The sequence below is a fragment of the Luteimonas rhizosphaericola genome, from assembly GCF_029888045.1.
GTDB classification, from domain to species: Bacteria; Pseudomonadota; Gammaproteobacteria; order Xanthomonadales; family Xanthomonadaceae; genus Luteimonas; species Luteimonas rhizosphaericola.
The window spans coordinates 1-228546 of record NZ_JARXRN010000016.1; the positions used below are offsets into that span (position 1 = coordinate 1).

At 70.1% G+C, this 228546-nt stretch carries 204 protein-coding genes, 1 tRNA gene and 2 pseudogenes (1 of these 207 only partly in view); 93 read left to right on the forward strand and 114 right to left on the reverse strand.

What is annotated here, in order from left to right; all coding sequences use genetic code 11:
• The first annotated feature begins 158 nt into the window (after window positions 1–158).
• The 11 genes and pseudogenes from QFW80_RS01270 to QFW80_RS01320 all read left to right on the forward strand — a co-directional run bounded on the left by QFW80_RS01270 (window position 159) and on the right by QFW80_RS01320 (window position 7590).
• A complete protein-coding gene (locus QFW80_RS01270; RefSeq protein ID WP_280599161.1) occupies window positions 159–542 on the forward strand; it encodes a hypothetical protein in 384 nt (127 codons plus the stop codon).
• 443 nt (window positions 543–985) lie between these two features.
• Complete coding sequence (locus tag QFW80_RS01275) at window positions 986–1600, forward strand: TrmH family RNA methyltransferase (RefSeq protein WP_280599163.1); 615 nt, start codon at window positions 986–988, stop codon at window positions 1598–1600.
• 179 nt (window positions 1601–1779) lie between these two features.
• Complete coding sequence (locus QFW80_RS01280; RefSeq protein ID WP_280599164.1) at window positions 1780–2238, forward strand: hypothetical protein; 459 nt, start codon at window positions 1780–1782, stop codon at window positions 2236–2238.
• Window positions 2239–2317: 79 nt separating this feature from the next.
• On the forward strand, window positions 2318–2701 hold the full coding sequence (locus QFW80_RS01285) for a hypothetical protein (RefSeq protein ID WP_280599165.1): 384 nt from the start codon (window positions 2318–2320) through the stop codon (window positions 2699–2701).
• A 1290-nt stretch (window positions 2702–3991) separates the two neighbouring features.
• A complete protein-coding gene (locus tag QFW80_RS01290) occupies window positions 3992–4336 on the forward strand; it encodes a VOC family protein (protein WP_280599166.1) in 345 nt (114 codons plus the stop codon).
• 99 nt (window positions 4337–4435) lie between these two features.
• Window positions 4436–4780 (forward strand): low molecular weight protein tyrosine phosphatase family protein, encoded by a 345-nt coding sequence (locus QFW80_RS01295; RefSeq protein WP_280599167.1) that lies wholly within the window; start codon window positions 4436–4438, stop codon window positions 4778–4780.
• 174 nt (window positions 4781–4954) lie between these two features.
• Window positions 4955–5173, forward strand: a pseudogene (locus tag QFW80_RS01300) (hypothetical protein); the annotation flags it as partial.
• Window positions 5170–5571: a cupin domain-containing protein gene (locus QFW80_RS01305; RefSeq protein WP_280599168.1), complete on the forward strand. Its 402-nt coding sequence runs from the start codon at window positions 5170–5172 to the stop codon at window positions 5569–5571. The pseudogene QFW80_RS01300 and the gene QFW80_RS01305, both read left to right, overlap by 4 nt.
• 62 nt (window positions 5572–5633) lie before the next feature.
• Window positions 5634–6017, forward strand: coding sequence for a GFA family protein (locus QFW80_RS17630; protein ID WP_486624496.1), 384 nt, complete (start codon window positions 5634–5636; stop codon window positions 6015–6017).
• A 682-nt stretch (window positions 6018–6699) separates the two neighbouring features.
• Window positions 6700–7116, forward strand: a complete 417-nt coding sequence (locus tag QFW80_RS01315) for a DUF1801 domain-containing protein (protein ID WP_280599172.1) — start codon at window positions 6700–6702, stop codon at window positions 7114–7116.
• 60 nt (window positions 7117–7176) lie between these two features.
• Window positions 7177–7590 (forward strand): LIC_13387 family protein, encoded by a 414-nt coding sequence (locus tag QFW80_RS01320; protein WP_280599174.1) that lies wholly within the window; start codon window positions 7177–7179, stop codon window positions 7588–7590.
• 79 nt (window positions 7591–7669) lie between these two features.
• Here the strand turns inward: QFW80_RS01320 and QFW80_RS01325 are convergent, their stop codons facing one another.
• Window positions 7670–8353: a Crp/Fnr family transcriptional regulator gene (locus tag QFW80_RS01325; protein WP_280599176.1), complete on the reverse strand. Its 684-nt coding sequence runs from the start codon at window positions 8351–8353 to the stop codon at window positions 7670–7672.
• Between QFW80_RS01325 and QFW80_RS01330 the strand changes: the two genes are divergently transcribed.
• The 3 genes from QFW80_RS01330 to QFW80_RS01340 all read left to right on the forward strand — a co-directional run bounded on the left by QFW80_RS01330 (window position 8332) and on the right by QFW80_RS01340 (window position 11039).
• Window positions 8332–8793: a methyltransferase family protein gene (locus tag QFW80_RS01330; RefSeq protein WP_280599177.1), complete on the forward strand. Its 462-nt coding sequence runs from the start codon at window positions 8332–8334 to the stop codon at window positions 8791–8793. The genes QFW80_RS01325 and QFW80_RS01330 overlap by 22 nt on opposite strands.
• 173 nt (window positions 8794–8966) lie before the next feature.
• On the forward strand, window positions 8967–10301 hold the full coding sequence (locus QFW80_RS01335; RefSeq protein WP_280599178.1) for a PQQ-dependent sugar dehydrogenase: 1335 nt from the start codon (window positions 8967–8969) through the stop codon (window positions 10299–10301).
• A gap of 84 nt (window positions 10302–10385) precedes the next feature.
• The gene (locus QFW80_RS01340; RefSeq protein ID WP_280599180.1) at window positions 10386–11039 is read left to right on the forward strand and encodes a glutathione S-transferase family protein; all 654 of its coding nucleotides are present in this window, start codon (window positions 10386–10388) and stop codon (window positions 11037–11039) included.
• 406 nt (window positions 11040–11445) lie between these two features.
• Here the strand turns inward: QFW80_RS01340 and QFW80_RS01345 are convergent, their stop codons facing one another.
• Complete coding sequence (locus QFW80_RS01345) at window positions 11446–12294, reverse strand: extensin-like domain-containing protein (RefSeq protein WP_280599181.1); 849 nt, start codon at window positions 12292–12294, stop codon at window positions 11446–11448.
• A gap of 203 nt (window positions 12295–12497) precedes the next feature.
• Here QFW80_RS01345 and QFW80_RS01350 point away from each other — a divergent pair, with 203 nt between their 5' ends.
• Window positions 12498–12866 carry a glycine zipper 2TM domain-containing protein gene (locus QFW80_RS01350; protein WP_280599183.1) on the forward strand — a complete coding sequence of 123 codons (369 nt, stop codon included), beginning with the start codon at window positions 12498–12500 and terminating at the stop codon, window positions 12864–12866.
• A gap of 222 nt (window positions 12867–13088) precedes the next feature.
• Here QFW80_RS01350 and QFW80_RS01355 read toward each other — a convergent pair whose 3' ends face one another.
• Together QFW80_RS01355 and QFW80_RS01360 are read right to left on the reverse strand one after the other, a co-directional pair.
• Window positions 13089–14246 carry an NAD-dependent epimerase/dehydratase family protein gene (locus QFW80_RS01355; protein ID WP_280599184.1) on the reverse strand — a complete coding sequence of 386 codons (1158 nt, stop codon included), beginning with the start codon at window positions 14244–14246 and terminating at the stop codon, window positions 13089–13091.
• Window positions 14247–14356: 110 nt separating this feature from the next.
• Complete coding sequence (locus tag QFW80_RS01360; protein ID WP_280599185.1) at window positions 14357–14701, reverse strand: RidA family protein; 345 nt, start codon at window positions 14699–14701, stop codon at window positions 14357–14359.
• Between the two features lie 261 nt (window positions 14702–14962).
• Between QFW80_RS01360 and QFW80_RS01365 the strand changes: the two genes are divergently transcribed.
• From QFW80_RS01365 to QFW80_RS01375, 3 genes are all read left to right on the forward strand, one after another.
• Window positions 14963–15283 carry a DUF6122 family protein gene (locus QFW80_RS01365; protein WP_280599187.1) on the forward strand — a complete coding sequence of 107 codons (321 nt, stop codon included), beginning with the start codon at window positions 14963–14965 and terminating at the stop codon, window positions 15281–15283.
• Between the two features lie 137 nt (window positions 15284–15420).
• The gene (locus QFW80_RS01370; protein WP_280599188.1) at window positions 15421–15810 is read left to right on the forward strand and encodes a BlaI/MecI/CopY family transcriptional regulator; all 390 of its coding nucleotides are present in this window, start codon (window positions 15421–15423) and stop codon (window positions 15808–15810) included.
• Window positions 15803–17755: a M56 family metallopeptidase gene (locus tag QFW80_RS01375; protein ID WP_280599189.1), complete on the forward strand. Its 1953-nt coding sequence runs from the start codon at window positions 15803–15805 to the stop codon at window positions 17753–17755. The genes QFW80_RS01370 and QFW80_RS01375 overlap by 8 nt, the downstream gene beginning before the upstream one ends.
• Before the next feature lie 106 nt (window positions 17756–17861).
• Here the strand turns inward: QFW80_RS01375 and QFW80_RS01380 are convergent, their stop codons facing one another.
• Complete coding sequence (locus tag QFW80_RS01380; RefSeq protein WP_280599191.1) at window positions 17862–19982, reverse strand: M13 family metallopeptidase; 2121 nt, start codon at window positions 19980–19982, stop codon at window positions 17862–17864.
• A gap of 228 nt (window positions 19983–20210) precedes the next feature.
• On the opposite strand from QFW80_RS01380, the gene QFW80_RS01385 reads away from it, so the two are divergent.
• Window positions 20211–21170 (forward strand): glutathione S-transferase family protein, encoded by a 960-nt coding sequence (locus QFW80_RS01385; RefSeq protein WP_280599193.1) that lies wholly within the window; start codon window positions 20211–20213, stop codon window positions 21168–21170.
• A 14-nt stretch (window positions 21171–21184) separates the two neighbouring features.
• On the opposite strand, the gene QFW80_RS01390 is transcribed toward QFW80_RS01385, so the two are convergent.
• Window positions 21185–21652 carry an FKBP-type peptidyl-prolyl cis-trans isomerase gene (locus QFW80_RS01390; protein WP_280599195.1) on the reverse strand — a complete coding sequence of 156 codons (468 nt, stop codon included), beginning with the start codon at window positions 21650–21652 and terminating at the stop codon, window positions 21185–21187.
• 83 nt (window positions 21653–21735) lie between these two features.
• A complete protein-coding gene (locus tag QFW80_RS01395; protein ID WP_280599197.1) occupies window positions 21736–21975 on the reverse strand; it encodes a hypothetical protein in 240 nt (79 codons plus the stop codon).
• Between the two features lie 9 nt (window positions 21976–21984).
• Here QFW80_RS01395 and QFW80_RS01400 point away from each other — a divergent pair, with 9 nt between their 5' ends.
• Window positions 21985–22962 (forward strand): sensor domain-containing diguanylate cyclase, encoded by a 978-nt coding sequence (locus tag QFW80_RS01400; RefSeq protein ID WP_280599198.1) that lies wholly within the window; start codon window positions 21985–21987, stop codon window positions 22960–22962.
• Window positions 22963–23042: 80 nt separating this feature from the next.
• Here QFW80_RS01400 and QFW80_RS01405 read toward each other — a convergent pair whose 3' ends face one another.
• The 7 genes and pseudogenes from QFW80_RS01405 to QFW80_RS01435 all read right to left on the reverse strand — a co-directional run bounded on the left by QFW80_RS01405 (window position 23043) and on the right by QFW80_RS01435 (window position 31274).
• The gene (locus QFW80_RS01405; RefSeq protein ID WP_280599200.1) at window positions 23043–23957 is read right to left on the reverse strand and encodes an endonuclease/exonuclease/phosphatase family protein; all 915 of its coding nucleotides are present in this window, start codon (window positions 23955–23957) and stop codon (window positions 23043–23045) included.
• A 3-nt stretch (window positions 23958–23960) separates the two neighbouring features.
• Complete coding sequence (locus tag QFW80_RS01410) at window positions 23961–25286, reverse strand: acyltransferase family protein (RefSeq protein ID WP_280599202.1); 1326 nt, start codon at window positions 25284–25286, stop codon at window positions 23961–23963.
• Between the two features lie 98 nt (window positions 25287–25384).
• Window positions 25385–25915: a hypothetical protein gene (locus QFW80_RS01415; RefSeq protein WP_280599204.1), complete on the reverse strand. Its 531-nt coding sequence runs from the start codon at window positions 25913–25915 to the stop codon at window positions 25385–25387.
• Between the two features lie 106 nt (window positions 25916–26021).
• Window positions 26022–27890, reverse strand: coding sequence for a right-handed parallel beta-helix repeat-containing protein (locus QFW80_RS01420; RefSeq protein WP_280599206.1), 1869 nt, complete (start codon window positions 27888–27890; stop codon window positions 26022–26024).
• Between the two features lie 405 nt (window positions 27891–28295).
• Window positions 28296–29183 (reverse strand): annotated as a pseudogene (gene xth / locus QFW80_RS01425) (exodeoxyribonuclease III); the annotation flags it as partial.
• A 51-nt stretch (window positions 29184–29234) separates the two neighbouring features.
• A complete protein-coding gene (locus tag QFW80_RS01430; protein ID WP_280599209.1) occupies window positions 29235–29717 on the reverse strand; it encodes a heme-binding protein in 483 nt (160 codons plus the stop codon).
• A 63-nt stretch (window positions 29718–29780) separates the two neighbouring features.
• Window positions 29781–31274, reverse strand: coding sequence for a PQQ-dependent sugar dehydrogenase (locus QFW80_RS01435; RefSeq protein WP_280599211.1), 1494 nt, complete (start codon window positions 31272–31274; stop codon window positions 29781–29783).
• A 165-nt stretch (window positions 31275–31439) separates the two neighbouring features.
• Here QFW80_RS01435 and QFW80_RS01440 point away from each other — a divergent pair, with 165 nt between their 5' ends.
• On the forward strand, window positions 31440–33761 hold the full coding sequence (locus tag QFW80_RS01440; RefSeq protein ID WP_280599212.1) for a winged helix-turn-helix domain-containing protein: 2322 nt from the start codon (window positions 31440–31442) through the stop codon (window positions 33759–33761).
• Between the two features lie 13 nt (window positions 33762–33774).
• Here the strand turns inward: QFW80_RS01440 and QFW80_RS01445 are convergent, their stop codons facing one another.
• The 3 genes from QFW80_RS01445 to QFW80_RS01455 form a co-directional block, all read right to left on the reverse strand.
• On the reverse strand, window positions 33775–34137 hold the full coding sequence (locus QFW80_RS01445; RefSeq protein ID WP_280599213.1) for a hypothetical protein: 363 nt from the start codon (window positions 34135–34137) through the stop codon (window positions 33775–33777).
• Between the two features lie 126 nt (window positions 34138–34263).
• Window positions 34264–36792 (reverse strand): diguanylate cyclase, encoded by a 2529-nt coding sequence (locus tag QFW80_RS01450; protein WP_280599215.1) that lies wholly within the window; start codon window positions 36790–36792, stop codon window positions 34264–34266.
• A gap of 28 nt (window positions 36793–36820) precedes the next feature.
• Window positions 36821–37039: a hypothetical protein gene (locus tag QFW80_RS01455; protein ID WP_280599217.1), complete on the reverse strand. Its 219-nt coding sequence runs from the start codon at window positions 37037–37039 to the stop codon at window positions 36821–36823.
• Between the two features lie 614 nt (window positions 37040–37653).
• Here QFW80_RS01455 and QFW80_RS01460 point away from each other — a divergent pair.
• Window positions 37654–39192, forward strand: coding sequence for an alpha-N-arabinofuranosidase (locus QFW80_RS01460; protein ID WP_280599219.1), 1539 nt, complete (start codon window positions 37654–37656; stop codon window positions 39190–39192).
• Window positions 39193–39439: 247 nt separating this feature from the next.
• Here QFW80_RS01460 and QFW80_RS01465 read toward each other — a convergent pair whose 3' ends face one another.
• From QFW80_RS01465 to QFW80_RS01475, 3 genes are all read right to left on the reverse strand, one after another.
• Window positions 39440–40489, reverse strand: a complete 1050-nt coding sequence (locus QFW80_RS01465; RefSeq protein WP_280599220.1) for a S66 peptidase family protein — start codon at window positions 40487–40489, stop codon at window positions 39440–39442.
• A 311-nt stretch (window positions 40490–40800) separates the two neighbouring features.
• The gene (locus QFW80_RS01470; protein ID WP_280599222.1) at window positions 40801–41853 is read right to left on the reverse strand and encodes a GGDEF domain-containing protein; all 1053 of its coding nucleotides are present in this window, start codon (window positions 41851–41853) and stop codon (window positions 40801–40803) included.
• A gap of 173 nt (window positions 41854–42026) precedes the next feature.
• On the reverse strand, window positions 42027–42581 hold the full coding sequence (locus QFW80_RS01475) for a YaeQ family protein (RefSeq protein ID WP_280599224.1): 555 nt from the start codon (window positions 42579–42581) through the stop codon (window positions 42027–42029).
• Window positions 42582–42695: 114 nt separating this feature from the next.
• On the opposite strand from QFW80_RS01475, the gene QFW80_RS01480 reads away from it, so the two are divergent.
• The 7 genes from QFW80_RS01480 to QFW80_RS01510 all read left to right on the forward strand — a co-directional run bounded on the left by QFW80_RS01480 (window position 42696) and on the right by QFW80_RS01510 (window position 48823).
• Window positions 42696–42956 (forward strand): hypothetical protein, encoded by a 261-nt coding sequence (locus QFW80_RS01480; RefSeq protein WP_280599226.1) that lies wholly within the window; start codon window positions 42696–42698, stop codon window positions 42954–42956.
• Entirely contained in the window at window positions 42953–43810 is an 858-nt protein-coding gene (locus QFW80_RS01485) for an N-formylglutamate amidohydrolase (protein WP_280599228.1), read from the forward strand. The genes QFW80_RS01480 and QFW80_RS01485 overlap by 4 nt, the downstream gene beginning before the upstream one ends.
• Complete coding sequence (locus QFW80_RS01490) at window positions 43807–45054, forward strand: tyrosine/phenylalanine carboxypeptidase domain-containing protein (protein ID WP_280599230.1); 1248 nt, start codon at window positions 43807–43809, stop codon at window positions 45052–45054. The genes QFW80_RS01485 and QFW80_RS01490 overlap by 4 nt, the downstream gene beginning before the upstream one ends.
• On the forward strand, window positions 45051–46112 hold the full coding sequence (locus tag QFW80_RS01495) for an ATP-grasp domain-containing protein (RefSeq protein WP_280599232.1): 1062 nt from the start codon (window positions 45051–45053) through the stop codon (window positions 46110–46112). Before QFW80_RS01490 ends, QFW80_RS01495 begins: the two co-directional genes overlap by 4 nt.
• A gap of 145 nt (window positions 46113–46257) precedes the next feature.
• A complete protein-coding gene (locus QFW80_RS01500; protein ID WP_280599234.1) occupies window positions 46258–47256 on the forward strand; it encodes an ROK family protein in 999 nt (332 codons plus the stop codon).
• A gap of 103 nt (window positions 47257–47359) precedes the next feature.
• Window positions 47360–48049 (forward strand): hypothetical protein, encoded by a 690-nt coding sequence (locus tag QFW80_RS01505; RefSeq protein WP_280599236.1) that lies wholly within the window; start codon window positions 47360–47362, stop codon window positions 48047–48049.
• A gap of 294 nt (window positions 48050–48343) precedes the next feature.
• Complete coding sequence (locus tag QFW80_RS01510) at window positions 48344–48823, forward strand: VOC family protein (RefSeq protein WP_280599237.1); 480 nt, start codon at window positions 48344–48346, stop codon at window positions 48821–48823.
• Window positions 48824–48972: 149 nt separating this feature from the next.
• Here the strand turns inward: QFW80_RS01510 and QFW80_RS01515 are convergent, their stop codons facing one another.
• The 3 genes from QFW80_RS01515 to QFW80_RS01525 form a co-directional block, all read right to left on the reverse strand.
• The gene (locus QFW80_RS01515) at window positions 48973–49734 is read right to left on the reverse strand and encodes an ABC transporter permease (RefSeq protein WP_280599239.1); all 762 of its coding nucleotides are present in this window, start codon (window positions 49732–49734) and stop codon (window positions 48973–48975) included.
• Window positions 49731–50672 (reverse strand): ABC transporter ATP-binding protein, encoded by a 942-nt coding sequence (locus QFW80_RS01520; protein ID WP_280599241.1) that lies wholly within the window; start codon window positions 50670–50672, stop codon window positions 49731–49733. The genes QFW80_RS01515 and QFW80_RS01520 overlap by 4 nt, the downstream gene beginning before the upstream one ends.
• A gap of 138 nt (window positions 50673–50810) precedes the next feature.
• Window positions 50811–51188 carry a SpoIIAA family protein gene (locus QFW80_RS01525; protein ID WP_280599242.1) on the reverse strand — a complete coding sequence of 126 codons (378 nt, stop codon included), beginning with the start codon at window positions 51186–51188 and terminating at the stop codon, window positions 50811–50813.
• A 185-nt stretch (window positions 51189–51373) separates the two neighbouring features.
• On the opposite strand from QFW80_RS01525, the gene QFW80_RS01530 reads away from it, so the two are divergent.
• Genes QFW80_RS01530 through QFW80_RS01540 form a run of 3 tightly spaced genes read left to right on the forward strand, consistent with a single transcriptional unit; the run spans window position 51374 to window position 54581 of the window.
• Window positions 51374–52630, forward strand: coding sequence for an efflux RND transporter periplasmic adaptor subunit (locus QFW80_RS01530; protein ID WP_280599243.1), 1257 nt, complete (start codon window positions 51374–51376; stop codon window positions 52628–52630).
• Window positions 52631–52633: 3 nt separating this feature from the next.
• Window positions 52634–53833, forward strand: coding sequence for an ABC transporter permease (locus QFW80_RS01535; protein ID WP_280599244.1), 1200 nt, complete (start codon window positions 52634–52636; stop codon window positions 53831–53833).
• The gene (locus tag QFW80_RS01540; protein ID WP_280599245.1) at window positions 53826–54581 is read left to right on the forward strand and encodes an ABC transporter ATP-binding protein; all 756 of its coding nucleotides are present in this window, start codon (window positions 53826–53828) and stop codon (window positions 54579–54581) included. Before QFW80_RS01535 ends, QFW80_RS01540 begins: the two co-directional genes overlap by 8 nt.
• A gap of 82 nt (window positions 54582–54663) precedes the next feature.
• Here the strand turns inward: QFW80_RS01540 and QFW80_RS01545 are convergent, their stop codons facing one another.
• Window positions 54664–55272 (reverse strand): hypothetical protein, encoded by a 609-nt coding sequence (locus tag QFW80_RS01545; protein WP_280599246.1) that lies wholly within the window; start codon window positions 55270–55272, stop codon window positions 54664–54666.
• Between the two features lie 143 nt (window positions 55273–55415).
• Between QFW80_RS01545 and QFW80_RS01550 the strand changes: the two genes are divergently transcribed.
• Both QFW80_RS01550 and QFW80_RS01555 read left to right on the forward strand, forming a co-directional pair.
• Window positions 55416–56207 (forward strand): alpha/beta fold hydrolase, encoded by a 792-nt coding sequence (locus tag QFW80_RS01550; protein WP_280599247.1) that lies wholly within the window; start codon window positions 55416–55418, stop codon window positions 56205–56207.
• A 67-nt stretch (window positions 56208–56274) separates the two neighbouring features.
• Window positions 56275–57606, forward strand: coding sequence for a hypothetical protein (locus tag QFW80_RS01555; protein WP_280599249.1), 1332 nt, complete (start codon window positions 56275–56277; stop codon window positions 57604–57606).
• Window positions 57607–57648: 42 nt separating this feature from the next.
• Here the strand turns inward: QFW80_RS01555 and QFW80_RS01560 are convergent, their stop codons facing one another.
• The 4 genes from QFW80_RS01560 to QFW80_RS01575 all read right to left on the reverse strand — a co-directional run bounded on the left by QFW80_RS01560 (window position 57649) and on the right by QFW80_RS01575 (window position 61107).
• A complete protein-coding gene (locus QFW80_RS01560) occupies window positions 57649–58257 on the reverse strand; it encodes a DUF1989 domain-containing protein (protein WP_280599251.1) in 609 nt (202 codons plus the stop codon).
• A complete protein-coding gene (gene gntA / locus QFW80_RS01565) occupies window positions 58254–58958 on the reverse strand; it encodes a guanitoxin biosynthesis heme-dependent pre-guanitoxin N-hydroxylase GntA (RefSeq protein ID WP_280599253.1) in 705 nt (234 codons plus the stop codon). The genes QFW80_RS01560 and gntA overlap by 4 nt, the downstream gene beginning before the upstream one ends.
• Before the next feature lie 352 nt (window positions 58959–59310).
• Window positions 59311–60264, reverse strand: coding sequence for a glutaminase (locus QFW80_RS01570; RefSeq protein WP_280599255.1), 954 nt, complete (start codon window positions 60262–60264; stop codon window positions 59311–59313).
• An 81-nt stretch (window positions 60265–60345) separates the two neighbouring features.
• The gene (locus QFW80_RS01575) at window positions 60346–61107 is read right to left on the reverse strand and encodes a hypothetical protein (protein ID WP_280599256.1); all 762 of its coding nucleotides are present in this window, start codon (window positions 61105–61107) and stop codon (window positions 60346–60348) included.
• A 294-nt stretch (window positions 61108–61401) separates the two neighbouring features.
• Between QFW80_RS01575 and QFW80_RS01580 the strand changes: the two genes are divergently transcribed.
• On the forward strand, window positions 61402–61677 hold the full coding sequence (locus tag QFW80_RS01580; protein ID WP_280599258.1) for a hypothetical protein: 276 nt from the start codon (window positions 61402–61404) through the stop codon (window positions 61675–61677).
• A gap of 110 nt (window positions 61678–61787) precedes the next feature.
• On the opposite strand, the gene QFW80_RS01585 is transcribed toward QFW80_RS01580, so the two are convergent.
• The 8 genes from QFW80_RS01585 to QFW80_RS01620 form a co-directional block, all read right to left on the reverse strand.
• Window positions 61788–62579 carry an EAL domain-containing protein gene (locus tag QFW80_RS01585; protein WP_425603481.1) on the reverse strand — a complete coding sequence of 264 codons (792 nt, stop codon included), beginning with the start codon at window positions 62577–62579 and terminating at the stop codon, window positions 61788–61790.
• Between the two features lie 175 nt (window positions 62580–62754).
• Window positions 62755–63207 carry a VOC family protein gene (locus QFW80_RS01590; protein WP_280599259.1) on the reverse strand — a complete coding sequence of 151 codons (453 nt, stop codon included), beginning with the start codon at window positions 63205–63207 and terminating at the stop codon, window positions 62755–62757.
• A 35-nt stretch (window positions 63208–63242) separates the two neighbouring features.
• Window positions 63243–64082 (reverse strand): AraC family transcriptional regulator, encoded by an 840-nt coding sequence (locus QFW80_RS01595; RefSeq protein ID WP_280599261.1) that lies wholly within the window; start codon window positions 64080–64082, stop codon window positions 63243–63245.
• A 59-nt stretch (window positions 64083–64141) separates the two neighbouring features.
• The gene (locus QFW80_RS17635; RefSeq protein WP_486624497.1) at window positions 64142–64678 is read right to left on the reverse strand and encodes a GFA family protein; all 537 of its coding nucleotides are present in this window, start codon (window positions 64676–64678) and stop codon (window positions 64142–64144) included.
• Window positions 64633–65613, reverse strand: coding sequence for a pseudouridine synthase (locus QFW80_RS01605; protein ID WP_425603482.1), 981 nt, complete (start codon window positions 65611–65613; stop codon window positions 64633–64635). Before QFW80_RS01605 ends, QFW80_RS17635 begins: the two co-directional genes overlap by 46 nt.
• A complete protein-coding gene (locus QFW80_RS01610) occupies window positions 65610–66212 on the reverse strand; it encodes a lipocalin family protein (RefSeq protein WP_280599266.1) in 603 nt (200 codons plus the stop codon). Before QFW80_RS01610 ends, QFW80_RS01605 begins: the two co-directional genes overlap by 4 nt.
• A 99-nt stretch (window positions 66213–66311) precedes the next feature.
• A complete protein-coding gene (locus QFW80_RS01615; protein ID WP_280599268.1) occupies window positions 66312–66788 on the reverse strand; it encodes a lipocalin-like domain-containing protein in 477 nt (158 codons plus the stop codon).
• Between the two features lie 238 nt (window positions 66789–67026).
• The gene (locus tag QFW80_RS01620) at window positions 67027–67884 is read right to left on the reverse strand and encodes a PA4780 family RIO1-like protein kinase (protein ID WP_280599270.1); all 858 of its coding nucleotides are present in this window, start codon (window positions 67882–67884) and stop codon (window positions 67027–67029) included.
• A gap of 112 nt (window positions 67885–67996) precedes the next feature.
• Between QFW80_RS01620 and QFW80_RS01625 the strand changes: the two genes are divergently transcribed.
• On the forward strand, window positions 67997–68722 hold the full coding sequence (locus QFW80_RS01625) for an rRNA pseudouridine synthase (protein ID WP_280599272.1): 726 nt from the start codon (window positions 67997–67999) through the stop codon (window positions 68720–68722).
• A gap of 186 nt (window positions 68723–68908) precedes the next feature.
• Here the strand turns inward: QFW80_RS01625 and QFW80_RS01630 are convergent, their stop codons facing one another.
• The 3 genes from QFW80_RS01630 to QFW80_RS01640 form a co-directional block, all read right to left on the reverse strand.
• Complete coding sequence (locus QFW80_RS01630) at window positions 68909–71326, reverse strand: methyl-accepting chemotaxis protein (RefSeq protein ID WP_280599905.1); 2418 nt, start codon at window positions 71324–71326, stop codon at window positions 68909–68911.
• 296 nt (window positions 71327–71622) lie between these two features.
• Entirely contained in the window at window positions 71623–72441 is an 819-nt protein-coding gene (locus QFW80_RS01635) for a DUF1206 domain-containing protein (protein ID WP_280599276.1), read from the reverse strand.
• 151 nt (window positions 72442–72592) lie between these two features.
• Window positions 72593–74041 (reverse strand): beta-N-acetylhexosaminidase, encoded by a 1449-nt coding sequence (locus QFW80_RS01640; protein ID WP_280599278.1) that lies wholly within the window; start codon window positions 74039–74041, stop codon window positions 72593–72595.
• Window positions 74042–74526: 485 nt separating this feature from the next.
• On the opposite strand from QFW80_RS01640, the gene QFW80_RS01645 reads away from it, so the two are divergent.
• On the forward strand, window positions 74527–75609 hold the full coding sequence (locus QFW80_RS01645) for a flavodoxin family protein (protein WP_280599279.1): 1083 nt from the start codon (window positions 74527–74529) through the stop codon (window positions 75607–75609).
• Window positions 75610–75788: 179 nt separating this feature from the next.
• Here the strand turns inward: QFW80_RS01645 and QFW80_RS01650 are convergent, their stop codons facing one another.
• Window positions 75789–76280 (reverse strand): GFA family protein, encoded by a 492-nt coding sequence (locus QFW80_RS01650; protein ID WP_280599280.1) that lies wholly within the window; start codon window positions 76278–76280, stop codon window positions 75789–75791.
• Between the two features lie 237 nt (window positions 76281–76517).
• Here QFW80_RS01650 and QFW80_RS01655 point away from each other — a divergent pair, with 237 nt between their 5' ends.
• From QFW80_RS01655 to QFW80_RS01665, 3 genes are all read left to right on the forward strand, one after another.
• Entirely contained in the window at window positions 76518–76979 is a 462-nt protein-coding gene (locus tag QFW80_RS01655; protein ID WP_280599282.1) for a tellurite resistance TerB family protein, read from the forward strand.
• A gap of 162 nt (window positions 76980–77141) precedes the next feature.
• A complete protein-coding gene (locus tag QFW80_RS01660; RefSeq protein WP_280599283.1) occupies window positions 77142–77672 on the forward strand; it encodes a hemerythrin domain-containing protein in 531 nt (176 codons plus the stop codon).
• Between the two features lie 181 nt (window positions 77673–77853).
• Window positions 77854–79221 carry a M14 family zinc carboxypeptidase gene (locus QFW80_RS01665; RefSeq protein WP_280599285.1) on the forward strand — a complete coding sequence of 456 codons (1368 nt, stop codon included), beginning with the start codon at window positions 77854–77856 and terminating at the stop codon, window positions 79219–79221.
• 57 nt (window positions 79222–79278) lie between these two features.
• Here the strand turns inward: QFW80_RS01665 and QFW80_RS01670 are convergent, their stop codons facing one another.
• Entirely contained in the window at window positions 79279–80097 is an 819-nt protein-coding gene (locus tag QFW80_RS01670) for an HDOD domain-containing protein (protein WP_280599287.1), read from the reverse strand.
• Window positions 80098–80619: 522 nt separating this feature from the next.
• Here QFW80_RS01670 and QFW80_RS01675 point away from each other — a divergent pair.
• Both QFW80_RS01675 and QFW80_RS01680 read left to right on the forward strand, forming a co-directional pair.
• Window positions 80620–81315, forward strand: coding sequence for a Rossmann-fold NAD(P)-binding domain-containing protein (locus tag QFW80_RS01675; protein ID WP_280599288.1), 696 nt, complete (start codon window positions 80620–80622; stop codon window positions 81313–81315).
• A gap of 308 nt (window positions 81316–81623) precedes the next feature.
• Window positions 81624–82034: a DUF1801 domain-containing protein gene (locus tag QFW80_RS01680; protein ID WP_280599289.1), complete on the forward strand. Its 411-nt coding sequence runs from the start codon at window positions 81624–81626 to the stop codon at window positions 82032–82034.
• Between the two features lie 262 nt (window positions 82035–82296).
• Here QFW80_RS01680 and QFW80_RS01685 read toward each other — a convergent pair whose 3' ends face one another.
• Both QFW80_RS01685 and QFW80_RS01690 read right to left on the reverse strand, forming a co-directional pair.
• On the reverse strand, window positions 82297–83175 hold the full coding sequence (locus QFW80_RS01685) for a 1-acylglycerol-3-phosphate O-acyltransferase, YihG family (RefSeq protein ID WP_280599290.1): 879 nt from the start codon (window positions 83173–83175) through the stop codon (window positions 82297–82299).
• 213 nt (window positions 83176–83388) lie between these two features.
• Complete coding sequence (locus tag QFW80_RS01690; protein WP_280599291.1) at window positions 83389–85779, reverse strand: acyltransferase family protein; 2391 nt, start codon at window positions 85777–85779, stop codon at window positions 83389–83391.
• Window positions 85780–86275: 496 nt separating this feature from the next.
• On the opposite strand from QFW80_RS01690, the gene QFW80_RS01695 reads away from it, so the two are divergent.
• Together QFW80_RS01695 and QFW80_RS01700 are read left to right on the forward strand one after the other, a co-directional pair.
• The gene (locus tag QFW80_RS01695; RefSeq protein ID WP_280599292.1) at window positions 86276–89629 is read left to right on the forward strand and encodes an FG-GAP-like repeat-containing protein; all 3354 of its coding nucleotides are present in this window, start codon (window positions 86276–86278) and stop codon (window positions 89627–89629) included.
• Window positions 89630–90086: 457 nt separating this feature from the next.
• A complete protein-coding gene (locus QFW80_RS01700; protein ID WP_280599293.1) occupies window positions 90087–90527 on the forward strand; it encodes an FKBP-type peptidyl-prolyl cis-trans isomerase in 441 nt (146 codons plus the stop codon).
• 310 nt (window positions 90528–90837) lie between these two features.
• Here QFW80_RS01700 and QFW80_RS01705 read toward each other — a convergent pair whose 3' ends face one another.
• Complete coding sequence (locus QFW80_RS01705; protein ID WP_280599294.1) at window positions 90838–91452, reverse strand: cytochrome b; 615 nt, start codon at window positions 91450–91452, stop codon at window positions 90838–90840.
• A complete protein-coding gene (locus QFW80_RS01710; RefSeq protein WP_280599295.1) occupies window positions 91449–92534 on the reverse strand; it encodes a catalase family peroxidase in 1086 nt (361 codons plus the stop codon). The genes QFW80_RS01705 and QFW80_RS01710 overlap by 4 nt, the downstream gene beginning before the upstream one ends.
• Before the next feature lie 298 nt (window positions 92535–92832).
• Here QFW80_RS01710 and QFW80_RS01715 point away from each other — a divergent pair, with 298 nt between their 5' ends.
• Window positions 92833–93279 carry a VOC family protein gene (locus QFW80_RS01715; protein ID WP_280599296.1) on the forward strand — a complete coding sequence of 149 codons (447 nt, stop codon included), beginning with the start codon at window positions 92833–92835 and terminating at the stop codon, window positions 93277–93279.
• 231 nt (window positions 93280–93510) lie between these two features.
• Here QFW80_RS01715 and QFW80_RS01720 read toward each other — a convergent pair whose 3' ends face one another.
• Window positions 93511–94260: an SDR family oxidoreductase gene (locus QFW80_RS01720; protein ID WP_280599297.1), complete on the reverse strand. Its 750-nt coding sequence runs from the start codon at window positions 94258–94260 to the stop codon at window positions 93511–93513.
• 145 nt (window positions 94261–94405) lie between these two features.
• Window positions 94406–95392, reverse strand: a complete 987-nt coding sequence (locus tag QFW80_RS01725; protein WP_280599906.1) for a helix-turn-helix domain-containing protein — start codon at window positions 95390–95392, stop codon at window positions 94406–94408.
• A gap of 274 nt (window positions 95393–95666) precedes the next feature.
• Between QFW80_RS01725 and QFW80_RS01730 the strand changes: the two genes are divergently transcribed.
• Complete coding sequence (locus tag QFW80_RS01730) at window positions 95667–97247, forward strand: SDR family NAD(P)-dependent oxidoreductase (protein WP_280599299.1); 1581 nt, start codon at window positions 95667–95669, stop codon at window positions 97245–97247.
• A gap of 125 nt (window positions 97248–97372) precedes the next feature.
• Here QFW80_RS01730 and QFW80_RS01735 read toward each other — a convergent pair whose 3' ends face one another.
• From QFW80_RS01735 to QFW80_RS01745, 3 genes are all read right to left on the reverse strand, one after another.
• Window positions 97373–98686, reverse strand: a complete 1314-nt coding sequence (locus tag QFW80_RS01735) for an aminotransferase class V-fold PLP-dependent enzyme (protein WP_280599300.1) — start codon at window positions 98684–98686, stop codon at window positions 97373–97375.
• Window positions 98687–98850: 164 nt separating this feature from the next.
• Entirely contained in the window at window positions 98851–99459 is a 609-nt protein-coding gene (locus QFW80_RS01740; RefSeq protein WP_280599302.1) for a methyltransferase domain-containing protein, read from the reverse strand.
• A 92-nt stretch (window positions 99460–99551) separates the two neighbouring features.
• Window positions 99552–100637: a serine hydrolase domain-containing protein gene (locus QFW80_RS01745; RefSeq protein WP_280599908.1), complete on the reverse strand. Its 1086-nt coding sequence runs from the start codon at window positions 100635–100637 to the stop codon at window positions 99552–99554.
• Window positions 100638–100988: 351 nt separating this feature from the next.
• Between QFW80_RS01745 and QFW80_RS01750 the strand changes: the two genes are divergently transcribed.
• Entirely contained in the window at window positions 100989–102254 is a 1266-nt protein-coding gene (locus QFW80_RS01750; protein ID WP_280599303.1) for a ferredoxin reductase family protein, read from the forward strand.
• 113 nt (window positions 102255–102367) lie between these two features.
• Window positions 102368–103069 (forward strand): VIT1/CCC1 transporter family protein, encoded by a 702-nt coding sequence (locus QFW80_RS01755; protein WP_280599304.1) that lies wholly within the window; start codon window positions 102368–102370, stop codon window positions 103067–103069.
• Between the two features lie 157 nt (window positions 103070–103226).
• On the opposite strand, the gene bla is transcribed toward QFW80_RS01755, so the two are convergent.
• Window positions 103227–104126, reverse strand: a complete 900-nt coding sequence (bla, locus tag QFW80_RS01760; protein ID WP_280599306.1) for a class A beta-lactamase — start codon at window positions 104124–104126, stop codon at window positions 103227–103229.
• 224 nt (window positions 104127–104350) lie between these two features.
• On the opposite strand from bla, the gene QFW80_RS01765 reads away from it, so the two are divergent.
• A complete protein-coding gene (locus tag QFW80_RS01765) occupies window positions 104351–105235 on the forward strand; it encodes a LysR substrate-binding domain-containing protein (RefSeq protein ID WP_280599910.1) in 885 nt (294 codons plus the stop codon).
• A gap of 295 nt (window positions 105236–105530) precedes the next feature.
• On the opposite strand, the gene QFW80_RS01770 is transcribed toward QFW80_RS01765, so the two are convergent.
• The 3 genes from QFW80_RS01770 to QFW80_RS01780 form a co-directional block, all read right to left on the reverse strand.
• The gene (locus QFW80_RS01770) at window positions 105531–107309 is read right to left on the reverse strand and encodes a hypothetical protein (protein ID WP_280599307.1); all 1779 of its coding nucleotides are present in this window, start codon (window positions 107307–107309) and stop codon (window positions 105531–105533) included.
• 235 nt (window positions 107310–107544) lie between these two features.
• Window positions 107545–108630 carry an extracellular catalytic domain type 1 short-chain-length polyhydroxyalkanoate depolymerase gene (locus QFW80_RS01775; protein ID WP_280599309.1) on the reverse strand — a complete coding sequence of 362 codons (1086 nt, stop codon included), beginning with the start codon at window positions 108628–108630 and terminating at the stop codon, window positions 107545–107547.
• A 13-nt stretch (window positions 108631–108643) separates the two neighbouring features.
• A complete protein-coding gene (locus QFW80_RS01780; protein WP_280599310.1) occupies window positions 108644–109054 on the reverse strand; it encodes a hypothetical protein in 411 nt (136 codons plus the stop codon).
• A gap of 567 nt (window positions 109055–109621) precedes the next feature.
• Between QFW80_RS01780 and QFW80_RS01785 the strand changes: the two genes are divergently transcribed.
• On the forward strand, window positions 109622–110833 hold the full coding sequence (locus QFW80_RS01785; RefSeq protein WP_280599311.1) for a S1 family peptidase: 1212 nt from the start codon (window positions 109622–109624) through the stop codon (window positions 110831–110833).
• A gap of 199 nt (window positions 110834–111032) precedes the next feature.
• On the opposite strand, the gene QFW80_RS01790 is transcribed toward QFW80_RS01785, so the two are convergent.
• The 3 genes from QFW80_RS01790 to QFW80_RS01800 form a co-directional block, all read right to left on the reverse strand.
• The gene (locus QFW80_RS01790; RefSeq protein WP_280599313.1) at window positions 111033–111422 is read right to left on the reverse strand and encodes a cupin domain-containing protein; all 390 of its coding nucleotides are present in this window, start codon (window positions 111420–111422) and stop codon (window positions 111033–111035) included.
• Between the two features lie 648 nt (window positions 111423–112070).
• Window positions 112071–114179: an FG-GAP repeat domain-containing protein gene (locus tag QFW80_RS01795; RefSeq protein ID WP_280599315.1), complete on the reverse strand. Its 2109-nt coding sequence runs from the start codon at window positions 114177–114179 to the stop codon at window positions 112071–112073.
• Window positions 114176–116248 (reverse strand): FG-GAP repeat domain-containing protein, encoded by a 2073-nt coding sequence (locus tag QFW80_RS01800; RefSeq protein ID WP_280599317.1) that lies wholly within the window; start codon window positions 116246–116248, stop codon window positions 114176–114178. The genes QFW80_RS01795 and QFW80_RS01800 overlap by 4 nt, the downstream gene beginning before the upstream one ends.
• Window positions 116249–116574: 326 nt before the next feature.
• On the opposite strand from QFW80_RS01800, the gene QFW80_RS01805 reads away from it, so the two are divergent.
• From QFW80_RS01805 to QFW80_RS01815, 3 genes are all read left to right on the forward strand, one after another.
• Window positions 116575–117858: an Ig-like domain-containing protein gene (locus tag QFW80_RS01805; RefSeq protein ID WP_280599319.1), complete on the forward strand. Its 1284-nt coding sequence runs from the start codon at window positions 116575–116577 to the stop codon at window positions 117856–117858.
• A 284-nt stretch (window positions 117859–118142) separates the two neighbouring features.
• Window positions 118143–119414: an Ig-like domain-containing protein gene (locus tag QFW80_RS01810; protein WP_280599321.1), complete on the forward strand. Its 1272-nt coding sequence runs from the start codon at window positions 118143–118145 to the stop codon at window positions 119412–119414.
• 428 nt (window positions 119415–119842) lie between these two features.
• Window positions 119843–121222, forward strand: coding sequence for a glutaminase (locus QFW80_RS01815; RefSeq protein ID WP_280599322.1), 1380 nt, complete (start codon window positions 119843–119845; stop codon window positions 121220–121222).
• A 71-nt stretch (window positions 121223–121293) separates the two neighbouring features.
• Here the strand turns inward: QFW80_RS01815 and QFW80_RS01820 are convergent, their stop codons facing one another.
• Together QFW80_RS01820 and QFW80_RS01825 are read right to left on the reverse strand one after the other, a co-directional pair.
• Window positions 121294–121803, reverse strand: coding sequence for a hypothetical protein (locus QFW80_RS01820; protein ID WP_280599324.1), 510 nt, complete (start codon window positions 121801–121803; stop codon window positions 121294–121296).
• A gap of 518 nt (window positions 121804–122321) precedes the next feature.
• The gene (locus QFW80_RS01825; RefSeq protein WP_280599325.1) at window positions 122322–124409 is read right to left on the reverse strand and encodes an alpha-L-arabinofuranosidase; all 2088 of its coding nucleotides are present in this window, start codon (window positions 124407–124409) and stop codon (window positions 122322–122324) included.
• A 286-nt stretch (window positions 124410–124695) separates the two neighbouring features.
• On the opposite strand from QFW80_RS01825, the gene QFW80_RS01830 reads away from it, so the two are divergent.
• Complete coding sequence (locus QFW80_RS01830) at window positions 124696–125418, forward strand: transposase (RefSeq protein WP_280599326.1); 723 nt, start codon at window positions 124696–124698, stop codon at window positions 125416–125418.
• On the opposite strand, the gene QFW80_RS01835 is transcribed toward QFW80_RS01830, so the two are convergent.
• Window positions 125410–125820, reverse strand: coding sequence for a YciI family protein (locus QFW80_RS01835; protein WP_280599327.1), 411 nt, complete (start codon window positions 125818–125820; stop codon window positions 125410–125412). The genes QFW80_RS01830 and QFW80_RS01835 overlap by 9 nt on opposite strands.
• A gap of 243 nt (window positions 125821–126063) precedes the next feature.
• Window positions 126064–126561, reverse strand: coding sequence for a Pvc16 family protein (locus QFW80_RS01840; RefSeq protein WP_280599329.1), 498 nt, complete (start codon window positions 126559–126561; stop codon window positions 126064–126066).
• A gap of 512 nt (window positions 126562–127073) precedes the next feature.
• On the opposite strand from QFW80_RS01840, the gene QFW80_RS01845 reads away from it, so the two are divergent.
• Window positions 127074–127391, forward strand: a complete 318-nt coding sequence (locus tag QFW80_RS01845; RefSeq protein ID WP_280599331.1) for an HPF/RaiA family ribosome-associated protein — start codon at window positions 127074–127076, stop codon at window positions 127389–127391.
• Between the two features lie 340 nt (window positions 127392–127731).
• Here QFW80_RS01845 and QFW80_RS01850 read toward each other — a convergent pair whose 3' ends face one another.
• Window positions 127732–128244 (reverse strand): DUF421 domain-containing protein, encoded by a 513-nt coding sequence (locus QFW80_RS01850; RefSeq protein ID WP_280599333.1) that lies wholly within the window; start codon window positions 128242–128244, stop codon window positions 127732–127734.
• A gap of 377 nt (window positions 128245–128621) precedes the next feature.
• Between QFW80_RS01850 and QFW80_RS01855 the strand changes: the two genes are divergently transcribed.
• Complete coding sequence (locus QFW80_RS01855; RefSeq protein WP_280599335.1) at window positions 128622–129098, forward strand: lysozyme inhibitor LprI family protein; 477 nt, start codon at window positions 128622–128624, stop codon at window positions 129096–129098.
• A gap of 189 nt (window positions 129099–129287) precedes the next feature.
• Here QFW80_RS01855 and QFW80_RS01860 read toward each other — a convergent pair whose 3' ends face one another.
• The 6 genes from QFW80_RS01860 to QFW80_RS01885 all read right to left on the reverse strand — a co-directional run bounded on the left by QFW80_RS01860 (window position 129288) and on the right by QFW80_RS01885 (window position 134758).
• Window positions 129288–130508: a glycoside hydrolase family protein gene (locus tag QFW80_RS01860; protein ID WP_280599337.1), complete on the reverse strand. Its 1221-nt coding sequence runs from the start codon at window positions 130506–130508 to the stop codon at window positions 129288–129290.
• A 16-nt stretch (window positions 130509–130524) separates the two neighbouring features.
• Window positions 130525–131022, reverse strand: a complete 498-nt coding sequence (locus tag QFW80_RS01865) for a hypothetical protein (protein WP_280599339.1) — start codon at window positions 131020–131022, stop codon at window positions 130525–130527.
• A 740-nt stretch (window positions 131023–131762) separates the two neighbouring features.
• Window positions 131763–132428 (reverse strand): hypothetical protein, encoded by a 666-nt coding sequence (locus QFW80_RS01870; RefSeq protein ID WP_280599340.1) that lies wholly within the window; start codon window positions 132426–132428, stop codon window positions 131763–131765.
• Between the two features lie 112 nt (window positions 132429–132540).
• Entirely contained in the window at window positions 132541–132831 is a 291-nt protein-coding gene (locus QFW80_RS01875) for a hypothetical protein (protein ID WP_280599341.1), read from the reverse strand.
• 66 nt (window positions 132832–132897) lie between these two features.
• Window positions 132898–133797 carry a PIN domain-containing protein gene (locus tag QFW80_RS01880; RefSeq protein WP_280599342.1) on the reverse strand — a complete coding sequence of 300 codons (900 nt, stop codon included), beginning with the start codon at window positions 133795–133797 and terminating at the stop codon, window positions 132898–132900.
• Between the two features lie 493 nt (window positions 133798–134290).
• Entirely contained in the window at window positions 134291–134758 is a 468-nt protein-coding gene (locus tag QFW80_RS01885; protein WP_280599343.1) for a hypothetical protein, read from the reverse strand.
• Between the two features lie 369 nt (window positions 134759–135127).
• On the opposite strand from QFW80_RS01885, the gene QFW80_RS01890 reads away from it, so the two are divergent.
• Window positions 135128–135838: a hypothetical protein gene (locus QFW80_RS01890; RefSeq protein WP_280599344.1), complete on the forward strand. Its 711-nt coding sequence runs from the start codon at window positions 135128–135130 to the stop codon at window positions 135836–135838.
• A 189-nt stretch (window positions 135839–136027) separates the two neighbouring features.
• On the opposite strand, the gene QFW80_RS01895 is transcribed toward QFW80_RS01890, so the two are convergent.
• The 3 genes from QFW80_RS01895 to QFW80_RS01905 all read right to left on the reverse strand — a co-directional run bounded on the left by QFW80_RS01895 (window position 136028) and on the right by QFW80_RS01905 (window position 143436).
• Window positions 136028–136786, reverse strand: coding sequence for a S1 family peptidase (locus QFW80_RS01895; protein WP_280599346.1), 759 nt, complete (start codon window positions 136784–136786; stop codon window positions 136028–136030).
• A 266-nt stretch (window positions 136787–137052) separates the two neighbouring features.
• Entirely contained in the window at window positions 137053–139542 is a 2490-nt protein-coding gene (locus tag QFW80_RS01900) for a P-loop NTPase (protein WP_280599347.1), read from the reverse strand.
• 48 nt (window positions 139543–139590) lie between these two features.
• Window positions 139591–143436 (reverse strand): methylmalonyl-CoA mutase family protein, encoded by a 3846-nt coding sequence (locus tag QFW80_RS01905; RefSeq protein WP_280599348.1) that lies wholly within the window; start codon window positions 143434–143436, stop codon window positions 139591–139593.
• Between the two features lie 443 nt (window positions 143437–143879).
• Here QFW80_RS01905 and QFW80_RS01910 point away from each other — a divergent pair, with 443 nt between their 5' ends.
• The 4 genes from QFW80_RS01910 (at window position 143880) to QFW80_RS01925 (ending at window position 149713) form a co-directional block, all read left to right on the forward strand.
• Window positions 143880–145505 carry a phospholipase D family protein gene (locus tag QFW80_RS01910; RefSeq protein ID WP_280599349.1) on the forward strand — a complete coding sequence of 542 codons (1626 nt, stop codon included), beginning with the start codon at window positions 143880–143882 and terminating at the stop codon, window positions 145503–145505.
• 91 nt (window positions 145506–145596) lie between these two features.
• Window positions 145597–146775, forward strand: a complete 1179-nt coding sequence (locus QFW80_RS01915; RefSeq protein ID WP_280599350.1) for a 2OG-Fe(II) oxygenase — start codon at window positions 145597–145599, stop codon at window positions 146773–146775.
• 308 nt (window positions 146776–147083) lie between these two features.
• Complete coding sequence (locus tag QFW80_RS01920; protein ID WP_280599351.1) at window positions 147084–148184, forward strand: Glu/Leu/Phe/Val dehydrogenase dimerization domain-containing protein; 1101 nt, start codon at window positions 147084–147086, stop codon at window positions 148182–148184.
• 371 nt (window positions 148185–148555) lie between these two features.
• Complete coding sequence (locus QFW80_RS01925) at window positions 148556–149713, forward strand: isovaleryl-CoA dehydrogenase (protein WP_280599352.1); 1158 nt, start codon at window positions 148556–148558, stop codon at window positions 149711–149713.
• A 208-nt stretch (window positions 149714–149921) separates the two neighbouring features.
• Here the strand turns inward: QFW80_RS01925 and QFW80_RS01930 are convergent, their stop codons facing one another.
• Window positions 149922–152780 (reverse strand): autotransporter serine protease, encoded by a 2859-nt coding sequence (locus QFW80_RS01930; protein ID WP_280599354.1) that lies wholly within the window; start codon window positions 152778–152780, stop codon window positions 149922–149924.
• Between the two features lie 153 nt (window positions 152781–152933).
• Here QFW80_RS01930 and QFW80_RS01935 point away from each other — a divergent pair, with 153 nt between their 5' ends.
• The 7 genes from QFW80_RS01935 to QFW80_RS01965 all read left to right on the forward strand — a co-directional run bounded on the left by QFW80_RS01935 (window position 152934) and on the right by QFW80_RS01965 (window position 159352).
• Window positions 152934–154106, forward strand: a complete 1173-nt coding sequence (locus QFW80_RS01935; RefSeq protein WP_280599356.1) for a thiolase family protein — start codon at window positions 152934–152936, stop codon at window positions 154104–154106.
• A 134-nt stretch (window positions 154107–154240) separates the two neighbouring features.
• Window positions 154241–154576, forward strand: a complete 336-nt coding sequence (locus tag QFW80_RS01940) for a hypothetical protein (protein WP_280578584.1) — start codon at window positions 154241–154243, stop codon at window positions 154574–154576.
• A 156-nt stretch (window positions 154577–154732) separates the two neighbouring features.
• A complete protein-coding gene (locus QFW80_RS01945) occupies window positions 154733–155071 on the forward strand; it encodes a hypothetical protein (RefSeq protein WP_280599358.1) in 339 nt (112 codons plus the stop codon).
• 130 nt (window positions 155072–155201) lie between these two features.
• Window positions 155202–156809 (forward strand): carboxyl transferase domain-containing protein, encoded by a 1608-nt coding sequence (locus QFW80_RS01950; RefSeq protein ID WP_280599359.1) that lies wholly within the window; start codon window positions 155202–155204, stop codon window positions 156807–156809.
• A 64-nt stretch (window positions 156810–156873) separates the two neighbouring features.
• Window positions 156874–158205 carry a family 8 glycosyl hydrolase gene (locus tag QFW80_RS01955; RefSeq protein ID WP_280599360.1) on the forward strand — a complete coding sequence of 444 codons (1332 nt, stop codon included), beginning with the start codon at window positions 156874–156876 and terminating at the stop codon, window positions 158203–158205.
• Between the two features lie 170 nt (window positions 158206–158375).
• Window positions 158376–158948: a bactofilin family protein gene (locus QFW80_RS01960; protein WP_331488476.1), complete on the forward strand. Its 573-nt coding sequence runs from the start codon at window positions 158376–158378 to the stop codon at window positions 158946–158948.
• Window positions 158949–158956: 8 nt separating this feature from the next.
• On the forward strand, window positions 158957–159352 hold the full coding sequence (locus QFW80_RS01965; RefSeq protein WP_280599362.1) for a hypothetical protein: 396 nt from the start codon (window positions 158957–158959) through the stop codon (window positions 159350–159352).
• Window positions 159353–159651: 299 nt separating this feature from the next.
• On the opposite strand, the gene QFW80_RS01970 is transcribed toward QFW80_RS01965, so the two are convergent.
• From QFW80_RS01970 to QFW80_RS01980, 3 genes are read right to left on the reverse strand one after another with little or no spacing between them, the layout of a single operon-like run.
• On the reverse strand, window positions 159652–159885 hold the full coding sequence (locus QFW80_RS01970; protein WP_280599363.1) for a DUF6587 family protein: 234 nt from the start codon (window positions 159883–159885) through the stop codon (window positions 159652–159654).
• Between the two features lie 3 nt (window positions 159886–159888).
• Complete coding sequence (feoB, locus tag QFW80_RS01975) at window positions 159889–161769, reverse strand: ferrous iron transporter B (protein ID WP_280599365.1); 1881 nt, start codon at window positions 161767–161769, stop codon at window positions 159889–159891.
• Window positions 161766–162002, reverse strand: a complete 237-nt coding sequence (locus tag QFW80_RS01980) for a FeoA family protein (RefSeq protein ID WP_280599367.1) — start codon at window positions 162000–162002, stop codon at window positions 161766–161768. The genes feoB and QFW80_RS01980 overlap by 4 nt, the downstream gene beginning before the upstream one ends.
• Window positions 162003–162151: 149 nt before the next feature.
• Here QFW80_RS01980 and QFW80_RS01985 point away from each other — a divergent pair, with 149 nt between their 5' ends.
• The 6 genes from QFW80_RS01985 to yeiP all read left to right on the forward strand — a co-directional run bounded on the left by QFW80_RS01985 (window position 162152) and on the right by yeiP (window position 170138).
• Complete coding sequence (locus QFW80_RS01985) at window positions 162152–162940, forward strand: enoyl-CoA hydratase-related protein (RefSeq protein WP_280599368.1); 789 nt, start codon at window positions 162152–162154, stop codon at window positions 162938–162940.
• A 23-nt stretch (window positions 162941–162963) separates the two neighbouring features.
• Complete coding sequence (locus QFW80_RS01990) at window positions 162964–164964, forward strand: acetyl/propionyl/methylcrotonyl-CoA carboxylase subunit alpha (protein WP_280599911.1); 2001 nt, start codon at window positions 162964–162966, stop codon at window positions 164962–164964.
• A gap of 7 nt (window positions 164965–164971) precedes the next feature.
• A complete protein-coding gene (locus QFW80_RS01995) occupies window positions 164972–165868 on the forward strand; it encodes a hydroxymethylglutaryl-CoA lyase (RefSeq protein ID WP_280599913.1) in 897 nt (298 codons plus the stop codon).
• Window positions 165865–168426, forward strand: coding sequence for a sensor domain-containing protein (locus tag QFW80_RS02000; protein ID WP_280599369.1), 2562 nt, complete (start codon window positions 165865–165867; stop codon window positions 168424–168426). The genes QFW80_RS01995 and QFW80_RS02000 overlap by 4 nt, the downstream gene beginning before the upstream one ends.
• Window positions 168427–168703: 277 nt before the next feature.
• Complete coding sequence (locus QFW80_RS02005; protein ID WP_280599371.1) at window positions 168704–169474, forward strand: SDR family NAD(P)-dependent oxidoreductase; 771 nt, start codon at window positions 168704–168706, stop codon at window positions 169472–169474.
• 97 nt (window positions 169475–169571) lie between these two features.
• Complete coding sequence (yeiP, locus tag QFW80_RS02010) at window positions 169572–170138, forward strand: elongation factor P-like protein YeiP (protein ID WP_280599372.1); 567 nt, start codon at window positions 169572–169574, stop codon at window positions 170136–170138.
• A 219-nt stretch (window positions 170139–170357) separates the two neighbouring features.
• Here yeiP and QFW80_RS02015 read toward each other — a convergent pair whose 3' ends face one another.
• From QFW80_RS02015 to QFW80_RS02025, 3 genes are all read right to left on the reverse strand, one after another.
• A complete protein-coding gene (locus tag QFW80_RS02015) occupies window positions 170358–172265 on the reverse strand; it encodes a DUF7844 domain-containing protein (protein ID WP_280599374.1) in 1908 nt (635 codons plus the stop codon).
• Between the two features lie 12 nt (window positions 172266–172277).
• Window positions 172278–172580, reverse strand: a complete 303-nt coding sequence (locus QFW80_RS02020; RefSeq protein ID WP_280599376.1) for a DUF2388 domain-containing protein — start codon at window positions 172578–172580, stop codon at window positions 172278–172280.
• A 91-nt stretch (window positions 172581–172671) separates the two neighbouring features.
• Window positions 172672–174057, reverse strand: a complete 1386-nt coding sequence (locus QFW80_RS02025; protein ID WP_280599378.1) for an FAD-binding oxidoreductase — start codon at window positions 174055–174057, stop codon at window positions 172672–172674.
• 359 nt (window positions 174058–174416) lie between these two features.
• Here QFW80_RS02025 and serA point away from each other — a divergent pair, with 359 nt between their 5' ends.
• Both serA and QFW80_RS02035 read left to right on the forward strand, forming a co-directional pair.
• On the forward strand, window positions 174417–175658 hold the full coding sequence (gene serA / locus QFW80_RS02030) for a phosphoglycerate dehydrogenase (protein WP_280599380.1): 1242 nt from the start codon (window positions 174417–174419) through the stop codon (window positions 175656–175658).
• 159 nt (window positions 175659–175817) lie between these two features.
• Complete coding sequence (locus tag QFW80_RS02035) at window positions 175818–176501, forward strand: HAD family hydrolase (protein WP_280599381.1); 684 nt, start codon at window positions 175818–175820, stop codon at window positions 176499–176501.
• Window positions 176502–176574: 73 nt separating this feature from the next.
• Here QFW80_RS02035 and QFW80_RS02040 read toward each other — a convergent pair whose 3' ends face one another.
• Entirely contained in the window at window positions 176575–177168 is a 594-nt protein-coding gene (locus tag QFW80_RS02040) for an NUDIX hydrolase (RefSeq protein ID WP_425603483.1), read from the reverse strand.
• A gap of 111 nt (window positions 177169–177279) precedes the next feature.
• Here QFW80_RS02040 and QFW80_RS02045 point away from each other — a divergent pair, with 111 nt between their 5' ends.
• The 6 genes from QFW80_RS02045 (at window position 177280) to QFW80_RS02070 (ending at window position 183162) form a co-directional block, all read left to right on the forward strand.
• Entirely contained in the window at window positions 177280–178767 is a 1488-nt protein-coding gene (locus tag QFW80_RS02045) for an amino acid permease (protein WP_280599383.1), read from the forward strand.
• A 66-nt stretch (window positions 178768–178833) separates the two neighbouring features.
• Window positions 178834–180132 (forward strand): amino acid permease, encoded by a 1299-nt coding sequence (locus tag QFW80_RS02050; protein WP_280599385.1) that lies wholly within the window; start codon window positions 178834–178836, stop codon window positions 180130–180132.
• 56 nt (window positions 180133–180188) lie between these two features.
• On the forward strand, window positions 180189–180833 hold the full coding sequence (locus QFW80_RS02055) for a methylthioribulose 1-phosphate dehydratase (protein ID WP_280599387.1): 645 nt from the start codon (window positions 180189–180191) through the stop codon (window positions 180831–180833).
• Window positions 180834–180944: 111 nt separating this feature from the next.
• On the forward strand, window positions 180945–181502 hold the full coding sequence (locus tag QFW80_RS02060) for a 1,2-dihydroxy-3-keto-5-methylthiopentene dioxygenase (protein ID WP_280599389.1): 558 nt from the start codon (window positions 180945–180947) through the stop codon (window positions 181500–181502).
• Window positions 181503–181537: 35 nt separating this feature from the next.
• Entirely contained in the window at window positions 181538–182239 is a 702-nt protein-coding gene (gene mtnC, locus QFW80_RS02065) for an acireductone synthase (protein WP_280599390.1), read from the forward strand.
• 5 nt (window positions 182240–182244) lie between these two features.
• Entirely contained in the window at window positions 182245–183162 is a 918-nt protein-coding gene (locus QFW80_RS02070) for a C13 family peptidase (RefSeq protein ID WP_280599915.1), read from the forward strand.
• 92 nt (window positions 183163–183254) lie between these two features.
• Here the strand turns inward: QFW80_RS02070 and QFW80_RS02075 are convergent, their stop codons facing one another.
• Window positions 183255–184139: a cupin-like domain-containing protein gene (locus QFW80_RS02075; RefSeq protein WP_280599392.1), complete on the reverse strand. Its 885-nt coding sequence runs from the start codon at window positions 184137–184139 to the stop codon at window positions 183255–183257.
• A gap of 112 nt (window positions 184140–184251) precedes the next feature.
• Window positions 184252–185793: a calcineurin-like phosphoesterase family protein gene (locus QFW80_RS02080; protein WP_280599394.1), complete on the reverse strand. Its 1542-nt coding sequence runs from the start codon at window positions 185791–185793 to the stop codon at window positions 184252–184254.
• 133 nt (window positions 185794–185926) lie between these two features.
• On the opposite strand from QFW80_RS02080, the gene QFW80_RS02085 reads away from it, so the two are divergent.
• A complete protein-coding gene (locus QFW80_RS02085; protein WP_280599395.1) occupies window positions 185927–187741 on the forward strand; it encodes a sensor domain-containing diguanylate cyclase in 1815 nt (604 codons plus the stop codon).
• A 20-nt stretch (window positions 187742–187761) separates the two neighbouring features.
• Here the strand turns inward: QFW80_RS02085 and hisIE are convergent, their stop codons facing one another.
• The 12 genes from hisIE to hisS all read right to left on the reverse strand — a co-directional run bounded on the left by hisIE (window position 187762) and on the right by hisS (window position 199159).
• The gene (gene hisIE / locus QFW80_RS02090) at window positions 187762–188385 is read right to left on the reverse strand and encodes a bifunctional phosphoribosyl-AMP cyclohydrolase/phosphoribosyl-ATP diphosphatase HisIE (protein WP_280599397.1); all 624 of its coding nucleotides are present in this window, start codon (window positions 188383–188385) and stop codon (window positions 187762–187764) included.
• Entirely contained in the window at window positions 188378–189151 is a 774-nt protein-coding gene (hisF, locus tag QFW80_RS02095) for an imidazole glycerol phosphate synthase subunit HisF (protein WP_280599400.1), read from the reverse strand. The genes hisIE and hisF overlap by 8 nt, the downstream gene beginning before the upstream one ends.
• Window positions 189151–189909 carry a 1-(5-phosphoribosyl)-5-[(5-phosphoribosylamino)methylideneamino]imidazole-4-carboxamide isomerase gene (gene hisA, locus QFW80_RS02100; RefSeq protein ID WP_280599402.1) on the reverse strand — a complete coding sequence of 253 codons (759 nt, stop codon included), beginning with the start codon at window positions 189907–189909 and terminating at the stop codon, window positions 189151–189153. The genes hisF and hisA overlap by 1 nt, the downstream gene beginning before the upstream one ends.
• Window positions 189906–190508, reverse strand: coding sequence for an imidazole glycerol phosphate synthase subunit HisH (gene hisH, locus QFW80_RS02105; protein WP_280599404.1), 603 nt, complete (start codon window positions 190506–190508; stop codon window positions 189906–189908). Before hisH ends, hisA begins: the two co-directional genes overlap by 4 nt.
• Window positions 190505–191581, reverse strand: a complete 1077-nt coding sequence (hisB, locus tag QFW80_RS02110) for a bifunctional histidinol-phosphatase/imidazoleglycerol-phosphate dehydratase HisB (protein WP_280599406.1) — start codon at window positions 191579–191581, stop codon at window positions 190505–190507. Before hisB ends, hisH begins: the two co-directional genes overlap by 4 nt.
• The gene (gene hisC / locus QFW80_RS02115; protein WP_280599408.1) at window positions 191581–192696 is read right to left on the reverse strand and encodes a histidinol-phosphate transaminase; all 1116 of its coding nucleotides are present in this window, start codon (window positions 192694–192696) and stop codon (window positions 191581–191583) included. Before hisC ends, hisB begins: the two co-directional genes overlap by 1 nt.
• Window positions 192693–194027, reverse strand: coding sequence for a histidinol dehydrogenase (hisD, locus tag QFW80_RS02120; protein WP_280599411.1), 1335 nt, complete (start codon window positions 194025–194027; stop codon window positions 192693–192695). Before hisD ends, hisC begins: the two co-directional genes overlap by 4 nt.
• Window positions 194024–194938: an ATP phosphoribosyltransferase gene (gene hisG, locus QFW80_RS02125; protein ID WP_280599413.1), complete on the reverse strand. Its 915-nt coding sequence runs from the start codon at window positions 194936–194938 to the stop codon at window positions 194024–194026. Before hisG ends, hisD begins: the two co-directional genes overlap by 4 nt.
• Window positions 194939–194948: 10 nt before the next feature.
• Window positions 194949–195275, reverse strand: a complete 327-nt coding sequence (locus QFW80_RS02130; RefSeq protein WP_280599415.1) for a YerC/YecD family TrpR-related protein — start codon at window positions 195273–195275, stop codon at window positions 194949–194951.
• Between the two features lie 123 nt (window positions 195276–195398).
• Window positions 195399–195761: a hypothetical protein gene (locus QFW80_RS02135; RefSeq protein ID WP_280599416.1), complete on the reverse strand. Its 363-nt coding sequence runs from the start codon at window positions 195759–195761 to the stop codon at window positions 195399–195401.
• A 16-nt stretch (window positions 195762–195777) separates the two neighbouring features.
• Window positions 195778–197661: an HAL/PAL/TAL family ammonia-lyase gene (locus QFW80_RS02140; protein WP_280599418.1), complete on the reverse strand. Its 1884-nt coding sequence runs from the start codon at window positions 197659–197661 to the stop codon at window positions 195778–195780.
• Between the two features lie 115 nt (window positions 197662–197776).
• Window positions 197777–199159 (reverse strand): histidine--tRNA ligase, encoded by a 1383-nt coding sequence (hisS, locus tag QFW80_RS02145; RefSeq protein WP_280599419.1) that lies wholly within the window; start codon window positions 199157–199159, stop codon window positions 197777–197779.
• Between the two features lie 302 nt (window positions 199160–199461).
• On the opposite strand from hisS, the gene QFW80_RS02150 reads away from it, so the two are divergent.
• Together QFW80_RS02150 and QFW80_RS02155 are read left to right on the forward strand one after the other, a co-directional pair.
• Entirely contained in the window at window positions 199462–200124 is a 663-nt protein-coding gene (locus QFW80_RS02150) for a Crp/Fnr family transcriptional regulator (protein WP_425603491.1), read from the forward strand.
• A 72-nt stretch (window positions 200125–200196) separates the two neighbouring features.
• Window positions 200197–200273: transfer RNA gene (locus QFW80_RS02155), tRNA-Pro, on the forward strand.
• A gap of 71 nt (window positions 200274–200344) precedes the next feature.
• Here the strand turns inward: QFW80_RS02155 and QFW80_RS02160 are convergent.
• Window positions 200345–200662, reverse strand: coding sequence for a hypothetical protein (locus tag QFW80_RS02160; RefSeq protein WP_280599423.1), 318 nt, complete (start codon window positions 200660–200662; stop codon window positions 200345–200347).
• Window positions 200663–200908: 246 nt separating this feature from the next.
• Between QFW80_RS02160 and QFW80_RS02165 the strand changes: the two genes are divergently transcribed.
• Complete coding sequence (locus tag QFW80_RS02165) at window positions 200909–201121, forward strand: hypothetical protein (protein ID WP_280599425.1); 213 nt, start codon at window positions 200909–200911, stop codon at window positions 201119–201121.
• A gap of 163 nt (window positions 201122–201284) precedes the next feature.
• On the opposite strand, the gene QFW80_RS02170 is transcribed toward QFW80_RS02165, so the two are convergent.
• The 11 genes from QFW80_RS02170 to QFW80_RS02220 all read right to left on the reverse strand — a co-directional run bounded on the left by QFW80_RS02170 (window position 201285) and on the right by QFW80_RS02220 (window position 212591).
• Window positions 201285–202541 carry a glutamate-5-semialdehyde dehydrogenase gene (locus QFW80_RS02170; RefSeq protein ID WP_280599426.1) on the reverse strand — a complete coding sequence of 419 codons (1257 nt, stop codon included), beginning with the start codon at window positions 202539–202541 and terminating at the stop codon, window positions 201285–201287.
• A 93-nt stretch (window positions 202542–202634) separates the two neighbouring features.
• The gene (proB, locus tag QFW80_RS02175) at window positions 202635–203774 is read right to left on the reverse strand and encodes a glutamate 5-kinase (protein WP_280599428.1); all 1140 of its coding nucleotides are present in this window, start codon (window positions 203772–203774) and stop codon (window positions 202635–202637) included.
• 4 nt (window positions 203775–203778) lie between these two features.
• Window positions 203779–204048, reverse strand: coding sequence for a YciI family protein (locus QFW80_RS02180; RefSeq protein WP_280599431.1), 270 nt, complete (start codon window positions 204046–204048; stop codon window positions 203779–203781).
• Window positions 204045–205337 (reverse strand): argininosuccinate lyase, encoded by a 1293-nt coding sequence (argH, locus tag QFW80_RS02185; protein ID WP_280599433.1) that lies wholly within the window; start codon window positions 205335–205337, stop codon window positions 204045–204047. Before argH ends, QFW80_RS02180 begins: the two co-directional genes overlap by 4 nt.
• Before the next feature lie 87 nt (window positions 205338–205424).
• Window positions 205425–206378: an N-acetyl-gamma-glutamyl-phosphate reductase gene (gene argC / locus QFW80_RS02190; RefSeq protein WP_280599434.1), complete on the reverse strand. Its 954-nt coding sequence runs from the start codon at window positions 206376–206378 to the stop codon at window positions 205425–205427.
• Window positions 206375–206989, reverse strand: a complete 615-nt coding sequence (locus QFW80_RS02195) for a GNAT family N-acetyltransferase (RefSeq protein WP_280599436.1) — start codon at window positions 206987–206989, stop codon at window positions 206375–206377. The genes argC and QFW80_RS02195 overlap by 4 nt, the downstream gene beginning before the upstream one ends.
• A complete protein-coding gene (locus QFW80_RS02200; protein ID WP_280599438.1) occupies window positions 206986–208317 on the reverse strand; it encodes an acetylglutamate kinase in 1332 nt (443 codons plus the stop codon). The genes QFW80_RS02195 and QFW80_RS02200 overlap by 4 nt, the downstream gene beginning before the upstream one ends.
• A complete protein-coding gene (locus tag QFW80_RS02205) occupies window positions 208314–209411 on the reverse strand; it encodes an acetylornithine deacetylase (protein ID WP_280599440.1) in 1098 nt (365 codons plus the stop codon). The genes QFW80_RS02200 and QFW80_RS02205 overlap by 4 nt, the downstream gene beginning before the upstream one ends.
• A gap of 72 nt (window positions 209412–209483) precedes the next feature.
• Window positions 209484–210689, reverse strand: coding sequence for an argininosuccinate synthase (locus QFW80_RS02210; RefSeq protein ID WP_280599442.1), 1206 nt, complete (start codon window positions 210687–210689; stop codon window positions 209484–209486).
• Window positions 210690–210824: 135 nt separating this feature from the next.
• Complete coding sequence (locus QFW80_RS02215; RefSeq protein ID WP_280599443.1) at window positions 210825–211826, reverse strand: N-acetylornithine carbamoyltransferase; 1002 nt, start codon at window positions 211824–211826, stop codon at window positions 210825–210827.
• Window positions 211827–212084: 258 nt separating this feature from the next.
• A complete protein-coding gene (locus QFW80_RS02220) occupies window positions 212085–212591 on the reverse strand; it encodes a hypothetical protein (protein WP_280599444.1) in 507 nt (168 codons plus the stop codon).
• A 166-nt stretch (window positions 212592–212757) separates the two neighbouring features.
• Here QFW80_RS02220 and cysS point away from each other — a divergent pair, with 166 nt between their 5' ends.
• From cysS to QFW80_RS02235, 3 genes are all read left to right on the forward strand, one after another.
• On the forward strand, window positions 212758–214134 hold the full coding sequence (gene cysS, locus QFW80_RS02225) for a cysteine--tRNA ligase (RefSeq protein ID WP_280599916.1): 1377 nt from the start codon (window positions 212758–212760) through the stop codon (window positions 214132–214134).
• Between the two features lie 75 nt (window positions 214135–214209).
• Window positions 214210–214650, forward strand: coding sequence for a SufE family protein (locus tag QFW80_RS02230; protein WP_280599445.1), 441 nt, complete (start codon window positions 214210–214212; stop codon window positions 214648–214650).
• Window positions 214647–215894, forward strand: a complete 1248-nt coding sequence (locus QFW80_RS02235) for an MFS transporter (RefSeq protein ID WP_425603485.1) — start codon at window positions 214647–214649, stop codon at window positions 215892–215894. Before QFW80_RS02230 ends, QFW80_RS02235 begins: the two co-directional genes overlap by 4 nt.
• A gap of 232 nt (window positions 215895–216126) precedes the next feature.
• Here QFW80_RS02235 and dksA read toward each other — a convergent pair whose 3' ends face one another.
• On the reverse strand, window positions 216127–217071 hold the full coding sequence (dksA, locus tag QFW80_RS02240; protein ID WP_280599446.1) for an RNA polymerase-binding protein DksA: 945 nt from the start codon (window positions 217069–217071) through the stop codon (window positions 216127–216129).
• 97 nt (window positions 217072–217168) lie between these two features.
• Here dksA and yidD point away from each other — a divergent pair, with 97 nt between their 5' ends.
• From yidD to QFW80_RS02255, 3 genes are all read left to right on the forward strand, one after another.
• Window positions 217169–217402, forward strand: a complete 234-nt coding sequence (yidD, locus tag QFW80_RS02245; protein ID WP_280599448.1) for a membrane protein insertion efficiency factor YidD — start codon at window positions 217169–217171, stop codon at window positions 217400–217402.
• Window positions 217403–218749, forward strand: coding sequence for a dihydroorotase (locus tag QFW80_RS02250; protein ID WP_280599449.1), 1347 nt, complete (start codon window positions 217403–217405; stop codon window positions 218747–218749).
• 134 nt (window positions 218750–218883) lie between these two features.
• Entirely contained in the window at window positions 218884–219696 is an 813-nt protein-coding gene (locus QFW80_RS02255; RefSeq protein WP_280599920.1) for a M23 family metallopeptidase, read from the forward strand.
• A gap of 203 nt (window positions 219697–219899) precedes the next feature.
• Here the strand turns inward: QFW80_RS02255 and QFW80_RS02260 are convergent, their stop codons facing one another.
• From QFW80_RS02260 to efp, 8 genes are all read right to left on the reverse strand, one after another.
• Complete coding sequence (locus tag QFW80_RS02260; protein ID WP_280599452.1) at window positions 219900–220850, reverse strand: hypothetical protein; 951 nt, start codon at window positions 220848–220850, stop codon at window positions 219900–219902.
• 25 nt (window positions 220851–220875) lie between these two features.
• Window positions 220876–222561 (reverse strand): diguanylate cyclase, encoded by a 1686-nt coding sequence (locus QFW80_RS02265; RefSeq protein ID WP_280599454.1) that lies wholly within the window; start codon window positions 222559–222561, stop codon window positions 220876–220878.
• Window positions 222562–222614: 53 nt separating this feature from the next.
• A complete protein-coding gene (gene folE2, locus QFW80_RS02270; RefSeq protein WP_280599456.1) occupies window positions 222615–223538 on the reverse strand; it encodes a GTP cyclohydrolase FolE2 in 924 nt (307 codons plus the stop codon).
• A gap of 72 nt (window positions 223539–223610) precedes the next feature.
• The gene (locus QFW80_RS02275; RefSeq protein WP_280599458.1) at window positions 223611–224279 is read right to left on the reverse strand and encodes a squalene/phytoene synthase family protein; all 669 of its coding nucleotides are present in this window, start codon (window positions 224277–224279) and stop codon (window positions 223611–223613) included.
• Between the two features lie 67 nt (window positions 224280–224346).
• The gene (gph, locus tag QFW80_RS02280; RefSeq protein ID WP_280599459.1) at window positions 224347–225036 is read right to left on the reverse strand and encodes a phosphoglycolate phosphatase; all 690 of its coding nucleotides are present in this window, start codon (window positions 225034–225036) and stop codon (window positions 224347–224349) included.
• Between the two features lie 6 nt (window positions 225037–225042).
• Complete coding sequence (gene ubiG, locus QFW80_RS02285; protein WP_280599460.1) at window positions 225043–225762, reverse strand: bifunctional 2-polyprenyl-6-hydroxyphenol methylase/3-demethylubiquinol 3-O-methyltransferase UbiG; 720 nt, start codon at window positions 225760–225762, stop codon at window positions 225043–225045.
• Window positions 225763–225858: 96 nt separating this feature from the next.
• Complete coding sequence (locus QFW80_RS02290) at window positions 225859–227205, reverse strand: TRZ/ATZ family hydrolase (protein WP_280599461.1); 1347 nt, start codon at window positions 227203–227205, stop codon at window positions 225859–225861.
• 44 nt (window positions 227206–227249) lie between these two features.
• Window positions 227250–227816 carry an elongation factor P gene (gene efp, locus QFW80_RS02295; RefSeq protein ID WP_280599462.1) on the reverse strand — a complete coding sequence of 189 codons (567 nt, stop codon included), beginning with the start codon at window positions 227814–227816 and terminating at the stop codon, window positions 227250–227252.
• 87 nt (window positions 227817–227903) lie between these two features.
• Here efp and epmB point away from each other — a divergent pair, with 87 nt between their 5' ends.
• Window positions 227904–228546: the 5' portion of an EF-P beta-lysylation protein EpmB gene (epmB, locus tag QFW80_RS02300; RefSeq protein ID WP_280599464.1), read on the forward strand. Its footprint extends 359 nt past the window's final position; 643 of the gene's 1002 nt are visible here — the first part of the coding sequence; it begins with the start codon at window positions 227904–227906; its stop codon lies off the right edge, out of view.

The window sequence follows — 228546 nt, forward strand, 5'->3', positions numbered from 1 at the left end:
CTGGTCAGATCTACGGTGCGTTCAAGATGATCCGTCTGCGGCCTAACAATTCATTCAAGCCGACGCCGCTTCGCGGCGCGGCTTAATTCAGGCGTCAGGGGGCAGGAATGAGTGAGTCGCGACTTAGACGACCAAAGCGACTTTGGGTCGCAGCGGTAATGAACATCACTATCGGCCTCTTAGGTGTGTTCTTTCTTGCTTTCGTCTCGTTCTCATCGCGCGTTCCTAACGAGGCAAGGATGGCGGCAGCGCCGGTGCTTATGGCGCTTGTCACAACTTCGTTCCTAGTCGTTTCCTCAGTTCTCGCGCTGCTCGGCAAGCGCGGATGGGATCGCCTTATGCTAGCCGCAGCCTTGGTCCACTACGGTGGCGTATTCGCACAGAACGCATATCTACTCGTTCAAGCGCAAGAGTTGATCGTTCCTACTCAGAAAATTGTTGCAAACGTTGTTCGCAGTGGTATTGAGATTGCAATCAACATGTGGGCGGTACTCAGCGCAAAGACACGTGTATTCTTTCGCGGTGCCACGGCTGCCCCCTAACAATTCATTCAAGCCGAACCCGCTTCGCGGGTCGGCTTAACTCAAGCGTTAGGCCCAACTGAAGGCCCCGGTATGCGAGTACTACTTACGCTTCTACTGATCCTCGTCGCTCCTGCAGCGGCTCAGGCACCGAGTGTTTCGCTGCAGGAAGCAGCGCAGCACGCCGAGAGATATCTAAGGGATTCTGGCGTTGAGAATGCACACCGCTACCTCCAAAGCGCCATATGGCACTTCAACCATGAGTCGCCCGCCAAGAGTTGCTGGTCTGTGATCTGGGACGTAGCCGCTTCGCCTCCAATCACCGACGCCCATCTGCTTGTCTATGTTTGCGCGGACGGCACAATCAGGCATCACGACGATTGGGCCTAACAATTCATTCAAGCCGAACCCGCTTCGCGGGTCGGCTTAATTCAGGCGTTAGGCCGCACAGGACACATTCACGCATGCCCGACCAAGAGACCACACTGCGGCAACGGGCCAAGGCGGTTAAGCCATATCGCTGCAAGAATCTCATTGCCGTTATCGAGAACCCGATGGATGCGAAGAACATTGGAACCATTCTTCGCAACGTCAATGCGCTTGGCATCGACAAGACATACATCGTTGACGCTAAGAGATCTTTGCCCGATGACTGGCAGGAGCTCCGAGAGAGACGGTCAGTAGCCAAGAGCTCCGTTTCTGCCAGCAAGTGGAGCTTCGTCAAGCGTTTCGACAGCACTGAAGACTGCCTCAGCCACCTAGAGAAGAACCGCTACGTTTCCATCGTTACTTCCCCTCACATCAAAGGGAAGGACAACTACATTCTTCATGAGGCGGACTACACCCATCCTCGACTTGCCGTGTGGTTCGGCAATGAGTCGCGAGGTATCAGTAATCTGGCTGTCGAGCGTAGCGAGTTCTGTGTTTCAATCCCCATGTTCGGCATAGTCGAGAGCCTGAACCTCGGGACTACCACGGGCATTGTTCTGTACGAGATCACCAAGCAGCGCCGGGCCTACCAAGAGAAGTACAAGCGCGCCATTCGGAATCCAGGAACCGCAACGCAAGGTGCGGCCTAACAATGCGTTCAAGCCGAACCCGCTTCGTTACCCGGCCCAGGCGGCAGGTAAAGCCTGCCACCTGGTCCACTCCACTACGCGGGTCGGCTTAACTTAGGCGTTAAGCGCTCATGAAGCATCGACTCGCGCTAATCACGATCCTGCTATGGCTTACCGCATCTGGGCCCGCTGATGCTTGCATGGAGCCTGAGGTACCAACCTTCAGACAGAGCCTCGACTCTGCGACAGTCGTCTTTGTGGCGCGGCTGAACTCTGTCGGCCTTGTCAATAAGTCTCAGGCATCAAGGGACATCGCCGGACAGCTTGAGATCATTAGAACGCTCAAAGGTAACCCCAGCTTCCACTATCTACGCCACGAGGCTATATGGTGCGGCGGCCTACGCCTGCTGGTTGGACATTACTACCTGTTCGCTACTGACCAGAGCGGTTCCGTCTTGCGTCTGGTGCGTGGCGATCGATCTATTGTGGACGTATCGGAAGACTACAGCATGCAGTACCCGCCTAAGAAACCTGAGCAACTTTGGCAAACGAAGATCAACGACTATCTCAACGGCAGGCCGCTTCCCAAGAACTTCCAGATTTGGAACATCTCGCATCCGGTTCAAGCGTTTCCACCTCAGCCCGGCGAGGAATGGTAGTAATGGGTTACGCGCGTAACAGTTCATTCAAGCCGATGCTGCTCCGCGGCACGGCTTAACTCAGGCGTTGGGCGTTACGATGGAAGTATTGTTTCGATTACTTGGCGCATTACATCTGATCTACGGTTGGCTCCTCTTCGGCGCTGTAGCAAATGCGCTGAAGGAAGATTCTAGCATTGAGCTATCTCGGGCGCAGTGGGGAATCAAAACCCTACTGCTACTGGCAGAGATTGTGTTGTTGACCATTTGCGGCCTCGCAGCTCTACTGCTTGAGCCAAGTGCTTACATCTATGCATTTCTTTCCATTGTCATCCTCTTCTTGGTCGTGTTCTCTGACACGGTTGCGCTTCGCGGCCTATCTGCGCTTGCAGGCATTTCGACGCCGTTCTATCTTCATGCGCTTATCAGGGGCGTCGCTGCGGTTACTCTGCTTGCTACTGGACGCTACGTCAGTGGCGCCTGACAATTTTTTCAAGCGGATGCGGTAGTTCCTACGCTTCAGTGGACACCCTGACCTGATACTCAGGAGTGTCGCAATGCCCAAGCCTGGCCCCCGAACCATCTCCCGCTACAGCGAGGTCAAGGCCGCCGCCGTACACCTGAGCCTACAGCTGGGCGTGCATGTCAACGACGTTGCCGAGTCGCTTTACATCCCGGGCGTGCCCCGGCGCGCCGTGACGGCGGCTCTGCGGACACGCGCGCCGACGTGCGATACGCTCTTCCACAGGCATCGGGGGTCGGGTTCCTGGCAGGCGGCTTCCGGCGCCGATGGACCGAAGCCGGGCAGCCGGTGTCCACTTTTTCGCAGGAACCGCCTCCCGCTTCGCGGGTCCGATTAACTCAGGTGCTAGGCCGCTCGTGGCAAATCCATCGCAACTCAAAGAGATTGCCCAAGAGCTCCGGCGACTGCAGCAATCTTCTCCGGTTTCCCGCGGCGACGTAGATAGTTGGTCTGCGGCTGCCCGACGATTCACTGACTGGCAGCGCTCAACATTCCCGGATGTGCAGCTGCCTTCGCACGTCATGTTCTACCTGCACGACGCGGACATTCGGGTCAGAGATCCCGAACATCGGACTGAGCAAGACAAGGTTCTGGGTGAGATTATTGTCAGCCTGGAGCGAGGGATCGTCCCCGACTCACCGATGAGGACAATTGCCTTTTATCCACGATGGCTCGGTGCCATAGCTTTGGTGATACTTGTCGTAATCGGTTGGGTCGCGCGGTGACACGGCCTGCCAACTCATTCAAACAGAACCCGCTTCGCGGGTCGGTTTAACTCAGGCGTTAGGCCTCTCATAGCACATGGCTACGTACCATTTGGAATACGAGCTAGTCGCTGCCCTAGATCACCATGATGACTTGGTGGCGCAGTGCGCTGCCGGACGCCTGTCCTTCTGGGACTTCTGCGCGACCTACGACAACTTCTATTGGGCGTACGCCTTGGACGGCCATGAGTCTGACCCGACTGGTCAAGCGGTTCTGCACAAGCTGGCAGCGCGCATCGCTCCACACAAGGAACTGGCCGAGTCCGTCTTGGCGCATGTCTGCTCAGATACCGACGCCGCAAAGGGTAGCTACGGGAAGGCCGGTCGTTTCGGCCCAGAGGACGCTATGGTTCGACTCAAGCTTGTCGCCGCTGGCCTTTCGCGTGGAGAGGTCTAACAATTCATTCAAGACGACCCCGCTCGCGTGTCGGCTCAACTCTGGCCCTAGGCCGCAGCACCATGCCCGTCGTCAACCGGGAGCCGACCTATGCAGATCCAGTACCTCGAGATAGTGACCAATGACGTAGACGCAGTGTGTGCCGCGTACGCCGCCGCGAGCGGCGTGGAGTTTGGCGGTCCTGACGCCGGTCTCGGCAACGCACGTACCGCCGCGTTGGCGGGCGGCGGGCGTGTGGGTGTACGCGCGCCATTGCGTGAGACAGAGGAGCCGGTAGTCCGGCCATATTGGCTAGTAGAAGACCTTGAAGCAGCCGTTGCCGCTGTAGTCGAGGCCGGTGGACAGATTGCCGTTCCGCCCACGGAGATCCCCGGCCACGGGAGCTTCGCCATCTACCTCAGAGGGGGCAATGATCATGGGCTATGGCAGCTGTAGTCCCACATAGGTCAGGGCAGCGACGGTCCAACAGTTCCAATCAAGCGAAACCCGCTTCGCGGGTCGATTTGATCCAAGGGTTATGCCACAGGTGACGCTTTGACCCACAACGTTCTCTTCGTCTGCGGCAAGAACCGCTTGCGCAGCCCGACCGCGGAGCAGGTGTTCGCGGACTGGCCGGGCATCGAGACGGCATCCGCCGGAACCGGCCACGACGCGGACTGTCCGGTGTCGGCCGAGCTCATCGCCTGGGCGGATACGATCCTGGTGATGGAGGCGTCGCACCGGTCCAGGATCGCGGCCAGGTTCCGGCCCCAGCTGCGCGACAAGCGCCTGGCCGTACTCGGCATCCCGGACGAGTTCGAGTACATGGCGCCGGAGCTCATCCGGCTCCTGCAGCAGAAGGTGCGGCCGTACTTGCCGTCCAGCTCGGGTGCGCCCTAGCCTGCGACTCCAGAGTCCGTTTAGGCCGACACCTATAGCGCCAGGTTGCGATCAATGGGGCGGAGAGAATTCCACCTGGATGGTTCCCTCCGCTTCTCCCGCGTCTGGCGCTTGCCAGCGGGTCCCATCGCCGCTACAAGGCGGCTGGACCTGGAGACCGGGGCGCGCGACGGATACGCCACGGCCCTCATGGACGCCGTGTTCGCACACCCGAAGCTGCAGGGCCTGCGTCGCTTCACGTTGGCGACCGGAGACGCGCACGGCCTGTACGCCAGGTACGGGTTCACAACCCCGGAATTTCCGGCCACGTTGATGGAGCGGTACGTTCCGGACCTCTATTCGAAGGATCGCGTCGAGGTGGTACCGTCGAACGCGAAAGAGGAGAGACCATGACCAAGGACCTGCCATCGGCGGACGAGTACGCAGCCGAAACCGCCCGCTTCTCCCCGCTGGCCGTCGTGGACCTGCAGGCGCTCCAGCGCGAGGTCGCCGGCGGCTACCGCAACCAGGTGGTGCTGGACGTCAATGGCGAGTGCATGAGGCAGTCGGTGTTCGAGGGCGAGTACCGCTGGCACCGCCATCCCGGCACGGACGAGCTGTTCCTCGTGGTCTCGGGCGAATTGCATATCGAATTCGAGTCGGCGCCCGAGGTGGTGCTGCGGGAATGGCAGTGCCTGGTGGTGCCGGCGGGCACGGTGCACCGCACGCGCGCCGTGGGCCGCACCGTCAACGTCACGTTCGAGCGGCAGGGCGCCGAGACGGAGTTCGTGGATCCCCCGCCCGGTCGGTGATTCCGGAAAGCGGCTGCTGACCGACCACCGCAACTGGCGACCACCGATGAGGCCTACGACCAATGCGTGATGAACAACCCGCGCCATCGCTCCACGGCTCCTGTCATTGCGGGGCCGTGCGTCTCACGCTCCCGTCTGCGCCTCCGGAGGCCACGAGCTGCAACTGCTCGCTCTGTCGCCGGTCGGGCATCATCTGTGCGTATTACCCGTTGGGCTCGGTGTCGATCGAAGGGCATCCGGAGCACACGGACAGCTATGTCTGGGGCGACCGGACGCTCAGAAACGTGCGCTGCAGGCACTGCGGCATCGTGACGCACTGGGAACCGCTGGATCCGGTGCCGGGCGCGCGACACGGGGTGAACCTGCGGAACTTCGATCCCGGGCTGCTGGCGTCCGTGTCCGTGAGGCGCTTCGACGGGGCGGACACCTGGACGTTCCTCGACTGAGGCTGTTCGCGAGCGGTTCGTTCCGGATCGGTGCGACGGCCACATCTTCGTGCGGCTGACCGCCCTGCCCGGCCCGATGGCCGGCCAGGGCGCGCCTTCGTCCGCTCGATTCGCTCCGTCGGTCGACCAAATCGCGCCATCGCCCTCCCGATCCGGTCCGTCAGCCGGCCAGATCGTTCCGCAGCCCACCCGAATCCGGCCGCCGGCCGACCAATTTGCTCCGGGCTCCGCTTCCGGAGCCTGGCGCGTGGGCCAGATCGGGCGGAATGCGGGCCTCTGAGGGCGGCGGCTGGACAAATCTTGTCCAACGCCCGGCCTTTTCGGCCGGCGGTCGGAGACAAAAGGCCCGCGTGTGGAGCTCGGAACCCGGCGGACGGCGCCAGGCGAGCCGCTTGCGGCGGCAGGACCTAAGCAGGCCATCGGCGACGTCCGACGGGTCGGCGTCGGCCCGGTGCAGCCGGGGCGGTCCCGCCCTCCGCCAACCCCACGCCTGGGAGAGCACCGACCGTTCCTCGAACGGCCAGGCGTTCTAGCGACCACCCCTCGCCATGCCGGCAGTCGCGTCGCTCGATGTGACGACGACGCCTACTTGGCGCCAACGCCTGGCGGACGCAGCATCGCGTCGATTCTCGGCGTACGCTTCCCCTCACCCCTGCCGGCAGGCGTCGTCTCCGGAGTCGACATGCGCGCGAACAAGACCCGGGAAACGGACGCGGATGTGTCCGGCTACCTGACGGCAATCGAACACCCGGACCGACGGGCCGACTGCCAGGCACTGGCTGAGCTGATGTCGCGCGTGACCGGACAGCCCGCCCGCATGTGGGGCCCGGGCATGGTCGGCTTCGGCGTGCATCGTTACCGCTACGAGAGCGGACGGGAAGGCGAGATCTGCGCGGTCGGCTTCGCCTCGCGCAAGAGCGAGCTCGTGCTCTACGGGCTCGACATCGCGAGCGACTCCGGTGCGCTGCCCGGCGAGCTGGGCAAGTTCAAGACCGGAAAGAGCTGCCTGTACATCAAGCGGCTCGCCGACGTGGACCTGGTGGTCCTGTCCGACATGATCGAGGCCGCTGCAACAAAACGCTTGTCGACGGATGCCTGACGGCGCCCTCCGCACGCGCCCAGCCAGACCCATCGTCAACCATCCCCACGAGGACACCCCGTGACTGCGAAGATCCTGATGCTTGTGAGTGCCGGGATCTCGCTGCTGCTGGGCATACTCCATCTCGTCTACACCTTTTCGTCCTCGCACCTGCTGCCGCGCGATCCGGCGCTGCGCGCGGCGATGGAGGCCGCACCGCTCGCCATCACCCGGGAGACGTCCGTACTGCGCGCGTGGATCGGATTCAATGCCAGTCACGGCATCGCGCTGCTGCTGTTCGGGTTGGTGTTCGGTGTTCTGGCGGTGTCGCACAGCCGGGTGCTGTTCGGCTCGAACGGGCTGCTGGCGATCGGGTTCGCGACGCTGCTCGGCTTCGCCGTGTTGGCCAGACTCTACTGGTTCAGCGTGCCGCTGGCGGCGGTGACGGTCGCGCTGCTGGCGTACGTCGCCAGCGTGGTGGCCGCGCGGGTGTAGTGGTGCTGAGCTGGAACGCCGCGCGGACATCAGTGGTCGCCCACGGGCGCATCGCTGCTCGGCGGGCAGTGCGTACGCGTCAACGCCCCTGCACGCGCATCCGCCGCCGGATGCGGCTCAGCGACACGGGCGTGACCCGGATGTAGCTCGCGATCTCGTGCTGCCTGAGCTGCGCGGCGATCCCGGGCATTTCCTGCAGGAACCGGGCATAGCGGGCCTCGGGCGCGAGCATCAGCAATTCCATCTCGCGCTGCTCCTTGCGCTGGCCGTACACGCGGTAGGCATTGCGCAGGGCGCGCATCCACGGCAGGGAGTCTCCGGCGATGCGCTCGAGTTCATCTGCCGGCAGCGACGCGACGACGCAGTCCGTGCCCGCATGGGCGTCGAACGGCGCTGGCGCGCCATCGAGGCAGGCCAGGCAGGCGAACGGCACCTGCGCGGGTACGAATCCCTTCACCCACGAGGCGCCCTCCGGGGACTGGTACCGCAGGGTCAGGAAGCCGCTGGAGACCACGTGCACGCGGCGGTCGATGGCGCCGGCCGCGAACAGCGGCGCGTCGCGGGCGAGCGTGCGCACGGCGATGCGCGCGGGCAGCGACGCATCGCGCGGCAAGGTGTCGCCCACCAGACGGTCGAAGGCGCTGAAGAAGGTCTCGCGGGCGGGTACCTCGCCGTTATCCGGGGATAATGACGCGCCCGGGTCGATCCGCGATGCTGGCGGCTCTGCCTGGAGCGAAGCCGATGCCGCGATTCCTGCTTCCACCGGTGCTGGTGCTCCTGCTGCTGGGCGTCATGTGGCTGCTCGACAGGATGCTGCCGGCCCCTGCGCTGGTCAAACCGCTGTCCACCTGGGTGGGCGTCGCGGGCGTGCTGGCGGGGTACGCGATCGCGCAGTGGCACGTAGCGCTGTTCAAGCGCCGTGGCGCCAACGTTCCGACCTTCGGCGAGCCTTCCGAGCTGTGCGAGGCGGGCTGGTTCTCATGGACGCGCAATCCGATGTACCTCGGCCTGCTGGTGCTGCTGCTCGGCGCCGCCTGCTGGATGGGGTCGCTGGCGGCCTTCGCGGGTCCGGCGGTGTTCTTCGCCGCCGCGCACTGGGGCTACGTGCCGTTCGAGGAAGCGCGCCTGCAGGCCCGCCACGGCGCGCGCTACGCGGACTACTGCCGCCGCGTGCCGCGCTGGATCGGGCGGCGACGCGCCTGAGGACTCCGGCTCCCGGGTGCATCCGGCATGGCGCGCCGCAGCCAAGCCGCACCCGCATCCTCAGGCCGCGCAACGCGCTGCACTCACCGCGCGATAACGTGACCGGCGCTACTGGAGTCGGGCGCCCGCGGGCGTATCGTGTGCCCTCCCCCGTCTTCCGCAGGATCGCCCGGATGCGCCTGTCCCTGACCGCCCTCGCCTGCAGCGCCCTGCTGCTGACTGCATGCGACGACGTGATCGTCGAGAACCCCGCCGTCGAATACACCCCCGAGACCGCACCGGCCGCCGCCGCGACGCGGCTGGCGGTGTCGCCGCGCATCCGCGCGCAGCCCGCAGACGCGCCCGCCGCGCCCGCTGCGCCCGCTGCGCCCGCTGCGGCGCCCCGCACCCCCGCCCGCGCCCCGGCGCTCGCCGCCGAACCGCAGCGTGTCACCGGCGGCCCGGGCCCGCGGCGGCGGGTGGTCGAGCCCGATCCGCCCTTCGTCAGCACGCCGGTCGCCACGCTCAACGAGCCATGGGCGATGGCGTTCCTGCCCGACGGCCGGCTGCTGGTCACCGAGAAGAACGGCACCCTGCGGCTGGTGAACGTGGCCACCGGCCAGGTCGGCACCATCACCGGGGTGCCGCGCGTGGCCTACGGCGGCCAGGGCGGGCTGGGCGACGTGATCCTGCATCCGCAGTTCGCTAGCAACCGCCGCATCTACCTGAGCTATGTCGAGCAGAGCGGCGCGATCTACGGCGCGGTGGTGGTCCGTGCGCAGCTGGACCTGGGCTCGGGCAACAACGGCAACCTGACCGGCATCACCCGCATCTGGGAGCAGGCGCCGAAGGTCAGCGGCCAAGGGCATTTCAGCCACCGGCTGGCGTTCGACGCCAACCGCAAGCTGTGGATCACCTCCGGCGACCGGCAGAAGTTCGACCCGGCGCAGGACATGGGCGGCAACCTCGGCAAGCTGATCCGCCTCAACGACGACGGCACCGCGCCCAGCGACAACCCGTTCTATGCCCAAGGCGGCAATGCCGCGCAGGTGTGGACGCTGGGCCACCGCAACCCGCTGGGCATCGCCTTCGACGCCGAGGGTCGACTGTGGTCGCACGAGATGGGCCCGGAGGGCGGCGACGAGCTCAACCTGATCCTGCGCGGGCGCAACTACGGCTGGCCGCTGGTATCGGAAGGCAACCACTACGGCGGCGGCCCGATCCCGCGCCACAGCACCCGTCCCGACTTCGAGGCACCCAAGGAATGGTGGACGCCGGTGATCGCGCCAGCCGGCATGATCATCTATTCGGGCAACCTGTTCCGCACCTTCAGGGGCGACGCCTTCATCGGCGGCCTGGCCTCGCAGGCGCTGGTGCGGGTGCGCTTCAACGGCACCAGCGCCTCCGAGTACCGCCGCTACGGCATGGGCCGCCGCATCCGCGACGTCGAGCAGGGCCCCGACGGCGCGATCTGGCTGCTGGAGGATGGCGGCAACGGCCGCCTGCTGAAGCTGACGCCGCCGGGCTGAGGGCCCGCGATCGACGGCGCGGCTGTCGAAACGGCGCCGCGTCGAACGTCGTGCTGCCGGACCTTCCCCATCCGGAGCCGATGCATGACGCCGCTGCTGTACGCCCATCCGTTCTCGTCCTACTGCCAGAAGGTACTCGTCGCGCTGTACGAGGCCGGCACCCCGTTCGAACTGCGCCGCATCGACGACGAGGCGCACATGGCCGAGCTCGCGGCGCGCTGGCCGCTCAGGCGTTTCCCGATCCTGGTCGACGGCGAGCGCACCGTGCTCGAGGCCAGCACGATCATCGAGCACCTGCAGCTGCATCACCCGTCGCCCGTGCGCCTCATTCCCGAGGATCCCGTGGCGGCGCTGGAGGTGCGGATGATGGACCGGGTGTTCGACAACTACGTCTCCACGCCGCAGCAGAAGTGCACGTTCGACGCCATCCGCCCGGCAGAGGCGCGCGACGCGCATGGCGTGGCCGAGGCGCGCGCCATGCTCGAGACCATCTATGCCTGGCTGGACGCGCGCCTGGCCGACCGCACCTGGGCAGCGGGCGAGACCTTCAGCCTGGCCGACTGCGGCGCGGCGCCGTTCCTGTTCTACGCGCAGTGGACGCACGCGATTCCCGAGCGGCATGCGCACCTGCGTGCATACCGGCGGCGGCTGATGAACCGGCCGTCGTTTGCGCGGGTGCTGGAGGAGGCGCGGCCCTACCGCAGCTTCTTCCCGCTGGGGAAGATCGAGGACGAGTAGCGGCATGGGCGCGTCCGCGGCTCCGGGAGCGCGTCGCTTGTCCCGCCTGCTCGAGTGCGTGCGGCAAGGATCGCGGCTCCCCGGGTGCGCTTTCGCTTACCCGGGCTACGGGTTGGCGCAGTGTCCCGTAGCCCGGATAAGGCCGAAGGCCGCATCCGGGAGATGCGTGACGGACATGGATGTTGCCGCTCCCCGGGTGCGCTTCGCTTACCCGGGCTACGGGTTGGCGCAGTGTCCCGTAGCCCGGATAAGGCCGGAGGCCGCATCCGGGGGATGCGTGACGGACAGGAATGTTGCCGCTCCCCGGGTGCGCTTCGCTTACCCGGGCTACGGGTTGGCGCAGTGTCCCGTAGCCCGGATAAGGCCGGAGGCCGCATCCGGGGGCGCGCGCAGGTCGTGTGACGCGTCAGCGGCAAATGCGTCCGCCGCCGCGGTCGAAGTGGAAGTGGTCGGCGTGGGCGGCGTTGTAGTCCGGGCCGAGCACGGCGTCGAACCACTGGCAGGCGCCGTCGCGCACGGCGCGCAGGAAGGCGGCATCGTCGGTGAGGGGCTCCGGGGCTGCCGCGGGTTCTGGAATGGCGTTGGACGCGGGCGCGTCTGCGCCCGGGGCGGCGGCAGCCTCCGCCTCGCGTTCGCTGGAGGCTGTTGTGTCGGACGTGTCGCCTCCCGCTTGCGGCGGATCCGCCCCGCCCCAGTCCCCGAGCACGCGCACGCGGCGACCGTCTTCCAGCACGAAGCCGGCGATGTCGAGCGCGTCCGCGGTGGCGTGCCGGCTGCGACGCCCGGCTTCGCGTCCGTACAGGTTGCGGCAGGAGTACGAACCGAAGTGCTCGATCCGTGCCACCGGACTGCCCAGGTGCGTCCCGGCAGCCTGCTGCAAGGCATGGCGTTCCCACATCGCCAGCGACAGCGCGGCGCGGCAGCTGAGCGAGAACGCCTCGCCCACCGCCACGCTGGTGCGGCTGATGCGCACGGCGTTGTCGAAGCCGCAGCCCTCGCCGGTGACGCGATCCTCCATCGGCTGCAGGCGCATGTCGGCCTGGGCGAGCGCTTGCCGGCACGCGGCGCGATCGGCGGAGGCGCGGTCGAGCTTGTAGCGCGTGAGCAGGTTCGGGGTGTCGTCGATGCGCAGGGGCGCGAACGGATTCCAGCGGTCCGGAACCTGCAACGCACCGCTGAACAGCGCCCAGGCCAGCAGAACGAGCAGCAGCAGGAACAGCAGTCCGCCGTAGCGGCGGCGAGGCGTGGAGGACATGCGCGCATGGTCGTGCAAGCGCGGACACGTGTGCGTGACGATGCCCGCACACGCCGCGCATCCAGCCGCGCGGTCGCGCGATGTCAGCGTGGGGCATGTCCCAGACTGAACCGTCGCACTTGGTATTGCGCTGATTTCACCCGGGATTCGCGCGCAGCCCGCGAGCATCGCCTCCACATTCACTGTGTCTGCGGAGGCTCGCCATGAAACGTCCCGTCATCCATGCACTCGCGGTCGCGACGCTCGGCCTCGCCGCCGCCGGCACCCTGCACGCGCAGACCTACGGCCCGCAGGACGAAGGCCGCCGCTTCGACGACGGCAGCCGCGTGGTCTGCGAAGACGTCGAGGTGCAGCGTTCGGGCGGCGATCCGAACCGAATCGCCGGCACCGCCGCGGGCGCGGTGATCGGCGGCGTGGTCGGCAGCCAGGTCGGCAGCGGCAGTGGCCGCGACCTCGCCACCATCGGCGGCGCGATCGCCGGCGGCGCCGTCGGCCGCAAGGTTCAGGGCGATCGCCAGGAGTCGCGCGGCGATCGCATCGTAGAACAGCGCTGCACCCGCGTCTGGCGCTGACCGGTTCCGGCGCGTGATACCGCACCCGCCCCCGTCATGGGGGCGGGTTTTTTCGTGTCTGCGCCAGGCTTATCCCGTCTTCGCTGTTGGAAGACGGCTGCGTTGGCATCGCCCATCACGCAACGTGCGCCGTGGGGCTCGATCCGCCAGCGGTGCGAACGAAGCGTGCGTGCGCGGAGTCAGCCTCAACCGCAGCATCCCACGTAGCGCGGCACTGCGTGATCAGGACGCGCCCTGTCCCTGCGCGAGCCACGCCTGCAGCAGCTCCGCCTCCTGTTCGCGGGTGATGCCGGCGTTGAGCTTGGCCTGGCGTTCGGCCGGCAGGCTGCGGAACCAGGCCAGCAGGTCCGCCACCGTGGTCGCCAGCGGGCGGAACGTCAGGCCTGCGGCGATGGCGCGCGAATTGTCGACTGCGCCGTAGCCGCCGTAAGTGTCGTGCTCGCGCGAGACCCAGATCGGCAGGCCCACTTCGCGCTGTTCGAGGAACGCCGCCGGCACGTGGGTGAATCGCACCGGGCCGCCGGTGACCGCGTGGCAGCCGTGCACCATCGCGTCGGTGCTGAGCACGTAGTCGGGGCCGCAGGCGTTGAAGGTGCCGGTGGTGCCATTCTCGGCGAGGCGGATCATCCACTCGCCCAGGTCGCGACCGTCGATGATCTGCACCGGATCCTGCCCGTCGCCGGGCACCAGCACGTCGCCACCCTGCGCGATGCGGTGCGGCCAGTAGGTGAAGCGGTCGGTGTCGTCGCGTGGGCCGACGATGTAGCCCGGCCGCACGATGGTGGTGCGCGCGCCGAACTGGCGCTTCGCCTCGGCTTCGCTCAGGGCCTTGAGCGGCCCGTAGAGGTTGGCGACGTCGGCCATCAGCGTCTCGCGCGTCTCGGCCATCGCGTCGTCGCCGGTGTAGGCGGCCAGCGGCGCGTCCTCCGTGATGCCGGGCTTCGAGCCGTCGGCATAGACCGAGATGGTCGAGATGAACAGGTACTGGCCGACGTTGTCCTTCAGCACCTGGCCCGCGTCGCGCACCCAGAACGGCAGCGAGGTCGGGTTGTCGATGCACACGTCCCACTTGCGGCCGGCCAGCGCCGACAGGTCGCCGGTGTTGCGGTCGCCGTGCAGCTGCTCCACCTCGCCCGGCCATTCCGGCGAGGGCCGCTGGCCACGGTTGAACAGCGTGACCTGGTGGCCGCGGGCCAGTGCGTACTGCACCTGGAACGGGCCGGTGAAGCCGGTGCCGCCGAGGATCAGGATCTTCAGCGGACGCTTCGCGCGTTCGATGGCGGGCGCGTCGGCGGCCGGCGCGTTGGCGAGCGCGGGCAGCGCGGTGGAGGCGGCGGCGAGCGCGCCGAGCTTGAACAGGTCGCGGCGGGTGGTGGGCATGGATGGGGTCCCCGGTGGTGTGCCCGCGTTCTAGCACCCGCCAGCGTCGCCCGCCCCCTGCCGGAAGTCCGGGTGGCCGCGCTGCGGCCAGCACCGGCACACCGGCGGGGTCAGACCGCCGCGGTCACCACGATCTCGACCTTCCACTCCGGCCGCGCCAGCTTCGCCTCCACCGTGGCGCGGGAGGGTGCGTCGCCGCCGACCACCCACGCGTCCCACGCCCGGTTCATGCCGGCGAAGTCGGCGATGTCGGCCAGGTAGATCTGCGCGCGCAGGATGCGGCGCTTGTCGCTGCCGGCCTGGGCGAGCAGCGCGTCGATCGCCTCGAGCACTTCGCGGGTCTGGGTCTCGATGTCGGCGCCGTCGGTCTCGGGTACCTGCCCGGCGAGGTAGACCACGCCGTTGTGGATACTGGCTTCGGACATGCGCGGGCCGGCGTCGATGCGCTGGATCATGGAGGCGTTCCTGCGGAAAGGGAGCCGGCACGATAGGGGAATCGACGCGGCGCGTGAAGCGATGCGGGCGCGCTGACACGCGCAGGCGATGCCCATGGCCCGTGCGGACTGCAGCCCTGTTCCCGCATCCCGCCGCGGCATGCCGCCTTGGTTCGCGCGGCCGCCGACCACGCCCCCGGGGAGCGCACTCACGGGCTGACAGTCGACCGATGCCGCGCCATCCTGTGCGACCCTGCGAATCGCGACCCTGCCGCCCCGCCGATGTCCGAGCTCGAACCACGCGCCGTGATCCACCTGCTGCTGCACGTCGCGGTGCCGCTGGCGGTGGCGCGGCTGTGCTGGCCTGCGCAGTGGAAGCGCGCTGCCGTGTGGTTGCTCGCCGGTTGGCTGATCGACCTCGACCACCTGCTGGCCGATCCCGTCTACGCGCCCGGACGCTGCAGCATCGGCTTCCATCCGCTGCACACCTGGCCGGCGATCCTCGCCTACGGCGCGCTCACCCTGCCCCGGCGCACGCGCTGGTTCGGCACCGGCCTGCTGATCCACATCGCGCTGGACTGGATCGATTGCCTGCTGATGTAGGCATGCTCGCCGGGCCGGCCTTCACGACCGTGTCCGACGTGGCCAGGACCCCTGCCATCAGTCATAGACAGAATGGTCTAGACAAACCGGTCTAGACGGCGCAGGATGCGGCATCCCCGCCCGCACGCCGCAACGCCATGGCACGCACGCCCCGCACGCCGAAGCCCACGCCCGCCGAACTCGACCTGCTGCGCGTGCTTTGGTCGCTGGGGCCGGCGACGGTCAAGCAGGTGCACGAAGCGCTGCGGCGCGAGCGGCCCGAGGTCACCTACGCCACCGTGCTGCGCCTGCTGCAGGTGATGCACGGCAAGGGGCTGCTCACCCGCGACGAAAGCGAGCGATCGCACGTGTACGCCGCGGCGCAGCGCCAGGGCTCGCTGCAGGAACGGCTGCTGGGCGAGATGATCCAGAAGGTGTTCGCCGGATCGGGGCGCGACCTGGTGCTGGCGGCCCTGCGCAGCGACGCGGTCAGCGACGCCGAGCGCGAGGAGATCCAGCGCTTCCTCGAGGAGACGCGCCATGACTGACCTCGCCGCACAGTGGCTGCCGGCGCTGTCCGCGGCACTGCTGCATTTCCTGTGGCAGGGCGCGCTGATCGGCCTGCTCGCCTGGCTGGCGCTGGCACTGCTGCGCAACGCGCGCCCGCAGGCGCGCTATCTGGTGGCCTGCCTGGCGCTCGCGCTGTGTGCGCTGCTGCCCGCCTGGAACTTCGTGCACGCGTTCGGCACCGCCGGCGATGCCGTCGAAGCCGTGCCGCTGGTCGCGATCGGCGCCAGCGCGCTCGCCCCGCTGGCGGCGACCGCGCCGTCCGGCATCCGGTTCCCCGCCCTGCCCGCGTGGTCGCTCCCGCAGGACGCCACCACGGCGTGGATCGTGCTGCTGTGGTCGATCGGCGCATCCCTGCTGTCCCTGCGCCTGGCGTTGGGGGCCTGGTGGCTGCGCGACCTGCGCCGGCAGGCGGTGCCCGAGTCCGGCGCATGGCAGGCCTGCGTCGACAGGCTCGTGCCTGCGCTCGGGATCCGGCGGCCGGTCGAGGTCCGGGTCGTCGCGAACGGCACCACGCCGATGGTCGCCGGGATCTGGCGGCCGATGGTGCTGCTGCCTGCCGCCGTGCTTGCGCGCATGCCCGCCGACCTGCTCGAAGCGCTGGTGGTGCATGAGCTGGCGCACGTCAGCCGCCACGACGGCCTGGTCAACCTGGCCCAGGGCGCGATCGAGGCCCTGCTGTTCTACCACCCCGTGGTGTGGTGGCTCTCGCACCGCATCCGCATCGAACGCGAACTCGTCGCCGACGATGTCGCCGCGCGCCTCACCGGCCAGCCGCGCCAGCTGGCGATCGCCCTGTCCGAACTCGACCGGCTTGCCGCACGGCGGCAGGCTTTCCCCCACGCCCGACACGCGCACGCCGCGCACGGAGGCCATCTCATGTCCCGCATCCGCCAGCTCGTCCGTCCCGAACGCCGCCCGCTGGGCGCCGCCACGCTGTTTCCCCTGCTCGGCCTCGCCGCTGCCGGCATGGCCTTCTACGCGCAGGCGCAGCTGATCGACAGCGACAACACCGTCGTCCACGCAGCCGCGGGCGCGCCGATGCGCGCGTCTTCCGCGCTCGCCGCGCCGGGTGTCACGGCAGCGGCATTGCCGGCCGCGTCGACCACCGCCGATCCGCCGCCCGAGGCGAGGCCCGGTGACGCGAACGACACCGCCGTGCGCACGACCCTGCGCGAGCGCGGGACCGGATATGCCCTGATCCGCGCCGATCGCGAAGGCTTCCGGATGTCCGGCGACCTCGACGATGTCGACACCATCCGCGCCACCCGCCGCGCGATCGACGGGGACTTCGTCTGGTTCCGGCGCGATGGCCGCGCCTGGGTGGTGCGCGATGCCGACACCCTGGCGCGGGTAGACGCGGCCTCGCGCCGCACCGACGCGGCCACCGCTGAGATGGACGCGCTGGAGCGCCGGATGCGCCCGCACAGCGAGCGGATGGAGGCGCTGGGCGCGCGGATGGAGGCCCTGCAGCAGCGGACGGACGACGGCGAGACGTCGCGGATGGAGGCGGCGTCGACGCGCATGCAGGCGCTCGGGCGCGAGCTTGAGTCGCTGGTCGAGGAGGAAGTCGCGCTCTCGATGCAGGCCGCTGGCGGCCGCGACGATGCCGGTCCCCCGTCCGATCGCGAGGCGCGCCTGGCCTCGTTGCGCACGGAGCGGGAGCGGGTCGAGCGCGAGATGGAGCAGGAGAGCGACGCGATGGAGGCGTTGGGTCGGCGCCTGGAAGCGCGGGCCGCGCCGATGGAAACCCTCGGCCGAGAGATGGAGGCAGCCGGGCGGCCGATGGAGTCGATCGGCCGCGAGATGGAAGCGGTCGGCAAGCGCATCGAGCGCGAGGCGCTGGTGGCCGACGCGGAGATCCGCCGGATCCTCGACGACGCCCACGCACGCGGACTCGCCACGCCGGCGCCGTCCGCGCAGTAGGTCGTCGGCGGCAGCGCCGCGGGGCGGGTGCCCTGCGCGGCGCGGATACGCAATTGCGGTGCGGGCACGGGGGCGATCGAACGCGCCCGTGCCCGACCCGTCAGGCTCACCAGATGCGGACGCGCTCCTCCGGCGCGATCCACAGCGGATCGCCTTCGGCCACGTCGAAGGCCTCGTACCAGGCGTCGATGTTGCGCAGCGGCGCGAAGGCGCGGATGTGGCCCGGCGAATGGGTGCCGTTGACCAGCTGCTGGCGCAGCGCATCGTCGCGCCACAGCGTGCGCCACACCTGCGCCCAGCCCAGGAACAGGCGCTGTTCGCCGCTGAAACCGTCGATCACCGGTGCCGGCTTGCCGTCGAGCGAGCGGCGGTAGGCTTCCAGCGCGATGGTCAGGCCGCCGAGGTCGCCGATGTTCTCGCCCATCGCTGTGCGGCCGTTGATGTGCATGCCCGGCAGCTGCTGGAACTCGTAGGCCTCGTACTGGGCGCCGAGCTTCGCCGCCTGGGCCTCGAACTTGGCCGCGTCCTCGGCCGTCCACCAGTCGCGCAGCACGCCTTCGCCGTCGGACTTGCGGCCCTGGTCGTCGAAGCCGTGGATGATCTCGTGGCCGATCACGCCGCCGATGGCGCCGTAGTTCACCGCCGGATCGGCATCGGGATCGAAGAACGGCGGCTGCAGGATGGCGGCCGGGAACACGATCTCGTTCTTGACCGAGTTGTAGTAGGCGTTGACGGTCTGCGGGGTCATGCCCCACTCGGCCTTGTCCACCTGCTTGCCCAGGCGCGAGCGGCGGTACTCCCACTCGAACTCGCGCGCGCGCATGGCGTTGCCGAACAGGTCGCCCGGCCGCACCTCCAGCCCGCTGTAGTCGCGCCACTCGTCCGGGTGGCCGATCTTGAGGCCGAAACCGGCCAGCTTGGCGCGGGCCTCGGCCTTGGTGGCGTCGCTCATCCAGTCCAGCGCGTCCAGGCGCGCGCCCATGGCCAGCTTCACGTTGGCCACCAGGTCGTCCATCTTGGCCTTCGCGTCAGGCGGGAAGTACAGCGCCACGTAGTCGCGGCCGATGGCCTCGCCCATCGCGTCCTCGACGAACGACACGCCGCGCTTCCAGCGCTCGCGCGGTTCGGGCTGGCCGGACAGGAACTTCTCGCGGAACTCGTAGTGCGCGTTGGCGAACGCCTTCGAGAGCAGCGGCGCGGCTTCGTCGGTGGCGTGGAAGGCCTGCCAGGCCTTGAGCGTCGCCAGCTCGGTGTCGGCGAAGATCTCCGCCATCTTCGGCACCGCGCTGTCCTGGCGGACCACGGCGACCGGCGCCTGGTCCACGCCCGAGGCTTCGAAGAACGCCTGCCACGGGAAGCCCGGGGCGACGCGGTCGAACTCGGCCAGCGGCGTGGGGTTGTAGGTCTTGTCGCGGTCGCGGCTCTCGGCGCGGGTCCAGTGCGCCTCCGCGATCCGGGTCTCGAGCGCCATCACCGCAGCGGCATTGGCCTTCGGGTCTTCCCAGCCCGCCAGTTCAAGCAGTTGCGCGATGTAGCTCAGGTAACGCTCGCGCTGCGGCGCGAAGTTCTCGCGCAGGTACATCTCGCGGTCGCCCAGTCCCAGTCCGGACTGGCTGAGGTAGAGCGTGTAGCGGTCGGGATCGCGCTGGTCGTCGGACACGAACAGGCCGAACATGCCGCCGCCGAAGCCGCCGCGGTCGGCGATCAGGCGCGCCAGCGCGGTCTTGTCCGGTGCCGCCTTCAGCTCGGCGATGAACGGCTGCAGCGGCGCGGCGCCCAGCGCCTCGACCGCCGCCTCGTCCAGGAAGTCCCCGTACAGCGTGGCGATCTTGGCCGCATCGCCGCCGGTGGCGGGATCGCCCTTCGGATAGCTCTCCACCAGCGCCCGCACGCGCGCCTCGGACAGGTCGCGCAGCACGCGGAAGTTGCCGTAGCTGGACTGGTCGGCGGGAATCTGGGTCGTGTTCGCCCACCGGCCGCTGGCGTAGGCGAAGAAGTCCTCGCCGGGGCGGACGGCGGTGTCCATGCCGGCGGTGTCGATGCCCCAGCTGCCGTAGCGCCGGGCTTCGATCGGGGTCGCCTGCCCACCGCCGGCGTGGTCGTCCGCGCCCACCAGGGACTGCAGGTGGCAGAGGTCGTCCAGGCAGCCTCCCGGCTCGTGTGCGGACACAGGCAGCGCCAGCGCGCTGGCCAGCGCGGTCATCGCGAAGATGTGACTCTTCTTCAAGTGCGTTCTCCAACCGATTGAATAAGATCGACTCCTGGGGAGCCGACGACTGGAATGATAGGCGCTCTCCGGCCCGCGCCGCGCGGGCCGGAAGGCATGACCGGCCCGTCGCGCGGCCGCTGCGCGAGCGCCTGGCCAGCGCGGAACCCGATGGCGGCCGCGTTGCGGACGCGCGTTTGACGACCGCCCACCCATACTCGACGGTCCTTCGCACGACAGGACACCGCCATGGGCATGCTGGTCGACGGCCGCTGGACCAATGACGACAAGGCGCTCACCGACGACAAGGGCCGCCTGCAGCGCCCTGATTCGGCCTTCCGCCACTGGGTGACCGCCGACGGCAACCCGGGCCCGACGGGCGATGGCGGCTTCAAGGCCGAGCCCGGGCGTTACCACCTCTACATTGCCCGTGCCTGCCCGTGGGCGCACCGCGCGGCGATCTTCCGCGAACTCAAGGGGCTGCAGGAGATCATCGGCCTGTCGGTCACGCACTGGCTGATGGCCGACGACGGCTGGACCTTCCAGCCCGGCCCGGGCGTGGTGCCCGACCCGCTGTTCGGCGTGGACACGCTGTGGCAGCTCTACGTCCGCTCCGACCCCACCTACACCGGCCGCGTCACAGTGCCGGTGCTGTGGGACAAGGCCCAGGGGCGCATCGTCAGCAACGAGTCGGCCGACATCCTGCGGATGTTCAACAGCGCCTTCGACGGCGTCGGCGCGCGCGACGGCGACTATTCCCCGGACTGGCTGCGCGACGGGATCGACGTGGTCAACGCGCGCGTCTACGACGGGCTCAACAACGGCGTGTACAAGGCCGGGTTCGCGAGATCCCAGGACGCCTACGACGAGGCGGTGGCGAAGGTGTTCGAGACCCTCGACTGGCTCGAAGGGCGCCTCGCCCATGCACCGTGGCTGTGCGGCGACCGCCTGACCGAGGCCGACTGGCGGCTGTTCACCACCCTGCTGCGCTTCGACGCCGTCTACCACGGCCACTTCAAGTGCAACCTGCGCCGGCTGGTCGACTACCCGGCGCTGTGGGCATACACGCGCCGGCTGTACGCGCATCCGGCGGTGGCGCCGACGGTCGATTTCGACCACATCAAGCGCCACTACTACCAGAGCCATCGCCACATCAATCCGACCGGGATCGTGCCCCAGGGCCCGATCCTGTCGTTCGCGTCGGACTGACCGGCGGCTCCGGATCAGGCCTGTTCGGCGCGTCCGCTCTGCTTTTCGGCGTCGGTTGACTCGCGCACGTCGAGCACCTTCACGTCGAAGTGCAGGGTCTGGCCGGCGAGCGGATGGTTGCCGTCGATGCGCACCTGGTCGTCGGCGACGTTCACCACCGTGACCAGCAGCGGGCCGCGTTCGGTGCGGGCCTCGAACTGCATGCCGGGCTCAACCTTGTCCACGCCCTTGAACGCATCGCGGGGCAGGTCCTGCACCAGGCCTTCGTTGCGCACGCCGTAGCCTTCTTCCGGCTTGACGTCGACTTTGAGCGCGTCGCCGGCCTGGCGTCCGGCCAGCGCCTTCTCCAGGCCCGGGATGATGTTGCCGGCGCCGTGGAAATAGCGCAGCGGACGGTCTTCGCTCGACTGGTCGATGATGCGGCCGTCGTCGTCGGTGAGGGTGTACTGGATGCTGGCGATGCTGGCAGCCGTGATCTCCATGGAGATGCTCCTTGGGTCAGTGGGAGGAAGGGATCGGATCCGTAGGCCGATGGCACCGGTGAAGTCACGGTGCAGCGCGTGGATCAAGTCCCACCATAGCGGCCGCGCGGCATCCACGCAAATCGCCTGTTCATCATCAGGCGCACGACGCGCGCTTCGCGCGGCATGTTTCCGGCTGCGCCGCAATGGCCTTCAGGACGCCACGACGCCTGCAGGCGTACGATGCCGGGCGACCCGGACGATGCCTGCCACGAGCGATGCCGCACTACGCGACAGCCGATGAACTGCGCGCACGCGACCTTCAGTTCGTGCGGCGCATCCACCACATGCGCATGCTCGGCACCGCACTGTGCGCGCTGCCGATCGCTTCGGTGCTGGCCGAACGCGGCGCCGGCTGGCCGGCGTACGCGCTGCTGGCCGCCAACGCGCTGCTGTGGCCGCAGTTCGCCAACGTTGCGAGCGTCCGCGCCCGCGATCCGGTGACCGCGCAGTTCCGCTGCCTGGCGCTGGATTCGGCCGCGGCCGGCGCGTGGATCGCGGCGATGGCGGTCAGCGCCGCGCCCACCGCGCTGTTCCTGACCATGGCCACGGCCGACAAGATCGCCGCCGGCGGATGGCTGCTGCTGCGGCGTTCGACCGTGGCGCTGCTGCTGGCGTTCGCGGCGGTGTGGAGCCTGCTCGGATTTCCATGGCAACCGGAAACCTCGCACCGCACCCTGCTGCTGTGCGTCCCGTTCCTGTTCCTGTATACGGTCGCGCTGAGCCTGGTGACCAACCGGCTGGGCAACCGGATCCGGGTGCAGAACCGCGAGCTGGAGCGGCGCAGCCGCACCGATCCGACGATGCAGGTGCCCAACCGGCCGCATCTCGAGGCGGTCGCCACGCTGGAGCTGTCTCGCTTCCAGCGCTCCGGACGTCCCGCGTCGCTGATGCTGATCGACGTCGACAACTTCAAGACCATCAACGACCGCTACGGGCACGGGATGGGCGACGTCGTGCTCAAGCGCATCGCCGCCCTGCTCTGCGCCTCGGTGCGCGACGTGGACCTGCCGGCGCGCTACGGCGGCGACGAGTTCGCGCTGCTGCTGGTCGATACCGACATCACCCGCGCGATGGTGGTGGCCGAGCGGATCCGGCGCGAGGCCGAGCGCGAGGTGTTCGAGGCCGAACCCGGGCTGACCTGCACGCTGAGCATCGGCGTGGCCGCCGCGACCCAGGCCGACGCAACGCTCGACGCCTGGGTGCATTCGGCTGACGCCGCGCTGTACCGCGCGAAGGCGGCTGGCCGCAACCGGGTGGTGGCGGCCTGAGCAATCGCGGCGTGGCCGGCGCCTGCGTGTCGCCGCGCCATGGGCAAGCAGGGGTTGGGAAGCGCCCTGCCCTGTGCGCCCTACTCCGCGCCTGCCGCCGTCTTCGGCACGAACTCCACCAGCACCGGGAAGTGATCCGACGGCAGGCGTCCGTCCACGCGCGCGTCGATCGTGCGCACGTGGCGCGCCTGCAGCCCGCGCGAGAGCACCCAGTCGATGCGTTCCCCGGGCGCGTCGCCGAAGCCGGTGTAGGTGCCGGCCGGGCCGGAGCGTCGATCGGCGTGGTCCCAGGCGTCGTCCAGCGCGGCGGTCAGCGTGCGGTGCGCGGCGCTGCCCGGCGCCGAGTTGAAATCACCGAGCACGACGACGGGCACGTCGGGCGGCAGCGTCAGCAGACGCTTGACGATCAGTGCCGCGCCCTGTTCGCGCGCCGGATCGTCCTGATCGCGGAACGGCAAATGGGTGTTGAGCAGCGCCACGCGCTGGCCGTCGGCGCTCCGCTCGAACAGGCCCCAGGTGACCATGCGCGGAAACAGGTTGCCCCAGGTGATGCTGGCGGGAACCTCGGGTGTGTCGGACAGCCAGAAATGGCCGGAATCGAGCAGCCGCATGCGGTCGCGGCGGTAGAACACGCCCATGTGCTCGTCGTCCGGATCGGCGCTGCGCGGCACACCGAACCAGGCCAGCTGCGGCAGTCGCGTGGTGATGAAGTCGGCCTGGTGCGGCACCAGTTCCTGGGTGCCGAACAGGTCCGGATCGGCGTCGGCAATGGTCTGCACCAGCGCATCGCGGCGCAGTTCCCAGCGGTTGTCGTCGGTGTCGATCGGCACCCGCACGTTGAAGGTCATCACCCGCAGCGGTGCCGGCTCCGGCGCGGGGACACTGCGACATGCAGCGAGCGCGAGCAGCGCGCACGCGAGCAGCAGGCGCGCGGCGCGCGCCAGGGAGCGATTGGCGGTGAACTGCGGCATTGGAGCGTCTCGACGGTCTGGCATGGCTCAATTCTCCCTCGCGCTTGCGATTTCCGCGACCGCCGTGCGCTGGCGCAATTGCCACGACGCCAGCAGCACAGCCGGCAGCGCGATCAGCGCGCCGGGCCACACGCCCCAGGCCAGCGCCGCGGCCAGGCCGACGTAGAGCGCCAGCCCGCCGAGCACGATCCGCCAGGTGTGCGCCACCGCCGGCACGTCGCGGTCGCGGCGCAGTTCGAAGCGCACCACCGCGGCGATCACCGGCGCCACCATCAGCAGGCACAGCCCGATCCAGCAGGCGCGGCCGAGCCAGAATCCGGCTTCCCCCGGCACCCCGGCGTCGATCGGCAGGCCGAGGCGTTCGCCCAGCCAGGCCGCGGGCAGTTCGGCCAGCTTGTGCCACAGGTACAGCGGCATGCCGAGCGCGCCGAGTACCGCGATGATCCGGCCCGGCCCGCGTCCTGCGCCTGCGCCCGCGCCGGACAGGATGCGACGCGCCAGCGGCTCGAACGCGAGCACCGCGCCGACCTGCAGCCACATCACGCCCACCAGCGCCAGCGTCGGCGGCAGCATGTTGTTGCCGGCCAGCGCGACACCGACCATCGCCACCGGATAGCCGCTGGCCATCGCCAGCACCAGCCAGGCGGCGCCCAGCGCGATCAGGCCCAGGCCCGCCCCCGCGCCGCGGAACCGCCCGCGCGTCCATGCGATGCCGAGTTGTTGCGGCAGCAGCCACACCACCAGCATGTTGAGCCAGGCGATGCCGGCCGGACGCTCCGACACCAGGCTGCCGAGGCGCATCAGTTCGCCGGGGGACCACGCGCCCGCGCGCGCGATGTCGAGCAGCGCCGCCAGCGCCACCAGTGCGGCGACGGCGCCCAGGCCGTAGCGCGCATCGAGGCGCAGGCACCAGGGCAGCAGCGCCTGCACCGTGAGCAACATCAGAAGGAACCACAGGTGCACGGTGAGCGACTGGTCGAACACGGCCAGCAGGCGTCCGCCGGAGGCGAGCCCCAGCAGCGCCAGGGCGACCAGCACGGCGACATAGGTCACGGTGGGCCGGGCCAGGGCGAGTGCGCGCGCGGCCCACCACGGGGCGGCGCCGCCCGCTTCGACCCGGCGCGCCACGCCGCCGGCGCTGACCGCCGCCGAGACGAACACGAACAGCGGCACCACCTGCACCAGCCAGGTGAGCATCGCGGCACCGTCCCATGCGGCGAGCAGGTGGTCGGTGTCGACCAGCCGACCGTCCTGCAGTCGCGGCAGGGTCGCGATCCAGTGGCCCAGCACGACCACCAGCAGCGCGCAGGCGCGCAGCGCATCGGCGTACAGGTCGCGTGGCGGGTTGGGCATCGGCGCGACCGCGGGCGGTGGGCCGGGCATGGTAGCCGCCCGCGTGATCGCCGGTGGCGCGCCTCCGTGCGCCGGTGCAGCGCTCTCGTCCGGCAAGTTCAAAGCGTGCGGGTCACGTCGGCACCGCGCTGCGCGAGGTAGGCCGCGGAGCGCGCGCTCTGTTCCGCCGACAGCGCGTGCACGACCAGCGTGGTGCGGCCGTCGGAGATCGCGTCGCGCGTGGCCTCGATATAGCGGTCGTGGTCCGGCCGCAGCGATACCAGCCCGCCGAGCAGCAGGCCCGCGGTCGCGCCGAAGCCCGTCGCGGCCAGCCCGGCCGCCCACGGCGACTGCACGACGAACGGAACGCCCACCCAGAACAGCGCGCCGAAGGCCAGCAGGCCGGCCACGGCGCCGGCGATGCCGAGCCGCACGTGCGCGACCACGATCGTGCGCCAGATGCCGCCGCCCTCGGGCTCGAGCTGGATGTCGACGTCGGCGCTCTCGGGGCCGACGATCTTCACCTGCGCCGGCTGCAGGCCGAGTTCGGCGACGATCGCGCTTGCCGCGTCGCGCGCGGCGTCACGGCTGGCGAACACCGCCGCCAGCTTGCTGTTGGACACTTCGCCGGTCACCGGAAGGTCGGACATGGCGGCGTCTCCGCATCGCGGGACGACGAGCATGGCAGCGGCGCCGTGGCGCCGGCGTCAATGCGCGGCAGGGCCGCCCCGCGGAGAGCGGCATTGCCAGCCTGGCTCAGCGCGTCGCGCCACCGTACGCGCCGGGCAGCGCGGTCCCCGCCTCCCAGCCGGCCGCGGCGCGCGCCTCCTCGGCCACCTCACGCGGCGCCAGCGTCGCCGGCACGGCGGCGAGGTCGAAGCGGCGCAGTTCCGGGCTGCGGAACAGGCCCTGCCCGTCGATCGCGAGCGCGACGCCATCGGCCTCGAGCCCGGTCGCTCGCGCGAAGGCCTGCACGGAGTCGAATTCCGCCTTGCAGTCCTTGCCCCGCGCCGGGCTCCAGACGACCAGCGGGCCGGTGTCGCCGGAGGCACGCGCGTACACGTTGCCGTCGACCTGCGTGGTCATCGGGCGCTTGAGGGTGCCGCACGTCGCCGCGGGCTGCTCGAAGCGCAGCAGGGCACCGTCGAAGCCGGCGCGCGCGGCGAACAGGTTGCCCTGCACCACGTGCCCCTCGCGCTCGTCGACGTCCGGTCCGGTGCGCGGGTGCCAGCCGAAGTGGTCGCCCTGGGCGCTGCGCTCGTTGCGGTCGATCAGCACCGGCGAGTCGAGGAAGGTGTTGTGGTAGATGCGCGCACCGGAGCTGTTGAGGATGCGGATGCCCTGCTCGTTGTCGGCGAAGACGTTGCCGGCCACCACCACGCCCTTGGAGATCTCGAAGAAGAACCCGATCTGCGTGCCTTCGACGTGATTGTTGGCGAACACGCCCTCGACGTTCCCCACGTCGTACCAGACCCCGTTCGAGTGCGGGTGCTCGATCACCAGGTTGTCGCGCACGGTCACCCGGTAGGACTGGTTGAAGATCTTCACCGCCGCGGGGTAGTAGCCGGTGAGCTGCTCGATGTTGTTGCGGCGGACGATGTTGCGCTCCAGCAGCACGTCGGACGAGCCGATGACGTAGATGCCCTCGGTGCCGGTGTCGCTGATCAGCGAGTTGCGGATCACCAGGCCGTCGCCGCGGAAATAGCCGGCCACGCGCGAGGTGTGGCTGATGGTCACGTTCTCCAGCGTGGTGCCGACCACCTCCTTGCCGTGGTCGGCCGGGTCGGAGACGTCGACCGGATCGTCGGTGGGTTCCTCGTTCGGGCCGGTGGACGGCTTCTTGCCCTCGATGTCGATGGCGCGGAACGCGTACTGGGTGAAGGTCAGGCCGCGAATGGTCGGCCCCTTGCGGTCGGATGGCTTGCCGTGCACCTCGCGCGAGGGCCGGTGCAGCGCGATGTCGTGCGCGGTGATCTCGACCAGGCGCTCGGCCGGATCGGTGCCGATGTAGACGTAGCCCTGCTCGTAATCGATGTAGTACCCGTCCTCGCCGAGTTCTCCGGCCCAGCCCTGCGAGCGCAGCGGCTTGCCGTCGACGAACACCATGTCGTTGTTGAACCGGTGCATCGGCGTGCGCATGCCCTCGCGCTCGCGACGCCACCACGCCAGCGGCTGCGCCGGGAACAGCGTGGTCCACTTCGTGCGCCAGGTGCCGTCGCGCAGTTCCTCCCAGTCCCCTGCCACGCGGGTGCCCTTGAGCACCGGCTGCTCGTCGCGGTACGGCTGCAGGGTGATGCCCTGGTTGAGCTGCAGGCCGCCGGTGCGATAGGTGCCGCCGCGCAGCACGATGGCGTCGCCGGTGACCACGCGCGCGATCGCCGATTCGAGGGTCGTCGGCCGCGCGAGCTCGGTGCCGGTCGCGTCGGCGCTGCCATCGGGCGCCACGAAGTACACGGTGCCCTGCTGCGGCACGTCGTAGGACTGCGGGACCGGCCCGTAGGGTCCGCCGGACGGCTGCGCGAGGACCGGGACGGGCCCCGCGGCAAAGGCTGCGAGCACGCAGGCGCTCAGCAGTCTGGACAGGCGGCGACGATGCGCGCGGAACGCGCAGTGGATGGACGGCATGTGGTTCCTCCCGGATGGCGATCGCGCGACGCGCTTGCTGCGTCGGCATGGTGTTAGCGCTATCAGAAGGTAGCATCGCGCCGCGGTTCTGGCGACCCGACCAATGGCCAATCACCACCCGGTATCGCGTGCTGCTTTGCAGCATACGATGTGGTCCACGCGCCTGCTTCACCCGTGGAGCGTCAGCGTCGCTCGCCGCCCGAGCGCGGGATGTCGATGCCGGGTTCGGTGTCGCCACCGCCGCAGGCGGCGAGCAGCAGGGCCAGCGACGCCGTGGCCAGTGATCGCATCGTGCTTCTCCTTTGGTCCGGATCCGACCCGGGATGCGCTGGAGCGCGCCGGGTGGAGCGTGCAGTGGGTCGCCGGGGCTAGCGACGCGCGCGTGGGCGAGCGCTTGAACGCTCAGGCGCTCGGGTTGCGCCGTGCTGTCCGCGCAGGCGCGCCCGGCTTGTCGGGCGTGGCCGCTGCCCTGGCCTGCTTGCGCGCGCGCTTCGCCGGCGTCGCGGCCGCGATGCGGATCCACGTCGGTGCGTGGTCGCTCGCCTTCTGCTGCAGGCGCACCCAGCGGTCGACGCCCGCCTCCACCAGCCGCGGCGCCAGGGCGCGGTTGAGCAGCAGGTGGTCGATGCGCAGGCCTCGGTCGCGCTCGGCGTGCTGGCGGAAATAGTCCCAGAACGTGTACGGAGCCGCATCACCGCAATGCGCGTGCAGCGCGTCGGTCCAGCCCTGCGCCAGCAGGTCCTCGTATGCCGCGCGCACCTCGGGCTGGATCAGCGCATCCTTGCGCCAGGCCTTCGCGTCGTAGACGTCGCCGTCGGTCGGGATCACGTTGAAGTCGCCCATCAGCACCACCGGATGCGGCAGGTCGACCAGGCCCGCGGCGTGGCGCGCCAGCCGTCGCATCCAGCGCAGCTTGTAGTCGAACTTCGGCCCGGGCTGCGGGTTGCCGTTGGGCAGGTACAGCGCACCGACAAGGATTCCGTGCACGGCGGCTTCGAGGTAGCGGCTCTGCCGGTCCGCCGGTTCGCCCGGCAGGCCGCGCCGGCTTTCCTGCGGCACCACGCCGCGGCCGAGCAGCGCCACTCCGTTCCAGCTGCGCTGGCCGTGCCACAGCGCGCCGTAGCCGGCCGCCTCGAGCGCGTCGACCGGGAACGCTTCGTCCGTGGCCTTGAGTTCCTGCAGCGCGACCACGTCCGGCTGCTCGCGTTCCAGCCAGGCGAGCAGATGCCCCAGCCGCGTGCCGATGCCGTTGACGTTGAACGTCGCCAGCGTGAGCAGCTTCCTGCGTCCCATGCGCGTCCATCCCCGCCTGCGGATCCGGGCGACAGGATCGCGCGCGATGGTTCAGGGCGGCGTGACGCGCAGCCCCGCGGCCTCGGCCCCGGCGGCACCGCACGCGGCATCGAACTCCGGCGGCGCGCCGGACACGCCCACGCCGCCGATGCCGACGCCCTCGCGGGTGAACAGCGGCACGCCGCCTTCGACTGTCGCGACCAGCGGCGCGGTGGCCATGTTCCAGGTCCCGGTCTCGCGGGTCGAGGCGAGGTAGATCGCTGCGGAGCGCCCCTTCCACAGCGCCATCTCGGCCGCGGCGGGCGTGGTGCGGTCGCGGGCGAAGCTCACCAGGTTGCCGCCCTGGTCGAACACCGCGACGGCGACGGTCACGCCCGCCCGTCCGGCATGCGCGAGGCAGCGGTCGCGGATGGTGTCTGCGGTGGCGAAATCGAGCGTGGCGGTCAGGGTCTGTGCTTCGGCCGCAGGCGTGGCGAGTCCGGCCAGAGCGGCGACGGTCAGGGCGAGAGCGAGGGTGGTGTCGATCGGATGCATCGGGGGCTTCCTGGCGGGCGGGTCCGCGGATGGACGGTGGTGACGCGCGACGGGTCGCGCGGGCTACTGCGGACGTTCCTGCTCCGCGGTGAGTCGCAGGATCTGGCCCGGGTCGTCGGTGACGAGGTAGATCGCGCCGTCCGGCCCGACCATCGGCTCGTAGGGCCGGCCCCGCGTGGTCAGCAGGACCTCCTCGTGCTGCACGCGATCGCCGTCGAGCGTCAGCAGCCGCAGCTGGCGCGGCGCGAGCGCGGTCACCAGCGCCTTGCCCCGCCACAGCGGGAACCGGTCGCCGTCGTAGAACGCCAGGCCGGACACCCCGATCGACGGACGCCAGAACCAGGCCGGCTGCTCCACGCCATCCGCGCGCCGGTCCGGCGTGAGCACGGTGCCGTCGTAGTTGATGCCGTGCGAGACCACCGGCCAGCCGTAGTCGCCGCCGCGACGGACGAGGTTGAGCTCGTCGCCGCCGCGCGGACCGTGCTCGGTGGCCCACAGCCGGCCGGTGCCCGGTTCGAACGCCATGCCCTGCGGATTGCGGTGGCCGAGGCTGAAGACGGTCGCGAGCGCGTCGGCGCGCCCGTGGAAGGGATTGTCCACGGGCGGCGCGGCGCCGGGCTGCAGGCGGTGGATCTTGCCGCTGGGGCGCCCCGGTTCGCGCGAGAGTTCCTGCGCGCCGCGATCGCCGACCGACAGGTACAGCCGGCCCTGCGGATCGAACGCCAGGCGCCCGCCGAAATGCCAGAACGGCTCGCCATAGTGCGCGTGGTCGGCCTCGTACACCGTCTCCTGGTCGACCCAGGCGTTGCCGCTCAATCGCCCGCGCACCACGCGCGTCATCGCCAGACGCCCGCCTTCCGGGCCGGTGGCGTCGAGCGGGTGCGCGTAGCTGAGATAGATCCAGCCGTTGCGGCCGTAGTCGGGGTCGAGCGCGATGTCGAACAGCCCCGCCTGGTTCCAGCGGTGCTCGTGCACGTAGACCCCGGGCACCCCGGTCACCGGCTGCGGCTGCAGCACGCCGCGTCGCACCACCCGCAGCCGGCCGGGACGTTCGCTGACCAGCACCGTGTCGGCATCGAGGAAGGCCATCGACCACACCGTCTCCAGGCCGTCGGCGAACAGTTCCACGCGGACCGCGTAGTCGAGGGTGTCGTGCACGCCCGGCACGGCATCGAACTCGCGCGCGGGCGCCTCCTCCGCGGCCGGCGCCTCCTCGTCGTCGGGGGCGCGATCGGCGTCGCGCGCGGGCAGCAGTTCGGCGATCGCGCCGATCTCCGCCGCCGAGAGGGTCGGCGCGAATGACGGCATCCCCTGCGAGGCGATGCCGTTGGCGATGACCCGGGCGATGTCGGCGCGGGTGCCGCCATAGCGGTAGGTCGCCGGCGACAGTGGAGGCCCCAGCCCCGTGCCCTGGCGGCCTTCGCCATGGCAGGACGCGCAGTTGCGCTGGTAGAGCGTGGCGGCATCGGTCTGGGCCGCGGCCGGGGCGGCGACGGCGGCCAGGACGCCCAGCAGCAGCGTCGGGGCCACGGACGAGGAACGGCGGACATCGGGCATGGGAAAGACTCCGGTGGTCGGGACGGCACGACCGCGATCGCGCCGTCGCAAGCAGACACCGGCTCGCCGCAGCCGCGGATGGAGGGCCGCTGGAGTTCTGCTATAGATTCGATGCAGGGCGCCGCTGTGCGCCGCGGACGAGTCCGGATCCGGGGACAGGGACGGGTGAGCGAGCACACCGCCATCGGCAAGATCGGGCTGGCCGGCGATCCGGCCCAATGCGGCGCGCCTGCGAACTTCAGCGCCGGCGAGGCGCTCGTGCAGCCGTCGCTGAACCGGATCACGATCCACGGCCGGGTGCACCAGGTCGAGCCGAAGGTGATGCAGGTGCTGCTGCTGATGGCCGCCCGGCCGGGCACCGTGATCGCGCGCGAGGCGTTCCTCGACACGGTCTGGGCCGGCACCGTGGGCGACGACTACCTGCTCAACCGCGCCGTGTCGGAACTGCGCAAGCTGTTCGGCGACGATCCCCAGGCGCCGCGCTACATCGAAACCATACGCAAGGGCGGCTACCGCCTGATCGCCCCGATCGCGCCGGCCCGGGTCGCGGCGGCGGTGGCCGTGCCCCCCGGAGGCAGCGAAACCGTGGCCGCGTCCTTCGGGGGTGAGGCGGCACCGGGCGACGTGCCGGGTCGGCACGAGCCGCGCCGACCGGCCGGCGAGATCGCGTCTTCGGCATGGCCGCCTGATTCCGCCGCCGCAGCGTCGCTTCCCCGACGTCGGGGCCGGATGCACCTGGCCATGACGCTCGGCACCGGTGCGCTGGCGCTGGTCGCGCTCGCCGCCTGGCAGCTGCGGTCACGCGCGCCCGGCGGCGCGGCACCGACGGCCCTTCCCCCCGCAGCCGCGCTCGAGGTGCATCCGCTGACCAGCTTCGTCGGCCTCGAACTGGAGCCGGCGCTGTCGCCGGACGGCAGCCGGGTGGCCTTCGTCTGGGACGCGGGCGGCACCTTCGACGTCTACGTCAAGGCGATCGGCAGCGAGGAGGTGCTCAACCTCAGCGACAGCCCGGACGACGAACACCATCCGGTGTGGACGCCGGACGGCCGCGCCCTGCTGTTCGCGCGCCGCGATGCCGACGGCGTGTCGATCCATCGCGTCTCCGCGCTCGGCGGCGGTGTCACGCTCGCCTTCCGCGATCCGGCCGTGCACGAACTGCGCGGCATGAGCCTGTCTCCGGACGGCAGCCGGCTGGCGTATGCGGCACGCAGCCGCGCCGGGGAGCCCTACCGCGCGCACCTGGCCGCGCTGGATGGCAGCGGGCGCCGGGTGCTGTCGGCGCCCGCACCGGGATCGCTAGGCGATGTCGATCCCCGTTTCGCACCCGACGGTCGTTCGATCGTGTTCGCCCGCGCAGTGAACGAAGTCACCAAGGATCTGTACCGGGTGCCGGCCGACGGCGGCGACGCGATGCGCCTGACCTTCGACCACCGCAAGATCAACGGCGTGGCCTGGGCGGGCGCGGGCGACCGGATCCTGTTCACCTCGACCCGCTCGGGACTGTATGCGCTGTGGTCGGTACACGCCGACGGCGGCGAGCCGGTGCAGGTCGCGCTGGGCAACGAGGACGTGCACCAGCCCGCGACCGCGCCCGGCGTGGAAGCGATCGCGTTCGAGCAGTGGCGGCACCGCTCGCACCTGCGCCAGGTCGACGTGGCGAGCGGTCGCGACGTCGGTGCCGGTGGCCTGCTGCAGTCCACCCGCTGGGATTCGAACCCCGCCTGGTCGCCCGACGGCGCGCGCATCGCGTTCACCTCCAACCGGGGCGGACCGCACGGCATCTGGGTGAGCCGGCCCGATGGCAGCGGCGCGGTGGAGATCGCGGCCTTCGACGGCACCTACGTCGACAACCCCGCCTGGTCGCCGGACGGGCGCGTCATCGCCTTCGATGCGAGCCCGGAAGGACGCACCGCGATCTTCGTGGTCGATGCGCAGGGAGGCGCCGCGCGACCGCTGGTCGACGGTCCCGGGGACCACCGCAATCCGGCATGGTCGCGCGACGGCGCCTGGCTCTACTTCGAATCCAACCGCGACGGCGCCTGGCGCGCGTATGCACAGCCGGTGGATGGCGGCGATGCAGTGGTCGTGTCGCCCGGGCCGGCGGCGCATCCACGCGAGTCGCGTGACGGGCGCCGCCTGCTGTACGCCAAGCCGGACGCGCCCGGCCTGTGGCAGGTGCCACGCGTGGACTGGAACGCGGGTGCACCACCCGGGCGCGAAACCCTGCTGATCGCCGACCTTGCTGCGCAGGACACCGGCAACTGGACGTCCTCCGGTGCCGGCGTCTACCACGTCCACCGCCCGGCCGCCGGGCCGCCGACGCTCGCGGTATGGGACGAACGCACAGGCGCGCGCACCGCGATCGTGGCGCTGGCGCCGGACTTCGAAGGCTGGGGCCTGGACCTGTCGCCGGACCAGACGCGGCTGCTGTTCTCCGAGCTGACGCTGCGCGAGAGCGACCTGCGCCTGGCGCAGCCGCGGCCGTGAGCGGGGCCGGCGCCTAGGGCGCCGGTGCCAGCCGGTGCGAGGACTGCTGGCAGACCACGATCGAGTCGCCCTCGCCCGCGTCGCCGGCGGCCACCACGCGCATGCCCACCGACAGCGCGTCCACGTTCACCGGCGCGGCCGCGCACAGGTTCCAGCGCGCCGGAAGTTCCACCGACACCTGCCGCTGCGCGCCGGTATCGACCACCACGATCGCGTTGCCGTCGTAGGTCCAGGGCTGGGTGTCGATCGAGACGATCGTGCCTTCGACCACGCGCTCGCCGGCGGACGTCACGGGCGCATCCTGCACCGAGGTGCAGGCGGCGAGCGCCAGCAGCAGGCTGGACGCGATCAGGGGGCGGCAGGCGGTCCGGGACATGGCACTCCTCATGGGTCGGAAACGGGGACGGGCGCGCCACTCTGGCACAGGCGCGTGGGGTCGCGGTGAGGACGCTTCGTCCGGCGCGTCGGGACCCGCGCAGGCGAGTCCCCGGGCCTCATGCGATCAGTCCGCGGGCGCCGCGCCCCGATCGGGCGCGTCGACAGGCCCTGCGCCCGCAGCGCTGCGCAACTCGCCCAGCGGCGGGATCACCAGCGTGGTGTATTCCTCGTACCGCGCGCCCGGCAGGTCGCGCAGGGGCATCCGGTCGGCGCGCGGGCTTTCGATCGGCAGCCGCGCCGCCTCGTACAGGATCACCTCGTGCTCCGGCGGATACCAGAGGAGCAGCCGCTCCACGAGCGCCTGCAAGCCCTCGGGTTCGGCATGGAACCGGGTACAGGTCAGGTCGCCCGACAGCGCCACCTGCCACAGCAGGACCAGGCCGGCGGTGTCGGGTACGCGCTCGTAGTGCAGGAAGTGGGTGGCCTCCATCGACTGCACGCCGCGCTGGCCCGGGTCGATGCCGAGATCGGCGTAGAGGCAGGCTTCGGCGGAAACGCCCGGCTCCATGCGCGCCGGAATGCCCGCTTCGCGCGCCTTGCGCACCACCGCGTGCGGCACGTCGGCGAACACGCCGGGATGGCCGTAGAACACCGCGCACACGCGCTTGCCCGCAATCACTTCGGCCATGATCGCGGCGTCGATCTCGCGGTAGGTCTGGCGCCGGTCCTTGCCGTCGGCGTAATACGCGCCGAGGTTGATCGCGTCGGGGCGGAAGCTCTGGATCATCGCCAGCGCGAACGGATCGGTCAGGCAGAACACCACCTGCGCCTCGCGGATCTCCGACAGGCAGCGCTCGCTGACGTGGCGGCCGAACTCGATGCCGCTGCCCACCACCACCAGGCCACCGCCTTCGCGCGCGCCGGATGGCGCATCGCTGGTGCAAACGGTGCGGTCGCGGCCGTCGTACTTGGCGCGGTAGAGCGCCTGGTCGGCATCGTGCACCAGTTGCTCGAGCGTGGTCGCGTGGTCGTTGGCCTGGCAGATGCCGGCGCTGATGCTGAAATGCACGGTGTGGCCGAATACGGTCACCGGCGCGATGCGCCCGCGCAGGCGGCGCAGCAGGTCCTGGGCCTGGTCGCGGCCGCCATCGAGCAGGATCGTGAACTCGTCGCCGCCGCTGCGGCCGGCGATCCCCTGCTCACCCACCTCCTCGGCGATCCAGGTGCCGAGCCAGCGCAGGGCTTCGTCGCCCGCGGCATGGCCGTGGCGATCGTTGACCTCCTTGAAGCGGTCGATGTCGGCCACGATCGCGGTGAACGCCCGGCCTTCGCGCCGCGCGCGCTCGAACGCGGCCTCGCCTTCCCTGCGCACCTGCTGGTAGTTGAGCAGCCGGGTCAGACTGTCGTGCTCGGATTGCCAGCGGTAGCGCCGCCGCTCGCGGAACGAGCGCCGCAGCAGCACTGTCAGCAGCAGCGCCGTGGCGAGCAGCGCCACCAGGCCGGCGGCCAGCAGCCATTGCCAGCGCCGGGTGGCGGTGACCTGCAGTGCGGCCAGTTCCTTCTCCGCCTCGAGCAGCGCGATCTGCTGCTCCTTCATCCGGGTGTCGAATTCGACCTGGAGGTAGGTGAGGCGTCGCGCGCGGGCATCGGCCTCGGCGGCTTCGGAAGCGGAAATGGCCTGCTTGAGATGCGCGAGGGCCGACGTGAGATCGCCGCGACGTTCGGCCAGCCTCGCCAGCAGGTGTTCGGTTTCGGCGATGGCGAGGCTGGATTCCTGCTCGCGGTAGTAGCGCAGGGTATCGGCCAGCAATTGCTGGGCGTGGTCCAGATCCCGGTTCGAGACGATCAGGCTTTCCGCGATGACCAGGCGCGTGCTCCAGGCGCCCGCCGCGTAGCCCGCGGCCTCGAACTCGGACAGCGCTTCGCGGCCCCAGGTCCAGGCCTCGTCATGGCGGTCCTGCCGCGCCGCCATCTTGGCCACGCCGTACTTGCCCAGCGCGACGAACACGGGATCGCCGGCACGCCTGCAAGCGTCGATCTGGCGATGTCGCCACTCCTCCGCGACGCTGTAATTCCGGGCGTGGTCCTCGGCCAAGGCCATTTCCGACAGCGCCACGCACTGGCCCCTCACGTCGTCCGTCGCCTCGATGGCGTCGACCGCGCGGCGCGCCAGGTTCCGCGCCTTATCGGTTTCCCCCACCAGCGTATGCAGGTAGCTGGCGGTCCCGAGCAGGTTGGGGGCGTGTTCCGGGGCCTCGGGCAGGTACGACAGGCCCTCGTTGAGCCAGGTGAACGCCCGCGACCAGTCCTCGATGTTGGCCGCCACGCTGATGGCGGTCCCGTAGATCCTGATCCGCAGCGCCGCGGGCATCTCCTCCGACAGCAGGTCGGCAAGCCCTTCAAGCGCCTCCTTCGACCCGCCGGCAAGCGCCATGTTGCGCAGCCGGACGTACTCGATCCGCTGACGCTGCCCGGTCGACAGCTGCCCGGCCTGCGAGGCCAGGGCGGCGATCCTCTCGTTCGATTCCCGCCAGTGCGCGGTGAAGGCGAGCGTCTCGATCTCGCTGACGCGCGACTCGAGGTTGTCCTGCGCGAACGCCGGCAGCAAGACCAGCGCGAGAAGCAGGAATGAAAGCTTGCTCAGCCGATCCATGGGCCTGCAACGGTTCAGTGCACGAGGGCTATTTCTCGTAGCACTTGATGCTGTGGTTGGTCGCGAACTGCCCGTCCTTCAGGCCCGTGAGGGCCTTGATCGCGGTGTAATCCTTGTCCAGCATCGCCTGGCGCTCGTCGTCGGCCAGCCCGGCGCGCTGCATCACTCCGTCCGGATCCTTGTCGTACTCCGCGGCAAAGGCCGCATCGCTGCCAAGCTTGCGCATCAGTTCGAGCAGTTTCGACATGGACATCCCCCTGAATCGACCAGGCATCGTGACCGCGCGGGCATCCGCTGACGCCTCGCCGGAACCCCACCACACAGGCCCCGCGCACGCGTTGTCCCCGGGGCGCCGAGCAGCGCGACATTAGCATAGGTTCCCGGCCGCGGTGGCGACATCCGGCCCTCGCGCGCGCAGCCGGTGCCGCCTAGCTGCACGTGTCCGGTCGCGCGCGATTTTGACGTTGCGCGGGGTCGTCGGGACGCGGGGCCACCTCGTCCAATCGACCTTGATCCGCTGGAGCGTCCTGTGTCGCCGCCGGCCCCGTCGCTCTGGTGCAGTGCACCCGGATGCCGCTGCCGCCATTCCAATCCCGCCGTCCGTGATTCGAAATGCAGACGCGGGTCGCTGCCCGGTCGGCGTGCTACGAGTGCGTGGCGGGAGCCGGTTTCCCCTGCGGTCCGGGGGTCTCCCCGTCCCGGCGGCAGGACGGATACGCGCGTCGCGCGGCTTCGCCCAGTCCATTGGCCCGCTCCGGCACGTCGACGCGACCGCGGCTTTTGGACAGACTTCGCCCGACCCGATGCCAGCCGCGCGCCGCCGCGTTCGCGCGGCACGCCCCGAACGAGGACCGACCCCGCATGACCGCCCTGACCGCTCTGCGCACCACCGCCTGCACCCTGCTGCTGTCCGCCGCCGCACCGCTCGCCTTCGCCGGCAGCGTGACCGGACGGGTCGATGCCGGGCAGCCCGGGCCGGTGATTGCGCCCGAACTCTACGGCCAGTTCATGGAGCAGCTGGGCACCGGCATCGACGGCGGCATCTGGGTGGGCCCCGACTCGGACATCCCCAACACCCGCGGCTACCGCAACGACGTGCTCGCCGCGCTGAAGGAGCTCAAGGTGCCGGTGCTGCGCTGGCCCGGCGGCTGCTACGCCGACATCTACGACTGGCGCACCGGCATCGGCCCGCGCGCGAAGCGGCCGGTCACGCTCAACCGCTGGTGGGGCAACAAGGAGGAGCACAACGCCTTCGGTACCCACGAGTTCTTCGAGTTCGCCGAACTGGTGGGCGCCAAGACCTTCCTCAACGTCAACGTGGGCACCGGCACCCCGCGCGAGGCCGCGCAGTGGGTCGAGTACATCACTTCGCCCACCAACTCGACGCTGGCGCAGGAGCGGCGGCGCAACGGTCGCGAGCAGCCGTGGAAGATCGACTTCCTCGGCATCGGCAACGAACCCAACGGCTGCGGCGGGCGCATGCGCGCGGAGACCTTCGCCGACCTGTTCCGGCAGTACTCCGGTTTCATCGCGCCGCACGGCGGCACCACGATGATCGCATCGGGCCCCGACGCGACCGATCCGGCCTGGACCCGCACCACGATGGAGATCGCCGGCGAGCACCTCGACGCGTTCTCGATGCACTACTACACCCTGCCCACCGGCGACTGGACCACCAAGGGCCCGGCGACCGGGTTCGGCGAACCGGAATGGCGCGCGACGTTCGAGCGCACCTACATGATCGAGCCGATGATCCAGGAACAGACCGCGATCATGGACGAGTTCGACCCCGAGGCCGAGAAGGCGCTGGTGATCGGCGAATGGGGCACCTGGTACGACCCCACCCCCGGCTCGCCCGGCGGCTGGCTGCAGCAGCAGAACAGCATCCGCGACGGCCTCGTGGCGGCGGTCAACCTCAACATCTTCCACCGCAACGCGAAGCGGCTGCGTGCGGCGGGCATCGCGCAGATGGTCAACGTGCTGCAGGCGATGCTGCTCACCGACGGCGCGAAGATGGTGCGCACGCCCACCTACCATGCCTTCCGCATGTACCGGCCCTTCCAGGGTGCGACCTCGCTGCCGCTGGCGCTGCGCTCGCCGGACTACGGCAGCCTGAAGGCGGTGGATGGCACGGCCGCGCGCGGCAGTGACGGCAAGCTCTACGTGGCACTGGTCAACCTCGATCCGGGCGAGGCGATGGACGTGTCGCTGGCGCTCGAAGGCGCCCAGGCCACGCGGGTATCCGGCGAACTGCTGACCGCCGACGGACTCGACGCGCACAACACCTTCGATGCCCCCGAGACCGTGCGACCGGTCGCCTTCGACGGCGCACGCCTGGCGGACGGCACCCTGTCGGCCCGCCTTCCTGCCAAATCGCTGGTCGTGCTGACGCTCGAATAAGCACCCTCGCTCGCCCGACACGCGCGCGGGTGACGCGTCCCGGCCGCAACACCACCCCGTAGCCCGGATAAGGCCAACGGCCGCATCCGGGACTACACGACGCGTCCCGAAGCCGACGCTGGCACGCGTAGCCCACACAAGGCCGAAAGCCGCGTCCAGGACCCGCGACGGCGTCGCGCACCCGGCGGCACCGCGTGTAGCCCGGACAAGGCCGCAGGCAGCATCCGGGGATCGCCGATCCGTTGCTTCAGCCGCCCGCGAACACCGGCGCAAGCAGGCGCAGCGTCCCCGCATCGGCGTCGAGTTCCACCTCGCCGCCGACCGGCAGGATGAACTGTTCGCGGATGTGGCCGATCATCGCCCCGGTGTAGGCGGGAATGCCGAGCGGCACGATGAAATCGTCGAGGATCTGCGCCAGCGTCAGCGAGCCGTAGCCATCGCCCGGGTCGCAATCGGTGCATTCGCCGAACACGAAGCCCGCGATGCGGTCGAGCACGCCCATCAGCTTGAGCGTGGTCAGCATGCGGTCGACCCGGTACGGCGCCTCGGACACGTCTTCCAGGAACAGGATCGCGCCATCGAAATCCGGCAGGTAAGGTGAGCCCGCCAGCGCGGTGAGCACGGTGAGGTTGCCGCCCAGCAGCCGTCCGCGCGCCTGGCCGGGCACCAGCGTGCGGGTGCGGTTGCGGCGCGGCACCAGCTCGTCGCCGGCCTCGATCCGGTTCTCGTAGTGCATCAGCTCGCGCTCGAAGAACACGCGCCGGAACTGGTCGGCGTTGAAGCGGTTCCAGCTGCCGGTACCGATGGGCCCATGGAAGGTCACCAGCCCGGTGCGCGCCTGGATCGCGCAGTGCAGCGCGGTCACGTCCGAATAGCCGAGCAGCGCCTTCGGGTTGCCGCGGATGGCCTCGTAGTCCAGCAACGGCAGCAGGCGCGCCGCGCCGGAGCCGCCCCGGGTGCAGACGATCGCGGCCACGTCCGGGTCGGCGAACGCCGCATTGAGGTCACCCGCGCGCTCGGCATCGCTGCCCGCGAGGTGGCCGCGGCGCTCCGCGTAATGCGCGCCCGTGACCACGCGCAGCCCCAGCGCTTCCATCACTTCGCGCGCGAGCTGCAGGTCGAGCGGATCGGATACGGCCGAGGACGGGCTGACCAGCGCCACGGTGTCGCCGGGCGCCAGCGGCCGCGGCAGCAGGCGCTGCGAAATCGCGTCCGCACGCGCGGCCAAGCCGATGCCTGGCAGCAGCGCACTCGCCGCCGCCACCGTAGCCGAACCGAGGAAGTGTCGCCTGCGCATGCCCTGCCCTCATCGAGTGGAGGCGCGAGGGTAGCAACCGGAGGGCGCCGGCGACAGCGCGACCGACGGCTGCGCAGCGCTTCCGCGTCGACGCAACGCACCGGGGAGACGGAACAATTCGAGACGATGCCGCACGGCAACCGTGGCCGCCCGGGCCTGCGATGCCGGATGACATTCCCAAGCAGCAGACCGACGCCAGGGAAAAATCGCGACCGGCTGCGTCGCACCGGCCTCCAGGCCCTGCGACGGGCTGGGCGGCGACCGGTGTCACGGCCCGGTGCCGCGCCCCGTCCCACGCGCCGGCCGCGGTCTCAGGCCGGCACCCCATCGGCGTCAGCCGTGGTGGTGCGGTTGCGCCCTGCCCGCTTGGCGCGGTACATCGCCGCGTCCGCGCGCGCCAGCCACTCCGCGGCCGCTTCGCCGCCGCGGTGCGTGGCGGCGCCGAGCGAGATGGTGACCGTGCGGCCGCGGCACTGGACCCCCGTTTCCACCGCCGTGCGCAGCTTTTCGGCGATCGCCCACAGCGCGTCGCCACTCGCCCCGGGCAGCAGCAGGGTGAACTCCTCGCCGCCCAGGCGGAAGAAGCGGTCGTTGGCACGCGTGTTGCCGCGCACCACCGTGGCCAGCTGCACCAGCACGTCGTCGCCGGCCTCGTGGCCGAACGCGTCGTTGATGGCCTTGAAGTGATCGATATCGAAGATCAGCAGGCCGAGCGGCGTGGCCTGGCGCTCGCTGGTGTTGATGGCGGCCTGCAGTTCGAGTTCGAGCCCGCGCCGGTTGCCGGCACCGGTCAGCGGATCGTGCAGCGCGATCGCCTCCAGTTGCGAGCGCTGCAGCTCCGCGCGCGAGGCGAACACGAACGAGAACAGGCTGACGACGATCGCGGTCACGAGGAACAGGACCTTCTCCAGCGGCGTGGCCAGCGCGGCATCGCTCGCGGCCACGGCTGCCATGGCGCCGCCGGAGATCAGCAGCGCAGGCCAGCGCCGGATCAACAGGAAATTCGCGACCAGCACCGGGTACACCCACAGCAGGCCCGGCAGGCCGCCCAGATGCGCCACCGCGACGCACCCCAGCGAGTAGGTCGCCGCGAGGAACGACGCCGCGCCCGCGGTGCGGCCGGTGCGCCAGGCGTACAGCGCGGCGCCGACGATGCTGGCCACGATCACCAGGTCGATGAGCGCGATCAGGTATTCGCCACGCAGGTACCGGTAGACACCGAACGGGCTGATGCCGAGCACGGTGATCGTGCCGAACATCACCACGATGCCCAGGTGGAAGTCCACCCTCAGCCGGTTGCTCCACATCACGCCTCCCTTCGCCGCGCCCGTCGCGCCGGACAGGCCAAGGGCCGGTCCATCCACGGGCGCGACCTGGCCGGCACTCCGGACAGATCAGCCGGGCCAGCCTACCGGTGGAGGCGCAGCGCGGCGTGAACAGGGAGTGCATGCGATGGGGCGTGCGGCCTCGTGGACGAGGCCGCGAGTCGGCCCGACGCGGGGTGTCGGATCCGCCCTTGACGCGAGAGACGGCCTGGCTAGGCGCCGCGCGTGGCCGCCCGCCGTACCTGCGGGGTCATCGCCACGTTGAGGTGCTCACTCATCAGCTGCAGTTCGCCGTCCTGGATCATCGCCGTCAGGCGCATGCCGCGTTCGAGCAGCGCGGTCGCGGCCTCGACGCGGTCGGGCGCCAGGTCGATCACCGTGAGATTGTCCAGGCGCGACAGCGACGAGGCGATCCTGCTCCACCAGATCTCCGACGCATTCCCGCCATAGTTCACCACCACGACGTGCCTGGCGCGCGCGCACGCCTTGCGGATGCGGGTCTCGTCGGGTTGGCCCAGGTCGATCCAGCGCTCGATCTCGCCGCCGTAGTCGCGCTGCCACAGGTCGGCGTCCTCGACGGTGCTCAGGCCGCGGCCGAACTCGAGCCGCTCATCGGCGTACAGCGCGAACGTTATCAGCCGCACCATCAGCCGTTCCGGCGTCTCGGACGGATGCTGCGCCAGCGTGAGGTTGTGGCTGGCGTAGTAGTGCCGGTCCATGTCGCTGACCTGCAGTTCGAGCCGGTAGATCGTCGCGTTGGGCGCCATGCGGGTGCCGGGAAAAGGGGTGTGCCATTGTAGTCGGTGTCCCCGCGCGTGCCGGTGGTTGCGCAATGGCGTGCGTCGGTGGGGCGCAGCGCAGCGTCCACCGCGCCGCAGTCGATGACCGAAGTCGTGCTTGATGCCGGACGCACGCCGGAACTGCACATGTTCCGGCTCGCCGAGGATCCGAGCCTGCCCGTCATCGACGCGCACCTGCGGGCGGCGCTGCGTGCGCATGCGCCGGAAGGTGGCTGGGGCATCATGCTCGAGGCCCTGGACGAGAGCTGGGCGCATCAGGACGCGCGCAGCCGCGCGCCGGAACCAGGCGCGCGGCCCATCACGGCGCGATCATTGCGCGCCTGCCAGCATTCGCGGCCATGATGGCACCCGAAGGCAACGCCCCGGCGCGGGGCTGGTTCGAGACGCGCCCGAGACTGACGCCGACCGCACGCGAGGACGACTGGGACATTCTCCTGGGCGACGGGCCGGTGGTGGCGACCGCGATCCACGATGGCCACGCGATCCGGCCCTCCCTGCGTCCCCTGCTCGCACTGGGCCCCGACGAGCGCCTGCGCGAGGAAGATCCGCTGACCGGCCTGTTAACCGAGGTGGGCGATGTGCGCATCCGCGTGCCGATCTCGCGCTTCGAAGTCGATCTCAACCGTCCGCGCGACGGTGCCGTGTATGCGCGGCCGGAAGACTGCTGGGGGCTGCAGCTGTGGTCCTCGCCCCTGCCCGAGCGCGAGATCGAGCGCTCGCTGCAGCGCTGGGACCGCTTCTACGGGATGGTCGCGGACCTTCTGGACCGCTTGCTCGAACGCTGGGACGCGGTGCTGCTGATCGACCTGCACAGCTACAACCACCGCCGCGACGGCGCGGATGGTGAACCGGCGCCGCAGGCAGGCAATCCCGACATCGAACTGGGGCTGACCACCGCCGATCCGGCGCGCTGGCGGGCGGTGACCGAACGCTTTTCCGAAGCCCTGCGCGCGACACCGGTGCAGGGCCGCCACCCCGATGTACGCGCCAACGTCCGCTTCCCCACCGGCGGACACTTCCCGGAGTGGGTGTATGCCCGCTGGGGATCGCGGGTGTGCACCATCTCGCCGGAATACAAGAAGATCTTCATGGACGAGTGGACCGGCACCGCCGAAATCGCCGCCCTGCGCGACCTGCAGCGCGGGCTGCGTTCGGCGGTGGATGCCGTGCGCCCCGAGTTCCGGAGACGCGCATGAACGCGCAGGTGAAGCACGCACGGGGCGAGCCCGCCGGCGCAACGCGGTCCGTGCGCGAACTGCCGCCCGTGGCCGCGGAGGTCGATGCGGCGCTGCTCGCGATCGATGCCGAACTGGACTGGCTGATCGCGCTCAATCCGCTGGGCACCGACGCGTTGTGGAACGAATTCGAGGCCAGTGGACGGCAACGCGTGTCGGCCCTGCGCTACGCCGATCCGGTGCTCGACCTCGACGCGATGCGCGAGCGGCTGCTGGCCCTGCCGGTCGAGCGCATCGAATCGCCGTTGCTGGCGGGCCTGCTGGGGGAAAAGCAGGCCGACCTCGACCGCACCATCGAACTGGTGCGCCTGCGCGGCACCGGCGGCTTCGTCGATGCCAGCATCGAGCTGTTCGGCGGCGTGGAGCCCGAGCTCCTCGTCCTCGCCCGCCGCCTGCTCCACGAGGTGCAGCCCGGCGAACCGCTCGAGGCCGATACCGGCGTCGACGCAGTGGTCTCGGCGGTCGAGGAGGAGGTGGCATGGTACCAGGAGCGCGCGCCTGACTTCGCGCTGGATGTCGTCGTCAATGCGGACATCGGCTCGCTGATGATGGTCTCCCACGGGCGCCTCTACCTGGATGCCGAGCTGCGCCTGCCCCACGCGCGCCTGCAGCCGCTGGTGCAGCACGAAGTCGGCACCCACGTGGTCACCCATTACAACGGCGCGCGGCAGCCGCTGCGACAGCTGTCGGTGGGCCTGGCGCAGTACGATCCGCTGCAGGAAGGCCTTGGCGTGCTGGCCGAATTCCTGTCCGGCTACCTGCCCGGCGAACGGCTGCGCATCCTCGCTGCGCGGGTGGTCGCCGCGCAGATGGCGATCGATCGCCAGGGCATTCCCGAGATCTTCGCCCGCCTGCACGACGAGCACGGCTTCGCCACTGACGAGGCCTTCGATGTCGCGGTGCGTGCGCTGCGCGGGGGCGGCCTCACCAAGGACGCGGTGTACCTGCGCGGACTGTGCGACCTGCTCGCCGACCTGCGGGACGGCAACGCGTTCGAGCCGCTGTTCGCCGGCAAGTTCGCGCTGCGCCATCGCGCCGCCATCGCGCAGCTCATCGACGAGGGCTGGGCGACGCCGCCGCGCCTGTTGCCGCGCTATACCGCCGCCGACGGGTTCGCCGACACCCTGGCGCGTTGCCGCACGCTCGACGTGGCGCACCTGCACCACGCCCACCCCACTCCCCTCCCGCTGGAACTCTCCGAATGACCGATCGCCCCCTGCGCCTCGGCTTCGTCGTCAACGACGTCGCCACCGAACAGGACAACTACACCACCATCCGACTGGCGCGCACCGCCGTCCGCATGGGCCACTCGGTCGCGCTGATCGGGCTGGAGGACTTCATCTACGACCCGTCCGGCTGCGTGTACGCCAAGGCGCACGTGCCGGCGGGCGAGTCCTACGCCGACGATGCCGCGCTGCTGGCCGAGCTGCATGGCGAGGACGCGAAGGTCGAGCGGATCAACGTCGAGGAGCTTGACGTGCTGATGCTGCGCAGCGACCCGGCCGAGGAAGTGGTCGACCGGCCCTGGGCGCCCAACAGCGCGCTGCTGTTCGCGCAGCTGGTGGTCAAGCGCGGCGTGATCGTGCTCAACGATCCCACCCACCTCACCGACGCCTCGAACAAGACCTACTTCCAGCATTTCCCGGAGGACGTGCGTCCGGTCACCTGCATCAGCCGCGACGCGGAGGAGATCAAGGCCTTCATCTCGGCCCAGGGCGGGCGTGGAGTGATCAAGCCGCTGCAGGGCTCCGGCGGCCAGGGCGTGTTCGTGGTCAACGGCGACGGCGGGGCCAACGTCAACCAGATGATCGACGCGGTGATCCGCGACGGCTACGCGATCGCGCAGGAGTACCTGCCCAAGGCGGCCGACGGCGACCTGCGCCTGCTCACGCTCAATGGTCGCCCGCTGAAGGTCGACGGCCGCTATGCCTGCTTCCGGCGCTACAACGACAGCGGCGACGCGCGCAGCAACATCAGCGCCGGCGGCAAGATCGAGCTGGCCGAGCCGGACGAGGACGCGCTGCGGCTGGCCGAGCTGGTGGCGCCCAAGCTCATCCACGACGGCATGTACCTGGCCGGCCTGGACATCGTCGGCGACAAGCTGATGGAGGTGAACGTCGACACCCCCGGGGGCATCAACATGGCCGAGGAACTGACCGGGGTGGACTTCAGCGGCCACATCATCGAGGACCTCGCGCGCAAGGTGCGGCTGCGCAACCAGTACCGCGGCAACCTGAGCAACGTCGAACTCTCGATGCTGTGACACCGGCCGCCGGGGGCGTGCACTCGCCCCTCACCGGGCCCCGGGTAGCGTCCGCCGACCGCTTCCCGGACATCCCGCCATGGCCCGCGCCGACGATTCCCCTGACTCTTCCCGAGACGATCGCGGGCGCCACAGCGCGGCGCGGTTGCCCGGCCTGCGTGTGGACCACTACAACCTTCGCCTGCGCGACCCCGACGACGAGAACGGCTTTCTCGGCGACCGCGCCAGCCATACCGCGTTCCGGTCGCTGCTCGACACCGCGCGCCGCGACCACCTGAGCGGCGAGGATCCGTTCGGCGACGTGCCCTCGGCCGAACTCGGCAAGCAGAAGGTCGACCTGGTGCTGGTGGGCGGGGACCCGGACGCCGCGCACGCCGTGCACCTGGCGGTCGAGGAGTACGCACGCCGGCTGTGCTACGTGGTGCAGGTGTTCCTGGCGCAGCCGCAATGGGCGGGCGTGGAGAAGATCGTGCTGGGCGGCGGCTTCCCGGAGCACGAGACCGGCAGCCTGGCGCTGCGTCGCGCGATGCGGCTGCTGGAACTGTCCGACACCGGCGCCACCCTGCACCCGTTGCGCCACGACCCCGACGAGGCCGGCCTGCTGGGCTGGGCGCTGCTGCTCCCCGACGAGGCGCGCCGGCACCAGGCGTTCCTGGCGGTCGACGTCGGCGGCACCAACCTGCGCTGCGGGATCGTCGAGCACCGCCTGCACAAGGACGACACCGGCGCCAAGGCGCGGGTAGTGGAGAGCCTGAAGTGGCGCCACGCCGACGACGACCCCAGCCGCGAGGATGCGATCGCGCGCATGGCCGCGATGCTCAACGGCCTGGCCGCGTACGCCGCGACGCTGGGCCTGCAGATGGCCCCGTTCGTGGGGATCGCCTGCCCGGGCGAAGTCGAGCCCGACGGTTCGCTGTCCGCCGGCGCCCAGAACCTGCCCGGCGACTGGGAGCGGCCGTTCCACCTCCCCGATGCCCTGTCCGCCCTGCTGCACCCGATCGAGGGCCGCAATCCGCAGGTGGTGATGCATAACGACGCGGTCGTCCAGGGCTTGAGCGAACTGCGCCGCATGCGCAAGGCCCGGCGCTGGGCGGTGCTGACCATCGGCACCGGACTGGGCAATGCCAGCTACACCATGCGCTGAGCATTGCAGGCACGTCGCCCCGGGGCGCGCTTCGACTCACGGCCCAGGCCTGTGCCTGCGGGTATCCACACCGTCGTCAGCACGCGGGTGCTAGAACCCATCCATGACCGCCTCCCGATCCGACACGACCGCCCCACATGCCGGCGCGGCGAAGAGCCGCCGGCGCTTCCTGCGCCAGTTTCCGGGCGGCTTCAGTGACCCCGTCTACCTGGACTGGGAGCGCGACTACAAGTGGCAGACCCACGAACGCTGGGAGGAGGCGCTGCCGCGCGCGACGTTCCGCCGACTGCTGCGCGATGGCGAACACGCCGAGGCGGCCGCGCGCGCGGTACGCGTCGAACAGCGCGCCCGCCACAGCATGCTGTTCTCGTTCGAGAAGATGGCGCTGCGCGATGCGCTGCGCACCGAGGCCGGCGTTCGCGAGTTCGCGCAGGGACTCTACGACTTCCTGCACGGCCGCGGCGGACCGCAGCTGCGCTTCGAGCGCTGGGTGGCCGCCATCGAGCGACTGCCGCGCAGGCAGACGCGCGTGCTGACCTGGCCACTGGCGACCGTGTTCGGCTTCATCGCCCAGCCGGACCGGCACATGTTCATGAAGCCCAACACGATCCGTGCCGCGGCGCGCGCCTACGGCTACCCCCTGCCCTACCGCTCGCGCCCGGACTGGGAGGCCTACGAGCGGCTGCTCGACTTCTCCGACACGGTGCGCGAGGACCTGCGCGACCTGCGTCCGCGCGACATGATCGACGTGCAGTCGTTCCTCTGGGTGCAGGGCTCGGACGAGTACCGATAGCAGGCGAGGTGCGACGGGCGGCACGGCGGCTGCGCGGTTCCAGCCCGGGCGCCATGCGTCGGTGTAGGGCTGCGATCGCTGCCGCGGGCCAGCCGGGTGCCTGCCTGCCCGATGGACGCAATCCCGCGACCGCACGGGGACGGGTGTCGATCGGCGCGCTGCCCGTCCGTCGTGGAGGCAGGTGGACCGCTTCCGCACTGTGGCCGATGCGGCGCCCGCGACGGCCTCGGCCATGCGGACCGCCCGCCCCAGACCAGACAGTTTTCCATTCCATACACCCCGAGGACACGACCGATGACCCCGAAGAACACCATCTGCCTCTGGTTCGACGGCACCGCGCTCGACGCCGCCGAATTCTATGCCCGCACCTTTCCCGACAGCCGCGTCGACGCGGTGCACCATGCGCCCGGCGACTATCCCTCCGGCAAGGCCGGCGACGTGCTGACCGTGGATTTCACGGTGATGGGCATCCCCTGCCTCGGCCTCAACGGCGGGCCCACGTTCCGCCACAGCGAGGCGTTCTCGTTCCAGGTCGCGACCGACGACCAGGCCGAGACCGACCGGCTGTGGGACGCGATCGTCGGCAACGGCGGCGAGGAAAGCGCCTGCGGCTGGTGCAAGGACCGCTGGGGCCTGTCGTGGCAGATCACCCCGCGCGTGCTCACCGCGGCCATGACCGGGAGCGACCACGCCGCGGCCGCGCGCGTGTTCGCGGCGATGATGCAGATGCGCAAGATCGACGTCGCCGCGATCGAGGCCGCGCGCCGCGGATGACCGTCGCCGGGGCCACGGACCCGGCCGAATCCGGGCGCGCCTCGCGGCTACGCCGAGGCGCACGCGGCCCCCGCCCCAGGAACCCGCGCGTGCCGGTAACGCTTCGGCAGCGAGCGCGGTTCGTCCCGGCGCGCGCAGGCGGCCTTGGCTCAGGCGCGCAGCTTCCAGCCGGTGCGGAAGATCCACCACACCGCCGCCATGCAGGCCAGCAGGAAGCCGACGATCGCGGCCAGGCTGATGCCCACGTTCACGTCCGAGGTGCCGTAGAAGCTCCAGCGGAAGCCGCTGACCAGGTAGACCACCGGGTTGAACAGCGCGATCTTCTGCCACACCGGCGGCAGCATGTTGATCGAGTAGAACGCGCCTCCGAGGAAGGTCAGCGGCGTGACGATCATCAGCGGGATCACCTGCAGCTTCTGGAAATCGTCCGCCCACAGCCCGATGATGAAGCCGAACAGGCTGAAGGTGACCGCCGTCAGCACGAGGAAGACGACCATCAGCAGTGGATGGGCGATCTCGTAGGGCACGAAGATGCGCGCGGTGACCAGGATCAGCACGCCGAGCATCATCGACTTGGTGGCCGCCGCGCCCACGTAGCCCAGCACCACCTCCACGTAGGACACCGGCGCCGAGAGCAGCTCGTAGATCGTGCCGGCCCACTTGGGCATGTAGATGCCGAACGAGGCGTTGGAGATGCTCTCGTTGAGCAGCGAGAGCATGATCAGGCCCGGGATGATGAAGGCGCCGTAGGACACGCCGTCGATCTCGCCCATGCGCGACCCGATCGCCGCGCCGAAGACGACGAAGTACAGCGACGTCGACAGCACCGGCGAGGCGATGGACTGGGTGATGGTGCGGAAGGTGCGCGCCATCTCGAAGCGGTAGATGGCGCGGATCGCGTGCCAGTTCATGCGCGGGCCTCCTGGCGGCCGTTGTGCACCAGTTCGACGAAGATCTCCTCGAGCGAACTCTCGCTCGAATGCAGGTCCTTGAACTCGATCCCCAGCTCGCCCAGCCGCCGCAGCAGGCCGGCGATGCCGGTCTCCTCGACCTGCGAGTCGAAGGTGTAGACCAGGGTGCGGCCCTCGTCGGCCAGCTCCAGCGGCAGCGACGCCAGCGCCTCCGGTACCGCCTCCAGCGGCGACTGCAGCGTGAGCGAGAGCTGCTTGCGGCCCAGCTTGCGCATCAGCACGTGCTTGTCCTCGACCAGTAGGAGGCGACCCTTGTCGATCACCCCGATGCGGTCGGCCATCTCCTCGGCCTCCTCGATGTAGTGGGTGGTGAGGATGATGGTCACGCCGCTTTCGCGCAGCTGGCGCACCAGCGCCCACATGTCGCGCCGCAGTTCCACGTCCACGCCGGCGGTCGGTTCGTCCAGGAACAGGATGGTCGGCTCGTGCGCCAGCGCCTTGGCGATCAGCACGCGGCGCTTCATGCCGCCGGACAGGGTCATGATCTTGCTGTCGCGCTTGTCCCACAGCGACAGGTCGCGCAGCACCTTCTCCAGGTGGGCGTCGTCGCGCGGCTTGCCGAACAGCCCGCGGCTGAAGCGCACCGTCGCCCAGACCGTCTCGAACGCGTCGGTGGACAGCTCCTGCGGCACCAGCCCGATCCGGCTGCGCGCGGCGCGGTAGTCGCGCACGATGTCGTGGCCGTCGGCCACCACCGTGCCCTCGCTGGGGTTGACGATGCCGCAGACGATGCTGATCAGCGTGGTCTTGCCGGCGCCGTTGGGCCCCAGCAGCGCGAGGATCTCCCCCTTGCGGATCTCGAGGTCGACCGAATCGAGCGCCTTGAAGCCGGACGCGTAGGTCTTGCCCAGGTTGCGGATGGAAATGATGGAGGACACGCGGGACGACCCCAGGCTTGCGAAACCAGCGCGGATCGTACCGGAGCGCCGGCGGCGGGGTTGTCCCGCCAGCGGGAATGTCCGTCCCTGCGCGCCGCGCGCGGCGTCGCGGTGCGCTTTGCCGTTGCCCGATGACCGCTACGCCCCGGTGCCGGACGTCACCCACGCCAGTGCCTCGGCCTGGCGCTCGGGCGTGAACACGCGATAGCGCACGAATGGCAGCATCGCGCTTTCCGCACGCGACCCCGCGCGCATCCACGCCTGGTCGGCCACCACGGCCACGCGGCCGAACCTGCGCAGCTGCCCCATCAGCGGCATCGCGCGCGCCAGGTGCGCGCCGAAGCCCGCCAGTTCCAGGCTGCCGATGGATCGGGTCTCGACGTACATGTGGACCGGGTCGTGCCGCGCGAGGCAGGCCTCCAGCCGGTCCATCAGCGCGTCGAGGTCCGCGGCGGTGATCCGGTCCTCGATCGCCACCGCGATCACGTCGTCCGGCGCGTGCAGGAAGTGGTGCATGGGGGTCTCCGGTCGCAGCGTCCGTGGCGAAGGCTAGCGCCGGTTGCGTTGCGGCGGCGTCGATGACGTCGGCGGGCCGCCCGCGGATGCCGCGCAGCCCGCGTGCCTGGCCCTCGCCATGGCGCGATTGGCGCCTTCGCCCGCTTGCGGCGAAGATGCCGCTTTCCACGACCGGAGCACGGTCCATGGCCGAGCAAGGGGACCGACGCAGGGTCGCAGTCGGCAGGACGTGGCTGGCGGTCGCCGCCGCGCTGCTGCTCCTGCTGGCCGTCTGGGGCGCGTTGCGCCTGCGCGGCCCGTTGCTGCCCGGCTACACGGTGGCCAGCGGCCCGCTGGTGCAGAACGTGGTGGCCACCGGGCGCGTGGCGGCACCGTCGCGGATCCAGGTCGGGGCCGAGATCGCGGGCCTGGTGCTCGAGCGGCGGGTGATGGACGGCGACCGGGTCGCCCCGGGCGACGTGCTGGTGGTGCTGCGCGCGCGCGACCTGGAGGCACGCCGCGACGAAGCGCGCGCGGCCCTCGCGGCACTGCGCGAGGCCGAGCGCCCCGACGCGGAGGCGCGCGAGCGCCAGGCGCGCGCCGACCTCGCCCAGGCCGAGCGCGAACTGGTGCGGCGCCGCGAACTGGGCGAGCGCCAGCTGGTCTCGCGCGAGAGCGTCGAGCTCGCGGCACAGGCCGTCGTGGCCGCGCGCGCCGCAGCCGAGCAGGCGCGGCTGGCCGTCGCGGCGCTGGCGGGGGGCGCGCGCGAAGCGCAGGCGCGCGAGCGCCTTGCCGCCGCCGAGGCGGACCTGGCGCGCGCGGTCGTGCGCGCCACCGTCCCCGGCACGGTGCTGGTGCGCAGCGTCGAACCCGGCGACACCGTGACGCCCGGCGAGGTGCTGCTGGAGATCGCGCGCGATGCCCCCGGCGAAGTGCTGCTGGCGCTGGACGAGAAGAACCTCGACCGGATCGCGCCCGGGCAGTCCGCCACCTGCATCGCCGACGCGTTCCCGGATCGTCCCTTCCCCGCGACGGTGCACCACGTGGCGCCGGCGGTCGATCCGGCGCGCGGCACGGTCGACGTCCGCCTGCGCATCGATCCCGCGCCCGGTTTCGTGCGCCAGGACATGACCGTGACCGCGACCCTGGTCACCGGGCGACGCGACAGCACGCTCGCCGTGCCCAACGACGCGCTGGTCGATGCCGATGCCGGTTCGGATCGCGCCCGCGTGCTGCGCGTGCGCGACGGGCGCGTGCAGCGCGTGCCGGTGCGCCTGGGCTTGCGCGGGCTGGCGATGAGCGAGGTGGTCGAGGGGCTGGCCGCGGGCGACCGGGTGGTGGCGGCGGGCGCGCTCGATGCCGCCACCCTGCCCGCGGACGGCGACCGCGTGCGCATCGAGGGCCAGCCCGCACCCGTGGCCGGCGACGCGCGCCGCGGCGAAGTGCCGGTCCAGTTCGACTGAGCGATGTGGATCGAGTCCACCATCGCCCTGCGCTTCCTGCGCCAGGGACGCGCGCAGACCCTGCTGATCCTGTTCGGGATCGCGGTCGGGGTGTCGGTGATCGTGTTCGTCACCGCGCTGATCTCCGGGCTGCAGCAGAACATCATCCAGCGCACCCTCGGCACCCAGGCCCATGTCCGGGTCGAGGCGCCGCGCGAGCGCAATCGCGTCGCCCCGGCGGCGGACGGCGTGCTGCAGCTTGTGCTGGAGGATCCTCGTCCGCAGTCCCTGCGTCCGATCGACAACTGGCTGCAGGCGCGCGACGTGCTGGACCGGCTGCCGGGCGTGGACGCGGTGTCGCCGCTGGTGTCCGGGCCGGCGTTCGGCCGACGTGGCGAAGCGGTCGAGTCGGTGGCGCTGGTGGGCATCGACCCGCCGCGCTACCTGCGCGTGATCCCGCTCGACGACAGCATCGTCGAGGGCCGTCTCGACGTGGGCTCGGGCAACGCGGTGGTCGGCCGCCAGCTCGCGGAGGACCTGGGCCTGCGGCTGGGCGGCAAGCTGCGGCTCCAGGCCGGCGATGGGCGCGATGCGATCGTCAACGTGGCCGGGATCTTCGAACTGGGCGTGCGCGAGCTGGACGCGCGCTACGTCTACACCGACCTGAAGCAGGCGCAGTCGCTGCTGGCCCTGCCCGGCGGCGTCACCGTGATCGACGTGACCGTGGACGACCTGTTCGCCGCCGACCGCGTCGCCGCGCGCATCCGCGGCCTGACCGGGCTGCAGGCCGAGAGCTGGATGGAGAGCAATGCCCAGCTGATGAACGCGCTGAGTTCGCAGAGCCTGTCCACGCGCATGATCAGCTTCTTCGTGGCGATGTCGGTGGCACTGGGGATCGCGAGCGTGCTGGCCGTGAGCGTGGCCCAGCGCACCCGCGAGATCGGCATCCTGCGCGCCATGGGCACGCGCCGGCGACAGATGCTGCTGGTGTTCCTGGTGCAGGGCGCGGTGCTGGGCCTGGCGGGGTCGGCGGTGGGCGCGCTGGCCGGCCTGGGCCTGGTGGCGGCGTTCAACGTGTTCGGACCCGGCCTGTTCTTCATCCCGCTGCCGCCGGCCCTGGTGCCCGCGGCGATGGCGGTGGCCACGCTGGCCGGCATGGGCGCGGCGCTGGTGCCGGCCTCGCGCGCCTCGCGCCTGGACCCGGTGGAGGCGATCCGTGGCTGAGCCGCGCGAAGTGCTGCGCCTGCAGGGCCTGCGCAAGTCCTACAACGTCGGCCAGCCGACCGAGGTCGAGGTCCTGCACGGCATCGACCTGCGCCTGGACAGCGCCGACTTCGCGGCGCTGGTCGGGCCCTCGGGATCGGGCAAGAGCACCCTGCTCAACCTGATCGGCCTGCTGGACTCGCCCACGGCCGGCGAACTGTTCCTGCGCGGGGAGGCCACCGGCGGCATGGACGACGAAGGCCGCACCGCGCTGCGCAGCCGCCACATCGGCTTCGTCTTCCAGTTCCACCACCTGATCAACGCCTTCACCGCGCTGGAGAACGTGCTGATGCCGTGGATGGTGGCGCACGGCCGGCCCGACCGCGCGATCCTCGATACCGCGCGCGGCCTGCTGGCGGGCGTGGGACTGGAGCGCTTCGCCGACCGCAGGCCCGACCAGCTGTCCGGCGGCCAGCAGCAGCGGGTCGCGATCGCCCGGGCGCTCGTGACCCGCCCCGCCCTGTTGCTGGCCGACGAACCCACCGGCAACCTCGACACGAAGACCGCGGCGGACGTGTTCGACCTGCTGCGCCGCTTCAACGCCGAGTACGGCTGCGCGGTGCTGGTGGTCACCCACGATCCGCGTCTGTCGCAGACCTGCGACCGCACCGTGACCCTGGTGGACGGCTGCATCGTGTCGGACGAGCGCGCCGCGGCAGCGCCAGCCCCCGCAGATGGTCCCGCCGGGCGCCCCCCCATCGCCACCTGAGGGAAACAGTTGCGGTCGGACGGCGACCACGTTCGCGTCCGACCGCATCCGCAACGCTATCGAACCAAAGCCGGCATGGACTTCAGCATTTTCCTGCTGCCTTGAGCAGCGCGTTGCACTGGGTTACGGTGCCGCTGCCCTGCTCGCTGCAGATGGCATCGGACGTGACCACACCGGCATACATCATGCCGCCGCCGGTCACGTAGCAGTTGAAGCGGCGCCCGTCGTCGGCCACCACCTTGTAGTCGATGCGTCCGGCATCGCCGGTCCGGTCGGTGATCGTGAACTGGTCGGACTCGAGTCCGATCGCGAACGCGGTGCGTGACACGATGGTGTCGTCTTCGACGCGTGTAGCGCAGCCAGCGAGGGTGATGGTCGTCAGGGCGATCAGGACCAGGTGTGCGCGGTTTTTCATCCGGTGTACCTCCATGTCATCCGCCCGAAGACGACGCATCGCGGTGAGACGGGCGGCGAGGCCTGGTCGGATGCGCGCACCGATCCTGGTGCGGGGCCAGTGTCGCAGCGTGCGGCATCCGTGTCCGTCGGAGAACTCCGACCGACCCGTCCGGAAATACCGCGGCCGACCCGGCCGGCGCCGCGCAGCGGGGAAAATGTTGGACACCATCGCGATCACCCACGCGCGCATGCGGTCGCCGCCACCCCGATGGCTGCCTGCCACACGAAGCAGCATGTCCGCCTCCGTCCACGACACGGCGCGCATCGTGCCCCGACCATGCGCGCGCGTATGCGGAGCGAGCGGCAACGGCGTCGGGACGCATGGCACACTAGCCCGGCCTCTTCACCAAGTGACCCGGGCCGACCATGAGAGTGTCCTTGCTGCGCGTCGTCATCCTGTCCCTGAGCGTCCTGCTGCTGGCATCTGCATCGCTGGCAGCCTTCGCCGCGGATAAACAGACCTTCGTCCTCGTCCACGGCGCCACCGCCGGGGGCTGGGAGTGGAAGCGGACCGGCGAGTTCCTCACTGCGCAAGGGCATACCGTCTACCGCCCCACCCTGACCGGCCTGGGCGAACGTGAGCATCTCGGCAGCACCGAGATCGACCTGGAGACCCACATCCAGGACGTGGTGAATTTGATCCTGTTCGAGGACCTGCACGACGTGGTGATCACCGGGCACAGCTACGGCGGCATGGTGGTCACCGGGGTGATGGACCGCATCCCCGAGCGCCTGCGCCACGTGGTGTTCCTGGACGCCGCCGTGCCGAACGACGGCCAGTCGCTGTGGGACATCTTCGGCAACGATGCGCCGCCCGATCCGGAGCGCTTCAAGGACGGCTACATGCAGGTGCCGTGGGTGAAGCCGGACGCCACGCCGCCGTACAACGTCAAGCATCCGGTCAAGTGCTTCAGCCAGCCCGTGTCCTACCGCAACCCCGCCGCGCTGGCGCTGCCGGTCACCTATGTCGCGTTCGTGCCGAAGGACCAGTCCGCCGAGGAGCGGGCGAAGACCGACCGCAGCTGGCGCAACGCGGTCGCGCGTGGTTGGACCATCCGCACCTTCCCCGGCGGCCACGTCGCCCAGCAGGAAGATCCACGCGGCGTGGCCGGACTGATCGAACGGTCGGTCGACGACCGCAACGGCGCGGCGGCGACCCGCCAGCCGTAACACCGGGGCGGCCGGGCAGCCGGGCGCTCCACTACCGACACCGACCGCCTGTTCGAAGGGAGTCGCCATGCCCGCAGTCGTCGCCCGAACCTTCGCTGCCCTGCTCGCCTGCCTCGCCGCGCTCGCGGCTGCGCCCGCCCACGCCGCACCCGACCACGCGAGCGCCATGTTCGTGTTCGACGAGGCCCGCACGCTGTGCGAACGCGACGGCGGCGCGTTGTGGGGCGAATCGCTGTGCGGGCCGATCATGATCGTGGACCCGGCCGACCGCACCGTGGTCGCGAACCAGGCCGATCCCGGCGGCGTGCTGGTGGAGCGCGATGGCGCCTTCGTCGGCACCCTGCCGCCCGAGGCCATGCTCGCGAACACGCGCGTGGAATGGTCCGGCACCGCCTGGACCCAGCTCCTGTGGCCGGTCCCGTTCGAGCCGGCGCTGCTGCGCGTGTTCCTGCTGCACGAGATGTTCCACCGCGTTCAGCCGGCGCTCGGGCTGGCGCGCGGCGAGGCGGGCAACCGTCATCTCGACACGCTCGACGGCCGCTACCTGCTGCAGCTGGAATGGCGGGCGCTGGCCCGCGCGCTGATGGTGGACGAGCCCGGCGCGCGCCTCGGCCACGTCACCGATGCGCTTGCGTTCCGCCACGCCCGTCGCGACCTGTTCGAGGGCGCCGGCGACGACGAGACGGCGCTCGAGATCAACGAGGGGCTCGCCGAATACACCGGCGTGCGGCTGGGGCTGGCGCGGGACGAGCAGCGCCGCGCCTTCGCCGTCTACGACCTGGCGCGCTTCCTCGACGCGCCCAGTTTCGTGCGCTCGTTCGCCTACGCCAGCGGTCCCGCCTACGGCCTGCTGCTCGACGCCGTCGATCCGGACTGGCGCGGCCGGCTCGGCACCGACGCGGACCTGGGCGCCCTGCTGGCGGCAGCGCACCGGATCGATCCCGCGCACCTGGGCGACATCGCGCCACGCACGCGGCACTACGACGCCGACGGGGCGCTGCGCACCGCGGAGGAGACCCGCGAGCGCGCGCGCCGGGAGCGTCTGTCGGCATGGCGCGCCACGCTGGTGGAAGGCCCGGTGCTGGTGTTGCCGCTGGCGAAGCCCGGCTTCCAGTTCAATCCGCAGACGCTCGCCGCGCTGGACGGCGTCGGCACCGTCTACCCCACCCTGCGCCTGACCGACGCCTGGGGCGAACTGGTCGTGACAGACGGCGGCGCGGCCCTGGTGCACGCGGACCGCACGCAGGCGACGGTGGCCCTGCGGCCGGGCGGCGACGGGCGCAGCGGCGAGGGCTGGACGCTCACGCTGGCGCCGGGCTGGGCGCTGGTACCGGGCGAGCGCGCGGGCGACTCGACCGTCGCGCGGGATCCTGCCCCCGCCTCCCCGCGCAATCGCTGAGCCCGCCATGCACGCAGACTCGCCGGAAGCCCCGGCCTGCGGTCATCCAGCCGCGGCGCGTTCGATCCGGAAGTCGATCGGCTTGTAGCTGAAGTTGTTCGACTGGCCTGCCGAGCAGGCCGTCATCGCCACCACCAGCGGCATTTCCGCACGCAGGCGGATGTGGTCGCCCGCCTTGCTCAGTGGCGGCAGCACCGCCACGGCGCCCGACTGCGGGTCGAAAGTGACGTTCATGAAGATGTTGAAGGCGACCGGGATCCGGTCGCGGCCGATCCCGTAGGGCGCCAGCGCCGACGCCAGGTTGCCTTCGCAGCCCGGCCGGCCCTCCGCCTCGCCGTACAGCTTCTCGAACATTTCCTTCGAGCACGGTGTCAGGGTGAAATCGTGCCGGCCGCAGGTATCGTCGACGATGGTGAACATCGGGCGGCTGCGATTGGAGTACAGCGTGTCGCCGCTCGTCAGCCACAGCTTCGCGGCGTAGTCGATCGAGCGGCCCGAGGAGAGGTATTCGGCCAGGTCCTCGCGCGCGAATGCGGTGAGGTCGCTCACCTGCTGACCCATGGGGTCCATGACCACGAGTTCGTCGCCTGCCTCGAGTTCGATCGCGCAGCCCGAACACGGCGCGATGCGGTGCACCTGCGACGCCGTCATCGCGGTTTCCTGACGTGGAAGGGACACGACCAGTCGGCCTCGACATGGCGCCCGCTGTACTGGCGGGTTTCCGGCGCGGTGCCGAAGTCGGCCAGGTTCGGATTGATGGATCCCTGCAGGGCGACGTCTCGCTGGCGCGTGGCGGCCTGCATCTTGGCGTAGCGTCCATCGGCGCGCAGGCGGTCGAACTGCCGGTGCGAGTTGAACACCATCACCGGCGCCTCGAACCGGCGCGCCAGGCGCGAGGCGCCCGGATGCAGGCCGATCACGAAGAACGGGTGGCCCGCCAGGCTCAGGCTGAAACGCGGATCGTCCGGGTCGCGGCTGACGTCTGCAGCCCACGCCGTGCCGCGGCGCGCGTCGAGGTCGTGCAGCCGCTGCAGCTGCGACCACAGCATCGCCTCGAACCGCCGCTCATCGGCATCGAACGGTCCGTCGAACAGCGCGACGAAGGAATGCACGGTGGTGTCGGTGTCCGGCATCGCTTCGATGCGACTGGCGAAGGCGGCAAGCGCATCGAGCAGCGGGCCATCGTTGGCGCGGCTGCCGAGACGCTGCAGTTCGAACGTCTCGATCGCGTCGCGCGCGAGTGCCGCCTTCGAACCGACGCAGGGGAAGTCCTGGTCGGCGATCTTGCCAAGGAAACGTTGCGAAAGAACATCGCCGGGACCGGCGGGGGACTGCAGGGAGGAGGTCTTCATGCGGGTCACCCTATCGGGCACGCGGACACGAACGCGTGAGCCTCCGCACCCCTGCACGAAGCGCGCGCAGTCCAGGTCAGGCGTCATTCACCGGGGTGACGCTCGCGTGCATCCTTGTTACGCGTGCACCCGCACAACACATCAAGAACGCTACGCGCCGGTACTGGATCGGCAGACGAGTCGATCGTTCCCTATACCAGGTCAATCGCGCACCAGGCCAGTCGCGCGCGGCCGCATCGCGCGGCGGACCGGTCATCCTGATGGCCTGGATGCTGTCGCCCGGCGTCGGCGCACACCGGATCCGTGCGCGACGGCGCTGGAGGGCCGGACGTCATCTGGTGGACCGACGCGCCTAGAACACCGAGAGCCCGGTCATGCGCGTGAACCGGTGCAGGGCGTACCGACCCAGCAATGAATTGCCCTTGTCGTCCAGCCCCGGCGACCAGACGCATATGCCCATCACGTGCGGCACCACCGCGACGATGCCGCCGCCGACGCCGCTCTTCGCCGGCAGTCCCACGTAGTAGGCGAAATCCCCCGCGGCGTCGTAGGTGCCGGCGGTCATCATCACCGAGTTGATGCGGGTGGCGCCTTCGGCGCTGGTGACCTGCACCCCGGACGTGGCGCAGTGGCCCGCGTCGGCGAGGTACTGCACGCTGCGCGCCAGGTCCACGCAGTCCATGCGCAGCGAGCACTGCAGGTAGTAGAAGGCGAGCACGTCGTCGACGGAGTTCTCGAGGTTGCCGTAGCTGCGGATGAAGTTCGCCATGGCGACGTTGCGGTGGCCGCTTTCGCGCTCGGACTTCGCCACCACCTCGTCGGAACCGATCTCCGGGTTGCCGGAACGCGTGCGCATGAATCCGATGAGCGTCGCTTCCGCGTCGTCGTAGCTCGAGAGCACGACGTCGGCCGTGACCAGCGCGCCGGCATTCATGAACGGGTTGCGGGGGATGCCCTTCTCGTACTCCAGCTGCACCAGCGAGTTGAACGGATCGCCCGAGGGTTCGCGATCGACCCGTTTCCACAGCTCGTCCCCCACCGCCGACAGCGCCAGCGTGAGCGTGTACACCTTGGACACGCTCTGGATCGAGAACCGCTCCCGTGCATTGCCCACCGCATGGATCTTGCCGTCGGGCAGCGCGAGCGCCATGCCGAAGCGGTCCTTCGGCACCTCCGCCAGCGAGGGAATGTAGTCGGGGAGCTTGCCCTCGCCGAAGCGCTGCCGCACGTCCTCGTTGATGGTGCCCAGAATGTCGTCGAGGTCGTGACGGCTGAGATCGTGCGGGTTCTGCGGCGGCTTGCGCATGCGGCTCCGGTCGGGCGGGCGGTGGGCGGCCCAGCCTAGGCCCCGCGCCCGTAAGACCGCGTCAGGCCCGCTGGCGCGCCGCTAGCCGTAGCGCTGGCGATGGCGTTCCAGCGTGCGCGACACCTTCCCCAGGGCCGACTCCACCTCGGCCGCGAAGCCGCCTTCGGGGAGTTCGCGCACCGCCGAATGGGCGGCGCAGACCACGCGGGTATCGGCCCAGCGCGTCGCCAACGTCCGCGCCCACTCCGCGTAGGCCGCGGCGGCGCCGGCCTGCGGCCGGAGCGCCTTCGCCAGCATGGGGTGCATGCGCAGGCGCGACACCGGCAGCAGGCGGCGCAGCACGCCCGGCGCCGCCAGCACGTTGAACGTGTCGTCCACGTGGACGACCCGGCTGCGGCGTTCGCGGACCAGCACGGAAGCTACGTGCACGCGCGGATCGGGGCAGACGAAGTCCACGCCGTCGGGCACCGAGAGATCGAACAGGTCGGCCAGCGGATGTTCCTCGCCCCAGGTCTCCACGGGCGGCCCGGTCCACGGCAGCGCGGGCGCCCGCTCGCGGTGGCGGGCCGTTCCGTACAGCGTCGCCTTCGGGAACAACCGTCGGGTGGGTTCGACGTGCAGGGTATGGAACGGGTGCACGTGCACCACGGCCGCGACCTGTTCGCCGTTCTCTGTCAGCGCCATCAGCTCGGCCTGCTGCGCCCCGTCGAGCGGACAGCCGTCGACCACGACGAAACGACCGTCGCCTCGCCGTACCAGCGACATCTGCGTACCCACGTCGAGGATCCCGGCGATGCGATGCGAGCCGCGGAAGTTCCAGAACGTCTCGGAGAGCCTGGCCATCGGCACAGCTTAGGCACGCCGCGTGAAGGGGCGGCGAGGCCGGAAGGCGCCGCCCGGCAGCGGCCCACCCCCTAGCCAGTCCCGCCCTGCCGCGATGGCACGACCGATGCGTTGCGCCGGCGTGGCCCATCCGCCGCGACGTGACGGTCCGCCGTCGTGTCCACGCATCGCCACGCCCGCACCGGCATTCACGGGAACTTGCCGCGGCGGCGCCCACAGTCGCTGCCGTGGGCGTCGCGACGCACCGCCTGCCCCCTCCCCGTCCGACCACCGCCGCCCGACCCGAGCCACGCCATGCACGACAAGGACTACTGCGAGACCGCCCTGTTCGAACTCGCCGAAGAGCTCGAGCGCATGTCGGGGAAAGCCGACGCGAAAGTCGATATGGCGGCGACCCTGAGCCACGCCGAAGCGACGCTCATGCGCCTGACCGAACCGGACCTCCACGAATGGCTGTGCGCGCGGTTCGAAGCCCTGGCCGAACGGCACGACATCGTCGCCCACTGCGCGCATGCGCGTGCCAGTCGACGCGCTGGCGAAGATGCGCAGGCGCCTGCGTCCGCCCCCTGAGCCGGCGCCCCGTGGTTCAGCGCGCCGACGTTGGACGCGTCCCGCGCTGACGCGGACTGCGCCGACGCGCGAGGCGGCCGCGCCCCTGCGCGCGACGCGGATACGGGCGCTCAGGCCGCCAGCGATGCCCAGGTCGCGTCCGGCACGACGTCCAGCCGCTCCAGCGCCGGACGCCCGAACAGATATCCCTGGAACAGGTCGATCCCGAGTCCGCGCAACGTGCGGTACTCGTCCGCCGTCTCGACCCCTTCGGCCAGCAGCGTCGACCCCACCCGGTTGCCGATACCCGTCACGCCCGCGACGATGGCCTGCCGCACCGGGTCCGCGTCGATCCCGCGCACCAGGCCCATGTCGAGTTTGATCAGGTCCGGCTGGAAGGCGACCAGGGACGACAGGCCCGCGTAGCCGGCGCCGAAATCGTCGATCGCGGTCTGGAAGCCGCGGTTGCGGTAGTCGCGGAAGATGCGCGAGACATGCGCCTGGTCGGTCACCTGTTCCGACTCGGCCGCCTCGAACACCAGCTTGTCGGTCGGAAAGCCCGACATCTGGGCCGCCTGCAGCGTGAGGCGAATGCAGGTTTCCGGCTGGTACACCGCGTTCGGGAAGAAGTTGATGAACAGGCGCTCGCGCAGCCCGAGTCCGGCCGCGGTGACGATCGCCTTGACCCGGCAGGTCTGGTCGAACCGGTACAGCTGCTCTGGCTGCACGCGCGCCAGCACTTCGCCCGCACCCCCGCCGTCGACCGTGCGCACCAGCGCCTCGTAGCCGTAGATCGTGCGGTCGCGCGCATCCACGATCGGCTGGAACGCCATCCGCACTTCGAAGTCGAGGCGCTGGTCGCCCTCGCACGACGCGCAGGCGCGCGGCGTCGGGGTCTGTCCGAAGAACTGGTGCAGGTACATGGAACTCCTCGAGGCGCGCCGCCCGGCCATGGTAGCGCTGCGGGCTTTCGATCGATAACGGCGCCCGCTCAGGTCCCTGAAGCGCTGGCGTGGGCGGCGTACCCCGGCCTGTCGCGCGGCTGGCGGATGGAGGGTTGCGCGTGCGCGAGCGCCCTGTCCCCGCCGCCGGGATGGTTCAACCGGTGCCGGGCGGAGCCGTCATCGCCGAATAGCGACGCTGCATGTCCTCGGGCGAGACGTCCTCGATGCTGTGGCCGATGTTCCAGCGGTGCCCGAACGGGTCGACGATCACGCCGGAGCGTTCGCCGTAGAACGCGTCGGCCGGCGCCATGAGCAGGGTGGAGCCGGCATCGACGGCCCGCGCGATCACGGCGTCGGCATTGTCCACGTGCAGGTGCATCGTGGTGCTGTAGCCGTGGCCGGCCGCGGGCCGGCGGATGTCCAGTTCGGGAAATTCGTCGCACAGCATCAGCGTGGTGCCGTCGATGTCCACTTCCGCGTGGCCGATGCGGCCGCCGGGTTCGACCAGGCGGAACCGCTCCGTCCCGCCGAACACGCCGCAATAGAACTCGATGGCGCGCGCCGTGTCGGCCACGCACAGGTAGGGGTACAGCGCCTGTCCGGTCATGGGAGTCTCCCTGGAATGCGTGGGCGCACTGTGTTTCAGCGGCCGGCCGAGGGTCTTGTACGGAACTGACCTGCGCCGGAGCCCGATCCCGGCCGGTGATCGCCGGCATGTTCGCGCCGCCAGGCCTGCGGGGTGGTCGCCGCGAATTCCCGGAACTCGCGACTGCAGTGCGCCTGGTCGCTGTAGCCGGCGGCCAGCGCCAGGTCCGCCAGCGGCTGGTCGCCGCCCTCCTGCAGCGACTGCACCAGCGAGCGGAAGCGGTGCAGGCGCGCGTAGCGCTTGGGCGACAGGCCCGTCGCTTCGCGGAAGCGCGCGATGAAGTGGCGCTGGCTGACGCCCGACAGCGCCGGCAGGCGCCCCGCCGCAGGGCTGGCGTGGATCAGCGCCAGCGTCGCGGCGACCGCGGGATGCATGCCACGGGGGCGAAGCCGCGACAGCAGGGCCGCTTCCAGCACGGCAAGACGCGCGTACGGTGCGGTCGCGTCGTGCAGCGCGTCCCGCAACCGGTCGGCATCGCCGCTCCAGATCGCACCCAGCCCGGCGTGACGCCCGGCGAGGTCATGCGCGGACACGCCGAACAGGGCCAGGGCGGCACCAGGCCGCAGCTGCGCACCGACGGTGAGCGTCGCGACGTCCGCGTCCTTCCAGTACGGCGACACCTGCAGCCCCGCGACCAGCGCATCGCCCGTGCCGAGGGCGGCGGGCGCGGCCACGCCGTCGTAGATCCGCACCGGTCCGCCCACAAGCCGCACCGCGAGATGCATCTGGCCGGACGGGAGCACGCACTCGCGGTCCGCGCCCGGCGCCCGCACGCCGAGCCAGAGGCTGGAGACGTAAGGCCGCAGCCGCGGGTCCGGGGTGAGGGTCAGGCGCATGTGCGGACCATAGCGCCACCGGCGGGTGTGCGCATGCGCCAGGTGTCCGCGACGCCCGCTCAGGGTTCGTGTCGGCCCGTGGACGTGCGGTTGCCCGGGTAGCGCCGCGCCAGCGGAAACTCCGGCAGCCACGCCTCCCGGCGCACGGTCCAGAGTTCGTAGGTCGGCGCCAGCCGGTCGATCTCGTCCAGTGCGCCCAGGTGCAGTTCGACCTCGTCGCCTGTGATCGAGAACACCGATGAACCGCAATGCGGACAGAAATGGCGGTTGGCGTAGTGGTGGGTGCTGCCCGTGATCTGCACCGCATCCACCGGGAACATCGCCGTGGCCAGGAACAGTGCGCCGTGATGCTTGCGGCAGTCCATACAGTGGCACAGCCCGACGCGATTAGGCGCTCCTTGGGCGACGACGCGAACATCGCCGCACAGGCATCCAGCTTCGAACCGTGGCATAGGCGTCTCCCTTGCGATGCGGGCGAGCATGACGGCCGGGGCGTGACGCGCGCGTCGGGCGCCTGGCAGGCGGGCGCGCCGGATCCGTGCGTCCGCCGCTATTCCACCACGCCAGCGCCCATCGCGGCGTCGACCTGCCCCCATCCCGCCCCGCCGGGGGCGGCGAAGGCACGCGGCTCGCCGGTCAGCGGATCGTCGAAGGCCAGCGTGTGCGCGAACAGCTGCAGTGCGTGTTCCGGGTCGTCGGCGCGGGGATCGCTCAGCGCCGGATAGCAGCGGTCGTTCCGGATCGGCGCGCCCAGTGCTGCCATGTGCACCCGCAGCTGGTGCTTACGGCCGGTGGCCGGCTCGAGCCGATAGATCCAGGCGTCGCGGCCGCGAACGGCCACGTCGATGCGCGTCTCGCTGTTCGCCGGACCCGGCACTTCGCGCATGCGGAAGAACGGCGCGCCGCGTTCCAGCCGGCTGCGATGCACATGCGGGAACGCCAGCGCCGGAAGCGGCGGCGCCACCGTCAGGTACCGCTTGCGGATGCGCCGTTCCCGGAACAGCGCCTGGTAGGCGCCGCGGCTTGCCGGATCGGCCGAGAACAGCACCAGGCCCGCGGTGTCGCGGTCGATCCGGTGCAGCGGCACCAGCGCCGGGTTGTCGAGCCTGCGCACCAGCCGCGCCAGCAGGGTTTCGCGCACCCATGCGCCGGTGGGGGCCACCGGCAGGAAGTGCGGCTTGCAGGCCACCACCAGGTGGGCGTCGGCATGCACGATCGTCTCGGCGAACGGGACCGCCGGTTCGTCGGGCACTTCGCGGAAGTACGTGATCTCGGCGCCGCAGCGGTAGGGCGCATCCTCGGCGAGCGGCTGCCCGTCCGCCCCGAGTACGCGCCCGCGCGCGAACCTTCCGCGCCAGGTGGCCGCATCGATCGCCGGGAACCTGGCGCACAGCGCGTCCAGCACGGTGGTCCAGGGGCCCGGCGGAAGCTGCAGCCGGCTGGCAGGAACGCCGTCGGTGGAGACGTGTGGGGGTCGGAGCACGGCGTCAGGATAGCGGCCGCGCCACGGGGCGGTGGCCCGCACGCTCATTCCCGCGTCGCGCCCGCCCCGGGACCGGCTTCCATGGCCTGCGAGCGCTGCGGCGTCTCGATCAGCTCATCCACCCGATAGCCCATCGCGCGCGCCTGCTCCACCAGCTGCGCGCGGACCGACGGGTCCAGCTGCGGCGTGCGCGAGAGGATCCACAGGTAATCCGCGTCGGGCGCGCCCACCATCGCCCACTGGTACGCCGCCTCGTCCAGCGCGATCACCCAGTAGTCGCCCCACACGAGCGGCAACCACGACAGCCAGTGTGGCGCGAACCGCACCTCCAGCGTCGATGAGCGGCCGTCGACGGTGCGCGCAACGCCGCGTGCCTCCTCGAAGCCGCCTTCGCGGGTACGGCACCGGTTCACCACGTCCAACGTGCCGTCTTCGTTCGCGCGATAGGTCGCCGTGGTATCGGCAACGCACTGGCGCTGGAACACCATCGGCAGGTGTGCCTGCTCGTACCAGGTGCCCGCGTAGCGCGCGAGGTCGACGGTCTCGACCGGTACGTTCGGCACTTGGGCAGGCGCCTCCGCAGTTGCGACGCCGGCGACGTGGACCAGAACGGCCGCGAGGGCGAAGCGGATCGGGAGACGGCGCATCGGCACGGGCTCGGGGCGAGGGGGCGCGTAGCGTGCCGCGGCCCCGGTCGGGACTGCGTGAGGCCCTTGCCGCCAGGTCAGCACACGCGCATCGCCGTGTCAGCGCTCGACGCGTTCGAAGCTGATGATGCTGCGCGACTCGCCCTCGTCCGCCCAGTTGGGCATCACGCGCCAGGGCGTGAGCACGGCGAGCCGGTCTCCGTCGAGCGTGAACTGGCGTCGCTGCTCGGTGCCGACCCATGCCGGGTTCCAGGCCACGTCGACCTCGGTCACCCAGTCGTCGCCCTCGATGCGGTAGCGCCCGGTGTAGGCGATCAGCGTTTCGAGCAGCCGGGCCATCTCGGCATCGCTGTCGCCCGGGACGCGGCCGTCGCCGGTCAGCATGAACCAGACCCGCCCTTCGAGGCTGAAGATCGTGTAGCCCGTCGGGTGGGCGCCCATCGCAGGAAAGCGCCGGCCACTTGTGCGCACCTCCACTTCGTAGGACACGAGCCGCCACGTACCGGTGATGGTGGCTGCATCCCCATCGCCCCGCGGTGCCGCATGCGGCGCGCTGACCGGCGGGTGCGATGTCATGCGACGCGTCCTTCGCCGCGAGCGTCGGGCGGAGGCGTGATCCCGATGCCGGCGCAGCCGCGGCGCTGGAGAAACGTCTTGCGCATGCGGCTACCCTAGCGGCGGGCGCGTCAACGCGCCGTGGCCGGCACCACCGGACATGCTCGAACCGGCCGGCGCGTTCGCCAACGCGTCGGGCCGGGCCCAAGCATCCGTCGTCGCTGCGAGGAAATCGCATGCGCCACGCGATGCCATCGGCTCAATCGCCCTCCGCCGCGGCCTCCCGGCCCTGCTGCCGGATCAGGGCCTCCTCGCGCGCGTCGTTGATGGCGTGTCGCACGCCGTCGAGGTCGGGCGCCGATTCGTCGTGCGCGAAGGTGCCGGTCAGTTCGGTATCCGGTCGCAGCTCGCCGGCCTCGTACAGCGCCCACATCTCCTCGCCGTACCAGGTGTCCAGCAGCTCCGGCGCCCACGCGCCGAGGCTGGCGGTGAGGTTGTTCACGTCGCGCAGCAGCATCGTGCGCGCGGCGTTGTTGCCCGCGGCGCTGACCACCTGCGGCAGGTCGATGATCACCGGCCCGTCCGGCGCGACCAGCACGTTGTACTCGGACAGGTCGCCGTGGATCAGGCCGGCGCACAGCATCTTCACCACCTGCCGCACCAGGAAGCGATGGAACCCGCGCGCCTGGTCCGGCGACAGCTCCACCTCGCCCAGCCGCGGCGCGGAATGGCCATCGGCATCGACCACCAGCTCCATGACCAGTACGCCGTGGAAGTAGCCGAAGGGCTCAGGCACGCGCACGCCGGCATCGCGCAGCTGGTAGAGCGCGTCGACCTCGGTGTTCTTCCACTCCGCTTCCTGCTGCCGCCGCCCGTACTTGCTGGCCTTGGCGATCGCGCGCGCCTCGCGGCTGCCGCGCACCTTTCGCCCTTCCTGGTACTGCACGCGCTGCTGGAAGCTGCGCTGCGCCATGTCCTTGTAGACCTTGGCGCAGCGGATCTCGCCGCCCGCGCTGACCACGTACACGGCCGCTTCCTTGCCGCTCTTGAGCGGTCGCATCACGGCGTCGATCACGCCATCGTCGATCAGCGGCTGCAGGCCGGGCGGGGTCTTCATGTCACCTCGATCAGGGGGCGCGCCGTGCGGCACACCGGGTGCCGCGGCGATCGCAGGGCGCCTAGAGTGCACGATCGCTACACTGCCTGTCCTGAACTGCATGGCTGGCGCGATGTCCGAACCGGTTCGACTGGCCAAGCGCGTGGCCGCGCTCGCCCGCTGCCCGCGCAGCGAGGCCGAGCAGTACATCAAGGGCGGGTGGGTCCGCGTGGACGGTGTCGTGGTCGAGGATCCCGCGCTCGCGGTCCGGGACGAGACCGTGGTCGAGCTCGATCCCGATGCGCGCCTGGACGCCGTCGAACCCGCCACCGTGCTGCTGCACAGGCCCGCGGGGTTCGACGCGGGGCGCGACCCCGCCGCCTTAGCCGCGCTCGTCCGGCCCGACACGCGCTGGATCGACGATCCGTCCGGAGTGCGTCCGCTGCAGCGCCACTTCCATCGCCTCACGCCGCTGGTGCCGCTGGACGCCGACGCCAGCGGCCTGGTGGTGCTGAGCCAGGACGGTCGCGTGTGGCGCCGCCTCACCGAGGACCTGCAGGGCATCGAACAGGAGTTCGTGGTCGAGGTGGCCGGCGAGATCGCCCCCTACGGCCTGGCCAGGCTCAGGCACGGGCTGTCGTACCGCGGGCGCGCCCTGCCGCCGTGCCAGGTCAGCTGGCAGAACGAGGTGCGCCTGCGGTTCGCGCTCAAGGGCGTGCAGCCCGGCCAGCTGCGCGACGTGTGCCGGCAGGTGGGCCTGGAGGTGGTGGCGATCCGGCGGCTGCGCATCGGCCGGGTGCCCTTGGCGAAGATGCCGGTCGGGGCGTGGCGCTACCTGCCGGTCGGCGAGCGCTTCTGACCCGTCCTCCAAGGTTCGGATGCGCATCGGGCCGTGGAGTCCCCTCCGGCCAGGCACCCCGACCCTGCATTCGCCACCATCCAAACCCATGCGTCCCCGCCCCGCGGCGGGACGCCACGGCCGGCCGCCGCCAGCCGTGGCACCGTCCTAGAGACGCCGCCAGGGACAGTCGGATCCCGGGCTGCATCATGCAGCGACGGCTGCCTGCGGGTACCGTCGCGCGTCCGCTGAAGGCTGCGGGCCACCGGTCCGGAAACGCGACACGCCTGCGCGCAGGTCCTGTGCCTGCTGCTCCATCGAACGGGCCGCAGCGGAGGCTTGCTCCACCAGCGCAGCGTTCTGCTGGGTGCCCTCGTCGATCTGCGCGATCGACTGGCTGACCTGCTCGATGCCGATGGCCTGCTCCTGGGACGCGGCCGAGATCTCGGCGATGATCCCGCTCACGCGCTGGACCGCGGCGACCACGCGCTCCATCGACGTGCCGGCCTCGCCCACCAGCGCCGATCCGGCGCCGATGTCGTGCACAGACGTCTCGATCAGATGCTTGATCTCCCTCGCCGCCGTCGCCGAGCGCTGCGCGAGCGACCGCACCTCCGCCGCGACGACGGCGAAACCCCTGCCCTGCTCCCCCGCACGCGCAGCCTCGACCGCGGCGTTGAGCGCGAGGATGTTGGTCTGGAACGCGATGCCGTCGATCACCGAAATGATCTCGGAAATCCGTCGCGAGGACTGTTCGATCTGGCCCATCGTCGCCACCGCCTTGCCCATGACCTGCCCCCCGTCCGACGCCAGCGACGAGGCGTCCGCGGCGTGGCGATCCGCCTGGCGCGCGGCGGCGGCATTCTGCTGGACGGTGGCGGTGAACTGTTCCATCGTCGCCGCGGTCTCCTCCAGGCTGGCGGCCTGCTGCTCGGTGCGGCGAGCCAGGTCCGCGTTGCCGGCCGAGATTTCCGCTGCGGCCAGGTTGATCGAGCCGGTGGCGTCCTGGATGCCGCCGACGATGGTCCTGAGCTGGCGTACCGTGGCGTTGGCATCGTCGCGCATGCGCGCGAAGACGCCATGGAAATCGCCCTGCATCTCGCGCGTCAGGTCGCCGTCGGCGACCGAGCGGAGCACCTGCGACAGGCTCGAGAGGTTCGCGTCGGCCGTCTCCATCAGCTGGTTGAGGCTGGCGATCATGGCCTGGAAATCGTACTCGTACGCCTGCGCATCGCCGCGCTGGGAAAAGTCGCCCGCCGCCGACGCAGCCGCCAGTCGCCTGATGTCGGCGTTGATCGCCTGCAGGTTGCGCTTGGCTTCGTCCATCGCCCGGGTCAGGACCGCCTTCTCGCCGGGAAGCACGTCCATGTCGACCGACAGATCGCCGACCGCGTAGCGCTGGATCACTTCGACGAGTCGCATCTTGACCTGGATGTGCGCTGCGACCAGCGCATTGGTGCCCCGCACCATCTCTGCGAACCCGCCGGGGAAGGCGGTTTCGTCGCACCGGTAACTGATCGTCCCCGCCTCGTGCCGGGCCGCCATCTCGCGCTGCGAGGCGACGACGCGACGTACCGTGGACTGCATCGCGTCCATGCTGCGGAACAACTGGCCGATCTCATCGCGCGCGTGCTCGGGAATCGGGTTGTCGAGCTCACCGCCGGCGATGCGCGACGCGATCCTCGCGGCTTCGCGGATGCCCTGGGAGAGTTTGCGCACGGTGTACCAGGACACGGCCACGATCAGGCCCGTCACCAGCAGCGCCAGGGCGAGTCCCCAGCCCATGCGCTGGCGTGCATTCGCCAGGTGCAGTCCGGATTGCCGCTGCAGTTCGGCCAGGGCCGCCTCGCGGCTGGCATCCAGCCTGCCCGACAGCTCCGACAGCAGTGGCGCGGGGGCCTGCGGGTCCGAAAGGGCGGGCGCATCGCGCAGGGCGGCGTGAGCGGCGTGGAGGGCCGCGCCGGCATCGGGCCGCAGCGCGAGCGCCTTGTCCACTTCGCGCACATACACCTGCAGCGTTCCGGCGAGCTGGTGGCGCAGCGTCGCGCGCATGCCGTCCTCGACGTCTGCACCGCGCTGGCGGATATCGCTCAGCAGGGCGGCGAGCGCACGGCCCGCCTCGGGCTGTGCGCGCGTGGCCCCGATCACCAGGTGATAGCTGTCGACGTGCGGTGTGTACACCAGCGCGCTTTCATCGCGCAGCGTGTCGAGTGCGACCAGTGCCTGCGCGGCATGCCCGAGCAGCGCCGGGTCGTCCGGCGCGGACGCCTGCACGGAGGGCCACTGCTGTGCGAGCGCGGCCAGCTGCTGGCGGCTGGCGACAAGGTGGGGCTGGGACGATACCCGGGCGAGCGTGTCGGCATACAGCGGAGCGAGGTCTCGCGTGGCGTCGGGACCCGCGGGGTCGAGCGCGCCCAGCCGCAGGTTCAGCGCGGCCACCAGCTCCAGCATCGAGCCCAGGGGCGCCATGCTGTCGAGTTCGGTACGGCTGACGGCGTGTGCCGCCCGGAGCTGCGAGAGATACAGCGCGGATGGCACGAGGATGCCGAAGGTGGACAGACAGCAGACCAGCGTGAGCTTGAACGCCGCACTGCGGTCGTTCCATACGGTAAGCAGGGTCTTCATGCGGGCGGGAACGATGGTCGACCCGGATCGGATCGCGCTGTTTAGCGGCGCGACCCGGCCAAACTGAGCCGACCCGATCTCATCCCTTCGTCGGGGGTGGGTCCCACGAGCGCGACAGGCATTGCGTGCCGCCACACACGGCGCCCGGAACGTCGATCAAGTGCTTGATCCTGCTCGCCCGGAGCCTCCCCTCCAACCCATCCAGCACCTGCGCGGGGGAACCGCCGTTCGTCGGAAAGGCACCCGCGCACCCGGGGTCGATCCGCATTCCCCCGTCAGGCACCGGCGGCGCGGCATCACCCGGGCCCGTCGATCCGCCGGTACAGCGCCTTGGCGACCTGGTGCGCGCCATAGGCCATCAGTCCGACCGCCACCGCGACCAGCAGCCAGCCGTGGCCCAGCATCCGCAGCACGTCCTCGGTGCCGGCCGCCGCATCGCTGCGGAATTCACGCCCGGCCACGAACACGAACCAGCCGATCGGCAGCAGCACCACGCCTCGCGCGGCCGTGCCGACGCGCCCGAGCAGATGCACGCCGCGCGACACCCGCACATCGGCGCCGGCCATCTTGCGGTCGACATCGCCGGTCCAGGCCTTGCGGAGCTGGTGCAGGCCGTAGCCCATCACCCCGATCCCGACCAGCATCACCAGCCAGGCGCCCAGCGGCTGCTCCAGCAGGGTACGGATCCAGAGTTCCCGGCCTTCGCCCGCATCGCCGCCGTCGCTCGCGCCGCGCGACAGGCGCCACGCCGTCCACGCCAGCGATCCGTAGATCACCGCGCTCAGGCCGTAGAACGCGCGCATCGCCCAGCGCTTCGCGTCCGATCCGCGCGGATGCTCCGGATCCAGCACCGCCTGCACGACGCGCCAGAGCACATGGCACAGCAGCCCGGCCGCGACCAGCACGAGCATGAGGCTGCCGCCGCGTTCGTCGGTCAGTTCGGCCAGCGCTCCGGAGGCGCCCTCCGGGCTGCCCGCCTCCATCGCCGCGCGGAGCGCGATCCAGCCGACCAGGCCGTACACCACGCCCTTGGCCGCATAGCCGAGCCTGGCCAGCGGCGGCACCCAGCCGGCCACTTCGCGCGCCGTGCGCGCACCCGCCACGTCGAGATCCATCCTGCACTCCCTGGTCTGGAGGCGCATTGATGGCAGCATGGCTGTCCTGCGCACGTGAACCTGTACGCGCACGTGTCGGGCGCCGCACGGGCGATGACCCATGACGCGCAACGCCTGAAGCGGAACTCGCGCGGACGCCCGTGCCCGTACCCTACTCGGCCGCGGACCCCTCGGACTGCCAACCCAGGTCCGGTTCCGGGTGGTAGCCGATGTCCATCGCATCCAGATGCGGTCGCAGCGCACCCATGCGCCGCACGAAGTCCGCGTAGCGGCGCTGCGCGGTGGGCGTCCAGGCGACCTCGGCGGCCGCGGCCAGGCGCGGCCACAGGCGGTTGTCGGCGGCGGCATCGGTGTGCACCAGCTCGGTCCACAGCGCGGCCTCGATGCCCAGCGCGGTCGGGAACGGCGTCGGGTCGAAGGCGTACAGCCGCGCCAGCGGCACGCCCTCCTTGCGGCACCAGTCGTAGGTCTGCGGCTGGCCGGCGTAGTTGCCGTGGTCGATGTAGAAGTACGAACACGGCGAGAGGATCAGCGGATGGCCTTCCTCGACCGCCGCGGCGATGTCGTAGCCGTCGTTCCAGAACTGGAAGACCACGTCGGGAGCGGTGTCGGCAACCGATCCTTCCTCCCAGAAGATGGCCGTGCGCCCCTGCTCCGCGACCATCGCCGCGGTGCGCGAGACGAACTCCGCGTATCGCGGATGCTTGATCTCGTCGCCGCCCATGTGGATTTCCCGCGACGGGAAGATCGCGAGCACTTCCTCCAGCACCTGCTGGACAAACGGGTACACCACCTCGGGCTTGTCCAGGCACAGCACGCTGAAGCCGACCTCCAGGCCCGAATACGGCGCCAGGTTGTCCTCGTCGTCGCACGCCAGTTCGTTGTACGACGCCAGCGCCGCCTGCACGTGGCCGGGCACGTCGATCTCGGGCACGATGGTGATGCCGCGCGCCTGCGCGTAGGCCACCAGGTGGCGCAGTTCGTCCTGGGTGTACCAGCCGCTGCGGCCGCCTTCCACCGCGCTGGCGCCGCCGATCTCCACCAGCTTCGGCCAGCGTTTGATCTCGATCCGCCAGCCCTGGTCGTCGGTCAGGTGCAGGTGCAGACGGTTGAGCTTGAAGCGCGCCATGCGGTCGATCGTCCGTTCGACGTAGTCCACCGGCAGGAAGCTGCGCGCCACGTCCAGCGACAGGCCGCGCCAGCGGTATGCCGGTGCGTCCACGATCTCCAGCCGCGGCAGCCGCAGCTCGGCCTGCGGCTGCGCCGGCAGCAGCTGGCGCAGCGTCTGCACCGCGTGCAGCAGGCCGGCGTCGGTACGCGCGACCAGCTGCACGTGATCGCCAACCACCAGCCGGTAGCCCTCGTCGCCCAGCGCAGCGTCGTCGAACCGCTGCAGGTGGATGCGCACCGACGCCGCGGCGTCGACGCCGATCTCCAGCGCATCCAGGGTCCGCTTCAGCGCGGCCGCGGCATCGGGCGCCGATGCCGTGTCGCGCAGTTCCACCGCGCCAGCGATGCGGAGCTCCCCCGGGTGCATCGAGACCGACCGCGGCAGCGGTACCAGATGCGGTGCGGCGTTCGCCGCGTCGGGTTCCGCCACGGCAGCGACCGGAGCGGCGGCCAAAGCAGTCGCGGCCAGCATTGCGAACAACACGCGCTTGAACGTCATCGGCGATCGATCCCCATCGTCGGCCTCGGCGGGCCGGAGCAGCGTGCACTGTCCCCGCGGGGCGGATGTTTGTCCACCCGTGATGCATCGCCCGTGCAGCGCGTCCGGTCGCGACACGCGGGACATTCCATGTCGCGCTGCAGCCCGCTCCGGACCGGGCACCCGCGACGCCGGCTTCACTCTTCCAGCGGCATCGTCCACTGCCGGGCGGAACACGCCGCCTGATCTCCGCTCCGCCGCGGCGGAGGCGTTGGATGGCGAGTCCGGATCCGGCGGCGACATCCGGAGTCCGCGCCGTGTCCGGAATGCGCGGCCGACGGCGCGTCACCGGGGCGCCAGCGGATCGCCCCGACACGGATCTCCGACCTCCCTCTGCACGGCCGCAGACATGCCACTCCGGCCAGGAACCGCCACACATGACCGATACGCCCACGCCCCCCGCACGCAAGGGCCAACCCGACCCGAAGCTCGACCGCGACGAGTTCGAGCGCCGCTATCGCCTCGCGTTCACCGATCCGGCGTTCGACGCCCACCGCGCGTCCATCGACCGTCTCACCGCCATCGCCTGGGACGCGTACGACGAAGGGCGCAAGGCGCCGCATACGCACCCCGCAGGACCGGGGTTCGACGATCCCTCGTACCGGCTCTCGGACGAATGGCGCGCGGCGCGTGACGCGATCGACGCCGCCGCGCAGCGCCAGCGGAGCGCAGGCAGCCCCGACCGCCTGCTGCTGGTCTGCGCCTCGCCGCGCAGCGAACACACCTGCCCCGGCGAGATGTCCAAGACCTGGCGCCTGCTGGACGCCGCGCGCGAGGCCGCGACCGCGGCCGGCGCGGAATGCGACGTACTCGAACTCAATCGCACCACGTCGGAGTACGGCCGCACCATCCATCCGTGCAAGGGCTGCGTGTCCACCGCGATGCCGCTGTGCCACTGGCCGTGTTCCTGCTACCCCAACCATGGCCTCGGCCAGCACCACGACTGGATGAACGAGATCTACCCGCTGTGGGCCGGTGCCCACGGCGTGCTGATCGTGACCCCGGTGCACTGGAACCAGGCGACCTCGCCGCTGAAGCTGATGATGGACCGGCTGGTATGTGCAGACGGCGGCAATCCCGATCCCACGAGCACCCACGGCAAGGACGCCGAGCGTGCGAAGCGCATCGAACTCGACGGCTGGGACTATCCGCAGCATCTGGCTGGCCGCGCCTTTTCGGTGATCGTGCACGGCGACGCCGAGGGCACGCAGCCCGTGCGCCACGCGCTGGCGGACTGGCTGCGGGGCATGGGGCTGATCGATGCCGGCGCGAAATCGCAGGTCGACCGCTTCATCGGCTACTACGAACCCTATGCCACCAGCCACGACGCGCTCGACCGGGACCAGGCCATCCTGGAAGAAAGCCGAAACGCCGCCCGCGCCCTGGTCGAACGCGTCCGTCAATTGCGTGCAGGCGAGCGCGAGGCCGGTGACTCGCTCGAATCCCCGAGACAGAAGTAGGCGGTGTATGCGGCGATCGCGCACAGGTTTGCGGTGATCCCGTACGGCGCCGCGTGTAGTGAGTCGATCCCGGGTGCGCTGCGCTTACCCGGGCTACAGCACACTCCCGTAGCCCGGGTAAGCGAAGCGCACCCGGGGCTTTTCAACAGTTGCGCACGGCGACGTCGCCTCGCCTGCGCTCACGTCTCGTCGAGCATCCCGTGCCGCCGGTGCCACGCCTCGAGCGACTCCTCCGGAAACTCCGCGAAGTGCACCTCGTTCACCCCCTGCGGCACCCCCACCCAGTTCGCCTTCGAGTCGAGCAGCATGTGCACCCGCTCCGGGGCCTCGGGGAGCGGCGTGTCGATCGCCGAGGCGTGCGGATGCACCAGCTCCGGCCACTCCGGATCGAACAGCCACAGCGCACTGCCGCACCCGGTGCAGAAGTGCCTGCGCGCGGAACTCACGCGACAGCCGCCGTCGCCTTCGCGGATCTTCGCCTGGTAGACGCCCAGGTGTTCGCGCCCTTCGATCTCGAGCGTGTCCGCGCGCGCCCCGAGGTTGACCGCACTGCCGCTGCCGCCGGCGGTCTTGCGGCAGATCGAGCAGTAGCAGTGCATGAACGGCACCGGCGCATAGGCCTGGCAGCGGAAGCGGACGTTACCGCAGTGGCAGGAGCCTTCGAGTCGCATGGTCGCCTCGCGCGCGGGTCGGATCGCGAACCCTAGCCCCCGAGGCGCGAACAGGGCGTGCAGCGGCCTGCGCCGGCGCAGCTCCACGCGGCGACGATGTCGGACCCTGCCGCATCCATTGCGTCGCGACCACGGTGCGGCATCCGAGCCGGAGCTGACATCCGGCCGATCGCGCGGTTGAGAACCCGCCTGCGGCCCCAAGATCGGGTGTCCCGCCGCGCCAGACAGGGCCTCGCCGTGACCGACTGGTTCAATACCCTCACCCGCATCGTCAACCGCCATGAACGCCCCGACGATCCCCATGCCCTGCCGCGGGCGGCCGCGGCGCTGCTGCTGGAGATGGCCGTCACCGCCGAGGGCGGGGATGCGGTGGAGCTCGAGGTGGTGCACCGCGCGATGGCCACGGCGTTCGCGATGCCGGCCGGCGAGCTCGAAGCGCTCATCGGACAGGCGCACGCCGCCAGGCGGCAGTCGATCTCGCTGCACGAGTTCACCCGCGACCTGCGCCCCGGGCTGGCACCCGACCAGCGCGCCGAGCTGGTCGAGTGGCTGTGGCGGGTCGCCTTCGCTGACGCGCGCCTGGACAAGCACGAGGAACTGATGGTGCGCCGCGTGGCCGACCTGCTCGGCGTTCCGCACGCCGAGTTCATCCGCCGCAAGCACCTGGCCAGGGCCGAAGCGGGCGAAGCGAAGTCCTAGGCGCCGTCCCGAGCGCGCGAACGCCCGGGCCGCGGTGATGCATGTCTGCAAGCCCGTATCGGCGGTGCATCGGTCGGGCGATGGAACCGGCCTCTCGATCACGCCCTCACCACGCCCGGCGTCGCACCTTGCCCCCATCATCCGCACGGGAGGGGTACCACCATGGCCACACGCGACATCCTCAAGACCCTGAAGGCCGAGCACGACGCGCTGCGGGGCCTGTTCGAGGAGATGGAGTCGACCACCGACCGCGCCGGCAAGAAGCGGGCCGAGCTGCTGGTGAAGATCAAGGCCAACCTGCTGCCCCACGCCAAGTGGGAGGAGACGGTGTTCTATCCGAAGTTCGCCGAGCGCGCCGACCGCGACGGACTCAAGACCCATGCCGAAGCGGTCGAAGAGCACCGCGCGGTCGAGAACACGGTGCTGCCGGACGTGCATGCCGCCGATTTCAAGACGCCGCAGTTCGCAGGCCGGGTCAAGGTGTTCGGCGAGATGATCGATCACCATGCCAGCGAGGAAGAGTCGACCATGTTCTCGATGGCGCGCAAGCTCTTCACGCCCAGCGAGCGGGCCGAACTGGACGTGGCCTACGAGGAGTGGAAGGCATCGCCCGCGGCGGCGGCGCTGTCGGCCGTGGCGGACGTGCAGACCGGGATGAAGGCCGCCGTGCGCAAGGTGACGCGACGCGCCTGAGCGGAAGTTGCGCGTTGAGCTTCGTTGGCAGACCGCGCGCCTTGCGCATCTCTCGCACCTCGGGCATGCGTAAGACCGCCTGCATCCGGCCCAACGCCGCGCGCCGGTCTGCGACTGCGAAGGTTTGACAACGCGCACCGCGCTTCGGAGCATGCAACGCTTTCCGATCGGGCGTTCCGTCATGCCGAAGATGTTCCTGCTGCCGCTGCTGCTTCCGGCACTGCTGTGGCCGCACGCCGCTTCGAGCCAGGCGCCGCCGGCGGCGCAGGCATCGGCCCCACTGCAGGCCGGCCTGCCGCCGGCGCCTGCATGGCTGGATGCGGTGGACCGGCTGTACGACACCCGCATCCGGGTGGACGGGCTGGAGGATCGCCGCTTCCAGCCCGAGCACTGGTGGTCGGTGGCCGGCCCGCTGGCCAGCGAGGCCCGCGGCTTCGGGACCGAGACCATCGGTCGCAGCGCCGAGGGACGCCCGCTGCGCCATGTGTCCTGGGGCGAAGGCGACACGCGCGTGCTGCTGTGGTCGCAGATGCATGGCGACGAGAGCACCGCGTCGATGGCGCTGGCGGACCTGTTCCGCTTCCTGGGCGAACATCCCGATCATCCGCTGGTCCGGCGACTGCGCGAGCGCACCACGCTGCACGTGTTCCCAATCGTCAATCCGGATGGGGCGGCGCGCTTCCAGCGGCGCAACGCGCAGGGCATCGACATCAACCGCGATGCGCGCGCCCTCGCCTCGCCCGAGGGACGCGCCCTGCACGACCTGCGCGAGCGCCTGAAGCCGCGATTCGGCTTCAACCTGCACGACCAGGACGTGGGCACCCGGGTCGGCGACAGCGGGCGCGGCACCGCGATCGCCCTGCTGGCCCCGCCGTTCAACGAAGCGCGCGAGGTCGACGACGCCCGCGCCCGCGCGATCGAGGTGTCGGTGGCCATCCGCGCCGTGCTCGAGCCGTACGTCGGCGGCTACATGGCGAAGTGGGACGACACCTTCAATCCGCGCGCCTTCGGTGACCTGACCGCGCAGGCGGGCGTGTCGACGATCCTGATCGAGTCCGGCGGCATCGAAGGCGACCTGCAGAAGCAGCGCCTGCGCAAGCTCAATTTCCTCGCCCTGGCCGGCGCCCTTGACGCCATCGCCACCGGCAGTCACGCCAGCCTGCCGCATGCGCCCTACCAGGACCTGCCCGAGAACGGCGCCGGCTGGGCCGACCTGCGCATCGTCGGCGGCACGCTCGCCGTGCCGGGCCAGGCACCGGCACAGGTCGACCTGCTGGTCGAGTTCGACGACGCCCTGCTCGAACGCGGCGGCCGCCTGATCGACGTGGGCGACCTCGCCGATCGCAGCGCGCGCCGCACCATCGACGCCAGCGGGCTGTACATCGTGCCGGTAGCGGCACCCGGGGGCGACACAGCCGCGCAGGCCCATCCCATCGAGCCGCGCGTGCCCGCGTACTTCCACCTCAGCCGCGATCCCGAGGGCCGCAAGATCGTGTGGACGCTGGCCGGGGACGTCGATCCGTCGCGGCGCGAACCCGCCGCCGACTGACGGCCGCCGCGCGATCGGGCGCGGCGCGGCCGGACGACCGGCACAACCGTCGCTGCGTCAGGCGCCGGCCGCCTCGACGGTTGCGCATTCCTCCGCATCGACGGCCGCCTGCGCGCGGCTGCCGCGCAGCAGGTGCCCCAGCGGGCCCAGCGCTGTCCCGTCGCGATCGCGCTCCAGCTCGTCGAGCGCCTGCCGCACGCGCGCCGACAGGCCCCAGTCGGCGGAAATCGACCGCGCACAGCGCACCGACCAGGTGTCGAGCAGCATGGCCACGGTGTCGGCATCGGGCACGCCATCGACGCGCCTGGTCCAGATGTCGCGCAGCACCTGGACCACCACCACCGACCCCAGCCCGTACAGCAGCGCCAGCAGCTGCGCGGCATGCAGGTCGTCGCGGCTCGCCTGCCGCGGCCGGTCCTCGGCGATTCCCGCCGAGCGCAGGGTGTGGTCCCACAGCCGCTGCGCGCAGCGGGCGAACACGCTGCCGTCGTCGGTGATCACCGGCTGCAGCAGCGCGGCCATGACCGTCCGGCGCAGGCCTTCGGTGCCGAGCAGCGCCACCGCCCGTTCCAGCTGTTCGACCGGTGCGGCCTGCCTGCGGTACGTCGCGCTGTTGGCGATGCGCAGCAGGTTGCCGGCCAGCGCCGGATCCTGCGCGAGGATCGCGGCAATGGAGGCGGCGCTGGCCGCGGGATCGTTGATGGCGCGGCTCAGCTGGGGCAGCAGCTGCGGGCGACGCGGTACGTAGCGCGGATGCGCATCGATGCGCGACAGCACGTCGGTCGCCGCCGCCACGGCGGCCGCATGGGATGCGGCGGGACGCGCTGCCAGCGCCGTCGCGTCGGCGAACGCGGGCGCGCACAGGCGCCGCAGCATCGCGCGTTCGGATTCCGGAGCGGTGGCATCGGGTTCCGCGTCTTCGGCTCGTGGCGTGGCATCGGATACGCCGGGCCCGGCAGCGACGGTGGACCGGATCACGGCGGTCGTAGCGGGAGCGGATGTCCGCAGAACACTCCCGTTTCCACGCCGGCGCACGGCCAGCGCCAGCCCCGATGCGGCCAGCGCTCCCAGGGCAAGCAGGATCAACATCCACATGGTCGGCACGGTCGTCGTCATTCGCTCCCCCTGGGCCCTCCCCGGCCGCGGGCGCCATTCAACCATGGCGCGCGCCCGCGTCGGTGGCGGCGCCTGCCGGGGTTATCGGCCGGGGGCGGCGGATCGACAGTCCGTCGGGCATTGCCGGATTCCGTCGCGACGGCGGCGCGCCCGGCGATCGCCGGCGGAGGGCGCTTCCGGTGCGCCGTCGCGGATAACGACACGCCCTGCCGCGACCTCCCGTGACGCCGCCCACATCTTCCCCTCGATAGACTCGGCCACACTCCCTCCCAGGCGATCCCCATGCGCATCCTGATGACTGGCGCCACCGGACTGGTCGGACAGGGCGTGCTGGCCGAGGCGCTGGTGCATTCGGCGGTCACCCACGTGGCGGTGCTGGGCCGGCGGCCTCTCGCGCACGCCGACCCGCGAGTGGCCGACCTGGTGGTGGAACGCTTCGACGAGCTGGCGCCGGTGAGCGATCGGCTCGCCCCGTTCGACGCCTGCTTCTACTGCGCGGGCGCGCCGCCCCTGGGTACGCCCGAGCCGGACTATCGGCGCGTGACCGTCGATCTCACCCTGCACGTGGCCCGCGCGTTTGCCCAGCACAATCCCGGCGCACGCCTGCTCTACATCTCCGGTGCCCGCGCCGACCCCGGCAGCCGGGTGATGCCGCTGCGGGTGAAAGGCGACGCCGAGGCGGTCCTGCGCGCCCTGCCGATCCGCACCGTGATGCTGCGTCCCGGCGGCATCGCGCCGGCGCATGGCGAACGCAGCCCGCACGGATGGATGCGCCCGCTCTACACGGTCGCGGGCCCGGCCATGGCATTGGGGGTGCGCCTGCTGCCGGGGTTGATGACGAGCACCGAGCTGCTCGGGCGCGCAATGCTGGCCCTGGCGGCCATGCCGGACCCGCCCGCGGTGGTGGAGAACGACGCGATCAACGCGCTCGGCGCATCCGGGGCCGGGTCCGCCACGCCGCCTCCGACGCATCCCTAGTCCTCCGCCGCGCATGCAGCCGGGGCCTTCCGGGATATCCGCGCCGCCCCCACACCACCCCCGCGGCGCCGCGCCGCGCGCTCTGCAGCGACCCGGGCCGGGCGGCCACGCCTGCGGCACCTTCAACGCCGGGTCGATAGGCGCTGGGCAATCGGCACGCGCAGCGCGGACTTCATCGCATGGGCCCGTCAATCGGTAAGCCACGGGCGGCACCGGGGCCCGCGTCCGCGGATCCGCGACGCCGGTTGCCCTCGCAGTGCGGCAGCGGCCCTATCCTGTGCCCCACCCTCCGCGAACCGGAGCTCGCCATGCGCAAGACCACCACCGGTCCATCGAACCGCAAGCCGCCCGAACCCGCGGCCGGCCATGCCGAGGTCGCCGACTGGCTCGCCCACGCGATGCCCGGCCTGCAGCCGATCGTGACGCACCTGGACGGGGTCATCCGGTCATCCATTCCGGACCTGCGCTACGCCGTGAAATGGAAGAAGGCCTACTACGGGCTCCCCGGGCGCGGATGGATCATCGAGATGGTGGCCTACGACGTGTCGGTGAACCTGGTGTTCTTCGCCGGCGCGCGGTTCGATCCGCCGCCACCCCAGGGTGAAGGCTCGCGTTACGTCAAGATACGGACGCTCGACGAGGCGCGCGCGCCGGAGATCAAGGCCTGGATCGAACAGTCCGCCAGGCATCCCGGGTGGCCGTGGCCCGAGCCGGCGTGATCGCGGCTCCCGAGGCGAAGTTGCGTAGCCCGGATAAGCGCAGCGCATCCGGGTGTCGGGGAGGTGATGGAGCTACCGGGCGCCCCGGATGCGCTGCGCTTATCCGGGCTACGGATCTTATGCGGGCGACGGGATTGGGTGACGTGTTCCCGTTCCCGTCGCTTTCCGGGCTGGGACGCGCTGAATCCCATTTGCGCGTCGACAACCCGGAGGCGCTTCGCTTATCCGGGCTACGCGTTGCGCCGGCACGGCTGCCCTGTCCTCATTCCCCCAGCAGGCGCGCGAGGTCCGCGTCCTTCTCCTGCCACAGCCCGTTCATCCACTGCTGGAAGCGGATACGGAATCCGCGGTCGTTCTGGTAATCGCCATGCAGTAGTTCGGCCGGGATCGGGCGCTGGCGCACGTGCACGCGGACCTCGGGAATGCGGTCGGCCACCAGGTCCATCATCGACGGGCGGCCGGCGGGATAGACGATGGTCACGTCGAGGATGGCGTGCAGCCCGGTTCCCATCGCGTCGAGCACGAACGCCACCCCACCCGACTTGGGCTTGAGCAGGTGGCGGTACGGCGCGCTCTGCCGTGCGTGCTTGTCCGGGGTGAAGCGCGTGCCCTCGACGAAGTTCATGATCGCCACCGGGATCTCGCGGAACTTCTCGCAGGCGCGTCGCGTGGTCTCGATGTCGCGCCGCGCGAGTTCCGGCCGGCGCGCGATCTGCTTCGGCGTGTGGCGGCCCATGAACGGGAAGTCCAGCGCCCACCACGCCAGCCCCAGCAACGGCACCCAGAACAGCTGGCGCTTGAGGAAGAAGCGCATCAGCGGAATGCGCCGGTTGAACACCTTCTGCAGGATCACGATGTCCACCCAGCTCTGGTGGTTGGCGAGCACTAGGTAGTGTCCGTCGCGCTGCAGCGCGGCGTCTTCCTGCACCTGCACGCGGGTGCACAGCAGGTGGCCGACCATCCAGCTGTTGCCCCCGATCCAGCTTTCCGCGATCCCGGTCAGCGCCGCATTGCTGGCCCTGCGCAGGCGCGCGACCGGCAGCGCCGCCTTGACCAGCGCCACCGCCAGCAGCGGCACCACGTGCACGACGGTACTGGCGGCGATGAGCAGGAAGATCAGCGCTGTGCGCAGGGATGCCATGGCAAGGACGGGCGGAGGCGGACGCACATTGTCGCGGAAACCCACACGTCGCGTCACCGCAGGCGATGTCACTCACGCGTCACGCCTGCAGGGAGGCCAACCTCGCGAGCGAAGGTTCGGCCGCCAACAAGCGCCTCGCGACCGTCCCAGCGCCTCCCCAGCGCCTGGCACGGCCGATCGCCTGCGGCAGACCACCCCCGTTTCACCGGCGGATCAGCGGCCGCGTGCCGGGCGTGCGATGACCAACTCCAGCGATCCGGTACTCGCGGAGTCCGCCGGCTCGGAATGACTGCGCGGCAACACCAGCAAAGTGAACCTGACGTCGTCCTCGGCGCGGAAGTTGAAGCGCTGGCCGCCCTTCACTCTGCGCATTCCGATCCTTCGGAACCCCGCGGCCACCAATTGCCGGTCGAGTTGACGCGCCAGCGCCCGCGAGTCGGCGCGCTCGAAGCCGACAACAATCTTGCGGAGTCTGGATCCATCCTGCTCGATCTCCGAATCCGAGATGACCTGAAACGGCACGCGAAGCGCCAGCCCAGCGAACATCCGTCGATCGATTCCGTCCTCGGCCGCAACCGGGAGCGGTACCGGTGGCACCTGCGATGCGCCATCGCCCTGCCCGTTCGACCTCCAGGCGCCGCCGGAGAGCGCCGCCAACCACGCGTCCGCCCGCCCGGTGGCAATCAGGTGCTCCCCGACGCGCGCGGACCCACGCATGCTCAGGTGCGACTTGTCGAAGTAGATCGGCAACCCGTCCAGATGCGACGGACAGCGTTCGGGATCGCAGATCGCCGAGCCGACTTCGAGATAGGCGATCGCTGGATCTCGGTCCTGCAGTGCGGCGAGGCGCTCGTTGAACGCCATGCGCCGGTTGCGGACGGTCGGCTCGCCGCACCCGGTGCCGTTGATCCTGATCCAGCGCTGGCTGCACTGGCGGTTGTAGTCCGACTGTACGGGAACGCGGCCGAGCAGGACGACCCTGGCGCCGCCGTCGATGATCTCCTCGATCGTCGCCAGCAACTTTGGTTCGAAGTCCGGCATGTCCTCATAGGTAGACCATGCCGCACCCAGGACCACAACGTTGAACCGCCCGTCCCCGATCTGCGCGCGCACTTCGCGTTGGAACCACAGGCAGCTTTCCTCGTACTTCGCGAACGGGGAGGATGCGTCGAACACCGGCGGACAAGAAGAATGCGACGCGTTGCGGATCCGGAGGCCGCCGTGCTTGCCGAGCACGTCCAGTACACCCACGTGGTGGGCCGCGTGCGAGTCGCCCCACAGCAGGACCTGGGGCGCGTCGCCGGCCGCGGACGCGTATCCGATCAGACACCGGGGGTCGGACAGAATGCCGGGTACGCGCTTGGAGATCTGGCAGTTCTCGTCGAACTCGAACGCAGGCGCAGTCGCGGCCTCGAGGCGCCTGAGCCGGTCAGACGACTCGATCCTCGTCTTCAGGCCTGCGGTGGCGACCGCGTATCCCGCAGCCAGGGACACCAGCAGGGCCGGCAGCACGAACAGGACCACAACCTGGCGCCATCCCGTCCACCGCACCCGCCGCGCCGGCCGTTCGACAAACCGATACGTGGCCAAAGACAGGACCAGCATGGCAAGCAGCGCGACACCAATATGCACGCCCGCGATGCTGGCGAAGAAATAGCGGAGGAAGGCCAGGATCGGCCAATGCCACAGGTAGAGCGAATAGGAGATCAGCCCGAGGCCGACCGCGGCACGGTTGGCGAGCAACCACTGGAGCACCTTGGAGCGCGAGCCTCCGAGGATGATCATGCCGGCCCCGAGGCAAGGATACAGGGCGTTGAGTCCCGGAAACGGCGTGAGGTCGTCCAGTGCGACCAGCGACCAGCCGATCATCGCCATACCCGCCAGGCCGACCCCCTCGGCCAGGAACGCGCTCGCGCCCCGCATCGGCTGAAGCCGCTCAAGCACGAGCGCAAGCAGTGCACCCACCATCAACTCGCCTGCGCGGGTGGGAAGCATGAAATAGGCGAACTTGGGGCTGGATGCGTTGGTCGCCTCGGCTAGCGCGAACGACGCGACCCCGACCGCGGCGGCCGCCAGGACCGCGACGCCCACGCGGCGTCGGCCGACTCCGGCCAGCAGGACCAGCAGCAGCGGCCATGCAAGGTAGAACTGTTCCTCCACGCCGAGCGACCACAGGTGCAGCAGAGGTTCCTGGTCGCTGGACTCGGCGAAGTATCCGTCGTCGAGGAAGCGCCAGAAGTAGATGTTCGCGGCCGAGAACACGGCATAGAGCGCGGAACGAGACAGGCGTTCGAGCGCATCGGGCAACAGCAGCAGCATGCCCGCGGCGAGTGTGGCCGCGGTCACCACAAGCAGCGCCGGCATGATGCGGCGGACGCGGCGGAGGTAGAAATCGCCCAGCGAGAACGTCCCGGCGGCCAGGTCGCGGTGGATGATCGAGGTAATCAGGAAACCGGAAATGACGAAGAAGATGTCGACCCCCACGTAACCGCCGGGCAACCACTCGCGATTGACGTGGTGGAGCACGACGCTCGCCACGGCGATCGCGCGCAGGCCGTCGATCTCCGGTCGATACGCTCCGCGATGTTCGATGCTGGCAACCAACGGTATTCTCCATTGCACCGGGGCGAGCCGATGGGGACGGCAGCCGGGCGACCCTGTCCGCCGTCGGCCGCCGCCGCGCCGATGCGACGCGCACCGGTGGTGCAGCGGGGGGCGGACATGGTCGCCGAAGAGCACGCTTGCTTCCAAGCGCCCACCGGAACCCCGCCATTGCGCGGCCAGCGTTCCCGCGCTCTAATCCCCTCCAGACTCGGGGGAGCAGCTCATGAAGGATTCGTGCCGATTCGCGCGGCGCCAGCAGGGCGCCGTGCGTGGAAGGGTCGCCGGTCTGACCGCCTGCCTCGCCCTCGTCGCAGCAACCGTGCTCGGCATCTGGTGGAACACCGGCGGACGCTCCGACTCCCCGCCCCGCCCACTAGCGCGCACGGCTGCGCAGGAACGCGTGATGGAGGCGACGCCACCCGTCCCGGGGCCGGGCCTGAGATCCTCGCCGCGCCAGCCTGTCGCGCCCTACGCGTACGAGGACAGTGGCAGCCTCATGTTCACCCTCGCACCGGATGCGGGTCGAGGCGGGGCTGCGTCGCTGCCTGTCCCGGTCCGGATGAACCGCAAGGCGGCGGAGCGGGCGGCGCGCACCGGGTTCATGGAGGTCGGGCTTGCGGACGGTACGCGGTATCGCGTGCTGTTCGAGCGCATGACCCACGGGCCGCGGAACACCATGACCTGGATCGGGCGCGTCGCAACCCCGGCCGGCGACCTAGCAGCGGTGCTGACTTATGGACGTGACGGCGTGTTCGGGGTCCTCCCGACCCCCGAAGGACACGCGCTCCAGGTGAAGACCTCGCGCGGCCAGGCAGTGCTCGCGCCCGATCCCGGACTCGTGCCGCCGGGCGTGGACCCGCATGCCAGGCATGCGGACTACGTGATTCCGCCGGTGCCGCGCGCAGCCGGCCCGCAGTCCCGCATGCACGCGGGTGCGCCCCTGGCCGGCTCGTCCGAGGCGGGCACGCACGCCACCTCCACTGCGCGGCAACGCGGCGGCCGCGTCATGCAGAACGCCGGGACCGCGAGAGACGCGAGCACCACCGAGATCGTCGTCCTCGGCGTCTACACGACCAATCTGGTCAGCGAGCGCGGGAGCGTGGCGGCCGCAGAAACGGAGTTCGTGAACCTGCTGGAGATCGCCAACCAGGCGCACATCGACAGCGGTACGCGCGTGCGACTCGTCCTCGGGGGGCTGCTGGAGACCGATTACCCGCCGAACGCCTTCAACGCCCAGGCGTTGGACGACGTCACCAACAATACGCTGCCCGACGGGCTCGACATCTTCGCTGCGCGCAATGCGCGCAGCGCCGACCTCGTGGCGATGCTCCGCCCGTATGCCCCCGACGATCCCAGCTGCGGTATCGCCTACCTCAACGGCGGTGGGCTTGCCGGCAGTTATGCATCGAGTTCGTACGGTTTCAGCGTGACGGCCTGCGGTGCGTACACCATGGCGCATGAAATCGGGCACAACCTGGGGTCGGCGCACGACCGCGAGGCGATGACCGTCGACGGCACGCTGGGCTATGGCGCGTTCGACTTCTCGTTCGGCTATCGTCACGACGCGAACCCGGCCTTCGCAACGATCATGGCCTATGGGCTGGAGGGGCAGGCGCGCGTAGGTTACTTCTCCAGCCCGGGCCGCACGGCCTGCCTCGGGCTGCCATGCGGCATCCGCGACCAGGCGGACAACGTCCGCAGCATGAACCTGATGGCCGACACGATCGCCCGCTTCCGGGATCCGGTCGGCACCGTGTCGATCCTGGATGCCCGGACCACCGAAGGCGACGGAGGCGGGGTGTGGCTGGAGTTCGTGGTCAGGATCTCAAATCCGGTTCCGGCGGGAATGCTCCGCTTCGACGTCGCCACCACGTCCGGCGGAACCGCGACCGCGGGCCAGGACTATGTGGCCGATGCGATGACGAACGTCGAGTTCCCCGAGGGACAGCGCGAGTGGACGTTCAAGGTGCAGGTGCTCCCCGACACGCTGGTGGAGGGCGATGAAACCGTCCAGGTGCGGCTGGCGAACGTGACCGGCCTGCCGGTCTACGACGGCGAGGCGGAGGGGCTGATCGTGGACGACGACCCCCGTCCCACCGTCAGCGGCGTGGTGCAGTTCGCGGACGGTGAGGTCCGCCCACCCAGCGTGCAGGTGTACGGATTCACGCGACTGCACGGGATGTCGGAAGTCCTGTGGACCACGGCCACCGCGCCCGACTACACCTTCCGTCTCGACGTCGTCCGCGGCTCGCAGGTGGATCTCAACGCGGAAATGCCCGAGGAATCGCCATGGGTGTCCGGATACGCGCGCCTGGCGAAAGTCGAGCGCGACGTGACCGCGAACATCCCGATCGGACGCGGCGTGCGTATCAGCGGGCGGATCCGGTGGCCGGCAGGAGAGTCGCCTGCTGAGCAGATCCCGCTCCAGCTCACCGCCTTCAACATCACCGGGGATACGAACGGCTACGGACTGACGGCCTATCCGCCGGATTACACGTACTCCATCAAATCGCGCGACCGGACGCCGTTTGCGCTGGCGCTCGATTTCGCGCCATGGCCCTACCTTCCCCAGCGAGTGGAAGGCTACACCCGGGGCGATACGACGCAGGACATCACGCTGTCCACCCTGCCCTCGCTGACAGTCGCCCACCAGCGCGTCCTCGAAGGCAAGGCAGGCGAGGCTAGGACGGTGGAAATCGCGGCCAGGCTGTCGGTGCCGGCACCTGCGGCCGGGGTGAGCTTCGATCTGGCGACAGAGGACGGAACCGCTTCGGGACAGAGCGACTACCTGCCGGAGACGCGCGCGGCCACGATCAGCGAGGGCAATCGCTGGTTCTTCACGTCGGTTGTGATCGTCGGCGACAACCATCCCGAACCCGAGGAGTATTTCCGGATCGTGGCCCGCAACCTGCGCGGCGCCCACATGCCGTCGCCGGGAATCGTGCGCATCCGGAACGACGATGCCGCCGCTCCCACGCCGACGCGGTTCGACTTCGACGCGGATGGACGTTCCGACCTGACCTGGCACCACGCCGGCAACGGTCGTGGCGTGCTCTGGGGCGGGGCCCAGTACGCGAACAAGCGGGAACTGACGACGGTCACCGATACCCGCTGGGGGCTGGTCGGTGCCGGCGACTTCGACGGCGACGGCCATGCGGACCTCGTGTGGCGTCACGGTGCGAGCGGCCAGAACGCGATCTGGCGCAGGGCCGACAACGGTGCGGTGTTGCGGATGCAGGCGGTGACGAATCTCGACTGGACCGTGGCCGGCATTGCCGATTTCGACGGCGACCGACGTGACGACGTGCTGTGGAGGAACCGTCGCACGGGGGCTAACGTGATCTGGCGCGGCGCGGATTACCGTATGCAGACGCCCGTCACTGGCGTCACGAATCTCGACTGGACCGTGGCCGGCGTGGGCGACTTCGATGGCGACCGGCGCGCGGATATCCTCTGGCGCCATGCGCGCACGGGCGCCAACGTCATCTGGCGCGGGGGCGAACATTCGCGCCAGCAGCGCGTAGTCGGGGTGACGGACGTGCGGTGGAGGGTCGCCGCGAGCGCCGACTTCGACGGCGACGGACGCGCCGACCTCCTCTGGCGTCACGCGGCCAGCGGTGCCAATGTGATCTGGAAGGGAGCCGACCACGGCGCGCAGCAATCGGTGACCGGCGTAACCAACCTCGACTGGCAGGTCGCGGCGGTGGGCGATTACAGCGGCGACGGCCGCGCCGACATCGTGTGGCGGAACACGCGTTCAGGTGCCAACACGCTCTGGCGGGCGGCGGATTATCGTGACCAAACCGGTCTGGCAACGGTCTCCGGCTCAGCGTGGCGCGTGGTGAACTGAGCCGGGCGTCCAAGGGGTTCCCCCTCGCACGCACCTGGATCTTGTCCCATTGCGACGGGGCGAGGGTGTGGACACGCGCCCTGCCCGCCGTGGGAGAACCCGTGGCATCGTCCACTTAGATCCTGAGCGCCTTCAGCCGCGCCCCGGCCGCGCACGGAGTGTGGGAGCGGGCACACCGGTCCATCCTGTGCACGCGCGTCGCGGCAGTAGCGGTAGTCACCTTCGACAATGCCCCCGACCGCGACCCCGAAGCTGCAGGCATGTCAACGCCTCACGATGGCTCCTCCCGGGCACTCTACGATCAACAGGCAATGGGCGCGGGGGCGACGTGTGTCAGCTTCTCTGGCGCGGCGAGACCATACCGTCACGTTCCGGCGCCGCCGCATGCCCCTGTTCCGCGTCGACCCGCACACTTGCGACGGCTATCCTGTCGATGTCGCTCCCTGCCACATCGCCCATGCCCCCTTGCCCGTATCGCTCCGCCGTCTATCTCTTCGTGCTGCTGCTCGCGGCCTGCGGCGGCCCGTCGCCCTATGCGGGCGGTGACGTGCCCGATCTGCAGCGCATCGACGTGCGCATGGGCGAAGGCACGCCCGCGGCGACCGGCGACGAGGTCAGCGTGCACTACACCGGGTGGCTGTACGAGCAGACCGCGCCGGACAAGCGCGGCCAGATGTTCGACAGCTCGCGCGACCGCGGCCAGCCCTTCGTGTTCCCGCTTGGCGGGGGTCGCGTCATCCGCGGCTGGGATGAAGGCGTCGCCGGCATGCGCGTGGGCGGCACGCGCGAACTGCTCATTCCCGCGTGGCTCGGCTACGGCGCCGAGGGCGCGGGCCGCGTGATCCCGCCTGGGGCGTCGCTGGTGTTCGAGGTGGAACTGCTGGAGATCCGCGACTGACGCGACGCGAATGCCGCCTCGACTCGGAACTGCGCTCCGCCGTGATCGACGCCCTGCACGACTTCAGCCTCACCCGCGCTGAAGACGCAATCGTCCGCCGCAGTGAATCCGAGATCCCTGCGGGAGCGTTCTAGCTGGCGGAGGACGACCACGGGCCATCGCCGACTCGGACGCGGTGGCAGCACTGCGTAGCCCGGATAAGCGAAGCGCATCCGGGACTACCGCGCAGAGCGGATGGCCGGCGCAGCCCCGGATGCGCTGCGCTTATCCGGGCTACCCGCTCGATCGGCGACTGGCGGCACGCCCGCCGTCAGACGGCGTTCTCGGCTTTCATGTCGCGATCGGTTTCGTCCGCATCCACCGCGGTTTCGTCCGCATCCACCGCGCGGCCCAGCGGCACCGGGGCCATCGACCGGAACACGCCGTCGCGGCGCACCCAGGCGTGGTACAGCGCCGCGGACAGGTGCAGCAGGATCACCGCCAGCAGCGCCCGGGCCAGCCAGGCATGCGCGCTGCGCAGCACGCTGTAGAGCGCCGGATCGTGCGCGGCGATGGCGGGCAGGTGCACATCGCCCCACGGCACAACCGGATTGCCGGCCGCCGACACCATCCCCCAGCCGACCAGCGGCATCGCCAGCATCAGTGCGTACAGCGCCCAGTGCGAGGCGTGCGCGGCGAGGCGCTGCCAGGCCGGCAGGTCGTCAGGCAGCGCGGGCAGGCGGCGGAACAGCCGGTGCACCAGCCGCACGATCGCCAGCACCAGCAGCGCGATGCCGATCGGCCGGTGCAGCGCGAGCAGCGCCGGGCGCAGCGTGATCGAGGACACCATCGCCACGCCGACGAACAGCATCGCCAGGATCAGCACGGCCATCAGCCAGTGCAGGGTCCGGGCGAAGGCATCGTGGTGGTCGGGCGCGCGACTCATCGGGCAGCCTCCACGGGCACGGCGCCGGACACATCCGCACCATGCGCCACCTCGCGCTGGCGACGGTCGAACGATTGCGCGTACACCGCCGCGCGCGCAGCCAGGATCGGATCGTCCGAGAGCGCGACGCCGTCGGGCACCATGGTCGGGTCGAAGTTGAGATCGCGGCACGCGCCGGTTGCCTGGTCCTGCGCGCCGGTCAGCACCACCGTGCCCACCACCACCTGCTCACGATCCTCCCGCCATGGCGTACTCGGGTCGCTCGTGTCGTCGCCCGCCGCCGCGAGCGTGGCGACCATGTCCCACCGCACCGGGCCACGCGCCAGGCGCTCGCGCAGTTCGTCCTGCAGGTAGTCGCCCTCGGCCGCCTCGCGCTGCGCCGCGCTCATCTCCACGAACGATGCCTGCGGCCGCATCGTCCAGCGCACCACGCGTTCGTCCCCGCCGTCATCGACGAACCGGAACGCGTGGATGCCGTAGTACTGCGTGCTGGCGAAACTGTCCGACCACGGCGCGGTCTTCGCCCAGGCCGCGAACCGCTGCGCCGCGGGATACCGCGCCACGAACGCGCGCATGCGCTCGGGATCGGGCTTGCCGGTCGCCGGGTCCGGCGCCGACGCACGGGTCTGCTCGTAGAACGCCTCCGCCGAGGGCACGCCGAAGAACGGGAAGCTGTTCATGGCCATCCGCCACTCGCCGCCCTCCCCGTCGCGCAGCACCAGCGCCATGCTGCGGACGCGCGCCTGCGCATCCAGCCCGTAGGGCGAGCCGCCGCCGATCGACATCCGCCCCGTCACCGGCACGGAGCCCGGGCCGAACACGCCCGCCCGGCTCAGCGCCGCGCCCGCGGGCGTGCCCTCGAACTGTCCGGACACGCACAGGCCCTTCGCGTGGGCGCGGCGGAACCCGGGATACGGCGTGGTGGAGGTCGCCTCGATGGCATCGGTCATCCGGGCCGGCGTCAGCCGCCCGGGCGCCAGCCAGCCCGCGGTCCAGCCGAAGGCAGCGGCCACCGCGGCCACGATCACCGCGATGGCGACGTAGGGCCCATATCGGGGGCGAGGCGGGGGATCAGGAAGCATGGCGGCGGCTGTTGGCGGGCTCGCCGCAGCTTACGCGCGGGGGGCCGGTGGGTGGATGAACGCCGGAGAGAGGACACGCTGACGCGCCGGGAACGGCCGCGGGAGACGCGGCTGTCGAATCGCGCCCATCCCGTGCGTCGAACAACCACGGTCCCGAGGATCACGTCGTGAGATCCGGCCGCCGCACCATCGCCGCAGTGGCCGGGCAGCCACTGCAGGGCGGCGGCCCAACGAGACGCGACGGCAGGACCACACAGGAAATCGCCCGACACACCCCCACCACAGACGAGGAGACACCATGAAGATCGTGACCAGCCTGAGCTTCCAGGGACAATGCCGGGAGGCCTTCGAGTTCTACGCTCAGGTCCTCGGCGGCCGGATCACCGCGGCGATTCCCTATGCCGACGGGCCGCCCGACATGCCGATCAGCGACCCGAAATACAAGTCCTGGCTGATGCACTGCTGGCTCGACGCGGGCGACCAGTCGCTGATGGGCGCGGACATGGACGTCGACTGGGCACCCAACATCGACAAGCCGAAGAACGGCTTCGACGTGACCCTGCATACCGACGACATCGCACAGGCCCGACGCTGGTTCGAACAGCTGTCCGAGGGCGGTCGCGAGATCATGCCGTTCGCCGGGACGTTCTGGTCGCCCGGCTTCGGTTCGCTGGTCGACCGCTTCGGCGTGCCGTGGATGGTCAACACCGTGCCGCCGGCAGGCTGGACGCCGCCCGCTGGCTGACGCCGCGTCGGCTTGCCCTACGGCGCTTGGCCCGGCCGGCCGGGCCGCCCGACAACGCCCGCCCCACCCGGACGAACTCGGGCCACCAGCCATCTGCGGCGCCAATTCCGCCCGCTCGCGACGCTGGCATGCCGACCCGGGCCACGCGCCCCGGCCGAGGGTCCCGTGCCAGCGGCTCGCGGCGGCCAGGGCGGCCACGGGTCCGGAGGACCCGCAAGGCCGCCCTGGTCATCACCAGCCCTGCTCCGTCGGCAGGACGAACAGCTCGGCGACGTCGACGTGGGCTGGCGCCTGTGCCGCGAACACGATGGTGTCGCCGATATCCTCGCCCTTGAGGAAGGTCATCTGGCTGGCGAGTTCGTCCATCTGCTGGCGATAGCCGGGATCGGTGATGTGGTCGTAGAGCTCGGTGGCCACAGCGCCGGGCTGGATGCAGGTGACGCGGATGTTGTGCTTCTGCCCGACCTCCATCCGCAGGCCGTCGGAGAACGCCGTCACCGCGTGCTTCGTCGCGCAGTAGACCGACAGGCCCTTGAAGACCTTGCGGCCTGCGATCGACGACATGTTGAAGATGTGGCCGGAATGGCGCTCGATCATCCCGGGCAGGACGGCGGCGGTGGTATTGAGGAGGCCCTTCACGTTCACGTCCACCATCCGGTGCCACTCGTCGACCTTGAAGCGGTCGATATCGGAGAGCGGCATCAGCCCGGCATTGTTGACCAGGATGTCGATCGGTCCGAGGGAGTCGACGAGCTGGGCGACGCCGGCCTGGACCGAATCCGGGTCCACCACGTCCATGTCGATGACCAGCGCCTCACCGCCCTTGCGCTCGATGCTCGCCTTCAGGTCTTCCAGCTTCCGCACCCGGCGGGCGGCGATGCCCACCTTCGCGCCCGCCTCGGCGAGCCTTGCCGCGGTCGCCGCGCCGATGCCACTCGAGGCGCCAGTCACCAGTGCGATCTTTCCGTCGAGGTTACGCATTCGCATCACTCCTTGTCGTGCGGCCCACCACCGTGGTGGGCCTTCGCGTCAGGAGGACGCTAAGCCGTCCGCGTCCGGCCTTCTCGTGGAGCCTTGCTCCACCTGTCGCGGTCTTGCGCGGACGTGCACCGGGCGCCGGGAATCCCTACCCCTGACGGTAATGGCTCGGCGAGACACCGGTTTCGCGCCGGAAGACCTGTGCGAAATGACCCGGGCTGGAATAACCCACCGCCATGCCGATCTCGATGATGCTCGCGTCGGTTTCCTGCAGCAGCTGCTGCGCGCGCGCGATGCGTTCGCGAATGAAGTACCGAGACGGCGAAAGCCCGGTGGCGCGCTTGAACTGGCGGCTGAAATGGAACCTACTCATGCCGACGGCGTCCGCCAGTCGTGCCAGATCGAAGGGTTCGGCCAGTTGCGCCTCAAGATGGGCGAGGGCCCGCCGCAACTTGAACCGCGGCAGCGCCGCCTGCCGCTCGTCCGCGGTGCCCTGCGACGCATAGTGACGGATCAGGTGGACCGCGATGGCCTGGGCGATGCCGTGCACGAACAGTTCGCTGCCGGCGCTGTCCCGGCCCAGTTCTCGACGGACCAGGGCCAGCAGGTGCGACAGCTCTGGATCCGTGCCGCCGGACACGTCGCGCAGGACGGGCGGAACCGGGTGTCCGAGCATCTCGCGACCGACACGCTCGAACAGCGGGATCGACAGATACAGATGCATGACTTGGAACGGGTCGGCACCGATCGCGCGCCAGCGCATCTCGTAGGGTGACGGCGTACGGGTCAGGAAGAAGTCGCCGACCCGGACGTGGCAGGCGACCCAGTCGCCCCCGAGCTCGCGCTCTTCGATGATCGCCTCTCCGGAGACGATCCAGACGACGAAGGGTTCGGGCACCGCCGGGACGAGGAACGGCTCCTGGTGGGACTGGCGCGAGTAGACCTTCACCAGGAGATCGGCCCATGCCGGACTGTCGCTGCTCGCCAGCGTGCGACCGGCGATGAAGTGCTCGAGCCCGCGAGGGGACGTGCGATCCCGGGCCTGCCCTCCGGTTTCGGGGGCGCGCGCAGGCGGAACGGCGCGCTCGGCGCGCCTGGAAGGACGCACGGCCCCCTTCTCTTCCGGACTCGCCATTGTCTTCACGACGACCACCTGATTCCGCGTGCCAAGTTCCAGTGCCGCTGGAAGAGCCGTGCAGCGTTCCGATCTCCCGCATCAGGCGGATACAGCAACGGCGTCCGCGGCAATGATAGTCGTGGACGCGGGCAGGACCCACCGGCACCACGCCACGCCTGCCCGACACATGCCGTACCATGCCGCCCCGGTGGGACCTGCCCCGTCCCGCTTCCGCGCAAAGTCCCCCGGATCGCGCGCCCCGCCGCCCGCTCCAGTCTCCGTTGCCAGACCCATGACCAGTCACCTCCGCGCCGCCGCTCACGGCGACGCCACCCTGCCCGAGCGCGCACGCATCGCGCTCGACGTACTCGAAGCGATCCGCGACGACCGCGGCCTGCTCGACGCCCTGCCCGACGCCGACCGCATCCGCCTGCTGCAGGCGGTGGCGCTGGTGCACCATCCCGAGCCCCGCGCGCGGCGCAAGCAGGCCAAGCAGGACGCACGGGAACGCGCCCGCGACAAGGCGCGCGCGACCGAGGCGCTGCTCGACCAGACCGGCATCCGCACCCTGCGCCGCAAACCGGTGTTCACCACCCCGAACTACTTCCCGCCGCAGCCGCCCGGCCAGCACGACCCGCGCAACAACGCGATCGACGCCTTTCCCCATGGGTCTGTCGGCGAGTCGCCCGAACTGCTGCACTGCTATGTGTGCAAGCGCAAGTACACGCGCGTCCACCACTTCTACGACCAGCTGTGCACGCAGTGCGCGGAGCTCAATTTCCGCAAGCGCACCGAAACCGCCGACCTCACCGGCCGCGTCGCCCTGCTGACCGGCGGACGGGTGAAGATCGGCTACCAGGCCGGCCTGAAGCTGCTGCGCGCCGGGTGCACCCTCATCGTCACCACGCGTTTCCCGCGCGATTCCGCGCAGCGCTATGCCCGGGAACCGGACTTCGACCAGTGGGGCCATCGCCTCGAGGTGTTCGGACTGGACCTTCGGCATACGCCCAGCGTCGAAGCCTTCTGCGCCGAGCTCCTGGCCACCCGCGACCGGCTCGACTTCATCGTCAACAACGCCTGCCAGACCGTGCGCCGGCCGCCGGCGTTCTACGCCCACATGATGGCCGGCGAGACCGCGGCGCTGCACACCCTGCCCGAGCACGTGCGCAGGCTGGTGGGCGGCTACGAGGGCCTGCGGGCCGCTGACCTGCTGCCCGGCGGCAGCCAGTCGCTGGTGAACGGGGCGGGCGGGCCCGCGCCGGCGGGACTGGCACGTGCGGCGGAACTGTCCCAGGTGCCGCTGCTGGCCGACGAACTGCTCGGCCAGGCGCACCTGTTCCCCGAGGGGCGCGTGGACCAGGACCTGCAGCAGGTGGATCTGCGCGGACGCAATTCCTGGCGCCTGCAGATGGACGAGGTGCCCGCGGTGGAACTGCTCGAGACGCAGCTGGTCAACGCCGTCGCCCCCTTCATTCTCAACGCACGCCTGAAGGCGCTGATGCTGCGCACCCCCGGGCGCGACAAGCACATCGTCAACGTCTCGGCGGTCGAAGGCCAGTTCTACCGCAACTTCAAGACCACCAAGCACCCGCACACCAACATGGCCAAGGCCGCGCTGAACATGATGACGCGCACCGCGGCCGCGGATTACCACGGCGACGGCATCCACATGAACGCCGTCGACACCGGCTGGGTGACCGACGAGGATCCGGCCGAGATCGCTGCGCGCAAGATCATCGAGGAGCGGTTCCATCCGCCGCTCGACATCGTCGACGGCGCCGCCCGCATCGTCGACCCGATCATCGACGGCATCAACACCGGCCGCCACGTCTGGGGCCAGTTCCTGAAGGACTACGCACCGACGGACTGGTGAGCTGACGTGCGCGCGACGGATGATCCGCTCGCGCGTCCGACGCCGGTTCGATACGCACTGCACGACGTTCGCAGGCGCGCCATGCGTGCGTCCCGCAGCATGGCGCTCCGGACCCGGCCGCCGTGCTAGCCGGAGATCTCCCGCACCGCACGCACCGCGCGATCGACCTCCTCGCTCGTGTTCACCAGGCTCGGCGCCAGCCGTGCATACGTGATCGCGTAGGGGCTGGTGCTGGCGATGATCCTGCGCGCCAGCAACTGCCTCACCACCTCCGCCGGCGCCACGCCTTCCACCTCGAACGAGACCAGCCCCGCCGACAGCTCGCCGGACATCGGCGTGTGCAGCTTCACCTTCGGGTTCGCCGCCAGGCCGGCCTTGCACTGGTCGTTGAGTTCGCGGATGCGCGCCGCGACCCGTGCGCGCCCCATCTGCCGGTGCATGCGGAACGCCGCAGCGGTCGCCCACTGGTGCTCGTAAGCGTGGAAGCCGCCCGGACTCATGCGGTCGGCGGTGGTGGGCGTGGACGGCGCGACGCCTCGTTCCCAGGCCAGGTACTGCCCGACATCGGTGAAGCTCGGGATCAGCGGGCGCAGCCGCGCCCAGTTGTCGGCACTCGCCCAGACCAGGCCGGTGCCGCGCGGGGAGAACATCCACTTGTGGGTGCCGGCGCAGAAGTAGTCGCAGCCCAGCGTGGCGACGGTCTCGTCGGTGGACCCGAGGCCATGCACGCCATCCACCACCAGCAGCAGCGGCGGGCCCGGGCGGGCGCGCAACGCGGCGGCGATCTCGCGGATCGGGAGGCGGATGCCGCTGCTCGAATGCACCCAGGTCAGCCCCACCACCCGGGTGCGCGGGCCGATGCCGGCGAGCAGCGCCTCGATCACCGATTCCGTCGTTGCCGTCGCCGCCTCCCCGAACAGCGGCACCATGCGCATGCGCGCGCCGGCGCGCTCGACGGCCAGCCGGATCGATTCGTGGTGGGAATAGTGGTCGTGCGTGGTGCACAGCACCTCGTCGCCGGCCCGCAGCGGCAGCCCCTGGTACACCAGCGTCAGACCGGTGGTGGTGTTGCCGGTCAGGCAGACGTCCTGCGGCCGCGCCCCGAGGTAGTCGGCGACCTCCGCTTGCACCTGCACGTGGAGGTTGTCCGCGCCCTCGGAAAACATGCCGTGCTCCACCGTGGCGAACGGGTTGCGGTCGATCGCGCGGCGGTAGCCGTCGATCGCGGCCTGCACCGGCGCCGGGTGGCTGGCGATGAAGAAGCTGGCGAAGTGCATCCATGCCGGATCGAGCGGGAACTGGGCGCGCACGGCCTCCCAGGTGGACAGGTCGGGCGCCGGCGGCGTCTCCGCTTCCAGCGCCGCCAGCAGGCTGCCCGGCAGCAGCGCCGTGGTCAGCGCGGCCGGCGCTGCCAGCATGCCACGTCGGGTGATCCGCATGGACGTCTCCGCGGCATGGCCCCGGGGGACCGATGACGGGACCAACGCGAGCGCAGGCCCGGAGCGGTCAGCGGGCGCGGACCCGACACGGCCGGCCCGGCGCGTGGGCAGCCCGCCCGGCGCCCACGGGCTCCCTTGGAAGGCACGGCGTCGTCCGTCCAGATTCACGCCACCCGCGCCAGCACGGTCCGCCAGCGGCCTCCCCTGCCCTCGCGGGTCTCGTCCCAGGCCACCGCGAATCCGGCCTGCGCAAGGCGCGCATCCAGCGCAGCCGGCGTCCACCGCACCTCGCGATCGTGACCCGCGGCGGCAGGCTGCTGCGCGTCGTCCCCCTCGCCCTCCGGATACATCAGCAACAGCGCGCCGCCGACGTCCAGTGCGCCCGCCAGCGTACGGAGCGCGCCGTCGAGACGGGCACGCGCGAAGTGCTGCAGCACGCAGAGCATCATCGCGCCGGCGTAGCGCCCCGCGACCGGATCGGACAGAAGATCGAACCGGTCGCAGCGCCTGCCGCGTTCGGCCTGGAATTCGCAGAAGGCGACGGCGGCATCGGTGCGGTGCACGGCGATGCCAAGCGACTCCAGCGCGTCGGCATCCCAGCCCGGATCCGAGCCGATCTCCAGCACGCAGCCCCCGGCGCCGATGGCCTGCGCGAACCGTCGCAGCGCCGCAGCGCTGGCCGACGGTCGCCCGTCGACCGTGGCCACGTAAGCGCGTGCGGTCGATTCGTATCCGGCGACGATGCGCCGGTTGTCGCGGTCCGGATGAGGCATCGTCTGTGTCCTCTGCAACGGCGTCGCCGCCGGGTCCGGCGCGACCGCGGCCGCCAGCCTCGCATCCGGCGGCCGAGCGCGCCAGCCGTCCTTCAGTCCGCGGCGAACAGTTCCAGGAACTTCAGCGCCAGCGGGCTCTTCTCCACCTCCGCCACCTGCAACCGGTTGCCCCAGTGCAGGCCATCGGTATTGCCCAGCGCGACCAGGGTCAGGCCCTTGCCCGGGACCTTGAGGAGCAGGCCGGCGTAGGCGTCGGGCCACCATCCCCCATGCCAGACGAGCTGCTGCCCCCGCCACTGCTGCGTCCACCAGCCGTAGGCATAACTGGCCGGCGCGCCATCGGCCTCGACCGGCGGCGTCCACATCTGCTGCAGCCGCGCGCGCGGCAGGATGCGCCCCTGGTCGAGCGCGAGGGAATACGCGGCCAGTCCCCGCGCGCTGGCGATGATGCCGCTGGAGGCATTCATCTCCGGATTCGGCAGCGGCGATGGCGCCAGCCCGTCCTCCTCGTCCTTCGCGATCCGGAATGGCGGCGCCAGGTGGACCAGCGCCATCGCGCCCCGCGCATCGCGCCACCCGGCGGCGACGTCGGACAGGCCCGCCCTGTCGATCACGTAGTGCCGCACCCAGTGGTCGAACGGCCGGCCGGTCTTTTCTTCCACCCAGTTCGACAGCCGGCCGAACACGATCGGGTTGTAGAGGAAACTGCTGCCCGGCTCACCCAGCACCCGCATCTGCAGCACGTCGCGCACGCGGAGGCGCGCGGCGCAGTCGAGCTTCGGCGGCACGTAGCCATCGTCGAGCGCGACGCCGCCGCCGAAGATGTTGCCGCTGCCGGCAAGCCATTCGCAGCGCTCCTTCCAGTCGGACAGATCGGTGAAGGCATCGTCCAGGTCGACCAGGCCATCGGCCTCCATCCCCAGCAGGGTTGCCGCGCTGAAGGTCTTGGTGATCGAGGCGACCAGGTAGCTGGTGTCCGCCGTGGTCGGCTCCTCGGCGTCGTGGTCCTGCCAGCCCACGCCCTCGGCGGCCACGATGCGCCCGTCCATGGCAATGGCGTACGACAGACTGAGGATCCCGCGTTCGGCGCGGTAGGTCTTCACGAATGCGTCGAACTCGGCCAGTTTCGCCGCATCCTCGCCCGACTGCGCCGGCAGCGGCCAGGCCACTGCCAGCATTGCGATCAACGCGACGCTCCGACACATGACCTTGTCCCGTGTCGCCCGGCACCGGGCTGACGGGGATTGAAGCAGAGCGGCGCCTCCCGTTCCACTGCCCGGATGAGCGCGACGCCGGGCGGCGCGCCTGCGCTAGGTCGCATGCGTCCGGGCGCGGCCGGACATGGCGCCGCGCAGGGCCGCGACGCAGCGCTGGTCGCACTTCGCCTGGCGAGCGGACTGCCGGTCTGCCGCGTGCCGTCATGGGGTCGCGGCGACCGGCGCCCGGCGTCGCGGCATTGATTCGCATCAACGCGCTTCGACGCTCCCGGGCCCAGGCTTGGCCCAACGCTTCGCACGGATGGACCTGCCATGCGGCTCGGTACGCGTTCCCTGATCCTCCCCGTGTTGCTGGCGGGGTTCGCATTGGCTGCGTCGGCGGTCCCGCGCGGCATGTGGCCGGGCACCGCCCTGCTCAGCCTGGGATCGGGCGTGGCCGCGCTGTCGCTCATGGCGCTGGCCGCCGTGCTCGGTGCGCGGTCGAAAGGCGTCGAGTCGCTGTTCGGAGGGCTGGACCGCGTCTACGAGACGCACAAGTGGCTCGGTGTCTGGGCCCTGGTGTTCGCATCGGTGCACCTGCTGTTCAAGGCGGACGCGCCCGGCTGGGACACGGCGGCCATCGTGACGCTGCCGGGGCCGGCGACCCGCTTCGTCCGGCAGCTGAGCTTCGTGGCGCTGATGCTGATCGTGCTGCTGGCCCTGAACCGCAGGATTCCCTACACCACCTGGCGCTGGTGGCACAAGCTCTCCGGGCCGCAGTTCCTGGTCGTGATCGCGCACTGGACCACCATCCGCTCGCCCATCGCGCTGGCCAGCGCGGCGGGCGCCTGGCTGGCCATCCTCTCCGCCCTGGGCGTGGCCGGGGCGGCCTACAAGCTGCTGCTGTATCCGCTGCTGTCGCAGCACGCACGCTACCGGCTGCGCTCGGTGTCGGCCAGCGACAGCGCCGTGCACCTGGACCTGGTGCCGGTTGGACGGAAGATCCCGTTCGCGCCGGGCCAGTTCGCGTTCCTGTCCTTGGAACGCGACGGCCTGCGCGAACCACACCCCTTCACCATCGCCAGCGCCGAACAGGCCGACGGCAGCCTCGTATTCATGGTGCGTGCGCTGGGCGATTACATCGAACGGCTGGTTCGGGAGGCCGAGCCAGGCCTGGTCGCGCAGGTCCATGCGCCCTTCGGACGCTTCGAACGGGTGCCGGGCGGCGGACCGGAACTCTGGATCGCCGGCGGCGTGGGCGTGACCCCCTTCATGGCATGGCTGCAGGACCCCGACGCGCACGGGCTGGAGCAGGTGACGCTGTTCCATTTCTCCACGCCTGGCCGCGAGCTGCCCGCGACGGTGGACCTGGCCGGGATGGCACGCGCGCGTGGCGTGGAACTGGTCGGGATCACCGAAGGCCCCGCGTCGCTGGAGTTCCGCGACCGCTTCGCACGCGTGGCCGCCGGCCCGCAAGCCTCCGACGTCCGCGTCAGCGTCTGCGGTCCGCCCGGGCTGCTCAGGGTCGTGCGCCAGCTGATGCGGGACGCGGGCCTCCGCGAAGACCAGCTGCGATATGAACTGTTCGCGTTCCGCTGACGCGTCGCCGTGCGCACCGCGGGCGCGGACCGGCCGCAACCGGCTTGCTTTCCAGCGTTGGCGCAGGCATCCAGACACAAGAGCCGACCTCGCTGGTTTGCATGGGAGCTGACATGCCGCGTAACCACCTGCACCCCGAATCCCATCTCGTCTCGCGCATCGGCTGGCTGCGGGCCGCCGTGCTGGGCGCCAACGACGGCATCGTCTCCACCGCCAGCCTGATCGTCGGCGTGGCCGCGGCCTCGGCCGCGACCTCCGACGTGCTCGTGGCGGGCGTGGCCGGCCTGGTGGCGGGCGCCATGTCGATGGCGGCCGGCGAGTACGTGTCCGTGAGTTCGCAGTCCGACACCGAGCAGGCGGACTTGGCGCGTGAGCGGGCCGAACTCGCCTCGCAGCCCGAGTTCGAGCGCGCGGAACTGGCGCAGATCTACGTGGCGCGCGGCGTGTCGCCCGACCTCGCGCAGCAGGTGGCCGACCAGCTGATGGCGAAGGATGCGCTGGGCGCCCACGCCCGCGACGAGCTCGGCATCTCGGAGGTCACGACCGCCCGCCCCATCCAGGCCGCCCTGACCTCGGCCGCGACATTCGCCACCGGGGCCGCGTTGCCGCTGGCGATGGTGCTGCTGGTGCCACGCGCCGCGCTGGTGGCGGGCGTCTCGATCGCCTCGCTGGCCTTTCTCGCGGTGCTCGGGGCCGTGGGCGCCCGCGCGGGCAACGCGAACATGGCCAGGGCGGCGCTGCGTGTCACCTTCTGGGGCGCGCTCGCGATGGCGCTTACGGCCGGCATCGGCGCGTTGTTCGGCACCGTGGTGTGAGCTGCAACGCGGCGCGACCGGGGTGACCGGAAGCCGGCGCACGGCTGCGGCTGCGCCGGCCTCTCGGCACACCATGCGCGGTTCGGGCGGGTGGCGCGACGGCGACCCTCCCAACCGACCACGCATCGCGCAGCCCGAAGCGGAATCGGCGCTCGCCTCACCCCACCCAGGCCGCCCCCACCTCGCCCACGCCAGCGAGCACGGCTTCGTCCGCGGGCCGGATGCTTTCGGAATACTCCGGGTGCTCGAAGTAGCCCGCGACCACCAGCGGCGCGCGGCCGCCCGGCGGAAACAGCACTGCGACATCATTGGTCTTGTTGCCTTCACCGGGACGCATGCCGGTGCCCGTCTTGTCGAGACCGCGCCAGCCCGGCGGCAGGCCGGCGCGGATGCGGCGCAGGCCGGTGCGCGTCGCGTCCATCCACTTCTGCAGGCGCTCGCGGCTACCGCCGGCGAGCACGTCGCCCAGCACGATCCGCTGCAGGGTGTGGGCCATCGCGCGCGGCGTGGTGCTGTTCTCCTCGGTGCCCGGCGGAATGACGTTGATCTCGGGCTCGTAGCCGTCGATTCGGCTGACCGGGTCGCCGAGCCCGCGCCAGAACCGGGTCAGCGCCTCCGGGCCGCCCAGCCGGCGCATCAGCACGTTGGCCGCGCCATTATCGCTCGTCACCTGGATCGCCTCGGCCAGCGCGACCACAGGCAGCGCGCCCTGGTCGAGGTTGGCTTCGAGCACCGGCGAGTGGAACATCAGGTCCGCGCGAGCGAAGGCGAGCGGCTCGTCCAGATCGATGCGGCCGGCGTCGGCCTCGTGCAGCGCCAGGGCTGCGAGCGAGAGCTTGAACGTGGAGCAATGGCAGAAGCGCTCGTCGCTGCGCAGGCCGATGCCTTTGCCGGTACCGGTGTCGAGCACGAACGCGCCCAGCCGTCCGCCCGCCATGCGCTCCAGCGCCTGCAATTGCGCGACGGGGTCGGTTTGCGTCGCCGCGCCCGCGCGCGTGAATGCCGGTGCGCACAGGGCCGCGATGGTGCCAAGCATGAAGCTGCGCCGGCCGATCATGTCGCGTCCTCGTGGCGCGCCGGATCGCGGCCGTCCGTGGATGCCGGCGGTGGCGTCGTCGCCCGCGCATGCGGGTTGCACCCGCCGCGCACATCGTTCATCGCTATCATTTCGTGGTGTCGCATCGGTGGCCTCGCGCGTCGGGGGCCACAGACTGCTACCTGGTCGATGCGCTCACAATCGATCATTTCTCGCACGAGCCCATACAAATATCGGAGGCTGTCCTGGACCGCGCGCAACTGCCGCTCAACGCCCTGCGAGCCTTCGAGGCGTCGGCCCGGCACCTGAGCTTCACCCGCGCGGGGCTGGAGCTGTGCGTCGGCCAGGCGGCGGTGAGCCACCAGGTCAACCGGCTCGAGGCGCTGCTGGGCGTGCGCCTGTTCCATCGCCTGCCGCGTGGCCTGGCGTTGACCGACGAAGGCGCCGCGCTGGTGCCCCTGCTCGTCGACAGCTTCGACCGCATGGCGGCGATGCTCGACCGCTACGCCAGCGGCCAGCCGCGCGAACCGCTCACCCTCGGCGTGGTGGGCACCTTCGCCACCGGCTGGCTGCTGCCGCGGCTGGACGCGTTCACCGCCGCGCATCGCTTCGTCGACGTGCGGCTGCGCACCCACAACAATCGCGTCGACCTCGCCGGCGAGGGGCTGGACTATGCGATCCGCTTCGGCGACGGCGCCTGGCACGGGGTCGAGGCCGAGCCGCTGCTGGCCGCGCCGCTGACCCCCATGCTCGCCCCGCGCCTTGCAGACCGCGTCCGTTCGCCGGCCGCGCTCGCGGGCGCCACGCTGCTGCGCTCGTACCGCGCCGACGAGTGGCCGCGCTGGTTCGAGGCCGTCGGCCTCGCGTGCCCGCCGCTCACGGGCCCGGTGTTCGACTCGTCGGTCACGATGGCCGTCGCCGCGCGGGCGGGCGCCGGTATCGCCCTCCTGCCGCCGGCCATGTTCGCCGACGCGCTGGAAGACGGATCGCTGGTCGCCCCGTTCGCCGAATGCATCGACACCGGCCGCTACTGGCTCACCCGCCAGAAGGCCCGCGCGCCCGGCCCGGCCATGCGCGCGTTCCGCGACTGGCTGATGGACGCGTGCGAAACGGCAGGGCCGCAAGCATAGTACCCAGATGCATCGCGTGTTGCGTGCGGGGACACACCCCGGCCAACCACACACACAAACCCGCGCAGGACCAGATGTCCGGAGGCATCGGAGCGACGGCCGAATGCCGGCGGGACGGGCGCACGGCCCCACTCCCGCGACGCGACCATGTACGGCCCCTGCATCATCGCGCCGATTGTGGCACCCGCGTTCAGACGGTCAGTGGACTCCTCTCGGCTTCATGACGGCCAGCAGGCGACCGGAGCGGCGTGCGAAGAGCGCTGAGTGACGTATGTCACAGGCCAGTTCGCTGCGATCAACTGGTCGTTGGAGCACCCTCGACGAAGTCGTATCCATTCTGCCAGGCATCCTTGATCGAGACATCGCCGTTCGGGCCCTGGTAGGTCCCGTTCGGATCGGTCCGGTTCGGCAGCACGCTGTCGCTCATGTGCTCGTAGAGCTCCTCGCCCAGCTGCGACAGGTCCACCCCGTGGTCCATCATGTCCTGCAGCGCGTCCTCGATGTGGCCGTCCTTGATCTTCTCCTTGATTCCGTCCTTCACCGCGTCCGAGGCGCCCGTCAGATCGAGCACCTGGGAGACGACGGTGCCGATCGGGCCAGCCTTCTCCAGGCCCTTGCCCACGCCGAAATCAACCAGCTTGAACAAGGGGTCCATGATCTCGGCCGCCTTCTCCGCGTCGTCCTTCACCCGCGTCAGGCCGGCATCGAGCGCTTCGAAGAACACACCGGTCATCTGGCCGTACGCGGCCGCCATGGCGCCGCGGTTGCGGCCGTACTTGTCCTCGAAGGCGGCGTCGTCCATCGTCGCGAGGTCATTGCCGATGTCCTGGTAGCGGGCATCGATATGACGCATCAGGCTCTCGGCGCTGCCGGACAACGGCGGCGTGAAGAGCGTCATCTCCAGCACCTTGGAATACTCCCCACGGGTGGTGCTGCCCAGGTCCTCGCCATTGGCGCCGCCGTCGGCATCCAGCGCCCGGTCCAGGAAATCATCGTGCTGCTTGAGCGCCAGCACGCCGAGCTCGTCCTTGAACTGCGCATCGTCGGCGAACTTGTTGAACACATCCTCGTTCGTGAGCGCGCGCGCGGTCGCGTCGAACAGCGCCGTCTGCAGTTCGGGCGGATAGTCGGGAACGACGATCTGGGCGTGGTAGTAGACCGTCACATCGTTGGCGTTCGCGAGAATCTGCGTGATTCCACCGATGGTCACGGTGCTGTGCGTATCGCCTTCACCGAAATACTTGCGCAGGTCGATGCCTTCGAACTGGCCCTTCATGGACATCTCGACGAAGCTGTCGAGTTCAGCTTGGCTCATCCCGCCGAGGATCCGCGCCTGGGCGTCGATCGACATGTTCGCCAGGACATGCGAGGCGATCGCCGCGGAGTTGTCGTTGCCCTCCGCAAGCGCGGCGTTGAAGAACAGCTCCTGCACTTCCGGCGAGCTGTTCGCGAACAGGTCGGACACGAGGGTCGGCCCGAACACGTTGCGATCGCTCGTGTCGAGATCGAGGCCACCATAGAGGGCGTTCATGTCCGCCTGGCTCAGGTAGCCGTCCTTCGCCAGCGTATCGAGCGCTGTCCGCAAGGTATCGACGGTACTCTCGTAATGGGTGACGGCACCCTCATTGCCGCTGCCGCCGAGGCCGCCGGTGGAATATGGATTCGCGGTCTCGGTGATCGAGAGCCGCATCAGGTCGGCGACACGGTCCTCCCCGAGCGCGGCGAAGTACGCGCTGAGCCACGGGGCGTCGTCCTTGTGCGCCTCGACCTGCTCGTTGAAATACTGGGCCTGCGCCGCCTGGTCGCCATGGCCCCAGCGCTGCTCATGCACCAGCGACGCGGCGGCGTCCTCCGGCGAGGCGCTGGTGTCGCTCATCGCGTAGTTGCCGGCGTTGAAGACCGTATCGGAATCCTCGTCCAGCCTCGCCGCCTCGTCGAAGGTGGCCGGAACATCTGGCGCAGGCGGCTGCGGCCCGGTCGCGTTGTGCAGCACGGGCGAGGCCTGTTCCGTCGGCGTTGGCGGGGTCTGGTTGACCAGCAGCGGACTGGCGCCGGTTTCAAGACTGATGGCCATGGCGACGCTCCCGTGTGCGAGTTGCGGCCACGTTAGCCATCGCCGCCATTCCGCGAAGCTAGGGCGGACCCTAATTCCTGCAGGCAGTCAGTCGAGGTTTTGCGGCGGTTGACGAGGCCCACTCAGGCAGCGCTCCCCTCGCCGCGTTCCCGGTAAACCCGAGTTTCGGACCGGCGTGGAGGTTCGCAGGCTCGGATCCGTTGCCGCAAAGCAGCTGGCCCCCGTCTCCGCCCGCTCACCCGTCCCGCCGGCACTCGCCGAAGAACCGCAGCATTTCCGCCGAGGCGTCCGGACCCTGCGGGTCGGCGTGGCTGCCCGAGGCGTCGCCACCGGACCACGCATGCGCCGCGCCGTGCACCAGCCAGTGCTCCGCCGCCACACGTCCGTCCGCGGTGCGATGCACGGTGCGCGTGGCGCGGCGGCCGGCGGCCGCGCCCTGCTCCACGCTGGAGACAATCCCGGCCCGCGCGCCTGCATCGCCGAGACTCTGCTCGATGACGCTTGCGCCGTTGCCGGGATGCACGGTGGTGTCGCTGTCGCCGTGGAAGACGATCGCAGGCACGCGCGGGCCGCCTGCCGCGACGACCGGCCGCGATCGCCCGCCCTTCCCGCGCATCGCGGCGAAGGCCGAAGGCGCGTCGTGGGCCATGCCCACCGGCAGGCCGGAATGCACGCCGATGGCCGCGAACACGTCGGGATAGGTGCTGGCGAGCACCGCGGCCATGGCGCCACCCGCCGACAGCCCGGCGACGTACACGCGATCGGCATCGAGCCCGTGCCGGCCCACCAGGTGTTGCGCAAGCCCTGCCAGCATCGCCGGCTCGCCCTGCCCGCGCGACTGGTCGCTGCCGCGGAACCAGTTCCAGCAGCGGTTGGGATTGCGCCCCTGCGGCTGCGCGGGCCATGCGATCACGAATCCCTCGCGGGCCGCGACCTGGTTCATGCGCGTGCCGCGCGCGAAGTCTTCCGGGGTCTGCGTGCAGCCATGCAGCATCAGCAGCAGCGGTGCACCCGCGACCTCAAGGCCGGCGGGCACGTGCAGCAGGTATTCCAGCTCACCGGCAGCGCCGGCGAAGCGCTCGCGTGCCGCGCCGCCGCGCGGCCCGGGGGTCACGCCCAGCCGCACGGGCGCCGCATCGACCACGCGGAACTCGCCTTCGAGATGCGGACCGGGCGCGGGCCGGATGGCGTCATCGCGCGCAGCCGGCGCGGGCGCGGGCACGCCGCCCAGCCGTTGCTGGAGCGCGCGGGTGGCCGCCGGCAGATCGCCGGCCTGCATCAGGCGCATCGCCTGGCGCATGTGGTCAAGATCGAGAGTCATGGAAGTCCTGGTGTCAGTGGATCCGGCCGGCCAGGGCGGCCTTGACCTTGTGGCTTGCCTGCAGCACGCCCAGCACGCTGATCGACTCGATCGCTTCCTGCGCCAGCTCGGGGGTGACGTCGTCGGCGATGCGCACCAGCCCCAGCGCCTGGATCCGCAGCCGTTGGCCGGCGTCGCGCGCGGCTTCCAGTTCGCGTCGCCCGTAGTCCTGCAGCCCCATCACCAGGGTGCGACGGGCCACGGTATGGCGCAGCACGTCGCCATGCGCGGCGAGCTGGTTGCGAATCGCCGTGCGGATCAGGTCGGTGCGGTTGGAATAGAAGCCTTCCTGCACCAGCAGGTCGATCTGGCCCAGGTCGACGACCCCCAGGTTGATGGTGATCTTCTCGTTGTCGCCGATCGGGCGCGGCTTCGGGCTGGCCATGGGCGGATCGGTTCTGGATGGCATGGGCCATCCTAACACCATCCATATGGATGGTTCTGAACAACCTGAAGGTGTTAGTAGCGTCTTGGCGGTGCGCTTCCTTCCGCACCGTCCGCCGCGGCGCCCCGATGTCAGCGCAGTGACGCCATGCGAACGATGAGGTCCCGGACCTCGAGCCTGAACCGATCCCTGCACCGCCCTGCGCTCGACCTACGCGAACGGTGAAGGTCCGCAGCTCGTCCGAAGGCGGCGCACGGCATCGGCGCAGTCGACATCGACGCCACCATTCCGGGCATGCAACGGGCGCCGCATTGAACGACCCGCGGGCTGACGCTTGTTCTCGAATCACCTCGCATCGCTCACGCCGCTCGCGGAACGCTTCCATCGCGGTGATGACAACGCCGTACACCGCGCGTGCCTGTGAGCCGGGACACGAATTCATGTTCGCGATTGCGTTTGACTGCATGGGTCGCCGCGACATCGAGGACTGCGGCGACTTCCCCCACGCGTCGTGCAGCGACCGCCCCCGCGGTCGTTTCCTGCCTCGCAAGTCCAAGGAGACTGTTCATGAAGAACTTCCCGTCCCCCCGCCGCAGCAGGCTCGGACGCGCCATGCTGTTGTCCCTGGCGACCGCCGCGTCCGCCGCCATGCTGTCCACCGCCACCGCGTCGGCAAGCGAGAGGTTCGACCCGGCGCTCAGCGCCGCGATCGAGCGCGACCTCGGCATTGCGCCTGCGCAGGCCGCCCAGTATCTGCGTACCGAGCGCCTGGCCGAACAGAACGAGGCACTCGCCCGGCGCCAGCTCGGCGACGACTATGCCGGCAGCTGGATCGAGCGGCGCGACGACGGCCGCTTCGTCTTCGTCGTGGCCGCCAGCGGCCTGTCGGCGGCGAAGGCCGCGCTTCCCGGCGAGATCGAAGTGCGCGACGTGCGCCACAGCCTCGAGGACCTGGAGACGGCGAAGACCGCGCTCGACGACCTGGTGCGGCAATCGCCCAAGGGCGTCGCGCCGTTGCGCGGCGTGCATGCCTGGCACGTCGATCCGCAGAGCAACAGCGTCGTTGTCGCCGTCGCACCGGACGCGGTCGCCAAGGGGATCGACCTGGTCGCCCGCAGCCGCGCCGACGCGAGCGCGATCCGGTTCGAGACCATGGTCGGCCAACCGGAACTGTTCGCCACCATCCGCGGCGGCATCGAGTACGTGATCAACAACCAGTACCTGTGTTCGGTGGGCTTTTCGGTGACGCGCGGCAGCACCAAGGGCTTCGCCACCGCCGGCCACTGCGGCGATCCCGGCAACAGCGTGCGCGTGGCCAACCAGAACGTCGGCTCGTTCGCGCAGTCCAACTTCCCCGGCAACGACCGCGCCTGGGTGCAGGTGGGCAGCGCGCACACGCTACAGCCGTGGGTGAGCAACTGGAGCGGCGGCAACGTGGTGGTGCGCGGCAGCACCGAGGCCGCGACCGGCGCGTCGCTGTGCCGCTCCGGCCGTACCACCGGCTACCAGTGCGGCACGATCACTGCCAAGAACGTCACCGTGAACTACGCCGAAGGCGCCGTGTTCGGGCTCACCCAGTCCAACGCCTGCGCCGGCGGCGGCGACTCGGGCGGCTCGTGGATCACTGGGGCCGGTCAGGCGCAGGGCGTGACCTCCGGCGGCAACCGTGCGTCGGGCAGCAACAGCAACTGCAGCCTGCCCACCTCGCAGCGACGCACGTACTTCGACCGGATCAACCCGATCCTGAGCCAGTACGGGCTGAGCCTGGTGCGCGGCTGACGCACTGCAGAGGCGCGCCCCACGGGCGCGCCTCTCACCGCCACACGTAGCCCGGATAAGCGAAGCGCATCCGGGGTCTAGCAGGGGCATCGGTACCGGCGCCGACCGCAATCCCCGGATGCGCTTCGCTTATCCGGGCTACGCTGCTGAGATGGCGCCCGTGCTCCGCGGGTGTTGGCGCGCGCTTCCCGCGTATGCCCTAGTCCAGATCTGTCTGGATCCAGCGTGGCGAGTGATGGATGTCGATCGTCTGCAGGCGCCCCGGCCCGAGGTTCTCGAAGCGATGCGGCACCCCGGCGGGACCCAGGACAATGTCACCGGCGGCCGCGTCGATCGTCGTCGCACCGACGAAGAACCTGGCGCGCCCCTGGATGACGATGAAGGTCTCGTCGTACGGGTGCACATGCAGCCGCGGGCCCGCACCCGGAGCGTCGGTGCCGTAGGTCAGCACCGTCACCGCGCCGCCGACGGCAAGGCCGTCGACGGATCCGCGCCACGGCCCTTCGGCTCCGGGATCGAACAACCGCGCCAGCGCCGGCGAGCGCCCATCGGGCTCGACCGAGGCGGGGTCGAAATCACTGCGCGCCATGAGCGTTCTCCTGTCCGGGCTTCCGGACAGTCTGCCCGCGCTCCGTGCGAGCGACATCAATTTCCTCGTCAGTCGCAGTGTGAGGAGACCATCGATCCGGGCGGCCGGTTCAATGGCCTCCGCCGTGTCTGATCCAACCTCCGTCGCCCGACCGAATCGCAAGCCAAGACAGCGGAACCAGTTCTCCCGCCCCTCCAGCCGCCGGCGCCCGTCATTCCCGGTTCCACCACTCGCCCTCCCTGCTCCAGTCCACGCCGTGCCACTGTGTGGCGAGGCGCCTGAACTCGACGCGGTCGATCTCCTTCCATTCGCTGCGCCAACACCATTGGCGCCCCCCTTCGGGAAACAGGATCCGAGTGGGCCCTTGCCGAAGATGCCGCCATGCAGCGCCTTGCGCTCCGGGCACGCGTAGTACTTCTCGACAATCATCGCGAAGGCGGGGGGCTGCCTCAGCGACTGCCCCCACCGGCCGTGGCCATCAAGATCCACCGCAAGGGTCATACGTGCGCCGCGCTCGATCGATGGTCCCTGCCTCGCCCCGGAATTTGCCCGAGACTCGCCAGCCATCGCTGGCGAGGGCGAGGCGCATGAAATCAAAGCGTGGCGAACGCGAAGCCAGGTCATGGCGCAGTCTTGGCGGGCAGCGATTCAGCGCCTGCCAGGCACGACCCAGTGATTACCGACGAGCGATGCGACCCTGGTCTGGGTGGCATGGTTCGCCGACCGCCAGATCACGTTTGCGCCGGAGCGCGGGTTGCGCCAGAGGATGTCCGCCCGCCCGTCGCCGCTGTAGTCGGCCATGGCGAACGCCTGCCAATCCATGTTGGTTACTGCGGTGACCGCCTGCTGCCGAGCGTGGCTGGCCGAGCGCCAGATGACGTTGTGCCCCGAGAGCGCATGCCGCCACAGGATGTCGGCGTGGCTGTCGCCATCGAAGTCGCCCACGCCGGCGACGGTCCAGCGCAGGTCGGTCACGGCCCTCACCGCCAGCTGCCTTGCATGGTCGGCCGCCCTCCAGACGACATTGCTTCCGGTCGCCGAGTGGCGCCACAGGATGTCTCCGCGGCCATCGCCGTCGAAGTCCCCGACGCCCGCCACCTGCCAGCGAAGGTCGGTCACCGTGGCGACAACTTGCGCCGGTGCGTTATGGCCGGCCTTCCATATCATGTTCTGGCCGCTGGTCCCGTGACGCCACAGGATGTCGGCAGTGCCGTCGCCGTCGAAGTCGGCCACTCCCGCGACCTGCCATGCAGACGACAGCGGCGCAAGGCCGACCTGCGTGCGGCTGTCGCCTGCCATCCACAGCACGTTGTGCCCCTTGGCAGGATGACGCCAGAGGATGTCGGATCTGCCGTCGTCGTCGAAATCGCCCGCGCCAGCGGCTTGCCAGCCGATATCCGTCACGGCGTTGATCGGCTGGGACGTCGCGGCGTTGCCGCTGCGCCAGAGCGCGTTCTGTCCACTGGAGGTATTGCGCCAGAGCACGTCGGACCGGCCATCGCCATTGAAATCGCTGGCCGCACGAGCGACGCATCGGCCCCGCAGGGCGCGCGCTCCGTACAAGGTCGCGACTACCGCATCGGTGCAACTGTCGCCGTCGATATCGCCGAGCGCATAGGCGCTGGCGCCGGCCCGAGTGCCCGGCACGAGCGACTTCCGCTCGACCTCTGACAAACCCGCTGCAGCGCTACCCTCGTAGCGTGCGATCCCGCCCGAACCGCCCGAATGCATTACCACCAGATCGAGATCGCCGTCGCGGTCGACGTCGTACGCACGCGGCGCCACCGCCCTGTCCGAACCCGGGAGCTCGTGTGAAAGTGTGAAGTGGCCGAACCGATCACTGCGGTATACATGCACCGACCTGCAGTCGCCGACGCATGCGCTGGTGGTGATGATCTCGGCGATGCCATCATGGTCCACATCCAGGACCTCCAACCCGTGTGGACCCGGATACGTCTGGTTCGCGGCCAGATAGCCGTACGCAGGCAGGAACGCTCCCGTGCCATCGTTCCTGTGGACGTAGAAGCCTGGGGCCGCGGAGGAGCTCGTCAACAGGTCGGGCATGCCGTCGCCCGTCACGTCCGCCAGTCGCATCTGTACCAGCGCAATGTCCAGGCCATAGGCCGGGCTGTGGATGTAAAAGGGCTCGGAGAAGCCGCCCGAGCGGTCGTTGTAGAAGGCGTTGGCGTAGCCGCCCGGCCCGAAGCAGGCCACATCCGCCCAGCCGTCGCGGTCGATGTCGGCGATGTCCAGCACCTCGCACTCGTCGAGGCTCCAGACATAGCGCCATGTCGCGCTTCCGCCCCGTCGCAGGGCGATCCCGGTGTCGTGGCCGACCAGTACGTCGGGCCTGCCATCACGGTCGATGTCGGCGACCTTCATCGTACGCACGGATCCGATCGTCAGATGGTGCGTCTGGGGTGCCTGCAGGATCCCACCCGCCCCCTGCAGGTGGACCTGGAGCGATGGGCCTGCATCGGTGACCAGCACGTCGTCCCGACCGTCACCGTTCACATCGCCTACATGCACGGCATACGGATCCGCAAGACTTCCGGCCAGCGCGGTCGGCGTCGTGAACTCGAACGGCGCGGCGAGCGACGGCAGGGCCCACCCGCACGCCAGCAGCAGGATGCACCCGTGCGCGGCCAGACGGATGCGAGGAACGGCGCGATGCAGGCGTGCCGTCCAGCCGCCTGCAGGACCTGCACAGCCTCCTGCTTGCACTCGGCCGCCACCGCGCACGGGTCGCGCCGTCATCGCACGATCTCCCAGTCCGAGTGCATGCTGGCAAGCGGCTTCTGCTTGCGGCTGTCGCCCGACAACCAGATGACGCTCTTCCCCGATGCCGCGCGACGCCACACCAGGTCGCTCAGGCCATCGCCGTTGTAGTCCCCGACCGCCGCGATCCTCCATAGCGGATCGCTCACCCGGGTCACTGGCAGCTGGGCACGATGGTTGCCCGCCTTCCAGATGGCATTCGCCCCCGATCCGGCATGCCGCCAGACGATGTCGGCGCGCCCGTCGCCGTCGAAGTCGCCGGTTCCCACGACCGTCCAACCTTGGTCATTCACCGTCACGAGCGATTGCTGGGTGGCGTGGTTTCCCGACTTCCATATGACGTTGGCTCCCGTGGCAGCGTGTCGCCACAGGATGTCGGCACGACGGTCGCCGTCGAAATCATCCACGCCGGCCACCTGCCAACGGGCGTCTGCAACCGTCCGGACGGCCTGCTGGGTCTTGTACTCCGCCGATCTCCAGATGACGTTCGCGCCGGTGCGCCGGTTCCGCCAAAGCAGGTCGGCGCGGTCGTCGTTGTCGAAGTCGCCCGTGCCGACGGGCTGCCAGTCGAGGTTGGACACCGTGGTTGCCCAGTACGGATCGAAGGCGCCCAGCGTCACCAGGTTCTCTCCTGTCAGAGGATCCCGCCAGAAGACGTCCGAGCTTCCGTCGCCATCGAAATCACCGACCTGCGCCAGCATTTGCCGACCGAGCGCGCCGGGGCATGGAATCATCATGCGGCATTCGAACCCGGCCGTCTCGTCCGCCATCGGCCACAGGTGCTGATCGGCGCTCGCGTGATACCACAGCAGGTCGGACACGCCGTCGCCGTCGAAGTCGCCGGCCGGGAGCGTCGGCTGGAAGGTCTCGCATCCGTACAGGATGGTCACACCCGAGTATGTCGCGCCTGCCAGGTCATCGCAGCCGTCACCGTCGAGATCACCCAGCGCGATGGAGTACTGCCGTGCGGTCTCTTCGACGTCGATGTGGTTGCCGAAGCCGGGCAGTTCGTACAGGAACTGGCTGCGCAGGTCGCCGCCATCTTCCCCGAGCACGCTGAGCGCACTGTAGGAATAGTGGCCCAGCATCACCTTGACGCCCGCATCGGGACCAGCCTTGCCGCTGAGGATCGCCGTGGGCAGGTGGTGGACGGGGATCCGGTCGGACAGGGAGAGAAATCCGTTCGGCGCTCGCCGATACACGTTGAGCGCGGCATACGGGCGGAAATCGGGCGTCGCCGTCAGCACTTCACTGATCCCGTCGCCATCGATGTCGGCGGCGTGAATCGCGCTCGAACGCCACTCGCCGCGTGACGGAGGATGCGGATACGCCGCACCCGCGAAGAACCCGCCCATGCGATTGTTCGCCATCACATGGAACGCGCTGGTGTTGGCCGACGAGATCAACAGGTCGAGATAGCCATCGCCGGTGGCATCGGCAAGCTGCAGGGTCTTGAAGTCCTCGAACGGCGTGTACCAGCCCGCCAGGGTCGGGATCGTGCGAGTGGTCCGGAAGCCGCCCCGGCCATTCCCGAAGTACGCGACCGCCGTCATCCGCTGGTCATGGCACAGCACGTCCGGATGTCCGTCCCGGTCGATATCGCCTGCCACGACGAACCAGCAGCTCGAGGCGGGGCCGGGGTGCTCCACCAACGAGGCGGTTCGCGCGGACGTCATGCGGACCACGTAGACCCCGGCCGCGGCCGGCGTTCCCGTGACCACTTCCATCGCGCCGTCGCCATCCAGATCGGCCAGCGCAATCCGGTATTGCACGGCGGTGGTTTCCGGCAGCGCGACGGACACCGGCGCGCCCAACCGACCGTCCGCCCCCTGCAGGTAGATCGACAGGGTGTAGCGCCACCCGTAGCCCTGTCTGGTCGGCACCACCAGGTCCTTGCGCCCGTCGCCGTTGACGTCGCCGATCGCGACATCGTACGTCGCCCGCCATGCAAGCGACAGCCGATACGGACTGCTGAACGTTGAACCGGCGGCGTGGACGGCGCCGGCCGACAGCCACCACGCCAGCATGACGATCAGTACTCGCGACATCATCTTCCCCCAAGCGCGAACGCCGCGCTTCCCTTGCGTCGAACCGCCCCTTCCAAGCCGCACAGGGCGTGGCGCGCTTGTCCCCGGGCGGTATGTCTCCCCCTCACCCGCGCCGCGCGTGCCCCCCCGCATCTGCGCCGTTTGCCGACGATACGCCAACCCGCGGCCGGCGGACAGTCCCGCGCCCCCCGCCTACCACAGTGCCTCTTGTATGCGGTACGCTCGCCTCCGCCCGCCGCGAGCGCATCGCGTCGCGGGACCGGGGAATCAGGGGCAATGCCGTCACCGTGCAATACGGGACATGGCCAGGGATAAGGGGAACTCGCATGAAGCGTTTCTGTTTGGCAATGCTGCTGCTGGTGCTTGCGTCGTCGGTCCACGCGCTGCCCGTGGAGGGCCAGTACGTGCTGTCCCAGAACCGGACCGACATGGTTCACGATGCCCGCCGCGGCATCATCTACATCGCGAACGGGCCGCAGGTCCGTCGGTACCAGATCTCCACCAGGAAGTTCCTCCCCGCGCTTACATTGAACGCGAACTCGCGTGCGAAGGCACTCGATATCAGCGCCGACGGTTCGACGCTTGCCGTTGCGGACGACAGTTCTTCAGCCGGCGACCCATGGTCCGGGACCGGGAACGTCTGGATCTTCAAGATCAACCTCACCACGCTCGCCAAGACTCGCTGGCTCTTCCCGAGGGCGTACGGTGAAAGCGGCACCTACAGCGTAGCGTTCACGTCAGACGATGCGGTGCTCGTGACCTCGACGCTCGCCGGTTCCGGCTGGGTCCCGCTGCGTCGGCTGTCCCGCCAGGGCACCTACAGGGAGCTCGGGACGGTCAGGCAGGACACGATGCTCCGCGCCACTGGCGACCGCGATACCATCGCCTTCGCCGAGGCCAACATCTCCGATGGGCGCTGGGGCCTGTACGACGTGCCAACCGGCGAGCTGGTCAGACGCGAGGGATACGAGGATGGCACCAGCTGGGGCAACTATGAGATCGCCTCCGACCGGCTAGGGGGTCAGTTCGCGATCCCCACTTACGGCGGCACTTACATTTACGATGCCGAGTACCGGTTGATCACCAGGATCGGCGAGTACGCCGGACCGCAACCCGTCGGCGTCGCGTACCACCCCGTCGAGAACGAAATCTACCTGCCGTGGTTGGGGAGCGGCGAAGTCCGTGTATACAGCTCCACGAGCCTGCAGCACCTGCGCAGCATCAACGTCGCAGGCGCGTTCGAATACACTGGCAACTGGGGCTTCGTGTCGGGCCGCACCCGGCTGTCGGCGGACGGATCCCTGCTGATGGTGACGGTGCCCAACGGGATGCGCTACTTGCGCATGTATGCCCCCCTGACCGCGAAAAACGTGCAGGCCCGGGTTGCGCCCGGAGTGGCCTCGGCGATCCAGCTTGCGGGCTCCATCGGCAACAAGGGTCTGTTGCGCTACACCCTCCATCAGGGGCCAGGCAACGGGACGGCAAGGGTATATGGATCGCGCGTCAGCTATCAGCCCAGGCCCGGGTTCACCGGCACCGACCGATTCGTCTACCGGGTGCATTACGGCGAGGCGACCACGACGGCCGCGGTGGACATCCTGGTCGAGTGAAGCGCCGACGCCGTCCCACTGAGTTGCGGGTTCAGGTGAATCCGCAACTCACGGAGAAGCGGTCACCACGGGCGAGGTCTCCCGGAGGATCTCCCCCGACTCGCGGCTCCTTCGCTCCGATACTGGCACCCGTCGCGCAGCTCGCCCCCCGTCCGCCCCAACTCATCGGGTTTGCGGTACGCTCGCCCTCGTCCGACGCGAGCGCTCGCTTGGCGGCACCGGGGGATCAGGGGCAATGCCGTCACCGTGCAATACGGGACATGGCCAGGGACAGGGGAAATCGGATGAAGCGTTTATGGTTGGCAGCGCTGCTGCTGGTGCTTGCGTCGTCCGTCCACGCAGTGACGGTGGAGGGCCAGTACGTGCTCTCGCAAAACCGGACCGACATGGTGCACGACGCCCGTCGGGGCGTCATCTACATCGCGAACGGATCGCAGGTACGGCGCTACCAGATCTCCACCAGGACATTCCTCCCCGCGCTCACATTGAACGCGAATTCGCGTGCCATGGCGATCGACATCAGCGCCGACGGCTCGACGCTAGCCGTTGCGGACGACAGTTATTCGGGCGACAGCCCCTGGTCCGGATCTGGCAACGTCTGGATCTTTAAGATCAACCTCACCACGCTCGCCAAGACCCGCTGGCTCTTCCCGAAGGAGTACGGTGAAAGCGGCACCTACAGCGTGGCCTTTGCATCCGACAACTCGGTGCTCGTGACCTCGACGTTCTCCGGCTCCGGATGGATCCCGTTGCGCCGTCTTGCACCCGATGGCACTTACAGGCAACTCGCGGATGTCAGGCAGAACACCATGCTCCGCGCCAGTGGCGACCGCGATACGATCGCACTCGCCGAAGCCAATATATCCAGTGGGGACTGGGGTCTTTACGACGTGCCCACTGGCGAGCTGGTCTATGGGGGTGGAACCGGCCAGTTCAATTTCGAGATCGCGACCGACAGGCTTGGTGGCCAGTTCGCGATCCCCACGTACGGCGGCACTTACATCTACGATGCCGAGTACCGGTTAATCGCCCGGATTGGTGAAGACACCGGCGCACAATCCATCGGCGTCGCGTACCACCCCGTCGAGAACGAGATCTACCTGCCTTGGGCTGGGAGCGGCGAGGTCCGCGTTTACAGCTCCACTACCCTGCGGCACCTGCGCAGCATCAACGTCGCAGGCGCGTTCGAATACACTGGCAACTGGGGATTCGTGTCCGGTCGGACGCGCATGTCGTCGGACGGCTCCCTGCTGATGGTGACGGTGCCCAACGGAATGCGCTTCCTGCGCATGTACACGCCCCTGACCGCGAAGAACGTACAGGTGCGGGTTGCCCCCGGAGTGGCCTCGGCGATCCAGCTTGCGGGTTCCATCGGCAACAAGGGACTGTTGCGCTACACCCTCCACCAGGGGCCAGGCAACGGAACAGCCAGGGTGTACGGTTCGCGCGTCAGCTATACGCCCAAGGCGGGGTTCACCGGAACCGACCGATTCGTCTACCGCGTGCATTACGGCGAGGCGACCACGACGGCCACGGTGGACATCTTGGTCGAGTGAAGCGCCGCCACCGTCCCATCTCGGTGCGTGACGGCCTGATTCCCAAAGGGTTGCCGCGCGGCGTCCGGTAGTCCAAAGCGCTGGTGCGTTTGCTGTCCAGCGCCATTTCCGGGTCCATAGGCGCCAGCACGGTGTCTCTATGCGGTCAGCTGCCCCGGCTCGCTCCGACCCTGGTGCACACGCCCGAAGAAGTCAATCGCACGTTGTGCACGGTGGCGGGGATCGCAGACCGAGGCGACCTTTATCGCCACCCATTGAAGCGCAGCCGGGGGCGGATCGTCGGACCGGAACGATGTGCCGGTCAAGGAATACCGCATCACGACTCGACGAGACTTGAGAAAGTCCAACCTGACCCCCTGTTTTCGCCAAGGGGTTGAATCCCTACCCCGGCTGCGGTTGGATGGCAGCGCCGTGATCCGGACCACCCCATGCGCTCTCCCGTACCCGACTACCTCGCCGACGTGCTCGATGCCGTGCGTTCGATCGATGATGGCGCGCCCGCCGACTACATCGAAGTGCTGGCCAAGGCCGACACGTCGCGGCTCGCCGTGGCGCTCGCGACCGTCGATGGCGAAGTCTATGTAGCGGGCGACAGCGACGTGGCGTTCTCGATCCAGTCGATCTCCAAGCCGTTCGCCTATGCGGCCGCCATCGAGGACGTGGGCCTGGACGCGGTGCTGGCCCGGATCGGCGTCGAACCGTCGGGCGATGCCTTCAACGAGCTCTCGCTGGACGATGGCACCCATCGGCCGATGAATCCGATGATCAACGCCGGCGCGCTCGCCACGCATGCACTGGTCGCTGGCCCCGATGCCAGCGGACCGCAGCGCGTGGAACGCCTGCGCGCGCTGATGTCGGCGATGGCCGGTCGCGAACTCGGCTACGACGAAGCCGTGTACGAGGCGGAACTGCGCGACGCGCACCGCAACCGCGGGCTGGCGCACATGCTGCGCGCCGGCGGCATCATCCACGCCGAGCCCGAGACCATCGTCGATGGCTACGTGCGCCAGTGCGCCGTGAGCGTCACCGTGCGCGATCTCGCCCTGATGGCCGCCACCCTGGCCAATGCCGGCGTGCAGCCGCTCACGGGCCGCCAGGTGATCAGTCGCACCGGCGTCCGCCAGGTGCTGTCGGTGATGACCACCTGCGGCATGTACGACGCCGCGGGCGACTGGGTCTCCAACGTCGGCATCCCGGCCAAGAGCGGCGTGGCCGGCGGCATCATCGGTGCCCTGCCCGGCCAGCTGGGGCTTGCCGTGTTCTCGCCGAAACTCGATGCGCACGGCAACAGCGCACGCGGCGTGGCCGTCTGCGAACGCCTCTCGCGCGACATGGGCCTGCACATGATGGATGTCAGCCAGATCGGCCGCGCGGTGGTGCGCAAGCTGGTGGTGACGCTGGCCGGCGGCAAGGGCCGCACGGGCGATGCCATCGTCCCGGTCTACGAACTGCGTGGCGCGGTGCGGTTCGGCGGCGCCGAACTGTTGACGCGCGCACTGGCGCACGACCTCGGCGATGCCAACGACGCCGGTGGCGGGCGCCATCGCGAAGCCACCGCGGTGATCGTCTCCCTGCTGCACACCCATTCGCTCAACGATGTCGCCAGGCGGATGCTGCTGGAGAACCTGCGGCGCCTGCACGCAGCCCGCCGCATGGTGGTGCTGGTCGATCCCGACGGCGTGCTCGACCTCGCGTCCCTCGACCACGCGCAGCGCCCACGCGTCGTTGCCACCGATGCCGAGGCGCAAGCCGTGGTCGGTGGCGATGCCTGCCGCATCGTCGCCAGTCAGGAAGACACGGGGCGATAAGGCCACAGGCTCGGGTTGACCTGGGCCTCGGGCGTGCACAGCGCCGACGGCACACCGACCCTTCCAGTTCGCTATTCGGCCCCGGGGTCTCGTGCAGGCGTCTTCGTCTTGGCTGCAAGCACGGCGGCCTGCACCGCGCCTAGCGTTGTCTTGCCTGCCGGGAACTCGAACACCTTGCTCTCGACCAGGGTGTGGATGCGCTCGCCGTTGGTCAATGTGACCTGCAGGAACGCCAGATGATCCGTCCATGAGCGATAGCGGCGCACCATGAACACGCTGTGCCTGGAGCTGACCGAGCGAATGCGGGTCAAGGGAATCTGCCGGCGGCCTCCGACCCCGGACATCACCAGCTCATCGTCATGGATGAACGCAGGACCGGATTTGCTCACCCGAAGGTATTCGACAGCGAAGCGCCCCCACAGGATGAGAAGCACCGGCACGATCACCGCCATCTCGGCGCGCTTCATTTCGGGCCAAGCGAACAGCAGAAGAACACCGCTGGTCACGAAGATTGCGAGGGTAACGAATCGGTAGAAGTAGACGCTTTGGAATTCCATGAAAGTCAGAAATCGAGTGTCCATGCGTGCGTGGTACCCGGTGATCGTGCCGAAGTGTGGATGACGTGGCTCAAGGGAAGTTGCCGATGCGCCGTGGGGTGTGCTGACGCGGGCAGGAAGCCTCCAGTTTGATCGTTGCCGCCCCTGGGTGAAATGGACCGGACGTCCTTCATACCTTGGATGGGCGTCACGGGGCGCTTGTGACAGGCCGGCTCACACCGCACCGCGGACATAGCTCCCGCAGTTCCCTGGCCGCCCTCTTCCCCTTCGGGTCGATACCCTGCTCTCCCGGGGCCTGCGCAACGTGGGCGTCACCCGTGGCGCCCCGCCTACCCGGGCCTCGTCCGCGAACTCGCGCGTGGCCACGGGCGTGGCATGCAGGTAGTGGTGCGCGGAAGGCCAGGCGAATCGCGCGGGCAGAACTGCGACGAAGGCCGCCACGATCGTCGAGACGACGCGCGGCATCTCATCAGGCGTGGCACTGCGACGCTCGCGTGCGGGGCGTCGTCCCCGGGCAAGCGCCCGGGCTCGGCCAACCGCGGTCAGGCCCGTTCGAAGTGGTAGATCTCCACGCTGGCCGCGGCGATGGACAACGCGCCGGCCGAGGCGTCGAATGCCGACTCCGTCGCACCGACCTGCTCCGGCTGCCCGAGCGGGTTCTTCGCGTCCGGGCCGGGGCCGGTGAACTTCCAGCAGCGCCCCGCCGCCCTGGGCCGGAAGCCCTGCAGCGCGAGCGAGACGCTATGTGGCTCCTCGGTAGCGTTGACCACGGCCACCGCCAGGGTCCCGCCATCGGCCGTCAGCGCCGCGGACACGTCCAGTGGATACGTGTCGCCGCCGGTATTGACGCTGGGCTGGTCGCCGCCGACCGGGTACTTCGGCGCGGGCGTGGGCGAGTTGCCGTTGACCGCGACCGGCACGGTACCGAAGCGCGCCTGATAGAACTGGAACATCCGCCCCTTGATGCTGATCTGCGAGCGCGTGCGGTCGAAGTTCAACCACCCGGTAGCCATGGTAAAGCCGGCCATGGCGATGAAGTCGGTGTGGCGAAAGAACTCGTGGAACGCGGCGGCGATCGCCAGGGCGCCCTTGAGGTCGTCCTCGAAATGGAAGGCCCACTCGTCGAAGAACACCTTGACGCTGCCCTTCTCCAGCTCCGGGAAGTGCTGCTTGTACGCCTCCCAGGCGTCCACCATGGTCCGGATGCGGTCGGGCATCTGGTGCGCCCACTCGTTCAGCGTCTGGGTGACGTCCACCAGCTTGCCGGTGGCCAGGTCGAAGCGCTTGTTTGCCGGTGGATAGGCGTGGGTGCCCAGCGCGTCGAACCGGCCCCAGCTGTTCTTGAGCATGCCGTAGGCCCAGTCGCGCTCGGACCCGACGTGCACCTGCGGCTGGCCGGCGATGAAGATGCCTTGGCCGGTGGTCATCTCGTCGACGAAACCGCCGGGGGCCACGATGTAGATGTCCGGGTCCACCTTGCGCATCGCATCGACGAACAGGTTGTGCTTGACGGTGTACTGGTCGCGCGCCATGTGCCCGTACTGCCAGTGGCCGTACATCTCGTTGCCCACCGCCCAGTACTTGACGCCATAGGGCTTGCTGCGGCCGTTGGCCGCGCGCCGCGCGCCCCACTCGGTCTCGGCGCTGCCGTTGACGTATTCGAGCAGCTGGGCACCGGAGCGTGGATCGCCGAAGCCGGTGTTCACGCACCAGAACGGCTCGCATTCGATCAGCTCGCACAGCTGCAGCAGCTCGTCCACGCCCACGTCGTTGGGCTGCACCGCGCTCCAGACCGGGTCCATGATCGGCGGGCGCCGGTCGGGGTCGCCGATGCTGTCTTCCCAGTCGTGCGCGGAGATGAAGTTGCCGCCCGGCATCCGCAGGATGTGGCAGTCCATCTGCTTCATCAGCGCCACGGTGTCGGCGCGGAACCCGCGCACGTTGTCCGCCGGCATCAGCGACATCGCACCCACGCCGAAGCGGCCGCGGCCCTCGCCGACGATTTCCAGGCGGGCGTCGGTGGTGTCGATGCCCGGGTTGAAGCTGAAGCGCTGCGTGTCCCACGTCGACGACGCGCGCACCCGGGTCGAGAGCGCCTCGGCGCCATTGCCGGGAATCAGCCGGACGGTCACCGTCACGCCGGGATCCGCCCACAGGACAATGCGGCCGTCGTAGGCGGCGCCGGTTTTCAGGGCCAGGCCGTGCTGCACCATCCCCCGTTCTTCCGCACCATCGAGGGTGACGACGGGGCTGTGCTGGCCCACATAAGGGCGTTCGATATCGAGCGCGATCGCCGAGGCGGGCCCGATGGCCACCCACTTCTCCATGAAGCCCATCGCGCCGCGGCGATCGGCCGGCTTCTCGTCCCGCTGCGCCACGACGCCGTAATAGAACTTGCGGTCGTCGAGCGTTTCGCTCCACAGGCTGTGGTTGATCAGGTTGCCGATGTGCTCGATGAAGCCGCCGTAGATCATCGGCGAAATCGGCGGACGCGTGGCCCCGGTATCGACCGTGGCCGTGATGCCACCGGATGCCGCGAAGACCGGCGGAATCCACGTGGCCGCGCCCAGCGCCGCAGAGCCCAGCAGCAGGTTGCGCCGCATCAGGTCCACCTTGTGTTGCTGCTTCATCCGTCTTCGTCCTCAGCATGGTTCGGGATTCTGCGTGCGCAGCGCCAGACCTGTGCCGTGCCCGTGACCAGGCGCACCGCCCCCCGCGCCGGCACAGCATAGCCGCGGCGCGCGGCCAAGCCCCGGCCACAGCGATGCGGATCGTGCGCGGAAGCATGCCAATCCGAACATGGCAGAAGAACCGGGGTCAGAGTGGACTTTTCCGACATCCGCCCGCGACTCCATCCGACCCTGCGGATCCGATGCGACACGCACACTGGCCGTCCACCCTCGCAAGGACGCGACCATGTCCCGTCAGCCCCGTATCGACCTTCCCGGCATCCCCCAGCACATCGTCCAGCGCGGCAACGACCGCCAGCCGTGCTTCTTCACCGACGTCGACTACATCCGCTACCTGCAGGACCTGCGCGACATCGCCCGGCGCGAACACTGCAGCATCCACGCCTATGTGCTGATGACCAACCACGTCCACCTCCTGCTGACCCCGATGGCGAGCGGCCACGTCGCGCGCCTGATGCAATCGCTCGGCCGCGGCTACGTGCGCCACGTCAACGATCGCTACCGTCGCACCGGCACGCTGTGGGAAGGGCGATACAAGTCCTGCCCGGTGATGGACGACGACTACCTGCTGCGCTGCCAGCGCTACATCGAGCTCAACCCGCTACGTGCTCGCATGGTGGACGACCCCGCCCGCTACCGCTGGTCGAGCCACCGCGGCAACACCACGCCGCCCGCCGACCCGCTGATCACCCCGCATCGCGCCTGGCTCGACCTCGGCGCGGACATGCCCACGCGCCATCGCGCGTGGCGCGCCCTGGTGAGGGACACCGTGGACCCGGGCGAAACCGACGACATCCGGCTGCATCTGCAGCGACAGCACCTCTACGGGCCGGATCGCTTCCGCAAGGCGATCGAGGCCCAGCTTGGCCGCGCAGTCGGGCCACGGAAGATCGGACGACCGTGGCGCGATCCGGTTGCGCTCGCAGAGAAGGGAGAAAGTCTACTCTGACCCCGGTTCGTTCCTCTTGAGGTACTCCTCCCAGGCAACGGGCGCCCATGGATGCAGCTCATGGACAAAGAGGCCTGTTTTCACTGCCGGATCATCAGCGACGATCGCCTTCGCCTCAGCTTCGCTCGAGACCTCGAGAATCACCGCGCCCCCCGTGTCGTCGGTAAGGGGCCCGGCCTGTTTCATGAGGCCTTTGGCATACAGGCTGATCATGTACTTTCCGTGGTCGTTGAGCGGCAAGTCTGACAAGCCCTTGCCTTGAGGCCATGCCGGCCCCTGGCGATAGATCACAAGGAATGTGATCTTCTCACTCGATGGCCGCTCCTCGTCGGCGATGACCAATTGTGGCGAGGCGAGAGCAAGCACCAGGACGCCGGCGAGGAATATCGAAGTACGCTTCATTGGAGATCTCCGGTGCCGGAAGACGGCCACGATGATGATGGGTCGGGCCTGACGCTTGAATCAAGCCAAGCCGCGAAGCGGCATCGGCCTGATGATAAGGACTCTTCCCGCGTCGCCGCGGGGCCTCGCTGCCGCAACGCAACCCGGGCCGGCAAGGGGACAATGCCGCGACCGCCGCCCACGAGCACGATCGACAGCATCAGGGTGGAAGCCGTTGTCCGAAGCCCCACGTCCGAACACAGCTCAGTCCAGGGTCGCCAGCACCCGATACACCAGGGACGGCTGCATCGGCCGCCCCAGATTGCCCCACAGCGACAGCATCTGCTCCTGCGAATGCGGCTGCGGCGTGCATGCCAGCACCCGATCCCCGATGGCATCGCGGGGACCCACGACCGGATCGCGATGCAGATGCATGGCCGCCAGTTGCAACAGGTCCTGTGCACGCAATGCATCACGCGCGCCGGCCGCGATCAGGTAGGAGAGCTGCCATGCGGCAGGAGTCTTCAGTACGGCGCCTGCCGGGTCGCGCGCGGGCAAGTTCGCCGCCCGCCACGCCTGGTCTGGTTCGATGTGATACAGCAACAGCAGCAGTCGGTCCCGCTCGTCCGTCGCACTGGTGAATGCGTGCCAGTCACGGCAGATCGTCGGCGCCGCGATTCCGTCCTCCCCTGCCGGGTAGGCCGCACGCAAGTGCGCCGCCACGGCGGTACTGATCGCAGAGAAGCCGGGTGCCGATGGCATGGTGCCTCCAGGTGGTCGCAGTTTTGCGGTGGGCCACGACTGCCAAGCCCATCGGGGAACCGGGTCCGGGTGTGTTCGTCCCGAAAATGCACTTGGACCCAATCCCGCTCCCACCTGGATCTTGCCGCCGAATGGGCCTGAACGGAAGAGAGAAGAAATCTGGCGCCAAACGCAGCCGCCGGTCTCTCCGCTCGACGACCGCGACTCAACAGGCCAGGCGAAACCAAGAGTTGTTTGAGCGGCCTGATTGCCAGAGTACGGGCCAGGCACACAGACTCGGCCCAGTCTCATGCACCCACGGCGCGCAGACCAACACCCCCTCATTCCCCTCCAGGACCCTCATTCCGCGCCCAGACCAATGAATGCGGCAAGAAGCACCCCCGTTCTCTTCTGAGGCGCCACGGGGCGTCACTGTGTCGGCGGGATCGCTCCATTCACTTCGCGCGCTTCACGCCGCATCTGCGGCAGTGCGCGCTACGCTGCGGCATTCACGAACAAAGTGAGTACGCCGCATGTTGCAGATCCAGCTGAACACCGACAACCACATCGACGGGACCGACGCCCTGGAATCGCGTGTCACCGCGATGCTGGAGCAGGCACTGGGCCGCTTTTCCTCGCGGCTGAGCAGGATCGAAGTGTTCCTGTCTGACAGCAATTCCACCAAGGGCGGACCGAATGACAAGCGTTGCGCCCTCGAAGCCCGTCTGGAGAACCATGATCCGCTCGGCGTGAGCCACGATGACGAGGACATGGAGAAGGCGATCCGCGGTGCGTGCAACAAGCTGAAGACCATGCTCGACAGCCGAATCGAGAAGCAGCGCGGGTACTGAGGGCCTGCTCGCATGTGTTTGCCCAGCAGCACATAGGCATGCAGCTGCAGTCGAAGCTGCCAAGGCTTCGTCACCAAGAGCGCACAACCCGTTGGCGGTCGCCGTTGTCCATGAAGCACGGCGACCCGTTGTCGCCGCGCTGCACTGTGCTGCACCACTTCCGCAAGGTCGACAAGCGGCTGCCGGACCATGGCCCGGCATCACCGGATCGCCTTCGCGGCTGATCAGGATCCTCCCGGGTCACCTCGGAAGAACCCCTCAGGAGCAATGGCAGTTGGCCACGGCATCGTCTTTCCCCCGCCACGAGTGGGACTTGTAACGCTGACGAGCACCTTGGCAGTTACGCCACGCCATCGACATCCGCCAGCGCATCGCGTGAACCGTTCCAGCCGGACGTGATCACACTGAAGTTGCCGTCGGTCTCCAGGACGACCGCATCGACGCCTTCCAGCGACGCTTGCCCTGCCGCCCTCACCGCGGCACGCAGTTCTCCGAGCGTGACCCGCTGCCGGCGCATCGCCTCCATGCAAGGCTTGCCGTCGCGCAACAGCAGCGTCGGCGCGTTCTTGACCGCCTGGCGTACCCATCGCACGCGCACCGACGTCCACGTGATCGCGTACTGCAGCATGATCAGCAGCCCCATCCCGAGCACGCCTTCCACGAGCGCCACTTCCTTCGTCAGCAGCACCGTGGCGAGCGTTGAACCCAGCGCGATGGTGACGATCAGGTCGAACGCGTTCCACTTCGAAACCGTCCGCTTGCCGGTCACCCGCAACCACGCCACCAGCGCCAGATAGGCGAGCGTGCCCACCAGGAGCACCCGCAGCACCCCGTGCCAACTGTCGAAGAACATCGCCGCCTCCCGCGAAAACTTGCGTGCATTCACGCACACGGGCGGTCGATGCGGGGTTACGGGCCTCTACTCGCCAGCCCGTCGATCCAACGATCCTGAGCCGCGCGGCCCTTCACCACGCCCTCGCCACCGTGTACCAGCGGCATTGGAGGCCAGGATCCGATCCGCGCGGGTACCCTCCTCCGCGATCAACGCGAAGTGGTGCAGGATCTGCCCACCGCCGTCGATCCGGCAGATCGCGCCATGCGGGCGGCACAAGAATATCAGGGGAAAAGGGTGTCCCACCAACGGGATCAGGGCCGGGAATCGGCCCAACGCCGGATCCAGAGCGCGGCCGCTCCCGCTATCCTGCGTTTCCAGTGCGCGCGGAGACCGACATGAAGCCCCTGCTGCCGATCCTCACAGTTGCGATCCTCGCGCTGGCTGCGCACGCCGCCGCCCAGGACGACCGCGACCAGTGGCCCGAAGGCAGCGCACGGCACACGCTGCTGGTGGAGGTCGAACGCGAGCAGGCACTGCGCGCGAGCCTCGATGCAGCCCATGCCCGCCTGCTGGAAGCCTTCGACGATGCGCCCGACGATCCCGATCCGCTTGCCCAGGCCGTCGACGCGCAGCAGCAGGCCTGGCTCGCGTACCGGGGCAGCGATTGCCAGCTGGCCGGCATGCTCAGCGGCGCAGGCGGCGCCTGGCCGCACGTCCATGCGCTGACCTGCCGCAACACCCTGCTCGCCGAGCGAACCGCCGTGCTCGACGCCGCCGCCGCTTGCCTCCAACGCCTGCCCGCCGAGCGCTATCGCTCCGACGAAGAGGCCTGCCTGCGGCCGCTGGTGGACGCATCACTGGGCGAGCCGTAGGGCAGGACGATCCGTCTACCCCCCTCTACGGGCCTGACCGATTCAGAAAAGCCATCAAAGCCCAGCTTGGCCGGACGGAGGGGCCACGGAAGATCGGGCGACCGCGGCGCGATTCGATCGCACTCACAGAGACTTGAGAAAGTCTGCTCTGACCCCTGTTCTAGACCCTGTTCCACCCCTGCTTTCGAGTCAGACTCTAGCCAGAGCCTCGCGCGCCTCGTCACCTGGGCGCGACTGCTGCAGTTCGCGATCGGGAGACTCCTGCGACTCAAGGCGCTGTCGACCACTCTCCAGGAATTCGACGCCGCGCGGAGCGTCCAGCAGCCCCATCAGCATGCGGTCTGCAGCCGCTGCGTCGCCTGCCGCGAGCGCGGAGGCGAGCCGGTTGAGGTCGGGGTCCGCGAAACGACCGGCATCTGGCCCCGCGGCGCCGTGACGTTCAGCGGTTCCGGCATGCCCGCCGGTCCTGTCGGCGGGGTGCCGCGCAGGCGGCTCGCCGTCTCGCGTTCGCCCATCCACGTCCACCGCGAATCGTTGCAGATCGATCTCGCCGGCATCGAATGCGTCGGTGGTGAACGCCTGTGCCTGCCCGGGATACCGCTCGCGCAGGTGCTCGAGCAGGACGGTGCGTGCGGGCGCGAGCGAATCCTCAAGCGTGCGGACGTTGCCGTACTCGGCAACGATCTCGGGGTAGTCGCGGTTGGCTTGCGCGATCCGGTCGGGGCGCGCCCGCGTCCCGTCGGTCGCCACGCCGAAGGCGCGCTCCACGCGATCGATGTCCAGCCGGTGCGTCCGGTACATCGCGTAGACGTCCGCTGCTTCCCGTACGCCAACGTTCGCCGGGTCGTCGTAGAGGCCCAGGATCTCCGATTCCGCGAACCGTCGCTTGCGCAGGCCGCCCTCCACGTCCTCGTTGGATCCCCAGCAGTTGTACCGCAGCTGGTACCACGCCTCGGCGCGATCCTGGTCACGAAGCGCATCGACCACAGGGTGGTTGCGCAGCGCGCCGACACCGCGGTTGTAGGTCACCGAGACCAGGGCGACGCGTTCATCCGAGAGCGGCAAGCCGGCTGAGATGGCGGGGCCTTCATACTCCTGCAGGGATGCGACGAACAGCCGGTCGGACTCCGCTTCGGTCAGGGTCCTGTCGAAGCCGAGGCCGATCCGCGTCTTGTCGCCTCTCGGCGCCTGGTCCACGCGCTCCAGCGTGGCGCGCTGCGCGGGCGTGAGTTCGATGCCCGACCGCGTCCAGATCTCGACGTTGTTGTTCCGGTTGAGGGTGTAGCCCCAGCCGATCGTGGCACGCCCGTCGCCCACGTCCTGCACCTGCGCATGCAGGCCTTCGGTGCCGGCGATCACCGTCCGCAGCTTGCGCTCGTACTCCGCCCGCTCCAGTTCCCTGACGTCCATGTCGAGTCACTCCGGTTCACGAAGGCGGCGTCATGCACGCCTTCGGCGTTCCCTGCCGGCGGCCGGAATCGGGCTCGAGCACATCGTCCAGCGCGATGATGGAGATGTCGGATCCACCCTCCCCCACCGTGCCCTCGTCCTTCCAGTGGAGATTCGCCCCGACCCGCGTGACGCGAACCCGGACGACCGAATCGTTGCGGCCGCTGCGCACGTCCAGGAGCGCGACGCCATTCTCGACCCGGCCGCTGAGCTCGCCCTCGTCGACCTGCCGCAGGTTCACGAGGGCGCCGCTGAAGTCGCCGCAGAGCGTGTCGCCCGTCTGGACGAGCCTGACCCGGAAGCCACCGCAGTCGAGATCGGGGCGCGTGCGATCGCACCACTGCGTGGACCAGGTGCCATTGAAATCGGCATGCTCCGGCGTCGCGGTGGTTGCATCGCGATGCGCCGTTCCGGCGCAGCCGGCTCCCGCCAGGACAAGGACGAAGCAGGCTGCGCTGACCAGGTTCCATCCCATCGCTTGCGCTCCCTGCGCCTAGACTGGGGGTAGCGTGCCAGAGTTCATCTTGATTGCAACCCGGACAAATGGGGCCAGACATCAGGAATGGGGCCAGCAACCTGACCCCTCTTCACCTTTTCCTCCAAACTGGCGCGGTGCCTGGCGCCGTGGCACCTGATCAATGCCATCGAGACGCCGGCCGATCACCAGGTGACCAACCGGCGCTCCCGTCAACCGGACGGACCAGATGGCCTCTGCGAAGGACCACAGAAGCCGCTGCGCAAACAGGCTACTCGCAGAATCCTTCGGGCGTGCAACGAGTCACCACCAACCATCCGGAAGGCGGAACGCATTCCCACGTGACGATCCAGTTCGGGTTGTACGTGACGTAGGCCTGCCCAGCGTTACTTGCAGTACAAGGGACTGGCGGCACAACCGCTTTCGCTTCCGAGCTCATTGCGAGCCCTGCGATCAACACGAGTGTTCCAAAAAACGCCTTCGACAAGCTGTCCATTTGAATCTCCTTATCCAATTAGCCAAGCAGCAAGACCATAGATTTGCTGCTCTTCTCGTATAGCAGACGGCAGGGGTACCGTCCATGCCGCGTGCGGCGGAATGAGATCGCGCGCCCATCCGCGACAAGCACTCTTCTGCCGCACGATACGACCACCGATCGCAGGGCTGCAGGTTCAAGCCCGCACAAGCGGGTCATAGCCCGGCGGACTGCCCGCTAGCTCGTCTTCGCGCGCTCTCGCCGCTTACATCTCGGGCGTGCTCGCTTCGAGGATCCGCATCGCTTCAGCCTGGTCGCGCTTCAGCTGTTCGGGATCAGCGGGCGGCTGGACGTTATTCCGTTTGTGCTCGGCGCGGATCTCCGGCGCGATGACGTCGACCTGCCGGTGTCGCTGCATGAAGGCCCGGTCGCCTGGTGCCAGCTGGCAGTTGCGGCTGAGAATCTCGAGCTGATCCCCGTTCGTCGCGGCACCGCTCTGCAGATTCACCACCACACCGAGCGTGTCGCCGAGCGCTTCAAGTTCGAGGCAGATGCCGTCGATGGTGCGGTAGCTTCGCGCCTCGTTGCTGGACACGATCACCAGGAGGTTCTCGCGATCGATCCATGCGGCCGACCTGACGCCTTCGACGCCGCGGATCGCCGCACGTGCCGCCTCGCGGTCCACCTTGCGGGCCGGGTCGGCCAGCTTGATCGAGCGGCGGAAGTCATCGTTGAACGCATCCATGTTCCGTCGAATCCCCTCCTGGTCGCCCACGAGCGCCGAGCCGCGGATGGCGGCGATCCGTGCAGCCGTCTCGACCGGGTTCAGGGGTTGGCCCGCCCGCTGGGGTTCACGCGCGGGTGGTTCTCGATCTGGCGACCCGCACGCAGCCAGTGCGAGCGGCAGCAGCACACACAGGTAGCGCTTCATCATCACTCCCTTCTCCAAAACGGACCCGACATGACGCGTTCCATTACTTCGCACCCCGGCAAAAGCCTCCCGTCCCTCGACTCTACGGCGACGCAGAAGACATAGGACGGAATCAGCGTGAAGAGACGCTCGTCGCAAGCATGAGCAACCCGCCCAGCCAAGCCAACCATTCCGAGTATGCGAAGCAGCGGATCAGACGCCGATGCTCAGCCGGCATACCGCCACGAATCCGATGGATCTTGATGGAGAGAAAGTCGTAAGCGTCGAATACGGATGTTTCGGCCAGCAGGCGCGATGCGGGCGGCACGTCGGACAGCCGACTGAACAGCCTGAAGCGGATCAGCAGATGCAGCAGCCAGAAGAAGGCTGTCATCAGGATGAAAAACGCCAGAAGTCCTTCCATCATCCAGTTCGCATCTCGTAGTCCCGAGGCTCCCTGCGGACCGCCGCGGGAGCCTCCCGCGCGACATTACTTGAGCCGATACGACACCTTCGTGCCTTCTACCGAAATCAACTTACGGTCTTTCAGGCTTGCGATCACTTGCGGGACGACACGCGCGCCGGGTGCGGGCGTGGCCCACGCAGTCAGCGAGGACGTCAGCGTCTTGAGCGTGGCCGGCTTGGCGTGCTTGAGGCCCTTGAGGCGCTCGACGACCTGATCGGTGAACGTGGCTACGTCTGCCGCGACCGGCTTTGGAGTCGGCTTCGGCTTCGGCTTCGGCTGGGGCGCCGACTCTGACTCGGGCAATACGGTGACCTCGACATTTGTCGAGCGCTTGGCGGACGCGGGCGCAGCTGGCGCGACAACCAGGGCCGACGACGCAGGCACGGGGGCCTGCGGAACCGGGCTGACCGGCGGCAGCTTGAGCGCCACCACATTGCCGCCAGCCGCGTGGACGGATGAAGCGGCGGCGGCCGCCGGGACCGACGCCGAGGCTGTGCCCTGCCTGCCTGCAACCGCTGTTACCTCCGGCGCCGCGGGCACCGCTGCCGCCACCTTGCCAGCGGCCTGGGCGGGCAGCGCCTTGATCCGGCGGCACGCGATCTTGAGCGTGGTGGTCAGATGCCGCACCAGCGGATCAAAGCCCGTGTCGCCGGAGACGATGTTGAAGTTCGCTCCCGGATGCTTCTGGGCCAAGTGGCCGATGTAGAACGCGATGTGGAAGTCGACCGCGTTCGGCCCGTTGCCGGAGATGCTCACGTAGTCCACGTCGGTACCGAACGGTTGCAGCGCCCGCGTCAGCTCCACCGAGACCTTGTTCTGGCTCTGGCCGAGGAACAGCATGATCCGGCACGCGCCGGGCACCAGCCGCCCCACGCCGGTGGGCTGCACGTTCTCGAAATCGATCAGGAAGATGTCCAGGCTCAATCCATGGCCCCCTTTTCGCCCCCGGGTGACTGTACCCGAGCTTCGCCGGGCATGGATGGCGGGAACGCGGCACTTGTGACCGCAAGGGCGGTACGCCCAGAGAAGCCTCCAACGGCGGCCCCGCCGATGCGCTCACGGACGGTACCCGCGGCCGGATGGACAAACTTTGTCCATCCGCCGGGCAAATCAGCCCGCGCGCCGCCCGAATATCTCGACGCGCCGGCGTCGGATGCCCGTCACCGGGCTGAAGTGCCCGGCGGGCGGACCTCTTCTGGCGGACGACGGGCCGCAATGCCCGGCCGGCAGGCTGATTTGGGCCGGCTGCCGAGCGATTCGGCCCGCTGGCCGGCAGCTTTGATCGGGCGTCGGGCCGATTCGGGCGGCGCGCCGGCTGTTCCGGGCGGCCGGCCAGCAAAAAGGCCCCGCGAACGGGGCCTTGGAAGAGGTGCGCTGCCAGGAGCGAGCCCTGCCCGCCCTCGGGGCCGAAACATGACTACGCGGCCGCGGCGCTCGGGCGGGAGCCGCGCCGGGCGAAACGGGCGCCCAGGGCTTCGGCGGCGCCTTCCAGGCCGCGGTTGCGGCCGGAGACCTTGAGCAGGCCGTAGCCTTCCAGCGCGGTGTTCATCAGGTCGCTGCCCAGCGCCATTTCCGAGTCGGACACGCGCTCGGTCAGGCGCTGCAGGCGGCTGAGCACCGGGCGCAGGCGGTCCATCGCCACCAGGTCGGCCTGGGCCTCGGGCAGGCCCAGCGCCGGCGGCACGATGTCGGGGTTCTGCTCCAGCACCGTCAGGGTCTGGCGCACGAAGGCCTCGGACTTGTCGCCCATCTTGGTGATCTGGCGGCGGGTGGCGTTGTCCAGCGCCAGCAGGCCGGACAGGCGGGATTCCAGGTCGGACAGCGCGGCGTTGACGGCGGCCACGTCCTCGTCGGACAGGGTGAGCGAGAGTAGGTTCTGGGTCACGGCAGGCTCCTTTGCATTCCATGTGAGTGGGTGCCCGGCGTGCGCCGGGCCCGTGCACTGTGGCAAGGGGCGGTGGGGATTGGAGTCGGAAACTAGCACAAGCGCCGGTAAGGGAAACCTGAAAGCTGTGTAGGACCGGTCGAGCGCTCCACCCAGTCCCACGTCCTCGACCTCTCAGCGAGAATAATTGCCCGAGCCACTCCCCTTAGTCAGTTGGCCCAAGGGATGGCTTGACGCGAGGCCGTGGCGAGCGGAATGGAGGCTCAATTGCCCCGCCCCCTTTTCTTGCTCTCGGCGGAGCCCACTCTTGTACTGAACACTTGTCCGCACTGGATAAACTGTGTCCAGTCGACGGGAGAAACCGAGCGTATGGATCTGATCATTGGCCTATTAACAGCCGCTGCTAGCACGGTGTCGAACGCGGCGCCCGCCGTAGCGGAGGTAGAGGAGGCCGCCTCTGACATGCGGATCGCGTGGATCGCAGGGGGCGCGTCCTTAGCCGGTGCGCTGCTGGGCGCCGTAATCCCGGTCGTAGTAGCGCACCTCCATAACAAGCGCAGTCGCGAGGATGAGCGCGACTTCCTGGCCGTCCAGGTATCGTCAGCGCTGTACACCTATGCCAGCGGCTGTGTCGACGTTGCCTATGACTCCGGAGAAGACGATGAGCGGGGGCGACTGTGCCCCGTTGAAACTGCGCCGACCCTAGACCCGCTATCACTCGACGTGAATTGGCGAACCATTCCCGTCAATCTACTGGATCGGATCTTCGCACTTCCCGCCGCTCAACGTATCGTCAATGAACGCTTACGCTGGGAGGCTCTAAACGATTTCGAGTACCCGGTACTGCATCGCCAAGCCGAGTACGGCCGGCTAGCCTTGAAGGCCCTGCGCATTGCGCACGATCTGCGGCGGAGCGCCAACCTGCCACCAGATCCCGACGGTGTCATCAACCTGGTGGCCAAGATGGAAGAACATGTGCCCGAACTTGAAGCGAAGATAGCCGCGATCGATCGAGCCAGCAGGAGTCGTGGGATCGAGTCCGACCGAGGGAAGGAACCGGAGGCAAATAATCTGCACTAGCCCCCCTGTCCACGACGGTCCATCCATTCAACCGCTGGGATCTGGAACTCATTCGCTGCATCCCGTTTGGCTGGTCAGCTCCGTCCTCGATGTTCGGACGCGGGGCCAGCCGCCTCTGCCTCCTCTCGTTCTTCGGAAACTGGATTTAATTCCCTCCGTCCCCTTTTATCCCTTTTATCCTTTATCGCTTTACTCATAGTCGGGATCGTAATTCTGAAAAGCTGGAAGTAGGCCGTGCTGCTTTAGGCAGTCATATATCGGCTCAATCGTCAGAACGGCGAAATACCCTGTCTCCGTTGAACTGTGATCCCTGACTAGCGACTGAGTGACTAAGCCTAGCAATGCGGTACCGCCATCTGCATTGTCTTCGTTATACGCAACCATTACCGGTCCGCCACTGAAACCACCACGAGCCATACTCGATATCAAGAAATGGGGGTGCCTGGTACCAGAGTAGAGCTCGACGAGGGCATTCACCTCTCCGCTCGATGCGAACAAGTTGGGACGACTGGAAAGGGGAATAGGCGGATACCCTAACGCCAATGTTCTGTAGAGAACGAGTTCGTACTGACCCAGCCAATCGTCCAAGTGCCCGCCAAGGGGGATGAATGCATCAGGCGTGATGCTCAAAGTGAAGCACGCGACGTCGGTCTTTGAGTCAATGTGGAAGAACGGCCCACTAGTGATTCCGATGCTGGGAAGCGTAAGGGTCTTTGACCTTGCTGCTTGTTTGCTTCGAAGGTAGATGTTTGAGTCATCGTCAAACCCCACCTCTTTGATGTCTCTTCCTTCCACAACATGTCGTGCCGTGACAAATACCCCATCACCTACATGAAACGCGGTTCCGATCTCTTCGGCCCCGATGTTGTCCGTGGAAGCGATGTATGCCACCGCACCGCGGTAGTCGGAGAAAGTTCGCCGCGTCCAATGCCTGAAGTTGTCCTGCATCACCAGGTCTCCGATACGCGCCCGACCAGCGCTTGTGCGGTCAGGAGTAAACCTGACCTCGTTCCTCCCGCCCCGCCCCCCCCGGCGACTGCATCACGCTCAAGCGCACGTAATGTCGGAGACGACTGCCGCTGCGACGAGCGGACAGGACTGCGGGCACTCAATTTCCTCCGTCCCCTTTAGCCTCTCTATTTCGTCCCTTGTACTTGTCTCTAATTTCAGCGCTAAGAGGAAATGTCCCCGATACTTATTTCTATTTCTTCGTCCTAAGCGCGCCCGTTCATCGAAAAATAGTCGCGAATCTGGTCACGTACAAATTGATCGTCTTGAAAATGCTTCATTCCATAGCTGATAGCGTTCTTCAACCGGCTGGCTGCATCTTCGTTGTCTTGATCGCCCGCGACAATCTTCCTCAGCCAGTGAATCATGGTGCCAGTTGGGAAAGGATCCGCCGTTGCTCTACTCGCACGTTCGGCCTCTAGAATCTCAATCCCTTCCTCATAATCCTGCTTGTCGATGAAACCTTCGCTGGCGTAGCGCTCTAGAAGCGCCACGCCAAGTTGATGATTCGTTTGGAAAGAATCGAAGTAAGTAAGTCCCGTCCGAAAGCACTCGATCGCCTCATCTAATCGATCGGTCTTGCGATAGAATCGCCCGAAGTGGAGCCAAAAAATTCCGTCGCGACCGAAAAGTTTCTGCGCCTCGTGATAGACCATCTCAGTACTGGTCAACCTGCTCTCTTGCGCAAAATAACTTCCGAACAAGAACTCAAACGACACTATTTCTTTGTATATTCGATAAGGCAGCGGGTGGTGTCTAATATCTGCGACAGTAAACTGCCGGGAAAGAAACCGGAGGATCTTGAGGATTAATGACGAGGATCCCTGTTTAGATATACACTGCTCAAAATAGTATTTCGCGATAATCTTGTGCCTGCAGCGCACATAGCCGCCTTCTTTCATGTACACGAGAACGCCCGCCAGTTCCTTCGAGACCAGTTCCTGGAATGCAGACTGCGATATATCAATGAATCCCGCGGCGTAGTGGACGGGAACATTAAATCCCAAGGCGTTGACGATCGAAACGGCCTCCAACGCTTCTAGCGCCGCGGCATTCCTTATGGACACGTAGTCTTGGTAGATCTTGGCTTCGAAGTTCTCGTGGGTTGTAAGCGAGAATAGGGTCGTTAGCAGATCGCCGCCGTAGCCGCGCTCTTTGTCTACGATGAGCTTTGCTCGCCTATCCAGAGGCAAGTCGGAGAAGTTATCGAAAACCAAGCCATGCGCCTCTATCTTTTGTGCTATCGACTTGGCATCGGGTACTGATAGCTCTGCGAGTTCAAAGACCGAGGAGACGGTCGGGCGCCGCAATTGAGCGCGGTTTCTTTTGTAGTCACCTACGCGATCTTCAAGGATGAAGAGGCAGAAAGGAGTCTGACTCTTACCAAAATGATCGGAAATATAACTAATCGCGTAGTAGAACTCGTGTGCGGAGTAGAAAACAAATATACTTTTACCTGTGAATCTAGATATTGTTTCTCTTAGCAGGTCAAGGTCGATCGCACCCCCATTCTTGAATTCATAGATGTATGGATTGCTGCGCGCGACCTTTTCAAGCGCAACGCGAATGCAAGTGGTCTTCCCCGAGCCACTGGGACCAATTACATGCAGCACCCCTACGCCGGTGGCATTAGAATTCATCGAATCGCCGATCGTTCTCGTTAGCTCAGTATCCCGAGAAGTGGGCGCATAGGCATTGTTGACAATATAGAACCACTCTGGCTCATCACCCGTTAGAAAATGCCTAAGAAGTCCCTTTTCTGCGTGCGCCTGTTCTATTGAGGTAATGACAGGATCCATAGCCGTGCGAAACCAGGTCATCGCCCTCTGGCTACGGACCGCTCCAGCTACTGAAGGAATAGTTTCGAGAACAATATCCGCCATCGTCTTTGGTTCGGCGGCAGAATATAACGCAAGGAAGAACTCTTCTGCGGTTGCATCGAAGACGTGGTAACCCGCAGCTCTATAGTTCTCTAGCTTTATTGGGTCTGGATCAGGAGTAACTAACCAGTTCCGCGGGGCGTCATCTTGACCGTAGGTAATTGAGCGGTCTGCGATATACGCATCTAGATCACTTTCTTCTAGCTGGTTGCCCACTACCAATAGACCACCGGTCAATGCGCGAGCCGCGAGATCACGATGCCAATCGTGAACTTTGGCGGTCGCCATCGCGTACTCCAAGCTGGAGAAAATAAACCCATCACCCAGTCGGCTACATGATCCGTGGATACTTACTACGGGCACCGACCCGATAGATTCGCTCGACAAGCTCGCGTCTAAGTAATTAAAAAAATTGAAGTCTGCTCCAAGCCTGCCAAGGCGTTGCTGCTGCTTGCACGCGACCTCTAGAACATTGTCAATATTGGTTGTGTAGATTCTGCGCCAAGCATAGGCAAATATTCTTTGCTGCCAAGTCGGTACGCTTTCTACCGTAAATAGGCTGCGCAAGAACTCTCCGAAATCGGGAATTTCGCGGTCGCCAAGTACATAGGCGTCCTTCAATGTTGTTCTCGCGCCGGCTTGCTTCCCACATTTCTCCAGGATAGCCATCTTTAGAGCATCGCTACCCGGAACCTCTCCTTGGATTGACTTATTCCCAATAGAGAATCCTGAGCCGAGCAGCAAAGAGATTTCCGCAGAGCGCACGAGCGGCGCCAAGGTCTCCGATATGACATCCAAATCCGACTGTGTTAGCACACTGATTATCCTTGATGGTGTTATATCTGCACCCAGGCCAAGCTCTTCTCACATATTCCTCCGATACTCCCCCCCCACCTCATACAAGGCATGACTGATCTGCCCCAATGAGTGGGTCTTCACCGCCTCCACCAGCGCCGCGAAGACGTTCCCCCGCCGCCGCGCCGTGTCCTGAAGATACGCCAGGCCGTGGCCGTCGTGCACCTCGCCGGCGACGGTTTCATCCTCAACCACATGGGCGTGGGAAGTCTCGCCTTCCGGGGCCAGGCGGTTGCGGTTGGCCTGCCAGCCGCGCACGTTAGCGATCTGCTGGCCCTTCTCGGCTTCGGTCGAGCGGATCAGCTCGATCTCGGTGGCCACCTCGCCCGCGTGCTCCTTGGGCAGGAAGGTGTTCACGCCCACCAGGGGCAGGCTGCCGTCGTGCTTCTTGTGCTCGTAGTACAGCGACTCTTCCTGGATCTTGCCGCGCTGGTACATGGTGTCCATGGCGCCCAGGACGCCGCCGCGCTCGCTGATGGCTTCGAACTCCTTGTAGACGGCCTCTTCCACCAGGTCGGTCAGCTGGTCGACGATGAAGCTGCCCTGCCAGGGGTTCTCGCAGAAGTTCAGCCCCAGCTCCTTGTTGATGATCATCTGGATGGCCACGGCGCGGCGCACGCTGTCTTCGGTGGGCGTGGTGATGGCCTCGTCGAAGGCGTTGGTGTGCAGGCTGTTGCAGTTGTCGAACAGGGCGTACAGGGCCTGCAGCGTGGTGCGGATGTCGTTGAACTGGATCTCCTGCGCGTGCAGGCTGCGGCCGCTGGTCTGGATGTGGTACTTCATCATCTGGGACCGTTCGTTGGCGCCGTAGCGCTCGCGCATGGCGCGCGCCCAGATGCGGCGGGCCACGCGGCCGATGACGGTGTACTCCGGGTCCATGCCGTTGGAGAAGAAGAAGCTCAGGTTGGGCGCGAAGTCGTCGATCTTCATGCCGCGCGCCAGGTAGTACTCGACGATGGTGAAGCCGTTGCTCAGGGTGAAGGCGAGCTGGCTGATCGGGTTCGCCCCGGCCTCGGCGATGTGGTAGCCGGAGATGGACACCGAGTAGAAGTTGCGGACCTTGTGGTCGACGAAGTACTGCTGGATGTCACCCATCATGCGCAGGGCGAACTCGGTGCTGAAGATGCAGGTGTTCTGGGCCTGGTCCTCTTTCAGGATGTCGGCCTGGACGGTGCCGCGCACGGTGGCGAGCGTTTCGGCCTTGATGCGGGCGTAGGTGTCGGCGTCCACCAGCTGGTCGCCGGTCATGCCGAGGAAGGCCAGGCCCAGCCCGTCGCTGCCCTTGGGGAGGTCGCCGTGGTAGCGGGGGCGTTCGCGGCCCTCGAAGAAGGCGTCGATCTTGCGCTGGGCGTCCTGCCAGCGGGCGTCGTCGGCCTTGAGGTATTTCTCCACCTGCTGGTCGATGGCGGTGTTCATGAACAGGGCGAGGATGATCGGCGCCGGGCCGTTGATGGTCATCGACACGCTGGTGGTGGGCGCGCACAGGTCGAAGCCGGAGTAGAGCTTCTTCATGTCGTCCAGCGTGGGGATGTTGACGCCGGAGTTGCCGATCTTGCCGAAGATGTCGGGGCGCTCGGCCGGGTCTTCGCCGTAGAGGGTCACGCTGTCGAAGGCGGTGGACAGGCGCGCGGCGGGCTGGCCGGCGCTGAGGTAGTGGAAGCGGCGATTGGTGCGCTCGGGCGTGCCTTCGCCGGCGAACATGCGGATGGGGTCTTCGCCGGTGCGGCGATAGGGGTAGACGCCGCCGGTGTAGGGGTAGCTGCCGGGCAGGTTCTCCTTAGCCAGGAAGGTGAGCAGTTCGCCCCAGCTCTTGTAGCTTGGGGCGGCGATCTTGGGGATCTTCTGGTGACTGAGGGATTCGCGGTAGTTCTGGACTTCGATGGCCTTGCCGCGGACGTGGTATTCGGTGGTGTCGTCGGTGATGGCCTTCAGGCGCGCGGGCCATTCGCGCAGCAGTCGCAGGCTGTCGCTGGTGAGGGACTGGAGGGCGTCGTTGTAGCGCTGGCGGAGGGTGAGCAGGGTGCGGTCGGGGGAAAGCTCGTCATGCCCGCGCAGGCGGGCATCCATGGACGTTGCGGTGTCATCGCCCGAACGTCCATGGGTCCCCGCCTTCGCGGGGACGACGTCGGTGGGGGCAGCTGGACGCTCATGGGTCGCCGCCTTCGCGGGGACGACGTCGGTGGGGACAGCTGGACGCTCATGGTTCGCCGCCTTCGCGGGGACGACGTCGGTGGTGTCGTAGAGCTCGAGGGCCTTCGGAAGCTTCGGATCCTCGAGTTCCTTCAATGACTGCCAGAAGGACTGCGCGCGGTCGGCGGCTTCGGCCTGCTTCTCGATGGAGGCGTTGATGGCCCTGCCCTGCTCGGCGATCTCGGCCAGGTAGCGCACGCGCGCGCCGGGGATCAGGACGGTGGCGCGGGGTTCCTTGAGCGTGGTGTCGAGGTTGGGGCGGAAGTCGCAGCGGGGGGACGCAAACCCGGGGTCGGAGTCGACCTTCCGCTCGGTACCCCCGGACGTGTCGTGTTCCGGGGAAAGTCGACCCTGACCCCGGTTTTCGTTTTTCTCCCGCATCAGCCGGCACAGGTTGACGAACATCCAGCTCACGCCGGGGTCGTTGAACTGGCTGGCGATGGTGGGGTACACCGGCACATCCTCGTCCGCGGTCTGGAACGCGACGCGGTTGCGCTTCCACTGCTTGCGCACGTCGCGCAGGGCGTCCTCGGCGCCGCGGCGGTCGTACTTGTTGAGCACGATGAGCTCGGCGAAATCGATCATGTCGATCTTTTCCAGCTGGCTGGCGGCGCCGTAGTCGCTGGTCATCACGTAGACGGGAAAATCCACCAGGTCCACGATCTCCGAATCGCTCTGGCCGATGCCGGCGGTTTCCACGATCACCAGGTCGAAGCCCTGCCCGCGCAGCGCGGCGATGCAGTCGCGCAGCACGGCGTTGGTGGCCACGTGCTGGCGGCGGGTGGCCATCGAGCGCATGTACACGCGGTGGGAACGCAGCGAGTTCATGCGGATGCGGTCGCCCAGCAGCGCGCCGCCGCTGCGGCGGCGGGTCGGGTCGACGCTGATCACCGCGATGCGCATCTGCGCGAAGCTGGCGAGGAAGCGGTTGAGCAGTTCGTCGGTGACGCTGGACTTGCCCGCGCCGCCGGTGCCGGTGATGCCGATGACGGGCGTGCGGCCGCCGGCCAGGTGCCAGGCCTTGCGCAGGGTGGCGAGTTCGGATTCGGGAAGCGTGCCGTCCTCGATCGCGGAGAGCAGGCGGCCGATGGCGATTTCGTCGGTGGCGGCGAAACCGGGGTCGATACCGGGGTCGGAGTCGACTTTCCCCACGGCACCGCCCGTCTTCGAGGCATCCGTCGAAAGTCGGCTCTGACCCCGGTTTTCGGCGGTGCGGCGCACCACGTCCTCGATCATCTCCACCAGGCCCATCTTCATGCCGTCGTTGGGGTGGTAGATGCGCTCGACGCCGTAGGCTTCCAGTTCGCGGATCTCCTCGGGCGTGATCGTGCCGCCGCCGCCGCCGAACACGCGGATGTGGGCCGCGCCGCGCTCGCGCAGCATGTCGACCATGTACTTGAAGTATTCGACGTGGCCGCCCTGGTAGCTGGACAGGGCGATGGCGTCGGCGTCCTCCTGCAGCGCGGCGCGCACCACGTCCTCGACGCTGCGGTTGTGGCCGAGGTGGATCACCTCCGCGCCCTGGGCCTGGATCAGCCGGCGCATGATGTTGATGGCGGCGTCGTGGCCGTCGAACAGCGACGCGGCGGTGACGAAGCGCAGCGGGGTGGCTTGCGGCGTGGTCTCGGCGGAGGACTCAGGGAGGCGATCGGCGGGCGTGGCCATGGCGCATTCCGGCTTGATTTCAGTTGGAACCGATTGTAGCGCGGGGCGGATTTGGGCCGGTTTGCGGGGGTGTCGCACCAGGTGTGCGTAGCCCGGATAAGGCCGCAGGCCGCATCCGGGGTGCGGGACCGGATCGCATCCGGACGACGGGAGCCGGTTCCATAGGGACGCGTGAGACCAGGCCGCCACGCGAACGGTGCCGATGACGACGCGACCCCGGGTGCGCTTCGCTTACCCGGGCTACGGGCGACGTGGACTGCGTAGCCCGGATAAGGCCAAAGGCCGCATCCGGGGTGGCGGGACCGGATCGCATCCGTGTGACGACACCCGGTCACATCCTTGTGCGCGGACCAGGCCGCCCGCGAATGGTGCCGTCCGGCCGACGCGACCCCGGGTGCGCTTCGCTTACCCGGGCTACGAGGGCGCATGCCACACTGGTCGGCATGAGCCGACGCACCTCGCCGCACCCCACTTCGTCCCCGCCCCCCGGGCGCACGCCGCCCACCGTGCGCGAGCGGCTGCCGCGAATCCTGGCCTGGGGCGTGTTCTCACTGGCGATGCTGGTGCTGAGCGGCATCCTGCTGGCCGACCATCTGATGCCGCCCGCCACCGGAGCGCCGAGCCATGCGCTGGAGATCGTGCCCGGGCAGACCGCGCTCGACCGCGAGCTCGCGCCGCTGCTGGCGCGCAACCCGGGCAAGACCGGCACCATCATGCTGCCCGACGGGCTGGACGCGTTCGCCGCGCGTGCGATCTCCGCGCGCCAGGCCGGGCGCAGCCTGGACCTGCAGTACTACATCTGGCACGACGACCTCACCGGCCACCTGCTGATGTACGAGGCGTGGAAGGCGGCCGAGCGCGGCGTGCGCGTGCGCCTGCTGCTGGACGACATCAGCATCTCGGGCATGGACGCGGCGCTGCTGGCGCTGGATTCGCACGCGAACATCGAGATCCGCGTCTACAACCCGTTCCGCAACCGCGACGGCATCGCGCGGGTGCTGGAGATGGTGCAACGCATGTTCAGCGTCACCTACCGCATGCACAACAAGGCCTGGATCGCCGACGGCCAGGCGGCGGTGGTCGGCGGGCGCAACGTCGGGCTTGAATACTTCGGCGCGCACGAGGAGACCAACTTCCTCGACCTGGACGTGCTGCTGTTCGGCCCGGCCGTGCGCGAGGCGAGCGCGATCTTCGACGAGTTCTGGAACAGCGAGGCGGTGGTGCCGATCGCGCAGCTCAACCGCAAGCCCAAGCGCACGCTGGAAACCGAACTGGAGGCGATCAAGGAAGAGGCCCGCGGCGAACTGGCGCAGCGCTACCTGCGCCAGGTGGACATGGCGCCGAGCGTGCGCGCGTATTTCGCGCAGGAGCTGACGCCGTTCTGGACCGACCGGATCCGCGTGCTGTCCGACCCGCCGGTGAAGTGGAAATCCAGCACCCGCACCGAGGGGCTGGTGTCGCACCTGATGGACACCCTGCGCAAGACCGAGCGCAAGGCGCTGCTCATCTCGCCCTATTTCGTGCCCGGCAACGAGGGCGTCACCGGCTTCGCGTCGCTGGTGCGCACGCGCGGCGCGCACGTGGGCGTGATCACCAATTCGCTGGCGGCCAACGACGTGCTGGCCGTGCACGGCGGCTACGCCAACTACCGCAAGGCCCTGCTCAAGACCGGCGTGGCGCTGTACGAGATGCGGCCGCAGGCGCTGGACGGCGGCTCGAGCCTGTTCGGCAGCAGCGGCGCCAGCCTGCACACCAAGGCCTTCGTGGTGGACGACCGCTACGGCTTCATCGGCTCGTTCAACATCGACCCGCGCTCGATCATGCTCAACACCGAGATGGGCGTGCTGTTCGACGAACCCGCGCTGGCGATCGCGCTGCGCGAGGAATACCAGCGCCTCTCCGGCCCCGACCACAGCTACTGGGTGTACCTGGACAGCGAGGACCGCCTGCGCTGGCTCGACCGCGCCGCCGATCCGCCGGTGGTCCTCGAACACGAACCGGAAACCTCGTGGTGGCAACGCGCCCTGGCGCGCGTGATCGGCTGGCTGCCGGTGGAATCGCAGCTGTAACGTGGTCGACTTGGACGCCACGCGTGGTCCGGCCGCCGGTCCGTCCGCATCCCGGGAGGCGGACGCGCTGTTCCTGCGCGCGGAGGCGCTGATGGCCGCCTCTCGGCTGGAAGACGCCGCGCCCCTGTACGCGCGGGCTGCTGACGCCGGACACGTGCAGGCACGCGTGCAGCAGGCGCGCCTGTGGCTGTTCGGAATGCTCGGCCCGGCGGATCCAGCGGCCGCCATCGAGGAACTGAGGCTGGCCGAATCGGCCGGCGATGCCGGCGCCGGGTGCCTGCTGGCATCGATCGCGCTGGGCGGGATCGCGCTAACGCGCGACGGCAGTATCGATGCCCGGCTGCGCGCAGCGGTCGAGGCGCGGCATGCACCCGCCCTGCTCGCCGCCGCGATCCATTTCGGGCGCAAGTCCGATCCGGGCGACCAGGCGCTGTGTCTGCGGATGCTCGGCGACGCGGCGAACGCCGGCCATGCGACGGCCGCCGCCTTGCTGGCCGAACGCCTGGCCAATGGCGAAGGCACGGCAGCCGATCCGGTCGCTGCTGCGGCGCTGCGCGGTCAGCTGGCGGCACACGGGATCCCGCCGTTGCCCGCCTGCTCAGCGCTTCCGCCCTTCGAAGCGCCGGCTCCGCCCAGGCAATTGGCGTTCGCGGCGGAAACGCGCCCGATGCCGCGAAGCATGCTGTCCACGCGGCCTGCGATCGCCGTGATCGAGGGCCTGCTCTCGCGCGACGAATGCCGCCTGCTGATGGCCTCCGCGCAGCCGTACCTGCGCGCGTCGCGCACCGTGGATCCGGCGACGGGCCGGCCCGCCGCCATGCCGCTCCGCACCAGCAGCGATGCGAGCTTCGATCCTGTGGCGGAGGATTTCGCGCTGCGATGCGTGCAGTGGCGCATCGCCCGGGCTGCGGGCGCCGAGCTGGTGGACGCCGAACGCCTGATCGTGCTGCGCTACGAGCCGGGCCAGGAATACCGCCCGCATCGCGACTATCTGCCGTCGGCCACGATCGCGCGCGACCGGTCGCAGGCGGGCAATCGCGCCCGCACGATCTGCGTCTACCTCAATGACGTGGAGGACGGCGGCGAGACGGTGTTTCCGGTCGCGGGCGTCGAGATCGCACCCCGCGCCGGTACGGCGGTGGTGTTCGACAACCTGCTCGCCGACGGTACCCCGGACCCCGAATCGCTGCATGCAGGCAACCCGGTGCGACGCGGCGTGAAATGGCTGGCGACACTGTGGCTGCGGCAGCGCCGCTATCGGGACTTCTAGGCGCCGTCGCGGTCGCGCGCCGAAGAGGTACGAGCGCCACCTCGCAAACAACGGAGCGGCGCTGGGCGATACGCATGGCCTGCCTTGCCATGGCGACCGTCGCCGGGTCCGGTCGCTGGAGCCCGGGCGGGTAACGGCGAGACGCGCGCCAGCCACGGGCAATTGGCGGACAAGGGGCGTAGAATGCCGCGCCTGTCACGCCACCCTCGCCCGCCTGCGGGCTGACTGCCCAGCAGAATCAATCACTTGCCACCTGACCAGAGGCCCCGCGCGGCATTCCCGCGGCGCCCCGCGATGGAGTTTTATCCATGATTTTCGAACAGCTTGGGACCTACGGCCACGAACAGGTCGTGTTCTGCCACAACCCGGACGTGGGCCTGAAGGCGATCATCGCCATCCATAACACCGTGCTCGGCCCTGCCCTGGGCGGCACCCGGATGTGGCCGTACAAGACCGAACAGGACGCGCTCGACGACGTGCTGCGCCTGTCGCGCGGTATGACCTACAAGAACGCGGTGGCCGGGCTGAACCTGGGCGGCGGCAAGGCGGTGATCATCGGCGATCCGGCCAAGGACAAGTCCGAGGCGCTGTTCCGCGCGTTCGGCCAGTTCGTCGACTCGCAGGGCGGGCGCTACATCACCGCCGAGGACGTCGGCATCGACGTCAACGACATGGAATACGTCTACCGCGAGACGCAGTTCGTCACCGGCGTGCACCAGGTGCATGGCGGCTCGGGCGACCCTTCGCCGTTCACCGCCTACGGCACTCTGCAGGGCCTGATGGCGGCGCTGAACCGCAAGTTCGGCGACGAGGAGATCGGCAAGTACACCTACGCGGTGCAGGGCCTGGGCCACGTGGGCATGGAGTTCGCCAAGCTGCTGAAGGAACGCGGCGCGAAGATCTTCGTCACCGACATCAACAAGGCGCTGGTGGAGCGCGCGGTGAGCGAGCTGGGCGCCGAAGCGGTGGGCCTGGACGAGATCTACGACGTCGACGCCGACGTGTACTCGCCCTGCGCGCTGGGCGGCACGGTCAACGAATCCACCCTGCCGCGGCTGAAGGCGAAGGTGATCTGCGGCGCGGCCAACAACCAGCTGGCCAACAACGCGATCGGCGACGAGGTGGCCAAGCGCGGCATCCTGTACGCGCCGGACTACGCGGTGAACGCGGGCGGGGTGATGAACATCTCGCTGGAGATCGACGGCTACAACCGCGAACGCGCGATGCGCATGATGCGCACGATCTACCACAACCTCACGCGCATCTTCGAGATCGCCGAACGCGACGGCATTCCGACCTATGTCGCCGCCGACCGCCTGGCCGAGGAACGCATCCAGACCATCGGCAAGCTCAAGCTGCCCATGGGCCGCAACACCCCGCGTTTCCAGGGCCGCGTGCGCGGGACCTGACGCGTCGGCCATCGGCCCGGGCGTGCGTCTCCGCGTAGCCCGGGTAAGCGAAGCGCACCCGGGGTGTCGCCAGACGTGCCACGCGCTGCGATCGTTGCGCCCGGATGCGGACGGACCTCGGGTCCCCGGATGCGGCCTTCGGCCTTATCCGGGCTACGCATGGGCTGACGTCGTAGCCCGGGTAAGCGAAGCGCACCCGGGGCGCCGCGAGGCGTCCCCAGGCAACGCGGATCACGTCGCTCCGCACACCCCGACCCCGGATGCGGCCTTCGGCCTTATCCGGGCTACGTGGGCGACGTGTGCCCGGACGACGCGCATGGGAACCCGGCGGCGCGTTGTAGCATGTGAAACCAACCACGACGGAGCACGGCATGCGGACCTTCCCCCTCGGCGAGGACATCGACAGCCTGCGCGAGGCGGTGCGCCGCTTCGCCGATGCGGAAATCGCGCCGCGTGCGGCCGCGATCGACGAGAACAACGCCTTCCCGCAGGAGCTGTGGGCCAAGCTCGGCGAACTGGGCCTGCTGGGCATGACCGTGCCGGGCGAGTTCGGCGGCAGCGAGATGGGCTATCTCGCCCACCTGGTGGCGATGGAGGAGATCTCGCGCGCGTCCGGCTCGGTGGGCCTGAGCTACGGCGCGCATTCGAACCTGTGCGTGTCCAACCTGTACGCCAACGGCAACCAGGCGCAGCGCGAGAAGTACCTACCGAAGCTGTGCAGCGGCGAGTGGAAGGGCGCGCTGGCGATGAGCGAGCCGGGCGCCGGCTCGGACGTGGTCGGCTCGATGGCCTGCCGCGCCGAACTCAAGGGCGACACCTGGATCGCCAACGGCAACAAGATGTGGATCACCAACGGCCCCGAGGCCGACGTGCTGGTGGTCTACATGCGCACCGCCAGCCGCGAACTGGGCAGCAAGTGCATGACCGCCTTCATCGTCGAGAAGGGCTTCAAGGGCTTCTCGACCGCGCAGAAGCTCGACAAGCTCGGCATGCGCGGCTCCAACACCTGCGAGCTGGTGTTCAAGGACTGCGAGATCCCCGCGGAGAACGTATTGGGCGAGGTCAACAACGGCGTCAAGGTGCTGATGAGCGGGCTCAACACCGAGCGCCTGGTCCTCACCGGCGGGCCGCTGGGGCTGATGCAGTCCGCGCTCGACCTCGCCCTGCCCTACGTGCGCGACCGGCGCCAGTTCGGCCAGCCGATCGGCAGCTTCGGCATCATGCAGGCCAAGATCGCCGACATGTACACCCAGCTGCAGTCGTCGCGCGCGTTCGCCTACCAGGTGGCGCGCGACTACGACGGCGGCCACCGCTCGCGCATCGATGCCGCCAGCTGCCTGCTGCACGCGAGCGAGGCCGCGGTGCAGGTGGCGCTGGAGGCGATCCAGGCGCTGGGCGGCAACGGCTACATCAACGAATACGCCACCGGGCGGATCCTGCGCGACGCCAAGCTCTACGCGATCGGCGCCGGCACCAACGAGATCCGGCGCATGCTGATCGGGCGCGAACTGTTCGCCGGGAATCACTGACCGGTCGCAGCGCGGCGCCTGGGCACGGTCGCAGGACCGGCATTTTGATCCTCCGGTCATCCGGAGCGCAGCGACTGCCGCAGCCCGGGCAAGCGAAGCGCACTCGGGAAAGCCGCCTCTCGTCGCAGCCGACCCCACATCCCGGATGTGGCCTACGGCCTTATCCGGGCTACGTGGCGGTGCGATGCACTCGCCGCGCTCCGTGCATTCAGAACCCCAGCGTGTAGCGCACCGATCCCATCCGCTCGTCGCCGCGTGGGCCGAAGCGCTGGTCGAGGCCGAGCGACAGCCAGGCGTGCCGGCCCACCGGCGCTTCCAGCCCCAGCCCGAACAAGCGGCCCGAACGCGCGGCATCGGCCAGCGGCAGCGGCGACCAGCTGTCGAGGCCGACGAAGCTGGCGTCGATGTCGAAGCCACTGGCCGACAGCGTCTGCTGCCACGCCGAGTACGCGTGCAGCCGCGCGCCCGCCCAGTCGAACCCGGCGCGCAGGCCCGCGGTGGCCTGGGTACGCTGCAGCGAGGCTGCGCGCGTGCGCAGGGCATAGCCGCTGCCCCACTCCTCGAAGCCGTCCTGCGAGACGCGCACCATGTCGGCGCCGACGTACGGCGTCAGCTGCCAGCCGCCCAGGTGCAGCTGGCGACCGGCCTCGACGCCGACGGTGGCCACGTCGCCCGCGTAGCCGCTGGAGACCCCCGCGCGGGCGTCTTCGCCCGTGAACAGCTGGCGCTCGATGTCGCGGTCGAAGCGGCCGGTGCCGGCGGTCGCGAGCGCATAGCCGTGCGCCGACACGCGGCCGACATACAGCGCGGCCCGGGTCTGGCGGTCGCGGCTGCGGTCGCGGTTGCCGCCGACCCAGTCGTCCACGCGGGTCTCGCCGAAGGCGAAACCGGCCAGCAGCCCGTCGCCGAGCGCCAGGTCGCGGCCGAGCATCCAGCCGTCGAGCTGGAACCCGCCGCCGGCCATGCCGACGCCCGCGCCCCCGGAGGACAGCGACTGCGTCCACGCCCCCGCCTCGACCAGCCCGGGCTGCAGCGCGCCCAGGCGCGCGGACAGTACCCGCCGGCCCATGTCGGCGGCGTCGAAGGTGAGCGTGGTGGCGAGTGCGTGCGACTCGCCAGACAGGCTGTCGAGCGCCGCGACCGCGGTCGCCTCGTCGCCCAGGTGCTGGAACGCGCCGGCGACGCGGCGGAACTCGTCGTCGACCGCGCTCGAGCGGCCGGACGCGTCGTGCGCATCGATCGCGTCGAACGCGGCTTCCACGCGCTGCGCGGCGGACATGCCGGCCGGCCGGATGCGCGCCAGCGACTTTGCCGCCGCGGCGACGTCGAGGCGCTCGATGTCGAGCCACAGCTGGGTCGGCCGATAGTCGAGACTGGCCTCCAGGAACAGGGAGGAAGCCCAGCTCAGCGCCTCGAACTCCCCGGTCAGCGTGCCGGCCTCGATGACAAGTTCCCGGTCCACGACCGTGTAGCCGGGTTTCACCCCCTTCACATGCAGGTTGCCGCCTTCGATGCGGACGGTTCCCCCCACCCCGAGCACCTGGCCGAGGTCGAACGCGAGCGTCGCGTCGTCCCGGTGGAAGTAATCCCCGTCGATCGACGTGAACTCTCGATTGACGCCCTGACCGATGACGTCCAGGCGACCGGCATTGTCGAGGTTGCCGACGAGACTGACGTCGAGCACGTTGGCACCGATCGCGTAGGTGCCGGCCGCATCCACCCGCACGTCGCCACGCACCGTGCGCTCGGCGCGCAATGTGCCTCCGCGCACGCGTACGCCGCCGGTGTTGGACATGTTGGCGTCGACAACCAGTGTTCCGGTGCCCTCCTTGATCAACGCCCCTTGACCCGAGATGTCGTTGCTCCAGACAGACGTCGCCCCGTCGAAATCGACCGTGACATCGCCCCAGTCCAGCCGCGCAGGCCCCCGCACCGCGGCCTCGACGTCGACCGCGCCATGGCCGAACACCGCGTCCACGCCCGGCGCGCCGAGGTCGGTCGCGGTGCCCAGCAGGGTCTGCCGCACCAGGTCGTTGTCGAAGTACGGGAACGCCTCCCACACCAGCGCCGCGGCGCCGGAAACGATCGGCGCGGCGAACGAGGTGCCCGACCACTGCCAGTATTCGGGCTCGTCCGGCGGGTCGTCGGTGCCGGTCACGACCACGGTGCCCGGCGCGGCGAGGCAGTAGTCCATCGCCACGCCGCAGGCGTTGGAGTAGCCGGCCAGTTGCGTCGGCGACTCGGCATCCAGCGCCGCCACCGCCAGCCAGCCCCGCTCCAGGTCCGCCGCCGGCCGGTTGCCGCCGGTGCCGGCCTGGCTGGGCAGTGCCGACATGTCGGAGGGATCGGCGAAGCCGGAATTGCCGGTGGAGAACACCACCAGGCCGTCGTTGTCGAGGATGAAAGGCCGGTACTCGGCCGCGATCTCGGCGGTGGCGGCCGGGTTGGTCCAGTACAGGCCACCCCAGGAGTTGTTCATGATCCGCACGTCGCGGGCGATCAGGTCGTCGTGGATCGGCGCCAGGCCCAGCGCGCCGTCGACCTCGTTGCCCTCTCCGCTGCCGTCGTCCTCGGGCGGCTGGTCGCTGATGATCCGGGCCGAGACGATCTCCGCGCCGGGCGCCACGCCACCGGGCCACTGCCCGAAGGCCTGCCCGGCGATGATCTGCGCCACCGCGGTGCCGTGGCCGACCACGTCGTCGACCGACAGATCGTTGGTGTTCGGATCGATGTAGGTCAGGTTGTCGACGACGCGTCCGGCGAGTGCCGGATGGTCGCGGTTGACGCCGCTGTCGATCACGCCGATGCGGATGCCCGCGCCGGTCCAGCCCGCGTCCTGCGCGGCGTCGGCGCCGGTCAGCGTCAGGTGGTCGCTGAAATCGGGGTTCGGGGTCTCGACCACGGGCGGGCCCGGCGGGGGCGTCTCGGGAGGCGGGATGGGCGGCGGCGCCAGCGGCGGAGGATCCGGACGGGTGGCACCGCCGCCACCGCCGCACGCCCCCAGTGCCAATCCGATCCAGAGCGCCATCGTCAGGCGCGACACGGTTCCCCCACCCTGCTTCGACATCCCCGCCTCCGTTCCATGAGCGGCGCCGTCCACGGCGCACCCAGGGACTCTACACGCGGCCGCCGCCGATCGGTCGACCCGGGGCGGGCGCGTTTGCCCGACCCCGTCACGAACGCGATAATCAATCACCCCCACGCATCCCCGGAGCCTCCCGTGAGCGACGTCGTTATCGTCGGTGCCAAGCGCACCGCCATCGGTTCCATGCTCGGCCAGTTCACCGGCGTGCCGACCCCCACGCTGGGCGCCGCCGCGATCCGCGGCGCGCTCGAGCACGCGGGCGTCAAGGGCGAGGACGTGTCCGAAGTGATCATGGGCTGCGTGCTGCCTGCCAACCTCGGCCAGGCCCCGGCGCGCCAGGCCTCGCTCGCCGCCGGGCTGCCGAAGGCCACCGGCTGCACCACGATCAACAAGGTCTGCGGCTCGGGCATGAAGGCGATCATGCTCGGCCACGACCTGATCAAGGCCGGGTCGGCCAGCGTGGTGGTCGCCGGCGGCATGGAGTCGATGACCAATGCGCCGCACATGGTCTCGGCGCGGCCGGGCCTGCGCTACGGCGACGCCAAGCTGGTCGACCACATGGCGTGGGACGGCCTGACCAACCCCTACGACGGCCAGTCGATGGGCGTGTTCGCCGAGGCCACCGCCGACAAGTACGGCTTCACCCGCGAGGAGCAGGACGCCTACACCATCGAGTCGGTCAAGCGCGCGCAGGCGGCCATCGCCTCGGGCGCGTTCAAGGACGAGATCGTCCCGGTCAAGGTCGCCACCCGCAAGGGCGAGGTGGAGGTCGACACCGACGAGCAGCCGGGCAAGTCCGACATCGCCAAGATCCCGACCCTGCGCGCGGCCTTCCGCAAGGACGGCACGGTCACCGCCGCCAGCTCCTCGAGCATCTCCGACGGCGCCGCCGCCACCGTGCTGATGAGCGCCGAACATGCGGCCAACCTCGGGCTGGAACCGATTGCACGGATCGTCGGCCACGCCACGTTCTCGCAGGAACCCGAGTGGTTCACCACCGCCCCGGTGAGCGCGATCCGGAACCTGCTCGACAAGGTGGGCTGGAGCGTGGACCAGGTCGACGTGTTCGAGGTCAATGAAGCGTTTTCAGTGGTCGCCATGGCGCCGATCCGCGAGCTGGGCATCCCGCACGAGAAGATCAACGTCAACGGCGGCGCGACCGCGCTCGGCCACCCGATCGGCGCAAGCGGCGCCCGCCTGGTGGTGACCCTGCTGCATGCGCTCAAGGCCCGCGGCGGCAAGCGCGGCGTCGCCTCGCTGTGCATCGGCGGCGGGGAGGCCACGGCCATCGCGGTCGAGATCGCCTAAACCGCGCCCGTCGGTTAACGCGGTTTTGACGAAAATTCCACGCACGCCCGCTTGACAGGGTTCACGGGCTTGTCATCATTGATGCGGCGCGCAATCTTGCGCGTTCGCCACCTTTCAGACGAGGAAGATTCGATATGACCATCAACAAGGCTCTGCTCGCGCTGGCCCTGGGCTTCGCCCTGGCCGCCTGCAGCAACCAGCAGCAGGCCGAGAACGCCGCTGCCGACGCCGCCGATGCCGCCGCCGATGCCGCGACCGAAGCCACCGAGGCTGCCGGCACCGCGACCGAAGCGACCGCGCAGACCGCTGCCGACGAAGCCGCCGCCGCCGCTGACGCGGCTGCCGACGCCGCCGCCGACGCTGCCGCCGCCACCACGTCCGAAGCCGCCGACGCCGCTGCCGACACGGCTGAGAACATGGAAGACGCGGCGCAGGACGCCGAGGACGCCGCCGAAGAAGCCAATCCGTAATCCGGGAGCTTCGAACGCTGTCCAGGAAAGCCGCCGCCTGCCGGCGGCTTTTCTTTTTCTGAACATTCGCTTCCGCACAATACCGCCGCTGCGGCCACGGGGAGCCCGGGCCGGACGCGACGAACACCGTCATTCCTTGCCTTCCGGAGACACACCTTGAACACCAAGCTCATCGCCATTGCCGCCGCGAGCGTGCTCGCCCTGGCCGCCTGCAAGAACACCGCCGAAGGCGCCGCGGAAGACACCGCCGCCGCTGCCGCCGCCACCGAGCAGGCCGCTGCCGACGCCGCTGCCGCCACCGAACAGGCCGCCGCCGACGCCGCTGCCGCCACCGAGCGCGCCGCCGCCGAAGCCGACGCTGCGATGGACCAGGCCGCCGCCGAAGCCGACGCCGCCATGGACAACGCCGCCGACGCCACCAAGGAAGCCACGGCCGACGCCGCCGGCGCCGTGAGCGACGCCGCTGCGGAAGTCGAGGAAGACGCGCGCAACTGATCGCACGCGCCATGCCGTACCGGAAAGGCCCGCCTCGCGCGGGCCTTTCCTTTTTCCGGCGCGCGCGCCCCGCAGGCAGCGCCGGGCGCGGTCACGTATCCTCTGCGCTTCCTTCGCAGCGCGCCCGACGATGACGGTCCTGACCACGCAGCTCGATCCCCGTTCGCAGGCCTTCCTCGACAATGCGGCCTACCACCGCGCGCTGGTCGAGGAGCTCGACCGGCGCCTAGCGCGCGCGGCGGACGGCGGTGGCGCGCAGGCGCGCGAACGCCACGCCGGGCGCGGCAAGCTGCTCGCGCGCGAACGCATCACCGCCCTGCTCGACCCGGGTTCGCCGTTTCTCGAGATCGCGCCGCTCGCCGCCGAGGACATGTACGGCGGCGATGCGCCGGCCGCAGGCATGGTCTGCGGCATCGGCCGGGTGATGGGCACCGAGGTGGTGGTGGTCGCCAACGATGCCACCGTCAAGGGGGGCACCTACTTCCCGATGACGGTCAAGAAGCACCTGCGCGCGCAGGAGATCGCGCGCGAGAACCGCCTGCCCTGCGTGTACCTGGTGGACTCCGGCGGCGCGTTCCTGCCGCTGCAGGACGAGGTGTTTCCGGACAAGGAACACTTCGGCCGCATCTTCTACAACCAGGCGCGGCTGTCGGCGGAGAACATCCCGCAGGTGGCGGTGGTGATGGGCAGCTGCACCGCCGGCGGCGCCTACGTGCCGGCGATGTGCGACGAATCGGTGATCGTGCGCGAACAGGGCACGATCTTCCTCGGCGGCCCGCCGCTGGTGAAGGCGGCCACCGGCGAGGTCGTGGATGCCGAAGCGCTCGGCGGCGCCGACGTGCATACCAGCGTCTCCGGCGTCGCCGACCATTTCGCCGAGGACGACCGCCACGCCCTGGAGATCGCGCGCGGCATCGTCGGCCACTTCAACCGGCGCAAGGTGCTGCCTGTGGCGGTGCGGGAGACGCGCGAACCCCTGTATCCGGCCGACGAGCTGTACGGCATCGTGCCCAAGGACACCCGCCGGCCGTTCGATATCCGCGAAGTGATCGCGCGCATCGCCGACGGCAGCGAACTGGACGAGTTCAAGGCGCGCTACGGCAAGACCCTGGTGACCGGCTTCGCGCACCTGCACGGCTATCCGGTCGGCATCATCGCCAACAACGGCATCCTGTTCGCCGAGAGCGCGCTGAAGGGCGCGCATTTCATCGAACTGTGCAACCAGCGCGGCATCCCGCTGGTGTTCCTGCAGAATATCACCGGCTTCATGGTCGGCCGCAAGTACGAGAACGCCGGCATCGCCAAGGACGGGGCGAAGATGGTCACGGCGGTGGCGTGCTCGAGCGTGCCGAAGTTCACCGTGGTCATCGGCGGTAGTTTCGGCGCCGGCAACTACGCGATGTGCGGCCGTGCCTACGGCGCGCGCTTCCTGTGGATGTGGCCGAACGCGCGCATCAGCGTGATGGGCGGCGAGCAGGCCGCGAGCGTGCTGGCGACGGTGCGCCGCGACGGCATCGAGGGCAAGGGCGGCCAGTGGAGCGCGGAGGACGAGGAGACGTTCAAGGCGCCGATCCGCGAGCAGTACGAATCCCAGGGCAGCCCGTGGTACGCCACCGCGCGGCTGTGGGACGACGGCATCATCGATCCGGCCGACACCCGCCGCGTGCTGGGGCTGGGGATCTCCGCCTCGCTCAACGCGCCGATCGAGCCGGCGAAGTTCGGCGTGTTCCGGATGTAACCCGCCGCGCGCGGACGTCGACGTCTGCTACCTTCGCGGGCCCGCCGCTCTCCGCCGTCATCCGATGCCGCACCCCCGCGCTCTGTGCTCCAGGTTCGCCACGCTCCTGATCACCGCCGTCCTGGGCGGATGCAGCACTGCGCCGTCCGGCCTCGCCGCTTCCGGCGCCGGCGAAGGACCCGATGCCACCGTGGTCGGCGGCGCGGCGGCAACCGGCGATTACCCGGACCTGTTCGCCGAAGCGGGATACGCACGGCCACAGATCGATGCGAAGATCGAAGCCGCATTCGCGCAGCTGTTCCACGGCGACCCCGGCCACGAAGCGGTGTATTACGAGGACGGCACCAATGCCGATGGCCCGTTGGCCTACATCCTCGACGTCAACAACGACGACGTGCGCTCGGAAGGCATGTCCTACGGGATGATGATCGCGGTCCAGCTGGACCGGAAGCGCGAGTTCGACGCGCTGTGGAACTGGGCGATGACCCATACCTACCACGCCGATCCGGCGCATCCCGCGCACGGCTATTTCGCCTGGTCGGTGAAGGCCGACGGCACCGCGATCGACGAGATGCCCGCGCCCGACGGCGAGGAGTATTTCATCACCGCGCTGTACTTCGCCTCCGCGCGCTGGGGCGACGGCGAGGGGCTGTACGACTATCGGACGCACGCCGACCGTATCCTGCGCGACGTGCTGCACCGGGGCCAGATCACCGGCCCGACCAACCGCGGCACGATGACCGCCACCAGCCTGTTCGACCGCGACGCGAAGATGGTGCGCTTCACCCCCGACGTGGTGAACGCGGCGCACACCGACGCGTCCTACCACCTGCCCGCGTTCTACGAGGTCTGGGCGCGCGTGGGGCCGGAGGCCGACCGCGGATTCTGGCGCGAGGCCGCGCGCACCAGCCGCGACTATTTCGCCAGGGCGGCCCACCCGCGCACCGGGCTGACGTCCGACTACGGCAACTTCGACGGCACGCCGTGGGCGGCCTCGTGGCATCCGGGCTCGGCGGATTTCCGCTACGACGCCTGGCGCAGCGCGATGAACTGGTCGGTGGACTGGTCGTGGTGGCGGGCCGACCCGCGCCAGGTGGACCTGTCCAACCGGCTGCAGGCGTTTTTCGCCGACCAGGGGATGGACAGCTACCAGAGCCTGTACACGCTGGACGGGTCTCCCCTGGGCGGCGGCCAGACGACCGGCCTGGTCGCGATGAACGCGGTCGCGGCGCTGGCGGCCGACCACCCGCGCCGGCTCGATTTCGTACGCGCGCTGTGGGAGCGCCCTACCCCCACCGGCCAGCACCGCTACTACGACGGCATGCTGTACATGATGGCGCTGCTGCATGCCGGCGGCCGCTTCCGTGCGTGGTGGCCGGACGGCGCCGCACCCTGAGCAGGACCGGAGAAGCCGCTCCCACAACATGCGCCAAGTGGCTGCCACGCAACGGATTCGGTGAGCCGCGTCACAACGTGAAGGTGGTGTTCACGTGCTAGGCTCCGGGGCTCCCCCGTCTGGCCGGCGTCTTCCGGCCGTTCCCTGCCCAGCCCCGAGGAATCCGCGACATGGCCATCTTCAACAGCCCGCAGAACAACGCCGCCGCCCGCAAGGACCAGCCCTCCTTCGCATCGGACACGCCTGCCGCGCCGCCGGCGCCGCCGCGCGAGTCCCCCGCCGTGGCCGACTTCAGCCCGAGCCAGGTCGCGCCGCCGCGCGCCGCAGCGCCCGCGCCGGCCCCCGAGCCGGTGGCCAAGGAATCGCTGATCGCCGCCGACCTGACCATCGAGGGCAAGATCGAAGGCAGCGGCCATGTCCGCATCGCCGGCAAGTTCAAGGGCGACGTGAATGTGCAGGGCAACCTGCGGATCGAGGACGGTGCCCGCCTCAACGGCGGCGTCAAGGCGCGCCAGGTGGTGGTGGCCGGCGAGCTCGACGGCAACATCCAGTCGGCCGAGAAGGTCGAGTTGCTGCCGTCCGCGGTGCTGACCGGCGACGTCAAGGCTGGATCGATGACGGTGGCGGCCGGGTCCAAGATCCGCGGCCACGTCGAGTGCGGCTGGGACGCCTCCGAGTCCGCCGCCCCGCGCCGCAACGGCAAGGCTGCCGAACCGGCCGAGGCCGCCGAACGCGCGTCCTGAGCCCCGGCGTGAGCACGCCGAAGCCCGGCATGGCGGGTGCCACGCGCACCTGCCCGCACTGCAAGACCACGATCCTCGAGAGTTCGAGCATCTGTCCTGCGTGCAAGCACTACCTGCGCTTCGACTCCCCGCGCGCGGCGCCCGGCGCCGCGCCCGCGGCCAGCACCACCGCGCTGCAGGTCGAGGGCATGATCCGCCATCCGTCCGAGGGCGGTGCCTGGGAATATTCGGTGCTGCTGACGGTGCGCGACGACGAAGGCAAGGAGATCGCGCGCCACGTGGTCGGCGTGGGCGCGATGCTGGCCGGCGAGGAGCGCACCTTCAACCTCTCGGTCGAAGTCACCCCGACCAGCGACATGCGCCGTCCGGTGCGGTCCCCGAACAAGCGCGGCGTGCGGCACTGAGGCGACGCGCGGGGGCGCGGGGGTCGCTTGGTTGGATCCAAACGCGTGGTTCGATTGCGGCGTAGGCGTCCGCGAGTCGCCACCGCCCGCCCCGCGTCGCGGATGCGGCCTTCGGCCTTATCCGGGCTACGGGAGATGGACTCGACGACAGGTCACGCTGGTCCCGTGCGGCATTCACGCGTGACTGGTGGCCTCCATGCGCGTGCCCGCGTAGCCCGGATCAGGCCAAAGGCCGCATCCGGGGGGAACGACCGAACCCGCGTGGATGACCGAATCTCGAGCGCAAACGCCGTACGCGCTCACCCGCAGCCATTGCAGCCGCCGCAGGCCTCGTCGCGATGCAGCGGAGCGGGCGCCACGCGCTGGCCCAGCGCGCGCATCCACCTCGGCCGGCCGTCGCGCACCAGCGGCATGGCGAGCGCGATCCGCATCCGGCGCACGCCCGCGGGGAACTGGCGCCGCGCCACGAACCATGCGCTGTACGCGGCCACGGCGGCGATGATGGCGTACTGCAGCAGCAGGCCGGTGTCCATCGATCAGCCCGCGCCCAGCGCGCGCGCGACCTGGTAGGTCAGCAGCGACGCGAGATAGGCCAGCGCGAACAGGCCGACCGCGTTTGCGGCCATGATCCGCCAGGAGTTGGTCTCGCGCTTGATCGTCGCCCAGGTCGAGATGCACTGCGGCGCATAGATGAACCACACCAGCAGCGACAGGCCGGTGGCGAGCGACCAGCCGTCGGTGATGATCGGGGTGAGCGCCTGCGCCGCGGCCGCGTCGTCGGCGGCCGAGAGCGCGTAGACCGTCGCCAGCGACGACACCGCCACTTCGCGCGCGGCCAGCCCTGGGATCAGCGCGATGCAGATCTGCCAGTTGAAGCCGAGCGGCGCGAACACCACCGCCAGCGCGTGGCCGATGCGGCCGGCGAGGCTGTAGTCGATCGCCGGCAGGGTCGCGTCCGGCGGCGGCGCGGGAACGTTGAGCAGCACCCACAGCAGCACGGTCAGCGCGAAGATGATCCCGCCCACGCGCTTGAGGAAGATCATGCCGCGCTCGTACAGGCCGATCGCGAGGTCGCGCGGATGCGGCACCCGGTACGAGGGAAGCTCGAGCAGCAGCGCGTGTTCGGAGGTGTCGCGCCGCCAGCGCTTCATCACGAACGACACCACCAGCGCGCTGGCGATGCCCGCGACGTACAGGCCGAACAGCACCAGCCCCTGCAGCCCGATCGGCCCCCACACCGTGCGCGCGGGAATGAAGGCGCCGATCAGCAGCGCGTACACCGGCAGGCGCGCCGAACAGGTCATCAGCGGCGCGACCATGATCGTCGCCAGCCGGTCGCGCGGGTCCTGGATCGAGCGCGTGGCCATGATCCCGGGGATCGCGCAGGCGAAGCTCGACAGCAGCGGGATGAACGACCGCCCCGACAGGCCCGCGCCCTTCATCAGCCGGTCGAGCAGGAACGCCGCGCGCGGCAGGTAGCCGCTCTCCTCCAGCGCCAGGATGAAGGCGAACAGCACCAGGATCTGCGGCAGGAAGATGACCACCCCGCCCAGGCCGGCGATCACGCCGTCCACCAGCAGGCTGTTGAGCGGCCCCTCGGGCAGCGCGCCGCCCACCGCCTCGCCGAGCCAGCCGGTGCCGGCGTCGATCAGGTCCATCACCGGCGTCGCCCAGGCGTACACCGCCTGGAAGATCAGGAACATCACCAGCGCCAGCGCCAGCAGGCCGAACACCGGGTGCAGCAGCCAGCGGTCGAGCGCGTCGTCGATGCGCGCGGTGCGTCGCGGCATGCGCACGGCGACGTCGAGCAGGCGCCGGGTTTCGGCGTGCAGGTCGGGCGCGGCTCCGCCGGACGATTCGCGCGCCACCAGCGGCACCGGCATGCGGTCGAGGCGGTCGAGGCGGTCGAGCAGCGCCTGCGCGCCGTGGTGGCGCACCGCGACGGTTTCGACCACCGGGATCGCGAGTTCGCGCTCCAGCGCCTCCAGGTCGACCGTGATCCCGCGGCGGCGGGCGACGTCGATCATGTTCACCGCCAGCACCATCGGCCGGCCCAGCGAGCGCAGTTCGAGCGCGAAGCGCAGGTGCAGCCGCAGGTTGGTGGCGTCGACCACGCACACCACCAGGTCCGGCGCCGGTTCGCCGGGATAGAAGCCGCGGCAGACGTCGCGCGTGATCGCCTCGTCCAGGCTGGCGGGCTGCAGGCTGTAGGTCCCCGGCAGGTCGAGCACCACGTACTGGCGTCCCCCCGCGCCGTGGAACCGGCCCTCCTTGCGCTCGACCGTGACTCCGGCGTAGTTCGCGACCTTCTGCCGGCTGCCGGTGAGCAGGTTGAACAGCGCCGTCTTGCCGCAGTTCGGATTGCCGACCAGCGCCAGGCGCCAGGGCCGGGTGTCGGCCGGGGCCGCCGCGGTCACTGCGTCACCACGCGCACGCGCGCCGCTTCGATCCGTCGCAGCGCGAAGCGCGTGTAGCCCACCTGCACCAGGATCGGGTCGCCGCCGAACGGCGCCTGCGCCATCACCTCCACCGCCTCGCCGGCCACGAAGCCGAGCTCGCGCAGGCGACGGGCGATCACGTCGTTCTCGCCCCGGGCTTCGACGGACTCGACGGTGGACGGGGTGCGGCGCGGCAGGTCGGCAAGCGTCACGGGACAGCCTTGAATACGAATAGTTCTCATCTTACCAGCGCCGGCCCCCGACCGGCAGGGGCCGCGAGGACCGCCCGCGCCGCTCCGCGTCCCGGCGCATCCATGCGCGCGGGCTATCATCGAGCGCCACGCCCATCGCCGGGAACACCATGCCGGAACCGCTGTCGATCCACCGCTCCGACGCCGTGCTGCGCCTGCGCCTGGAGCGCCCCGCGCTGCACAACGCCTTCGACGCCGCCCTGATCGCGCAGCTGACCGAGGCGCTGGCCAATGCGGCCGGTGATCCCGAGGTGCGGGTGGTCGTGATCGAAGGCGCGGGCAAGTCCTTCTCCGCCGGCGCCGACCTGAACTGGATGCGCGGCATGGCGGCGGCCAGCGAGGCCGACAACCGCGAGGACGCGATCGCCCTCGCCCGCCTCATGCGCACCCTGGACGAGCTGCCCAGGCCGACCATCGCCCGCGTGCACGGCGCGGCGTTTGGCGGCGGCGTGGGCCTGGTCGCGTGCTGCGATATCGCCATCGGCGTGCCGGAGGCCAGCTTCGGCCTGACCGAGAGCCGGCTCGGGCTGCTGCCGGCGGTGATCTCGCCGTACGTGGTGGCCGCGATCGGGCCGCGCCAGGCGCGGCGCTGGTTCGCGACCGGCGAAGTGTTCGATGCCGCGCAGGCGCTGCGCATCGGGCTGCTGCACGAGGTGGTGGAGCCCGGCGCGCTGGACGCGGCGGTCGAGCGCCAGGTGGCGCTGCTGCGCAAGGCCGGGCCGCTCGCTTCGGCCACGGCCAAGCAGCTGGTGCGCGAGGTCGCGCTGCAGCCCGACCGCGACCTGCTGGACCATTCCAACGCGCGCCTGATCGCCGCGCTGCGCGTCTCGCCCGAAGGCCAGGAAGGCCTGTCGGCGTTTCTCGACAAGCGCACGCCGGCCTGGAGTGCGGACGCATGAGCGATTCGCAGCGCACGGCACGCCTGTTCGACACGATCCTGATCGCCAACCGCGGCGAGATCGCCTGCCGCGTGATCCGCACCGCACGCCGGCTCGGCATCCGCACGGTCGCGGTGTACTCCGAGGCCGACGCCGACGCGCAGCACGCGCGCCTGGCCGACGAGGCCTGGCCGATCGGCGGCGCGCGCCCGGCCGAGAGCTACCTGCGCGGCGAGGTGATCCTCGAGGTCGCGGCGCGCAGCGGCGCGCAGGCGATCCATCCCGGCTACGGCTTCCTCAGCGAGAACGCCGACTTCGCCGATGCGGTCGAGGCCGCGGGCCTGGTGTTCATCGGCCCGAAGGCGGCGTCGATGCGCCGGATGGGCAGCAAGGCCGGCGCCAAGGAACTGATGCAGGCCGCCGGCGTGCCGGTGGTGCCGGGCTACACCGGCGAGGACCAGTCGCACGCCACGCTGTCGCGCGAGGCGGCGCGGATCGGCTTCCCGCTGATGATCAAGGCCGCCCACGGCGGCGGCGGCAAGGGCATGCGCATCGTGCGTTCGCTGGACGAGTTCCTGTCGAACCTGGAGAGCTGCCAGCGCGAGGCCGCCAACGCCTTCGGCCGCGACCGGGTGCTGCTGGAGCGCTACATCCAGTCGCCGCGCCACATCGAGATCCAGGTGTTCGGCGACGCGCACGGCAACGCGATCCACCTCAACGAGCGCGAGTGCTCGGCCCAGCGCCGCTACCAGAAGGTGCTGGAGGAAGCGCCCTCGCCGTTCCTGACCCCTGCGCTGCGCACGGCCATGGGCGAGGCCGCGGTGCTGGCGGCGCGCGCGATCGACTACGCCAACGCCGGCACGGTCGAGTTCATCGTCGACCCGGACGGCGCGTTCTACTTCATGGAGATCAACACCCGGCTGCAGGTCGAGCACCCGGTGACCGAGATGACCACCGGGCTGGACCTGGTGGAATGGCAGCTGCGCGTGGCCGCCGGCGAGCCGCTGCCGCTGGCCCAGGACGCGGTGCCGCGCCACGGCCATGCGATCGAGGTGCGGCTGTATGCCGAGGACCCCGACGCCGGTTTCCTGCCGGGCTCCGGTCGCCTGCAGCGGCTCGACCTGCCGGCGCCGTCCGACCATGTCCGCGTCGATGCCGGCGTGGTCGAGGGCGACACGGTGACGATCTTCTACGACCCGATGATCGCCAAGCTCATCGTGCACGACATCGACCGCCCGCGCGCCCTCGCCCGCCTGCGCGAGGCGCTGGCGCAGTGCGTGATCGAAGGGCCGAAATCCAACATCGGGTTCCTCGAGGCGCTGGTGCGGCATCCGGCGGTCGTCGAGGGCCGCATCGACACCGGCTATCTCGACCGCCACCTGGACGAATTCGTCGGCGGCGCGGACGCGTCCGACGACCCGACCCTGCTGTTCGCGGCGGCGACCGCCGCGCTGCTGCAGCAGGAGCGCACGCAGCGCGACGCGGCCGCGGCCTCGACCGAACCCGGTTCTCCGTGGGCGATCGCCGACGGCTGGCGGCTGGGCCACGCGGGGCAGCGGCCGCTCGCGTTCCAGCATCGGGACGCGCGCATCGAACTGCTCGCCCAGGGCCACGACGGACGCTACCGGATCGCCCGGGGCAGCCACGTGGTGGACATCGAGGGGGCGCGCCTGTCCGGCGACGCGCTCTCGCTGCGTATGGATCACAGGGGGCTGCGCGTACACGTGTCGCTGCAGCCCGGTCGCGTGGACGTGCACGACGGCGAGCGCAGGCTGACGTTGCGGCCGCTGGCGATGTATCGCCACGAGGGCGCGGGCCAGGCCGAAGGCGACGACCGGGTGCGCGCGCCGATGCCGGGCCGCGTGGTGGCCCTGCGGGTCGCCGCCGGCGACCGGGTGGAACAGGGGCAGGAACTGGCGGTGCTCGAGGCGATGAAGATGGAACTGGCCCTGAAGGCGCCGCGCGACGGCACCGTCGGCGAGCTGCGCGCGGCGGTCGGCGAGTTCGTCGAGGCCGACAGCGTGCTGGTCGTGCTGGAGGACTGACGTGCCGTTGCCGCAGCGCGTGCGCATCGTCGAGGTCGGGCCCCGCGACGGGCTGCAGAACGAGCCCACGCAGGTGCCGACCGCGGCCAAGATCGAACTGATCGACCGGCTCTCGGCGACCGGGCTGCAGACCATCGAGGCCACCAGCTTCGTGAGCCCGAAGTGGGTCCCGCAGCTGGCCGATGCGGCCGAGGTGTACGCCGGCATCGACCGCCGGCCCGGGGTGGCCTACCCCGTGCTGGTGCCCAACCTGCAGGGCTACGAACGCGCCCGCGCGGTCGGCGCGACCGAGGTGGCGGTGTTCACCGCCGCGTCGGAGGCGTTCAACCGCCGCAACACGAATGCGGGCATCGACGAGTCGCTCGAGCGCTTCGCCCCGGTGCTCGAACGCGCGCGCGCGGACGGCGTGCAGGTGCGCGGCTACGTGTCCACCGTGCTGGGCTGCCCCTACCAGGGCGAGGTGCCGCTGGCCGACGTGGTGCGGGTGGCGCGTGCGCTGCACGCGATGGGCTGCTACGAGGTCTCGCTCGGCGACACGATCGGCGTCGGCACGCCCGGCAAGGCGCGCGCGATGCTGCGCGCGGTCGCCGCCGAAGTGCCGATGCCGGCGCTGGCGGTGCATTTCCACGACACCTGGGGCCAGGCGCTGGCCAACGTGCTGGCGTGCCTGGAGGAAGGCGTGGCGGTGGTCGACAGCGCGGTCGCCGGCGCCGGCGGCTGTCCCTATGCCAAGGGCGCATCGGGCAACGTCGCCAGCGAGGACGTGGTGTACATGCTGCACGGGCTTGGGATCGAGACCGGCGTCGACCTGGAGCGGCTCGCCGTCACCGGACGCTGGCTGGCCGGACTGCTCGGCCGGGAGACCGGAAGCAAGGCCGGCAAGGCCCTGGCGGCCGCCGGATGAGCCCGCGGCGGCTGCCGGACGAAGCGGCGATGCCGCCGGCCAACGACGGCACGGCGCAGATCGTCGCCTCGCTCGAGGCCGCCTGCCGCGACCTGAGCCTGCCCGCGGACGCGCGCGACCTGTTCGCCCGCGCCCGCGACGCGCTGCGCGCCGCCAGCAGCGAAGCCGAAGCCGCACGCCTGCGCTACCACGCGCTGTTCGACGCGGTGCCCGACCCGGTCAGCATCCTCGACGAGCGCGGCATCGTGCTCGACCTCAACAGGGCCGGGCTGGCCGCCTACCGCCGCCCGCGCGAGGAGATCGTCGGCCGCCCGATCGAGGTGCTCAACCCGGACCTGCCCAAAGACCACATGCAGCCGGTGCTGGAGACGCTCAACCGCGGCGAGACCTACGTGATCGAGGTCGCCAACATGCGCGGCGACGGTACCCGGTTCCCGGTCGAAGTGCATTCGGCCGGCTTCATGCACGACGGCCGCCGCTGCGTGGTGGCGGTGGCGCGCGACCTGTCCGCCCGGCGCGTAGCCGAGCTGCGCTACGGCCAGCTGCTGGAGGTGATGGACAAGGGCGTGCTGGTGCTCGACGACCACGGCCGCCTGGTGCAGGCCAACGCCGCGGCGATGCGCATCCTCGGCGCCGACGGTCACGCCGATTTCCAGGCCTACCTGCGCGCGGCGGACTGGGCGATGGTGGACGAGGGCGGCCGCCCGATCACGGTCGAGGATCTGCCGCCGTCGCACACGCTTCGCACCGGGCGCGCCACCGAAAGCCGGGTGCTCGGCCTGTACCACCGGCCCGAACGCCGGCTGCGCTGGCTGTCGGTCAGCAGCGTGCCGCTGTTCGCGCCCGGCGGACGCAAGCCGGTGCAGGTGCTGTCGTTCTTCAGCGACGTCACCCAGCTCAAGCGCGACAGTGCGCTGTTCGACCGCGCCCAGTCGCTGGCCCACATCGGCGGCTGGGAATGGGAGGTCGACCGCGACGCGCTGTACATGACCGACGAGGCGCTGCGCATCCTCGGAGGACGGCCGCTGCGCCGGATCGGCGACCTGCTGTCCGCCCTCACCCGCGACGACCGGGCGCGGCTGCGCGACGCGCTGGACGCGGCGGTCTCGGGCAACCGCCCGATCGACCTCGAGGTCCAGGGCACGCACGCCGACGGCACCCCGCTGTGGGTCCGCATCATCGGCGAGGCCGACAGCAACCGCAGCGAAGGCACCAGCATCACCGGCACCCTGCAGGACATCACCGAGCGCAAGCAGGAGCAGGAAACGCTGCGCGTGCGTGCGCGCACCGATCCGCTCACCGGCCTGCTCAACCGCGACGCGATGCTGTACGAGCTCGACACCCGCATGCGCGACCCGCTGCGCGGCGGGATTGCGGTGCTGTACATCGACCTGGACCGCTTCAAGATGGTCAACGACGTGCTCGGGCACGCCGCCGGGGACGACCTGCTCAGCACGGCCGCGCGACGCATCGCACGCGCCGCCGGCACCGAGGGGCTGGTGGCGCGCTTCGGCGGCGACGAGTTCCTGGTGGCCTGCAATACCCGCGACGACGAATCGCGCCCGGACCGCATCGCCGATGCGATCCTGGAGGCGTTCTCCGAGAGCTTCCGCTTCGAGAAGGAGGAGTTCGCGATCACCGCCAGCATCGGCATCGCCCGCGCGCCGCGCGACGGCGACCGCCCGCAGCTGCTGATCCAGAACGCCGACGCGGCGATGTACGACAGCAAGCGCCGGATCCGCAACGGCCGCCAGGACTTCACGCCCGAGCTGGCGCAGTCGCAGGAAAACCGGCTGCGCATGGAGACCCAGCTGCGCCGCGCCGCCGACAACGACGAGTTCCGGCTGGTCTACCAGCCGCAGGTCGACCTGCGCAACGGCGCCACCGTCGCGGCCGAGGCGCTGATCCGCTGGCAGAACCACCAGCTGGGCGAGATGCGGCCGGACCACTTCATCGGCCACGCCGAAACCACCGGCGACATCGTGCGCATCGGCGGCTGGGTGCTGCGCCAGGCCTGCCGCCAGGCGGCCGAGTGGCGGGATGCGGGGCTCGGGATCGTGCGCGTGGCGGTGAACGTGTCGTACCGCCAGTTCCTGGTCGAGGACCTGGCGCGCGCGATCCGCGAGGCGCTCGACGAGCACGGCCTGCCGGGATCGGCGCTGGAGCTGGAATTCACCGAGCGCGTGCTGATCGAGGACGCCCCGGACACCCTGCGCACCTTCGCCGCGCTGCGCGAGATGGGCGTGATCCTGACCATCGACGATTTCGGCGAAGGCTACAGCGCGCTCAACTACCTGCGCCGGCTGCCGATCCACGGGCTGAAGCTGAGCCAGCTGTTCGTCGAGGGCGTGCCGGGCAACGCGTCGGATGTCGCCGTGTGCCAGGCGGTGGCGGGCATCGCCCGCAGCCTCGGGCTGGGGCTGGTGGCCGAGGGCATCGAATCGGAAGCGCAGCGGCGATTCATGCTCGAACTCGGCGTGCCGGTGGGCCAGGGCTTCCTGTTCGCGCCGGGCCTCACCGCCGACGAGTTCGCACGCAGGATCGCGGCCCCGCCCTGATCGCCCGCCTCGGGGCCGGTGGCGTGGGGACTTGCACGAGGTCTGCAATCGCGAACGCCAGCGGCGTCGCCGCGTTTCCCGCCATGGCCTGCCGCGTCCAGCACGGAACGCCCGTGGCCGTTCGATCCGAGCGCCCGCCCCACCCCGGATCGCCCGGCGCGCGACGCCGACGTCTGCCCGCCGCGTCGTTGCGTGCGTGTGCGCCGCATCGACGCCGGCGGGCGCGACCGCCGGCCTGGGCGGGTAAACTGCCGCCCTTTCCGCAGCAGGACCCGCCATGCATTCCGATTCCGTCCGCGCCATCGTCACCGGTGGCGTCTCCGGCCTGGGCCTGGCCGTGGCGCAGCGCGTGGTCGCCGACGGCGGCCGGGTGGCGCTGTTCGATGTCAACGACGACAAGGGCGCCGCCGCGGTGGCCGCGCTCGGCGAAGCCAACGCGCGCTACTTCCACACCGACGTCACCAGCGAGGACGGCGTGGCCGCCAACGTCACGGCCGCAGAGGAATTCCTCGGCGGGCTGAACGTCGCCGTGAACTGCGCCGGCATCCTCGGCGCCGGCCGCGTGCTCGGGCGCGAGGCACCGATGCCGCTGGCGAACTTCAGCACCACGGTCCTGGTGAACCTGGTCGGCAGCTTCAACCTCGCCAAGGCCGCCGCCGCGCGCATGCAGCACAACGCTCCCGGCGACGACGGCGAGCGCGGGGTGATCGTGAACACTGCTTCGGTGGCGGCCTACGAGGGCCAGATCGGCCAGGCCGCGTATTCGGCGTCCAAGGGCGGCGTGGTCGGCATGACGCTGCCGATGGCGCGCGAGCTGGCGCGCTTCGGCATTCGCGTGAACACCATCGCCCCGGGCATCTTCTGGACCCCGATGGTCGACGGCATGCCGGACGAGGTGCAGGCCTCGCTCTCGGCCTCGATCCCGTTCCCGTCGCGCCTGGGCCGGCCGGAGGAATTCGCCGACCTGGTCGCGTACATCGTCGGCCATCGCTACCTCAACGGCGAGACCATCCGCCTCGACGGCGCGGTGCGGCTGGCGCCGAAGTAGGCCTGCAAGCCGTCGACCGGAGCGCCGGGACGGCCCGGCTCCGGCCGCCCACGGCCCCTCGTCTTTCCCTCTTCCCACTTCCGGATCCCGCTCGCGAATGAAAGCCTACGACGTCAAGAAAGGAAACGTGGTCGAACACAACGGCACCGTCTACCAGGTGCGCGACATCGAACGCAGCTCGCCCCAGGGGCGCGGCGGCAACGTGCGCTTCCGCTTCATCATGTACAGCGTGCCCGGCGGCAACAAGCTCGACGCCAGCTTCGACGGCGACGACAGCCTGAGCGAGGTCGAACTGCTGCGCCGCCAGGCCACGTTCTCGTACAAGGACGGCGAGGCCTTCGTGTTCCTCGATGACGAGGACTACACGCCCTACACGCTCGACGCGGACCTGGTGGGCGACGCCGCCGGGTACATCACTGACGGCCTCACCGGCACCTACGTGCAGATCATCGACGAGCAGCCGGTGGCGCTGCAGCTGCCGCAGCACGTGACGCTGGAGGTGGTGGAAACGCCGCCCGAACTCAAGGGCGGCACCGCGACCAAGCGCCCGAAGCCGGCCCGGCTCAGCACCGGCATCGAGATCATGGTGCCCGAGTACATCGTCAACGGGGAACGCGTGCTGGTGAACACCACCACCGGCGAATTCGGCGGCCGCGCGGACTGACCGGTCCGCGATACCCGCGCCGTAGCCCGTAGCCCGTAGCCCGTAGCCCGGATAAGCGCAGCGCATCGGGGGCCGCACGGATGCCGTGCAAACGCAGCGCAGCCGGGTTGCGTGATGTTGCCCCGCCCGGGCCTGACGCCCTCCACCACGGTCGTACTGCTCGGAACCTGGGACTACGGCCTAGCCGATGTCCTCCCGGATGCGCTTCGCTTATCCGGGCTACGGAAGGGCCGCGTCCGCGGCAGGCCGGCGGGCGGGCGCGAGTGCGCGCAGGCGCGTGCCCAACAGCGTGAGGTTGGATTCGGTGTCTTCGAGCCGCCGCCGCTGCTCGGCCGGCAGCCAGGCCCGCGCCTCGCGAAGCAGGTCGTCGCGCAGGCGGCGCAATCGCGCATCGTCGCGCGCCACCGCAATCGGCAGGCGGGCGCGCTCGTCGCCATGCGGCAGGCCGTAGCCGTCTCCCGGCAGCAGCGTCGCCGGCCGGCCGGCATAGGCGCCGTCCTGCAGCCACTGGCGCAGGCGCACGAGCGGCGCCGCATCCGCCGCCGCAGGACCCGAGGTGTCCGCGGACAGATCCGCGCGGCCAGCCTCCGCCTCCCGCGTCGTCGCCCCCTCCGCGCGCAGCAGGCGCTGCTTGAGCAGTTCGCGCGCCTGGGCCTCGTCGCGGCGCAGTGCGGCCTGCTCCAGCACCAGCAGTGCGGCGGTGGCGCGCAGGTCGGCGTCCGCCTGCCAGGGTCGCCGCTGCGCCGGCTCCAGCGCGAACCAGGCCTGGGCGTGCGCGGCGGGAAGCGCGCGACCGGACCCGGCGACGGCGAACATGTCGTCGAAATAGGCGTCCATCGAGGCGAAGCGGTAACCCAGGCGCAGCGCCGCCTCCGGATCGTCCAGCACCGAGGCGTCGGCCACGCCGTCGCGTTCCAGCCGGCGCAGCAGGCCGGTGGGCGTGATGCTGCGCAGGTCCGCGCCGGCCAGCCGCGGGACGCCGTCGTTGAGCAGCTTCCAGGTCTCCACCGCGCAGTTGTTGGTGATGAAGCGGTAGCGCCCGTCGTAGCTCCAGTGCACCTGCGCGGCGCGTTCGAGCAGGCTTGCGATCTCCCCGCGCTCCAGCCGCAGCGGCACCGAGCGCAGGCCGCGCAGCTCGACCCGGGTGTACTCGTCGATCACCTGCGACAGCGGCAGGATGAACAGGCGCGCGGGGTACGCGCCGGTGAGGCCGCGCCAGCTCGAGACCTGCACGTCGTCGACGAAGGCGCGGAACGAGAGCACCAGGTGGTGCGGCAGGTCCAGCCGGCACTCCGGGCCGGGTGCACGGCCCGGCGCGCAGACCACCAGGCGCAGCATCGAATGGCCCCAGCGGCTCATGGCGCGCTCGTCCGGCTCGGCCAGCAGGTAGTCCACCGCGTACACGCGCGCCGGGTCCAGCGCCTGCAGCTGGAGGGCCGCGCCGTCGTCGCCCGCCGCCGCCAGCGGCAGCTCCACACTGCACGGCGCGGGCTCCATGGACGGGATGCCGAAATGCGCCCGCAGCAGCCGGTCCAGTGCCGGGCGCCGGCAGGCGTAACCGGGATCGAGCAGGAAATGCTCGAAGTTCACCGCCACGAATTCGGCGGGCGATGCGAGCTCGTACGGATCCGGACTGCGTTCGCGCATCGTATTGCGCGGCGTGCGCAGCCCGAACCGCAGCGGCACCACCGGCCAGCCCGCCAGGTCGAGCAGGCGCGGGTCACGCGCGAGGTCGTCGGCGCCGGAACGCGCATGCACGTGCGCCAGTTCGTGCAGCAGGGCCGAGAGCGCGGCGCGCGCACCGGCATCCGCGGCATCGGCATCAGAGTCGCGCGCCATCCAGCCGTCGAGCAGTTCCCGCCGCAGCGCGATGCGTCCGTCGCGCGCACGGCCGTGCACGTCCGCGGGCAGGTCGTCCCGCCAGCGCAGCGCTACCTCGCGGTCAAGCCGAAGCAGAAAAGCATTCGGCAGGCGCGCCAGCGCGGCGTCGGCCAGGGCGCGCGTCGCATCGGTTTCGGCGGCGGTGAGGCCCTGCGGATCGACCGTCACCCGGAGCGCCGCCGACGCCGGCAGTGCGGCGCCGACCAGCGCGGCCAGTACGGCGATGCGGGCTGCACGCAGCCGCATCCGCAGCCGCCGTCAGCGGGCGAGGATCGACTGCGCCAGTGCCAGGTCGCTCGCCGAACGCGCGCCGGCGTCGTCCTCGCGCAGGTGACGCAGGGCCGCTTCCAGGCGAGCGCCGCGGATCGCGCCATCGCTGGCGACGAACAGGGCGGCGTCCTCGCGCGCTTCGACCACCACCTTGTCGTCGCCGGAGGTGCTGCCCGACGAGGCCGACGAGCCCGCGGCCGAGCTTCCGCCCGTGGTGCCGCCGAAGCTCCCGGCATGGGCGGCGAGGCTGGTGCAGGCGAACAGGGCGAACCCAAGGGCGATGCGGATCATCGTCGGCCGTCGTGTGTGCGGAGGAACCGGGAGGGTAGCCGCTCGAGGGCCGCGATGGCTGAACACCGGGCACACCGGCGGCGGCCGCGCGTCACGGGTCGAACAGCTTGCCCGGATTCATCAGCCCGTCGGGATCGAGCACGCGGCGGATGCCGCGCATCAGCGCGATCTCCGCCTCGTCGCGGGTCGAGGCGAGGTACGGCTTCTTGACCAGGCCGATGCCGTGCTCGGCGGAGATGCTGCCGCCGTGGCGCTGCAGTTCCCCCGCCAGCAGCTTCGTCACCCGTTCGCACTCGGCCACGAACTCCGGCTGCGCCATGCCGTCGGGCTTGAGCACGTTGATGTGCAGGTTGCCGTCGCCGATATGGCCGAACCACACCACCTCGAAATGCGGGTACTCCTGCGCCAGCAGGGCTTGGGTCTCGGCCAGGAAGGCGGGCATGGCCGAGATCCGCACCGCGACGTCGTTCTTGTACGGCACGTAGGGCGCCAGGCTCTCGGTGATGCCCTCGCGCAGGCGCCACAGCTGCGCCGCCTGGGCCTGGCTCTGGCTGATCACGCCGTCGAGCACCCAGCCCTCGCCCACGCAGTGCTCGAACGCCGCCAGCGCCGCGCCCTCCTCCGCCTCGCCCGCGGCGAACTCGGTGACGACATAGTACGGATGGGTCTCGTCGAACGGCGCCTGCGCGCCGTGCACGAGCACGTGGTGCAGGGCGCGGTCGGTGAAGAACTCGAACGCTTCCAGCCGCAGCCGCGCGCGGAGGGTCTCGAACACCCGCATCAGCGATGCGAAATCCGGCAGCGCGAGCAGCATCACGCTGCTGTCCGGCGGCGGGTCGGCAAGCCGCAGCGTGGCCTCGACGATGATCCCGAGCGTGCCTTCGGACGCGACCGCGAGATGGCGCAGGTCGTAACCGCTGGAGTTCTTGACCAGGGCGCGCCCCAGGTCGAGCAGTTCGCCGCGACCGTCGACCAGCTTCAGTCCGGCCACCCAGTCGCGGGTATTGCCGTAGCGGATCACGCGGATGCCGCCGGCGTTGGTGGCGATGTTGCCGCCGATGGTGCACGAGCCGCGCGCGGCGAAGTCCACCGGATACGCAAGGCCGTGCTCGCGCGCCGCGTTCTGAAGCGCCTCCAGCGGCATGCCGGCCTGGACGGTCAGCGTGCGGTCGACCGGGTCGAAGCCGAGCGCGCGGTTCATCCGCTCCAGGCTGACGACCAGTTCGCCGTTCGCGGCGACCGCGCCGCCCGACAGCCCCGTGCGACCACCGGACGGCACCAGCGCCACGCCTTCGGCCCGCGCCCAGCGCACGATCGCCTGCACCTGCTCCACGCTCGACGGCAGTGCGATCGCCAGCGGCGCGGGCGTCCAGCGCCGGGTCCAGTCGCGGCCGTAGTGCTCGAGGTCGGCCGGATCGGTGAGCAGGCGCAGTTCGGGCAGCGTCTGCGCGAGCGCGGCCAGGCGCGGGTCGGTCATCGGAACTCGCCGGGGGAAACGGGAGCGCAAGCGTGCCAGCCGTGGTGTCGGGCGTCCAGCGAACCGCGATCGCCGCCATCCGCCGCTGCGGAGCGTCCGTCGGGCCGGCACATGGATTCGTGCCATCGCGCCGGCAGGCCCGCGATCGACACGACGCGCGAGCACGATGTCGGCACACCATCGAGCGACGCGATGCCGCACCTGTTTCGCATGCAACGAACCCGATGCGAGGCGCAGTGTTCCGCCGGTCGCGCCCGCTGTTCCGCCCGGCGCGCCAAAGCGGCCTTGTGCAGTGCGCAAACGCGCGCGTGCATCTGGAATAATGCCGGTCCCGCCGCCAGCACCGGATGTCGACGCGCATGACGCCCCTGAAGACCTCGTTCCCGAAGCAGGACATCCGCGTGGTGCTGTTCGAAGGCATCAGCCGCAGCGCGGTCGAGGTGTTCGAGGCCGCCGGCTACGACCAGGTGGAGCTGCTGCCGAAGTCGCTCGCGGGCCAGGACCTGATCGACAAGGTCGCCGGTGCGCACATCATCGGCATCCGCTCGCGCACCCAGCTCACCGCCGAGGTGATCGGGCAGGCGCGCAAGCTGATCACCGTCGGCTGCTTCTGCATCGGCACCAATCAGGTCGACCTCGACGCCGCCGAGCTGGCCGGCATCCCGGTGTTCAACGCGCCCTACTCCAACACCCGCAGCGTCGCCGAGCTGGTGCTGGCCGAGGCGATCCTGCTGATGCGCGGGATCCCGCAGAAGAACGCCGAATGCCACCGCGGCGGCTGGAGCAAGTCCGCGCTGGGCAGCCACGAGGTGCGCGGCAAGACGCTGGGGATCGTCGGCTACGGCCACATCGGCACCCAGGTGGGCGTGCTGGCCGAGTCGCTGGGCATGCAGGTGCTGTTCCACGACATCGAGGCCAAGCTTTCGCTCGGCAACGCGCGCGCGGCCGCGAGCCTGGACGACCTGCTCGAACGCTCGGACGTGGTCACCCTGCACGTGCCCGAGACGCCGGCCACACAGATGATGTTCGGCGCCGGGCAGATCGCGCGCATGAAGCCCGGCGCGCACCTGATCAACGCCTCGCGCGGCACCGTCGTCGACATCGACGCGCTGGCCGCCGCGCTCGACTCGGGCCAGGTGGGCGGCGCGGCCGTGGACGTGTTCCCGGTCGAACCCAAGGGCAATGACGACCGCTTCGAATCGCCCCTGGTGGGGCGCGACAACGTCATCCTGACCCCGCACGTGGGCGGCAGCACGCTGGAGGCGCAGGACAACATCGGCACCGAGGTCGCCGCCAAGCTGGTGCGCTACAGCGACAACGGCAGTACCCTGTCGGCGGTGAATTTTCCGGAAGTCACCCTGCCCGAGCACGCCGGCAGCCACCGCATCCTGCACATCCACCGCAACGTGCCGGGCGTGCTGTCGAAGGTCAACGAACTGTTCTCGCGCGAGGGCGTGAACATCGACGGCCAGTTCCTGCGCACCGACGCCAAGGTGGGCTACGTGGTGATCGACGTCGCCTCCAGCCCGGAGACCACCGCGCGCCTGCGCGCGGCGCTCAACGAGATCGAGGGCACGCTACGCACGCGGGTGCTGTACTGAGGCGCGACTGCCTGCGCGAGCGCGCCGAACGCGCGCCGACGTATGGGGTCGCTTCCGCTGCCGCGCCGGCGCACTCACCCGTCCGGAACGCACCGGGTGCTTGAATGCGGCGTCGCGCCTGCACGGTGCGACACCTGATCCGACTTACGGGGACCGCCCATGCCGCGCGCCGACACCGCCTTCCTGTTCGACCTCGACGGCACCCTCGTCGACAGCGTCTACCAGCATGTGCTGGCGTGGAAGGAGGCGCTCGACCGCGAAGGCGTGGACCTGTCGGTCTGGCGCATCCATCGCAAGATCGGCATGAGCGGCGGCCTGTTCACCAACATCCTGCTGCGCGAGACCGGGCTGGACATCACCGACGAGCGCCTGCAGCGCCTGCGCGCCTGGCACGCGGAGGCCTACAACCGCCAGGCCGCGGCCGGCGCCATCCGCCCCCTGCCCGGCGCCCCGGAACTGCTCGCCTTCCTCACCGCCGAGGGCATTCCGTGGGCGATCGCGACCAGCGGCCGGATGGAAACCGCCGCGCCCAACATCGCCGCGCTCGGCGTGGACCCGGACAAGGTGCCGGTGGTGACCCGCGACCAGGTGCGCTACGCCAAGCCCGATCCGGACCTGTTCCTGGCCGCCGCCGAGCGGCTGGGCGTCGACATCGGCCAGTCGCTGGTGATCGGCGACAGCATCTGGGACATGCTCGCCGCGCAGCGCGCCCGCGCCCTCGGCGTGGGCCTGCTCTCGGGCGGCTACGGCCAGGAGGAGCTGGAGCGGTCGGGCGCGTTCCGGGTCTATGCCGATCCGGCCGACCTGCTGCGCCACATCGACGAGGTGGCGGCGCGGCGCTGAGCCTTCACCCGCCGCACCGGGCGGGACGGCGGCGCGGGCTTGCGCCGCGTGGCGACCGGCGTTCGCGGGAGTCTCAGCCGTCCGCCAGCCACCGCTGCGCCATGCGCCGCAGGGAGGCATCGGCCTGCGCGTCGTCGCTGACGTCGCGGATCCCGCGCCAGGCCAGGTCGATCGATTCGGGACTCACCACGTAGCGCTCGTTGTCGCCGGCGTGCACCACGTAGCGCACGTCGTAGTGCCAGTGCCCCGGGACGTCGCGATGCTCTGGAATCCAGTGCCGGTCGAGGTCGAAGATCTCCGGATCCACGCGCAGGCCGGAGAGTCCGGACTCCTCTTCCGCCTCGCGCAGCGCCACGCGCGCCAGGTCGCGGTCGCCATCGGCGTGGCCGCCGGGCTGCAGCCACAGCCCCAGCTTGCGGTGGTGGGTCAGCAGCACGCGGGTGCGCGAGCGGTCGACCAGCCAGGCCGAGGCGGTGAAATGCCCCGCCAGCCGCGCGCGCAGGAACGGGTCCTCGGGGTCGCGCAGCAGTGCGGCGAACTCCACCGCCTGCGTGGCCTGCTCGGGCCTGCGCACCGCGTAGGCGGCGAAGGCCGCGTCCAGCGCGTCGAGCGCATGCGCCTCGTGGCTCGCCATGTCCGTCCCCGCCGGTTCCTGGAAACCTGTCATTCTCCCGCATCCGCTCGCGGGTTGTGCAGTGCATCACCGTTTGGCAAGGTAGCAACGGTAACCTTCGCCGTCGCGCCGCGCGGCTGTCGTCCACTTTCCAGGGGAGCATCGATGTCGAAGAGTCTGTTCAGGGTCAAGCCGGTCGAGCCGGCGCCGCACGTGGATGCGGGCGAACCGGTCGAGGGCTCCCTGCAGGGCGAAGCGACGCTCAAGCGCACCCTGACCGCCCGCCACCTGATCCTGCTGGGGATCGGTGCGGTGATCGGCGCGGGCATCTTCGTGCTCACCGGGCAGGCCGCGGCCAATCACGCCGGCCCGGCGATCATGCTCAGCTTCGTGCTCGCGGGCTTCGCCTGCGCCATGGCGGGCCTGTGCTATGCCGAGTTCGCGTCGATGATGCCGGTCTCCGGCAGCGCCTACTCCTACTCGTACGCGACCCTCGGCGAGTTCGTGGCCTGGTTCATCGGCTGGTGCCTGGTCCTGGAATACCTGTTCGCGTCCTCGACGGTCGCGGTCGGCTGGTCGGGCTACCTCGTCAGCTTCCTTACCACGACCCTGGGCGTGCCCTTCCCGGCGCAGTTCGCCTCGGCGCCCCTGGCCTGGGTGAACGGCGAGTTCGTCGCCACCGAAGGCCTGATCAACCTGCCGGCGGTGCTGATCGTCGCGGCGGTCAGCGGCCTGTGCTACGTGGGCATCACCCAGTCGGCGTTCGTCAACGCCATCGTCGTGGCGATCAAGGTCGCGGTCATCGCCGCGTTCCTCGGCTTCGGCGCCCAGTACGTCAACCCCGAGAACTGGACGCCCTTCATCCCGGCCAATACCGGCCCCGGCCAGTTCGGCATGGACGGCGTGTTCCGCGCCGCGGCGATCGTGTTCTTCGCCTACATCGGCTTCGACGCGGTCTCCACCGCCGCGGGCGAGGCCAAGAACCCGCAGCGCGACATGCCGATCGGCATCCTCGGTTCGCTGGCGGTCTGCACGGTGATCTACATCGCCGTGTGCGCGGTGCTCACCGGCATGACCCACTACACCCTGCTCAACACCGCCAAGCCGGTGGCGACCGCGCTGGAGGAAGTGCTCAAGGCCGATCCCGGCGCCAGCGTCGGCTGGCTGAAGACCGCGGTGGAGATCGGCGCGATCGCGGGCCTGTCCTCGGTCATCCTGGTGATGCTGATGGCGCAGCCGCGCATCTTCTATTCGATGTCGCGCGACGGCCTGATGCCGGCGATCTTCGGCAAGGTGCACCCGAAGTTCCACACGCCCTACGTCGGCACGATCATCGTGGGCATCGTGGCCTGCCTGCTGGCCGGCTTCATGCCGCTGAGCGTGCTCGGCGAGCTGGTCGCGATGGGCACGCTGGTCGCCTTCGCCACGGTCTGCCTCGGCGTGCTGATCCTGCGCCATACGCGCCCGGATCTCGCGCGCCCGTTCCGCGTCCCCATGTACTGGCTGATCTGCCCGCTCGGCGTGCTGGCGTGCATGTTCCTGTTCTTCCAGTCGTTCAAGGAGCACTGGGTGGTGTTCGTGCTGTGGACGATCGTCGGCCAGCTGATCTACTTCCTTTACGGCTACCGCAACAGCAAGCTCAACAAGGCCTGACGCGGCCTGCCCACCGGCGGCGCCGCGCGGCGCCGCCCTCCGTACGCCTGCGCAGGCCCAGCCTCCATGTCGGTAAGCACCGCAAAGAAGATCGGACCCGTGCTGGCGACCTTCGTGGTCGCCAACAACATGATCGGCTCGGGATTCTTCCTGCTGCCGGCGTCACTGGCCGAGATCGGCGGCGTGACCGCCTTCTCCTGGCTCATCGGCACCCTGATCGCGATGGCGCTGGGCGGTGCGTTCGCGCGGCTGGCGCGGCAGTACCCCGATCTGAATTCGCCCGACGACTACGTGCGGCCCGCGCTGGGCCGCGACATGGGGTTCCTGGCCACCACGCTGTACTGGATCTCGTCGTGGATGGGCAACAACGCGATCGCCGTGGCCGCGTTCGGCTATCTGGTGATCCTGCTGCCGATCGACGACAGCGGCAGCGTGCGCCTGGTCGGGCAGATCGCGCTGATCTGGCTGATGTTCGCCCTGAACCTGCTAGGGCCGCGCTCGATCGCGCGCTTCCAGTCGATGTGCGTGATCTTCGGCCTGCTGCCGGTGGCGATGGTGCTGGTCGCCGGCTGGGGCAGCTTCGACCCGCAGATCTACCAGGACAGCTGGAACCGGACCGGCGAGTCCGACGCGGCGGCCGTGTTCGGCCAGCTGGCGCCGGTGTTCTGGGCCTTCGTCGGCCTGGAGACCGGCGCGATGGTCGCCGGCGTGGTGAAGAACCCCGACCGCAACGTGCCGATCGCCACCCTCGGCGGGATCCTGATCGCCGGGGTGGTCTACCTGGTGTCCTCGGTGCTGATGATGGGGATCGTGCCGGCGCAGGAAATGGCCGCCTCGAGCGCGCCGTTCGCGCTGGTCGCCGGGCGCATGTTCGGCGAATGGGCGATCCCGCTGATCGCGGCCGCCGCCGCGCTCAAGGCCACCGGGACGCTCGGGGGCTGGATGCTGGTCACCGGCGAATCGGGCGCCCGCGCGGCCCAGCGCGGGTTCCTGCCGGCGGTGTTCGGGCGGTTGCGCGCGAACGGCGCCGCGGGCTGGGGGCTGTTCATCATCGCGCTGTCGATGACCGCCTTCGCGTTCCTCACCGTCGCGCCGACCGTGGGCGGGCAGTTCTCGCTGATCATCAACATGGTGGTCACGCTGGTGGTGATGGCCTACATCGCCGCGGGGCTGAGCCTGCTGTTCGGCACCCGCGAGCGCCCCTCCACCGCGGGCGACCGCGTCCTGGGGATGCTGGCGCTGGTCGCCTGCGGACTGCTGGTGTGGTCGACCGACGTCGACGTGCTGATCGGCGCGCTGGTGATCGCGCTGCTGGCCTGGGCCGCGTACCGCGGCTTCGCACGTCGAAGGACCACCGAGCGCTAGTCCGCGCGGGCGCCGCGGCGGGTGTCGGCCGGCACGGCTGCCGCTACACTGGCGCCATGGACTCCGCCGCCTCCTACGATCCCCAGGCCCTGCGCGACCGCGCCGCGCAACTGATCGCCAACGTCCGCGAGCTGTCGCAACTCGGATGGACGCCGGCGACCAGCAGCAACTTCTCCGCCCGCCTCGACGCCGGCCATGCCGCGATCACCGTCTCCGGCCGCGACAAGGGCCGGCTGGTGGAGGACGACATCATGGTGGTCGATTTCGACGGGCGCGCCGTCGGCAGCGCCCACCGCCCGTCCGCCGAGACCCTGCTGCACACCCAGCTCTACCGCCGCTTCGACGACGTCGGCTGCATCCTGCACACGCACTCGCGCCACCAGACGGTGGCCTCGCGCCTGTTCGCCGGTCCCGGCCACGTGCGGCTGGAGGGCTATGAACTGCTCAAGGCCTTCCGCGGCAACGAGACCCACGAAACCGCCATCGACGTGCCGGTGCTGCCCAACAGCCAGCACATGCCCACCCTCGCCGCCCAGGTCGACGCCCTGCTCGACCGCGGGCCGATGTGGGGCTACCTGATCGACGGCCACGGGCTGTACGCCTGGGGCCGCGACATGGCCGAGGCGCGCCGGCACCTGGAGGCGTTCGACTTCCTGCTCGGATGCGAGCTGGAGATCCGCCGGCTCGCCGTCGCGCGCTGACGCGAGCTCCGTTGCAGCGGCGCAACGCCCGCGTTGCGGCCGCATCACCACCCGCGGCCGGCGCAGCTGGTAGCCTTCCGTTTCCCCCGACGCCCCGTTGAGCCGCCCGCCATGAGCCGACTGCGCATCTTCTCCGACCAGGCCCCCGACACCCCCGAGTTCACCAGCCACGACGGCGACGAGATCGCGCGCGAGCTGGCGAAGATCGGCGTGCATTTCGAACGCTGGCAGGCCAGCCAGCCGGTGGCCGCGGGCGCCACGCCCGAGCAGGTCATGGCCGCCTACCGGGCCGACATCGACCGGATCTCCGCCGAGCGCGGTTTCACCACGGTGGACGTGATCAGCATCGCCCCGGACAACCCGAAGAAGGACGAGCTGCGCGGCAAGTTCCTCGACGAGCACTACCACAACGAGGACGAGGTGCGCTTCTTCGTCGACGGCTCGGGCCTGTTCACCCTGCACGTGGGCGAGAAGGTCTACGAGATCGAGTGCGTGAAGAACGACCTGATCGCGGTGCCCGACGGCACCACGCACTGGTTCGACATGGGGCCGGAGCCGCGGTTCGTGGCGATCCGCTTCTTCCAGCAGCCCGACGGCTGGATCGGGCATTTCACCGGCACCGACATCGCGCAGCGCTTTCCGCGCTACGACGTGCCGTCCGGGCGCTGAGCGCGATCGCACCGACCGAGCAGGCACGCATCCCGATGGCCAGTCCGCTGATCCTCACCGACATCGAGGGCACGACCAGCAGCATTTCCTTCGTCAAGGACGTGCTGTTCCCGTACGCGCGCCGCGAACTGCCGCGCTTCGTGCGCGAGCACGGCCAGGAGCCCGAGGTGCGCCGCTGGCTGGACCAGGTGGCGCTGGAGAGCGGCGGCCTGTGCCAGGACGCGATGATCGTCGAGACCCTGCAGGGGTGGATCGACGAGGACCGCAAGCACACCGCGCTCAAGGCGCTCCAGGGCATGGTGTGGTCGGCCGGCTACGCCAATGCGGATTTCACCGCGCCGCTGTATCCCGACGCGGCGGCCGCGCTGCGGCGCTGGCATGCCGACGGCCACGCGCTGGCGGTGTACTCGTCCGGCTCGGTGCCGGCGCAGAAGCTGCTGTTCGCGCACACCGACGCGGGCGATCTCACCGGGCTGTTCTCGGGCTGGTTCGATACCGCCGTCGGCGGCAAGCGGGAGGCTGCGAGCTACGCGGCGATCGCGCGCGAACTGGACACCGCACCCGACGGAATCCTGTTCCTGTCCGACGTGGTGGCCGAACTCGATGCCGCGCGCGACGCAGGGCTGCGCACCACCCTGATCGACCGGCGCGAGGACTATCCCCAGCCACGCACCGGCGCAGCCGCGGGCGGACACCCGCGCGCGACCGGCTTCGACGGCGTCGACCTCGCGGCGTGAGCGGCATGCGCGCCGCGCCGGATGGTGTCGCGGATCGCGGCAGCGGGGCGCGCGTCATCCTGGTCCTCGCGCTGGCATGGCTCGCGCTGCTGCAGGCGAGCGCTGCCACGGCGGATGACCTCCTTCCGACCGATCCGGACATCGCGCGCGACCGCATCCTGATCGACGCCCGCCTCGCGCAGATGCCGGCACAGCGCCCGGGCCAGGTCGACCTGTTCGCGCTCGCGTTCGCGGGCGACGGCCACGAGGACGTGTTCCGCAACGAGGCGGCCTATTTCGAGACGCTCGCCACCGCGCGCTACGGCGCCGCCGGACGCGCGCTGGCGCTGGTCAACCACCCCGACAGCCTGGACCGCAGCCCGCGCCCGCTCGCCACCCTCGACACCCTGCAGCACGCGCTCGACGGCATCGCCGCGCGCATGGATCCGGACGAGGACCTGCTGTTGCTGTTCCTCACCAGCCACGGCGGACGCGACCACGCGCTGACGGTGAGCCAGCCCGATCGCTTCGACGCTACCCTGTCGCCCGCGCAGCTGCGCGAGGCGCTCGACGACGCCGGCATCCGTCACCGCCTGCTGATCGTCTCGGCCTGCTTCTCCGGCGGCTTCATTCCGGAACTCGCCGCACCCGACACCCTGCTGATCACCGCCGCACGCCACGACCGGCCCTCGTTCGGCTGCGGCGATACCGCCAGCGCCACCTACTTCGGTCGCGCCCTGCTGGTGGAAGGCCTGAACCGCGACGGCGGCCTGCTCGACGCGTTCGACTACGCCCGGCGCCAGGTGGCGCGGCGCGAGGTGATGGAAGGCCACGAGGCCTCGTTTCCCCAGATCAACGTGGGCGAGCGCATCCGCACGCGGCTGGACGCCTGGGAAGCCGGGCTGGTGCGCGGACCGCCGTTGCCCTATCCGCATCCGCTGTAGCGCAGGGCGTCACCGGGGCGCGCTCCCGGCCGGGTCCACGGGCAGAGGCGACGCATCGCCGGCGTTGCCGACGGCGACAGCCCGGACGCACGCTAGGCGCGGCGCAGTCTCCGCGCCATGCGGCTGACCGCCTCCGCGCACGGCAGCGCATGCGACTTGGTCGCGTCCAGCCAGTGCGAGTGCCCCACCGGCGTCTGGCGCAGGCCCACCGCCTTCGACCAGCGGCGCATGCGGTGGTTGAACTGCATCGCGCGGGTCCAGCGCAGGGTCTGGTCGGTCTGGAAGAAGAACGACAGCGAGATCGACACGTCCTCGGCCCCGTTCTTCACGTAGTGCCCGCTGGTGTAGGGAATGTGCAGCGCGTCGCCGGGGCGGAAGTCGAACTTGACCGCGTGCTGGTCCAGTTCGTCGCGCCAGAGCGCGTCGATCGGCTGCCGGTCCATGTAGGCTTCGCACACGTCCACCGGCACGATGTCGGGTCGGAAATTCGGGAACACCGCCACTTCCTTGCTGCCGCGGATCTGCATCAGCACGTTCGAATAGCGGTCGAAATGGAACGGCGTGACCGCGTTGGGCGAGGCGATGAACAGCCAGATGCGCGGCTCGTGGATCGTCTTCGACTGCCCGCCCTGGCGCAGCAGCGCCGTCATTTCGCGGCACAGGTCCGCGTACAGGTCGCGGAAGGCGGGATGCGTCTGCGGATCGCTCACCGCGATGTACGAGTTGCCGCCGCGGATCGTCTCGATGGTTTCCGCCAGGCCCAGGCCGTTGCGGTGCTCGACGTGTGCATGGTCGAAGTTGATCCGCAGGTCGGCCAGCCCCTTCGAATACCGCACCTGGCCCGGCGCCAGCTCCGGCAGCACCTTCGCCAGGCCTTCGATGGCGAGCGCGGGATGATCCAGCAGCGCGTGCCGGAACTTGAACGGCGCACGGTCCAACTGGCCGGCGGGCAGCCCGTCGGCGAAGCACTTCGACATGTGGTCCCCTGTGGCGATCGCCGCGGCGGCGGTGTTCGCATCCGGAAGCGAGAATCCGGAACCAGGTCACGATATCCCGGCGTCGGCCCGACGGCAAGCCGTGCAAAGCCGGTCAGCGAACCGGCGCGTCCTCCAGCCGGTACCAGGTACTCGCCCGCGACTCGCGTCCCGCCTCGTCGACGCTGCGCACCTCGACGCGATGGCGACCGGGCGCCAGGTGCGTCGGCAGCGCGCCGCGCCACAGGTGGGTGGAAGGCTCGGCCTCGGGCGAACGGTCGAAGCTGCGCAGCGCGTCGGCGAGGTCGTCGCGCACGTTCTCGACCAGCAGTCGCGGATCGGGCGCATGGGTGCGATGCATCGGCGTCCATTCGCCATCGTCGACGCGGTACTCCACGCGCGTGCCGGCGTGGCCGAGGAAGACGTTCGCGTAGGCGCCCCAGGCCGGATAGGCGCCGCGCCGCAGCCGCTTCGGCGCATGCAGGGCCATGGCATCGGTGCGGGACGGGTCGTCCGCCAGTCGCGCGGTCGGATGCCAGGCCAGCCCGTAACCACCCTCGTGGCTCACCTGCATCGTGGCGAATCCGCGCGGCGTGCCGTCGGCCATGGTCGACACGGGAATGCCGTCGTCGTCATCGATCCCCGACCAGTAGGCGCCGCTCATCGCGCCGACGTTGAACTCGCGCAGCGGCAAGCCGCCCTGCCAGCCGCTCCCGGGTCCGTGGTCGACCATGCGCTGGGCATGTCGATGCCCGCTCAGCAGCAGCACGTTCGGGAAGGGCTGCAGGAGTGCGAACAGGCGCTCGCGGTCGTGCAGGCGCAGGCTCGGCGGGCGACCCGCGGCGGCGGTGTCGAACCACGGGATGTGGGCGGCCACCACCAGCAGGCGATGCGGATCGAGCGTGGGCAGCAGGCGGGCGAGAAAATCGAACTGGTCTTCGCGCAGGCCGCCGACATAGGCCGGGCGCCCGCCCGGTTGCGCGACCACGTTGTCGAGCAGGACGAAGTTCGCTTCGCGTTCTTCCCATGCGAAGGTGTCGGGCCCGAACACGCGCCGGTAGGTCGCCAGCGAATCCTCGTCGCCGGATGCCGACGGATCGAGATCGTGGTTGCCGGGCAGGTGCAGCCACGGCACGCCGAGCGAGGCGGTGGCGCGGATGAGGTCGGGATACAGCGAGAGGTCGTCGTTGGCGATGTCGCCGAGGGTGAGGCCGAGCGCCGCGTCGCGGTGCGGACGCAGCGCACGCGCCACGACCCGGCCATAAAAGCCGACCTCGCGCGGCGTCCCCGCCTGCGGATCGCTGCTCACCACCACCTTCAGCGGCCCCGGCCCACGCGTCTGCGGGCGCAGCGCGAAGTCGCACGCGTGCGCATCCCCGGCGCGCCAGAACGCGGGCAACCCGTCGCCGCCGGGTGCGACGGCGAACCCGGCCGGCTTGATCACGAACCTCGGCGTGGTGCCCGGCGCCAGGCCGCGCCAGCGGCCCTCGCCATCGGTGGCCACGATCGCGCGGCCGTCGGACACGCGCACCCGCGGCAGCCCGGCCTCGGTCGACTGGCGCATGCCGTCGCCGTTCGCGTCGAGGAAGACCGACCCCTGCACGCAGGCGACGGCGGGCCCCGACCCGCACAGGGCCAGCAGTGCCACGAACCACATGCGATGACGCACCTTGACTCCCGCTGCCTCCACCATGTCCCATTATGAACGCCATTGGCGTTACCCCTGATGGCCGAGCTGGGGTGAGGGACAGGCGTTCGCAGATGGAATCCGCAACGGACCGGGGCATGCGATGACGACGACGTGGCGCTGCCTGCTGGTCTGGCTGCTGCTTGCGTGTAGCCTGCCGGCCTTCGCGGGGCCGGCCCTGGACCTGGCGCCCGACGCCCGCGATGCCGCGCTCTCGCCGCACCTGAGCTACCGCCACGACGCGACCCGCGCCGACCGCCCGCAGGACGCATGGCGCCGGATCGAGGACGGCGGCTTCGCCGCACTGCCGGGCGGCAAGGACGCCTTCGGTTTCCAGCGCGGCGCGTTCTGGTTCCACGCCACCGTCGTCAACCGCAACCCGGGCGAACCGCGCTGGCTGCTGGTACAGGAGTATCCACTCAGCGACCGGCTGGACCTGTTCGTCCGCTATCCCGACGGACGCGTGGTGCACCACGTCGGCGGCGACCACGTGCCGTTCGCGGCGCGCAGCGTGCGCTACCGGCATCCGAACATGCTGCTGGACCTGCCGACGGATACCCCCGTGCAGCTGCTGCTGCGGGTGGAAAGCGAGAGTTCGATGCAGGTGCCGCTGCACCTGTACACGCCGGCCGCGTTCACCGAGGTCTCGCGCGATGCGCAGCTGGCGATCGGGCTGTACTACGGCATCCTGCTGGCGCTGTTCTTCTACAACCTGGTGCTGTGGCTGTCGCTGCGCGACGCCAGCTACTTCTGGTACCTGTGCCACATCACCGCGTTCGGACTGGTGCTGTTCACGCTCAACGGCCTGGGCTTCGAGTACCTGTGGCCGGACTCGCCGTGGATGGCGGACCACATGGTCCCGATCTCGATCTGCCTGGCGCTGGTGGCGATGCTGCAGTTCGCGCGCACCTTCCTCGAACTGCCGCAGCGGGCGCCACGCCTGAACGCGGGCACGATCGCGCTGATCGGGTTCTTCCTCGTGTTCGGCGTGGCCTCGGTATGGCTGCCGTACCGGATCTCCACCCCCGTCGCCTCGCGCGCGGTGCTGGTGGGCGTGCTGTGGATCGTGCTGGTGACCATCCACGTGCTGCGCCGCGGCTACACGCCCGCGCGCCTGCTGCTGCTGGCCTGGTCGATGTTCCTGCTGGGCACCGCCATCTTCACCCTGCTCGCGTTCGGGGCCCTGCCCAAGAATTTCGCCACCGAATACGGCGTGCAGATCGGTTCGGCGCTGGAGATGCTGCTGCTCTCGATCGCCCTGGGCTACCGCTACGCGCAGCTGCGCAACGAGAACCAGCGCATCACCGACGAGGCCAACCGCCGGCTCGAGCGCAGCGTCGCCGAGCGCACGCAGGAGCTGCAGCAGGCGCTGTCCCAGCTCCGGCACGCGCACGAGAAGCTGCAGGACTCCAGCCGCCGCGACGCGCTCACCGGCCTGTACAACCGCAGCTTCTTCCACGAAGGCTTCGACCGGCTGCTGGACGAATGCCGCCAGGCGCGGCGCCCGCTGTCGCTGCTGATGGTCGACCTGGACCACTTCAAGTCCATCAACGACCGCCACGGCCACCTGGTGGGCGACGACTGCCTGCGCTGGGCCGCGCGCCGCATCGGGCGCAGCCTGCGCCCGCACGACGCGTTGCTGGCGCGCTTCGGCGGCGAGGAGTTCGTGGTGGTGCTGCCCAACCACGACCTGCGCGGCGCGGTCGCGGTCGCCGAGTCGGTGCGGCGCAGCCTGGTCGATGGCGAATTCGAATCGCAGGGCACGCAGCTGCGGATCTCCGCCAGCATCGGCGTGCACACCATCGCGCCCGATGCGCCCGACGACATCGACGACGCGCTCGACACGGCGGACAAGGCGCTGTACGCGGCCAAGGCCAACGGGCGCGACTGCGTGCGGACTTCGATCACCGCGGCGTAGCCGCCGGTGGCGTTGCCGGCTCAGCGACGGCGCGTCGCCAGCGTCGCCTCCACGTCCGCCAGCCCCAGGCCGCGCGCGCGCAGCAGCACCAGCAGGTGGAACAGCAGGTCCGCGCCCTCGCCCAGCAGCGCCTGGTCGTCTTCGGCGATCGAGGCGAGCGCGGTCTCCACGCCCTCTTCGCCCACCTTCTGCGCGATGCGGCGCATGCCGCCGTCGAACAGGCGCGTGGTGTAGCTGCCCTCCGGACGCTCGACCGCACGACGCTCCACCAGCGCCGACAGTTCGGCCAGGACCGAGCCGGGCGCCGCCGGGAAGCAGCTCTCGCGCTGCAGGTGGCAGGTGGGGCCGTTCGGGTGCGCGAGCACCAGCAGGGTGTCGCCGTCGCAGTCCACGTCCACCGAGACCAGGTCGAGTACGTGTCCGGAGGTTTCGCCCTTGGTCCACAGCCGCCCCTTGCTGCGGCTGAAGAAGGTGACCCGGCGCGAGGAGAGCGTGGCGTCCAGCGCGGCGCGATCCATGTAGCCGAGCATCAGCACGCGCAGCGTGCGCGCGTCCTGCACGACGGCCGGCACCAGGCCGTCGCCCTTGTCCCAGTCGATGCCTTCGGGTGCCGGTGCGGCCGCGGTCGTCGCCTGCTCAGTCATTGCGCACCTCCACGCCCTGCGCGCCCAGGAAGCGCTTAAGTTCGGGAATCCGGATCCTGCCGCTGTGGAATACGCTGGCGGCGAGCGCGCCATCCACGTCGGCTTCGCGGAACACGGCCTCGAAGTGTTCCGGCTCGCCCGCGCCGCCGGAAGCCACCAGCGGCACGGCGCAGAGCGCGCGCACCGCGCGCAGCTGCTCGAGGTCGTAGCCGCGGCGCACGCCGTCGCTGTCCATGCAGTTGAGCACGATCTCGCCCGCGCCCAGGCGCTGCGCCTCCACCACCCAGTCCAGGGTGCGGACCGACGGTGCGCGCATCCGGTCCGGATCGCCGGTATGGGTGCGCACCCGCCACTGCCCGTCCGGCTCGCGGATCGAGTCCACGCCGACCACCACGCACTGCACGCCGAAGGCCTCGGCCAGTTCGCCGATCAGCGCCGGGCGCTCCAGCGCGGGCGAGTTGATCGAGATCTTGTCGGCGCCGGCATGCAGCACGGCGCGGGCGGTGTCGACGTCGCGGATCCCGCCGGCGACGCAGAACGGGATGTCCAGCCGCGCCGATACCCGCTCGACCCAGCCGCGATCGACCGAGCGCTGCTGCGGGGTGGCGCTGATGTCGTAGAAGACCAGTTCGTCCGCGCCCTCGTCGCGATAGCGCAGCGCGAGCTCGACGATATCGCCCATGTCGACGTGGTCGCGGAAACGCACGCCCTTGACCACGCGGCCGTCGCGCACGTCCAGGCAGGGAATGATGCGTCGGGCGAGCATCAGCGCACGTCCGCGGCCACGCGCGCCAGCGCCTGCGGCAACTCCAGCCGCCCCTCGAGCAGCGAGCGGCCCAGCACCACGCCGGCGCAGCCGGTCGCGCGCGCGGCGAGTACGTCGTCGAGGTCGCGCACGCCGCCCGAGGCCTGCAGCTCCAGCGCCGGCACCGCGTCGACCAGCAGCCGGTACAGGTCGAGGTTCGGGCCGGTCATCATGCCGTCGCGGGTGATGTCGGTGCACAGCAGGTGGCGCAGGCCGTGGGCGGCGTAGCGGCGGGCCATGTCCTGCAGGGTGCCCGCCGCGGTCTCGGTCCAACCGTGTACCGGCAGCCGCCAGGTGCCCTCGCGATCCTGGCGGGTGTCCAGGGCGATGGTCAGGCGCTCGCTGCCCAGCGCGTCGAGCCAGCCGCACACGCTGTCGGCCTCGCGCACGGCCAGCGATCCGATCACCACGCGCGAGGCACCGGCATCGAGGATGCGCTGCACATCGTCGCGTGCGCGCACGCCGCCGCCGGTCTGCACCTGCAGGCCGGTGTCGCGGACGATGTCGGCGACCAGCCCGAGCAGGGTGTAGCCGCCGGCGCGCGCGGCGTCCAAGTCCACCAGGTGCAGCCAGCGTGCGCCCTGCGCGGCGTAGTCGCGGGCGAGCGCGAGCGGGTCGTCGCCGTAGCGCGTCTCCTGCGCATAGTCGCCCTGGGCCAGCCGGACCACGCGGCCGTTGCGCACGTCGATCGCCGGATACAGGGTGTAGGGCCGGGTCATGCGGGCTCCATCGACAGGAAATTGTGCAGCAGGCGCGCGCCCGCGGCGGCGGAGCGTTCGGGGTGGAACTGGGCGCCCATGACGTGGCCGCGGCGCACCACTGCGGCGAACGGCGCGCCGTGTTCGCTGCTGGCGATGCAGTCGACGGTCACCGGCGCGGCGTAGCTGTGCACGAAGTAGGCGTGCGCGCCGTCGGCGATCTCCGCCAGCAGCGGGTCGTCGCCGCGCCGCTGCAGCCGGTTCCAGCCCATGTGGGGCACGCGGATGCCCTCGCCCGCCGGCAGGCGCCGCACCGTGCCGGGCAGCAGGCCCAGGCACGGCGTGTCGTCCTCCTCCGAATGCTCGAACAGCAGCTGCGCGCCGACGCACACGCCCAGCAGCGGCTGGCGCAGCGCGCGCAGGGTGTCGACCAAGCCCAGCTCGCGCAGCCGGCGCATCACCGTGGCCGCGGTGCTCACGCCCGGCAGGATCACGCGGTCCGCGGCGAGGATCTCGTCCGCCGTCGTGGCCAGCGCCGCCTCGACTCCCAGCCGCTGCAGCGCGTACCGCACCGAGCCGAGGTTGGCGCCGCCGGCGTCGACCAGCACCACCCGCATCACAGCACGCCCTTGGTGCTGGGCAGCTCGGCGCCCTCGCGTCGCACCGCCATCCGCAGCGCGCGCGCGAAGGCCTTGAAGCAGGCTTCCACCTTGTGGTGGTCGTTCTCGCCCTCGACCCTGAGGTTGAGGTTGAGCGCGGCGGCATCGCACACCGAGCGGAAGAAGTGCTCCACCAGCTCGGTCGGCAGGTCGCCCACGCGCTCGCGCCGGAACGTGCCGTCGAACACCAGGTACGGCCGGCCGCCGAAATCGAGCGCCGCGCTGGCGAGCGTCTCGTCCATCGGCAGGGTGAAGCCGTAGCGGGCGATGCCGCGCTTGTCGCCCAGCGCCTCGCGCAGGGCCTGGCCGAGCGCGATGCCGGTGTCCTCGACGGTGTGGTGCTCGTCGATGTGCAGGTCGCCCTCGGCGCGCACGCGCAGCGCGATGCCGCCGTGCTTGCCGATCTGGTCGAGCATGTGGTCGAAGAACGGCAGGCCGGTGGAGACCTCGGCATCGGCGCCGCGGTCAAGGTCGAGATCGACGGTGATCCGGGTTTCCTTCGTGTCGCGCTGGACGCGCGCACGCCGCGGCGCGTCGGCCAGCTCGTGGGCGATGCCGGCCCAGTCCCACTCCCCGCCAAACTGCTCCGTGCGCAGCTGGAACCCGCGGATGCCGAGGTTGCGCGCGAACTGCAGGTCGGTCTCGCGGTCGCCGACCATGGCGGAACGGTCGAGGTCGATGCCGCGGTCGCGCAGGTAGTGCTGCACCAGCCCGAGGCCGGGCTTGCGCGTGGGCGCGTTGTCGGCCGGCCAGCTGGCGTCGACCAGCACCTCGCGGAACACGATGCCCTGGCTCTCGAACACCTGCAGCATCAGGTCGTTCGGCCCGTCGAAGCTCGCGCGCGGGTAGGCCTCGCTGCCCAGGCCGTCCTGGTTGGTGACGATCACGAACTCGAAGCCAGCGTCACGCAGCCGGAGCATCGCCGGAATCACGCCGCGGACGAAGCGCAGCTTCTCGTAGGCGTCGATCTGGAAATCGGCCGGCTCCTCGATCAGGGTGCCGTCGCGGTCGACGAACAGGATCTTCGTGCCCATCAGGCAGCCCCCCGCGCCCGAGGCGCGTCGGCCAACCGCTCGGCCTGGGCCGACAGCACCTCGAGCACCCGCGCGTTCTGCTCGGGCGTACCGATGCTGATGCGCAGCGCGTCGCCGAGCCCGAAGCCGGACCGCTGGTCGCGGACTACGATGCCCGCCGCCAGCAGCGCGTCGAACGCGGCGCCGGGATCGTCGAAGCGGACCAGGAGGAAATTCGCATCCGAGGGATACACGCGCCGCACGCCCGGCAGCGCCTGCAGCGCCACCGCCAGCTGCGCGCGTTCGCTGCGCACGACGCCCACGCGCGCGCAGGTCTGCCCGCGTGCCTCGGCACCCAGGCCGGCCAGCGCCATGGCGGCGCACGGAGTGGGCACCGGGTACGGCGCCTGGCAGCGGCGCAGGGCGGCGATCAGCGCCGGATCGCCGAGCGCGACGCCGATGCGCGCCGCCGCCAGCGCATGCGCCTTCGACAGCGTGCGCAGCACGACGAGATTCGGCAGCGCGTCGAGCATCGTGGTCGCCGAGGGGCCGTCGGCGAATTCGCCATACGCCTCGTCCACCACCACCAGCGCGCGACCGTCGAGCAGGCGCGTCAGGGCATCGATCTCGGCCAGCGCAATCGCGGCGCCGCCGGGATTCGAGGGCGAGCACAGGAACACCAGTTTCGCCCCGCGCGCCACGGCCGCCTCGCCGATGGCCGCGATGTCGGGCACGAGCCCGGCCTGCGGATCGTCGCGCAGCGGCACCTCGACCAGCGGCGCGCCCTGCAGCCGGGCGCTCACCGCGTACATGCCGAACACCGGCGGCGTCACCAGCACCGCGTCGCGGCCCGGGGCGCAGGCGGCGCGCACCAGCAGGTCGATCGCCTCGTCGCTGCCGCGGCCCACCAGCACACGCTCGGGCGGCACGCTGTACAGCTCTGCCAGCGCATCGCGCAGCGCCGCCGGCTGCGGGTCGGGATAGCGGCGGCAGCTGCCGTCGCCATCGGCGGCGTTCGGCCACGCCGACTCGTTGGCGTTGAGCCAGATCTCGCCGTCCAGCGCCTCGCTGCGCGCGGAGCTGTAGCCCGCGAAGTCGCGCAGGTCCTCGCGCAGCAGGTCGGTCACGCGGCTCATGCGGCCTCCCGCGAGCCGGGCGCCGCGCCGCGCTGCAGGCGCAGCCGCACCGCATTCGCGTGCGCCTCGAGCCCCTCGGCTTCGGCCAGGGTCACGGCACAGGCGCCGATGGCGGCGATGCCCGCGGCGCTGGCCGACTGCACGGTCACGAAGGTCTGGAAGCTGGCCACTGACACGCCGCTGTAGGCGCGCGCGGCGCCGTTGGTCGGCAGCACGTGGTTGGTGCCGCTGCAGTAGTCGCCGATCGCCTCGGGCGTGAAGTCGCCGAGGAACACCGAGCCGGCGGCCGAGACGCGGTCGAGCCAGGCGCGCGGTTCGCGCAGGGCCAGGATCAGGTGTTCGGGGGCGTAGGCGTTGCTGATCACGAAGGCCTCTTCGAGCGCGTAGACCCGCACCAGCCGCGAACGCGACAGCGCCTGGCGCGCGATGCCGGCGCGCGGCAGCACGGCGAGCTGGTCCTCGAGCGCACGCTCGACGCGGTCCAGCAGGGCCGCGCTGTCGCTGAGCAGCAGCACCTGCGAATCGGGGCCGTGCTCGGCCTGCGACAGCAGGTCGGCGGCGACGAAGCCGGCGTCGGCCCCGTCGTCGGCGATCACCAGCACTTCCGACGGACCGGCCGGCATGTCGATCGCGGCGATGCCCGCCTGCGCGACCTGCTGCTTGGCTTCGGTGACGTAGGCATTGCCCGGGCCGTACAGCTTGGCGCAGCGCGGCACGCCGCCGGCGCCGAAGGCCATGGCCGCGATCGCCTGCGCGCCGCCCAGCACGAACACCCGCTGCACGCCGGTCGCGCGGGCCGCGAACAGCACCGCCGGATCGGCGCTGCCGTCGCGCCGCGGCGGCGTGCACAGCACGGTCTCGCGGCACCCGGCCAGGCGCGCCGGTATGCCGAGCATCAGCGCGGTTGACGGCAGCGGCGCGCTGCCGGCCGGCACGTACAGGCCGACGCGGTCGATCGCGCGCACCACGCGCTCGCACACCACGCCCGGCGCGGTCTCGACCGCGTAGCCCTGCACCATGCCGGCGCGATGGAAGCGCTCGATGCGCTCGGCCGCCTCCACGATCGCGGCCTTCAGCGCCGCGGGCAGCGCGGCCTCGGCCGCGGCGAACGCGGCCTCCCCGACTTCGAACGTATCCGGGTCGACTCCGTCCAGGCGCAGGCTGATGGCGCGCAGCGCGGCCTCGCCACCGGTACGGACCTCCTCGATCAGCGCGGCCACGGTGCCCCGCACCTGCGCCGCGACCGACTGCACCGGGCGCTGCAGCGCCGCCGCGCGCGCATCGGCATCGAGCGCGGACCACTCCAGCCGCTGGGCAAGGGATGCGCTCATGCCAGCATCCTCTCCACCGGCACCACCATCAGCCCGCGCGCACCGGCGCGCTTGAGGTCCTCCAGCCGCTGCCAGGTCATCGCGCCGTGGCACAGCGCCTGCAGCGCCAGCGTGTCCGCGCCGTCCACCTGCAGAACCGTCGGCGCCTCGGCGTCGGGCAGCATTTCCAGCAGGCCCGCGACTTCGTCGCGGCGCGCCTGGAACAGCAGCAGGCGGCTGTCCTTCAGGCGCAGCACGCCGTCCAAGCGCCGCAGCAGCATCTGCGCCAGCTCGCCGCGGATGTCGGCGAAGGGCTGCACCGGCCCGGCCAGCACCGCCTCGCTGCGCATGATCGTCGCCACCGGCTTGAGCTGGTTGGCCAGCAGGGTGCCGCCGCTGGAGACCAGGTCGCAGACCACGTCCGCCTGTCCCAGCCGCGGCGCGATCTCGACCGAACCCGACAGCATCACCACGCTCGCGTCCACCTGCTGCGCGGCGAGCCAGCGTGCGAGCAGGCCCGGGTAGCTGGTGGCGATCCGCTTGCCCTGCAGCTGCTCCGGGCCGTCCCAGTCCCAGGCCTCGGGCACGGCGATGTCCAGCCGGCAGCCGCCGAAACCGAGCGGCCGCACTTCCTTCGATACCTGCGGCTTGCCCTCGCCCTCGCGCAGCGCCGCCTGCTCCTCGAGCACGTTGCGGCCGACGATGCCGTAGTCGCAGACGCCGTCGGCGAGCAGCCCCGGGATGTCGTCGTCGCGCACCAGCAGCAGGTCGACCGGCAGGGTCTCGCCGTAGCAGAACAGCTTGTCGCGGCTTTCGCGCCAGGACAGGCCGCACGCGGCCAGCAGCGCGCGCGCCGGATCGCTCAGGCGACCGGACTTCTGGATGGCGATGCGCAGGCGATCGCGCGCCGCGGGGACGGCCGTGGGACTCATGGGAACTTCCTCAATGGCCCGGCGCGAGCCGGGGGTACTGGCGCCGGACCGCGGCCGCGTAGCCGCCGGCGCCATGCTCGAGCGTGCGCGCCACCCGGCCGATGGTGGTCACGCTGACCAGGGTGCGCTCGTGGATCTCGCGGTACGGCACGCCCTGCAGCAGCATCGGCACCACCCGCCAGCGGTCGGCCATGGCTTCGAGCTCGGCCGGCGTGCACAGGTCGCGCAGGAAGGCCGCGGCCTCGTCGGCACGCTCCAGGCCGGCGAACGCCTTCGCCAGCGCCCGGAACGAGGCGTCGGCGTCGGACTCCGGCAGGGGTTCGATGCGCTGTTTCATGGCCGCATAATGTAATAGCGCGTTATTACATTAGTCAACCCGGCCCGGAACAGGGTCCCCGGTCGCCGCCCGGCCAGAGTGCCCATGCCGGGCTTTCCGCTCCGCCCGCGGCGAAGCCCCCCGTCAGTCCGCCCGGCTCCGATGCGCGGTCAGGCTCCAGCCCGCCACCACGCCGCAGAGCGCGCCGGTCCAGGCCATGAACACCCGCGTGCCCAGGAAATTGGGGTCGTGGATCTTCGCCAGCGCGATCCGCGCATACACCGGCGACTCGAGCTTCACCGCGCCGAGGTAGAACAGGTTCCAGCTGTCGATGCCGGCCGCGATGGCGATCGCACTGACGCAGGCCCAGCCGATGGCATGCGCCTGGCTGAAGCCAGCCCGACGCGCGATCCAGTTCCACGCGAACCACATCGCCAGGCCGATCAGCAGCGCGATCAGCGCTGCCTCGAACACGCCTGCCCAGCCGAAGTGCAGCGGCAGGTTCAAGCGCGCGGCCCGCCGCTCACTGGCCGATCGCCGCGAGCAGGCTGCCGTCGGCCACCAGTTGCACCGCGGTGGCGACCTCGCCGTCCAGCGCGCGGTCGCGGTCCAGGAACGGGATGCGTTCGCGGATCGCGGCGTGCGCGGCTGCGACCCGGGTTCCCGGGTGGAACGCGTCGGCCTGCGCCAGTTCCGCGCGCAGCGCCTCGACTTCGGCCATGAGTGCCGGATAACGCGGGTCGGCCTCGCCCACGCCGTGCACCTTGCGCGCGAGCGCGGCCGCGTCGGCGCGGCGGGCCAGGTCGCGCGCGGCGTTGATCATGTCCAGGCGCAGGTCCAGCGCCTGCGCGGCGGTGTAGAGCTCCAGCGCCAACACCTTGCCCAGGTCGTCGGCCATCGACAGGACGTGGCGCGCCTCGTTGGTGCCCATGGACACGTGGTCCTCGGCGTTGGCGCTGGTGGGGATCGAGTACACGCTGGCCGGGTGCGCACGCGTGGCCAGGTCGTTGACGATCGCCGCCGCGGTGTACTGCACGATCATGAAGCCCGATTCGGTGCCGTCCTCGTTGCCGATCAGGAAGCCCGGCAGCCCGTCGCTGGTGGCCGGGTCGACCAGCTTGTTGAGCCGGCGCTCGCTGATCGCGGCCAGCACCGGGATCGCCGCCTTGACCGCGCTCATCGCCAGCGCCAGCGGCATGCCGTGGAAGTGGCCGGCCGAGATCACCTGCTGCTCGACGTGGTCGGCCTCGCGTTCGGGGAACAGCAGCGGGTTGTCGGTCACCGCGTTGAGCTCGATGTCGAACACGCGACGCGCGTGCTCGACCGCGTCGCGCACCGCGCCGTGCACCTGCGGGATGCAGCGCAGCGAGTAGCTGTCCTGCGGCTGGTGCTTCTTGCCGCCGCGGAACGGCTTGAACCGCGCGTAGAACTTCTCGCGGCCATGGCGCTGGTCGCTCGGCACCCAGTCCCAGCCGATATCGAAGGTCAGACGCCGGGCGTCCTCGGTGTCCCAGCTCTCCGGTCGCCACGGACGGAATTTCGGCACCAGATGGTAGGGAATGTCGGCCAGCGTCGAGCCTGCCAGCAGCTCGCGCACGTGCGCGGCGGTGCGCACCTGCCCCGGATGCGGGCGCAGCGCGTGCACGTCCGCGTCGAACGCGCCCAGGCGGCCGGCGAAGGCGTCCAGGGTCATGGCCGCCGCGAGGTCGGCGGTATCCAGCAGGCGGTCCAGCCGGTGCAGCGCAAGCGCGCCGGTGGCCAGCATCTGCGCGGTGCCGTTGTTCAGCGCCAGGCCTTCCTTGTACGACAGCGCGACTGGGGCGAGGCCGGCGCGCCGCAGCGCCTCGGCACCGGGCACGCGTTCGCCGTCGACGAAGGCCTCGCCGCCGCCCAGCAGCACGATGGCAAGATGCGACAGCGGGGCAAGATCGCCCGAGGCGCCCACCGACCCCAGCGCCGGGACCACCGGCACCACGCCGGCGTTGAGCAGCGCCGCCAACGCTTCGAGCGTCTGCACGCGGATGCCCGAATGGCCCTTGAGCAGCGTGTTGATGCGGATGCACAGCATCGCGCGCACCACATCGGCCGCCAGCGGCTCGCCGACGCACACCGCGTGGGTCACGATCAGGTTGTGCTGCAGCTCTTCGTGCAGCGAGCGCCCCGACTTCGCCGCGCCAGGCAGCTCATCGCGCAGCGGGTGCGCGCCCAGCAGCTTGTCGGCATTGCTGCCGAAGCCGGTGGACACGCCGTAGATCGGCTCTTCGCGCGCGACCTGCGCGGCCAGGAAGTCGGCCGCACGTGCCACGTCGCGCAGCGCCGCGTCGTCCAGCGCCACCAGCGCGCCGTGCGCCACCATCACCAGCTGGTCGCGCGTCAGCGAGCGGCCGTCGAGCAGTACGGGTTTCATCGATCTACCGCCTTCGTTGTTGCGACGCCACGTGCCGGCACGGGCACGGCCGTGCGCGGTCGGCCATGCGGCGGAACGGACGCCATCGACCCGGGCACGGACGTGCCGCCCGCGCTCAACCCGCGCCCTGCCCCAGCGCGCGCCACTGCTCGCGCTCGACCAGCAGCGTGCGCGCCAGGTCGGCGTCGGCGACCTCGAACTGCTCGCCGCGGCGCAGGTCCTTCACCGCGACCACGCCGCGTCCGGCCTCGTCGTCGCCGCGGATGACCACGAAGCGGATGCCGGCGCGGTCGGCGTACTGCATCTGCTTGCCGAGCTTGCGCGGTTCGAGCTGGGTCTCGACGTTCAGCCCGGCGGCGCGCAGTTGCTGCGACAGGCCCAGCGCGTGGTCGAGCCCGGCATCGTCGAACAGGGTCACCAGCACGTCGACCGAACTGTCGGCCGTCGCCACCAGGCCCGCCTCGCGCAGCTGCCAGAACAGGCGCGTCAGGCCGATGGAAATGCCCACGCCCGGCAGCTTCGACCGGGTGTAGTGGCTGGCGAGGTTGTCGTAGCGGCCGCCCGAGCAGATCGAACCGATGCCAGGGTGCGCATCGAGCGTGGTCTCGTAGACGATGCCGGTGTAGTAGTCCAGCCCGCGCGCGATCGAGAGGTTGATCGCGTAGCGCGACTCCGGCACGCCCAGCGCCTTGAGCCGGTGCAGCACCTCGCGCAGTTCGTCGCGGCCTTCCTCGAACAGCGCGGTGCCCTGGCCCAGGGCCTCCAGCTTCGCCAGGGCGTCGTCATGCCCGGTCGAACGCACGCGCGAGAACGCGAGCAGCTGGTCGATGACCGTATCCGACAGGCCGAAGCCCTCGCCCGCCAGCGTCGCGCGCACCGCGTCCTCGCCGCGCTTGTCGAGCTTGTCGATCTCGCGCAGCACCGGCAGCTGCGCGTCGCCGGCGATGCCCTGGCCTTCGAACCAGCCGCGCAGCAGCTTGCGGTGGTTGAACTGGATGGTGAAATCGCCGATGTCCAGCGCGTCGAACACGGCGTGGATCACGGCCGGGATCTCGGCGTCGTGGCGCGGCGAGAGCGCGTCCTTGCCGATCACGTCGATGTCGCACTGGTAGAACTCGCGGAAGCGCCCGCGCTGCGCGCGCTCGCCGCGGTACACGCGCTGCATCTGGTAGCGCCGGAACGGGAACGCGAGTTCGTGCTCGTGCTCGGCCACGTAGCGCGCCAGCGGTACGGTCAGGTCGAACCGCAGCGCCAGCTCGGGCAGCCCGGCCTCGGCCTTCTCCAGCGTGCCGGTCGACTGGGCGAAATACACCTGGCGCTCGGTCTCGCCGCCGGACTTGGTCAGCAGCACCTCCGACAGCTCGAACACCGGCGTTTCGATCGGCAGGAAACCGAACCCCTCGAAGATGCGGCGGATGGTGTCGAGCATGCGCTGGAACGCGATCTGGTCGCGCGGCAGCAGTTCCATGACGCCGGTGGGGGTACGGGGCTTGATCATGCCGGGGGTGGCGGTTTCAACGGGACAGTCGCCCATTCTAACCGGCCCGCCGGCGCCGGCTGCGGGAGGACCCGCCTCTACGGCCGGCCGCCCGGCACGTGGACGATTTATCCAGCACGCCGCGCCGCGCAGGTCGCTATGATGGTCGCACCCGCCCGGTTGAGGCTCCGCTTTCGCCGCACGGCGGGCAGGATGCGCAATGGGCGCCAGGATGCGAGGGGCTTTCCATGACCAGCCAGTTCACCGCCCGCTGCCGGCAGCACTCCCGGAGCGTCGAGCCGCTCGATTGCGCCCGCTGTTCCGTGCGCGACCTCGCGGTGTGCGCGGCGCTGCCGCCGCCGGCCGCCGACGCGCTGGAACGCCACGTCACCTCGCTGGAGCTGCAGGCCAACGCCGAACTCGCGCGCGCCGGGCAGCCATGCCGCCACGCCTACAGCGTCACCAGCGGCATGCTGCGGCTGGTGCGCACGCTGGCCGACGCCCGCCGCCAGGTGGTGGCATTCGTGCTGCCCGGCCACTTCGTCGGCCTGTCCGAACACGCGGTGCACCGCCATGGCGTCGAAGCGGTGGTACCGAGCCGCGTGTGCGCGTTCGAGATCGACGGCATCCGCGACCTGCGCGAACGCTTTCCCGCGTTCGAGCACACCCTGCTCGACCGCGCCTGCCGAGAGCTGGACGACGCCCACGACGCGATGCTGCTGCTGGCGCGGCTGTCGCCGCCGGAGCGGCTGGCGAGTTTCCTGGTGCGGCTGCGTCGGCAGATGTCGATTCCGGCCCACGACCCGCGCATGGCCCTGCCGATGGGTCGCGGCGACATCGCCGACCACCTGGGCCTGACGGTCGAAACGGTGAGCCGCAGCTTCACCCGGCTGCGCGAACAGGGTGTCATCGCCCTGCCCGACCCCCATCATGTCGAGATCCTGGACCCGGCGGCGCTGCACGAACTGGCCTCCGCGCTGCACTGAGGTCCAACCGGGAGGTCCGCCCCCCTTGCCTCGCGGCACACTGGGTCACTAAAATACGCGGCTCGCCCAAGTCGGGGTGTAGCTCAGCCTGGTAGAGCGCTACGTTCGGGACGTAGAAGTCGCAGGTTCAAATCCTGTCTCCCCGACCAACCGCGGCACGCAATACGGACAAGCCGGCCTCGCGCCGGCTTTTTCGCGTCTGGCTGTCGCACCGGGGGCGTTACTCGCAGCGGGCCGACCGGATCCGGTTGTCGGCGTCGATCCTCACCCGCAGACGGTCGTCGCGGTGGTCCCCGCGCACCCGGCTGTCGGGACCGAGCGGGTCGATCAGCCCCGCCCCGCTCTCGCGCAGCAGGCGGCGCATGGTCGCTTCGTCCGCGGGCTGACCGATGGCCCAGCCCAGGCCCGCGTCACTGCACCGGCCGCTTCCGCCGATCCGCGGTCCCGGATCCGACAGACAGCCCGCCAGCAGCGCGGCGCCGCACACCGCCAGGACCGCACCTGCCGTTCCAGACATGGAGCGCGCGAACCGGGTCATCGGGTCCTCTTGGGGCGGACGGGCGTCTGGCGACGAGCATAGCCCAGCCTGGAGTAGGAAAAATCCTACGGCGCGATGCGCAATGCGCCGACTGCGCAAGCCCGCTGCCGGGAGGACACTGGCATCGCCCCGGCAGCCCGGCCACTGCAACTGGCAACGGATGCCGCTCAGCAACGGAACCAGAGCCGCGACCTTGAGCAAGTCGACCGCTGGGCCGGGGCGCCTCTTCCCCCTACGGAGCCTGCAATGCCTGGATCGATCCTGCGACTGGTGCGCAGCGGCGGTGGCTGGCAGCTGCTGGACGGCGAGCGGCCGCTGTTCTGGTTCCCCGAGCGCGACAAGGCGCTGGAGATCGCGCAGCTGATGGCCGACGCCCGCAGCCTCAACCACGGCCTCGCCATCACGGTGCAGGCCCAGAACGACGACGGCGAGCTGGAAACGGTGGCGGAGTCCGCCTGAGCCCGCCTGCAGCAAATGCTTCGCGCAGCCGGCTCTCCACGGCTGCGCCCATCGCTTCATCCCCTGACCGGTCCTGCGCCGGTCTTTTTTTTCCCGTCCGACGCTACGGAAACGCCGGGGACCCCGCGCCTTCGAGTCGTGCCGCGCATGGGGCGGCCGTTTCTCAGTCGTGGATGTTCCGCGTCTGCCCCTCGCCGCGCACCACGAACCGCTCCACCGTCAGCGCCTCCAGCCCCATCGGCCCGTAGGCGTGCAGGCGCGTGGTCGAGATGCCGATCTCGGCGCCCAGGCCCAGCTCGCCGCCGTCGCTGAAGCGCGAGGACGCGTTGACCATCACCACCGCGGAGCGCAGCGCCTGCACGAAGGCCTCGGCGACGGCGGGGTCGGGGGTGGCGATCACCTCGGTGTGGTCGGAACCGTGGCGATGGATGTGGTCGAGCGCCGTCTCCAGCGAGTCCACCACCCGCACCGCGATGACCAGGTCCAGGTACTCGGCGTCGTAGTCGTCCACGGTCGCTTCGCCCATGTCTGGCACGATCCCGCGCGCCGCGGCATCCCCGCGCAGCTCGACGCCATGCGCGCGCAGCGCGTGCGCCGCCCGCGGCAGGAATTCTTCCGCGGCGTCGGCATGCACCAGCAGCGTCTCCAGCGCGTTGCAGGCACTGGGGCGCGAGACCTTGCCGTCCACCAGCAGCCGCAGCGCCAGGGCCTGGTCGGCATCGGCGTGCACGTACAGGTGGCATACGCCCTTGTAGTGCTTGATTACCGGCACGCGGGCGTGTTCGGCGACGAACCGGATCAGGCCTTCGCCGCCGCGCGGGATGGCGAGGTCGACGATGTCGGTGAGCTGCAGCAGCTCGACCATGGTCTCGCGGCGCAGATCCTCGACGATGGTGAGCGCGGCCGCGGGCACGCCCGCCGCCTCCAGCGCCCGGTGCAGCGCCCGGGCGATCGCCTGGTTGGAGCGAATCGCCTCGCTGCCGCCGCGCAGGATCACCCCGTTGCCGGCCTTCAGGCACAGCGCCGCGGCGTCCGCGGTCACGTTGGGGCGCGCCTCGTAGATCATGGCCACCACGCCCAGCGGCGTGCGCACGCGTTCGACCACGATGCCGTTGGGGCGCGTCTCGCGCCGCGTCACCCGGCCCACCGGATCGGGCAGCGCGGCCACCTCGCGCAGGGCGTCGGCCACGCCCGCCAGGCGCGCGTCGTCCAGCCGCAGGCGATCGAGCATGGCCGCGCCGACGCCCTTGTCGCGGGCCGCGTCCAGGTCCTGCGCATTGGCCGCGAGGATCGCCGGCGCATCGGCCACCAGGGCGTCGGCCATGGCGCGCAGCATCGCGTAGCGATCTTCGGTGTGCAGCGCGGCGACGGCGCGGGACGCGTCGCGGCAGCGCAAGGCAAGTTCCCGGATCTCACTCATCTCGTCGTGCTTCCCGTCCTGTCATTTGCCTTCCTTCCATTACGGATGCGGCGCTTCCGTGCTGTCATCCGACGCTAAGGTCCCGCTGTCGCGCTAGACCAGCATCAGGTCGTCGCGATGGATGATGGTGCCGCCGTAGCTGTAGCCGAGCACGCCCTCGATCTCGCGCGAGTGGCGCCGTGCCACGCGGCGGATGTCGGCGGCCGAATACTGGCTCACGCCGCGCGCCACGCGCCGGCTGCCGCGCTCGTCGCGCAGCCAGACCTCGACCATGTCGCCGCGACGGAACTCGCCTTCGGCCGTGACCACGCCGCCTGGCAGCAGCGACGCGCCCTTCTCCACCAGCGCATTGGCCGCACCGGCGTCGACGAAGATGCCGCCCGCCTCGGCCGGCGCGTTCTGCAGCCAGTGCTTGCGTACGGCCACGCGGCTGCGCAACGCATGGATGCGGGTGCCGCGCAGGCGGTCGGCCGCCAGGCCTTCGAGCACGTCGGCGCGGGTGCCGTTGAACAGCACCGTCGCCACGCCCGCCGCCGAAGCCCGCTGCGCCGCCTCGAGCTTGGTGCGCATGCCGCCGGTGCCGACGACGCTGCCCGAGCCTCCCGCTGCGGCCAGCAGCGTCGGCGTGAGCTTGGGCACCACTTCCACCGGCCGCGCATCGGGGTTGCGACGCGGGTCGGCGTCGTACAGGCCGTCGATGTCGGTGGCGATGAACAGCACATCCGCATCCACCAGTGCGGCCACGATCGCGGCCAGGTTGTCGTTGTCGCCGAGCTTGAGCTCGTCCACCGAGACGGTGTCGTTCTCGTTGACCACCGGCACCGCGCGGTGGTGCAGCAGCGCCGACAGCGTGGCGCGCGCGTTGAGGTAGCGACGGCGGTTGCGCAGGTCGTCGTGGGTCAGCAGCACCTGCGCGACCTGGCGGTCCAGCAGGCCCTGCCAGAAGCCGATCAGGCGCGCCTGGCCGACCGCGGCGAGCGCCTGGCGTTCGGCCATCTCGGCGCCGTCGCGCGGCTGCTCGCGCAGGATCGCGCGGCCCGCGGCGACCGCGCCGGAAGACACCACCACCACCTCGCGCCCGGCGCGGTGCGCGGCGACCACGAAGCCGGCGATCGCCTGCGCGTACTCGGTCGACAGTCCGCCGCCGTTGGCCGCCAGCAGGCTGCTGCCGACCTTGAGCACGGCGCGCCGCCAGGGCGGCAGCAGCTGTTCGGAGAAGGCGTGGGCGTTCATGGCGTCAGCGTGCGTGCCAGGCATGGAGGGCAAGGTCCGACGCGCCCTGCGCGACCAGCGGATCGCGCGCGACCAGGGCCTGGGCCTGTTCCAGGCTGCCCACGCCGCGCAACAGGTAGGCACCGCCGCTGCGATCGGCGAACCCGCCACTCAGTTCCAGCAGGCCCTGCCCGCGCAACTCGTCCAGGAACGCGAGGTGCGGCGCCACGAGCGTCTCGTCGAAACCGGGCCGGCGCGTCAGCACCACGAGATACCGCAAGCCCGGCGCGTTCACAGTGCATCCCAGCGCGCCCGCAGCGCATCCAGCCGCAGGTCCGCCGCGGCGCCGGGCGAGGTGCGCGCGGCCAGGCTCGCTTCCGGCGTGCGCCCCTGCCCGGCGGACTCCGACGCGGCCGCGGCCGCGCGATAGGCCTCGCGGAACGGCACGCCGGCGATGGCAGCTTCCACCGCCACGTCGGTCGCGTACATGCCGGCGTCGATCGCGGCGCGCAGGCGGTCCTCGCGCCACTCGAGGTTCGCCAGCAGCGCCGGCAGCAGTTCGAGTGCCGCCAGCCCGCGACCGAAACCGTGGAAGATCGCGCCCTTGGAAGCCTGCAGGTCGCGGTGGTAGCCCGAGGGCAGCGACAGCAGCTGTTCGATCTCGGTCCGCGCGGCGGCGACGCTGGCGTGGGTGGCCCGCATCAGCTCGATCACGTCCGGGTTGCGCTTGTTGGGCATGATCGAGCTGCCGGTGGTGTATTGCGCCGGCAGCGCGACGAAGCCGAATTCGGCGCTGGTGAACAGCGACAGGTCCCAGGCGATGCGGCGCAGGTCCAGCGTGGCGCTGCCCAGCGCCTCGAGCGCGGCGAGTTCGAACTTGCCGCGCGAAAGCTGCGCGTACACCGGCGAGACCTGCATCCGCGAAAAGCCCAGCGCGGCCGTGGTGTGCTCGCGGTCGAGCGCGAGGTTGACGCCGTAGCCGGCGGCGGTGCCCAGCGGGTTGCAGTCCACCAGCGCCAGCGTGTCGTTCGCGCGCACGGCATCGTCGATGAAGGCTTCGGCCCAGCCGGCCCACCACATGCCCGCCGAGGACACCACGGCGCGCTGCACGTGGGTGTAGCCCGGGATCGGCAGCCCGCGTTCGGCGCCGGCGCGATCGAGCGCCACTTTCGCCACCTCGCGCGAGAGCGCGGCCACCCGCGCCAGCTTCTCCTTCAGCCACAGGCGGGTGGCGACCAGCACCTGGTCGTTGCGGCTGCGGCCGGTGTGGATCTTGCGGCCGGCATCGCCCAGGCGCTCGGTCAGGCGCGCCTCGATGGCGGAATGGCCGTCCTCGAAGCGCTCATCCAGCACGAAGGCGCCGGCGTGGAAGTCGTCGGCGAGCGCGGCGAGCTCGCGCTCCAGCCCGGCCAGCTCGTCGGCCGACAGGATGCCCACGCGCTGCAGCCCCTGCGCATGCGCGGTGCTGGCGACGATGTCGTGCAGGAAGAACTCGCGGTCGAGCACCACGTCGTCGCCGGCCAGGAAGCGCTGGATCTGCGCATCCACCGTGACGCCGGGCTTCTGCCACAACAGGTCGGACATCGGGATCTCCATGCGCGGGCCGCGGCCCGCGATTGCGTGTGTTCCAGTCCACCACAACGCGGGCCGGGGCCCACGCCGGGCAGCGCGCTACACCGGGATCGACGCCAGCTCGTCGAAGCCGAACGCGAGGTTGAGGTTCTGCATCGCCTGGGTCGCGGCGCCCTTGAGCAGGTTGTCGAGCGTGGCCACCACCACCAGCCGGCGCCCGCCCGGGGCCAGGGTGAAGCCGCCGATCTCGACCCCGTGTCGGCCGGCGATGCGGCTCACCCACGGCGCCTGGTCGACGACCGTCACCAGCGGCTCGCCGGCATAGCGCTCGCGGTAGCGCGCCTGCACCGCCTCGGGCGTCACCGGCGCGCGCAGGTGCAGGTTCACGGTCATGGTGATGCCGCGGAAGTGGGGCGCCACGTGCGGCATGAATTCGACCGGCGCGCCGAGCTGGCGGGTGACCTCGCGCTCGTGCAGGTGGTCGGCCAGGGCGTAGGGCATCAGGTTGTCGCGCAGCAGGGCGACGTCGTTCTTGTCCGACGGCGTGGTGCCGGCGCCGGAGTAGCCCGACACCCCGAAGCACTGCGCCGGCCCGTCCAGCAGCTCGCGCATCGGCGCGACCGCCAGCTGCATCGCGGTCGCGTAGCAGCCCGGGTTGCTGATCCGGCGCTGGCCGGAATAGCGCGCGCGGGTGAGTTCGGGCAGGCCGTAGTACCAGCCGTCATCGAAGCGGTAGTCCGCGGACAGGTCGACGACCACCGTCTCCGGTCGTGCCGCGTCCAGTGCCGCGACAAACGGCGCGGCCTTGCCGTTGGGCAGGGCCAGCACCACGGCGTCGGCACCGGCGGCCGCCACCGCGTCGGCATCCAGGGCCTGGAACCGCAGCGCGCCGGTGTAGCCGTCGTTATGGTCGGCGACCGGCTGCCCGTCGAGTTCGCGCGAGGACACGAAGGCGAGCTCGAACCGTGGATGGGCGGCCACCAGCCGGATCAGTTCGCGACCGGTGTGGCCGCGCGCACCGACGATGCCGAGGGAGACGGGAGCCTGGTTCATGCGTGCGCGTCCAGCCGGGCCTGCAGGTGCCGGCGCACCGCCAGCCATTCGGTATCGAGGATCGAGAACACCACCGTGTCGCGCAGCGAGCCGTCGGAATGGCGCTTGGCGTTGCGCAGCACGCCGTCCTGCTTCGCGCCCAGGCGCGCGATCGCCGCGCGCGAGGCGTGGTTGAACCAGCTGGTCTCGAAGCTCACGTTCACGCAGCGCAGGGTGTCGAAGGCATGTTCGAGCAGCATGCGCTTGCATTCGGTGTTCACGCCGCTGCGCTGCACGCGCGGCGCGTACCAGGTGTAGCCGATCAGCAGCTTGGGCACCTCCGGTTCGAGGCCGTAGAAGCGGGTGCAGCCGACGATCGCGCCATCGGCAGCGCGCACCACGAAAGGCAGCTCGCGTCCCTGCGCCTGCGCCTCGAGCACCCCGGCGACGTAGGCGTCCACGCGGTCCGGCGCCGGGACGTGGGTGTACCACAGCGCGTCCAGGCCGCCGCCCTCGACCACGGCCCGCAGACCGTCGGCATGCGCGGCCTGCAGCGGTTCGAGCACAGCGTGGCGCCCGACCAGCCGCGGGACGCTGCGCCAGGGCGCGGGCAAGGCGTCGATGCCGGTCATGGCAAAGCCTCCTGCAGCGTCGGCGGGCGCGTGGCGCAGTGCGCCACGCAGCGCTGGATGTCGGCGAAGGCCTCGATGCCGTACCAGAACACCTTCCACTTCTCCTGCTTGTAGCAGCCGTCGGATTCGGCGTAGTAGAAGATGTTGATCTGGTTGTTGTGGCGCGAGCGCCAGAACAGCTGCGGCGTCTCCTCGCGCATCACGTTCCAGACCGCGCGGCCGAGCCCCTCGCCCTGGGCGTCGTCGAGCACCGCGAACTTGTCCAGGTACACCATGCCGTCGCCGTCGGTGAGGATCACCGCGGCGCGGTAGTTCTCGCTGACGTAGGCGCGCAGCAGCGTGGTGCGTTCGAAGTAGTCCGGCGCCAGCCGCCGGCCGAAGCTGCGCTCGATCAGGTCGCGCAGGCGGTCGCGGTCGAACGCGTCCCAGTCCGTGCCGCGCAGCACCTTCTCGCCGCGCCGGACCAGGGTGCCCGAGCCCTTGTGCGTGAACAGCTCCTTGGCCAGGTCCGCCGGGCGAGTGATCGAGACCGAGGATTCCAGCGGCAGGTTGTCGAGCAGGTCCTTGACCTGTTCGATCTTCACCCGCATGCCGCCGTTGATCCACGGCTGCTGCATGAGGTGCTCGTACTCGCTGGACAGGTTGATCGAATCGATCACCTGCCCGTCCGCGTCCAGCAGCCCGCCGGTGCCGGTGAGGAAGATGATCTTGTAGGGCTGCAGCACACGGACCAGCTCGTTGGCGGCGAAGTCGGCGTTGATGTTGAGGATCTGGCCGCCGGCGGTCTCGCCCAGGCTGGCGATGACCGGGATCGAGCTGGCCTGCAGGCTGGCCTCGATCGGCGCCAGGTTGACCGCCCGCACCTCGCCCACCAGGCCGTAGGTGTCGCGGTCGAGGTACTCGGCCTCGAACACGCCGCCGGTGATCGAGGTCGCGCGCGCGCCCGCCTGCTGCAGCGCCTCGACCAGGGTGAGGTTGGAGGCCTGGAACACGCGGCGCACGATCGCCAGCGCCTCGGGCGAGGTCACGCGCAGGCCGTTGACCGTCTGCTTGGCGATCCCGGCGGCCGAGAGCTCGGCGTCGAGCTGCGGCCCGGCGCCGTGCAGCACGATCGGGGTCAGCCCCACTTCCTGCAGGAAGGTCAGCGACGAGGTCAGCGCCTCGAGGTCGTCGCGCAGCACCGCGCCGCCGACCTTGACCACGGCGAAGCGCTTGGCGTCGACCTGGGAGAAGCGCTTGAGGTACTGGCTGATCTCCTTCGCGCTGGCCATGCTCGAGAGCAGGCGCACGATGGTCTGCCGGGTCTGCCGGTTGGCGTCGATGTTCATGCGGATCCGAGGATGCGGCCGACCAGGCCGCCGTAGCGTTGCAGTTGATCCAGCGACACCCACTCGTCGGCGGTGTGGGCCTGGGCGATGTCGCCGGGGCCGAACACCAGCGCGGTCAGGCCGGCGGCCGAGAACAGCGAGGCCTCGGTCCAGAAATCCACCGCGTTGCCGACCGGCAGGCCGAGGTCCTCGGCCAGGTCGCGCGCCGCCAGCCGCCGCTCTTCGGCGGCCGCGACGTCCCCGCCGGGCAGCGAGGGGCCGCGGAAGGTCTCTTCGTAGGCCTCCAGCGCATCGGGCGCCGCGAAGCCGCGGAAGGTGGCGTGCAGCTGGTCGATGTCGTGCGAGGGCAGCGGGCGGAACCCGAAGCGCAGCTCGGCCGCGGGCGCGATCACGTTGGCCTTGATCCCGCCCTCGATCCGGCCGATGTTGAAGCGCAGCCCGGTCAGCCCACCGAAGCGGCGGTGCGATTCCTGCCCGACCAGCTCCAGCGCCCGCCCGCCCCAGCGCACCGCCTGGTGCAGCGCGCTGGCGTCCAGCGCGGCGGCGCCCGACGCATGCCCGGCCTCGCCGCGGAACGCCATCCGCACCGCGCTGATCCCGCGGTGGGCGAGCACCGCCTCGCAATGCGTGGGTTCGGCCACCACCACGTCGCGGAAGCCGTGGTCGCGGGCGAGGAAGGCGGCGATGCAACGGGCGTCGTTGGCCTCCTCGTCGCTGGTGAACAGGAACGCGGCGTCGCCCGGCCCCGCCTGCGCGGCCGCCAGCAGACCCGCGGCGGCGCCCTTGATATCGCAGGCGCCCAGGCCCGTCGCGCGCCCGTCGGCCACCCGCAGCACGTGCGGGTCCGCAGTCCAGTGCGGCGACGACGGCACCGTGTCCAGGTGCACGTTGAACAGCCGCGCCGGCGTGCCCCGCACCGCGAACAGCGACACCGCGCCTGCGCCATGGTCGAGCACCTCGACCTGGAAGTCCGGCAGCTGCGCGCGGATGTAGTCGAAGATCCCGCCGGTGCCGATCGCGCGCGGCGGATTGCGGGTGTCGAAGGACACCAGACGTTCGAGGTGGTCGAGGATGGGAGCGAGCAGGTCTGTCATGTGTGTTCCAGCGGGCGGCGGGGCGCGCGATCCGCGGCGCGGATCAGGCAGCCGGAGTGCGGTCGCGGCGCTTCAGCGGTTGACCTCGGCCCACAGCGTGCTGCTCATCCCGAACAGCTTGATGAAGCCTTCGGCCTCCTCCACGCCCCAGTCGGCCGACTGCGCGTAGGTGGCGCCCTTGGAGTGCAGCAGGTGCGGCGACTCGATCGCCACCGCGTCCACCCGTCCGCCGCGGGTCTCGAGCACCACCTCGCCGCTGACCTTGCGCTGCGAGGACGCCAGGAACGCCTCCAGGTCCGCCTTCAGCGGGTCGTGGAAGAAGCCCTCGTACACCAGCTCCACCCACTTGCGCGCGACCTCGGGCTTGAAGCGGTTCTGCTGCTTGCTCAGCACCGCCTCCTCGAGCGCGCGGTGCGCGGTGAGCAGGGCCACCAGCCCCGGCGCCTCGTAAACGATCCGGCCCTTGAGCCCGATCACGGTGTCGCCGGTGTACATCCCGCGGCCGACGCCGTAGGACGCGAACAGGCGGTTGAGCTTGCCGAGGATCTGCTCGCCGGGCAGCGCCTTGCCGTCGAGTTCCACCGCCTCGCCCTGCTCGAACTTCAGGTGCACGGTCAGGGTTTCGGTCGGCCATGCGCTGCGCGGGGCGCACCAGCCGCGGGCGCCGTCGCCCGGCGTCTGCCACTGGTCGATCTCGCCGCCGGACATGGTCACGCCCAGCAGGTTCTCGTTGATGGTGTAGGCCTTCTGCTTGGCGCGCACGCCGAAGCCGCGCTCCTCCAGATAGGCCTGCTCGTACGCGCGGGTCTGGGTGTGCTGCTTCTGGATCTCGCGGATCGGCGCCACGATGCGGTAGTCGCCCTGCGACTTCACCGCCAGGTCGAAGCGCACCTGGTCGTTGCCCATGCCGGTGCAGCCGTGGGCGATGGCGTTGGTGCCGAGCTCGGCCGCGCGCGCCAGCGCGGCGTCGACGATCAGGTAACGGTCGGACACCAGCAGCGGGTACTGGCCCTGGTAGCCCTCGCCCGCCCACACGAAGGGCTTGACGAAGCCGCTCCAGATCGCGGGGCCGCCGTCGACGGTGCGGTGGCTGGCCACGCCCAGTTCCGCGGCGCGCTGCTCGATGAAGGCGCGCTCCTCGTCGTCGACGCCACCGGTGTCGGCGAACACGGTGTGCACGTTCCAGCCGCGCTCCTTCAGGTAGGGCACGCAGAAGCTGGTGTCGAGCCCGCCGGAAAAGGCCAGGACGATGTCGCGGGATTCGGTGGGGCTGGTCATCGGATCTTCTCTTGGCTGTGCACCCTCCCCCGTGCGCCGGGGAAGGTTGGAATGGGGTCGGGATGGGCCGCGATTGCGGGAGGCCGCTCGCCTCCGCCGTCAAGGATGCGCGGTCGGCGACGGGGAAAACGCCGGCTATCGCACCAGTGCGGCCATGACCGCCTTCTGCACGTGCAGGCGGTTCTCGGCCTCGTCGATGGCGATGCACTGCGGGGAATCCATCACCGCGTCGGTGGCCTTGACGTTGCGGCGCAGCGGCAGGCAGTGGCTGAACACGCCGTTGTTGGTCAGCGCCATCTTGCGCTCGTCGACGATGAAGTGCCGGTACTGGTCGCGGATCGGCTTCTCGGGCGCCCAGTTGCCGAAATACGGCAGCGCGCCCCAGCTCTTGGCGTAGACCACGTCGGCGCCGGCGTAGGCGCTGTCGATGTCGTGGCTCACCTGCAGCGAGCCGCCGCTTTCGGCGACGTTCTGCCGCGCCCAGCCCATGTAGCGCTCGTCGAGCACGTACTCCGGCGTGGGGCACAGCAGGGTCACGTCCATCCCCAGGCGGGTGGCGATGGTCAGCGCGGAATTGGCCACCGCGGTGTTGAGCGGCTTGGGGTGGTAGGTCCAGGTCAGCACGTACTTCTTCCCGCGCAGGTCGGAGGTGCCGAAGTGCTCCTGCAGCGCCAGCGCATGCGCCAGCTCCTGGCAGGGATGGGTGATGGTCTCCATGTTGATGACCGGCACCGGCGAATACGTCGCGAACGACTTCAGCACCAGGTCCTCGCGGTCCTTGGCCCAGTCGACGAATTTCGGGAACGCGCGCACGCCGATCAGGTCGACGTATCGTCCCAGCACCCGCGCCACCTCGGCGATGTGCTCCTCGGTCTCGCCGTCCATCACCGTGCCCAGGTCGAACTCGATCGGCCAGGCGTCCTTGCCGGGCTGCAGCACCACCGCGTGCCCGCCGAGCTGGAACGCGCCGAGCTCGAAGCTGGTGCGCGTGCGCATCGAGGGGTTGAAGAACACCAGCGCGATCGAACGGCCCTTGAGCGCATCGCCGAGCTTCTCGCGCTTGAAGCGCGCGGCTTCGACCAGCAGCGCATCGAGGTCGGGACGGCTCCAGTCCTGCGTGTTCAGGAAGTGCTTCATCGGCGTATCCAGTTCCGGGAATCGGGGATCGAGAGGGTGCAGAAACGAAAAAACCCAGCCTCTGGCTGGGTTCCGGCATGACGGCAACGAACGTCCGGGGGACCCAGCTTCAGCGACAGGGATCCGGTCGACGCGCACGCGACGTCATCCCCGACGCCATGCGGGCGGAGGTCAGGATGTCGGCGTGGGCAAGGGCGTTGTTCACGGCGCGAATCCTCGCACGCCGGGCCACCGAACTGCAACCGCAATCGGCTGGAATCAGGGAGTTTCGCCTGAAACGACCGGCGTGACCGACACCCGCACCCGCAGGCGGTTGCCGGGATCGGCCGGCAGGCGGGAGCGGTACTTCACCCCGCGGTGCACGTAGTCCACGTCGAACGCGATCGGGCGCCGGAATTCGCGCTCCACCGGCACCATGCGGCACTGGCCGCCCGCCGAGGGCGCGACTTCCTCGACCTTGGGATCCGGCGTGAGCGCACCCTTCACCGCGCCGATGACGCGGGCGAACCCGGTGGGGTGCTCTTCGTCGTCCCGTACCGGGGTGGAGGCTTCGCAGCGCTCGACCATGCTGGTCGCGCGCAGGGTCTGGAACACCGGCTCGGCGCGCAGCACCTGGGCGTATTCCACCCGCACGTTCTCGGGCTGCTGCGCCGGAGCCGCTTCCTCGACGTCCTGCGCCAGCGCGTTCGCGGCGCACAGCATGCACGCGGCCGCGAGCAGCGGCCGCGCCAGCCAGGCGGTGATGGGCGTTCGGGCTCGGAACATTGGCGACAGTGTAGGCGCTGGCGGCCCGCCGTCGGCTGAACCCGACCGCCTGCAGACGCGTCTGGAGCCGTGCCGGGTGGCTCGCGCGGCATGGGTCCAGGGCCGCCGCGCGTGCCGCGAAATCGCGCACGGCCTAGAATCGACGGTTTCCCGCCGCCGCGTGCCGATGACCCTGCGCCTGTTCAACAGCCTGACCCGCCAGGTCGAAGCCTTCGCCCCGCTCGACTCGGCCTGCCCGACCATGTACCTGTGCGGGCCCACGGTCTACAACTTCGTGCACATCGGCAATGCGCGCGGCCCGGTGGTGTTCGGCGTGCTGGCCGCGCTGCTGCGCAGGCGCCACGGCGCGCTGCGCTACGCGCGCAACATCACCGACGTGGACGACAAGATCAACGCCGCCGCGCGCGCGGCCGGCGTGCCGATCGCCACGATCACCGACCGCTTCGCCGCCGCCTACCGCGAGGACATGGCCGCGCTCGGAGTGGCGGGCGATTTCGCGCCCGACATCGAGCCCGCCGCCACCGCCCACATCGGGCAGATGGTCGCGATGATCGAACGGCTGGTCGCGTCCGGCCACGCCTACGCGGCCGAGGGCCACGTGCTGTTCGCGGTGGACACCTTCGACAGCTACGGCCGGCTCTCGCGTCGCGATCCGGACGAAATGCTCGCAGGCGCGCGCGTCGAGGTGGCGCCGTACAAGCGCAACGCCGGCGATTTCGTGCTGTGGAAGCCCTCCGGCCCCGAACTGCCGGGCTGGGATTCGCCCTGGGGCCGCGGGCGGCCGGGCTGGCACATCGAGTGTTCGGCGATGGCCGCCGCGCACCTGGGCGAGACCATCGACATCCATGCCGGCGGCGTCGACCTGCAGTTCCCCCACCACGAGAACGAGGTGGCGCAGAGCGAATGCGCGCACGGCGGGCGCGTGTTCGCGCGCACCTGGCTGCACAACGGCATGCTGACGCTGTCGGGCACCAAGATGTCCAAGTCGCTCGGCAACATCGAGAAGGTCCACGACCTGGTGCGCCAGCATCCGCCCGAAGCGCTGCGCTACGCGTTGCTGTCGGCCCACTACCGGCAGCCGCTGGACTGGTCGGACGGGCTGATCGAGCAGAGCGTGCGCACGCTCGACCGGCTCTACGGCACCCTGCGCGACCTGATGGATGTCGATGCGCAGGCCACGATTCCCGATGCGATCGAGTCGGCGCTCGACGAGGACCTCAACACACCCGCGGCGCTGGCCGAACTCGCGCGCATCGCCGGCGAGGCCCGCAAGGCCGGCGACGACGTCGAACGCGGACGCCTCAAGGCCGAGCTGCTCGGCGCGGGCGCCGCGCTGGGCCTGCTGCAGCAGGCGCCCGCGGCGTGGTTCGCGCGCGGCGCCTCGGGCGACGACGATGCCCGCATCCAGGCCCTGGTCGACGAGCGCGCGACCGCCAAGCGGTCACGCGACTTCGCACGCGCCGACGCGATCCGGGACCAGCTCGCCGCCGAAGGCATCCTGCTCGAGGACACGCCGCAGGGCGTGCGCTGGAAGCGGGCCTGAGATGGCAGTTGCCCATTCCCCCATTCCGCCCGGTGGGCGCGCCGACCCGCCACGCACCCCCCGGACAGGACTGACGTGAACGATTCTCCCTTCCCTCTCGAACCCACCCCCGCCGAGGCCCAGGCCGCGATCCGCGACGAGTTCGCCTTCTTCGGCGACTGGTCCGAGCGCTACCAGTACCTGATCGACCTCGGGCGCAAGCTGCCGCCGTTCCCGGATGAGGCGAAGACCGAGGAACACCGCCTGCTCGGCTGCCAGTCGATGGTCTGGATCGTCCCCCGCGGCGATGCGACGCGGCTGGACTTCGCCGCCGCCAGCGACTCGGCCATCGTCTCGGGGCTGATCTACCTCGCGCTGCGGGTGTACTCGGGCCGCAGCGCGCGCGAGATCCTCGACACCGACGCGGACTACGTCGCCGACATCGGCCTGGCGAAACACCTCTCGCCCACGCGCAACAACGGCCTCGCGGCGCTGATCGCCTTCATCCGCGACACCGCGCAACGCGCGCTGGCGTGAGCGCGCCGGCGCGAGCGCACCCGGACAGCCGCGCGGCGCCGCTGCGCAACCGCGACTTCCGCCTGCTGATGGCGTTCCGGATCTGCACGATCCTGTCCTACCAGGGCGTCGCGGTCACCGTCGGCTGGCATGTGTACGAGCTCACCCGCGACCCGTGGATGCTGGGCCTGATCGGCCTGGCCGAGGTGCTGCCCTACTTCTGCGTGGCGCCGTTCGCCGGCCACCTGGTCGACGTGCTGCCGCGGCGGCGCCTGGGCACGGTGGCGGCCTGCGGGCTGGCGGTGACGCCGCTGCTGCTGGTGGCGATCGCGAGCGGCTGGTGGAACGCCGGGCTGGTGGCGATCTACGCGGCGATCGCGCTCACCGGCTGCGTGCGCGCATTCCTGGGGCCGGTCTACAACGCGCTGTTCGCGCGCGTGCTCCCGCGCGAGCAGTACGTGCGCGGCGCGAGCCTCGGCAGCATCGTGTTCCAGTCCGGGCTGGTGCTCGGCCCGGCGCTCGGCGGGGCGCTGGTCGGCCTGGCCGGCAAGCCCGCCGCCTACGGCGTGGCCGCGGGCTTCGCCGCGATGGCGGCGGTGGCGATGCTGCGCCTGCGCGTGAGCGAGCCCGCGCCGCAGCTGCAGCGCGCGCCCATCTTCGCCAGCATCGCCGAGGGCGGGCGCTTCGTGTTCGGCCACCCGGTGCTGCTGGGCGCGCTGGCGCTGGACATGTTCGCGGTGATGTTCGGCGGCGCGATCTCGCTCGCGCCGGCCTTCATCCAGGAGATCCTGCACTACGGCCCGGAAGGGCTGGGCATCCTGCGCGCGGCCCCCGCGCTGGGCGCGGTGGCGGTGGGCGTGTGGCTGGCGCGGCACCCGCTCGACCGCCACGCGGGGCGCATCCTGCTGTGGGCAGTGGCCGGGTTCGGGCTGTGCATGATCGGCTTCGGGCTGTCGACGGTGTTCTGGCTGTCGGCGGCCTTCCTGCTGCTGTCGGGCGTGTGCGACGGCGTGTCGGTGGTCACCCGCTCCACCATCATGCAGCTGGCCACGCCCGACCACATGCGCGGGCGGGTGTCGTCGATCAACGGGCTGTTCGTGGGGTCGTCGAACGAGATCGGCGCGTTCTACGCCGGTTCGATGGCGCGCCTGCTCGGCCTGGTGCCGGCGGTCGTGCTGGGCGGCTGCGTGACCATCGGCGTGGCCGCCACCACGGCCTGGCGCGCGCCGCGGCTGCGCAGGCTGCACTTCAGCGACCTGAGGTAGCCGCGCGCCAGCGCTTCGCGGCGTGCCACGCGCCGTCCGCCGCCAGCCGCTTTCCGTGCCGACCGGGGCGAGGAACCGATGCCGAAGCGACGCCTGGAAGGGCTCCGCCTCGCACCGGGCCGGCTTCCGACCCCGGCGTGGCCACCTGCCGCCGATCCGATCACGACCACTCTCCCCACACGAAAAAGCCCCGCCGGGGCGGGGCTCTTCGCGATGCGACCGGCGGGAATGCCTAGTCGCCCATCTGCTTCTGCATGTGCTCCCAGCGCTCCTGGGCGTCGATCGTGCGCTCGGCCTGCGGACGCGCCTCGAGGCGGTCCAGGCCGATCTCCTCGCCGGTGTCGACGCAGTAACCGTAGTCGCCCTCGTCGACGCGGCGGATGATGCTCTCGATCTTGTTGATCAGCTTGCGGTAGCGGTCGCGCGTGCGCAGCTCGAGGGCATTCTCGGTCTCGCGGCTGGCGCGCTCGGCCTCGTCACCGACGTCGCGCACTTCATCCTTGAGGTTCTCGATCGTCTGCCGCGATTCCTCCACCAGCTCCTCGCGCCGGGTGAGCAGCTTCTGCCGGAAGTACTCCAGCTGCAGCGGGCTCATGTACTCCTCGTCCGGGCTGGGCTTGTAGCCCGCCGGCAGGATCGGGCGGCCGCTCTCGGCATCGGTCTCGTAGGGGACGACCTTGAACTTCGGCTTCGCCGCCGGCGCGGACGACTTGTTGGTGACCGCGACGGCCACCTTGCCCTGCACGCGCGGGGTCCCGGCTGCGCGCGCCGGCGCGGCCGGCGCCTGCTCGGGAGCCTTCGGCTTCTTCGTGGCCACGGGTGCCGGGGCGGCCGGCGCCTTCTTCGCCGCCGGGGGACGGGCCGGCGCGGTCTTGGCGGCAGGCGCCGCGGCCTTCTTGGCCACGGGCTTGGCGGCCTTCTTCACCGCCGGGGCCGGCTTCTTCGCCGTCGGCGCCTTGGTGGCCTTCCTGGCCACCGGGGCCTTGGCCGGTGCCTTCTTCGCCGGCGCCTTCTTGGCCACGGGCTTGGCCGGGGCCTTCTTCGCCGCGGGCTTGGCCACGGCCTTCTTCGCCGGCGCCTTCTTCACCGCCTTGGCGGGAGCAGCGGCCTTGCGCGCCGCGGGCTTGGCCGCTTTCGCGGGCTTGACGGTCTTCTTCGCGGACTTCTTGGCAACCACGTGCTGCACTTCCTCTTGGTTTCCCTTGGACGGGAAAAGCGGGCTGTTATACCCTGCCCCGGCGGCAGCGGCAACCGCGCCGACCCCGACAGACGCCGTGATCGACCGTTTCCTCATCGCCCTGCTGCGCGGCTACAAGCGCTTCATCAGCCCGCTGCTCGGCCCGCGCTGCCGCTTCGCGCCCAGCTGCTCCGAATACGCGATGGAAGCCATCGACCGGCACGGGGCGCTGCGCGGCGGCTGGCTCGCGGCCCGGCGGGTCGCGCGCTGCCACCCCCTCCACCCGGGCGGACACGATCCGGTGCCGCCCCGCCACGACGGAACCCGCTGAATGGCCGACACCCTGATCGTCAACGCCCGCCTGGTGAACGAGGGCCGCGAATTCGACGGCGACCTGCGCATCGAGGGCGACCGCATCGCCGCCATCGGCAGCGGCCTGTCCGCGCGCCCCGGCGAGACCGTCGTGGAAGCGGCGGGCCGGCGCCTGCTGCCCGGCATGATCGACGACCAGGTGCACTTCCGCGAGCCGGGCATGGAGCACAAGGCCGACATCGCGACCGAGTCGGGCGCGGCCGTCGCCGGTGGCCTGACCAGTTTCATGGACATGCCCAATACCAGCCCGCCCACGCTGAACGACGCGGCGCTCGCGGACAAGTACGCGCGTGCCCATGGCCGTGCCCGCGCCAACTACGGCTTCTACTTCGGTGCCAGCAACGACAACCTCGCCGACGTACGCGGCATCGACCCGAAGGCGACCCCGGGGCTGAAGGTGTTCATGGGCGCGTCCACCGGCAACATGCTGGTCGACGATCCCGACACACTGGATGCGATCTTCCGCGACACCCCGGTGCCGATCATCACCCACTGCGAGGACACGCCGACGATCGACGCGATCCTCGCGCAGTACCGCGACAAATACGGCGACGACATTCCCGCCGAGTGCCACCCGGACATCCGCTCGCGCGAGGCCTGCATCAAGTCCACGCGCCTGGCGCTGGAGCTGGCGCGCCGCCACGACACCCGGCTGCACGTGCTGCACATTTCCACCGCCGACGAGCTGGCGCTGTTCGAGCGCGGGCCGATGATCCGCGCCGATGGCAGCCGCAAGCGCATCACCGCCGAAACCTGCATCCACTTCCTGCGCTTCGACCGCGCCGACTACGCGCGCCTGGGCCACCAGATCAAGTGCAACCCGGCGATCAAGGACGCGTCCGACCGCGCCGCGCTGCTGCGCGCGCTGGCCGACGACGTGATCGACGTGCTCGCCACCGACCACGCGCCGCACACCTGGGAGGAGAAGCACAACCCGTACGTGCGCGCGCCCAGCGGCCTGCCGCTGGTGCAGTTCGCGCTGGTCGCGGCGCTGGAGTGCGTGCACGAGGGCCATTTCGACACCGCGCGCGTGGTGCAGAAGTTCGCCCACGCGCCGGCGCAGCTGTTCGACGTGAAGGACCGCGGCTTCCTGCGCGAAGGCTGTTTTGCCGACCTGGTGCTGGTGGACGACACGCCGTTCACCGTGCGCCGGGAGGACGTGCTGTCCAAGTGCGGCTGGTCGCCGTTCGAGGGCACCACCTTCCGCTCGCGCATCGCCTCGACCTGGGTCAACGGTGCGCTGGCGTGGGACGGCGCGTCGCTCGTGGGCGCGCCGCTGGGCCGGCGGCTGGAGTTCGATCGATGACGTCGGCGACGGGCCGGGCGACCGGCCCGCGCGCGGATCTTCCGCGGATCGACGCCCCGCCCCGCCCAGGTGCCGGCGCAGGGTCGCGTACGAAGCGCGCCGCGCGCTGGCTCCTGCTGGCCGCGCTCGCCGCGATGCCCGGCCTCGCGCCCTCGCCGGCCGCGCTGGCGGACGACACCGGCGCGCCGGCGGACGACCGTGTGGTATTTCCCGCCAGCGTGCAGCAGGGCGCCATGGTGATCGGCAAGGTCCCGCCGGGAAGCACGGTCACCCATGCCGGACGCACGCTGCGGACCACCGGCTACGGCACCGTGGTGTTCGGCGTCGGTCGCGATGCGACCGGCCCGCTGGTGGTCTCGGTGACACGCCCCGACGGCCGCCGCGAGGCGCCGCGCATCGCGGTGCGGCCGCGCGACTGGCCGCTGCAGCACGTCAACGGCGTGCCGCCGAAGACGGTCGATCCGCCGCCGGCCATCGCCGAACGCATCGCGCGCGAACAGGCGCGCGTGTCGCAGGCACGTATACGCGACGACGCGCGCGCGGATTTCGCGCAGGCGTTCCTGCGCCCGGTCGACGGCCGGATCAGCGGGCGCTTCGGCCGGGCGCGGGTCTACAACGGCAAGCCCGGCTCGCCGCATTCGGGCATGGACATCGCCGCGCCGACCGGCACGCCGGTGCGCGCACCCGCCGCCGGGATCGTCACCTTCGCCGAACGCGACCTCTATCTCACCGGCGGCACGCTGCTGGTGGACCATGGCCACGGCATCAGCAGCAATTTCCTGCACCTGTCGCGGATCGACGTGGCGGTGGGCGACCGGGTCGAACAGGGCCAGGTGATCGCCGCGGTCGGCTCGACCGGTCGCTCGACCGGGCCGCACCTCCACTGGGGCATGAGCTGGTTCGACGTGCGCATCGACCCGCAGCTGGTGCTCGACCGCACGCCCTGAGCTGTCGGAGCGACGCGCGCTCGCGGATCGAGCGTCGCCCCGATAGGGCCGAAGGCGCATCCGGGAATGCGCAGGCGCATGGCCGTCTCCAACCCGAGTGCGCTTCGCTTACCCGGGCGAGCGGCGCCGTGGTTCGCGGACGTCGCCCGGGTCAGCCCCGAGGCCGCCTCCGGAACGGCCGGGTCGCCAGCATCAGGGCCGGATCAGCCTGCCGGTGTCGCGCGCTGCATCAGCCGACCCAGGGGCGACACGCTCGGCGAGATCGCCAGGTCCTGCGGCGAGACCAGGCGCGGGTTGGGCGCCAGATCCACCGGCCCGTCCGCTGCGGGACGCGCGTCCCCTGCCCCCAGAAGCCCGGAGGCCGCCGGCGCTGCCTGCGCCAGCACGGCCTGGCGGGCCTGCTCCAGCTCGGCGTTGGTGAGGGCGTCGGCGGCGGGTTCCGCCTGCAGTCCACCCGCCCCGGCGAGATCGTCGCTCCTGAGTGCATTGAGCTGCATGCGCGGCGCCTGCAGCGCCTGGCGCCCCGCCGGACGCAGCAGCGGCCAGACCTCGTCGAACAGCGCCTTCCAGTCGATCTCCGGGAACGGTGCCGTGCCGCGCGGCCCGATCACGATTTCCGGCGCCAGCCTGCCCGCGGGCACGGCGGCGCATTCGGCGTAGGCGCGATACACCACCTCGCTGCATACCATGCGGCCGTCGCCGTCGGGCAGCGCGTGGTCGAGCGCTACCCGCACCAGCAGCCGCGCCCAGGGGTGCACCGGCCACTTCCCGCGCACCGCCATCACCACGCCCAGCAGGGCGAGCTGGTCGACGGGATACGGCACGCCCAGCAGCATTTCGGCCTTCGCCAGCACCTCGCGCAGATCGGCGGGCGCCAGCGGCGCGCCGGCCCCGTCGTGCGCCCGGAACGCGTCGATGAAGTGGTAGTTCGCCTGGTCGGCCAGCCGCTGCGCCAGCGGGTAGCGGCGCACGCCGGACGCCGCGGCCTCGATCAGGTCGCCGCCGTCGGCGACGATGGCCGCATGGCTGTAGGCGCCGTCGCTGGCCCAGGCGATCAGTTGCGACAGCGGTCCCTCGCCCAGCATCAGCAGGATGTCGCCGGTCTGCAGCTCCGCGGCCGCAAATGCAGCCGTCGCCGGCGTCGATGTCTTCATGTCCATGGTGGGCTCACAGTTGGGGTCAGACCGTCCACAGCCCGTCGGCCGGCTGCGCGGCGCTGGCGCGATCGCGTCCCGCGGACTTGCTGGCATAGAGCGCGGCGTCGGCGCGTTCGAACAGGCTCGCCATCGACTCGCCCGGGTCCAGCTCGGCGACGCCGATGCTGAGCGAAGCCGCGATGTCGAATTCGGTCGTCGACAGCGGCCGGCAGTTCACCGAAATGCGCATGCGCTCGGCGATCGCCATCGCCTCGAGCCGCGAGCGGCCCGGCAGCACCACCAGGAACTCGTCGCCGCCGTAGCGGCCCATCGCCTCGTTGCGGCGCAGCTGGTTGCGCAGCCGCCACGACACGATCCGCAGGCACTGGTCGCCGACGCTGTGGCCGTGGCGGTCGTTGATCTCCTTGAACCGGTCCAGGTCGACGAACGCGATCGACAGGGGCGTGGACTGGGCGCGCGCCTGTTCCACCTCGCGGTACAGGCGTTCCTCGACCCCCTGCCGGTTCAGGGCCTTGGTCACCGGATCGATCACCGCCTGGCGGCTGGCATGGTCGCGATCGCGGCGCAGCTGCAGCAGCTTGTCGAGCAGGCCGATCGCCAGCAGCAGGCTGGCCAGCACGAAGCTGCCGGCGAGCCCGTGCACCAGCCACGGAGGGCCGGTCCACAGCCCCATCATCTGCGCCGCGGCCAGGAACGAGAACACCATCAGCGAGATCCAGGAGGCCAGCACGACGCGCGCGGCGCGGTCGCCGTGCAGCGCCAGCACCGCGGCCGCCACCAGCAGCACCACCGCCGAATACAGCAGCGCGAAGTTGCCGCTGAGCGAGAACGCCGCCCAGTCGCCGAACAGCGAGGCGGCGCCGGACCCCGCCGCGATCCAGGTGCCGATCGCCAGCAGCCGGTCACACCACGGGAGCTTCCGCGGCAGGTCGAGGTAGCCGCGCTGGAACAGGTTGCTGAACACCACCCCGACACAGCCGAAGACGCGGTTGGTCTGCGCGCTGGTGCCGAACAGCGCCTCCGCGCCCGGCATCCAGCGCAGGTCGCCGCCGATCGCGGCGAGATAGCCGATCGCGCACAGGAGCATCGCGCCGAAATAGCCGTAGCTGCGCTCGCCGGTGCCGCCCCAGAACGCCAGCGCCAGGATCACCAGTACCGCCAGGCTGGTCAGCACCAGCGAACGCCAGGCCACGAAGACCAGATCGGCGCGGTGCACCTGGTCCATCGATTCGATCGACAGCGCGGTGACCATGGTCGAACCGCGCTCCACCCGCAGCCACACCGGCTCGCCCGCACGCAGGCCGTCGGGGAGGTCGATCACCAGCGCGCGGCTGGAGTAGCGGAAGTCGGCATCGTCGCCGTACAGCGTGTGCCGCGTCGGCGCCTCGGCGCCCGGCGCCCAGGCCTGCACGCGGTACAGGAACGGCGTGCGCAGCACGAGCCGCGGGCTGTCCGCGGCGTCCACCGCGGTGGCGGGCGCGATCCGCCACCACTGCGCGTCCCGGTGCGGCTGCTGCAGCGTGGGGCTGTCGCGCGGGGGTTCGAGCCGGGCATCGTGGCGTCCGGCCAGGACCTCGGCCGGCGGCGGATCGGCGCGCAGTTCGCGCACTTCCAGCTCGACCGCGCCCGCGGCCGCCGCGCACAGCAGCATCCAGCACAGCACCACGTTGCGCAGCCACGCGCCACGCCTCCGATCCCCTGTCCCCATGGGCGCGATCCTAGCCGATCGCGCTCACGCGCGGATCGTGCCCGGATCACGCTTCAGCGTGGCGTCGACCGCACCGTCGCCACCGCGTCGTGCGCGTGCAGGCTCTCGAAGTGCGACACCGTGGCCTCGAACGACTCGACCCGGGCATCGGCCGCCAGCGCCTGCGCCACCCGGCGGGCGGCGTCCTCGCAGAACATCAGGTTGGCGGCGTTGAGGGCAGCGAAGGCCTGCTCGTCCTCGCGCTTAACCGCGGTCTGCACCGGGGTGCCGAGCGCCGTCTCGAGCGCGTCGACCAGCGCCGCCAGCGGCAGCTGGTCGAAGGCCGGGCGCAGGCGCACGGTGGCATCGACGCGGCTGCGCTGGGCGTGCGGGGTCGCGGCCAGGCCGCGCGGCGAGGCCAGCCAGTCGCGCACCACGCCCGCCGACAGCGGCGCCGCGGCCGCGAAATCGCTGGCGAACCGGTCCGCGTTGAGCTGCCGCGACAGCGCGGCCGAGGCCGGACAGGTGCTCGAGTATTCGACCGACAGCGACAGGTCGAGCGCAAGGTGGCCCTCGCCCAGTTCGGCCACCAGCTGGACCGGATAGGTCTTCCAGCCGCTGTGGTCGCTGGCGAGCGCCGGGCGCCGCAGCATGTGGCCGTAGCGGATCGCCAGCCGCGCGCGCGTCGACAGGCCCTGCTGCGAATCGATGCAGTCCTGCAGCACCCGCCGCAGCGCGGCGTGTGTGGGAGGCTCGGCCGCCAGCGCATCCTGCAGCCGCAGGTACAGCCGCGACATGTGGATGCCGCGGGCATCGGGATCGCGCAGGTCGACCGATACGTCGACCGACGCGGGCACCTGCAGCGCCGGCCGCCCGGGTTCGAGCGCCACCGCGATCGGCAGCGCGATGCCCGCCATGCCCACCCAGTCGATGGGGCGGGCGGCGCGGGCGGCTTCGCCGGCGACGTCGGGCAAGGGGGACTCGGGGGAACGGCTCACGGCAGGATGCGGGTGATGGAACAGTCCACAGTTTAACGGCCCCGGGCGCGATACCGGTGCAACGATGCGTTGCTAGCCCCGCGCCGCGCGCCAACCGGCCCAGAGCATCCGCAGCGGCGGCACCCGGCGCAGGCCCGGATCGTCCGCGCGCGTCAGCCGCAGGCGCTCGCGCAGCACCGCCTGGTGCAGCCGGCGCGGGCGGGTGAGCGCGGCCGCGGGCCGGTCCAGCGCGGGCTGCTGGTCCAGGGCGGCATCGAGGTCCCCGCGGGCCAAGGCGCGCTCGACGCGCTGCGCATCGGCGCAGGCCGCCACCGCGTCCGGCGGCGGCTCGGCGCCGGCGAACAGGTCGGCCTCGCAGGCGAGCACGCCCACCGTCCAGGTCCGCAGCGCGGCGACGTCGTCCCGCCCGCCGTCCGCGTCGCGAGTGGCCGGCAGCGCGGCCAGCGCGCGCCCCAGCAACTCCCAGTCGGCCTCCATGCGCTGCAGCGCCTCGCCCAGCGGATGGCGCCGGGCGCCGCGCGACCAGCCGCGCAGTTCCTCCTGCCACCACGCGAGCTTGGCCAGGCCCGGCGCGGGCTCGGCGCCCGACCACGCGGCGTCGCGGAATTCCTGCAGCAGCGCGAACCAGGCCGCCGCGCGCGGCCGCTGCGCGGCGGGCAGGAAGGCTTCGGCAATCGCCCATTCCGGCCAGCGCGCGCGCCACTTGTCGATGAAGCCGTCGAGCGGACCGGGGGTCGTCATCGCCCCATTGTAGGAGACGCCCGCCATCGGCCCGCACGGCGCGGCGCTGCTGCGGAACGTCCGCGCGTCACCGCAGCCGGGGCCAGGCGGCCGGGTCGAGCAGCGCGCGCGGCGATCCGATCATGGCGTCGCCCTGCCAGGCGGCGGGATCGTCGTCGTCCAGCCGGTAGCCCCACAGCGCGACCACCGAGGCCATGCCCGCGGCGCGGGCGGCGTCGATGTCGCGGCGATCGTCGCCCACGTACACGCAGTCCGCCGGCGCGAGGCCGATCGCGTCGGCCGCATGCAGCAGCGGCAGCGGATGCGGCTTGCGTTCGGCCAGGCTGTCGCCGCCCACCAGCACCGCGCTGCGGGTCGCCCAGCCCAGGCCCGGCAGCAGGTCGCGGGCGAGCGCGACCGGCTTGTTGGTGACGATGCCCCAGCGCACGCCGTCGGCCTCCAGCGCCGCGAGCATCGCCTCGATGCCGTCGAACGGGCGTCCGTGGCGGCCCAGTTCCTCGCGGTAGAGCGCGAGGAACTCGGGCACCAGCTCCGGCACGCGCTCGACGGGGATGTCGGGGAAGGCGGCGCCGGCCATGGCCCGGGCGCCGCGCGAGACGTGCGGGCGGATCGCCTCGAGCACGATCGGCGCCCTGCCCCGCGCCTCGCGCATGCGGTTGACGGTGGCGAGCATGTCCGGCGCGCTGTCGAGCAGGGTGCCGTCGAGGTCGAACAGGACGCCGCGCGGGAAACGGCCGGAGTCAGCAGCTTCTGGCATGGGCGCTCAGGGCTTCAGCGCGCACGCCAGGTAATTGACGTCCGTCCGTGGCACGATCCGGGCCGCGTTGCGCCAGGGTTCGTAGCGCAGGCCGCTGACGTCCTCCAGCGCCAGGCCGGTCTCGCGCAGCCAGGCGGCGAGCTCGGAGGGCTTGATGAACTCGCTGTAGCGGTGGGTGCCCGTCGGCAGCAAGCGCGCGATGTATTCGGCGCCGACGATGGCCAGCGCGAACGCCGCCGGCGTGCGGTTGAGCGTGGACACGAACAGGCGCCCGCCCGGCTTGAGCAGGGTGGCGCAGGCGTGCAGGATCGCCGCCGGATCCGGGACGTGCTCCAGCATCTCCATGCAGGTCACGGCATCGAAGCTTCCGGGCTGCTCGGCGGCCAGCGCCTCGACCGACTGCACCCGGTAGTCGACGTCGACGCCGGACTCCAGTCCGTGCAGGCGCGCCACCTTCACCAGTTCCGGCGCGAGGTCGATGGCGACCACGTCCGCGCCCGCCTTCGCCAGCGCCTCGCTCAGCAGGCCGCCACCGCAGCCGACGTCGAGCACGCGCGCGCCGGGCAGGGTCACGCGCGCGGCCACGTACCCCAGGCGCGCGGGGTTGAGCGCGTGCAGCGGCTTCTGCGGGCCGTCGGGGTCCCACCAGCGGTTGGCGAGCGCGCCGAAGCGGTCGAGCTCGTCCTGGCGGAAGTTGGCGGCGGGGGCACCGTGGGGCGTGGTCATCGGCTCGGATCCTGGGCGTTGGCGCCATTGTAGGCGTCGGCCGCCGGCGATGCGCCCACGCATGCCGCCTCCGCCCACGCCATTGTCGGCACGCGCCTAGGGCAGCGCGATCGCGGCGATGCGCTCGCGCCACTGGCGCGCGTTGGCGACGATCCGCGCCGCATCCATGTCCACCAGCACGCGATCGCGCAGGCGCGCGCGTCCCGCGATCCAGACATCACTCACCTGCTGGCGCCCGGTGGCGTAGACCAGCTGCGAGACCACGTGGTGCAGCGGCTGGGTTTCCAGCGCCGAGAGGTCCACGCAGGCCAGGTCGGCCTGCTTGCCCTGTTCGATCGACCCGACCAGGTGGTCGAACCCGATCGCCTTCGCCCCGCCCAGGGTGGCGGCGCGCAGGGCGGTGAACGCGTCCAGCGCCGCCGCATCGTCCGCGACCGCCTTGGCCAGCAGCGCCGCGGTGCGGGTCTCGCCGAACATGTCCAGGTCGTTGTTGCTGGCCACGCCGTCGGTGCCGATCGCCAGCGTCACCCCGGCGCGTTCCAGCGCGCAGGCCGGGCAGAAGCCGGAGGCGAGCTTGAGGTTGGACTCCGGGCAATGGACCACGCTCACGCCGCGCTCGGCGCACAGGTGGATCTCGGCCTCGGTCAGCTGGGTCATGTGCACCGCGATCAGGCGGTCGTTGACGAGCCCGAGGCGGTCCAGGCGCGCGATCGGGCGCTGGCCGTGCTCGTCCACCGACTGCGCCACTTCCTGCGCGGTCTCGTGCAGGTGCAGGTGCACCGGCAGGTCGAGCTGGTCGGCGAGCATGCGGATGCGCTCGAAGTTCGCGTCGTTGACCGTGTACGGCGCGTGCGGGGCGAACGCGGTGGCCACCAGCGCGTCGTCGCGCCACTGGTCGTGGACCGCGCCGGCCTTGTCGAAGTATTCGTCGTCGCTCGACGCCCAGGCGGTGGGGAAGTCGATCACCGGCAGCCCGATGCGGGCGCGGAAGCCGTGCCGGCGGTAGGTGGCCGCCTGCACGTCGGGGAAGAAGTAGTTCTCGTTGACGCAGGTCACGCCGCCGCGCAGCAGCTCCGCGATCGCCAGGGTCACGCCGTCCTCGACGAAGCCCGGGCTGATCACCGCGCCCTCGATCGGCCAGATGTGCTGCTGCAGCCAGACCTTGAGCGGGAGGTCGTCGGCGACCCCGCGCAGCAGGGTCATCGGGTTATGGGTGTGGGCGTTAACCAGTCCGGGCACCAGCGCCGCGTCGGGCCGCGAGACGGTCTCGGCGGCGGCGAAGCGGCGCCGGGCCTCGGCGGTCGGCAGCAGCGCGACGATGCGGCCACCCTGCACCGCGACGGCGTGGTCCTCGAGCACCACGCCATGGGGCTCGACCGGCACCACGAAGCCGGCTTCGATCAGGAGGTCGCAGGATTCGGGGGTATTGGCGTCATCGGTCATGGCGCCATTCTGTCATCCCGCGCACGCGGCGCGGATGACAGGCCTCACTTCACCCGGCTGACGTACTCGCCCGAGCGGGTGTCGACCTTGATCGTCTCTTCCTGGCCGACGAACAGCGGCACGCGCACCACCGCGCCGGTCTCCAGCGTGGCCGGCTTGCCGCCGCCGCCCGAGGTGTCGCCACGCACGCCGGGGTCGGTCTCGGTGATCTTGAGCTCGACGAAGTTCGGCGGCGTGACCATGATCGGCGTGCCGTTCCAGAGGGTCACCACGCAGGTCTCCTCGCCCTTGAGCCACTTCTCGGCGCCGCCCATGCCCGCTTCGTCGGCCTGCACCTGCTCGAAGCTCTCCGGGTTCATGAAGTGCCAGTACTCGCCATCGCTGTACAGGTACTGCATGTCGGTGTCGACCACGTCCGCGGCCTCGACCGAGTCGGTCGACTTCATGGTGATTTCCTGCACGCGGCCGGTCTTGATCAGGCGGTAGCGCACGCGGGTGAAGGCCTGGCCCTTGCCGGGCTTGACGTAGTCGGTCTCGGTGATGATCGCCGGTTCGTTGTTGACCAGGATCTTCTGGCCGTTCTTCACGTCGTTCATGCCCAGGGTGGCCATGGCGTCTCCTGCTGTGGCCGCCCGCGGGCGGCTAGAATGGGAATTCGATGAGTGCCGGCACCGCCGGCCCGAGAATCGCAAACCGCCATGATACCTGCTGCCCCCGCCCGGCTGCAGCCGCGAGGCTGGCAGGCCCTGTGGCGCGATGCCATCCGCGATCCGCGCGAACTGCTGGCCCTGCTCGGCCTGGATGCGCTACCGGGCGTGTCCGGCGGCGCCGCGGAGGCGTTTCCGCTGCGGGTGCCGCGCGGCTTCGCGGCGCGCATGCGCCATGGCGACCCGCACGATCCGCTGCTGCGGCAGGTGCTGCCGCTCGACGAGGAGCTGCGTCCCGTCCCCGGCTTCAGCCTGGATGCCGTCGGCGACGCGGCCGCGCGCGCCGGTCACGGCGTGATCCACAAATACGAAGGGCGCGCCCTGCTGGTGTCCACCGGCAGCTGCGCGGTGCACTGCCGCTACTGCTTCCGCCGCCACTTTCCCTATGCCGAGCAGACCGCCGCGGCGGGCCAGTGGAGCGAAGCGCTGGACGCGATCCGGGCCGACGCCAGCCTGCACGAGGTGATCCTGTCCGGTGGCGATCCGCTGTCGCTGTCGACGCCCAAGCTCGCCGCCCTCACCGATGCCTTGGCCGGGATCGGCCATGTGCGCCGGCTGCGCCTGCATACCCGCCTGCCGATCGTGCTGCCCGAGCGGGTGGACCAGGAGCTGGCCGACTGGCTGGCGCGACTGC

Coding starts and splice junctions, on each gene's coding strand:
- QFW80_RS01275 (WP_280599163.1), top strand. CDS start 986: ATGCCCGACCAAGAGACCACACTGCGGCAACGGGCCAAGGCGGTTAAG.
- QFW80_RS01315 (WP_280599172.1), top strand. CDS start 6,700: ATGCGCGCGAACAAGACCCGGGAAACGGACGCGGATGTGTCCGGCTAC.
- QFW80_RS01370 (WP_280599188.1), top strand. CDS start 15,421: ATGGCACGCACGCCCCGCACGCCGAAGCCCACGCCCGCCGAACTCGAC.
- hisB (WP_280599406.1), bottom strand. CDS start 191,581: ATGGGCACGAAGATCCTGTTCGTCGACCGCGACGGCACCCTGATCGAG.
- argC (WP_280599434.1), bottom strand. CDS start 206,378: ATGAACCAGGCTCCCGTCTCCCTCGGCATCGTCGGTGCGCGCGGCCAC.
- QFW80_RS01805 (WP_280599319.1), top strand. CDS start 116,575: ATGAAGCGTTTCTGTTTGGCAATGCTGCTGCTGGTGCTTGCGTCGTCG.
- hisA (WP_280599402.1), bottom strand. CDS start 189,909: ATGACCCGGCCCTACACCCTGTATCCGGCGATCGACGTGCGCAACGGC.
- QFW80_RS01490 (WP_280599230.1), top strand. CDS start 43,807: ATGAACGCGCAGGTGAAGCACGCACGGGGCGAGCCCGCCGGCGCAACG.
- QFW80_RS01855 (WP_280599335.1), top strand. CDS start 128,622: ATGAAGCCCCTGCTGCCGATCCTCACAGTTGCGATCCTCGCGCTGGCT.
- QFW80_RS01775 (WP_280599309.1), bottom strand. CDS start 108,630: ATGACTCTCGATCTTGACCACATGCGCCAGGCGATGCGCCTGATGCAG.
- QFW80_RS02160 (WP_280599423.1), bottom strand. CDS start 200,662: ATGACCCGGTTCGCGCGCTCCATGTCTGGAACGGCAGGTGCGGTCCTG.
- QFW80_RS02035 (WP_280599381.1), top strand. CDS start 175,818: ATGCCGCGCGCCGACACCGCCTTCCTGTTCGACCTCGACGGCACCCTC.
- yeiP (WP_280599372.1), top strand. CDS start 169,572: ATGAAAGCCTACGACGTCAAGAAAGGAAACGTGGTCGAACACAACGGC.
- QFW80_RS01525 (WP_280599242.1), bottom strand. CDS start 51,188: ATGCACCACTTCCTGCACGCGCCGGACGACGTGATCGCGGTGGCGATC.
- QFW80_RS01750 (WP_280599303.1), top strand. CDS start 100,989: ATGCGGCTCGGTACGCGTTCCCTGATCCTCCCCGTGTTGCTGGCGGGG.
- QFW80_RS02060 (WP_280599389.1), top strand. CDS start 180,945: ATGAGCCGACTGCGCATCTTCTCCGACCAGGCCCCCGACACCCCCGAG.
- QFW80_RS01350 (WP_280599183.1), top strand. CDS start 12,498: ATGAAACGTCCCGTCATCCATGCACTCGCGGTCGCGACGCTCGGCCTC.
- QFW80_RS01645 (WP_280599279.1), top strand. CDS start 74,527: ATGACCGATACGCCCACGCCCCCCGCACGCAAGGGCCAACCCGACCCG.
- gntA (WP_280599253.1), bottom strand. CDS start 58,958: ATGAAGACCTCCTCCCTGCAGTCCCCCGCCGGTCCCGGCGATGTTCTT.
- hisG (WP_280599413.1), bottom strand. CDS start 194,938: ATGAGTCCCACGGCCGTCCCCGCGGCGCGCGATCGCCTGCGCATCGCC.
- QFW80_RS02075 (WP_280599392.1), bottom strand. CDS start 184,139: ATGTCGAAGTGCTTCGCCGACGGGCTGCCCGCCGGCCAGTTGGACCGT.
- QFW80_RS01635 (WP_280599276.1), bottom strand. CDS start 72,441: ATGGATCTCGACGTGGCGGGTGCGCGCACGGCGCGCGAAGTGGCCGGC.
- QFW80_RS01445 (WP_280599213.1), bottom strand. CDS start 34,137: ATGTCCCGGACCGCCTGCCGCCCCCTGATCGCGTCCAGCCTGCTGCTG.
- QFW80_RS02055 (WP_280599387.1), top strand. CDS start 180,189: ATGGACTCCGCCGCCTCCTACGATCCCCAGGCCCTGCGCGACCGCGCC.
- QFW80_RS02255 (WP_280599920.1), top strand. CDS start 218,884: ATGCCCGGCCTCGCGCCCTCGCCGGCCGCGCTGGCGGACGACACCGGC.
- QFW80_RS01860 (WP_280599337.1), bottom strand. CDS start 130,508: ATGGACGTCAGGGAACTGGAGCGGGCGGAGTACGAGCGCAAGCTGCGG.
- QFW80_RS01915 (WP_280599350.1), top strand. CDS start 145,597: ATGGCCGCCTCTCGGCTGGAAGACGCCGCGCCCCTGTACGCGCGGGCT.
- QFW80_RS01985 (WP_280599368.1), top strand. CDS start 162,152: ATGCCGGAACCGCTGTCGATCCACCGCTCCGACGCCGTGCTGCGCCTG.
- QFW80_RS01895 (WP_280599346.1), bottom strand. CDS start 136,786: ATGCAGGACAACTTCAGGCATTGGACGCGGCGAACTTTCTCCGACTAC.
- QFW80_RS01580 (WP_280599258.1), top strand. CDS start 61,402: ATGCACGACAAGGACTACTGCGAGACCGCCCTGTTCGAACTCGCCGAA.
- QFW80_RS01800 (WP_280599317.1), bottom strand. CDS start 116,248: ATGTCGCGAGTACTGATCGTCATGCTGGCGTGGTGGCTGTCGGCCGGC.
- QFW80_RS01620 (WP_280599270.1), bottom strand. CDS start 67,884: ATGAAGACCCCGCCCGGCCTGCAGCCGCTGATCGACGATGGCGTGATC.
- QFW80_RS01555 (WP_280599249.1), top strand. CDS start 56,275: ATGCCCGCAGTCGTCGCCCGAACCTTCGCTGCCCTGCTCGCCTGCCTC.
- QFW80_RS02070 (WP_280599915.1), top strand. CDS start 182,245: ATGCGCGCCGCGCCGGATGGTGTCGCGGATCGCGGCAGCGGGGCGCGC.
- QFW80_RS01595 (WP_280599261.1), bottom strand. CDS start 64,082: ATGCGCCTGACCCTCACCCCGGACCCGCGGCTGCGGCCTTACGTCTCC.
- QFW80_RS01670 (WP_280599287.1), bottom strand. CDS start 80,097: ATGCTGCGGCGCCTGTGCGCGCCCGCGTTCGCCGACGCGACGGCGCTG.
- QFW80_RS01605 (WP_425603482.1), bottom strand. CDS start 65,613: ATGAGCGTGCGGGCCACCGCCCCGTGGCGCGGCCGCTATCCTGACGCC.
- QFW80_RS01665 (WP_280599285.1), top strand. CDS start 77,854: ATGCCGAAGATGTTCCTGCTGCCGCTGCTGCTTCCGGCACTGCTGTGG.
- mtnC (WP_280599390.1), top strand. CDS start 181,538: ATGGCCAGTCCGCTGATCCTCACCGACATCGAGGGCACGACCAGCAGC.
- QFW80_RS01930 (WP_280599354.1), bottom strand. CDS start 152,780: ATGTCGAAGCAGGGTGGGGGAACCGTGTCGCGCCTGACGATGGCGCTC.
- QFW80_RS01705 (WP_280599294.1), bottom strand. CDS start 91,452: ATGAGTCGCGCGCCCGACCACCACGATGCCTTCGCCCGGACCCTGCAC.
- QFW80_RS02050 (WP_280599385.1), top strand. CDS start 178,834: ATGTCGGTAAGCACCGCAAAGAAGATCGGACCCGTGCTGGCGACCTTC.
- QFW80_RS01710 (WP_280599295.1), bottom strand. CDS start 92,534: ATGCTTCCTGATCCCCCGCCTCGCCCCCGATATGGGCCCTACGTCGCC.
- QFW80_RS01740 (WP_280599302.1), bottom strand. CDS start 99,459: ATGCCTCATCCGGACCGCGACAACCGGCGCATCGTCGCCGGATACGAA.
- QFW80_RS02275 (WP_280599458.1), bottom strand. CDS start 224,279: ATGACGACCCCCGGTCCGCTCGACGGCTTCATCGACAAGTGGCGCGCG.
- QFW80_RS01920 (WP_280599351.1), top strand. CDS start 147,084: ATGATTTTCGAACAGCTTGGGACCTACGGCCACGAACAGGTCGTGTTC.
- QFW80_RS01505 (WP_280599236.1), top strand. CDS start 47,360: ATGACCGCCTCCCGATCCGACACGACCGCCCCACATGCCGGCGCGGCG.
- QFW80_RS01780 (WP_280599310.1), bottom strand. CDS start 109,054: ATGGCCAGCCCGAAGCCGCGCCCGATCGGCGACAACGAGAAGATCACC.
- QFW80_RS01535 (WP_280599244.1), top strand. CDS start 52,634: ATGTGGATCGAGTCCACCATCGCCCTGCGCTTCCTGCGCCAGGGACGC.
- QFW80_RS02215 (WP_280599443.1), bottom strand. CDS start 211,826: ATGAAGCACTTCCTGAACACGCAGGACTGGAGCCGTCCCGACCTCGAT.
- QFW80_RS01730 (WP_280599299.1), top strand. CDS start 95,667: ATGACCAGTCACCTCCGCGCCGCCGCTCACGGCGACGCCACCCTGCCC.
- QFW80_RS01675 (WP_280599288.1), top strand. CDS start 80,620: ATGCGCATCCTGATGACTGGCGCCACCGGACTGGTCGGACAGGGCGTG.
- QFW80_RS01530 (WP_280599243.1), top strand. CDS start 51,374: ATGGCCGAGCAAGGGGACCGACGCAGGGTCGCAGTCGGCAGGACGTGG.
- QFW80_RS01960 (WP_331488476.1), top strand. CDS start 158,376: ATGGCCATCTTCAACAGCCCGCAGAACAACGCCGCCGCCCGCAAGGAC.
- QFW80_RS02195 (WP_280599436.1), bottom strand. CDS start 206,989: ATGACCGGCATCGACGCCTTGCCCGCGCCCTGGCGCAGCGTCCCGCGG.
- QFW80_RS02005 (WP_280599371.1), top strand. CDS start 168,704: ATGCATTCCGATTCCGTCCGCGCCATCGTCACCGGTGGCGTCTCCGGC.
- QFW80_RS02170 (WP_280599426.1), bottom strand. CDS start 202,541: ATGAGTGAGATCCGGGAACTTGCCTTGCGCTGCCGCGACGCGTCCCGC.
- QFW80_RS01415 (WP_280599204.1), bottom strand. CDS start 25,915: ATGTCCGACCTTCCGGTGACCGGCGAAGTGTCCAACAGCAAGCTGGCG.
- QFW80_RS01340 (WP_280599180.1), top strand. CDS start 10,386: ATGACGCCGCTGCTGTACGCCCATCCGTTCTCGTCCTACTGCCAGAAG.
- QFW80_RS01755 (WP_280599304.1), top strand. CDS start 102,368: ATGCCGCGTAACCACCTGCACCCCGAATCCCATCTCGTCTCGCGCATC.
- QFW80_RS02015 (WP_280599374.1), bottom strand. CDS start 172,265: ATGCGGCTGCGTGCAGCCCGCATCGCCGTACTGGCCGCGCTGGTCGGC.
- QFW80_RS01680 (WP_280599289.1), top strand. CDS start 81,624: ATGCGCAAGACCACCACCGGTCCATCGAACCGCAAGCCGCCCGAACCC.
- hisIE (WP_280599397.1), bottom strand. CDS start 188,385: ATGACTGAGCAGGCGACGACCGCGGCCGCACCGGCACCCGAAGGCATC.
- QFW80_RS01280 (WP_280599164.1), top strand. CDS start 1,780: ATGGAGCCTGAGGTACCAACCTTCAGACAGAGCCTCGACTCTGCGACA.
- hisF (WP_280599400.1), bottom strand. CDS start 189,151: ATGCTCGCCCGACGCATCATTCCCTGCCTGGACGTGCGCGACGGCCGC.
- QFW80_RS01410 (WP_280599202.1), bottom strand. CDS start 25,286: ATGCCCAACCCGCCACGCGACCTGTACGCCGATGCGCTGCGCGCCTGC.
- QFW80_RS01495 (WP_280599232.1), top strand. CDS start 45,051: ATGACCGATCGCCCCCTGCGCCTCGGCTTCGTCGTCAACGACGTCGCC.
- QFW80_RS01695 (WP_280599292.1), top strand. CDS start 86,276: ATGTTCACCCTCGCACCGGATGCGGGTCGAGGCGGGGCTGCGTCGCTG.
- QFW80_RS01610 (WP_280599266.1), bottom strand. CDS start 66,212: ATGCGCCGTCTCCCGATCCGCTTCGCCCTCGCGGCCGTTCTGGTCCAC.
- QFW80_RS01515 (WP_280599239.1), bottom strand. CDS start 49,734: ATGAACTGGCACGCGATCCGCGCCATCTACCGCTTCGAGATGGCGCGC.
- QFW80_RS01865 (WP_280599339.1), bottom strand. CDS start 131,022: ATGGGATGGAACCTGGTCAGCGCAGCCTGCTTCGTCCTTGTCCTGGCG.
- QFW80_RS02130 (WP_280599415.1), bottom strand. CDS start 195,275: ATGAAACAGCGCATCGAACCCCTGCCGGAGTCCGACGCCGACGCCTCG.
- efp (WP_280599462.1), bottom strand. CDS start 227,816: ATGGCCACCCTGGGCATGAACGACGTGAAGAACGGCCAGAAGATCCTG.
- QFW80_RS01910 (WP_280599349.1), top strand. CDS start 143,880: ATGAGCCGACGCACCTCGCCGCACCCCACTTCGTCCCCGCCCCCCGGG.
- serA (WP_280599380.1), top strand. CDS start 174,417: ATGACGCCCCTGAAGACCTCGTTCCCGAAGCAGGACATCCGCGTGGTG.
- hisD (WP_280599411.1), bottom strand. CDS start 194,027: ATGAGCGCATCCCTTGCCCAGCGGCTGGAGTGGTCCGCGCTCGATGCC.
- QFW80_RS02205 (WP_280599440.1), bottom strand. CDS start 209,411: ATGACAGACCTGCTCGCTCCCATCCTCGACCACCTCGAACGTCTGGTG.
- QFW80_RS01585 (WP_425603481.1), bottom strand. CDS start 62,579: ATGTACCTGCACCAGTTCTTCGGACAGACCCCGACGCCGCGCGCCTGC.
- QFW80_RS01460 (WP_280599219.1), top strand. CDS start 37,654: ATGACCGCCCTGACCGCTCTGCGCACCACCGCCTGCACCCTGCTGCTG.
- QFW80_RS01905 (WP_280599348.1), bottom strand. CDS start 143,436: ATGGCCACGCCCGCCGATCGCCTCCCTGAGTCCTCCGCCGAGACCACG.
- QFW80_RS17635 (WP_486624497.1), bottom strand. CDS start 64,678: ATGGGGGCAGGTCGACGCCGCGATGGGCGCTGGCGTGGTGGAATAGCG.
- QFW80_RS01970 (WP_280599363.1), bottom strand. CDS start 159,885: ATGGACACCGGCCTGCTGCTGCAGTACGCCATCATCGCCGCCGTGGCC.
- QFW80_RS01375 (WP_280599189.1), top strand. CDS start 15,803: ATGACTGACCTCGCCGCACAGTGGCTGCCGGCGCTGTCCGCGGCACTG.
- argH (WP_280599433.1), bottom strand. CDS start 205,337: ATGTCCGACCTGTTGTGGCAGAAGCCCGGCGTCACGGTGGATGCGCAG.
- QFW80_RS01950 (WP_280599359.1), top strand. CDS start 155,202: ATGACGGTCCTGACCACGCAGCTCGATCCCCGTTCGCAGGCCTTCCTC.
- QFW80_RS01660 (WP_280599283.1), top strand. CDS start 77,142: ATGGCCACACGCGACATCCTCAAGACCCTGAAGGCCGAGCACGACGCG.
- QFW80_RS02165 (WP_280599425.1), top strand. CDS start 200,909: ATGCCTGGATCGATCCTGCGACTGGTGCGCAGCGGCGGTGGCTGGCAG.
- hisS (WP_280599419.1), bottom strand. CDS start 199,159: ATGATCAAGCCCCGTACCCCCACCGGCGTCATGGAACTGCTGCCGCGC.
- QFW80_RS02220 (WP_280599444.1), bottom strand. CDS start 212,591: ATGTTCCGAGCCCGAACGCCCATCACCGCCTGGCTGGCGCGGCCGCTG.
- cysS (WP_280599916.1), top strand. CDS start 212,758: ATGACCCTGCGCCTGTTCAACAGCCTGACCCGCCAGGTCGAAGCCTTC.
- bla (WP_280599306.1), bottom strand. CDS start 104,126: ATGATCGGCCGGCGCAGCTTCATGCTTGGCACCATCGCGGCCCTGTGC.
- QFW80_RS01560 (WP_280599251.1), bottom strand. CDS start 58,257: ATGACGGCGTCGCAGGTGCACCGCATCGCGCCGTGTTCGGGCTGCGCG.
- QFW80_RS01820 (WP_280599324.1), bottom strand. CDS start 121,803: ATGGACACTCGATTTCTGACTTTCATGGAATTCCAAAGCGTCTACTTC.
- QFW80_RS01850 (WP_280599333.1), bottom strand. CDS start 128,244: ATGTTCTTCGACAGTTGGCACGGGGTGCTGCGGGTGCTCCTGGTGGGC.
- QFW80_RS01360 (WP_280599185.1), bottom strand. CDS start 14,701: ATGATCCAGCGCATCGACGCCGGCCCGCGCATGTCCGAAGCCAGTATC.
- QFW80_RS02265 (WP_280599454.1), bottom strand. CDS start 222,561: ATGGGGACAGGGGATCGGAGGCGTGGCGCGTGGCTGCGCAACGTGGTG.
- QFW80_RS01875 (WP_280599341.1), bottom strand. CDS start 132,831: ATGGAAGGACTTCTGGCGTTTTTCATCCTGATGACAGCCTTCTTCTGG.
- QFW80_RS01735 (WP_280599300.1), bottom strand. CDS start 98,686: ATGCGGATCACCCGACGTGGCATGCTGGCAGCGCCGGCCGCGCTGACC.
- QFW80_RS01435 (WP_280599211.1), bottom strand. CDS start 31,274: ATGCCCGATGTCCGCCGTTCCTCGTCCGTGGCCCCGACGCTGCTGCTG.
- QFW80_RS01345 (WP_280599181.1), bottom strand. CDS start 12,294: ATGTCCTCCACGCCTCGCCGCCGCTACGGCGGACTGCTGTTCCTGCTG.
- QFW80_RS01940 (WP_280578584.1), top strand. CDS start 154,241: ATGACCATCAACAAGGCTCTGCTCGCGCTGGCCCTGGGCTTCGCCCTG.
- QFW80_RS01335 (WP_280599178.1), top strand. CDS start 8,967: ATGCGCCTGTCCCTGACCGCCCTCGCCTGCAGCGCCCTGCTGCTGACT.
- QFW80_RS02290 (WP_280599461.1), bottom strand. CDS start 227,205: ATGACCGATGACGCCAATACCCCCGAATCCTGCGACCTCCTGATCGAA.
- QFW80_RS01270 (WP_280599161.1), top strand. CDS start 159: ATGAACATCACTATCGGCCTCTTAGGTGTGTTCTTTCTTGCTTTCGTC.
- QFW80_RS01890 (WP_280599344.1), top strand. CDS start 135,128: ATGGATCTGATCATTGGCCTATTAACAGCCGCTGCTAGCACGGTGTCG.
- QFW80_RS01785 (WP_280599311.1), top strand. CDS start 109,622: ATGAAGAACTTCCCGTCCCCCCGCCGCAGCAGGCTCGGACGCGCCATG.
- QFW80_RS01510 (WP_280599237.1), top strand. CDS start 48,344: ATGACCCCGAAGAACACCATCTGCCTCTGGTTCGACGGCACCGCGCTC.
- QFW80_RS02085 (WP_280599395.1), top strand. CDS start 185,927: ATGACGACGACGTGGCGCTGCCTGCTGGTCTGGCTGCTGCTTGCGTGT.
- QFW80_RS01290 (WP_280599166.1), top strand. CDS start 3,992: ATGCAGATCCAGTACCTCGAGATAGTGACCAATGACGTAGACGCAGTG.
- QFW80_RS01465 (WP_280599220.1), bottom strand. CDS start 40,489: ATGCGCAGGCGACACTTCCTCGGTTCGGCTACGGTGGCGGCGGCGAGT.
- QFW80_RS01795 (WP_280599315.1), bottom strand. CDS start 114,179: ATGACGGCGCGACCCGTGCGCGGTGGCGGCCGAGTGCAAGCAGGAGGC.
- QFW80_RS01545 (WP_280599246.1), bottom strand. CDS start 55,272: ATGCTGCTTCGTGTGGCAGGCAGCCATCGGGGTGGCGGCGACCGCATG.
- QFW80_RS01305 (WP_280599168.1), top strand. CDS start 5,170: ATGACCAAGGACCTGCCATCGGCGGACGAGTACGCAGCCGAAACCGCC.
- QFW80_RS01330 (WP_280599177.1), top strand. CDS start 8,332: ATGCCGCGATTCCTGCTTCCACCGGTGCTGGTGCTCCTGCTGCTGGGC.
- QFW80_RS02045 (WP_280599383.1), top strand. CDS start 177,280: ATGTCGAAGAGTCTGTTCAGGGTCAAGCCGGTCGAGCCGGCGCCGCAC.
- QFW80_RS01475 (WP_280599224.1), bottom strand. CDS start 42,581: ATGGCGCCCAACGCGACGATCTACCGGCTCGAACTGCAGGTCAGCGAC.
- QFW80_RS01615 (WP_280599268.1), bottom strand. CDS start 66,788: ATGACATCGCACCCGCCGGTCAGCGCGCCGCATGCGGCACCGCGGGGC.
- QFW80_RS01430 (WP_280599209.1), bottom strand. CDS start 29,717: ATGCATCCGATCGACACCACCCTCGCTCTCGCCCTGACCGTCGCCGCT.
- QFW80_RS01575 (WP_280599256.1), bottom strand. CDS start 61,107: ATGGCCAGGCTCTCCGAGACGTTCTGGAACTTCCGCGGCTCGCATCGC.
- QFW80_RS02080 (WP_280599394.1), bottom strand. CDS start 185,793: ATGTGGTTCGTGGCACTGCTGGCCCTGTGCGGGTCGGGGCCCGCCGTC.
- QFW80_RS02025 (WP_280599378.1), bottom strand. CDS start 174,057: ATGACCGACCCGCGCCTGGCCGCGCTCGCGCAGACGCTGCCCGAACTG.
- proB (WP_280599428.1), bottom strand. CDS start 203,774: ATGAACGCCCACGCCTTCTCCGAACAGCTGCTGCCGCCCTGGCGGCGC.
- QFW80_RS01405 (WP_280599200.1), bottom strand. CDS start 23,957: ATGCCAGACCGTCGAGACGCTCCAATGCCGCAGTTCACCGCCAATCGC.
- QFW80_RS01835 (WP_280599327.1), bottom strand. CDS start 125,820: ATGAAGCGTACTTCGATATTCCTCGCCGGCGTCCTGGTGCTTGCTCTC.
- QFW80_RS01685 (WP_280599290.1), bottom strand. CDS start 83,175: ATGGCATCCCTGCGCACAGCGCTGATCTTCCTGCTCATCGCCGCCAGT.
- QFW80_RS01485 (WP_280599228.1), top strand. CDS start 42,953: ATGATGGCACCCGAAGGCAACGCCCCGGCGCGGGGCTGGTTCGAGACG.
- QFW80_RS01725 (WP_280599906.1), bottom strand. CDS start 95,392: ATGGCGAGTCCGGAAGAGAAGGGGGCCGTGCGTCCTTCCAGGCGCGCC.
- QFW80_RS01810 (WP_280599321.1), top strand. CDS start 118,143: ATGAAGCGTTTATGGTTGGCAGCGCTGCTGCTGGTGCTTGCGTCGTCC.
- QFW80_RS02210 (WP_280599442.1), bottom strand. CDS start 210,689: ATGACCAGCCCCACCGAATCCCGCGACATCGTCCTGGCCTTTTCCGGC.
- QFW80_RS01840 (WP_280599329.1), bottom strand. CDS start 126,561: ATGCCATCGGCACCCGGCTTCTCTGCGATCAGTACCGCCGTGGCGGCG.
- QFW80_RS01715 (WP_280599296.1), top strand. CDS start 92,833: ATGAAGATCGTGACCAGCCTGAGCTTCCAGGGACAATGCCGGGAGGCC.
- QFW80_RS17630 (WP_486624496.1), top strand. CDS start 5,634: ATGCGTGATGAACAACCCGCGCCATCGCTCCACGGCTCCTGTCATTGC.
- QFW80_RS01570 (WP_280599255.1), bottom strand. CDS start 60,264: ATGCGCAAGCCGCCGCAGAACCCGCACGATCTCAGCCGTCACGACCTC.
- QFW80_RS01870 (WP_280599340.1), bottom strand. CDS start 132,428: ATGAAGCGCTACCTGTGTGTGCTGCTGCCGCTCGCACTGGCTGCGTGC.
- QFW80_RS01925 (WP_280599352.1), top strand. CDS start 148,556: ATGCGGACCTTCCCCCTCGGCGAGGACATCGACAGCCTGCGCGAGGCG.
- QFW80_RS01630 (WP_280599905.1), bottom strand. CDS start 71,326: ATGAAGACCCTGCTTACCGTATGGAACGACCGCAGTGCGGCGTTCAAG.
- QFW80_RS01400 (WP_280599198.1), top strand. CDS start 21,985: ATGCTCGGCACCGCACTGTGCGCGCTGCCGATCGCTTCGGTGCTGGCC.
- QFW80_RS01830 (WP_280599326.1), top strand. CDS start 124,696: ATGTCCCGTCAGCCCCGTATCGACCTTCCCGGCATCCCCCAGCACATC.
- QFW80_RS01770 (WP_280599307.1), bottom strand. CDS start 107,309: ATGGCCATCAGTCTTGAAACCGGCGCCAGTCCGCTGCTGGTCAACCAG.
- QFW80_RS02000 (WP_280599369.1), top strand. CDS start 165,865: ATGAGCCCGCGGCGGCTGCCGGACGAAGCGGCGATGCCGCCGGCCAAC.
- QFW80_RS02250 (WP_280599449.1), top strand. CDS start 217,403: ATGGCCGACACCCTGATCGTCAACGCCCGCCTGGTGAACGAGGGCCGC.
- QFW80_RS02260 (WP_280599452.1), bottom strand. CDS start 220,850: ATGAAGACATCGACGCCGGCGACGGCTGCATTTGCGGCCGCGGAGCTG.
- QFW80_RS01625 (WP_280599272.1), top strand. CDS start 67,997: ATGTCCGAACCGGTTCGACTGGCCAAGCGCGTGGCCGCGCTCGCCCGC.
- hisC (WP_280599408.1), bottom strand. CDS start 192,696: ATGAGCCGCGTGACCGACCTGCTGCGCGAGGACCTGCGCGACTTCGCG.
- QFW80_RS01825 (WP_280599325.1), bottom strand. CDS start 124,409: ATGAAGCAGCAACACAAGGTGGACCTGATGCGGCGCAACCTGCTGCTG.
- QFW80_RS02020 (WP_280599376.1), bottom strand. CDS start 172,580: ATGATCCGCATCGCCCTTGGGTTCGCCCTGTTCGCCTGCACCAGCCTC.
- QFW80_RS01450 (WP_280599215.1), bottom strand. CDS start 36,792: ATGGATCGGCTGAGCAAGCTTTCATTCCTGCTTCTCGCGCTGGTCTTG.
- QFW80_RS01745 (WP_280599908.1), bottom strand. CDS start 100,637: ATGCTGGCAGTGGCCTGGCCGCTGCCGGCGCAGTCGGGCGAGGATGCG.
- gph (WP_280599459.1), bottom strand. CDS start 225,036: ATGCCAGAAGCTGCTGACTCCGGCCGTTTCCCGCGCGGCGTCCTGTTC.
- QFW80_RS01455 (WP_280599217.1), bottom strand. CDS start 37,039: ATGTCGAAACTGCTCGAACTGATGCGCAAGCTTGGCAGCGATGCGGCC.
- QFW80_RS01650 (WP_280599280.1), bottom strand. CDS start 76,280: ATGCGACTCGAAGGCTCCTGCCACTGCGGTAACGTCCGCTTCCGCTGC.
- QFW80_RS01815 (WP_280599322.1), top strand. CDS start 119,843: ATGCGCTCTCCCGTACCCGACTACCTCGCCGACGTGCTCGATGCCGTG.
- QFW80_RS02040 (WP_425603483.1), bottom strand. CDS start 177,168: ATGACAGGTTTCCAGGAACCGGCGGGGACGGACATGGCGAGCCACGAG.
- QFW80_RS01790 (WP_280599313.1), bottom strand. CDS start 111,422: ATGGCGCGCAGTGATTTCGACCCCGCCTCGGTCGAGCCCGATGGGCGC.
- QFW80_RS02140 (WP_280599418.1), bottom strand. CDS start 197,661: ATGAAACCCGTACTGCTCGACGGCCGCTCGCTGACGCGCGACCAGCTG.
- QFW80_RS01385 (WP_280599193.1), top strand. CDS start 20,211: ATGGGCATGCTGGTCGACGGCCGCTGGACCAATGACGACAAGGCGCTC.
- QFW80_RS02200 (WP_280599438.1), bottom strand. CDS start 208,317: ATGAACATCGACGCCAACCGGCAGACCCGGCAGACCATCGTGCGCCTG.
- QFW80_RS01955 (WP_280599360.1), top strand. CDS start 156,874: ATGCCGCACCCCCGCGCTCTGTGCTCCAGGTTCGCCACGCTCCTGATC.
- QFW80_RS01845 (WP_280599331.1), top strand. CDS start 127,074: ATGTTGCAGATCCAGCTGAACACCGACAACCACATCGACGGGACCGAC.
- ubiG (WP_280599460.1), bottom strand. CDS start 225,762: ATGACCACGCCCCACGGTGCCCCCGCCGCCAACTTCCGCCAGGACGAG.
- QFW80_RS01590 (WP_280599259.1), bottom strand. CDS start 63,207: ATGACCGGACAGGCGCTGTACCCCTACCTGTGCGTGGCCGACACGGCG.
- QFW80_RS01720 (WP_280599297.1), bottom strand. CDS start 94,260: ATGCGTAACCTCGACGGAAAGATCGCACTGGTGACTGGCGCCTCGAGT.
- QFW80_RS01285 (WP_280599165.1), top strand. CDS start 2,318: ATGGAAGTATTGTTTCGATTACTTGGCGCATTACATCTGATCTACGGT.
- QFW80_RS01480 (WP_280599226.1), top strand. CDS start 42,696: ATGACCGAAGTCGTGCTTGATGCCGGACGCACGCCGGAACTGCACATG.
- QFW80_RS01700 (WP_280599293.1), top strand. CDS start 90,087: ATGCCCCCTTGCCCGTATCGCTCCGCCGTCTATCTCTTCGTGCTGCTG.
- QFW80_RS01390 (WP_280599195.1), bottom strand. CDS start 21,652: ATGGAGATCACGGCTGCCAGCATCGCCAGCATCCAGTACACCCTCACC.
- QFW80_RS01420 (WP_280599206.1), bottom strand. CDS start 27,890: ATGCCGTCCATCCACTGCGCGTTCCGCGCGCATCGTCGCCGCCTGTCC.
- QFW80_RS01355 (WP_280599184.1), bottom strand. CDS start 14,246: ATGCCCACCACCCGCCGCGACCTGTTCAAGCTCGGCGCGCTCGCCGCC.
- QFW80_RS01365 (WP_280599187.1), top strand. CDS start 14,963: ATGTCCGAGCTCGAACCACGCGCCGTGATCCACCTGCTGCTGCACGTC.